157 protein-coding genes (1 of these 157 only partly in view) are annotated in these 171,893 nt (G+C 35.1%); 54 read left to right on the top strand and 103 right to left on the bottom strand.

The genetic code is table 11. The features are described from left to right. Positions 1-233: 233 nt before the first annotated feature. The 19 genes from KO493_RS08910 to KO493_RS08820 all read right to left on the bottom strand — a co-directional run bounded on the left by KO493_RS08910 (position 234) and on the right by KO493_RS08820 (position 19,493). Positions 234-872, bottom strand: a complete 639-nt coding sequence (locus tag KO493_RS08910) for a hypothetical protein (protein WP_216067588.1) — start codon at positions 870-872, stop codon at positions 234-236. Positions 873-937: 65 nt separating this feature from the next. Beyond that, on the bottom strand, positions 938-1,039 hold the full coding sequence (locus KO493_RS15895) for a hypothetical protein (RefSeq protein WP_354667429.1): 102 nt from the start codon (positions 1,037-1,039) through the stop codon (positions 938-940). A 154-nt stretch (positions 1,040-1,193) separates the two neighbouring features. After that, complete coding sequence (gene argH, locus KO493_RS08900; protein WP_216067587.1) at positions 1,194-2,468, bottom strand: argininosuccinate lyase; 1,275 nt, start codon at positions 2,466-2,468, stop codon at positions 1,194-1,196. A gap of 48 nt (positions 2,469-2,516) precedes the next feature. After that, on the bottom strand, positions 2,517-3,581 hold the full coding sequence (locus tag KO493_RS08895; RefSeq protein WP_216067586.1) for a M20 family metallo-hydrolase: 1,065 nt from the start codon (positions 3,579-3,581) through the stop codon (positions 2,517-2,519). Continuing rightward, entirely contained in the window at positions 3,578-4,360 is a 783-nt protein-coding gene (gene argB, locus KO493_RS08890) for an acetylglutamate kinase (RefSeq protein ID WP_216067585.1), read from the bottom strand. Before argB ends, KO493_RS08895 begins: the two co-directional genes overlap by 4 nt. Then, the gene (locus tag KO493_RS08885) at positions 4,353-5,291 is read right to left on the bottom strand and encodes an N-acetylornithine carbamoyltransferase (protein ID WP_216067584.1); all 939 of its coding nucleotides are present in this window, start codon (positions 5,289-5,291) and stop codon (positions 4,353-4,355) included. Before KO493_RS08885 ends, argB begins: the two co-directional genes overlap by 8 nt. 8 nt (positions 5,292-5,299) lie before the next feature. Then, the gene (gene proB, locus KO493_RS08880) at positions 5,300-6,061 is read right to left on the bottom strand and encodes a glutamate 5-kinase (RefSeq protein WP_216067583.1); all 762 of its coding nucleotides are present in this window, start codon (positions 6,059-6,061) and stop codon (positions 5,300-5,302) included. A gap of 64 nt (positions 6,062-6,125) precedes the next feature. Next, positions 6,126-7,322, bottom strand: coding sequence for a glutamate-5-semialdehyde dehydrogenase (locus KO493_RS08875; RefSeq protein ID WP_216067582.1), 1,197 nt, complete (start codon positions 7,320-7,322; stop codon positions 6,126-6,128). Positions 7,323-7,334: 12 nt separating this feature from the next. Beyond that, entirely contained in the window at positions 7,335-8,501 is a 1,167-nt protein-coding gene (locus KO493_RS08870; RefSeq protein WP_216067581.1) for an aspartate aminotransferase family protein, read from the bottom strand. 195 nt (positions 8,502-8,696) lie between these two features. Next, the gene (gene argC, locus KO493_RS08865) at positions 8,697-9,674 is read right to left on the bottom strand and encodes an N-acetyl-gamma-glutamyl-phosphate reductase (protein WP_216067580.1); all 978 of its coding nucleotides are present in this window, start codon (positions 9,672-9,674) and stop codon (positions 8,697-8,699) included. After that, entirely contained in the window at positions 9,674-10,852 is a 1,179-nt protein-coding gene (locus KO493_RS08860) for an argininosuccinate synthase (protein WP_216067579.1), read from the bottom strand. The genes argC and KO493_RS08860 overlap by 1 nt, the downstream gene beginning before the upstream one ends. Positions 10,853-10,883: 31 nt before the next feature. Next, positions 10,884-11,450, bottom strand: a complete 567-nt coding sequence (locus KO493_RS08855; RefSeq protein WP_216067578.1) for a hypothetical protein — start codon at positions 11,448-11,450, stop codon at positions 10,884-10,886. A gap of 606 nt (positions 11,451-12,056) precedes the next feature. Further along, positions 12,057-13,031 (bottom strand): ThuA domain-containing protein, encoded by a 975-nt coding sequence (locus KO493_RS08850; protein WP_216067577.1) that lies wholly within the window; start codon positions 13,029-13,031, stop codon positions 12,057-12,059. An 8-nt stretch (positions 13,032-13,039) separates the two neighbouring features. After that, complete coding sequence (locus KO493_RS08845) at positions 13,040-13,843, bottom strand: 3-keto-disaccharide hydrolase (protein WP_216067576.1); 804 nt, start codon at positions 13,841-13,843, stop codon at positions 13,040-13,042. A 10-nt stretch (positions 13,844-13,853) separates the two neighbouring features. Further along, positions 13,854-14,906 (bottom strand): sugar phosphate isomerase/epimerase family protein, encoded by a 1,053-nt coding sequence (locus KO493_RS08840; protein ID WP_216067575.1) that lies wholly within the window; start codon positions 14,904-14,906, stop codon positions 13,854-13,856. A 127-nt stretch (positions 14,907-15,033) separates the two neighbouring features. Next, positions 15,034-16,179: a Gfo/Idh/MocA family protein gene (locus KO493_RS08835; RefSeq protein WP_252723189.1), complete on the bottom strand. Its 1,146-nt coding sequence runs from the start codon at positions 16,177-16,179 to the stop codon at positions 15,034-15,036. 7 nt (positions 16,180-16,186) lie between these two features. Then, a complete protein-coding gene (locus KO493_RS08830) occupies positions 16,187-17,359 on the bottom strand; it encodes an MFS transporter (RefSeq protein WP_216067574.1) in 1,173 nt (390 codons plus the stop codon). 26 nt (positions 17,360-17,385) lie between these two features. Continuing rightward, complete coding sequence (locus KO493_RS08825) at positions 17,386-18,348, bottom strand: sugar phosphate isomerase/epimerase family protein (RefSeq protein WP_216067573.1); 963 nt, start codon at positions 18,346-18,348, stop codon at positions 17,386-17,388. 101 nt (positions 18,349-18,449) lie between these two features. Then, a complete protein-coding gene (locus KO493_RS08820) occupies positions 18,450-19,493 on the bottom strand; it encodes a helix-turn-helix domain-containing protein (RefSeq protein WP_216067572.1) in 1,044 nt (347 codons plus the stop codon). Between the two features lie 133 nt (positions 19,494-19,626). On the opposite strand from KO493_RS08820, the gene KO493_RS08815 reads away from it, so the two are divergent. Together KO493_RS08815 and KO493_RS08810 are read left to right on the top strand one after the other, a co-directional pair. Then, positions 19,627-21,351 carry a GMC oxidoreductase gene (locus KO493_RS08815; protein WP_216067571.1) on the top strand — a complete coding sequence of 575 codons (1,725 nt, stop codon included), beginning with the start codon at positions 19,627-19,629 and terminating at the stop codon, positions 21,349-21,351. A gap of 3 nt (positions 21,352-21,354) precedes the next feature. Then, on the top strand, positions 21,355-21,984 hold the full coding sequence (locus KO493_RS08810) for a gluconate 2-dehydrogenase subunit 3 family protein (RefSeq protein WP_216067570.1): 630 nt from the start codon (positions 21,355-21,357) through the stop codon (positions 21,982-21,984). Between the two features lie 219 nt (positions 21,985-22,203). Here the strand turns inward: KO493_RS08810 and azu are convergent, their stop codons facing one another. The 7 genes from azu to ilvD form a co-directional block, all read right to left on the bottom strand. Continuing rightward, complete coding sequence (azu, locus tag KO493_RS08805; protein WP_216067569.1) at positions 22,204-22,713, bottom strand: azurin; 510 nt, start codon at positions 22,711-22,713, stop codon at positions 22,204-22,206. Between the two features lie 124 nt (positions 22,714-22,837). After that, a complete protein-coding gene (locus KO493_RS08800; protein WP_216067568.1) occupies positions 22,838-24,430 on the bottom strand; it encodes an NADP-dependent glyceraldehyde-3-phosphate dehydrogenase in 1,593 nt (530 codons plus the stop codon). Between the two features lie 164 nt (positions 24,431-24,594). Further along, positions 24,595-25,857, bottom strand: a complete 1,263-nt coding sequence (ilvA, locus tag KO493_RS08795; RefSeq protein ID WP_216067567.1) for a threonine ammonia-lyase IlvA — start codon at positions 25,855-25,857, stop codon at positions 24,595-24,597. A gap of 10 nt (positions 25,858-25,867) precedes the next feature. Beyond that, positions 25,868-27,343, bottom strand: a complete 1,476-nt coding sequence (ilvC, locus tag KO493_RS08790; protein WP_216067566.1) for a ketol-acid reductoisomerase — start codon at positions 27,341-27,343, stop codon at positions 25,868-25,870. A 14-nt stretch (positions 27,344-27,357) separates the two neighbouring features. After that, complete coding sequence (gene ilvN / locus KO493_RS08785; RefSeq protein ID WP_216067565.1) at positions 27,358-27,894, bottom strand: acetolactate synthase small subunit; 537 nt, start codon at positions 27,892-27,894, stop codon at positions 27,358-27,360. A gap of 13 nt (positions 27,895-27,907) precedes the next feature. After that, the gene (ilvB, locus tag KO493_RS08780) at positions 27,908-29,638 is read right to left on the bottom strand and encodes a biosynthetic-type acetolactate synthase large subunit (RefSeq protein WP_216067564.1); all 1,731 of its coding nucleotides are present in this window, start codon (positions 29,636-29,638) and stop codon (positions 27,908-27,910) included. 54 nt (positions 29,639-29,692) lie between these two features. Further along, entirely contained in the window at positions 29,693-31,375 is a 1,683-nt protein-coding gene (ilvD, locus tag KO493_RS08775; RefSeq protein ID WP_216067563.1) for a dihydroxy-acid dehydratase, read from the bottom strand. A gap of 606 nt (positions 31,376-31,981) precedes the next feature. On the opposite strand from ilvD, the gene metK reads away from it, so the two are divergent. Continuing rightward, on the top strand, positions 31,982-33,235 hold the full coding sequence (gene metK, locus KO493_RS08770) for a methionine adenosyltransferase (protein ID WP_216067562.1): 1,254 nt from the start codon (positions 31,982-31,984) through the stop codon (positions 33,233-33,235). A gap of 354 nt (positions 33,236-33,589) precedes the next feature. On the opposite strand, the gene KO493_RS08765 is transcribed toward metK, so the two are convergent. From KO493_RS08765 to KO493_RS08715, 11 genes are all read right to left on the bottom strand, one after another. Continuing rightward, complete coding sequence (locus KO493_RS08765; RefSeq protein ID WP_216067561.1) at positions 33,590-34,231, bottom strand: hypothetical protein; 642 nt, start codon at positions 34,229-34,231, stop codon at positions 33,590-33,592. A gap of 95 nt (positions 34,232-34,326) precedes the next feature. Beyond that, positions 34,327-35,106: an immunity 49 family protein gene (locus tag KO493_RS08760; protein ID WP_216067560.1), complete on the bottom strand. Its 780-nt coding sequence runs from the start codon at positions 35,104-35,106 to the stop codon at positions 34,327-34,329. Positions 35,107-35,215: 109 nt separating this feature from the next. Next, on the bottom strand, positions 35,216-35,770 hold the full coding sequence (locus tag KO493_RS08755; RefSeq protein ID WP_216067559.1) for an REP-associated tyrosine transposase: 555 nt from the start codon (positions 35,768-35,770) through the stop codon (positions 35,216-35,218). A 71-nt stretch (positions 35,771-35,841) separates the two neighbouring features. After that, a complete protein-coding gene (locus KO493_RS08750; protein ID WP_216067558.1) occupies positions 35,842-36,021 on the bottom strand; it encodes a hypothetical protein in 180 nt (59 codons plus the stop codon). A 31-nt stretch (positions 36,022-36,052) separates the two neighbouring features. Continuing rightward, complete coding sequence (locus KO493_RS08745) at positions 36,053-36,775, bottom strand: hypothetical protein (RefSeq protein WP_216067557.1); 723 nt, start codon at positions 36,773-36,775, stop codon at positions 36,053-36,055. Positions 36,776-36,818: 43 nt separating this feature from the next. Next, entirely contained in the window at positions 36,819-37,298 is a 480-nt protein-coding gene (locus tag KO493_RS08740) for a hypothetical protein (RefSeq protein ID WP_216067556.1), read from the bottom strand. A 27-nt stretch (positions 37,299-37,325) separates the two neighbouring features. Beyond that, positions 37,326-37,799 (bottom strand): hypothetical protein, encoded by a 474-nt coding sequence (locus tag KO493_RS08735; protein WP_216067555.1) that lies wholly within the window; start codon positions 37,797-37,799, stop codon positions 37,326-37,328. Between the two features lie 10 nt (positions 37,800-37,809). Continuing rightward, on the bottom strand, positions 37,810-40,557 hold the full coding sequence (locus KO493_RS08730) for a hypothetical protein (protein ID WP_216067554.1): 2,748 nt from the start codon (positions 40,555-40,557) through the stop codon (positions 37,810-37,812). An 11-nt stretch (positions 40,558-40,568) separates the two neighbouring features. Further along, positions 40,569-41,039, bottom strand: a complete 471-nt coding sequence (locus KO493_RS08725) for a PAAR domain-containing protein (RefSeq protein ID WP_216067553.1) — start codon at positions 41,037-41,039, stop codon at positions 40,569-40,571. Between the two features lie 146 nt (positions 41,040-41,185). Next, positions 41,186-43,687, bottom strand: coding sequence for a DUF5686 and carboxypeptidase-like regulatory domain-containing protein (locus KO493_RS08720; RefSeq protein ID WP_216067552.1), 2,502 nt, complete (start codon positions 43,685-43,687; stop codon positions 41,186-41,188). A 64-nt stretch (positions 43,688-43,751) separates the two neighbouring features. After that, positions 43,752-44,729, bottom strand: coding sequence for a pyruvate dehydrogenase complex E1 component subunit beta (locus KO493_RS08715; protein WP_216067551.1), 978 nt, complete (start codon positions 44,727-44,729; stop codon positions 43,752-43,754). A 401-nt stretch (positions 44,730-45,130) separates the two neighbouring features. On the opposite strand from KO493_RS08715, the gene KO493_RS08710 reads away from it, so the two are divergent. The 5 genes from KO493_RS08710 to KO493_RS08690 all read left to right on the top strand — a co-directional run bounded on the left by KO493_RS08710 (position 45,131) and on the right by KO493_RS08690 (position 50,289). Then, complete coding sequence (locus KO493_RS08710; protein ID WP_216067550.1) at positions 45,131-45,877, top strand: electron transfer flavoprotein subunit beta/FixA family protein; 747 nt, start codon at positions 45,131-45,133, stop codon at positions 45,875-45,877. A 115-nt stretch (positions 45,878-45,992) separates the two neighbouring features. Next, positions 45,993-46,952: an electron transfer flavoprotein subunit alpha/FixB family protein gene (locus tag KO493_RS08705; protein ID WP_216067549.1), complete on the top strand. Its 960-nt coding sequence runs from the start codon at positions 45,993-45,995 to the stop codon at positions 46,950-46,952. Positions 46,953-47,068: 116 nt separating this feature from the next. Further along, positions 47,069-47,686 carry a bifunctional nuclease family protein gene (locus KO493_RS08700; protein ID WP_216067548.1) on the top strand — a complete coding sequence of 206 codons (618 nt, stop codon included), beginning with the start codon at positions 47,069-47,071 and terminating at the stop codon, positions 47,684-47,686. Between the two features lie 16 nt (positions 47,687-47,702). Beyond that, positions 47,703-49,232 carry a NupC/NupG family nucleoside CNT transporter gene (locus KO493_RS08695; RefSeq protein ID WP_216067547.1) on the top strand — a complete coding sequence of 510 codons (1,530 nt, stop codon included), beginning with the start codon at positions 47,703-47,705 and terminating at the stop codon, positions 49,230-49,232. A gap of 232 nt (positions 49,233-49,464) precedes the next feature. Beyond that, on the top strand, positions 49,465-50,289 hold the full coding sequence (locus KO493_RS08690; RefSeq protein WP_216067546.1) for a thymidylate synthase: 825 nt from the start codon (positions 49,465-49,467) through the stop codon (positions 50,287-50,289). A 166-nt stretch (positions 50,290-50,455) separates the two neighbouring features. Here KO493_RS08690 and KO493_RS08685 read toward each other — a convergent pair whose 3' ends face one another. Then, entirely contained in the window at positions 50,456-50,752 is a 297-nt protein-coding gene (locus tag KO493_RS08685; RefSeq protein WP_216067545.1) for an isoamylase early set domain-containing protein, read from the bottom strand. A 303-nt stretch (positions 50,753-51,055) separates the two neighbouring features. Here KO493_RS08685 and KO493_RS08680 point away from each other — a divergent pair, with 303 nt between their 5' ends. The 6 genes from KO493_RS08680 to lspA all read left to right on the top strand — a co-directional run bounded on the left by KO493_RS08680 (position 51,056) and on the right by lspA (position 57,520). After that, entirely contained in the window at positions 51,056-51,976 is a 921-nt protein-coding gene (locus KO493_RS08680) for a dihydrofolate reductase (protein ID WP_216067544.1), read from the top strand. A gap of 157 nt (positions 51,977-52,133) precedes the next feature. After that, positions 52,134-53,717, top strand: coding sequence for an arylsulfatase (locus KO493_RS08675; RefSeq protein WP_216067543.1), 1,584 nt, complete (start codon positions 52,134-52,136; stop codon positions 53,715-53,717). Between the two features lie 64 nt (positions 53,718-53,781). Further along, positions 53,782-55,338 carry an NAD(P)/FAD-dependent oxidoreductase gene (locus KO493_RS08670; RefSeq protein WP_216067542.1) on the top strand — a complete coding sequence of 519 codons (1,557 nt, stop codon included), beginning with the start codon at positions 53,782-53,784 and terminating at the stop codon, positions 55,336-55,338. A gap of 13 nt (positions 55,339-55,351) precedes the next feature. Then, positions 55,352-55,912, top strand: coding sequence for a sugar O-acetyltransferase (locus tag KO493_RS08665; protein ID WP_216067541.1), 561 nt, complete (start codon positions 55,352-55,354; stop codon positions 55,910-55,912). A gap of 205 nt (positions 55,913-56,117) precedes the next feature. Continuing rightward, positions 56,118-57,011 carry an ACP S-malonyltransferase gene (gene fabD / locus KO493_RS08660; RefSeq protein ID WP_216067540.1) on the top strand — a complete coding sequence of 298 codons (894 nt, stop codon included), beginning with the start codon at positions 56,118-56,120 and terminating at the stop codon, positions 57,009-57,011. Next, positions 57,011-57,520, top strand: coding sequence for a signal peptidase II (gene lspA, locus KO493_RS08655; RefSeq protein ID WP_216067539.1), 510 nt, complete (start codon positions 57,011-57,013; stop codon positions 57,518-57,520). Before fabD ends, lspA begins: the two co-directional genes overlap by 1 nt. 471 nt (positions 57,521-57,991) lie before the next feature. Here the strand turns inward: lspA and galE are convergent, their stop codons facing one another. Together galE and KO493_RS08645 are read right to left on the bottom strand one after the other, a co-directional pair. Next, positions 57,992-59,014, bottom strand: coding sequence for a UDP-glucose 4-epimerase GalE (galE, locus tag KO493_RS08650; protein WP_216067538.1), 1,023 nt, complete (start codon positions 59,012-59,014; stop codon positions 57,992-57,994). Next, positions 59,007-60,140, bottom strand: a complete 1,134-nt coding sequence (locus KO493_RS08645) for a DegT/DnrJ/EryC1/StrS family aminotransferase (RefSeq protein WP_216067537.1) — start codon at positions 60,138-60,140, stop codon at positions 59,007-59,009. Before KO493_RS08645 ends, galE begins: the two co-directional genes overlap by 8 nt. A gap of 227 nt (positions 60,141-60,367) precedes the next feature. Between KO493_RS08645 and KO493_RS08640 the strand changes: the two genes are divergently transcribed. The 3 genes from KO493_RS08640 (at position 60,368) to KO493_RS08630 (ending at position 62,599) form a co-directional block, all read left to right on the top strand. Then, positions 60,368-61,606 carry a 3-deoxy-D-manno-octulosonic acid transferase gene (locus tag KO493_RS08640; RefSeq protein WP_354667427.1) on the top strand — a complete coding sequence of 413 codons (1,239 nt, stop codon included), beginning with the start codon at positions 60,368-60,370 and terminating at the stop codon, positions 61,604-61,606. A 75-nt stretch (positions 61,607-61,681) separates the two neighbouring features. Continuing rightward, positions 61,682-62,002: a hypothetical protein gene (locus KO493_RS08635; RefSeq protein ID WP_216067536.1), complete on the top strand. Its 321-nt coding sequence runs from the start codon at positions 61,682-61,684 to the stop codon at positions 62,000-62,002. Positions 62,003-62,131: 129 nt separating this feature from the next. Beyond that, a complete protein-coding gene (locus KO493_RS08630; RefSeq protein ID WP_216067535.1) occupies positions 62,132-62,599 on the top strand; it encodes a hypothetical protein in 468 nt (155 codons plus the stop codon). A 112-nt stretch (positions 62,600-62,711) separates the two neighbouring features. Here KO493_RS08630 and KO493_RS08625 read toward each other — a convergent pair whose 3' ends face one another. The 3 genes from KO493_RS08625 to KO493_RS08615 all read right to left on the bottom strand — a co-directional run bounded on the left by KO493_RS08625 (position 62,712) and on the right by KO493_RS08615 (position 64,624). Then, positions 62,712-63,041: a 2Fe-2S iron-sulfur cluster-binding protein gene (locus tag KO493_RS08625; RefSeq protein ID WP_216067534.1), complete on the bottom strand. Its 330-nt coding sequence runs from the start codon at positions 63,039-63,041 to the stop codon at positions 62,712-62,714. Between the two features lie 200 nt (positions 63,042-63,241). Continuing rightward, positions 63,242-63,484: a NifU family protein gene (locus KO493_RS08620; RefSeq protein ID WP_216067533.1), complete on the bottom strand. Its 243-nt coding sequence runs from the start codon at positions 63,482-63,484 to the stop codon at positions 63,242-63,244. A gap of 3 nt (positions 63,485-63,487) precedes the next feature. Continuing rightward, positions 63,488-64,624: an Mrp/NBP35 family ATP-binding protein gene (locus tag KO493_RS08615; RefSeq protein WP_216067532.1), complete on the bottom strand. Its 1,137-nt coding sequence runs from the start codon at positions 64,622-64,624 to the stop codon at positions 63,488-63,490. Positions 64,625-65,080: 456 nt separating this feature from the next. On the opposite strand from KO493_RS08615, the gene KO493_RS08610 reads away from it, so the two are divergent. Beyond that, a complete protein-coding gene (locus tag KO493_RS08610; RefSeq protein ID WP_216067531.1) occupies positions 65,081-65,470 on the top strand; it encodes a hypothetical protein in 390 nt (129 codons plus the stop codon). A gap of 2 nt (positions 65,471-65,472) precedes the next feature. Here the strand turns inward: KO493_RS08610 and KO493_RS08605 are convergent, their stop codons facing one another. The 4 genes from KO493_RS08605 to trmB form a co-directional block, all read right to left on the bottom strand. Next, positions 65,473-65,805 (bottom strand): MGMT family protein, encoded by a 333-nt coding sequence (locus KO493_RS08605; protein ID WP_216067530.1) that lies wholly within the window; start codon positions 65,803-65,805, stop codon positions 65,473-65,475. Positions 65,806-65,879: 74 nt separating this feature from the next. Continuing rightward, positions 65,880-68,432, bottom strand: coding sequence for a M1 family metallopeptidase (locus tag KO493_RS08600; RefSeq protein ID WP_252723187.1), 2,553 nt, complete (start codon positions 68,430-68,432; stop codon positions 65,880-65,882). Positions 68,433-68,582: 150 nt separating this feature from the next. Further along, positions 68,583-69,212 (bottom strand): LysE family translocator, encoded by a 630-nt coding sequence (locus KO493_RS08595; RefSeq protein ID WP_216067529.1) that lies wholly within the window; start codon positions 69,210-69,212, stop codon positions 68,583-68,585. Between the two features lie 2 nt (positions 69,213-69,214). After that, entirely contained in the window at positions 69,215-69,889 is a 675-nt protein-coding gene (gene trmB, locus KO493_RS08590; RefSeq protein WP_216067528.1) for a tRNA (guanosine(46)-N7)-methyltransferase TrmB, read from the bottom strand. 290 nt (positions 69,890-70,179) lie between these two features. On the opposite strand from trmB, the gene KO493_RS08585 reads away from it, so the two are divergent. After that, positions 70,180-71,226 (top strand): glycosyltransferase, encoded by a 1,047-nt coding sequence (locus KO493_RS08585; protein ID WP_216067527.1) that lies wholly within the window; start codon positions 70,180-70,182, stop codon positions 71,224-71,226. On the opposite strand, the gene KO493_RS08580 is transcribed toward KO493_RS08585, so the two are convergent. Further along, on the bottom strand, positions 71,209-72,252 hold the full coding sequence (locus KO493_RS08580; RefSeq protein WP_216067526.1) for a sensor histidine kinase: 1,044 nt from the start codon (positions 72,250-72,252) through the stop codon (positions 71,209-71,211). The genes KO493_RS08585 and KO493_RS08580 overlap by 18 nt on opposite strands. Continuing rightward, entirely contained in the window at positions 72,252-72,932 is a 681-nt protein-coding gene (locus KO493_RS08575) for a response regulator transcription factor (protein WP_216067525.1), read from the bottom strand. Before KO493_RS08575 ends, KO493_RS08580 begins: the two co-directional genes overlap by 1 nt. Positions 72,933-73,124: 192 nt before the next feature. Between KO493_RS08575 and KO493_RS08570 the strand changes: the two genes are divergently transcribed. Next, positions 73,125-73,466 carry a T9SS type A sorting domain-containing protein gene (locus tag KO493_RS08570; protein WP_216067524.1) on the top strand — a complete coding sequence of 114 codons (342 nt, stop codon included), beginning with the start codon at positions 73,125-73,127 and terminating at the stop codon, positions 73,464-73,466. A gap of 90 nt (positions 73,467-73,556) precedes the next feature. Then, positions 73,557-74,534, top strand: a complete 978-nt coding sequence (locus KO493_RS08565) for an acyl transferase (protein WP_216067523.1) — start codon at positions 73,557-73,559, stop codon at positions 74,532-74,534. A gap of 178 nt (positions 74,535-74,712) precedes the next feature. Here the strand turns inward: KO493_RS08565 and tyrS are convergent, their stop codons facing one another. Next, positions 74,713-76,011 (bottom strand): tyrosine--tRNA ligase, encoded by a 1,299-nt coding sequence (gene tyrS, locus KO493_RS08560; protein ID WP_216067522.1) that lies wholly within the window; start codon positions 76,009-76,011, stop codon positions 74,713-74,715. An 86-nt stretch (positions 76,012-76,097) separates the two neighbouring features. Between tyrS and KO493_RS08555 the strand changes: the two genes are divergently transcribed. Next, positions 76,098-77,099 carry an NAD-dependent epimerase/dehydratase family protein gene (locus tag KO493_RS08555; RefSeq protein ID WP_216067521.1) on the top strand — a complete coding sequence of 334 codons (1,002 nt, stop codon included), beginning with the start codon at positions 76,098-76,100 and terminating at the stop codon, positions 77,097-77,099. 3 nt (positions 77,100-77,102) lie between these two features. On the opposite strand, the gene KO493_RS08550 is transcribed toward KO493_RS08555, so the two are convergent. Genes KO493_RS08550 through KO493_RS08540 form a run of 3 tightly spaced genes read right to left on the bottom strand, consistent with a single transcriptional unit; the run spans position 77,103 to position 79,633 of the window. Beyond that, positions 77,103-77,561 (bottom strand): DUF4296 domain-containing protein, encoded by a 459-nt coding sequence (locus tag KO493_RS08550; protein WP_216067520.1) that lies wholly within the window; start codon positions 77,559-77,561, stop codon positions 77,103-77,105. Next, positions 77,558-78,904, bottom strand: a complete 1,347-nt coding sequence (locus tag KO493_RS08545) for a dihydroorotase (protein ID WP_216067519.1) — start codon at positions 78,902-78,904, stop codon at positions 77,558-77,560. Before KO493_RS08545 ends, KO493_RS08550 begins: the two co-directional genes overlap by 4 nt. Positions 78,905-78,910: 6 nt before the next feature. Continuing rightward, on the bottom strand, positions 78,911-79,633 hold the full coding sequence (locus KO493_RS08540) for a polyprenol monophosphomannose synthase (protein WP_216067518.1): 723 nt from the start codon (positions 79,631-79,633) through the stop codon (positions 78,911-78,913). 120 nt (positions 79,634-79,753) lie between these two features. On the opposite strand from KO493_RS08540, the gene KO493_RS08535 reads away from it, so the two are divergent. Together KO493_RS08535 and KO493_RS08530 are read left to right on the top strand one after the other, a co-directional pair. After that, positions 79,754-80,401: a DUF4271 domain-containing protein gene (locus KO493_RS08535; RefSeq protein WP_216067517.1), complete on the top strand. Its 648-nt coding sequence runs from the start codon at positions 79,754-79,756 to the stop codon at positions 80,399-80,401. Between the two features lie 21 nt (positions 80,402-80,422). Further along, positions 80,423-81,172, top strand: coding sequence for a uroporphyrinogen-III synthase (locus KO493_RS08530; RefSeq protein ID WP_216067516.1), 750 nt, complete (start codon positions 80,423-80,425; stop codon positions 81,170-81,172). Positions 81,173-81,241: 69 nt separating this feature from the next. Here the strand turns inward: KO493_RS08530 and pckA are convergent, their stop codons facing one another. Together pckA and KO493_RS08520 are read right to left on the bottom strand one after the other, a co-directional pair. After that, complete coding sequence (gene pckA, locus KO493_RS08525) at positions 81,242-82,858, bottom strand: phosphoenolpyruvate carboxykinase (ATP) (protein WP_216067515.1); 1,617 nt, start codon at positions 82,856-82,858, stop codon at positions 81,242-81,244. A gap of 65 nt (positions 82,859-82,923) precedes the next feature. Further along, positions 82,924-83,316 carry a DUF423 domain-containing protein gene (locus KO493_RS08520; RefSeq protein WP_216067514.1) on the bottom strand — a complete coding sequence of 131 codons (393 nt, stop codon included), beginning with the start codon at positions 83,314-83,316 and terminating at the stop codon, positions 82,924-82,926. Positions 83,317-83,422: 106 nt separating this feature from the next. Between KO493_RS08520 and KO493_RS08515 the strand changes: the two genes are divergently transcribed. Continuing rightward, on the top strand, positions 83,423-84,754 hold the full coding sequence (locus tag KO493_RS08515) for a saccharopine dehydrogenase family protein (protein ID WP_216067513.1): 1,332 nt from the start codon (positions 83,423-83,425) through the stop codon (positions 84,752-84,754). A gap of 216 nt (positions 84,755-84,970) precedes the next feature. After that, positions 84,971-85,441, top strand: coding sequence for an Lrp/AsnC family transcriptional regulator (locus tag KO493_RS08510; protein WP_216067512.1), 471 nt, complete (start codon positions 84,971-84,973; stop codon positions 85,439-85,441). Between the two features lie 93 nt (positions 85,442-85,534). On the opposite strand, the gene KO493_RS08505 is transcribed toward KO493_RS08510, so the two are convergent. Then, positions 85,535-87,079 (bottom strand): glycine--tRNA ligase, encoded by a 1,545-nt coding sequence (locus KO493_RS08505; RefSeq protein ID WP_216067511.1) that lies wholly within the window; start codon positions 87,077-87,079, stop codon positions 85,535-85,537. Positions 87,080-87,488: 409 nt separating this feature from the next. Between KO493_RS08505 and KO493_RS08500 the strand changes: the two genes are divergently transcribed. From KO493_RS08500 to KO493_RS08490, 3 genes are all read left to right on the top strand, one after another. After that, positions 87,489-89,885, top strand: coding sequence for a PDZ domain-containing protein (locus KO493_RS08500; RefSeq protein ID WP_216067510.1), 2,397 nt, complete (start codon positions 87,489-87,491; stop codon positions 89,883-89,885). A 129-nt stretch (positions 89,886-90,014) separates the two neighbouring features. Then, complete coding sequence (locus KO493_RS08495; protein ID WP_216067509.1) at positions 90,015-90,692, top strand: ComF family protein; 678 nt, start codon at positions 90,015-90,017, stop codon at positions 90,690-90,692. Positions 90,693-90,749: 57 nt separating this feature from the next. Then, positions 90,750-92,354, top strand: a complete 1,605-nt coding sequence (locus tag KO493_RS08490) for an Ig-like domain-containing domain (RefSeq protein ID WP_216067508.1) — start codon at positions 90,750-90,752, stop codon at positions 92,352-92,354. On the opposite strand, the gene KO493_RS08485 is transcribed toward KO493_RS08490, so the two are convergent. From KO493_RS08485 to ald, 6 genes are all read right to left on the bottom strand, one after another. Beyond that, positions 92,347-93,126, bottom strand: a complete 780-nt coding sequence (locus tag KO493_RS08485; protein WP_216067507.1) for an amidohydrolase — start codon at positions 93,124-93,126, stop codon at positions 92,347-92,349. The genes KO493_RS08490 and KO493_RS08485 overlap by 8 nt on opposite strands. A gap of 67 nt (positions 93,127-93,193) precedes the next feature. Then, positions 93,194-94,966, bottom strand: a complete 1,773-nt coding sequence (locus KO493_RS08480) for a MutS-related protein (RefSeq protein ID WP_216067506.1) — start codon at positions 94,964-94,966, stop codon at positions 93,194-93,196. Positions 94,967-95,157: 191 nt separating this feature from the next. Next, complete coding sequence (locus KO493_RS08475; protein WP_216067505.1) at positions 95,158-95,853, bottom strand: zinc metallopeptidase; 696 nt, start codon at positions 95,851-95,853, stop codon at positions 95,158-95,160. A 174-nt stretch (positions 95,854-96,027) separates the two neighbouring features. Beyond that, positions 96,028-96,342: a type II toxin-antitoxin system RelE/ParE family toxin gene (locus tag KO493_RS08470; RefSeq protein ID WP_216067504.1), complete on the bottom strand. Its 315-nt coding sequence runs from the start codon at positions 96,340-96,342 to the stop codon at positions 96,028-96,030. Next, positions 96,324-96,566: a hypothetical protein gene (locus KO493_RS08465; protein ID WP_216067503.1), complete on the bottom strand. Its 243-nt coding sequence runs from the start codon at positions 96,564-96,566 to the stop codon at positions 96,324-96,326. Before KO493_RS08465 ends, KO493_RS08470 begins: the two co-directional genes overlap by 19 nt. A 145-nt stretch (positions 96,567-96,711) precedes the next feature. Further along, a complete protein-coding gene (gene ald, locus KO493_RS08460; protein ID WP_216067502.1) occupies positions 96,712-97,806 on the bottom strand; it encodes an alanine dehydrogenase in 1,095 nt (364 codons plus the stop codon). A gap of 485 nt (positions 97,807-98,291) precedes the next feature. On the opposite strand from ald, the gene KO493_RS08455 reads away from it, so the two are divergent. After that, on the top strand, positions 98,292-98,843 hold the full coding sequence (locus KO493_RS08455; RefSeq protein ID WP_216067501.1) for a porin family protein: 552 nt from the start codon (positions 98,292-98,294) through the stop codon (positions 98,841-98,843). Positions 98,844-99,067: 224 nt separating this feature from the next. Here KO493_RS08455 and leuS read toward each other — a convergent pair whose 3' ends face one another. Continuing rightward, complete coding sequence (leuS, locus tag KO493_RS08450; protein ID WP_216067500.1) at positions 99,068-101,926, bottom strand: leucine--tRNA ligase; 2,859 nt, start codon at positions 101,924-101,926, stop codon at positions 99,068-99,070. Between the two features lie 149 nt (positions 101,927-102,075). On the opposite strand from leuS, the gene KO493_RS08445 reads away from it, so the two are divergent. The 3 genes from KO493_RS08445 to KO493_RS08435 all read left to right on the top strand — a co-directional run bounded on the left by KO493_RS08445 (position 102,076) and on the right by KO493_RS08435 (position 104,386). Beyond that, positions 102,076-102,993 carry a DMT family transporter gene (locus KO493_RS08445; RefSeq protein WP_216067499.1) on the top strand — a complete coding sequence of 306 codons (918 nt, stop codon included), beginning with the start codon at positions 102,076-102,078 and terminating at the stop codon, positions 102,991-102,993. Between the two features lie 166 nt (positions 102,994-103,159). Then, positions 103,160-104,038 carry a cell division protein FtsX gene (locus KO493_RS08440; protein WP_216067498.1) on the top strand — a complete coding sequence of 293 codons (879 nt, stop codon included), beginning with the start codon at positions 103,160-103,162 and terminating at the stop codon, positions 104,036-104,038. Between the two features lie 93 nt (positions 104,039-104,131). Then, entirely contained in the window at positions 104,132-104,386 is a 255-nt protein-coding gene (locus KO493_RS08435; protein ID WP_216067497.1) for a DUF3098 domain-containing protein, read from the top strand. 12 nt (positions 104,387-104,398) lie between these two features. On the opposite strand, the gene KO493_RS08430 is transcribed toward KO493_RS08435, so the two are convergent. After that, positions 104,399-105,523, bottom strand: coding sequence for a glycerate kinase (locus KO493_RS08430; RefSeq protein WP_216067496.1), 1,125 nt, complete (start codon positions 105,521-105,523; stop codon positions 104,399-104,401). 73 nt (positions 105,524-105,596) lie between these two features. Between KO493_RS08430 and KO493_RS08425 the strand changes: the two genes are divergently transcribed. From KO493_RS08425 to KO493_RS08415, 3 genes are read left to right on the top strand one after another with little or no spacing between them, the layout of a single operon-like run. Continuing rightward, positions 105,597-106,394, top strand: a complete 798-nt coding sequence (locus KO493_RS08425; protein WP_216067495.1) for an undecaprenyl-diphosphate phosphatase — start codon at positions 105,597-105,599, stop codon at positions 106,392-106,394. Further along, a complete protein-coding gene (gene truB / locus KO493_RS08420; protein WP_216067494.1) occupies positions 106,394-107,086 on the top strand; it encodes a tRNA pseudouridine(55) synthase TruB in 693 nt (230 codons plus the stop codon). Before KO493_RS08425 ends, truB begins: the two co-directional genes overlap by 1 nt. Positions 107,087-107,139: 53 nt before the next feature. Then, the gene (locus KO493_RS08415; RefSeq protein ID WP_252723186.1) at positions 107,140-107,853 is read left to right on the top strand and encodes a hypothetical protein; all 714 of its coding nucleotides are present in this window, start codon (positions 107,140-107,142) and stop codon (positions 107,851-107,853) included. Here KO493_RS08415 and KO493_RS08410 read toward each other — a convergent pair. After that, positions 107,831-108,454 (bottom strand): thioredoxin family protein, encoded by a 624-nt coding sequence (locus KO493_RS08410; RefSeq protein ID WP_216067493.1) that lies wholly within the window; start codon positions 108,452-108,454, stop codon positions 107,831-107,833. The two genes, KO493_RS08415 and KO493_RS08410, sit on opposite strands and share 23 nt — an antisense overlap. Before the next feature lie 109 nt (positions 108,455-108,563). On the opposite strand from KO493_RS08410, the gene KO493_RS08405 reads away from it, so the two are divergent. After that, entirely contained in the window at positions 108,564-109,130 is a 567-nt protein-coding gene (locus KO493_RS08405) for a DNA-3-methyladenine glycosylase I (RefSeq protein ID WP_216067492.1), read from the top strand. On the opposite strand, the gene KO493_RS08400 is transcribed toward KO493_RS08405, so the two are convergent. Continuing rightward, the gene (locus tag KO493_RS08400; protein WP_216067491.1) at positions 109,127-110,116 is read right to left on the bottom strand and encodes a 2-hydroxyacid dehydrogenase; all 990 of its coding nucleotides are present in this window, start codon (positions 110,114-110,116) and stop codon (positions 109,127-109,129) included. The genes KO493_RS08405 and KO493_RS08400 overlap by 4 nt on opposite strands. 131 nt (positions 110,117-110,247) lie before the next feature. Between KO493_RS08400 and KO493_RS08395 the strand changes: the two genes are divergently transcribed. Then, positions 110,248-110,937, top strand: coding sequence for a DUF2490 domain-containing protein (locus KO493_RS08395; RefSeq protein ID WP_216067490.1), 690 nt, complete (start codon positions 110,248-110,250; stop codon positions 110,935-110,937). 16 nt (positions 110,938-110,953) lie between these two features. Here KO493_RS08395 and aat read toward each other — a convergent pair whose 3' ends face one another. The 3 genes from aat to KO493_RS08380 form a co-directional block, all read right to left on the bottom strand. Then, on the bottom strand, positions 110,954-111,580 hold the full coding sequence (aat, locus tag KO493_RS08390) for a leucyl/phenylalanyl-tRNA--protein transferase (RefSeq protein WP_216067489.1): 627 nt from the start codon (positions 111,578-111,580) through the stop codon (positions 110,954-110,956). A 76-nt stretch (positions 111,581-111,656) separates the two neighbouring features. Further along, a complete protein-coding gene (locus KO493_RS08385; RefSeq protein WP_216067488.1) occupies positions 111,657-111,956 on the bottom strand; it encodes a nucleotidyltransferase family protein in 300 nt (99 codons plus the stop codon). Between the two features lie 329 nt (positions 111,957-112,285). Further along, positions 112,286-112,663 (bottom strand): DUF3127 domain-containing protein, encoded by a 378-nt coding sequence (locus KO493_RS08380; protein WP_216067487.1) that lies wholly within the window; start codon positions 112,661-112,663, stop codon positions 112,286-112,288. A 388-nt stretch (positions 112,664-113,051) separates the two neighbouring features. Here KO493_RS08380 and KO493_RS08375 point away from each other — a divergent pair, with 388 nt between their 5' ends. Together KO493_RS08375 and KO493_RS08370 are read left to right on the top strand one after the other, a co-directional pair. Then, complete coding sequence (locus KO493_RS08375; RefSeq protein WP_216067486.1) at positions 113,052-114,203, top strand: sensor histidine kinase; 1,152 nt, start codon at positions 113,052-113,054, stop codon at positions 114,201-114,203. Continuing rightward, entirely contained in the window at positions 114,203-114,544 is a 342-nt protein-coding gene (locus tag KO493_RS08370; protein ID WP_216067485.1) for a hypothetical protein, read from the top strand. Before KO493_RS08375 ends, KO493_RS08370 begins: the two co-directional genes overlap by 1 nt. Here KO493_RS08370 and KO493_RS08365 read toward each other — a convergent pair. Both KO493_RS08365 and greA read right to left on the bottom strand, forming a co-directional pair. Then, the gene (locus KO493_RS08365) at positions 114,539-114,928 is read right to left on the bottom strand and encodes an HIT family protein (RefSeq protein WP_216067484.1); all 390 of its coding nucleotides are present in this window, start codon (positions 114,926-114,928) and stop codon (positions 114,539-114,541) included. The genes KO493_RS08370 and KO493_RS08365 overlap by 6 nt on opposite strands. A 122-nt stretch (positions 114,929-115,050) precedes the next feature. Further along, positions 115,051-115,524 (bottom strand): transcription elongation factor GreA, encoded by a 474-nt coding sequence (gene greA / locus KO493_RS08360; RefSeq protein WP_216067483.1) that lies wholly within the window; start codon positions 115,522-115,524, stop codon positions 115,051-115,053. 400 nt (positions 115,525-115,924) lie between these two features. Between greA and KO493_RS08355 the strand changes: the two genes are divergently transcribed. Beyond that, positions 115,925-116,362, top strand: coding sequence for a hypothetical protein (locus KO493_RS08355; RefSeq protein WP_216067482.1), 438 nt, complete (start codon positions 115,925-115,927; stop codon positions 116,360-116,362). A gap of 87 nt (positions 116,363-116,449) precedes the next feature. On the opposite strand, the gene KO493_RS08350 is transcribed toward KO493_RS08355, so the two are convergent. The 8 genes from KO493_RS08350 to KO493_RS08315 all read right to left on the bottom strand — a co-directional run bounded on the left by KO493_RS08350 (position 116,450) and on the right by KO493_RS08315 (position 123,846). Then, entirely contained in the window at positions 116,450-118,636 is a 2,187-nt protein-coding gene (locus tag KO493_RS08350; protein WP_216067481.1) for a TonB-dependent receptor, read from the bottom strand. A 320-nt stretch (positions 118,637-118,956) separates the two neighbouring features. After that, positions 118,957-119,364, bottom strand: a complete 408-nt coding sequence (gene arfB / locus KO493_RS08345) for an alternative ribosome rescue aminoacyl-tRNA hydrolase ArfB (protein WP_216067480.1) — start codon at positions 119,362-119,364, stop codon at positions 118,957-118,959. 4 nt (positions 119,365-119,368) lie between these two features. Further along, entirely contained in the window at positions 119,369-120,919 is a 1,551-nt protein-coding gene (locus KO493_RS08340; protein ID WP_216067479.1) for a DUF4301 family protein, read from the bottom strand. Next, positions 120,906-121,487, bottom strand: a complete 582-nt coding sequence (locus KO493_RS08335; RefSeq protein WP_216067478.1) for an AAA family ATPase — start codon at positions 121,485-121,487, stop codon at positions 120,906-120,908. Before KO493_RS08335 ends, KO493_RS08340 begins: the two co-directional genes overlap by 14 nt. Next, entirely contained in the window at positions 121,448-122,080 is a 633-nt protein-coding gene (pnuC, locus tag KO493_RS08330) for a nicotinamide riboside transporter PnuC (RefSeq protein WP_216067477.1), read from the bottom strand. Before pnuC ends, KO493_RS08335 begins: the two co-directional genes overlap by 40 nt. Beyond that, complete coding sequence (locus tag KO493_RS08325; protein WP_216067476.1) at positions 122,064-122,324, bottom strand: thiamine-binding protein; 261 nt, start codon at positions 122,322-122,324, stop codon at positions 122,064-122,066. The genes pnuC and KO493_RS08325 overlap by 17 nt, the downstream gene beginning before the upstream one ends. Beyond that, entirely contained in the window at positions 122,308-123,060 is a 753-nt protein-coding gene (locus KO493_RS08320) for a geranylgeranylglyceryl/heptaprenylglyceryl phosphate synthase (protein WP_216067475.1), read from the bottom strand. Before KO493_RS08320 ends, KO493_RS08325 begins: the two co-directional genes overlap by 17 nt. A gap of 159 nt (positions 123,061-123,219) precedes the next feature. Further along, entirely contained in the window at positions 123,220-123,846 is a 627-nt protein-coding gene (locus KO493_RS08315) for a 4'-phosphopantetheinyl transferase family protein (RefSeq protein WP_216067474.1), read from the bottom strand. A gap of 128 nt (positions 123,847-123,974) precedes the next feature. Here KO493_RS08315 and ahcY point away from each other — a divergent pair, with 128 nt between their 5' ends. Then, positions 123,975-125,291 (top strand): adenosylhomocysteinase, encoded by a 1,317-nt coding sequence (ahcY, locus tag KO493_RS08310; protein WP_216067473.1) that lies wholly within the window; start codon positions 123,975-123,977, stop codon positions 125,289-125,291. Positions 125,292-125,514: 223 nt separating this feature from the next. Here ahcY and KO493_RS08305 read toward each other — a convergent pair whose 3' ends face one another. Beyond that, positions 125,515-125,784, bottom strand: a complete 270-nt coding sequence (locus KO493_RS08305; protein WP_216067472.1) for a hypothetical protein — start codon at positions 125,782-125,784, stop codon at positions 125,515-125,517. Positions 125,785-125,879: 95 nt separating this feature from the next. Here KO493_RS08305 and KO493_RS08300 point away from each other — a divergent pair, with 95 nt between their 5' ends. The 3 genes from KO493_RS08300 (at position 125,880) to KO493_RS08290 (ending at position 133,813) form a co-directional block, all read left to right on the top strand. Beyond that, positions 125,880-126,362, top strand: coding sequence for a DUF1569 domain-containing protein (locus tag KO493_RS08300; RefSeq protein WP_216067471.1), 483 nt, complete (start codon positions 125,880-125,882; stop codon positions 126,360-126,362). 176 nt (positions 126,363-126,538) lie between these two features. Beyond that, a complete protein-coding gene (locus KO493_RS08295; protein WP_216067470.1) occupies positions 126,539-131,500 on the top strand; it encodes a translocation/assembly module TamB domain-containing protein in 4,962 nt (1,653 codons plus the stop codon). A 24-nt stretch (positions 131,501-131,524) separates the two neighbouring features. Then, positions 131,525-133,813 carry a BamA/TamA family outer membrane protein gene (locus KO493_RS08290; protein ID WP_216067469.1) on the top strand — a complete coding sequence of 763 codons (2,289 nt, stop codon included), beginning with the start codon at positions 131,525-131,527 and terminating at the stop codon, positions 133,811-133,813. Between the two features lie 429 nt (positions 133,814-134,242). On the opposite strand, the gene KO493_RS08285 is transcribed toward KO493_RS08290, so the two are convergent. From KO493_RS08285 to rplU, 5 genes are all read right to left on the bottom strand, one after another. Then, positions 134,243-135,253: a phytase gene (locus KO493_RS08285; protein WP_216067468.1), complete on the bottom strand. Its 1,011-nt coding sequence runs from the start codon at positions 135,251-135,253 to the stop codon at positions 134,243-134,245. A gap of 182 nt (positions 135,254-135,435) precedes the next feature. Continuing rightward, entirely contained in the window at positions 135,436-138,273 is a 2,838-nt protein-coding gene (locus tag KO493_RS08280; protein ID WP_216067467.1) for a TonB-dependent receptor, read from the bottom strand. 156 nt (positions 138,274-138,429) lie between these two features. Next, the gene (locus KO493_RS08275) at positions 138,430-139,998 is read right to left on the bottom strand and encodes a tetratricopeptide repeat protein (protein WP_216067466.1); all 1,569 of its coding nucleotides are present in this window, start codon (positions 139,996-139,998) and stop codon (positions 138,430-138,432) included. Positions 139,999-140,149: 151 nt separating this feature from the next. After that, complete coding sequence (rpmA, locus tag KO493_RS08270; RefSeq protein WP_013869859.1) at positions 140,150-140,410, bottom strand: 50S ribosomal protein L27; 261 nt, start codon at positions 140,408-140,410, stop codon at positions 140,150-140,152. A 25-nt stretch (positions 140,411-140,435) separates the two neighbouring features. Beyond that, a complete protein-coding gene (rplU, locus tag KO493_RS08265) occupies positions 140,436-140,930 on the bottom strand; it encodes a 50S ribosomal protein L21 (RefSeq protein ID WP_216067465.1) in 495 nt (164 codons plus the stop codon). Positions 140,931-141,215: 285 nt separating this feature from the next. Between rplU and KO493_RS08260 the strand changes: the two genes are divergently transcribed. Continuing rightward, positions 141,216-141,833 carry a heavy-metal-associated domain-containing protein gene (locus KO493_RS08260; RefSeq protein ID WP_216067464.1) on the top strand — a complete coding sequence of 206 codons (618 nt, stop codon included), beginning with the start codon at positions 141,216-141,218 and terminating at the stop codon, positions 141,831-141,833. A 279-nt stretch (positions 141,834-142,112) separates the two neighbouring features. On the opposite strand, the gene gldD is transcribed toward KO493_RS08260, so the two are convergent. The 4 genes from gldD to mutY all read right to left on the bottom strand — a co-directional run bounded on the left by gldD (position 142,113) and on the right by mutY (position 145,690). Further along, positions 142,113-142,694 (bottom strand): gliding motility lipoprotein GldD, encoded by a 582-nt coding sequence (gldD, locus tag KO493_RS08255; protein ID WP_216067463.1) that lies wholly within the window; start codon positions 142,692-142,694, stop codon positions 142,113-142,115. Beyond that, entirely contained in the window at positions 142,691-143,998 is a 1,308-nt protein-coding gene (locus KO493_RS08250) for a gliding motility-associated protein GldE (protein WP_216067462.1), read from the bottom strand. The genes gldD and KO493_RS08250 overlap by 4 nt, the downstream gene beginning before the upstream one ends. Positions 143,999-144,048: 50 nt before the next feature. Beyond that, positions 144,049-144,501: a single-stranded DNA-binding protein gene (locus KO493_RS08245; protein WP_216067461.1), complete on the bottom strand. Its 453-nt coding sequence runs from the start codon at positions 144,499-144,501 to the stop codon at positions 144,049-144,051. A gap of 148 nt (positions 144,502-144,649) precedes the next feature. Further along, positions 144,650-145,690, bottom strand: a complete 1,041-nt coding sequence (gene mutY, locus KO493_RS08240) for an A/G-specific adenine glycosylase (protein WP_216067460.1) — start codon at positions 145,688-145,690, stop codon at positions 144,650-144,652. Between the two features lie 139 nt (positions 145,691-145,829). On the opposite strand from mutY, the gene KO493_RS08235 reads away from it, so the two are divergent. Both KO493_RS08235 and KO493_RS08230 read left to right on the top strand, forming a co-directional pair. Continuing rightward, on the top strand, positions 145,830-146,120 hold the full coding sequence (locus KO493_RS08235) for an HU family DNA-binding protein (protein WP_013869848.1): 291 nt from the start codon (positions 145,830-145,832) through the stop codon (positions 146,118-146,120). A gap of 423 nt (positions 146,121-146,543) precedes the next feature. Next, positions 146,544-148,091, top strand: coding sequence for an Rne/Rng family ribonuclease (locus KO493_RS08230; RefSeq protein WP_216067459.1), 1,548 nt, complete (start codon positions 146,544-146,546; stop codon positions 148,089-148,091). Positions 148,092-148,564: 473 nt separating this feature from the next. On the opposite strand, the gene KO493_RS08225 is transcribed toward KO493_RS08230, so the two are convergent. The 4 genes from KO493_RS08225 to KO493_RS08210 all read right to left on the bottom strand — a co-directional run bounded on the left by KO493_RS08225 (position 148,565) and on the right by KO493_RS08210 (position 152,083). Beyond that, positions 148,565-149,005 (bottom strand): iron chaperone, encoded by a 441-nt coding sequence (locus tag KO493_RS08225; protein WP_252723185.1) that lies wholly within the window; start codon positions 149,003-149,005, stop codon positions 148,565-148,567. Positions 149,006-149,088: 83 nt separating this feature from the next. Beyond that, on the bottom strand, positions 149,089-150,165 hold the full coding sequence (locus KO493_RS08220; protein ID WP_216067458.1) for a Fic family protein: 1,077 nt from the start codon (positions 150,163-150,165) through the stop codon (positions 149,089-149,091). A 174-nt stretch (positions 150,166-150,339) separates the two neighbouring features. Next, complete coding sequence (locus KO493_RS08215) at positions 150,340-151,632, bottom strand: DUF445 domain-containing protein (protein WP_216067457.1); 1,293 nt, start codon at positions 151,630-151,632, stop codon at positions 150,340-150,342. 124 nt (positions 151,633-151,756) lie between these two features. Beyond that, positions 151,757-152,083, bottom strand: a complete 327-nt coding sequence (locus tag KO493_RS08210) for a hypothetical protein (protein ID WP_216067456.1) — start codon at positions 152,081-152,083, stop codon at positions 151,757-151,759. 480 nt (positions 152,084-152,563) lie between these two features. On the opposite strand from KO493_RS08210, the gene KO493_RS08205 reads away from it, so the two are divergent. Both KO493_RS08205 and KO493_RS08200 read left to right on the top strand, forming a co-directional pair. Then, positions 152,564-152,941 (top strand): hypothetical protein, encoded by a 378-nt coding sequence (locus KO493_RS08205; protein ID WP_216067455.1) that lies wholly within the window; start codon positions 152,564-152,566, stop codon positions 152,939-152,941. A gap of 117 nt (positions 152,942-153,058) precedes the next feature. Then, entirely contained in the window at positions 153,059-153,436 is a 378-nt protein-coding gene (locus KO493_RS08200; RefSeq protein ID WP_216067454.1) for a hypothetical protein, read from the top strand. A 155-nt stretch (positions 153,437-153,591) separates the two neighbouring features. Here the strand turns inward: KO493_RS08200 and KO493_RS08195 are convergent, their stop codons facing one another. Together KO493_RS08195 and KO493_RS08190 are read right to left on the bottom strand one after the other, a co-directional pair. Beyond that, entirely contained in the window at positions 153,592-154,554 is a 963-nt protein-coding gene (locus tag KO493_RS08195; RefSeq protein WP_216067453.1) for an OmpA family protein, read from the bottom strand. A 44-nt stretch (positions 154,555-154,598) separates the two neighbouring features. Continuing rightward, entirely contained in the window at positions 154,599-155,360 is a 762-nt protein-coding gene (locus KO493_RS08190) for an exodeoxyribonuclease III (RefSeq protein ID WP_216067452.1), read from the bottom strand. 169 nt (positions 155,361-155,529) lie between these two features. Between KO493_RS08190 and KO493_RS08185 the strand changes: the two genes are divergently transcribed. After that, a complete protein-coding gene (locus tag KO493_RS08185; protein ID WP_216067451.1) occupies positions 155,530-158,952 on the top strand; it encodes a hypothetical protein in 3,423 nt (1,140 codons plus the stop codon). Between the two features lie 57 nt (positions 158,953-159,009). Here the strand turns inward: KO493_RS08185 and KO493_RS08180 are convergent, their stop codons facing one another. From KO493_RS08180 to KO493_RS08155, 6 genes are all read right to left on the bottom strand, one after another. Then, complete coding sequence (locus KO493_RS08180) at positions 159,010-159,333, bottom strand: hypothetical protein (RefSeq protein ID WP_216067450.1); 324 nt, start codon at positions 159,331-159,333, stop codon at positions 159,010-159,012. A 310-nt stretch (positions 159,334-159,643) separates the two neighbouring features. Continuing rightward, positions 159,644-160,567 carry a M28 family peptidase gene (locus KO493_RS08175; RefSeq protein WP_216067449.1) on the bottom strand — a complete coding sequence of 308 codons (924 nt, stop codon included), beginning with the start codon at positions 160,565-160,567 and terminating at the stop codon, positions 159,644-159,646. A 117-nt stretch (positions 160,568-160,684) separates the two neighbouring features. After that, positions 160,685-161,437, bottom strand: coding sequence for a succinate dehydrogenase/fumarate reductase iron-sulfur subunit (locus tag KO493_RS08170; RefSeq protein ID WP_216067448.1), 753 nt, complete (start codon positions 161,435-161,437; stop codon positions 160,685-160,687). 10 nt (positions 161,438-161,447) lie between these two features. After that, the gene (locus KO493_RS08165; RefSeq protein ID WP_216067447.1) at positions 161,448-163,460 is read right to left on the bottom strand and encodes a fumarate reductase/succinate dehydrogenase flavoprotein subunit; all 2,013 of its coding nucleotides are present in this window, start codon (positions 163,458-163,460) and stop codon (positions 161,448-161,450) included. Between the two features lie 11 nt (positions 163,461-163,471). Next, a complete protein-coding gene (locus KO493_RS08160; RefSeq protein ID WP_216067446.1) occupies positions 163,472-164,149 on the bottom strand; it encodes a succinate dehydrogenase cytochrome b subunit in 678 nt (225 codons plus the stop codon). 149 nt (positions 164,150-164,298) lie between these two features. Then, complete coding sequence (locus tag KO493_RS08155; protein ID WP_216067445.1) at positions 164,299-166,179, bottom strand: T9SS type A sorting domain-containing protein; 1,881 nt, start codon at positions 166,177-166,179, stop codon at positions 164,299-164,301. Positions 166,180-166,279: 100 nt separating this feature from the next. On the opposite strand from KO493_RS08155, the gene KO493_RS08150 reads away from it, so the two are divergent. Next, positions 166,280-167,572, top strand: coding sequence for an aminopeptidase P family protein (locus KO493_RS08150; RefSeq protein WP_216067444.1), 1,293 nt, complete (start codon positions 166,280-166,282; stop codon positions 167,570-167,572). A gap of 87 nt (positions 167,573-167,659) precedes the next feature. Here KO493_RS08150 and KO493_RS08145 read toward each other — a convergent pair whose 3' ends face one another. Then, positions 167,660-168,982 (bottom strand): aspartate kinase, encoded by a 1,323-nt coding sequence (locus KO493_RS08145; protein ID WP_216067443.1) that lies wholly within the window; start codon positions 168,980-168,982, stop codon positions 167,660-167,662. 108 nt (positions 168,983-169,090) lie between these two features. Between KO493_RS08145 and KO493_RS08140 the strand changes: the two genes are divergently transcribed. Beyond that, a complete protein-coding gene (locus KO493_RS08140) occupies positions 169,091-169,747 on the top strand; it encodes a hypothetical protein (RefSeq protein ID WP_216067442.1) in 657 nt (218 codons plus the stop codon). Positions 169,748-169,859: 112 nt separating this feature from the next. Here the strand turns inward: KO493_RS08140 and KO493_RS08135 are convergent, their stop codons facing one another. Next, on the bottom strand, positions 169,860-171,548 hold the full coding sequence (locus tag KO493_RS08135) for an FAD-dependent oxidoreductase (protein ID WP_216067441.1): 1,689 nt from the start codon (positions 171,546-171,548) through the stop codon (positions 169,860-169,862). Positions 171,549-171,710: 162 nt separating this feature from the next. Here KO493_RS08135 and KO493_RS08130 point away from each other — a divergent pair, with 162 nt between their 5' ends. Continuing rightward, positions 171,711-171,893, top strand: the start of a protein-coding gene (locus KO493_RS08130) for an alpha/beta fold hydrolase (RefSeq protein WP_216067440.1). 594 nt of this gene lie beyond the right edge of the window; 183 of the gene's 777 nt are visible here — the first part of the coding sequence; it begins with the start codon at positions 171,711-171,713; its stop codon lies off the right edge, out of view.

Below are 171,893 nucleotides of genomic sequence, written 5' to 3'. Positions count from 1 at the left end.
TAACACATACGGATTTAAGGTTGTAACGAGTGGCGTCAATATTGCTAAAAATTAAAAAAGTATTGCGGATGCTGCTCTAGACACTAGCGCCAGCGTAACACTGTCAATTTAAAAATGTTTGGTTGAAAGTATTACGGACACCGCTAACCCCAAAGGAGGCGTTTGTTTACCTGTTAGAATAAGAAGCTAAAGATACTACTTATGGATGATTAGTTTTTAAAGTAACAACTCTATTAATTCTGAGTAAGCAAACTATGATAATGTTTCATGGCGTCTAAAATCTTCCCTCCATTTTCATGGCTATTTACCCTAAGAACTAGTTTAAAGGAATTCTTCCAAGCTCCTCCCTTTGAATTATCCATAAACCTAGGAATCTCTGCATTAATATATGATATCCCTTGATTACGTTTAGATAATTTATGAAATATGCACAATTTAGAAAAATTATATAGCTCACGCTTACGTGGTACATCGTCAGTATTTTTTGCCCTTCGATAAAACCTCATATAATCACCTTCGAATTCAATGATAATTTGAAATTTACCCGATCGGTCATAACAATACTTATCAATATTTTCTTTGAGAAAATCTTTAGTTTGCTCTTTAGTTAGAGTTGATTGAATATGACCTATCGCGTATTTCTCACTTGTTCCATTTTTGAATATAATTTCAAAAATTTCACTTTTTGACAATACATATAATGGCCCATCTAGGTTATTAGCCTTATGAAACGATATTTCATCCAATCTAATTTCTTTAACTTCTGAAAGTATAGAATCTTTATTTTTTGTAATAATTATATCTTGGGAAAAAACACAAGAACTTACTAATAAGAAGACTATTAATGATTTTTTAAATTTATTATTTTTCATTACTAAAACTGACATTTAATTTTCCTAAAAACTCAATTAATATTGTTTTCTATTCTCATCATAAATTACTTTATACGTATGGCTTGCGTTATAAATGACAAACCATGCTGTCCCATAGTGGAATTCATCACGCCATCATAAAGTGGCTCTGTAGAGTTTTTAGGGATTTTCCAATCAAAATTAAAATTAGAACCGGTTCGCCTGTGGTATCAATTTCGTTTATAATAATTTCAGCTGTTCGAGTAGGGCTAAAGCAATTGTATGATAAAAATAGGTTCTAAACAAATTTCTGAACGCCCAGAACCTATTAGTTTCTCATTATTACCCAGGAAACTTATCACGAATTTTATCTAAACATAAATTATGAATACTTCCGGCATGGGTATGTTTTTTAGAGGTATCTGGAACATAAGTACCGTCTTGCACTTGTCCGCCAATTTTTTGATAAGCCTCCCTAAACGTTTGTCCTTCTACAACCAAAGTATTGATATTATCAACAGTGAAAAGGTATTTATATTTATCATCGTTAATATCAATATCCTTCACTATAATTTGTTGAATAGAATAATTGAAAATATCTAGAATGTCTTTTATTTCTTCGAAAGCTGCAATCATATTTTCTTTTAACAACTGAAAATCGCGGTGGTAGCCACTTGGCAAGTTATTCGTTATTAAAATCATTTCACTTTGTAAAGCTTGAATTTTGTTACACTTACCACGAATTAACTCAAAAACATCTGGATTTTTCTTGTGTGGCATGATGCTACTTCCTGTTGTTAATTCGTCTGGGAAAGATATAAATCCGAAATTCTGACTCATATACAAACAGGTGTCCATAGCAAAACGCGCCATGGTATTGGCTAGACTTCCTAAGGCTGCTGCAATGGTACGTTCGTTTTTACCACGCCCCATTTGTGCTGCAACCACATTGTATTTCATGGTTGCAAAATCCATTTCTTTAGTCGTCACATCTCTGTCGATTGGAAATGAACTTCCATAACCAGCTGCTGAACCTAAAGGATTTTGATCTACCGTTTTAATGGCGGCATCTAGTAAAAACACATCATCAATCATGAGTTCCGCGTAAGCAGAAAACCATAAACCGAAAGACGACGGCATCGCCACTTGCAAGTGCGTATAACCAGGAAGCACTTTATCCTTGTATGTTTCAGCCTGATTTAAAAGTGTATCAAAAAGTGCTCTTGTTTTTTCCTTTACAACCGATAATTCTTCTTTAAAATATAAATGAAGTGCTACTAAAACCTGGTCATTTCTAGAACGTGCGGTGTGTATTTTTTTACCAACATCACCTAAAGTCTTCGTTAATTCAAACTCTATTTTAGAATGTACATCTTCAAACTGCGCATCGATAACAAAAGTGCCATCTTCAATCTGGTTAGCTAAAACCTGAAGTCCAGAAAGTAGTTTTTCCAATTCAACCTCAGAAAGAATACCGATTTTTTGAAGCATAATCGCATGTGCACGCGATGCGATTACATCATACTTTGCAATGTGAATGTCTATTTCTCTATCGTTTCCTACTGTAAATTGTTCGATTTTTTTATCGATGGATATGCCTTTGTCCCAGAGTTTCATACTGTTGTTTTTTTATTGAATCGTTGAATTGTTTAACTGTTTAATCGTTTATACGATAGCGCGGTTTAACAATTCAATATATATTTTAATACCTTCTTCTATTTCGTTGATGTAAATAAATTCGTCTGCTGAATGCGATCGTGTGCTATCTCCTGGTCCTAGTTTTAAAGACTTACAGGTTAAAACTGCTTGATCGGATAAGGTTGGCGAACCATAAGTTGTACGTCCCATAGCCATACCTTCTTGAACCAAAGCATGATCCATAGGAATGGAAGATGAATTTAAACGCAAGCTTCGTGGAATAATACGTGTTACAGGCGCATTATCTTGTAATATTTGTGCTATTTCAGCATTGGTATACGCATCGTTAACGCGCACATCAATAACCAAATCGACATGACCAGGCACCACATTATGCTGTGAACCTGCGTTAATTTGCGTCACCGTTAATTTAACATCACCTAAAGCTTCAGAACTTTTATCGAACTTCAAATCTTTAAACCATTGTAAAGCTTCAATAGTATTATAAATAGCATTATTATCGTTTGGATGCGCCGCGTGACTTGGAGTGCCTTCAATAACGGCATCAAATACTACTAAGCCTTTTTCGGCAACCGCAAGATTCATTAAAGTAGGTTCGCCAACAATCGCGACATCAACTTTCGGGATAATAGGCAGCATGCTGTTTAATCCGTTTGGACCGCTGCTCTCTTCTTCCGCGGAAGCGACAATAACTAAATTGTATTTTAAATCTTCTTGGTTATAGAAATGCACAAATGTTGCCAAAAGTGACACCAAACAACCTCCAGCATCGTTACTTCCTAAGCCGTATAATTTACCATCTTCAACAATGGCCCTGAACGGATCTTTGGTATATGCCGAATTCGGTTTTACCGTATCATGATGCGAGTTTAACAACAATGTTGGTTTACTATCGTCAAAATGCTTGTTAAGTGCCCAAATATTGTTTTTTGTACGCGTGTACTCAATATTATATTTTGTAAACCAGTCTTCAATATGTGCAGCCGTATGCGCTTCTTCAGAAGAAAAAGACTGCGTTTCAATAAGCTTTTTTAGTAAAGCTATGGCATCGGTTGTTAACTGTTCTATCATAAAAATAAGGTCGTAAACTTTTGATCTTTATTACTTATAATGGTTGGATTTCCAATAAAAACACGAGAAACACCTGCTTCAATAGCATGATAGCAGTTTTCGAGTTTAGGAAGCATCCCATCGTGAAAAACACCTTTATGTTTTAAAATTTCGTAAGTTCCAGAATCCATGTAATCAATCACAGAATTATCGTCATCAACTTCCATAAGCACACCGTTTTTCTCAAAACAGTATACCAATTCTACTTTATACAAGTTTGAAAGGCCAATGGCCAATTCTGAGGCCACCGTATCAGCGTTTGTGTTGAATAGCTGACCATTTCCATCGTGTGTAATGGCACAAAAAACAGGCACAAAATCGGCTTGAATTAATTTATCAATACTCTTATGATTCACCTTTTTAACATCGCCCACAAAACCATAATCAATCTCCTTTACCGGACGTTTTTTAGAAGCAATACTATTAATATCGGCACCTGTTAAGCCAATGGCATCGGTAGCTAAACCTTGCAATTGCGCCACAATATTTTTATTTACAAGTCCGCCATAAACCATAGTAATCACATCTAAAGTTTCAGCATCGGTAACACGTCGGCCGTTAACCATATTAGATTCAATACCTAATTTTGAAGCGATATGTGTGGCACGTTTACCGCCGCCATGTACTAAAATCTTCTTGCCTTCTAACTCAGAAAAATGCTTTAAAAAGGACTCTAAAGCGTCTTTATCTTCAATAACGTTTCCCCCAATTTTTACTACTGATAATTTCTCTTTAGCCATTCTCTAGTATTTTTTTAAGCACCAATTGCGCTGCATAAGTTCTATTATTCGCTTGCTGGATCACTAAAGAACTGTCGCTATCTAGAACAGCATCCTCCACTATCACATTACGTCTTACAGGTAAACAGTGCATGAATTTAGCAGCTCCTAACTTTTCTTTGGTTATCATCCAGCTTGGGTCTGTGTTTAGTATTTTCCCGTAATCATCATAAGAACTCCAGTTTTTTACATAAACAAAATCGGCATCTTTAAAGGCTTCCTCTTGATTGTGAATTATTGGGGTGTCTTTTGTGATTTCTGGGTTTAAATCATACCCTTCTGGATTTGTAATGACAAACTCGACATCCATTTTCTGCATGGCTTGAACAAAACTATTTCCAACGGCATGAGGCAATGCTTTCACATGTGGTGCCCAACTTAAAACCACTTTAGGCTTTGCTGTTTTAGCATGTTCTGAAATGGTTAATGCGTCTGTCAACCCTTGTAACGGGTGTCCTGTAGCACTTTCCATATTCACGATAGGTACAGATGCAAATTCTACGAAAGATTTCAAAACCTGTTCGCTTTCGTCTTTTTCTTTATCCGTTAAGGTGGGGAAGGCTCTTACCGCGATAATATCACAATATTGAGACACGACTGCTGCAGCCTCTTTTATATGCTCGGCGGTATTGCCATTCATAACTGTACCATCGCCAAATTCTATGCCCCAAGCATCACCAGAAACGTTCATGACGATAGGATTCATACCCAAGTTTAAAGCCGCCTTTTGCGTGCTTAAACGGGTACGTAAACTTGAATTAAAAAACAATAAACCTAAGGTTTTATCTTGTCCTAAAGACTTATGTTTTAACGGATTTTCTTTTAATGTTTTAGCCTCGGAAACCCATGTGTTGATATTATCGATATCGTTTATGGATGTGTAATTTTTCATTCTAATCCTTATTTTATTTTAGTAAACGGTACTTTGTTTTCTATCGCATTTAAGATAAAATGGTCTTCTAGCCCATTTACTATCCAAGTTTCAATATTGGCATGCTTAGCTAATGCGGCAGCTTCTATTTTAGAAGCCATACCTCCAGTACCATGCGAAGACTTGGAATTAACTACTTCGGTTTTTAGGGCATCGAAATCCACAACTTCTGAAATCGTTTCTGGTTTGTTGATTTCAAAAGATGCTTTTGTATAGATGCCGTTTGTGTTGGTTGCGATTATAAATAAATCGACGTCTAAGAGTGATGCTGTTAAAGCACCTAATTTATCGTTATCACCAAATTTGATTTCATCGGTGGCAACGGTATCATTTTCATTAATTATAGGAACGTAATTGTTATTCACCAAAACATTGATGGTGTTTACAATGTTTGTTTTGCTTTCCTGCTTTTCGAAATCTGAATAGGATAACAAACATTGTGAACTCAATAAGCCGTATTCTCTGAAAATTTCTTGATAAATACGTATTAAATGTGGTTGTCCAATAGATGCTAAGGCTTGTTTTACAAACAGTTCTTCGCGCTGACTTTCCAGCTTCACAAACTGTTTAGCCACAGCAATGGCACCAGAACTAACAATAATAAACTCGTAGCGATCTTGAAGTTGCGCAATTTGATGTGCAATATCTTCAATTTTACCTCTAGAAATATTATCGGTTTCTTTGGTAAGTGTATTAGACCCTACTTTTAATAAAATGCGTTTTTTCTTCATTTATTGAAAAGCTCGCTAACTTTTAATAATCACTTATTGTTATTAACAAGTACGCGCTTAATATTTATCTAATCTGTCCATTTCCATGAACATACCATTTGTTTGTAACTAAATGTTGTAAACCAATTGGTCCACGTTGGTGTAATTTGTCGGTACTAATGGCTAACTCGCCACCTAAACCTAATTGACTCCCATCGGTAAAACGTGTTGAAGCATTATGATAAACAGCTGCTGTATCTGCATTTTCCATAAAGAATTTTGCTTCAGCTTCATTAGTTGTAATGATACAAGAAGAATGTCCTCCCGAATATTTATTAATCATAGCAACAGTCGCTTCAGTTGATTCGATTTCACCAATAACAATTTTATAATCTAGAAACTCTTCATACCAAATATCATCTGATTCAAACTGCGTAATTTCATCGTATTTCGACGTTTCTGCATCACCTAAAATTTCAACATCAAATTCTTTTAATTTTGAAATTAAGCGTTTTATAAAAGCTTCTTTATTCGGAAGATTTTTGTCGATTAAAACTTTATCGACCGCGTTACAAGCTGAAATTTTAGCCGTTTTTCCGTTAATTATAACATCCATAGCAATATCTAAATCAGCTTCAGGGTGTACATACACGAAATTATTTCCACGACCACTAATAATCACTGGACAATTGGCGTGTTTCTTAACAAATGCAATTAAACGTTCGCCACCTCTAGGCACCATTAAATCGACCTGTTGCGTTGGGTTTTCTAAAAAGGCTTGCGTTTCTTCTCTGTTGAATTGTAAATACTCTACCCAATCGGTAGAAGCACCGTTTGCCTCTAGAGCGGCGTGCCATAGTTCAACAATTTTTAAGTTTGATCTTAAAGACTCTTTACCACCTTTAAGTAATATTTTGTTTCCTGATTTAAACGCGATTCCTGCAGCCTCCACAGTAACATCTGGACGTGATTCATAAATAATTAAAACCGTTCCAAAAGATGCTGTTTTATTATAAACTTGCATCCCATTGTCGTGTTTAAACGAAAAACGCTCTACACCAACTGGATCTTCTTGAGACGCTAAATGCGTCACCGATTTAATCATTTCATCAACCTTCGAATCGTCTACTTTTAAACGATCGTACATCGATTTATCGTCACCATTATAGGCGTCTAAATCTTCTTTATTGATATTAATTATAGTTTCTCGTTCCTCTTCTAATAGCACAGCCATTTTCAGCAATACCGCATTTCTAGTTTCTATAGTTAATAATGTGTTCATTGTAATTTTTTTTTAAAGTTTTTGAGTGTGCAGTTTGTCTGCAGTCTCAATCTCTGGTAACGCTCCTATTAGGGCTTCAAAAAACATATTGATATGTTCTTTTCTAACGGTTAGCGGAGGTAATATTCTTAATAATTTTTTATTCGAAGCACCACCAGTAAAAATATGATTGTCGTAAATTAAGTGCTTTCTTAAGTCGCCAACTTCAAAGTCAAATTCTAATCCAAGCATCAAACCTTTTCCCTTTATATTTTTAATATGCGGGATGGTTTTAGCAATTTTCATAAAATACTCAGACATCACATTCACATTATTTATTAGTTTTTGGTCTTCAATAACCTCTAAAACTGATAAACCTGCTGCACATGCGAGGTGATTTCCACCAAACGTAGTACCTAACATTCCAAATTTAGCTTCTATGTTTGGGTGAATTAAAATGCCTCCAATCGGAAAGCCATTCCCCATGCCTTTTGCCATAGATATAACGTCTGGTGTTACGTTATAATGTTGAAATGCAAAAAATTTACCCGAACGTCCGTAACCCGATTGAACCTCATCGGCAATAAAAAATGTATTGTTTGCTTTACAAAGTTGATCGACTTTTTCAAAAAACTCAGCAGTCCCTTGATCTAGCCCGCCGACACCTTGAATAAACTCAACAATAACGGCACAAACATCCCCTTTTTCTAATTCAGCTTGAACCCCTGCAATGTCGTTCAATTCTAGAATAGTGACTTCCTGTTGTGCGTTTATTGGCGCAATAATACTTGGGTTATCGGTGGCTGCAACAGCTGCCGATGTACGACCGTGAAAACCATTTTTAAACGCTACGACTCTAGATTTCCCTGTTTTAAACGATGCTAATTTTAAAGCATTCTCGTTAGCTTCAGCCCCTGAATTACAGAAAAACAACTCATAATCTTTACAACCTGAAAGCGCCTCTAGTTTATTGGCAAATTTCACTTGTAATGGGTTTTGAATGGCGTTTGAGTAAAATCCAAGTTCTGCCACTTGATTCGAAATGGCTTCTACGTATTTTGGGTGTGCGTGCCCAATAGATATTACGGCATGACCACCGTAAAGATCTAAATACTCTGTACCTTTCTCATCATAAACATAAACACCTTTTCCTGAAACTGGTGTTACATCATAAAGCGGGTAAACGTTAAATAATGGCATAATTATTAATTTATTATAGTTGGTTATGTCTTTCAAAAGAAGCGTTAACCTCTTTCGATAGGAATTGTGCTAAAACCCCTATTTTCTCAAATTATAGTGCAAAAATAACCATTTTAGATCCTTTTATCGCTAAAAGACTGTCTTTCCTAATGTTAACAATCTCTAAAACGGTTACTTTCGTGTTTTGAAAATGACTTAAAAGTAAGTCGCTTTTAAACCTAATCCGGCGGTTTCTTCTAAACCAAACATTAAGTTCATGTTCTGAACTGCTTGCCCAGAAGCTCCTTTTAATAGGTTATCTATTATACTTGTAATTAAAAGTTTTCCATTGTGCTTGTGCAAATGAATTAAACATTTGTTGGTATTCACTACTTGTTTTAGATGTAAAAAATCATCTGAAACAAAAGTGAATTCAGCATCTTTATAAAACGCGTTGTATAATGCTTTGGCATCTTCAACAGAACCTTCGTAATCGGTGTAAACCGTAGCAAAAATACCTCTTGAGAAATTTCCTCGGTTAGGCATAAATAGGATTTCCGAAGAAAAACCATTTTGTAATTGTTTAACCGACTGATTAATCTCTCCTAAATGCTGATGCGTAAACGGTTTGTAATAAGAAAAATTATTATCACGCCACGTGTAATGTGTTGTTGCAGATAAAGATGTTCCTGCACCTGTTGCCCCTGTTACAGCATTAACGTGCACATCCTGATTTAAAAAATTTGCTTCAGCCAAAGGCAAAATAGCTAACTGAATAGCTGTTGCAAAACAACCCGGATTTGCTATATAGTTTGCTTTTTTAGTCGCTTCTTTATTTAACTCAGGTAAACCGTAAACAAATGTTTTTCCTTCAAAAACTTTATCAGCTTCTAATCTAAAATCGTTTCCTAAATCAATGATTTTTGTGTTTTTCGAAAAGGTATTAGCCTCTAAAAACTTCACTGAATTTCCGTGACCTAAACATAAAAACAACACATCAACATTAGGATTCACGGTATCTGTAAATTTCAAATCTAACGATCCTACTAAATCTTGATGCACTTTGCTTATCTGATTCCCTGCGTTACTTGTACTAAACACAAAATCAATTTGAGCTTCTGGATGGTTGATAAGTAATCTTATCAATTCACCGGCTGTATAACCTGCGCCTCCAATTATTCCAACTTGAATCATTATTTTGAATTTACTTGTTGATAAATTTTATTCTGATTACCTAAGATTTTGATAAACCCTTTAGCGTCATCTGCAGTCCATGCTTTGTTTTCTTCACCGTAAGTACTAAACTTACTAGACATTAAATCATGACTAGAAACAATACCATCTAAAGAAAAGTGATATGGTTTTAAAGACACTGTTACCTCACCGGAAACCATTTTTTGAGAACTCTGTAAAAACGCTTCCATATCTCTCATTACTGGATCTAAATACTGACCTTCATGTAAATGCATCCCATAAAAACTAGATAAATATTCTTTATGTTGCAACTGCCATTTTGTTAACGTGTGCTTCTCTAATAAATGATGTGCTTTTACGGTTATTAAGGCTGCAGCAGCTTCAAAACCAACACGTCCTTTAGTTCCAACAATCGTATCACCAACATGAATATCTCTACCAATAGCATATTTAGAAGCGATATCATTAAGCTTTTCAATATTTATTTGAGGCGCATTTGCTTCTCCATTTAAAGCCGTTAACTCACCGTTTTTAAAAGTTAGCACTACTTTTTCCTCCCCTTCTTTTTCTAATTGAGATGGGTAAGCTTCACTTGGCAATGGTTTTTCAGATTCTAAGGTTTCAACACCTCCAACACTGGTTCCCCAAAGTCCTTTGTTTACCGAATATTTTGATTTCTCCCAAGGCATATCAATACCTTCAGATTTTAAATAATCAATTTCTTCTTGTCTCGTTAATTTTTCATCTCTAATTGGTGTAATTATCTTAATACCAGGAGCCAATGTTTGAAAAATCATATCAAAACGCACTTGATCATTTCCTGCTCCAGTACTTCCATGAGCAATATATTCTGCACCGATGCTTTTTGCGTATTCCACGATTTCAATCGCTTGAATAATACGTTCTGCACTTACAGAAAGTGGGTAAGTACTATTTTTTAATACATTTCCATAAATTAAATACTTCACTACTTTCTGATAAAAAGTGGCTACCGCATCAATATTTTTATAAGTTGTAACCCCCATTTTATAGGCATTACTTTCTATATGTGTAATTTCTTCTTTAGTAAAACCGCCTGTGTTTACACTTACCGCATGAACATCGTACTCCTTTGATAAACTTACTGCACAGTATGAGGTATCTAACCCACCACTGTATGCTATTACTAATTTTTTCATTTTACTATATTTATATAACTTATTTTCTACTTTATTTTAATTCTCTAATTTCAGCTTCAAAACACGGATTAACATAATACCTAAAATTTAATTCATCTCGTAATTTTCCTAACTTTTCAAGTTCTTCAACTAAAACTCTAGACATTTGAGACAAGGTAATATGGGTCATCCCTAACAATTCGTTGTAATGATGCACTTTCGCTGTTTGGGCAATTGAAATAAGAAAGGTATCACTATAGAATTCTGTTATTTTGGCCATTAACAACAAACCAAGATTCCAACTTCTATAAATATTATCTACCCATAATGAGGATCGCTCATATACAAAATGCTCATGAACCTTGTGTTCATGCACAAAAATATGCCCGTAAATTACGCCTTTTTTTCTTAAAAGGAAGCAACCATTACCAACACGTTTTTTAAGCATTTCCACACTTACATAATACAACGTAGGGAGTTCTTTTGATCGTTCTGAAATAAGCTCTAAACACTTATTGGAAAGTTTATAAACAAGATCTATTTCTAAGCCTTCTTTTTCACAAAAAGCTTCTGCCTCCTCTATTATACTGTCAATTCCCATTTCTAATTCCGTATTCATTTTAATTTCTGCGGACATTTTCTTATAAAACCTACCAAGTTCACAATGACTAAACTGATACTAGATATTATTAATAATTTATCTGCCATCTTTACTTTCTCTTCTTTTTTTTGATAGCTGAACTGGACGCACCTAGTTCAATAAATGAAACGCACCCTTACGGGCGACGAGGAAAACTACGACGCATAATAAACCGGTGGTTAACTTTTAAATTAACGCTTTTTTGAAATGCTATGAAAATATTTTTGGACACTATGAAAAAAATTAAAATTACGCTTTAGGCTTTACTCAACAATCAATAACTATACTAATTAGTTACTGCGGCGGCGGCGCAATGGTAAACCCGGTGTAGTAGGACGTATTTTATTTTCTAAATTTTTCATGAAGCGAAATTAAAATTTTATTTCCAAAGCACCTAATTTTGATATATTTTTTGAAAAATTTTATAGAAATCTCTTTTTTTTAAGTGTTTTGTTTTAAAAAACGCAACTCAAAAACCTTTTCGTTGCAAGGTGAAAATTGGGCACAGGAAAATATTAAGTTCCATTTTTTTTATAGAAACAGGAACTTTTTAGCGATTCATAATAAAGAAGTTAGCCAAAGCCCTTACCCCTTATACTTAAAACCCTTAGTAGAAACTTGGCTTTCCGTTGGAAAATCGATTGGTATTCGTTTTTGTTTTACTTTTCCAGTAGCTGCCCATTCCGTGCCGCGAAGCAATAAAGTGATTAAACCTACGCTCTCAAACGAAGTTTCATCGTGTCCCAATGTGGTATGAAAAATTCGTCCTTTTCCGTACTTTATAGTCATCGCTACAGGTTCCTTTTGTTCCAATTCTGGTTTTTTCAAAGTAGAAACTGCTGTAGCAAGTACTTCCACGTTTTTCGCAGGACCTCTTAAATAGGCATAACACTCATCGGCAGCATGCATCCAAGTTTTAGGAAAACCTGTTGTTATTGGGTGTTTCGTATTAAAAGTAGTTACCATAAAAGCCTCCAATTTACCGTGTTTTCCCGCAGCACCAGGCGTATGGTCTTTTTTCACATTATTATGCTTATCCACATACAAATACGGTCCATCTTTTTCTGTTCGACCACCCCAACCCCCAACGGCAATCATTTCATTATAGGCTTTCCATTCCGGGAAACTATTATCGGCGGCATGTATACTTACAAAACCTCCACCGTTTTTCATGTAGGTTTCAAAATTTTTCTGGGTCTGTTCTGGCCAAGGCGCAGCTTGCCATCCAAAATTAGATATTACCACATCGTAATTACTAAAGTTCGGATTAAAATCTGGATCGGTTTTAGGTTTTCCTTCCACCCCAGGGGCAACGCCTGCATAAGCCAACCAATCTTTATATTTTTTACTTTTATTTAAAAACTTTGTTCGCGCAATATCCACCTCAAAAAGATTGGTTTCCTCTAAATACTGTTTCATCATAATAGTAGATTTTGGCCATACCACATGGTTGTTTTGCCCATCCACAATCAAAACTTTAATTTTATCTTTTTTACTATTACAGCTATACACTTGCAGTATCGTAAACAAACTAATTATTCCTACTAAAAAATTCCTCATACTAGTATTTAATCTAAATTTCTAACCCAAATATTTCTAAAACTTATGGGGTTTCCATGATCCTGTAATTTTATAGGCGCCTTGCCATGGGATTTATTTTTTGGCCAACCTATATATTCTGTTGTCCCTTTAATTATAAAATGATCCTGTACCAAAACGCTGTTATGAAGCACTGTAATGCTTGCCGATTTCGTCTTTTCTCCTTCAGCGTTAAACACGGGAGCATGGTAAATAATGTCGTAACTATTCCATTGCCCAACCGGCACCGAAGCCATTGCTAGCGGCGCCGACTGTTTATATACAGAAGCTACCTGCCCATTGGAATAGGTTTTATTATCTATATTATCCAAAATCTGCACCTCATACCTTCCTTGTAAAAAAACGCCACTATTGCCACGACCTTGCCCTTTTCCTTCTATTTTCTCAGGAGATTTCCATTCCAGATGCAATTGCACACTGCCAAATTTTTGTTTGGTTTGGATACTTGAATTTTTCATTTCCTTTCCGCGAGAAACGGTCATGCTTTTTTCTTTAATATCTACTAGCCAGGGCACTTTCCCGCCTCCGTTTACAAGCTCCCAATTATCCACATGAGTTCCATTAAACAAAACCACAGCATCGCTAGGTACACCGTTTTTCCCATAAGGATTTACCCTTGGCGGAACAGGCGTGTAAAACTCCGTTTCTTTGGGCTGCGTTGGCGCTTCTAAACCATCAAAACTTCCAGTTTCTATCGCCTTTTGTATAGTGTTTTCTTGTCCTATAACCGACAAACCAAGCAACCCAAAAAGTAAAAATATTCCTTTTTTCATATTCTAAAACTTACAATCCTAAAATTTGTCGCAACTGTTTTTTATCGGTTTCACCACCGGCAAAATCATCAAAACTTCGGCCTGCAGCTTCAATTATATGTTTTTTAATAAATGGCGCTCCTTCTCGAGCACCTTGTTCAGCCGATTTAATACAGCATTCCCACTCCATAACCGCCCATAGATCGAGATCATACTTAGTAAGCTTTGAAAATATGCTACCAAAATCAATTTGTCCATCTCCAAGCGACCTAAATCTTCCTGCACGATTGGCCCAACTCGAATAACCACCATAAACCCCTTGTTTTCCCGTTGGATTAAATTCAGCATCCTTCACATGAAAAGCTTTAATTCGTTCGTGGTAGAAATCTATAAAACTCAAATAATCCAATTGCTGCAAAATAAAATGACTTGGGTCGTATAAAATATTCGCTCGATTATGGTTTCCAGTAGCATCCAAAAAACGCTCAAAACTCACCCCATCATGTAAATCTTCTCCGGGATGTAATTCGTAACACACATCCACACCCTGTTCCTCAAAATGATTTAAAATTGGCAACCAGCGTTTCGCCAATTCTTCAAAACCCATTTCCACCAAACCATTTGGGCGCTGCGGCCAAGGGTACATCGTGTGCCACAGTAAAGCTCCCGAAAAAGTAGCATGGGATTTCAACCCCAATCGCCCACTGGCAGTTCCCGATTTTTTCACAAAATCTATCGCCCATTCCGTTCTTGCTTTCGGATTCCCACGAACCGCTTCTGGCGCAAAACCATCAAACATACTGTCGTAAGCAGGGTTTACAGCAACCAATTGCCCCTGTAAATGCGTAGACAATTCGGTAATTTCCAAACCATACGACTGTACTTTTCCTTTTAAGTCATCGCAATAGGTTTGACTTTCCGCTGCCTTTTCCACATCAATTAAATGCGACTCCCAAGTTGGAATTTGAATTCCTTTATACCCTAAACCAGCTGCCCATTTACACAAACCATCCAAAGTATTAAACGGCGTCTCACTGCCAGCAAATTGCGCTAAAAAAATAGCAGGCCCTTTTATCGTTTTCATAATTTTATTTTTTTTGGCGTTAGCACTCCCGTGAGCGATCTGGATCACTACGCAATCCCTCCTGCATTGCGGAATTTCAAACATGCTGTTCCATCCCTAACGCGGTAATCTTAATCCATTTTTAATTTTACATTTTTGTCCAAGCCGCATTGTTATTATCACTTGCCACAGCGGCGTAAATAAATTGCACCCCACGAAGGCCATCGGCTGCCGTTGGATAATCTGGGTTTTCTATTATTTCACCATTTAAATCGGCCAACAAATGATTGGCAAAATTCTTATAAATGGTCGCAAAAGCTTCCAAATACCCTTCTGGATGTCCCGCAGGAATTCTCGAAACCTGCAAACATTCTGGATATAAACCGTTCCCATTTGGCGTATATACTTTCATAGGTTCGTCTAGCCAATGGGTTGTTAACTTATTCGGATTTTCTTGATGCCATTCCAAACTTCCTTTAGTACCATACACTTTTATGGCTAGATTGTTTTCTTCTCCCAAAGCAATTTGAGAAATAGACAAGGTGCCCTTAGCACCATTTTCCAAACGAAGCAATAAATTCCCATCATCGTCTAAAATTCTTCCATCGCCAAACCGACCTAAATCGGCAGCCAATTCCTCTATTTTCAAACCAGTTATGTATTCCATCAAGTTTTCTGCATGGGTTCCAATATCTCCTAATGCACCGCCAATCCCAGAACGTTTGGGATCCACACGCCAAGCGGCTTGCTTATTATTAGTAGTTTCCACGGCTGTAGACAACCAACCCTGTAAATATTGTATTTGTACTTTTCTAATGGTTCCTAAATCGCCTTTCGCTACCATGGCACGCGCCTGTTTCACCAAAGAATTCCCAGTATAATTATGGGTTAAGGCAAAACGTTTTCCGCTTTGTTCCACCACTTTTTTCAGCGCCAGAGCTTCTTCCAACGTAAGTGTTATAGGTTTATCACAAACCACATGAAAACCATGTTCTAAAGCCATTTTTGCGGGTTCAAAATGCATATGATTTGGTGTTACAATAGCCACAAAATCCATACGTTCTTCCTCAGGAAGCGCTGCCTCTTTTAAAATCATCTCCGCATACGTGCCGTAACACCTTTCTTCAGGAAGCAACAAAGCTTTTCCAGAAGCAATAGATTTTTCTGCACTACTACTAAATGCGCCACAAACCAACTCGATCATCCCATCGATAGCAACAGCTTTTCTATGCACATCCCCAATAAAGGAGCCTGTGCCACCGCCAATCATGCCCATTCTTAATTTTCTATTCATTGTATTTTTATGCTTTTGAAGTTTTTGCTTGTTTTTTCATATACATATTCAGACCTAAAAAGGCAACTATTAATATCGCAGGTAATAAAGACATGGTTCGTAAAGCTTCCGAAGCACTTGCATTATCCATTAAGTGCCCCATAATAGGCAACACAATCGATACCGAAAACATCCCTGCTCCACCCATAATCGACAAACCTAAGGCACCGGTTTCTGGTAAATATTCGGCAACAAAACCAAGCATAGTTGGCCAGAAAAAGGTTACTCCAACTGCAAAAATTGCTGCAGCTACAAAAGTCATTCCTCCCGAAGTAATGGTAAGCAACCAAAGTCCTATAAAAGTAAATATGGCAGAATACAATAGCATCCCTGACGGCTTTAATTTATGCACCACCTGGCCGGCAAACATTCTACCAAGCGCCATAATACCATTTATAAAAGCCAAAACTAACAACGGCGCAGCGACCGATTCTTTAAGCAAAGACTCGATCCGCTGTGTGGTACCTAGCTCCGAAGCAGCCGTAAGAAACATGCAAAAAACCATAAACAAAAACAGTGGCTGCAGTACGCTTTTAAACATATTCTTATTACTAATACCCAACTGCACACGTTCGGTAACAGGAATTTTTTGTCCGAAAAACAAAACTCCATAAAGCACCAATGGGATAAATAAAGTAGCAACCATACTTTCCCAACTTAGCCCCATAACATCCATGGTTAGCCAACCTATTAGCGAGCCAATTACAATGCCTCCAGGAAACCATACATGAAATCGATTTAGCATTTTAGTTTTTTGCTCGGGGTACATCGATGCTACCATAGGGTTTAAAGCAGCTTCTACAAAACCATTTCCGATTCCTATACATAAAGTAGCAACAAACAAAGTGGTCATGGAGTCTGCCATTAAAGTCAGAACAATGCCAATGGCATGGGTAAAAAAGGCCATCCATGAGATTTGTTTAATCCCTAATAAATCTACTAAAGGACCTCCAATAAGCATGGCAATGGTAAATCCGAAAAAAGCAGGAGCAAAAGCATAACCTAATTGTTCTAAGGTTAAGCCAACACCTTCTGGCCCGAAAACGGTTTCCAGTCTGGCACGTATCGCAAAAGTCATGGCAGTAGTTATTAAAGCCAAACAACTGGCCAGAAATAATCTGTTTTTATTTACTTGTTCCATGGTATATTTAGTTTAGTTCGTTTCGTTTAGGATAATTGTTTCCCTACTTTAATAAGTAAATCCCTGGTTAATCGGATTCCTTCTTCTTCTGGCACTTTTATTCCTTCATATTCTACACCTACAAATCCTGTGTACCCTACCTCTTGTACCATTTTCATCACCCGTCCATAATCTATAGTGGTTTCGTTTCCTTGTGCATCGAATTCGTACGATTTAGCACTTACCGCTTTCGCAAAAGGAAGCAATTGTTTCATACCCTTATATCGATCATAAGATTCCAAACACCTTCTATATTTATCATATTGTATACAGAAATTCCCAAAATCGGGTAAGGTTCCACAGTTTTCTCTTTTTACTTTTGAAAACACATCGGTCATCCAATTTCCATTAGAAGAGAAGCCGCCATGGTTTTCTACCAGTACATTCACATTGGCATTTTTAGCGAAATCGGAAAGTTTTTCCAAAGAATCCACTCCAGCTTTTAGGGCATCTGTTTTATCTACGCCACCAGCTAGATTTACACGAATGGCTTGGCAGCTCAAAAAATGCGCCGCTTCCACCCATTTATAATGATTTTCTATGGCTTGCAAACGTTTTGAAGTATTGGCATCGGCTAGATTTCCTTCGCCATCTATCATAATAAGTAGATTCTGTTGGCCTTCCCCATCCGCACGGGAGTTCATTTCTTTTAAGTATGCCTTATCTTTAGACTTATCTTTATAAAATCCATTAACATATTCCAAACCAGTACACCCCAAGGCACGTGATTTCGCGGCAAAATCTAGGGGATCCATTTTCCCCGCAAACAAAGCACGGTGCAAAGACCATTGGGCTAAAGAAATATTAAAAAATAAAGGAATATCGCGAACTACCTTTTCCAACCCAGGAACCGTAGCTTCTTTTTCAGATTGTTTACAAGCATACAAGCCCAAAGCAGCCAAAGCCAAACTGGATTGCGATGTTTTTACAATAAAATCTCTACGTTTCACACCTTTATTTTTTAATTACCATAATAAAGTAGGCACGTGAAATTATATAAAAAAAGGAATCTTACTGTTTATTTTTATTCAGTGAAAGAATTTGAACAAAATCACAATTCTAGATAAGCACTTATATTTTCTGCCACGCGAAAACGCATGCGATACTCGTTTGGCGAACACTTTTCATGTTTTTTAAACACGGTAGAAAAATACTGGCTCGTTGTAAAACCACACATATATGCCACTTCACTAATAGTAAGCCCTGGCTCGTTTTTCAAAATTTCTTTAGACATTTCCAACCGCCTAATAGTTAAATAACGCATGGGTGTTAGGTTAGTTAGCCGCTTACAATGATGGGTAAATCTGGTTAATCCAACACCTGCCGATTTCGCCATCAACTCAATAGTCCATTGTTCTGCCAAACTTTTTTCTAATTCTTTCAAAAAATACTGTACACTTCTAGAGCTATCGGTTAGCGATTCGTTTAAAACAATATTTTCTGAATTTAATAAATCTAAAATCAAAATCAGTAAATAGTTAATCAGCAACCGTATTCTAGAAGCATTACTGCCATTTTTATCGGTATTTACAGCGTTATTAATTCGTTTAAAACAATCTCTAAAACGGGAATCGGTTTTTAAAATAGACTTTTTATTCTGTCTTAAAATAGTAGTTAAACGAGCTAAATCCGCTTTAGTTAAAGTAATCCAATCTGGCCAAACCCAATCTTGGTGCGGCCTACGAACCCCCAAATCGATTATAACCCAGTAAAATTTCCCCATACCAATATGCGGGTTCCCCACCTTATGCGCTTCCCAAGGTCTCGTAATTGTTAAATGGTTTGGCGTAAGCTCCACTTCCCTTCCCTCCTGGGCGTAGGGCATGGTTCCAGATTCTAAAAAATGAAATTCTATCCCTTCGTTGCGATGCCAATCCAGCCCCCAGTCTTGTGGCTCGTTAGCATCCCAATACCCGATACTATTTAGTCCCAAAGTATTTTCATCCAATCGATCTCCAGGATAAGTATGCCTAGCCAAGGCTTTAAATTTGAGTTTTTTTCGTTCAAAAGCATCAATTAAAGGCACACAGGTATCCGCATGATATACTACACCTTCGCCTTCAAATGGTTTTATTTCCTGTATAGTTAGTTTCACTGAAAAATTTTGAACATTGAATAGCTGCAAAATAGCTATTTTTCCATTCTACAGAAAAATTTACATCATATTTTATTTTATTGACACTTTTTTCTGTGTTATACCAACTAATCAACAACAAACCACCAAAGAGATGAATAACAAACCTATTAAAGAGCATCCAGAAAAATACGACGCCATAGTTATTGGCACTGGAATTAGCGGCGGATGGGCAGCAAAAGAACTATGTGAGCAAGGGCTTAAAACCTTGGTTTTAGAGCGTGGACGGATGGTTAAACATATTGAAGATTACCCTACCATGTATATGGACCCTTGGGATTTTAAACACCGTGAAAAACAGCATCCTGACGAAACAAACAACCAGCACAACCAAAGAAAACTCTGGAGAGGCGCTTTAACTAAACCAGCTACCAAACACTGGTTTGTGGACGATGTAAAACATCCATACAATGAAGAAAAGGATTACCTATGGATACGCGGCTACCATGTTGGTGGTCGGTCTATTATGTGGGGAAAACAATCTTATCGATTAAGTGATTTAGATTTTGAAGCCAACAAAAAAGACGGCCATGGGGTAGATTGGCCTATTCGCTACGATGATTTAGCGCCTTGGTACGATAAGGTAGAAGCGTTTATTGGGGTTTCAGGTGAAAACCTAGGACTACCACAGCTTCCCGATGGTAAACTAGAACCACCAATGGAACTAAATTGTGTAGAAGAAGATTTAAAATCTAGCATTGCTAGTAATTTTGACGACCGATTACTAACTATTGGTAGGGCAGCGCATATTACAGGAGATAAAGCCCGCGCAGGGAGAAGCAAATGCCAGTATAGAAATCGCTGTATTCGCGGTTGCCCTTTTGGAGGCTATTTTAGCAGTAACTCTTCCACGCTTCCAGCTGCAGAACGCACAGGAAATATGCACCTAAGACCAAATTCTATTGCCTATGAAATTGTTTATGATGACAACTTAAAAAAAGCTACCGGCGTAAAAGTGATGGACGCAGAAACCAAAGAAACATTTTTCTTTAAAGCAGATATTGTATTCTGTTGCGCTTCTACAATAGCTTCTACTTCCATATTAATGCAATCCAAATCGGAGCGTTTCCCTAACGGACTCGGGAATGATTCAGGGGAATTAGGACATAATTTAATGGACCATCACTATGCGGTTGGCGCATCGGCTCAGGTAGATGGTTTTGAAGACAAATATTATAAAGGAAAACGCCCGAATGGTTTTTATATTCCACGTTTTAGAAACCTTGGCGATGAAAAAACCGACCAAAAAGACTTCCTTAGGGGTTATGGCTACCAAGGTGGAGCTAGTAGAACCAACTGGAAACACGCTGTCTCGGAGCTAAGTTATGGTGAAGATTTAAAAAAGGATATTTTAAAACCAGGCCCATGGACCGTTGGTTTGGGCGGTTTTGGAGAATGCTTACCGTACCATGAAAACAAGATCGTTTTAGATTATGATAAGTTAGATTCTTGGGGCTTGCCTACCGTTACTTTTGATGCCGAAGTAAAAGAAAATGAAATTAAAATGCGTATTGACATGCGCGACCAAGCGGTTGCTATGCTAAAATCTGCAGGGTATAAAAATGTAAATGGCCACATGGGCAAAGCCATTCCAGGAGCCTGCATACACGAAATGGGAACCGCGCGTATGGGACGCGACCCTAAAACATCGGTTTTAAACAAAAATAACCAAGTGCATACCGTTCCAAATGTATATGTAACCGATGGGTCTTGTATGACTTCTTCTGCTTGTCAAAACCCATCGCTTACCTATATGGCGATTACTGCTCGAGCGGCTAATCATGCAGCAAAAACTTTTAAAAACTCAAAAAACAGCTAAACCATGAACAGACGAACGGCATTAAAAAACTTGACCAAAGGTATTGGATTTGCAGTAGCAACCCCAACCATAATGCATTTGTTAGCCTCTTGCCAAAATCAAACAGAAACTTGGAAACCGCTTTTCCTTTCGGAAGAAGAAAAACACCTCGTTATTCAGTTAACCGACCTCTTTATTCCTAAAACCGATACACCAGGCGCAGTAGAAATTAACACACCACAATTTCTAGACAGTATGTATCAAGAGGTAGAAACGACGCAAAACCAAGAACACTTTAAAAAAGGGGCACAACTATTTGCTTCCGCCTTTCAAAAAAAATCGAATAAGGCGGTTTTAGAAGGTACAAAAGAGGATTTTAAACCGCTTTTAGACGAGTACTTTAGTCTTTCGCCCGAAGAAACCAAAGCGTTAATGCGGCAACAAAAACAAAACATGAAAGACCTTGCAGCATCTGAAATGGAAAAATTTAGTATGTATAAATTTTTACTATCCACCAGATACTATGCTATTTTTGGGTATTGTACTTCGGAAGAAATTGGAGAAAATGTTCTTGCCTATGATCCCATTCCTGGCATGCAACAAGGCTGTGTTTCGGTAGAAGAAATCTCTCAAGGTAGAGCTTGGTCTTTGTAAAAACACTAAGTTTACAATGAAAACTTTTAGGTGGCAATGACAACCCAGCCCAGCCAACCGAAAGCGGCTATAATGTTTTACAAAGTGAAAGTCATCCTGTAGAGTTTAAGGCTATCGAGATTTTAGAATTATAACCTTAAAAAAAATCGTCTATCTTGAAAGACGTAGCTACGTACTTCCCTAACAGACGATTTTTATAATTAAAATGGGTAATTAAATTTACTCCACAATAAATTTTCCTTTCATTATAGCAAAATGCCCTGGGAAACTACATAGAAAATCATAAGTTCCTTTTTCAGGTGCTTCAAACTCTATAACAGTTGTTTCACCACCTCCAATAAGTTTGGTATGCGCAATGACTGCTTCACCATCATCTGGAATATAACCTGAATCCCTTGCTGTTGCTGCTTTGTTTCCAAAAGCAACCAAATCAACACCAGATTTTAAAAGCACAAAATTATGTCCCATAATATTTTTATCCATCTTCCCTAAATGCTTAAAAGTAAGCTTCACTTTAGAACCTGATCGCACTTTAATTTCCCGCTTATTAAACTGCATGGCATCATTAGAAGTTAAAACCACATCGTTAGGACTATTTACAACTTCTTTTGTCGAGTTTGTGGTGTTTTCATAAGTAAATCCTTCTTTTTTCTTTTCTTTCTTATCACCACAACCAACAACTACAAGGCATGATATTATAGAAAGTACCAGATATTTTAGTGTTTTCATTTTTGATTTGTATTAATTATTTAGACCATTCGGCGGTTAAATATATGATTATAAACAATCTTAAAAGTGCGTTTTCTTTCAATGAAAAATATTAAACCAAAAAATAAGAAATTTACTTAAAAAATTATAAAATATAATCGGTACTAATGAAGTTAGATGTTTTTCTTTCTAACAACTCGGTTAAAATCGCGTTATTATATTCGTTGTCTTTTGAAGCCACAAAGGTTCTAATAGAAAAAGAACGTAACGCATCATACACACTTAAAGTACCGGAAGCGGAATCTTTACGACCTGTAAACGGATACACATCTGGTCCACGCTGACAAGAACTGTTTAAATTCACACGACAAACTAGGTTTACTAAAGTATCGATTAGCGGTGAAAGTGTATGAATGTTTTTTCCGAATAAACTCACTTGTTGTCCATAATCAGACTCGGCCATATCATCTAAAGGCTCTTCAATATCTGAAAAAGGAATCACCGGAATTACTGGTCCGAATTGCTCCTCTTTATAAACACGCATGTCTTTAGAAACTGGATATAAAACGGCAGGGAAAATATAATTCTCGCTAGTTTCACCACCTTTATTATTTAAAATTTTTGCACCGTTTTCTAGGGCATCATCAATTAATTCTTGAATATAAGCTGGTTTTTCAGCTTCTGGAAGCGGCGTTAATTTTGCACCTTCTTCCCAAGGGTTTCCAAATTTAAGTTGATCTACTTTATAAGCAAAACGTCTATTAAATTCCTCAACAACCGATTCGTGAACATAAAGTACTTTTAATGCCGTACAACGTTGCCCGTTAAAAGACAGGGTGCCCGCAATACACTCATCCACGGCTAAATCTAAATCGGCATCAGGTAAAACAATGGCTGGATTTTTAGCTTCCAACCCTAAAACCATACGTAAACGGTTCCCTTTTGGGTGCTGACCTTGAAGTATGTTAGCAGATTTACTGTTTCCAATTAAAGCCAAAACATCAATAGCTCCAGATTTCATAATTGGCGCAGCAAGTACACGACCTCGACCGTATACAATGTTTACAACCCCTTCTGGAAAACTACTTTGAAAGGCTTCTAATAATGGTGTAATTAATAAAACACCATGTTTTGCAGGCTTAAAAATTACAGGATTCCCCATAATTAAAGCTGGAATTAACAGTGCAAATGTTTCGTTTAATGGGTAATTATAAGGCCCCAAACATAAAACGACACCTAATGGTCCACGACGAATATGTGCGTAAACACCGGCGTGTTTTTCAAATTTTGCTGAATCTCTATCAATTTGTTTGTAAGCTTCAATGGTATCGTAAATATATTCTACGGTTCTATCGAATTCTTTTTCAGAATCTGGCAAATTCTTCCCGATCTCCCACATTAGAAGTTTCACAACTTCTTCACGCTTGGTTTTCATTTGCTCTACAAACGTTTCCATACAGGCAATTCTATCGGCTACTTTCATCGTTGGCCATAAGCCTTTCCCGTTATCGTAAGCAGAAGTTGCTGAATCCAGAACCTCTAAAGCTTCTTTCTCGCCCAATTGAGGAATAGTCCCTAAAAGGGTTGGTTTGTACTCTGGAGTTGATGAAATAGTTGAATACACTTCGGCCGTATCGCCTTCCCAAGCCTTTAACTCGCCATTAACGAGGTAAGTGTTTTGATGTAAAAGTGATTTTATTTTATACGCTTCTGGAATTTCCTGAAAACTTGTTTTCATTTTATCTATCATTTAGCATGTTTAACGCTATGCTTTTGTTTTATGTTACATAACAGACATGACATTTACCCTCAAAGTAACTAAATTTTAGTATAAACTGACAGATAAACCATTGATATTTTGAAGAAGTGAAACGAAAACGTTTGCGGGAGTTTTTGTAAATTTTAAACTAAAAACTGAAATAAATCGGGCTTGTCATTTAAATAATCACCATAGAAATTACGCTGTTTCAACTTAGCAATAAGCGGTTCTAAATCGGAAGCTGATTTTAGCTGAACCCCTACTACCGCCGAGCCATTTTCTCTATTGGTTTTTTTAGCATATTGAAAATAAGTGATATCATCATTTTCACCTAAAATATCAACTACAAATTCTTTTAAAGCTCCGGCACGCTGCGGAAAGTTAATAATGAAATAATGCTTCAAATTTGCATATAGGAGTGCGCGTTCTTTAATTTCTGGGGTTCTCGTAATGTCGTTATTACTACCACTAACTACGCAGACTACGTTTTTACCTTTTATGTCTTCAGCATAGAAATCTAAAGCAGAAATACTCAAAGCCCCAGCGGGTTCTACTACAATAGCATCTTTATTATAAAGTTCTAATATAGTTTCACAAACTTTCCCTTCCGGAACGGTTATAGTAGCATCTAAGTTTTCTTTACAAATAGCAAAATTTAAATCTCCAACACGTTTTACAGCTGCGCCATCAATAAACTTTTCAATCTGATCTAATGCTGTGTTTTTATTGTTTTCAATAGAAACCGTCATGGAAGGTGCACCTTTTGGTTCGACCCCTATGATTTTGGTATTTGGAGAAAGTTTTTTAAAAACGGAAGATAAGCCAGAAGCCAGCCCGCCGCCGCCAATAGGAATAAACACATAATCAATTGGACTTTCAGCCTGCTCTAAAATTTCTAAACCCACGGTTGCTTGTCCTTCAATCACTTTTTGATCATCAAAAGGATGAATAAATGTTTTGTCTAGAGCCTCACATTCCTGCATGGCTGCTTTACTAGCATCATCAAACGTATCGCCAACTAATTTGATTTCGATATAATCTTCGCCAAACATTTCAACCTGCTCCAATTTTTGTTTCGGCGTTGGCGTTGGCATAAAAATGGTGCCTTTAATTTTTAACAATTTACAGGACAAGGCCACACCTTGGGCATGGTTTCCTGCGCTTGCACAAACAACGCCACATTCGGATTGCTTAGAAGTCAGAGAACTGATCTTATTATAAGCACCTCTAATTTTATAAGAACGCACTTGCTGTAGGTCTTCACGCTTCAAATAAATGTTTGCGTCAAACTGTTTGGAGTACCTTAAGCTATGCCCTAAAGGCGTAACTGCCGATACGTTTTTAATCGTATCGGCAGCTACCTTTATATCACTTAACTTAGGAAAATATGTGCTTCCCATGTTCATAAAATGAAATTTAAACTATGGGCTTCATAGCCGTCATAGATGCTCTTAAAAATTCACCTACTTTTTCAACTGGGTGATTTCTTAAGGCTTTGTTTACAGCAATAAGTTTAGCGTTATCTACACCTTCACCGTTGTCTTTAGCATAAGCTTTACCTATAACATCTGTACCAACAGTTTTCATGAAATCGGCTAATAAAGGCTTACAAGCGTGATCGAATAAGTAACAACCGTACTCAGCAGTATCAGAAATCACAGCGTTCATTTCGTATAATTTCTTTCTTGCGATCGTGTTAGCAATTAATGGTGTTTCGTGTAAAGACTCGTAGTAAGCAGAAGCATCAATAATTCCTGAATCTACCATAGCTTCAAAAGCTAATTCTACACCAGCTCTTACCATAGCCACCATAAGTACACCATTATCGTAGTACTCTTGCTCAGTGATTTCAACATCTCCAGCAGGTGTTTTTTCGAATGCAGTTTCAGCTGTTGCAGCTCTCCATCCTAATAAATCTTTATCATCATTAGCCCAATCTGCCATCATTCCAGCAGAAAAACGACCTTCGATAATATCATCCATATGCTTTTGGAATAACGGACGCATGATATCTTTTAATTCTTCAGACAACTCAAATGCTTTAATTTTAGCTGCGTTAGAAAGACGATCCATCATGTTAGTTACACCACCATATTTAAGACCTTCAGTTACAGTTTCCCAACCGTATTGAATTAATTTTGAAGCGTAACCTGGCTCGATGCCTTCTTCAACCATTTTATCGAAACATAAAATAGAACCTGTTTGTAATAAACCACAAAGAATCGTTTGCTCACCCATTAAATCAGACTTCACCTCAGCAATAAAAGAAGATGCTAATACACCCGCTTTATCACCACCGGTTGCTACAGCATAAGCCTTAGCTTGCGCCCAACCTTTTCCTTCTGGATCGTTTTCTTCGTGTACCGCAATTAATGTTGGCACACCAAATCCTCTTTTATATTCTTCACGAACTTCTGAACCTGGAGACTTAGGCGCCACCATAATTACAGTAAGATCTTCACGGATTTGCATCCCTTCTTCAACAATATTAAAACCATGAGAATATGCTAAAGTCGCTCCCTTTTTCATTAAAGGCATCACCGCTTTAACCACGTTAGTGTGTTGCTTGTCTGGCGTTAAGTTTAAAACTAAATCTGCCGTTGGAATTACCTCTTGGTAAGTTCCTACTACAAATCCGTTCTCTGAAGCATTAACAAAAGAAGCACGTTTTTCTGCAATTGCAGCATCACGTAAAGCATAAGAAATATCTAATCCTGAATCTCTCATGTTTAAACCTTGATTTAAACCTTGAGCTCCACAGCCTACGATTACTATTTTCTTTCCTTTTAATGCGTCCACCCCATCAGCAAACTCTGAAGTGTCCATGAATCTACACTTCGACAATTGATCTAATTTATCTCTTAACGATAGTGTGTTAAAATAATTTCCCATTTTTAATTTAATTATTATAATTGATTATTGAATGCTGACAGCAATTCAGTTATTTTCATTTCTTCTTTAGTTACCGCAATACGTCCTGAACGCACAAATTGCATGATACCAAACACATTTAAATCGCGACGTAAAGCTTCTATTTCGTTTCTTCTTCCTGATTTTTCAAGAACAAAAAATTCTTTATTTACAGTCACAATTCGTGTATTACTTTCTTTAATTATATTTTGAATTTGAGGCTCATCAAATAACAATTCTGATTTAATTTTGAACATACAAGATTCGGTAAAAATAGTTTCCTCGTCTGTGTGATAATATGCTCTTATCGTCTCAACTTGTTTTTCAATTTGCTTTACAATTTTTTCCGCATTGGTTTGCGTCACATTCACAACAATGACAAAACGATTTACACCATCGATTTCTGATTGCGATGTTGTTAAACTTTCAATATTGATGTGTCTACGCTGAAAAATTGCTGAAATACGATTTAGTAAACCGATGTTATTTTCGGTGTAAACAGAAATCGTAAATGTTTTTATATCTTCACTCATGTCTTTTCTTAATTTAGCTTAATCGTACATCTGAAACTGATGCTCCCGAAGGAATCATTGGAAACACATTATCTTCTTTTTCAACACAAACCTCTAAGAAGTATGAATCTTTTGAAGCAATCATTTCTTTTACAGCTGCTTCCATATCTTTACGATTAGTCACACGCTTTCCTTCTATATGATACCCTTTGGCGATGGTTACAAAATCAGGGTTGGTCATTTCGGTAGAAGCATAACGCTTATCGAAAAACAACTGTTGCCATTGACGTACCATACCTAAAAACTCATTGTTTAAAACCACAACTTTTACCGGTACTTTCTGTTGAAAAATAGTTCCTAACTCTTGAATATTCATTTGAAAACCACCATCACCAATAATCGCTACAACCTCTCGGTTTGGCGCAGCCATTTTAGCACCTATCGCTGCTGGAAGTGCAAAGCCCATAGTTCCTAATCCGCCAGAAGTAATGTTACTTTTAGACACATTAAAATCGGCGTAACGACAAGCAATCATTTGGTGTTGCCCAACATCAGAAACGATAGCTGCATTTCCTTCGGAAGCGATATTGATTTGCTTGATAACTTCACCCATGGTTAATCCTTCTTTCGTTGGATTAAGATCATCATTAATTACAGTATCGTATTCAATTTGGTATAAATCTTTGAATTCTTTTAACCAAGCATCATGCGATTTTGCCTCTAAAGCTTCTGCTAACATGGCTAAGCTTTCTTTTGAATTTCCTAAAACAGCAACATCAGCCATAACGTTTTTATTAATCTCTGCTGGATCAATATCAAAATGAATCACTTTTGCTTGCTTGGCATAGGTATTTAAATCACCTGTAACACGGTCGTCAAAACGCATACCGATAGCGATTAAAACATCACACTCATTCGTTAATTTATTTGGTCCGTAATTACCATGCATACCAACCATACCTACATTTAAAGGATGTGTCGATGGTATTGCAGAAGCTCCTAAAATGGTCCAAGCAGCAGGAATTCCAGCTTTTTCAACTACAGCTTTTAATTCCGCTTCAGCTTCACCAAGAATAACACCTTGTCCCCAAACAATCATTGGTTTTTTTGCGTTATTAATTAATTCCGCAGCAGCGTTAACCGCATCCTGACTTGTTTTTGGAATAGGCTTATAACTTCTTACGCCTTTACATTTTTCGTAATTAAAGTCTAATTCACCAAACTGTGCATCTTTAGTTATATCAACTAAAACAGGGCCTGGTCTTCCGCTTTTAGCGATATAAAATGCTTTCGCAATCGCCCCGGGAATATCCTCAGATTTGGTTACTTGTACGTTCCATTTAGTAACTGGCGTAGAAATACCTACGATATCGGTTTCCTGAAAAGCATCACTACCTAATAAGTGCGAAGCCACCTGCCCAGTAATACAAACTAAAGGCGTAGAATCGATTTGCGCATCGGCAATTCCTGTGATTAAATTGGTTGCTCCAGGTCCTGAAGTTGCCAAAGCCACACCTACACGTCCTGAAATACGTGCAAAACCTTGAGCCGCATGTGCCGCCCCTTGCTCATGACGCGTTAAGACATGATGAATTTGATCTTGAAATTTGTATAATTCGTCGTAAACAGGCATAATAGCACCACCTGGATACCCGTAAAGAATATCAACACCTTCGGCTATTAAAGACCTTACAACTGCTTCGCAACCTGTAATTCGTTGTGTTTTGTTTGCCACTTCTTTTTTATTTAATGTTTTTGTTTCCATAATTCACAATTTTTATTTGTGAGATTTCCGTTTGCCCGGAAATGAAAATTTTATTTATGCATCGGTAACACAACCTTTTGACGCTGACGCTACTGATTTTGCATACTTATATAAGATTCCTTTTTTATGTTTTAATTCTGGTTGAACCCATTGTGCTTTTCTTTCAGCTAATTCTTCATCAGAAAGTAGTACGTTAATTGAATTATCTTCAGCACTAATTCTAATTTTATCACCTGTTTTTAAGATTCCAATAGTCCCTCCGTTTTGTGCTTCTGGCGTTATGTGTCCTACTACAAATCCGTGTGTTCCTCCAGAAAAACGACCATCTGTAATTAAAGCTACAGATTTCCCTAAACCAGCACCCATAATTAATGAGGTTGGTTTTAACATTTCTGGCATCCCTGGACCACCTTTAGGCCCCACATAACGGATAACGACGACATCTCCTTTTTCAACTTCTCCATTAGAAATCCCCGTGTTTGCCGCTTGTTCTCCATCGTAAACCACCGCTTTACCTTCAAAAAGCAAACCTTCGTTTCCAGAGATTTTTGCAACAGCTCCTTCTACAGCTAAGTTTCCGTAAAGGATTTGTAAGTTTCCTGATGATTTTAAGGCCTTATCTTTAGGATAAATAACATCTTGATCATTTTCAAAAACCAAAGGTTCAACATCTTTTAAATTTTCAGCTAAAGTTTTTCCGGTAACGGTCATACAATCGCCATGTAAAAAACCATTATCTAATAAATACTTCATAACAGCTGGCGTTCCTCCAATACCGTGAACATCTTCCATTAAGTATTTTCCACTAGGTTTTAAATCGGCTATTAACGGCGTTCTATCACTTACCGCTTGAAAATCTTCTAATGTAAACTCGATATCTGCTGCATGTGCAATCGCCAAAAAGTGTAATACAGCATTTGTAGAACCTCCTAAAGCATTTACAATAGCAATCGCATTTTCAATAGATTTTTTAGAAATGATATCTAAAGGTTTTAAATCCAATTCTAAAAGATTTTTAATCGCTCTTGCGGTTCTTTCACTTTCAGATAATTTATTCGGATTTTCAGCAGGAATAGATGAATTGTAAGGCAATGCAAAGCCCATACATTCTATTGCCGAAGCCATAGTATTTGCTGTGTACATCCCTCCACAAGCTCCAGCTCCCGGAATGGCACTTTTTATAATTTCTCTGTACTCATCTTCATCAATTTCTCCAGCCACTTTCTGACCTAAAGCTTCAAAAGCTGATACGATATTTAATTTTCTTCCTTTATATTTCCCTGAAGCAATCGTTCCTCCGTACATCATGATTGACGGACGGTTTAAACGCAACATCGCAATGACTGCTCCCGGCATATTTTTATCACAACCTACTACAGAAACCAGTGCATCATAGCTTTGGGCATTCATAACGGTTTCAATAGAATCGGCAATAATATCACGAGACGCCAATGAATAGTTCATTCCTGAAGTTCCCATTGAAATCCCATCACTAACACCAATCGTGTTAAATCCTAAACCTACTAGATTCGCTATTTTACATTCAATTTTAACCTCAGCTGCTAAGTTATTTAAGTGCATGTTACACGGGTTTCCGTCGTATCCTGTGCTTGCAATTCCAACCTGAGCTTTATTCATATCCTCATCAGTCAATCCTACCGCATATAACATGGCTTGAGATGCTGGTTGAGATTCATCCTGCGTTAGCCTTCTACTATGTTTATTAAGTTCTTTCATATTTGTTGCAAATAATTTTATGCTTTATCTTAATTTATATCATTATTCTAAGCTTTATCAACCTTTCAATACAAATCCTTCAAAATCTTAAAATAAGATTCGAAAGTAATTTATTAGGGCGTCAAACTACTTAATTTTTATTATTTATAGTTAAATTCACAATCACAAAAAACAACTTAAAACTCTTAAAACCAGTGTTTTAGAGTCGTTTTTTTATGATGTTCAAAAATGAAAAAAAATGGCATAAAAAAAGCCTTCCATTTTGGGAAAGCTGGTAAAATTTATTTCTTATAAATTATCGCATTCCCTAGCCTTGTGAAATAATCACAATGACAATAATAGAAACGACTTGTATAATTTGTTTTTTCATTTTGCTGAAACAAATATTCGGAAAATAAATTTAACTACCAATTATTTCTTAAAAAATAAAAAAGCGCTGTTCATTTTCTTTTATTTTTTTACTTTTGCGGCACAAAACAACAGAGGAAAGATTTGACTGATTGCAACCTCTTTATGCTGAACACGTTTCAACATAAATAAAAATGCTAAAGGCAGTGTAAACTTCCTTCGACGTATTCGTCAAATCTTACTGTAATTTAAATTATTATGGCTTATTTATTCACTTCAGAAAGTGTTTCTGAAGGGCATCCAGACAAAGTAGCAGATCAAATTAGTGACGCTTTAATAGATAATTTTTTAGCATTCGACACCGAATCGAAAGTGGCTTGTGAAACTTTAGTAACTACTGGGCAAGTTGTACTTGCTGGTGAAGTAAAATCGACCACCTATTTGGACGTTCAAAAAATTGCTAGAGATACCATCAATAAAATTGGATACACCAAAGGTGAATACATGTTCGACGGCAATTCATGTGGTGTTTTATCGGCAATACATGAACAATCTGAAGACATCAACCAGGGTGTAGACCGCGGTAGCAAAGAAGAGCAAGGTGCGGGAGACCAAGGGATGATGTTTGGTTATGCAACCAATGAAACTGAAAACTTCATGCCTTTAGCCTTAGATTTATCGCACTTAATTTTAAGAGAATTAGCAGAGCTAAGAAGAGAAAATAAATACATCACGTATTTAAGACCAGATTCTAAAAGTCAGGTAACTATTGAATACGACGATAATAATGTACCGCAACGTATTGAAGCGATTGTTGTTTCTACACAACATGATGATTTCGATGAAGACGAGGCGATGCTTGCAAAAATTAGAAAGGATATTGTTGATATTTTAATCCCACGAGTGATTGCTCAACTTCCTGAAGGTTTACAGAAATTATTTAACGACGACATTAAGTACCACATCAACCCAACAGGGAAATTCGTAATTGGAGGTCCGCATGGAGATACAGGTTTAACAGGTCGTAAAATTATTGTGGATACCTACGGTGGAAAAGGTGCTCATGGTGGTGGTGCTTTCTCAGGAAAAGACCCAAGTAAAGTAGACCGTAGTGCGGCTTACGCCACAAGACATATTGCTAAAAACCTAGTTGCAGCTGGTGTTGCCGAAGAAGTTTTAGTGCAAGTAAGTTACGCCATTGGTGTTGTTGAACCCATGGGAATTTTTATTGATACTTATGGCACTTGTCCGTTTAACATGACCGACGGTGAAATTGCACAAAAAGTAACTGAAATTTTTGACATGCGACCATTTGCTATTGAAGAGCGCCTGAAATTACGCGCGCCAATCTATAGTGAAACTGCGGCTTACGGACACATGGGACGTAAAAACGAAACCGTGACTAAAACATTTTCTCAGCCTTTTGGAGAAACCATTACCCTTGACGTAGAATTATTCACTTGGGAAAAATTAGATTACGTGGATCAAGTAAAAAAAGCTTTCGGATTGTAGAAATTCGAACTGTTTTAAAATGATAAATTTAAAAAGCCTTGCAATTATTTGTGGGGCTTTTTTTGTAATCTACAGCTAGCTAATGCCTGATTGCGCGGACTTGTAGTCCGTGCAACACTAAGAACTCAAAACAAATATATTGTATTAATAAAAACAGCTACCCAAGCTACTGTTGTTATGGTTATAAAATACGTGACGTTCTTTTCTGTAGCTTTATATTTTGTAGACAACTCTTATTTATTTTTAGAAACTTTCTTAGGGTATTGGCTTAATATTTTATGTGTGGCACGGAATGGCACGGACTACTAGTCCGCGCTATCAGGTTTATTTCTTCTTTGTCACAAATAATATTTTTTACTTTCCTTTAAAAAACTTTAAGAAAAACTCTAAGCCTTTTATCTTACTATCAAAAGTATTCTGAATTTCAGGTAATTTGCCTGTATTTCTGTAAATATTTAAATTACGAAATGCCATTATTAAAGCTACAGTCAAAGACAATACTCCAAGAGTAAAAGTTAAGGCACCAAGAAAATAAACAAAAATTACCCGAAGATAAGATGCTTTCTCACCTATTATATATTGTTGATTGATAACTAGTTTATCTAGATTACCACTTTTATTAAAATTCACTCTTACATCACTTAATTTCAATAGATGCTCTTGTGTTAATTCTAATGGTAATATTTGATCCATATTTATTTTTGAACTATTTATATTCCCCGTTAATATATTTAACAGGTTTATATGCTTTCTTTCTGATGTTTGATATATTCGTTTAAATGCTTTGTTATTTGACAATAAACCTTCTATTTTTATATAACTTTTATCGTTGGGAGTAATATATTTTACTGATAAAAATTCCAGTTTTATCTCCGTTAAATTTTCCTGCTTCAATTCTTTTGCTTTATTAAAAATTAAAGGACTTCCTTTAAAAATTATAAATAGTCCAAGACAAAAGGCAAAGCTAAATTTTAATATATAATCAATTAATTTCACGATTTTAATATTATTTTTTATAACATGATTTACTTTTTAATGGACGAGGCTTGTCTGTTCATGAGAGATAACTGAATTTTATAATTAAATTTCAGCTAAAACAGTTCATCTTTCAAAAAATCATAAGGAATTTCATAATTATCTAAAGGTTCAATAGGTAATATTTCTTTAGGAATAAGTGGAGAATTAACTTCAACTTCTAAACTTTGTCTCCAAGCTAATTTTGCATAACCTAATGCAGGTTGAGAAACATATTTATTTAAAACTGCGTTATCATTTCTCTTTTTATGGATTTTAGTGCTAACCAATTGCTCCAAAAGCTCCTCACACTTGGATTTGTCTTTATTTAAAAGAGCTTTATAAAACTCGTAATCTATTTTAAATTCTTGTTGGTTCTTTGGTAGTTTTGGAAGCGTTAAAGTTTCTATAATGTTTAAATTTCGTTCTACTCCTTTAAAATCATTAGCCATAAAAAACTGAACTGTATTACACCAAACAGCACTTTCGCCTTGTAACACCATTTCATCCATTGACAACTCTGCATTCTTCCCTTTTTGGTAACGTAATTTTGAATATTGTTGAATTAAATTTTCATTATCACTCAAAATAGGAAAGCAAACATAAGGTAATCCAAAATCAAACAATCTATTATTAAATTCACTAACTCTTATTTTGTCAATTATGGAGACGATATAAAAATGTTGTTTGCTTTCATTTATTTTCTTGTCGAGCAACTTATATATTGCGAGATTAAGTTCCAAAAAATGAAAATTAGAGGACATTTTAAGAGTGTTATTCTTGTCGTTTAGAATATTATTAATCCATTTTGACTTTCTTTTATCAAACCTTTTAATCCTGTCTATTAAATCATCCATAGTTAAAAGTTTCCGAGTTTTGAAAAGTTAATTTCTGCTGTGGACTTATCTACTGCTACAGCATATTTTTGTATGAACGCGGACTTGTAGCCCGTGCAACACTAAGAACTCAAAACAAATATATTGTATCAACACCTATTTCACTATCCAGCTCTGCATAATTGCGAGCCGAACTAAACAAATAATCTTCCGGCTTTTCCACAATTTTATTTGCAACTGGATTATTGTGTATATAATTTACTTTTTGCTTTATGAACTTGTTTGAATACACTTTTTCTGCATGATAACCATCTTGCCAAACTTTATATTTCTGATTCCTTTTTAAATGCGCACATGCTTTAGAAAAATAATCTAACAGCCATTCTCTTCGGCTTTCTGGATATTCTATGATTGTTTCTATAATTTTTTTTGAAGTAAATGTTTTAAAATCTCTTATAACATTGCTTAACAAAGCTAGCTCGTCTACCTTACAAAGTAAGTGAATATGACTGCTCATTATACAATAAGCATAAATCTCTAAACCTTTATGTTGTTGACAATATTTTAATGCATTTATTATAACATACTTTTGCCGTAACCTAGTAAAAACATCTACCCAACCTACTGTTGTTATGGTTATAAAATAGGCGAAGCCCTTTTCTGTAGCTTTATATTTTGTAGACAACTCTTTTTATTTTTAGAAACTTTCTTGGGGTATTGGTTTAACGTTTTATGTATGGTGCGAAACGGCACGGACTACAAGTCCGCGCTATCGGGTTTCTTTTTATTTTTCTCTTTTTTCAGACTTTGTTTATCAACAGCTTCAGCTTTACCTGTATCGAGTTCACTTGTATCTTTAGATTTATTATTACCATGCTCTTTACACGAATTAACACTGAGAAAAAGTGGTAAAATTAAGATTATAACATATTTCATAATTGCTTTTGAGATGAATTCCAGGTCTCCCTTAATTGATAACAATCAGCTTAATTTCTTCTTTAGAATCACCTATATAATAATCAAACTGATATGTTATTTTTAAAATTGATGATTCAACAAAAAGGTCTTCCAAACTCATTTCTATATTTTCATTTAATTTTTTCAGCACCTCTTTAGCATTGGTTTTATCAATTTCTCCATAGGAATCTGATTCAAGCACGGACAAGTAAAAACTTTTATTAACTGCTTTAGCTTTAGTAAAAACTTCAGGGTTGACAACCAGATTATTTTTGTCAAGCCTATAAACACCCTCATTACAATACAAATTATGCTCTTTGCTGCTAGACATGTTCAAAGGCGTTCTTTTTTTCTCTTGTCCGTAAAAAACGAAATCACTTTGCACGACATATTTCACCTTTATTGAATCAATTGAATTCGACTCAATAAAAAAGTCATTATCTCCTAAAAAGTCTGATTCCAAATATTTCTTTTGAATCGTAATCTCTTTCCCCTTACTTTTTAACTCAAAATCCAAATTAGGGTCGTCTGTTGACAATACATTGTTGAAAATTATATTAAAACCTCCTGCTTCAACTTTAAATTGATTATCCTTTAGTTGCAACTCGTCAATAACCAAACAATCATTTATTTCAGGAGCAACACTTATGCTTGATTCACCTTCTTTAATTTGTCCTTTATTCTTGCAAGAAAATGCAAAAACCAATACCATTATGAGTAAATAGTTTTTCATATTATTTTAAAAGAATCTAGCCGCTTTCCTATTTCCTTTACATCTAAAAACATTCTGATTCAGGCTCATTATATTGCTTTATCTTATCAATTTTAAGGCTATCAACATAAGTTTCACCATTTATTTTCCAATAGCCTTTTGATTCCTCTTCTATTTCAAAAACATATAATTTCTCAGGAGTTATTTGCTCTTCCTTCCCAATCAAACTTATTTTTTCCTCATTAACATTAACTTCATCTATAAGCATGGAGTAATCTTCTTGTCCGAAATCTTGCCAAATGGAATCTTTGTAAACTTTAATCGTATTAACACTTGCGTTACAATAATGATACAATATATCTATGGAATCTGTTTTTGTGACTTGATAATATGTTTTGTTTAAAAGTGATTCTTTTTTTAAGTGTGTTTTAAGTACAACGTACTCAAGTGAGACACTTTCTGAGGATACTTTATTATTGATTTTAGTTTCATCCTTACATGAAAAAATGAAACATAAAATAAAAAGCATTTTAATAATTTTCATACTCTGATATTCTCAAAAACCATAATATTACAACTGATTTTCAAATTTTTCTAATACAGCATAATACGAAAAAGACGAGTCTATTTTAGTGGCATTTACATAGTCCCACCTACATATCTTTTTCACTCTATCCTCCCATCTAAATCGATAACGCCAATCAGCTCCCTTGATAAAAAAAGTAAATTCATTGTCTTTTTGTTCAACATGACTAAGTTCATAAGTAGATGGTTCTTGTAATTCAATTACAATATCATTTTCACCTACCTCAACCCTGCGCTTCCATTCATTGTTTAAAACTTTGAATTTTGAATCTGTCTTTTCTATTTCTATCCATTTGGTCTGTGTGATATCAAACGGTCTAACCTTTTGACTATTCTCGTTATAAGAAACTGTTTCAGTCTTAGGCTTCTCAGAAATCGCACCTTCTAATGCATCCTTTCCTGAATCAAACTTGTTACACGAAAAAAATATGATAAAAATTACAACTCTATATAATCGCATATTATTAATTTTATTTGTTTTCTCTAATTTGAATTACTTTATAAACATGTGATTCCTTATAAGCAGGAGCTCCTTTCAAACTAAAATCACCTTGAACGAATAATTTATTTTCATTACTGACACCCTTTACCTTATATTTAGTCCCTACTTCATAAAACAAGTAGTACTCACCTCTTTCTTCAGCCCCTCTCCCTACAATTACAATAAAATGATCCGTACTTAAATCGTTATTGAATCCTCCTTTATATTTATATGTATGATCAACACCAACCAAAATTGGCTTTCCTGACTCAAGTTGAGAGTCAATATACATCATTCCTTTTTTTGCTACAGAAGAATTAATCTCCAACTTTTGATTGTTTTCTACGCCTATTTGATAAAGAGCTTTATTGTTTTTTAACTTTCCGCCATCAACTCCATAGTTTTCCAAAATTACTCGGCAAGCTCTCCAACAAGCTACATTCTGCCTACTCTTATTTCCAAATTTTGAATCAAATTGTGATTGCCAATTCTTATTATCATTACGTAAATCAACATCTTCTTTCCCCACTATCATCTTCATCTGCTCCACAAAAGCAATGGGATGAAAATGATAAACATTAGATCCTCTAGGAAACTTTCTCTTTCCACAATCTTCAGCTTGCGTATTAGACAAATCTCCTTCCTCTATTTCATGCCAAAAACTTAAGTTTTTAATCTTGTCTTTAAGCACATAAATTTTAGCATCACGTTGGACTTCTAGCTCCTGCTTTCTTTCGGCATCCGTTTCTTGATCAATGCCTTTTTTATATATTTCTTTTAGCTCCGCCTCAAATTTATCTATATTTTCCCAGGTATTCCACTCGCTCTCGTGTTTACAAATCAACTTACTAACGTGACCTAGGGATTCTTTATTTCGCATGACCTGCTGCAACTCAAAATTAGATAGTTTAGAATTACCATCAGTATCGGCTTGTGCCCAGATGTCTTCTATGAATTTATGCGGACTGCTTTTTTCAACAAACTCACCGAACATGTAAAAATATTGATCACCAGTATTTTCTAAAACCTTCCACCCATACTCTGCCCATTTATAGGGGTTCTTTTCTGTTAGTTCACTTTTTTTAATCCAACCTTCTTCCTGCTTAGTCTTTATATGCCACCAAGTCTCACCAGCATTATCTTTCGCTTGGCCTGTTTTTCTTATTTTAGAGGTTTTCAGCACTTCAACACCTTTGAAATTACCGCTAGGCTTATTTTCAAATACAGTATCAATATCAGCCCCTAAACTTATCCACGCATTAGCGTCTCCAGTGACCTTTGTAGATTTCACCCAAAACTTTTTTCCTGAGTATTTCATTCCATAACCTATGGTTCGATCTACATTGTCCGCTCCTGTTTTATTTATGTAATAGACTTCAGACTCCTCACTCCGCAACGCATGATTTAGTTTTGAATTGACTTCGTCAAAATGGCCCTCTTTAATGGTATAAACATTATTTCTTACTTTGACCCCATCGACATAGGTTTTGATTTTTTTATTTTCATCATTAAGTACAGTATAAGCCACGACCGTCGTCTCATCTTCAAATCCGATTTGTGTGTATTCCCCATCACTTTGATAAATTTTGACTTTGGCATTTGCTTTTAAAAAATCACAAGGCTTTCCAACATGGAGTGTTTTACCTTTTTCAACTTCATAAGTTGTTTGATCTTTATCTTTATTATTATTTAAAAATCCTGAAAGATTAGCATCATCTGTAAACACCTCTAAATGGAGCGCATTGTATGATTTTCGATTTTCAGAATCGTATTGACCAAGGTTACCAATTATCTGTCCCGCTCTTATGGGTACATTAACGTTTTCAACGGAGTTAAATTTAACATCGTCCTTTATTTTTTTAGTAATCGGAGTGCAATCCTTTGATAGAACATAATTTCGAGTGCCCTTAATTTTGTACCAGTCGGCATCTTTTGTGAATTCAATTTCAAGTTCTGTATTTTGAGATTCCATCTTTACATAATTCCCTCCAATCCCGTCAAACAACATGGTGCCTTCAACTACATTTGGTCTAATAAAATCATCATCGGTTGCTTTTTTATGATTCACTTGATAAAATTCATCGTCATAATCCAATAGCCAACCACGATAAGCACAGAATATGTCACCTCTATAAGAACAAATCACATACTTATTTTTAAAATAATCGAAACTCATCCAATGACAATCTGAAGGCACTACAGCTGGTTCTTTTTTCAACAAGCCTCCTTTAGGCACAAAATGCGTTTCTCGTGACTGATCATTATCTTCTTCACAAAAAGGACGTATTTTCAATCCAATTTCTCGTAAATTCACATTTGTTTTAACGGTATATTTCGCATACAAATCAGGAATATTTTCGCCGTATTTTTTAGCTATCAGCTCCTCTTTAGGCTGCAAGTGCATGTACAGACTATAAAAACGAAATTTTATTTTCTCTGGAGTTTCAAAATCATGCTGCATTAACATGAAGCCATTGGAATATTTAGCCGTTTCACTATCTTTTTCAAGCAAATAGTCTTCCGCAAAACGGTAGGCAATAATTCGTCCGTCTGCTATGGCGAGTACTTGGGTACCCAAACCTTCAATGTGTATGCCGCCGTGCCATGAATTATTTATTCCTAGCGGAAAAAAACCGTTTCTATTATTATGCCCAAAATGATGAGCATTGGTCTTTTCTTTTTCTATTTCGCTCGGATTGCTTCCGTAAGCAGGTACGATGGGGTATTCTACTTTCATTTCCTTAAAATCTAAACACTAAAGTCAATTTGAATGAGATAACCATGCTTTTTGGCTTCCTCTTGTTTCTCACGAGCTTCCTTTAAGTTTTCACCCTGACCAATAACAACAGATTTAATTCTATCAACAGTAGTGATTTTTGGAAATGGAATTTTTTCAGCAGGCATGGCTTCTGTTGGTTTTGAAGCACTGCTACCTACCATAATATTAGGTTCACCGGTTACAATAACACCACCGTGAGCAGTAGAATCTCCCAAACAAGCAATGGGTTTACCATTTACTAGCACCGATGGATTTCCTGTGATTACCGTATCTGGACCGCCATTGCAAGTACACATACTACCCATAGTTGCAACAGGCTTACCATTAAACAACACGTTAACTTCTCCTTTAATAATAGGACCTCCCACATGTGGCGTGGTGCCACTGCACATGGGACAAGTATGATGACTTCCTAAAGTCGCTGCAGGTTTTCCTGACATATAGAATAGACTTAATAGATTTGAGAAGCATCAAATGTAAGTATTATTCTTTTTATTTGTACGATTTAACTTTCTTTTTTAAGTAAAAATTACTCGTTATTGTCTATTACTGTTATATTTATAGAAGTCTTAAAAGCAGAAAAAAACTAAAAACTAAAACCAAAAGCCCCAGTAATCCCAAAAGGACGCGCATTAGGGTTTTTAACTTCATCGAGATAATTCCCTCTAAAGTTGAAATCGATACGAAAAACCTTAAAAATATTTCCAATACCAAAACTATACTCGTAATAAGGGTCCTGAGAGGGTGCTACATAGGTTAAACCAGAAGCGTTTAAATCTATATTTTCTTGAGAAATACTACCCATAACGGTTCTAAAGCCAGCTATGGCTCTTAAATTAAACTTCTTAATAACTGGAATCCTAGAGAATAGGCGTCCGTTAAAATTATGCTCCACATGCACAGAAGCATAGGTATCGGTAACAAACTCGTAAAAATCGATTTGAGAGAAGGTGTTATAAATAGAGAAATAACTTTGATTACCCGGAATAACACTTAACAAACCTAGAGGTACTTTTCCAAAAGTTTTTCCAGCTTCAATGGTGGTAAAAAGCCTTCCAAACCCTCCAACTTGCCATGGTTGCACATACCTAAACTGAAGTTTCGTATAATCAAAATTATCGTTAAATCTTCCTTTCAACCCTTTACTTATCAGAGCATATATTTGAGCATAATCACTATTCGCAGGAGACCGTTCTACCCCGAAACCTGTCATTTTTCTATTCGGAAAAAAAGACATTAATAGCTCCGATTCGTATTGTTTTATTTCCGAAGACACTCCTGTTGGTGAATTCTCGTCATAATAATCAAGACTAAAAGTATCTGACGCCGATTCTAAAGTTCGATAACTACCACCAAGCCTAAATATTAAATTTTTCAAAGGCTCAAACTGAAAAGATAATGTCGTTAAATTTATATTCGTAAGCTTATCATTTGCTGCAGTTGTAAAAATCCCTGACGAGGCAAAACTTCGACCTAAAACATCGGTAGAATTCGTTAAGCTTGCCCCAATCTGTTCTATGTCACGACGATTTCCTCCGGCAATAATCAATCTTGTTTTCTTATCCAAAAGCCATTTTCCAGAGATGCCGTATTTCACCTTATCATCTCTAAATCCATAAGCCATAAAACCTTCAATACGCCATAAATCATTTCTTCCAAAATAGGTACGACCACCGGCACGTAAACGCACACCTTCAACTTCATTATAACCAAAGGAAGAAAAAACGGGACCATAATCTAAAGGCAAGGTATTAAACTCGTAATACCCCGAGGCTAAAACTGTTCCAGTACTATATAGGTTTTTAAACTTTTTAACCGTTTTTAAGGTGTCCAACATTTTATAGACCCCTTTTTCATCATCGCTTAACTTTTCCATGCGATTTTCTTCCCAGAAGGCATCATCACGGTTATAAGCATTCTTATCATAAAAGTTTACTTCTTTCTCGTAAAACTTTTTATCTCTTTCTATATTAAATTCATAATTATTAAAGAGGGTGGTGCGCTTACCATAAAGTCCTCGCGACTTCTCCTTCTTGTTTGGAGCAAAGTCAGACATCATATAATCACGTTTTACAAGAAATAAGGAATCGTTTAACACCTCAAATTCTTGCTCAATATAAATCTCCTTAACCCAGTTTATATTCGCGCTTTTTGAGGCCTGCATATTAATTTCCTTAATCGCATAAGTCGTATCGGCCACCCAAAAATCACCTTTAAAAGTGAGTTCATTTTTTCGTCGTGGATAATAAATAATATTGTAACACCATTTATCATCAATAAGGGCACTATCGGCTAGCACATAATTATAGGTATTGATACCTGTTCGTGATAAGGGGCTCACAAAACTTTTATCAAAAAATTTAAGAAAATTATCATAGACATTTATATCAGCATACAAGTCTTTAACAAAATCAATCATACTTTGGTTATCACTAAACCCAGAGTTTTTATTACCCTGTAAGATTTCTTTACTTTTATTAATCACATTATCACCATACACCTTCGTTGCCGCCTCATTAACGAATATAGGCAAGTAGGTTTTTCCAGTTACTTTAGAGGTATCTACTTCTTCAAAAATGAATTCCATACCTTTAAATAGTTTACTATTTATAAGTGTACTATCTATCGTGTTAATATCAAATTCTAATTTCTCGTATTTATCGTACTGATATTGTTTAAATTGTTTTAAACCATTGCTCCGTTTATGCTCCCATATTTTTCGTAATAAATCTATGGCCGGATTATTTTTTTTTGGTTGTTTACCCGACACGATCAAAACCTCATTTAACTGAGAGGCCACTTCAACAAGGGTAAACTTTAAATCGTAGTTAATTTTTTTTTGCAAGGGCACCGTTAAGGTTTCGTAGCCAATAAAAGACACGGTAAGCTCGGGCCAAGCCTCATCAGACTCTAAGTAAAATCGCCCTTCTTCATTGGTAATCGTGCCATTCGTAGAGCCTTTAAAAATCACATTTGCAAAAGAAACGGGCTCATCATTTTCATCAAAAACATAACCACTCACTTTTGTTTGTGCAAAGACCGCACAAAAATTAATAAGAAATAAAACAAGTGAGAATCTTATATTCATAATAAAAAAAACTTCATCAACATAGAATGTTGATGAAGTTTATATAACGTAAAAAAGTTACGATTTATTTGTACATCACCTTTTTCACTGCTTTAATTACCTCATCTTTGTTAGGTAACCATTCTTCCAATAATACTGGAGAGTACGGTGCAGGTGTATCTGCTGTGTTTATTTTAATAATTGGAGCATCTAAATAATCAAATGCTTCAGATTGCACTAGGTAAGTGATTTCAGTAGCTACACTACCAAACGGCCATGCTTCTTCTAAAATAACCAATCTGTTGGTTTTCTTAACCGATTCTACAATCGCTTTTCTATCCATTGGACGTACCGTACGTAAGTCGATAATTTCACAAGAAATACCTTCCTTCTCCAATTCGTCTGCTGCTTTGTAAGCTTCTTTAATGATTTTACCAAAAGAAACGATAGTGACATCTGTTCCTTCACGTTTAGTTTCAGCAACGCCTAATGGGATAATGTATTCTCCTTCTGGAACTTCACCTTTATCACCATACATTTGCTCACTTTCCATAAAAATAACCGGATCATCATCACGAATAGAAGCCTTTAATAAACCTTTAGCATCGTAAGGGTTTGAAGGCACAACTACTTTTAAACCAGGTGTATTAGCAAACCAGTTTTCAAAAGCTTGTGAGTGTGTTGCTCCTAATTGCCCAGCAGAGGCTGTTGGCCCACGAAATACAATCGGGCATTTAAACTGTCCACCAGACATTTGTCTGATTTTCGCTGCATTATTTATAATTTGATCAATTCCAACCAATGAAAAGTTAAAAGTCATATATTCTACAATCGGTCTATTACCTGTCATTGTAGAACCAATCGCGATACCTGCAAAACCAAGTTCTGCAATTGGTGTATCAATAACACGTTTAGCACCAAATTCGTCTAACATGCCTTTCGATGCTTTGTAAGCACCATTATACTCCGCTACTTCCTCTCCCATTAGGTAAACGCTCTCATCTCTGCGCATTTCTTCGCTCATGGCTTCGCAAATAGCTTCTCTAAATTGAATTGTCTTCATTAAAGTTTATTTTTATTCGAGTAGCAAAAATAACAATTATTGCTAAAAGTCTACCATAAAATAACAGATGAAAATTAAGTAATCATTTTTTTTTATCATGTTTATACTAAAAACCCCCTATTTATGCGGAAAAAGAAATAATTCACCGATATAAAACCAACTGCTTTAATCTTACTAAGTAAGCGCTCATGAGCATTATGAATTTGTAATATTTATCATTAATTATTTACAAAATTACTATGCGTGCATAGTAATTTTTACGAATAAAATAATTAACTTCGTCTCCTGAAAATTTCAGACGATTTTACTTAAAATTAAGATGAATACCTTACTAATGTATGTTTCTTAACAACATTTTTAAAGGTTTTACATATGATTTAATCATTATAAAAATTATACAAATGAAAATATTAGTGTGTATAAGTCATGTTCCAGACACTACTTCAAAGATTAATTTCACTGAAGATAACACGAAATTTGATTCCAACGGTGTTCAATTTGTAATTAATCCAAATGATGAATTTGGATTAACCCGAGCCATGTGGTTTAAAGAAAAACAAGGAGCAAACGTTACCGTTGTTAATGTTGGAACCGCAGAAACCGAGCCTACTTTACGCAAAGCTCTTGCCATAGGTGCAGACGAAGCAATTCGTGTAAATGTACCAGCTACCGATGGTTTTTCAGTAGCAAAACAATTGGCCAATGTGGCTAAAGCGGGTGCATACGATTTAATTATTGCTGGTAGAGAATCTATCGATTATAATGGTGGTATGGTTCCTGGCATGGTTGCAGGGTTAACTGAAGCTAATTTTGTAAACAACTGTATTGGTTTAGAAGTTGATGGCAATTCCGCGAAAGCGATAAGAGAAATTGACGGTGGGAAAGAAACCGTTTCTACAGCACTACCATTGGTGATTGGAAGCCAAAAAGGTTTAGTTGAAGAAAGCGACTTACGCATTCCTAATATGAGAGGGATTATGATGGCTCGTAAAAAGCCATTAACCATCGTTGAACCTGTAACCTCTGAAGCAGAAACAACATCTGTGGCCTTTGAAAAGCCCGCTCCAAAAGGTGCCGTTACTTTAGTTGATGCTGGTAACTTAGACGAATTAGTTAACTTACTTCACAACGAAGCTAAGGTAATATAGGAAAGCCTCCCCTAGCCCCTCCATGGAAGGGGAAATGATTACGGAGGTTTCCGTTAAAAACAAAAACTCATTAACGAGATTTTCACTTTCGTGGAAATGAAAAAAGAAATTTATTATGTCCGTTTTAGTATATACAGAATCAGAACAAGGCACATTTAAAAAAGCAGCTTTCGAGGTTGCTTCCTATGCAAAAGCCGTAGCTAATCAATTAGGAACAACCGTTACAGCAATCGCTATAAACGCAAACGACACCTCGACATTAAGTACTTATGGTGTAGATAAGGTATTAAATGTAACAAACACCGCATTAGACAAATTTAACGCCAACAGCTATGCTTCTGTTATTAAACAAGCAGCGGAAAAAGAAAGCACGAAAGTTGTTGTACTAAGTTCTAGCGCCGACAGCAAATATTTAGCGCCGCTTTTGGCCGTAGGGTTATCAGCGGGTTATGCTTCAAATGTTGTTGAAGCGCCTTCAAACACAAGTCCGTTTACAGTAAAACGTACGGCCTTCACTAATAAAGCCTTTGAGTCTACTCAAATTAATACCGATATAAAAATTATAGGAGTTTCTAATAATGCCTTCGGATTGGTTGAAAATAGTGGTAGCGCTTCCGCGGAAGACTTTTCGCCAGAGGTTCCAAATTCAACTGTAAATATTGAATCTGTTGATAAAGCTACAGATAAAGTAACTATCGCAGATGCTGAAATTGTTGTCTCTGGAGGTCGTGGATTAAAAGGTCCTGAAAACTGGGGAATGATTGAAGAATTAGCCGAGGTTTTAGGTGCAGCAACTGCTTGCTCGAAACCAGTTTCAGACTTAGGATGGCGCCCTCACGGCGAGCATGTAGGCCAAACAGGAAAGCCTGTTGCGTCAAATTTATACATCGCCATAGGTATTTCAGGAGCTATTCAACATTTAGCCGGAGTTAGTGCTTCTAAAACAAAAGTTGTTATTAATACAGACCCTGAAGCACCTTTCTTTAAGGCTGCCGATTACGGTGTTGTAGGTGATGCTTTTGAAGTCGTTCCTGCATTAATCGAAAAATTAAAAGCTTTTAAAGCACAACAATAATTTATTTTTTATAAATTGTGTAGTCCTAAAGAACTGCTTAATTTAGCATTTTATACCATATCTGAATATACAGATGGTTAAGTTCTAAATTAAGCGGTTTTTTACGTTTTAAATATATGAGTTTAGTAAGATTAAATATCAAAGGGATATCCTATAGCCAAACACAGAATGGCGCCTACGCGTTAATTTTAAATGAAGTAGATGGCGACAGAAAACTCCCTATCGTGATTGGCGCTTTCGAAGCACAATCTATTGCCATAGCTTTAGAAAAAGAAATTAGCCCACCAAGACCTCTTACTCACGATTTGTTTAAAAACTTTGCCGATCGTTTTGATATTGTTGTCAAACAAGTAATTATTCATAAGCTTGTAGACGGTGTTTTCTACTCCAGTTTAATTTGTGAACGCGATAAAATTGAAGAAATTATAGACGCAAGAACCAGCGATGCTATTGCTTTAGCGCTTCGTTTTCAAGCGCCTATTTTTACCTATAAAAATATTCTTGATAAAGCTGGTATTTATCTTAAAGTGAATCCTAAAAAAGAGGATGAAGACCAAGAAGACAGCGTTCTATTAGACGAATTGGTTGCCAATGAAATGGAACCTGATGAGCAACACGATACGTACAAAGGCAAAAACTTAGAAGAACTTCAAAAATTATTAGAAGAAGCCGTTGCCACCGAAGACTACGAAAAAGCAGCGCATATTAGAGATGAAATCTCGAAACGTGAATAACCAATATTTTTAGAATATGAAAAAGTTGTTTTTGTGTATTGTGGCAATGAGTTTATTTTCAACTTTAAATAGTTTTGCACAAGAAACAAAAACCAACACAACCGTTGATTCCACTGAATTTACGATCGCCAAAGATTCTATTTATTTAACGCGTGAAGATCAAATTACCCAACCAAACACTCTAAACACAGTCGTTTCAGATAAAAAGACTGAAACATTGGGCAGCATTACCCCTAATGAAGGCTTTTCCATAAATAGTTTATGGCGTGGTATTCTTGGTATGCTTTCCTTAATTCTAATCGCTTTTTTATTCAGCAGTAATAGAAAAGCCATCAATTGGAAAACGGTTACTATTGGATTAGCATTTCAACTTATTATTGCTATAGGCGTTTTAAAAGTGCCTTTCATTCAAAACCTTTTCAAATATCTCGGTAAAGCCTTCAATAAAATTTTAACGTTTACAGAAGCGGGAACAGAATTCCTATTTCAGTCCTTTATTTCTGGAACGATTGAGAGTCCGCTTATCAATTTTGCCGTAACCATTTTACCTACCATAATATTCTTTTCAGCCCTGACATCGGTTTTGTTTTACCTTGGTGTTATTCAAAAAGTAGTTAAGGCCATGGCTTGGTTATTATCAAAACTTTTAGGCATTTCTGGCGCCGAAAGTTTAAGTGTTGCTGGGAACATCTTTTTAGGACAAACAGAGGCTCCGCTAATGATTAAAGCTTACTTAGAAAAGATGAATAAATCTGAAATGCTTTTGGTCATGATTGGAGGTATGGCAACAGTTGCCGGAGGTGTATTAGCTGCTTACATTCAATTTTTAGGAGGCGATGATATGGTAATGCGTGAATTTTTCGCAAAACATTTATTAGCAGCTTCCGTCATGGCTGCTCCTGGGGCTATCGTGATTTCTAAAATTTTATATCCACAAACTGAGACTGTCAATACAGAAGTAGCAGTATCTAAACAAAAAATAGGTGATAATATTCTTGACGCTATTGCTATAGGAACCACCGAAGGTTTTAAACTCGCCGTAAACGTTGCTGCCATGCTATTGGTTTTTGTGGCTTTTATTGCTATGATTAATTACGGCCTTTTAAAGGTAGGAAGTATAGGTGGTTTCAATCAATGGGTTAGCCTAAACTCACCGTACCAAGCTTTGTCTTTAGAAGCCATTTTGGGCACTGTATTTTCACCACTCATGTGGCTTATAGGTGTAGCTAAAGAAGATGTTATGATGATGGGGCAACTTCTGGGTATCAAACTTGCCGCTAGTGAATTTGTAGGTTATATTCAACTAGGGGAATTAAAAAATACAGCCAACGCCGTTCACCTTAATTATGAAAAATCGGTGATTATGGCGACTTACATGCTTTGCGGATTTGCCAATTTTGCTTCCATAGGTATTCAAATTGGTGGTATTGGTTCTCTAGCCCCAGGACAAAGAAAAACATTATCTAAATTTGGTATGAAAGCATTAATTGGTGGGACCATTGCTTCTTTAATATCGGCTACCATTGCAGGGATGATTATTGGGTAATCTATTCCTGCGAAAGCAGGAATCTCATAGCTCGAAACCGTAAAACATCTCGCCTAAACTAGATTACAAAAAAAGCAACGTGCTACTGGTTAATAACTTTTAATATTTACACTACCATATATCAACCAATTACCTTGCTTTTTATTTAATTTCGTTCCTGCAAAATTATAGAACGTTTATAGCTTATTATTTAATTTATTACGAGATTCCTGCCTACGCAGGAATAATGCCTATGAAACAATATCACGACTTAGTAAAACACGTTTTAGATAACGGAAATGAAAAAGGAGATCGCACTGGAACGGGAACAAAAAGTGTTTTTGGTCATCAAATGCGATTTGATTTAAGTGAAGGTTTTCCTATGGTCACCACCAAAAAATTACATCTAAAATCTATTATTTACGAATTGTTGTGGTTCTTAAAAGGAGATACTAACATCGATTACCTTACCGAAAACGGTGTGAAAATCTGGAATGAATGGGCCGATGAAAATGGTGATTTAGGACCAGTTTACGGTTACCAATGGCGAAACTGGAACGGTGATGATATTGACCAGATTAAAGAAATTATTGAAACTCTAAAGAAAAACCCAAATAGCAGGCGCATGTTAGTATCAGCATGGAATCCTTCAGTTTTACCAGATACTTCAAAATCATTTAGTGAAAATGTAGCCAACGGAAAAGCAGCATTACCGCCATGTCATGCCTTTTTTCAATTTTATGTGGCTAACGGCAAATTATCGTGCCAGTTGTACCAACGTAGTGCCGATATCTTTTTAGGCGTACCGTTTAATATCGCTTCTTATGCTTTATTTACCATGATGATGGCGCAAGTTTGTGGCTACCAAGCAGGGGAGTTTATACACACCTTTGGAGATGCGCACATTTACAGTAACCATTTTGAGCAATTAGAATTGCAATTATCGAGAGATATGAGACCATTACCTAAAATGATATTAAATCCTGAAATAAAAGATATTTTCGATTTTACTTTTGAAGATTTCACTTTAGAAGATTACAATCCGCATCCCCACATTAAAGGAAAAGTAGCGATATAAATAAATGCTGTCTAAAAAGTAAAATTTTCGTCAACCTAAACTTGATCCAGATACTTATAGCCGTTGGTTATCATGTTGTTGTGACACTAAAACCGAAATTTAAACGCAGTTAAATGAAGTCAGAATGACGTATATTAATACTTTTCGAATAGCTTCTTTTTAATTTCTATACGTTTAATACACTATTCTCTGCACCAGCATAATCGTTCCAAGCATAAGCATCGGCTTCAACTTCGTTTACGAATACACCGTCTACGATATATTTAAACTCATAAGAATTACCCGAATCTAAATTAATAACCCCTTTAAAAGTACCATTTTTCAACTTCTTTAAAACCGGTTTTTTCTCTTCCCAGTCATTAAAAGTTCCAACTAAAGAGACTTTTTTAGCATCTGCAGCCTCAATTGAAAACGTGACCTTACACACTGGTTTAGTTTTTAAGTATTGTTTTTTAATAGCCATAATTATATTTTTTAAGTGTTGTTTCAGAAACTAATTTATAAAGTTTTTCTCATAATTCACCTTTTAAAATACTCATATTAAAAGAATTATCATTTTGATAATTTGAGTTCAAATAAAATAATACTTAGAAAATATTTCAATCAAAAATTTATTGTATTACTAATAACGATAGGTCAATATATTTTAATTTTCAAAGTCATCTAAAGAATTTAGTTACCCGCATTATCCCTACAAACTCTTCATAAATTAAACATTTTAATCTCAACAAAAAAGCAGTAACTTTACAGTCATTATACCACAATTATGTTCGGCAAAAAGAAACCAACTCCACAAATAGATAAAGAGCAATTAGAACTTATAAAAAATGCTCAAAAACGTATCAAACAAAAAAAGAGACTCTACTTTCATTTTGTACTGTTCCTAATAGGAAGTGCCTTTTTAATAATCGCAAATACGGTTTTAGGTATGGGTACCGAATTGAATCAAATTCTTGGCACCGAGTGGTTTTTATTCGCTATTTTAATTTGGTTGTTCTTTTTAATGTACCATACTTTCAATGTTTTTGTTACTCATAAATTCATGGGGAAGGACTGGGAGCAAAAGCAATTAGCAATTTTGGTTGACAAACAGAAAAAACGCATTGAGCAACTTCAATCTAACTTACCAAAAGAGGAGTCTATCGCCAAACAGCCCGAAATAAAAGAAATTCCTGCTACAAAAAGCCTAAACACAACTCAAGAAGTTACTCTTATTGTCGCTGCCGCGGAAAATAACGCTATTGGAAAGGACAATAAGCTCATTTGGCATTTAAGTGATGATTTAAAACGTTTCAAAACATTAACCAACGGTCACCATATCATCATGGGACGTAAAACTTTTGAAAGTTTCCCTAAACCGTTACCGAATAGAGTACATGTTGTCATTAGTAGGCAACAAGATTACGCAGTACCAGAAGGTGTAATTGTGGTTAACAGCCTTCAAAACGCTATCGATTTCTGTAAAAACGATCCTCAACCTTATATTATAGGTGGTGGTGAAATTTACAAGCAAGCGCTTCCTGTTGCTGATAAAATTGAATTAACGCGTGTTCATGAAAATTTTGATGCCGATACCTTTTTTCCTGAAATCGATACGTCGGTTTGGAAAGAATCTCAGCATAGTTTTCATACAAAAGACGCTAACCATAACCATGAGTTTTCTTTTATTACTTATGTAAGGGGGTAATTGTGATTTCTATGCTATTTTAGTTAAATTTAGGTCTGCCCGAATATAGGCTGGTAAAAACCTTAACTTTTTAATTATTTCTACGCTTTGCAAAACAAGTAGTGCTTAGGCAGGAGTTACCTAAATAGGTGAAGGATTTATTAAAAAAACAAATAACATGAAAAAAGCAGTTAATTATATTGTCTTTATTAGTCTCTTTCTCATTTTAGGAGCTTTTAAATCTAATGCTCAAAATTTTAATAGAGCGGTAAAAACAGATGAGAATTTTGAAGCTTCCATTCCTCACCCAGAACAAAGCAAAGAAGTAAACCAAAAATTATCTGACTTAGAGAAGAAGTCTGGTAAAAAGCCAAATATAGTTTGGATTATTATTGATGATTTGGGGTATGGCGAACCTGGTGCCTATGGAGGTGGGGCGGCTATTGGAGCTGCAACACCAGAAATGGACAAACTAGCTGCTGAAGGCTTAAAATTAACTTCTTGCTATTCTCAACAAACCTGTACCCCAACACGTTCAGCCATTTTAACAGGTAGGCTTCCTGTTCGCACCGGATTAACACGCCCCATTCTTGCAGGCGATAAAATATCTCAAAATCCATGGGCAGACGAAATAAGTCTTCCTAAAATACTTAGTGACCATGGTTATTACACCCTACTCACAGGAAAATGGCATATAGGAGAAGGAGAAGGCATGCGACCTCATGATGTAGGCTTTGATGAATACTATGGTTTTTACCCCGCCCAAAAAGAGATTACTCAAGGCATTGACCCGAGGCGATTTCCTGATTTGGTACTTAATGAAGAGCTACTCAAAGCCTTTGAAACCATTCGCCCAGCAAACCACTTAACACATGGCTTCAAAGACGGAACAACAAAAGAACTAGAAGAAATCAAAACCTTAGACGATATGGGACGTGCCGACCATAAATTAGCCGATTTCACCATTTCTAAAATCAAGGAGTTGTCAGGTTCTAACAAACCCTTCTTTATTGAGCACTGTTTTATGAAAGTGCATGCAGATAATTTTGATAATCCAGATTACCCAGGACTTAGCACCGCTAAATATCCTTATAAAAATGCTGTTGCTGAAGTTGACATGCATATTGGCCGTATAGTAAAAGCATTAGAAACTGCTGGAGAATTAGAAAACACCTTTATATTCGTTACCTCAGATAACGGCCCTCAAATGGATGCATGGCCAGATGGCGGATACACACCTTTTAGAGGCGCTAAAGGAACTACATTCGAAGGCGGTGTTCGCGTACCAGGCATTGCTTATTGGAAAGGAATGATTACCCCTGGTAGAAAAAGTGATGACGTTTTTGATTTAATGGACCTATTTGGTACGAGTCTTCGTCTTGCAGGCATATCACAAAACAAACTACCAGACGATAGGTATTATGACTTTATTGACCAATCAAGCTTCCTATTTCACGATAATGGAAAAGGAAATCGTGAGTCAGTCTATTTTTGGTGGGGTACTGAATTAATGGCTATTCGAATGCGAGAATACAAGGAACATATTAAAGTTATTATCCCACAAGCACCACATATGTGGATAGACTACGCAACTGTTCAAGATGTTGGTCTAGCCCCTTGGTTATTCAATTTATATATAGACCCAAAAGAGGAAATGCCCGTAGGGCACCGCAGAAACGCATGGCTAGCTTCTTTAGGAGCTCAATTAAAAGCTCATGCTGCTACATTTAAAAAATATCCACCAAAAAATATAGGGCTTTAATCCATCGCATCTCAATTTAAAAGCTTTTTCAAGTGCCAAGCCAATTTTTCATTAATTTCGCAGCATGGTAAAAGAAATTCAACTTCGCATTACGCTTAAGGAAGAAGAGCGCAGCGATATTTTGGTGTTAAAATCGGCTTTAAAACTAGATATAGACCGCGAGGATATTACTGGTGTTAAAGTACTACGAAAATCTATTGATGCTCGAAAACCTAAAATTATTTTCAACTATAAAGTAGCCGTTTATATTCGCGAGGTGCTTCCTAAAACTTCTGAATATCAATTTGACTACAAAGATGTTTCCAAAGGAAAACCTGTTCATATTATTGGTTTCGGACCTGCTGGTATGTATGCCGCATTGCGCTGCATTGAACTTGGTTATAAACCCATTGTTTTAGAACGTGGCAAAAATGTTCAAGACCGCCGTCGCGATTTAAAAGCCATCAATAGAGATCATTTTGTAAACGAAGATTCGAACTATTGTTTTGGCGAAGGTGGTGCTGGTACTTATTCTGACGGAAAATTATACACCCGAAGTTTAAAGCGTGGTGATGTGCGTCGTATTTTTGAAAACCTCGTATTTCATGGCGCTACAGAACAGATTTTAATAGATGCCCACCCACATATTGGTACTAATAAATTACCTAAGGTGGTTCAAAACATTCGCGAAACCATTTTACACTATGGTGGCGAAGTGCATTTTGAAACCCGTGTTACCGATTTTAAATTAAAAAACAATACCATAAATGCTATTCAACTTCAAAACGGCGACGAATTAGCGGTTGAAAAAGTCATTTTAGCCACTGGGCATTCGGCTAGAGACATATTCTATTTACTTCATGATAAAGAAGTCGCACTCGAAGCCAAATCCTTTGCCATGGGCGTACGTGTGGAACATCCACAACATATTATCGACTCTATTCAATACCATTGCTCTGGTGAACGCAGTGAATTACTTCCTGCAGCTTCCTACGGCTTAGTGCAACAAGTGAACAATCGAGGTGTTTATTCATTTTGTATGTGTCCTGGCGGTTTTATTGTACCTGCAGCTACAGCTAATGGCGAAGTGGTTGTAAACGGCATGTCGCCTTCCAAACGAAATAACTTATACGCCAACTCAGGCATTGTTGTTGAAATAAACGTAGATACCGATTTGGCTAAATATGAGAAATTTGGTGTTCTAAAAGGCTTAGAATATCAAAAAAACTTAGAGCGTTTAGCCTTTACCGCAGGCGGAAGAAGTCAGGTGGCTCCTGCGCAACGTTTAACAGACTTTGTTGAAGGCAGACTTTCAAACGATCTCAATGATTCCTCATACCAACCTGGACTAAAATCAGCACCGCTGCATTCGCTATTACCGAAATTTATAGGCGGAAGATTGAGAAAAGGGTTTGAGGCTTTCGGGCAAAAAATGAGGGGCTATTATACCGAAGAAGCTAATATTGTAGGTGTGGAATCGCGAACCTCATCTCCCGTTTCAATTCCTAGAACAGACACTTTAGAACACCCACAAATTACAAACTTATACCCTTGCGGGGAAGGTGGCGGTTATGCAGGTGGCATTGTTTCTGCGGCCATGGACGGGGAACGCTGTGCAGAGGCTGCAGTTGCTGGACTTTAAAAGCTAAAGACATATGACTGAAAAAGACAAAATGCTCGCTGGGGAAATGTACAGTCCCACAGACCCAGAGTTAGCAAAAGAGCGCCACCAGGTGCGCTTACTGTTTCATAAATTCAATAGCTTGAGTGAACTTGATTTAGAGGAACGTCAGAAAGTTTTAAAAAAAATAATACCAAATTCAGGTGAAAACTTGTTTATAGAACCTCCTTTTCACTGCGATTATGGCAGCAACATCAAAGCAGGTAAAAATCTTTTTATGAATTTTAGTTGCTGTATTTTAGATGTTGCCGAAGTGACTATTGGAGATAACTGCATGTTTGGCCCCCATGTTCAAATTTATACGGCCACACACCCTTTAGAATTTAAAGCTAGAAATAGCGGAAAAGAACTCGGTAAATCCGTTTCCATTGGTGATAATGTATGGATTGGTGGCAATGCTACAATTTGTCCTGGTATTTCCATAGGCAATAACGTGGTAATTGGCTCAGGCGCTGTGGTCACTAAAAATTTCCCAGCCAATGTAGTCATTGCTGGAAATCCAGCTAAAATTATCAAAACCATAGATAATGGCTAATACCAATTCCACATTGAAATTACCGCAATAAAACGCCCTTTTTCTCTTTCTATTTCAACATAAAAAGAATCCGTAACTACGGCTATGCATTATTTTTCTGTTTCCTATAAAGAAAAAAATCCTCATTTTCTTTTACAGTAATTTCAAAATAGAATTGGCATAAATTTATAATTCTTATTTTTGCAGCTCTAAAATATAAAATACAATGAACGCATATATATTTCCTGGACAGGGTGCACAATTCACAGGTATGGGCTTAGACCTTTACGAAAATTCACAATTAGCTCAAGAATTATTCGAAAAAGCGAATAAAATTTTAGGTTTCCGAATTACAGACATCATGTTTGAAGGGTCGGCAGAAGACCTTAAAGAAACTAAAGTAACACAACCAGCTATCTTTTTACACTCTGTAATTTTAGCTAAAACTTTAGGAGAGAGTTTTAAACCAGATATGGTTGCCGGACATTCTTTAGGAGAATTTTCAGCCTTAGTTGCTAGCGGTGCTTTAACTTTTGAAGACGGATTAAAATTAGTTTCTCAACGTGCTTTAGCCATGCAAAAAGCTTGCGAATTGCAACCAAGTACGATGGCCGCCGTTTTAGGTTTAGAAGATAAAATTGTTGAAAATATATGTAAACAAATTGACGGTGTTGTTGTTGCTGCAAACTACAACTGCCCAGGACAATTGGTTATTTCTGGAGAAATTGAAGCGATCAATGAAGCTTGTGAAGCTTTAAAAGATGCTGGTGCAAGACGTGCTTTAGTGCTTCCTGTAGGTGGTGCTTTCCACTCACCAATGATGGAACCTGCTCGTGAAGAACTTGCTGCAGCCATTAAAAACACAACATTTAGTAAACCAAACTGTCCGATTTATCAAAATGTTACAGCCTCTGCTGTTACCGATGAAGCCGAAATCAAAGCCAATTTAATTTCTCAACTTACGGCTCCTGTACGTTGGACGCAATCTGTGGAACAAATGATTGCCGATGGAGCGACCTTATTTACTGAAGTTGGTCCAGGAAAAGTGTTACAAGGTTTAGTTAAGAAAATAAACAGAGCATCAGAAACAGTTTCTGCAACTCTTGAAGCTGGTAATTAATGAATTTTACTAAACGCTCCTTTTATATTTTTGCGGTAATCATATTAACAATTGCTGCCGATCAAATTTCAAAAGTTATTGTTAGAGCAAATGTTATTGGTAGAACAGCTTCACAACCTAGTGAGCGCATTCCAATAATAGGAGATTATTTCACTTTAATGAATGTTGAAAACACCGGTGCCTTTTTAGGTATGGGGAGCGATTTAAACCCAGCCCTACGCATAGTCTTTTTATTAGTACTACCCATTCTGGTTTTGGGGCTTGTTTTAAGACATATTTTAAAAGATAAAAGTCTTGATAATTGGAGTTTATTCGCCTTTGCCAGTATTATTGGAGGTGGTGTTGCTAATGTTTACGATCGCATCGTTTATGGCTCGGTAACCGATTTTTTATTCATCGATTTGGGTGGTGTGTTTAGAACTGGAATTTTTAATCTCGCAGACATGTCGGTAAGTGCTGGTATGATTATATTGTTATTCGTAAGTTTTACTCAGAAGAAAAAGGCCTAATACTTATAATTAGAAGGTCTAATTCAAATTCTGAAACATAAAAAAGGCTACAAAGATGTTATTTACACATTTTTGTAGCATTTTTCAAACTAACCAAACTAAACTTATGAAAAATATTTTACTATCTATTTACTCTTCAAAGATACGGCCGCTTCCCTGAAATTAATGCGACATGCTGTGTCCTTAATTTCGACATATACGATCGCTCAGTCTTCAAAATATTACCCAATAAAAAATGCTACAAAGATGTCATCTATACATTTTTGTAGCATTTTTCAAACTAACCAAACTAAACTTATGAAAAATATTTTACTGTCTATTTACTCTTCAAAGGTACGACTGTTATACTCAGATTAATACGACATGTTGTGTCATGATTAACAAACAAAATCCGTTTCAAATATTATTCAATAAAAAAGGCTACTAATTTTTAGCAACCTTCTTCCTAATTTAATTTTTAATCAATTTACCTTATGCTCCACGAACTTTCTGCTCCCATTTCCAAGCAGAACGCATGGCGTCATCTAAAGATAAAGTTGTTTTCCATCCCAACTCATCATTAGCTTTATTGGTATCGGCATAGGCTGAGATAATATCCCCCTCACGTCTTCCTACAATCTTGTAATTCAAATTTTCACCAGAAACTTTTTCAAAAGATTTTACTACTTCAAGTACTGAACTTCCTGTTCCTGTTCCTAGGTTAAAAGTTTCAAAATTTTCTTTATTGTTATTCTCTAACAAACGTGCAAGCGCCACGACATGAGCTTTGGCTAAATCGACAACATGAATATAGTCTCTAATACACGTACCATCTGGCGTTGGATAATCATCTCCAAAAACAGATAATTCTTGACGCAATCCTATTGCGGTTTGGGTAATAAAAGGCACTAAATTTTGAGGTACTCCAATTGGTAATTCACCAATTTCGGTAGATTCGTGAGCACCTACAGGATTAAAATAACGCAAGGCAATGGCTTTTAGGCTCGGTACTACTTTACAAGTATCTTTAATAATTTCCTCTCCTATCTGTTTGGTATTTCCGTAAGGTGATTCCGCTTGCTTTACAGGAGCACTTTCAGTAATTGGCAATTCATCGGCTTGACCATAAACAGTACAAGATGAACTAAAAATAAATGCTGCAGATGGCAACTTTTTTAATTCCTTAAGAATATAAACCAAAGTTCCAATATTGTTTTCATAATACAACAAAGGTTCTTTCACACTTTCTCCAACTGCTTTACTTGCTGCAAAGTGAATAACACCTTTTACATCATTATGCTTTGCAAAAAAAGACTCCACCCTTGCTTTGTCTTTCAAATCTAGTTTTTCAAACAGTGGTTTTTTACCTGTAATCGCAGTAATGCCGTCTAATACATCCTCTGAAGAATTTGACAAATCGTCAATAATTACGACTTCGTAGCCTTTATTTTGTAATTCTACAACGGTATGGGACCCTATGAACCCTAAACCTCCGGTGACTAAAATTTTATCCATTTATAAAGTTTTTAATAGTTGTTGTTATATAGTTAATTTGTTCGTCGTCTAATTCGGTATGCATTGGCAATGAAATAACGTCTTTCACCAATTGATTAGTCACCTCAAAATCGGCTTCGTTATATCGCTCATCCATATAGGCCTTTTGATTATGCAGCGGAATAGGGTAATACACACCACAAGGAATTTCATTTTCATTTAAATGCTTGACTAAAGCATCGCGATCAACACCCTTAACTTTTAAGGTGTATTGATGAAACACATGGTTATCGGTTTGGCCATAACGGAAAGGTGTTTCAATACTATCAATGTCTTTAAATGCCGCATCATATTTGTTGGCTGCTTCTATTCGGCGTTTATTGTAAGCGTCTAAAAGCGGTAATTTGGCATCTAAAACAGCAGCTTGAATACTATCTAATCTGGAATTCACACCAACAACATCATGATGGTAACGCTCGTACATCCCATGATTTACGATGCCACGAATGGTGTGTGCTAATGCATCATCATTTGTAAAAATGGCTCCGCCATCACCATAACAGCCTAAATTTTTTGAAGGAAAAAAGGAAGTAGCGCCCACATCGCCTATCGTGCCTGCTTTTACTTTTACCCCATCTTTATAGGTGTAATTGGCCCCAATAGCTTGCGCATTATCTTCAATCACGAATAAATTGTGAGCTTTGGCTATTTCCATGATCGCCTCCATGTTGGCGCATTGTCCAAACAAATGCACTGGGACAATGGCTTTAGTTTTTGGAGTAATTGCCTTTTTAATGGCTTCAATATTGATGTTAAAATCATCTGGATTCACATCAACTAACACTGGTGTTAATTGCAATAAAGCAATCACTTCAACAGTTGCAGCAAACGTAAAATCGGCAGTAATAACCTCATCACCTGGCTTCAGGCCTAAACCCATCATTGCTATTTGTAAAGCATCGGTTCCGTTGGCACACGGAATAACATGCTTGACATCTAAATAATTTTCTAATTTCTTTTGAAAATCATGAACTTTTGGTCCATTTATGAATGCTGTAGTTTCGATCACTTCTTGAATCGAAGGATTAACGATATCTTTTATCTCGTTATATTGACCTTTTAAGTCAACCATTTGAATTTTTTTCATCTCACAAAGATTAAAGTCTGCTAATTTTCAGCTTAGCTAAGACTAATTTTTATATAACCCCAAATTGGGTTCGCGATCCACAAATTTACAAAAATGATTATGGTTTAACCTGTAAAGACTTACCAATAATATGCTAATATTTGTTTCATAGCAGTGTATTTTTAAACAATTAAAATTTAAGCTTTAAATAATTTAAAGAAATGTATTTTAGCATAAAGAAATAAAGAGTGGGCTTAATTTATAACATTGGAATGCAATTGGCTGAAGTCGTTTTAAATGGCGGCGCTTTAGTTAACGACAAATTAAAAAAGGGTGTAGAGGGTCGAAAAAATACGTTTAATTTATTAAATAAAGGCATAAAGCCTTCAGACAAAACACTTTGGTTTCATTGTGCTTCCTTAGGCGAATATGAACAAGGATTACCTGTTTTTAAAGCACTACGCGATCATTTTAAAAACCACAAAATAATACTAAGTTTCTTCTCTCCATCTGGTTATGAAATTAGAAAAAATTCACCAATTGCTGATGTGGTGATTTACCTCCCTTTAGATACAAAAAATAACGCCAAGCGATTTTTAGATATTGTAAACCCAGAACTCACCATTTTTGTGAAATATGATATTTGGCCGGTTTTTTTAATTGAACTGAAAAAAAGACAAGGGCGGGCCATTTTAATATCGGCTGCTTTTAGGGAAAATCAATCTTTTTTTAAATGGTATGGCAAACCACTTCGTGAAGCCTTGTTTGCATTTGAACACATTTTTACTCAAAATGAAGAATCAAAAAACTTATTAAAATCTATTAATTACAACCATGTTACGGTCGCTGGAGATACACGTTACGATCGCGTTACTAATCAATTAGATATTGATAACACATTAGATTTCATTGAAAACTTTAAAGACGATAAGCTTTGTGTTGTAGCAGGAAGTACTTGGCCGGAAGGCGAATCTTTATTAATTAATTTCATTAATGAGCAGGCTAATAAAGATTTAAAATTCATCATTGCTCCACACCAAATTAAACAAGAAAAGGTAAAACAACTACAGAGTCAGCTTCAAGTGCCCTCAGTTTTATTTTCAAAAAAAGAAAAATACGACTTATCTGAAGCCAAAGTATTTATTATAGACACCATAGGTATACTAACGAAAATCTACAACTATGCCGATATTGCTTATGTTGGTGGTGCTTTAGGCCAAACAGGTTTGCACAACACTCTAGAACCTGCGGTTTTTGGTGTTCCAATAATTATTGGAAAGCATTATAATAAATTCCCTGAGGCGAAAGCGCTTATAAACAATGGTGGTATGTTCTCCATTTCGAGTCAAAATGAGTTCAACTCGGTTCTACTTAGCATGATAAAAAATAAAGATTTACGCTTGCAAACTGGCCATAAAAATGAAGCGTTTATAAAAAAGAATAAAGGTGCCGTAGTCCAAATCTTAAATTATCTACGTATATTATAGCGTTAAACGTGGTACCTGTTCATTTATTGCGTTAAACAGTATTTTAAACTAAATATTAACACCAAACCGAAGAAAATGAAAAAAGCACTATTAAGTACAGCATTATTAGCCATTTTAAGTTTAAGTTTTACATCTTGTAGAGACTCAAAAAAAGCAGATTCAGCTAAAGAAGAAATGCATGAATCGATAGACAAAGCGGGAGATGCTATTGAAGATGCTGCAGACGCCACTGGAGATGCTATTGAAGATGCAGCTCATTCAACAGGAGAAGCTGTAGAAAATGCTGTTGACGCAACCGGTGAAGCTCTTGAAAACGCGGCAGATGCTACTAAAGATGCCATAGAAGACACTTCTAACAAAGTTAAAAAAGAAGTCAATAAAATCGATGAAGACTAATATATACTATTTACAGTTCGATTAATTTGAATGTCATTTCAAAAATATGATGAACTGAATAGTTCCTTCTAAAAAGGTCTTAAATTCGCTGAAACTAATAATCAATTCAATAATACAAATTTAAAAATTATGAGAAAATCAATTTTAAGTACTCTAGCTATCGCAGCGTTACTTGTTTCTTTTACATCTTGTAAGGAAAATACAAAAGCGACTGAGGCAACACCTACGGCTCAAACTCCAACTGAGGAAGCTATTTTAGTAGATGAGGAAGAAGTTATTGTAGAAGAAGTAGAAATAGAAGATACTGAAGCAGCTGCAGAAGCTGATCTTGTTGAGGCTACACCTAATACTGTATCATCTGAAAAAGTATCAGAACCTTCAAGCTCTGATAAATCAGAATTAAAGCATGATGGTTCTTATGGAGATGTTAAAGATGACGAAACCGTTGTGGTAACATACTCTTATACTGTAATGGGAAAAGCAATTACAGGATCTAAGACTTTTAAAGGTCACCAAAAAGAAGTTGAAGCTGGTGTTCATAAGCTTACAGATTCTCTTAAAAAGATCGATCCAAATATCAAAATCACTACAAATTAAGCATTCAATAAACCGTAAAAGGTTAAGCATAAAAAAGTCCCTGATATAGGGACTTTTTTTTATATCTATAGTTGTCAATAATAGATTAACAACTGTATTTATCATTTTCCAATTAACTTTCAGGAGCCAATTCTACTTCTAATCCTTCCATTTCTGGAGTCATTTGAATTTGACACCCAAGACGACTATTGTCCTTAACATCGAAAGCTTCCGAAAGCATAGCTTCTTCATCATCACCCATTTCAGGCAACGCTGTATCACTTGTTACATAACATTGACATGATGCACACATCGCCATACCACCACAAACACCAATAGTACCTTCTGGAGCAAGTTCGTAAGACCTCACTACTTCCATAAGATTCATTGCCATATCAGTAGGTGCTACAATTTCATGTGTTACCCCGTCTCTATCCGTTATTTTGATATTAATATCTTCCATTACTTAATTTTTGTTTGCCTAAATAGCAGCTCATTAATTATGAGCGCAAATTTAAGTGAAGTGCTTTTATTTTTTATAAGTTTTATAGTTATAATTAAAAAAAGTTTCTAAAAAATACTAAATTTTTAAAATTCTATATTTTTTAGAAACCCTTTTTCATTGAAATATTAATTTAATTAAAACTTTTACAGTTACAATAATTAAGCTTCAACATTAATAACTTGCTCTATCTGAGGCGCATATTTTTTTATAGTCATTTCTACACCAGATTTAAGCGTCATTTGATTTACACTACATCCAACACAAGCACCTTCTAATTGCACTTTAACCACACTATCGTCTTCTATAGATAATAACGAAATATCTCCACCATCACTTTGTAAAAAAGGACGAATTTCCTCAAGGGCTTTTTCAACGTTAATCTTTAACTCTTCTGATGTCATATCTTATTTTTTAACCGCTGAACAACCAGCCATTGTAGTTATTTTAATAGCCTCTGTAGGCGGTAAATCTTCATTTCTACTAACAACTTCTTGAACCACATTTTGAGTTATTTTCTCGAAAGCTTTCTCTAGAGCTGTCCCTGTTTGTAAGGCTGCAGGACGACCAAAATCACCCGCTTCCCTAATACTTTGAACTAATGGTATTTCTCCTAAAAATGGCACTTTCAAATCTAAAGCCAAATTTTTAGCACCTTCTTTACCGAAGATAAAATACTTATTATCAGGCAATTCTTCAGGTGTAAAATACGCCATATTTTCAATCAATCCTAAAACGGGCACATTAATACTCTCCTGTTGGAACATAGCTACACCTTTTTTAGCATCTGCTAAAGCAACATTTTGTGGGGTACTTACAATAACCGATCCTGTAATAGGTAATGATTGCATAATACTTAAATGAATATCTCCAGTTCCTGGAGGAAGATCTAACAATAAGAAATCCAATTCACCCCAATGCGCATCAAAGATCATTTGATTTAATGCCTTTGCAGCCATAGGCCCTCTCCAAACTACAGCTTGATTAGGTTGCGTAAAAAAACCAATCGATAAAACTTTTACACCATAATTTTCGATAGGCTTCATTTTAGATTTCCCTTCTACATTAACTGCTAAAGGCTTTTCTGCCACAACATCAAACATAATTGGAATTGATGGCCCATAAATATCAGCATCTAAAACCCCTACGTTAAATCCCATTTTAGCTAATGATACCGCTAGATTTGCAGTTACAGTAGATTTACCTACACCACCTTTACCAGATGCCACAGCTATAATGTTTTTGATTCCAGGTACAGGCTTGCCTTTTATAACATTCGGTTTAGGCTTTTCTGGGGCATCAACTTTTACGTTTACCGTAATTTTTGCCTTTTCATAAACCTTTTCATGAATGGTTTTTAAAATATCAACTTCAGTACGTTTTTTCGCTTGTAAACTTGGGTTGTTAATAGTAATTTCAACTATAACTTCATCTCCAAAAGTAACTACGTTTTTCACCGCTCCACTTTCCACCATATTTTGTCCTTCACCAGGAACTGTAATACTTTCAAGTGCGGTTAATATATCTTTCTTATTAAGCTTCATTTATTCAGTATAATTCTAAATGCAAAGGTAATTAATAATGCGCTAAGACGGAAACTCGACCAAATAAGTTTTGCTTATAATTAACGTACTATTAATGATAGTAGAATCATTTTTTTGTACCAAACCTAATTTGAATAGCTTCTATTTTTATAAATACAATGCTATAAATATTGTAAAATGGATTTGACTTTACAAATTATAAGAATATAAGACTTTAAAACATGAATTTGAACCGGTAAAAAAGCAGCATGTCGTAAAACATTCAGGAAACATTTTTTTTATGTATGCATAACATTATTAATACTAGAATTTCGTATCTTAGTAAGGATCAATCTAGTATAATGACCTTTTTTCAATATTACCCAAATCTTATATTGAAGTTATTATTCTAACATAGACTTTTTAAGTCTAAGACGCCTACATAATAACAGTTTAATATAACTAATTATGTTTAAGATGTTTAACTTTGACAGTAAGGCAAGTCGAGCCGATTGTAAATTCATAATTGAAATTATAAAGAACTATTCGGAAGATCAATCTATAAAGAAATTAATTTCTCCAATTTCTGATGAATATTATTTATTAGATGAAAAAAATCAAGTTTCAATCTGTATTGCCGATGACGAAATAATACTTGCAAATCACATTTACCTCTACAAAAAAACCTTCAACTTAGCATTTACAAGCGACCTGAAGAAAATTATTAAGAAGCAAATGGAAAGCGAAATGCAGGAATTAAAAAAGACGCTCTTCAAAAATGAAATTGATCTTTTGGATAAGATTCTAGGCCTTTCGGCTAGTAAGAAAAAGTCACTGACTTTAACGCCTAATTTAAAATCAAGCTAAGACTAAAGTAATGCATCAGAAGGGTTCCAAAATACATAATCGAAATTTTGAATTTGGTTTTCAACAACCTCAACACCCTCACTTTCTAAAAGCTGTTGCATTAAATTTGTGCCTTCAAAATGATGCTTGCCCGTTAGCAAACCCTTCCGGTTTACTACACGGTGTGCTGGCACGTCCTTTCCGTGCGCATTGTTCATAGCGTACCCAACCATCCTGGCTCCTCTTTCAACACCTAAATAAACTGCAATAGCTCCGTAACTGGTTACTCTTCCATAAGGAATTTGTTTTGCCACTTCATAGACCCGTTCGAAAAAATTAAGTGTTTCTGGTTTCATCAATAAATATATTTTATTACTATAAGATGTACTATTTACTCCTATGGTCCACAACAGTAACCATCATTCTCCCCTTAATTATTAAGCATTTTTTGATAACGCATTAAATGGTCTACTGTTTGTAGGAGCTTTGCTTTTAATTGCATATTTAAATTGGGGTGTTTATCTAAATAAGTATCAACTATAAGCTTTGCTTCTTTAGACTGATATTTTCCTATGGTTGACTCTAACCATTTTTTAGGGAAAAACAAATCGCTTGTTTCTTTAACTTCTTCCAGCAATTCTAAACTTAAAGACATATACTTAATAGCTTCTTCCTGACGTAAAGGATGATGGATTAGCCCGTTAGCGGCTGCGACCCAATTAGAATTCGTTCTATTCGTAACATCTCTAAATGAAAAGAATAAATCACGCCTAACTGCCGTGTCTTGAGATAGTGCTGGCAATAAAAAATTAAATAGATCTTTATCATCTTGGTTTGAAATTTGAGTACTTGCTAACTTTAAAACCTCATCATGTTTCGGGTGATTATATAAAGCTAATTTCATTGCTAAACCGGTATAATCTTTTTCATTTAACTTTAAGTTTTCTACAGAAATGGCCCTGCTCCAAATATGATATAGTTTATCTAAACTCTCTCCTTGATAAGCCAATCCTGTAAAAGCCGAAAACAAGCTCTTTTTAGTGGGAATTGACAAGTTATCATTTAATCTAACCCATAGCCTAGCAGCTATTTTTTCTTGATAATTAGCACGCTCCTCAGGGTTTAAAAAATGCCAATACAAACTTGAAAAATCACCAGAAATAACCCCTAAGATCAAATCATTAGTTTCATGCTCAAACCCCGATAAAAATGTTTCCATCGCCGTATGAACCGGAATATTACCAGAAAGGGTGTTTTCGTAAGTATTTATGTAATTTTGAGCACGTATAACTTCGTCTTTTACTTGATAAGTATTTAAAGCCGTAATTGTATCTATAGGAAAGACACCATAACCATAACCGTTGCTATTGTAAACAATCGCTTCTGGTTTTGGTAAATTAATTAGCTCTTTTAGCTCTTGAGATTTTCCCACAATATTTACCATACGCTTTGCAATAGAATCCTTATAAATTAAGGCCACTTCATATTTTTGCAGCCAAATATTATTTGATCCATCTTCAGCCTTTTGACTTAAGGTTACAGATTTAATTCTATCATTTTCATATACAATAGCATCTTCAAACACAGGACGCCCTGTTTGATTCACCCAAACATCACTCCATGTATTTAAATCAACAGTTGTTTTAGTATTAAAAATTGTGATTAAATCATCCCAATTCGCATTATCATTTGCATATGTTTTGATATATTCTTGAAGCCCTTGCTTAAATTTATCTTCTCCTAAAATCAACTCTAATTGCCTCATCATTATGGGTGCCTTATTATAAATTATGGCTCCATATAAACTTCCTGCATCACTAAGGTTATCTAATTTTTGACGAATAGCATTTGTTCCTTGTGTTCTATCAATATTATACGCTGATGGTGCTTTTGTTATTAAATTTAACAAGTCATGATTTATTTCAGGAAAACTTGGGTTAACTATTTTAGCAGCTATAAAATTTGCAAACACTTCTTTTAACCAAACATCGTCAAACCAATCCATTGTGACCAGGTTACCAAACCACATATGCGACGTTTCGTGAGCTATCACATTTGCCCTATTCCAATGAAGCATTTTTGGCATGTAATTCTCAAAAAACAATGAAGATGATTTATACTGAATAGCGCCAACATGCTCCATACCTCCAAATTGAAAAAATGGTATCCCTACAAAATCTAATTTATTAAACGGAAATTTATACCCTGTATATGCTTCTAAATAGTCTAGTGATTTTTGATGATAATTAAAAATTGGTTCTAAGCTCTCATTTATTTTTACAGAATCTGTTTCACGATATAAAAACCTATGACCATCTTGAGAAATTTCATTAAATTCTCCAGCAACTAAAGAAAATAAATACGTGCTCATTTTTTTAGACGTCGCGAATACATAAGTCGTGTTATCTTTTACAGTTATTGTTTTTTTCGGGTAGGTTGCACTTAATACCTTCCAAGACTTAGGCGCCGTTAACTCTAAACTATATTTAGCTTTTAAATTAGGCTGATCGAAACAAGGATATAATTCTCTTGCATGATCTGGCACCACTAAAGAATATAAATAATCATCATTTCTATATAAATACTGATCGCCCATTTGAAAATTAATTCTGAAAGTATTCTCGCCAAGTTTTAAGTGCGATTTAGGAATTATAATATGCTCATTTTCATAAATACACGGCACACTATCTGAGGTAACAAAAACTCTGGGAACCACTTTATTATTAGGGTAAAAATCTAACACTAAGGGCTTATTAACATCTTTAAGTGTTACTTTTAAATTTAAACTAGCCAAAATAGGTTCCGTTTTATTTTTTGGAAGGACCATTTTTAAACCGTAATTGATTTCAGAAATTTGTTCTTTTCGTTGTTTTGCCAATGCCCAAGAAACCCCTTTTTCTACCTTAAGTGCTTCCTTTTTTTCATTTTGGCAAGACATAGTAACAAGCACTGTAAAAAGCAATAATGCTAATGTTTTCATCATAATCGATTAAGTTCTCAACAAGATATAAAAAATAAATAAGTGCCTATTTATTTTAAGGCTCTATACCTTATTACTGGTAAGTTCATGCAGTAAAACGTCTAAAAAAACCAACCTCGCAATTCTAATAATTATTTTAATCCTTAATAAAAATTAAATGTCCCTAATTATTCCTGCTATGGTAACTACACACATCACTGCAGTAATACCACCGATTAGTCGATTCATGTTTTTTTGAGAAGTAAGGGCTTTACTTTTTATTTTATCGAAGAAAAAGATATACAAATAAAAGATAGCAAACGAGCCCATAACTGCACCGGCCACGTATGAAATGACACTAATATTTTCGAAATTTAACCAACCTAAAGAAGCTAGAGTAATGGTTATATAGGCTTGATAAGGAATAGGAAATACATTTAATGCCGACATCAATATACCTTGAAAAAACCGACTGTGCTTACTTCGTTTTTTCAATTTGAATTCTTTAGGCTCCTTAGACTTTGCTATAAACAAAAAATAAATGGTTATTAAAGCAAAAATAACAACAGCAACACGGCGAAGCACATCAACCACTTCAGGGTTTTTACTCAAATAACTCGCAAATATGGTGGCCAAATAAGTTTGCGCGACAACTACAATGGAAGCCCCAATAGAAAACATAATTCCACGAACATGGCCTTCTTTTAAGCTAATTTTCGCAGCAGTCATGTTTAACAAACCAGGAGGAATGACACCTAAAAACGCAAATATAAAACCTAGTAAAAATACAAAAGTGATCTCCACAGTTATTTAATTTTAAACCTAATATAAGTAATTGGTTTATTCTGCTCTAAATATTGAGATTCGTAAAATGTTTGAATAGAAGTGACTTCTTCTGGACTTCCTTCTTGTTTATACACATTATGATTCGCATATAGTACCTCATGCCCCGCGCCATGAAGCAGCCCTAATGTATAACCATGCATAAACTCGCTATCTGTTTTTAAATTAACAACGCCATCAGGTTTTAACACTTTTTTATAACGCTCTAAAAATTCAGCATTAGTCATACGGTGTTTGGTGCGCTTATATTTAATTTGAGGATCTGGAAAGGTAATCCATATTTCATCGACTTCACCTTCCGCGAAAGCGTGATCTATAAGCTCTATTTGAGTACGTAGAAAAGCAACATTTGGAATATTTTCTTCAATAGCCGTTTTTGCACCACGCCAGAAACGCGCCCCTTTTATGTCGATACCAACAAAGTTTTTATCAGGATATTTTTGAGCTAATGCCACCGAATATTCGCCTTTACCACAACCCAACTCTAAAACTAAAGGATTGTTATTTTTAAAAACGTCCTTGCGCCACTGCCCTTTTAATTTGAATTCCGAATCAACAAGTTCTTCTCTAGTAGGCTGAAACACATTTGAAAAGGTTTCGTTTTCTCTAAAGCGCTTAAGTTTATTTTTACTTCCCAATGTATGCTAAGTATTTATATTTATTTAATTTCACAGTTGTAATAAGTCGCTAAAATAAGACAACCTTAAGCTATTTTAAAACAATGAATTAACAATTAATTATTATTTGAAATAGATTTGGTAAAATTAAGGAAATATACATGAGTGGTCATACTCTTACCTTTGATTTTATTAAAAATTTTACAGGAATTTTTAGCCTGTGATAAAAGTGAATCTAAGTTAAACACCGATAGCTGTTAATTTTAAAACAGGTGTTTGTGTACAGCAGAATAAAATTGTAACATCTACTTATGAAAAAGCAAATTTTGGTGGCTCCACTAAACTGGGGACTCGGTCATGCCACAAGATGTATCCCGATAATAAACGCTTTAATAGCAGAAAATCTCACGCCAATTATTGCTAGTGATGGCGATGCCCTTGCTTTATTACAAAAAGAATTCCCGACCTTATTATCTATTGAATTGCCTTCATACAATGTTACTTATGCCAAAAACGGAAAGCACTTTAAGCTGAAGCTTATCAAAGATTCCCCTAAACTGTTAAAGGCGATTAAAAATGAGAAGAAAGCTGTGTCCAAAATTTTAGAAGAACATGATATTTCAGGTATCATCTCTGACAATAGATTGGGCGTTCGCAATAAAAAAGTACCATCGGTTTTTATAACCCACCAACTCTATGTTTTAAGCGGTAGCACTTCTTGGTTGAGCACTAAAATGCACCAAAAATTTATTCAGAAATTTGATCAATGTTGGGTGCCCGATGTTCCTGGTGAACCGAATTTAAGCGGTAAACTAGGTCATGTAAAAACTTTCGATATCCCTACAGAATACATTGGTCCGTTAAGCAGGTTCACCCCTAATGACGACCTTATTAAACACGATTTAATGGTTTTAATTTCTGGACCAGAACCACAACGCACATTTTTAGAGGAAAAACTTTTAGTTGAATTAAAAAATTACAATGGCAAGGTGATTTTTGTAAAAGGAAAAATGGAGGGCACCCAAACTAAAGCCGTTTTAGGAAATCTGACCATATATAATTTCATGACTTCTAAGTTACTAGAACAAACTATTAATGAAAGCACTTTAATACTTTCTCGTTCTGGATATACGACCGTTATGGACTTAGCTAAATTAAATAAGAAAGCGTTCTTTATTCCAACACCAGGTCAATTTGAACAGGAATATATAGCTGAAAGGCTTTGGGAATTAAGCATAGTACCAACCTGCAGTCAAGATGAATTTACTATTGAAAAACTAAATGAAGTAGCAGCCTATGAAGGCTTAAAGGCTTTTGATTTTGAACCAGATTACAAGGCGTTATTCAGCCTTTTCTAAGGTAAAAGAAAATTCACTACCAATTCCTGATTCACTTTCAACATATATTTTTTCGTGATGCGCCTCAATAATATGCTTAACGATAGACAGACCTAAGCCCGAACCGCCTTCTTTTCGAGAGCCACTTTTATCAACCCGATAAAAACGCTCGAATAATCTAGGAAGATGCTCTTTTGCGATACCCTCACCATTATCGGTAACTCTCACGATTACTTTATTCTTAATAAGATTTTCTATACTAATCTCGGTGGTACCATTTTTACTACCATACTTCACCGAATTCACTATTAAATTAGCTAACACTTGTTGGACACGCTCCTTATCTGCACGTACTAAAACGGGGTTCGAATACTTTCTATCAAAAGCTAAAGTAATATCTTTTTTATTAGCTTTCATTTCTAACATTTCGAACACTTGACTTACCAATTCAATAATGTCAAAAACTTCAAATTGCAGTCTTAAATCGCCAACTTCCAATTTGGTAATCATATCCAAATCTTTAATAATAAAACCGAGCCTTTCGATTCCTTTACTGGCACGATCTAAATACTTTTTGCGTATTTCTTTATCATCGGCAGCACCATCCAATAAGGTCAAAATATAACCTTGTACGGTAAACAAAGGTGTTTTTAATTCATGGGATACATTACCAATAAATTCCTTTCGATATTCCTCCCTTACGCGAAGGGTTTCAATTTCAATCTTTTTATCTTTTGCAAATCGATCGATTTCTTCGGTAAGTGTTCTTAAATCTGTTGTAATAGGCCCTTCGGATAAATTTACGGATTCGAGAAGCGTTAAATCATCGTAAATTTTCTTTATACGCTTATAAATAAAACGTTCTAAATTAAACTGAATGATCACAAAAGAAAAGGAAAACACAATCAGACTAAAAGACACTAACCAGTACCAAACAAGGCCATCCAAATAATGCAAAAAAACACTCAAAACGAGTGTTGTAAACAAAGTTATGGATAGCGCAGTTCTTGCGGCAAAACGATATGATTTCTTAAACTGTGAAGGCATTAATCTACAAACTTATAGCCGACACCTTTAATGGTTTTAAAGCTATCGTCTCCTAATTTTTCTCGAAGTTTTCTAATATGAACATCGATGGTTCTGCCTCCTACAACCACTTCATTACCCCACACAGCGTCTAAGATTTCATCTCTTTTAAATACTTTTCCGGGTTTAGAAGCTAATAAGGAAAGGAGTTCAAATTCCTTCCTTGGTAAAACGATTTCGACCCCTTTAGAAGTAATTTTATACTCATCGCGATTAATCACTAAACTTCCTATTTTCATGGTATCGGCAACGTCTTCTTCTTTAAAACGCCTTAATAAAGCTTTCACTTTGCTTACCAAAACTTTTGGTTTAATAGGTTTCGTGATATAATCATCGGCGCCAGCATCAAATCCAGCTACTTGAGAATAATCTTCTCCCCTAGCAGTTAAAAATGTGACGATCGTATTTTTTAAGTCAGGATTTTTTCTGATGATTTCACAAGCTTCAATACCATCCATTTCGGGCATCATAACATCCAAGATAATTAGGTGTGGAAGTTCTTTTTTCGCCTTCTTAACACCTTCTTGCCCGTTCTCTGCAGTAATAACTTGGTAACCCTCGCTAGATAAATTGTATCCAACTATTTCTAAAATATCTGGTTCATCATCAACCAGTAAAATCTTGATATCTTTTTTTTTCATTGTATTTACGACATTTGTCGAAGTAAAGATAAAACTAATAACACAATTTAAATTAATTTGAATTATTAATAACACTAAGATAACAATAGTGTTACAAATATTTAAATTTCATCACAAAACCTTACATATTTAACAACTTTATGGCATTAATTTTGCTGTAAAATACTACCTTTGTAATACCAAACATAACAGATGAAAAAAAACTATATTTTCTTTTTATTTATTACATTTTCCTTGTTTTTTGCACTTCCTACTGAAGCGCAAAATAAAGGGAAATTAGCATCTGCGGAAGAAAGTATAGAAGGTTTAACCATTTACCCAAATCCGGTAAACGATCAAACTACACATATTAATATAGCCTCTGCAATTAACGCTCCTAAATTCATCGATATATACAATGTACTTGGAAAGCGCCTATTTTCAAAAAAACTTATTGGAAAAGAATTAAACATTTCGCAATTACAAAAAGGCATTTACATCTTAAAGATAACCGAAAACAACCTAAGCGAAACACGAAAGCTAGTAATTAGGTAATAAAATTCATAAGAGATTAAAACATTTAAAGGCGTCGCAAATTGCAACGCTTTTTATATTTTACATACTTTTGTTCTTTATCAAATTACAATGGACACAAACGCTATTTTCGATATAAAAAACAATGCTGAGTTTGAAAGGGTTGCTCTTGAAATTTTTAAATTTCAATTTCATAACAATAGGGTTTACAGGTCTTTTTGCGATTTATTATATGTGCATCCTGCAGAAGTAACTACCATAAAAGCCATTCCTTTTTTACCCATTCAGTTTTTTAAAACACGTGATATTTTAAGTTCTAACGCCGAAATTCAAACGACATTTACAAGCTCAGGCACGACGGGTAGTGAAACCAGTAAACATCATGTGACAAACATAGAGGTTTACAATAAAAGCTTCAACAAAGGCTTCGAACAATTCTACGGAAAAATTGAAGACTACGTGATTCTAGGCTTATTACCCTCTTATCTAGAACGCCAAGGTTCGTCATTAATTTACATGGTTGATGCCATGATAAAAACATCAAACCATCCTGAAAGCGGTTTTTATTTAAATAACCTTTCGGAATTAAAAGAACACCTCACTAAGTTGGATAATGAAGGCAAAAAAATCATATTAATAGGCGTTTCCTTTGCATTATTAGATTTGGTTGAATCGTTTCAGTTTCAATTAAAAAACACCATTATCATGGAAACTGGTGGCATGAAAGGCAAACGCAAAGAACTTATTCGTCATGAACTTCACGCCATTTTAAAACAAGGTTTTGGTGTTAAAACCATTCATAGCGAATACGGTATGACCGAACTTTTAAGTCAAGCCTATTCTAAAGGAAACGGTATGTTTGATTGTCCGCCATGGATGAAAGTTTTAACTCGGGACACAGAAGACGCTTTAAGCCTTCAAAAGGCAGGAAAAGCAGGCGGTATGAATATTATCGATTTAGCCAATATTAATTCGTGCTCATTTATTGCCACACAAGATTTAGGACGTGTCAATTCAGATGGTTCTTTTGAAGTGATTGGTCGTTTTGACAACTCTGATATTCGTGGGTGTAATTTGATGGTTTTATAAAACACATGAAAAAACCGTAAGCTATGTAAACCTTAACGACTAAGGCTAAAGCTAGAAAAAGAAAAATTATTATTTAGTGGTTAAGTAGAAAAGGCCTGATTTAAAAAAATCAGGCCTTTTTGTTTCTATATTTTTTTTTCGACTAACCTCTACTATAATATTTAAAATAAATACAGATTTAGTCTACGATTTGCAACACGAAATAGTTCTTCTTGCCACGTTGTAAAAGCACAAACTTACCGTTAATCAAATCTGCTGAAGTAATTTTATAATCATCTTTTACCTTTCCTTTATTCACAGAAATTGAATTTTCCTTTAAAGCACGTCTGGCCTCACCGTTAGATTTTAAAAAGCCACCTTGTTCAGCTAAAGCTGCGATGATATCCAATCCGTTTTCAACTTCAGATTTGGCAATTTGAGTAAGTGGCACACCGTCAAAAACATCTAAAAATGTTTTTTCGTTAAGTGCTTTTAAGTCATCACCAGTAGATTTTCCAAATAATATATTACTAGCTTTAATCGCATTATCTAATTCGTCCTTAGAATGTACCATAGTGGTGATTTCTTCGGCTAAACGTCTTTGTAAAGCACGTAAATGCGGAGCTTCTTTATGCTCTTCGATCAAAGATTCGATGGTTTCTCTTGTTAAGAAGGTGAAAATTTTAATGTATTTTTCGGCATCAACATCACTAGTATTTAACCAATATTGATAAAATTTATAAGGTGAAGTTCTTTCGGTATCTAACCAAATGTTTCCCCCTTCGGTTTTACCAAACTTGGTACCATCAGCTTTAGTAATTAATGGCCAAGTTAAAGCATATCCTTTACCAGCATCCACACGACGAATTAACTCCGTTCCTGTAGTAATGTTACCCCATTGATCACTCCCACCCATTTGAAGCGTACATTGCTTATCGCGGTATAGGTGTAAAAAATCGTAACCCTGTACCAATTGATAAGTGAATTCTGTAAAACTCATCCCTACAGAAGATTCTGAAGACAAACGTTTCTTTACAGAATCTTTCGCCATCATATAGTTTACGGTAATATGTTTACCTACATCTCTAATAAATTCTAGAAATGAAAATTCTTTCATCCAATCGTAGTTATTCACTATAATGGCTGCATTTTCAGCTTCACTATCAAAATCTAAGAATCGAGATAGTTGCTCTTTAATGGCATTTTGGTTATGCAAAAGCGTTTCTTCGTTAAGCAAATTACGTTCGGCAGATTTCCCTGACGGATCACCAATCATACCCGTTGCACCTCCTACTAGAGCTACAGGTTTATGACCTGATAACTGAAAATGTCTTAACCCCATAACACCTACAAGATGCCCGATGTGTAAGGAATCGGCAGTAGGATCTATCCCCACATACGCCATACGCATCGCTTCTAATAAATGTTCTTCTGTCCCAGGCATACTATCTTGTATCATGCCTCTCCATGTTAATTCTTCAACAAAATTCTTTATCATTTTAGCTCAATTTTAAAAACCTAGGCAAAGATAAAAATACAAGTATAATAAGGGGTCAATTATGAATAATTCTTTACTTTAGTTGCATGATTTTAGTAACAGGAGGAACCGGTTTAGTTGGCGCACATTTACTTTACAGACTCGTATCTGAAAAAAATAAAGTACGAGCGATTTACAGAAATAAACAAAAACAAGAGCATACTAAAAATGTTTTCTCTACTTATTCTGAAAATGCTGATTCCCTTTTTAATGCAATTGAATGGGTTCAAGCTGATATTTTAGACATCCCTGCATTATCTGAATTATTTAAAGGTATTACAAGAGTTTACCATTGCGCTGCTTTAGTATCTTTCGACCCTAACAAGCACCAACTTTTACGTCAAACAAATATTGAAGGCACAGCCAACTTGGTAAACTTATCACTTAGTAATAAAATTGAACGGTTCTGTTATGTGAGTTCTATTGCTACTTTAGGTTATACTTTAAACAACGTGCCCATAACTGAAGAAACCATATGGAATCCTGAAGACGACAATAATGATTACGCCATTACTAAATATGGAGCCGAAATGGAAGTTTGGCGTGGCACACAAGAAGGCTTAGCCGCCATAATTGTAAATCCGGGCGTTATTTTGGGTGCTGGTATTTGGAGTTCTGGCACTGGAAGCTTATTCCAAAAAGCAAAAAAAGGATTTAAATATTATACCGCAGGAACAGTCGCGCTTGTTGATGTTGAAGACGTTGTAACTATTATGATTAAACTCACTAATAGTGCCATTAAAAACGAGCGCTTTGTATTAGTATCTGAAAACTTGAGCTATAAAAAATTCATTGAATCACTTGCTCAATCTGTATCGGGGAGGGCGCCTCAAAAATTGGCAACAAAAAAACTTCTTAATATGGCTTGGCGTTTAGATTGGCTCAAGCATAAACTTACAGGAAGAGAACGTCAACTTACTAAGCACATGAGTAACTCTTTAAATTCTACAACCCATTACTGCAGTGACAAAATAAAAACTGCCTTAAATTATAAATTTAAAGCAATTGATCAATCGATTTCCAAAATTGGAAATATGTATTTAAAATAAAAACTACTCCTTTAGTAGTTTTAACTGGCTTAAGCTATCCAATTCTTTAGGTAAATCCTGAGACTTAATAGAGGCTTCCTCTTCTTTTTTAGTTTGCGACTTCCACTCGGCTGCCTCATCGGCCTTTAATTTAACCGTTAACCGCTCTAAACTATCAATAGCTTTATCATAAATAGCATCGTAAATTTCAACATGAAACGCATAATATGCATTGCTTTCAGCAAATTGTATACTGTCTATATTATATTTTTTATAAACATAAGAATTGATATTTAAATTACTGTCACGCATAACTCTCTTATTAGCAGAATTAGCCGAAGTCAATAATTTTGAATCAATCAAAATATCAATCATTTTATCTTCAGGGATTAAATTTTTCGGTTTCTCAGGACCGTTAAACTTATTACATGCCAATACAGACAGTAAAATTCCTAAACATAACCATGTGCGTTTTAAAATCATCTTGTAAAAGTTAATCGCTTTGCCGCTTTAACATTTTTAAATTCAGCGTTTTGATATACTAAACTACCATTTAAAAAAGTATGTGTGATTCTAGATTTAAAAGTAGTACCTTCAAATGGAGACCACCCGCATTTATATAAAATATTATCCTTATTAACCGTCCAAGGGTTATTTAAATCTACCAACACTAAATCGGCAAAATAACCTTCTTTTATATAGCCTCGTTTTTCAACTTGGAATAAAATAGCTGGGTTATGACACATTTTTTCAACCACATCTTCTAAAGAAATTTTACCTCGGTGATGCATTTCTAGCATGGCCGGTAAAGCATGCTGAACTAAAGGCCCACCAGACGGTGCATTGGTATAAATGTTATCTTTTTCGTCTTTAGTGTGTGGGGCATGATCGGTAGCAATCACGTCAATTCTTCCATCCAACAACGCTTTCCATAGTTGTTCTCTATCCGATTTTTTCTTTACCGCAGGATTCCACTTTATTAATGTGCCTTTTTTCTCGTAATCTTCATCTGTAAACCATAGGTGATGAATACAAACTTCGGCGGTTATTTTTTTATCTTTTAAAGGTATTTTGTTTGAAAACAATTTTGTTTCTTTCCCTGTTGAAAGATGAAAAATGTGCAATCGAGCACCTGTCTTTTTCGCTAATTGTATGGCTTTTGAAGATGACAAATAGCAAGCTTCTTCACTTCTAATGAGTGGATGGTATTTTACAGGAATATCATCACCATATTCATCATGATACTTTTTAAAGTTAGCTTTAATCGTAGCTTCGTCTTCACAGTGTACAGAAATTAGTAAATCGGTACTACTGAATATTTTTTCTAGAACCTCAGGATTATCAACCAACATATTTCCTGTTGAAGACCCTAAAAATAATTTTAAACCAGCAACGTTGGTTTTATCAACTTTTAAAATTTCTTCTAAATTATCGTTAGTACCACCAAACATAAACGAGTAATTTGCTGAAGATGTTTCTGCTGCTATAGCAAATTTCTCCTCTAATTTCTCAATGGTTGTTGTTTGCGGGTTTGTATTTGGCATTTCAATGAAAGACGTGATTCCACCAGCAATAGCAGCTCTAGACTCCGTTTCTATTGTCGCCTTTTCTGTTAAACCTGGCTCTCTAAAATGCACCTGATCATCTATTACCCCTGGCAAAATATATTTTCCTTCGGCATCTACAATTTTAACATTGGCAGATTTTGCACTTATCGAAGTATCAATTTGCTTGATATACTCCCCTTCAATTAATATATCACCGCTAAAAACTTTGCCTTCATTAATAATTTTGGCGTTTTTAATAAGTGTAGTTTTTTCTTTCATAGGTTTCTACTTTTTAAATAGACTTTTAATCTTCATGGAAATAACTCCGAAAATAGCTTCAGAAATTATACTTGAACTTAATTTTGATTCACCGCGCGTTCGATCTGTAAAAATAACTGGGACTTCTATAATTTTAAAACCTTTTAAATATGTTTTAAATTTCATTTCTATCTGAAAGGCGTAACCAATAAACTTAATGGTATTTAAATCTATTGCTTCCAAGACCTCCCGTTTGTAACATACATACCCCGCCGTGGTATCTTGAATATGCATTCCTGTAATTAAGCGTACATACTTTGATGCTAAATAGGACATTAATACACGTCCCATAGGCCAGTTTACAACGTTTACCCCTGTAACATATCTTGATCCAATGGACAAGCCAGCACCTTCAATATGACAAGCATTATAAAGTTTCATAATATCCCTGGGATCATGTGAAAAATCGGCATCCATTTCAAAAATGTATTGATAGCTTCTTTCTAAGCACCATTTAAATCCGTGAATATAGGCTGTACCCAGTCCCGACTTCTCATTACGAGTTTCTAAAAATAACTTACCTTGAAATTCCTCTTGTAACGCTTTAACTTTTAAGCCAGTTAAATCGGGCGAATTATCGTCTACAATTAAAATATGCAAATTATCAGATTGCGAAAATACCGCTCTTATAATAAGTTCTATATTTTCTATCTCGTTATAAGTTGGTATAATAACAACAGTATCGGGCATATCTCTAATTTACTACGAGCATTTTTTTGTTTTGACAAATGTACATTATTAAGATTTTATTTTTTTTAAATAATCCTTAATAATACCTTATAAAACTAAATTTTATAATAATTTTAAGCCATGCTTCGTAACATACTTTCAAACGAGATATTTACAATACTAATTATTGTAGGTTTAGCCATTGTCGCTACTGCTAAATTATTGGCTCCAAAACGGTTTCATGATTTTATGCTGGTAATAACAAACGACCGTTACCTTAAAATTTATGCACGTGATCAAAAATTTTTCGATCAATTCGACGCCTTACTTTTTGGAAACCTAACGGTATCACTCTCTTTATTTAGCCTTATTATATACAGACATATCACATTGATAAATAGTATTCCTATTAATGATATGCTTAAATTACTAATATGTATAGCGGTTGTCATTCTAATTAAAGTGCTTTTTGAACGGTTAATTGGGAGTCTTTTTGAAATTGACAAACTCACAGACCATTATCTTTTTCAAAAAATCACCTTTAAAAATTACTTGGGCATTTTATTATTGCCAATTAATGCAATTTTATTGTTTTCTTTTCAACCAACATTGCCAATAATTTATGGGATCATTATTTTATTGTTAATTATTAATACTATTGGTTTAATCAGTTCATTTAAAACACATCAAAGTTTAATTAAATCAAACTTGTTCTATTTTATTTTGTATCTTTGCACTCTCGAAATCGCACCCTATATTATATTGTATAAGGTGTTTATTTCTCAATAAATACAATTGACGGAATCCCTTATGAAAGTTAAAACAATTTTAGTATCTCAACCAGAACCTAAAATAGAGAATTCTCCCTACTTTGATTTACAACAAAAGCAGCGCGTAAAAATCGATTTTAGACCTTTTATTCATGTTGAAGGCGTTTCTGCAAAGGAGATAAGACAACAAAAAATTGATTTAAAAAACTATACTGCTATTATACTTACCAGTAGAAATGCAGTCGATCATTTTTTTAGAATTGCTGAAGAAATGCGTTTTAAAGTGCCAGATACTTTAAAATATTTTTGCCAATCTGAGGCTGTTGCTTACTATTTACAGAAATACGTGGTTTACAGAAAACGTAAAATTTATGTTGGTAAACGTACTTTTTCAGAGCTTTCTCCACTTATTAAAAAATATAAGGACGAAAAATTCTTATTACCTAATACCGATAAAGTTAAACCTGAGGTACCAAATACTTTAGATGCTTTAGGCGTTGAATGGAAGCAAGCTACTTTTTTCAAAACTGTAGTTAGTGATTTATCCGACTTGGCTAATGTATCTTATGATGTACTCGTATTTTTTAGCCCTTCTGGAATAGAATCCTTATTTAAAAACTTTCCAGACTTCAAACAAAATGAGACGCGTATTGCTGTTTTTGGAAATACCACTATTAAAGCTGTTGAAGAAAAAGGTTTGCGTGTAGATATTTCTGCACCAACACCAGAAACACCTTCTATGACCATGGCTTTAGAAAAATACATTGAAAAAGCAAACAAAGGAAAATAATTAAACAAACGTTTAATTATCACATAAAAAAAGGGCTGATTTTGTATAAATCAGCCCTTTTTGCATTAATTAAAATGCATAACGCTGTGGTCCGCCACGTCTAATTTCTTCCGAACAATGTTCTTCAAACTTTTTAAAGTTTTCACGAAAGGCATTGGTTAACTTAAATGCCGTGGTGTAATAAGCTTCATCGTCGTTCCATGTTGATCTCGGACTCAAAACCTCGGTTGGCACCCCAGGGCAACTTCTTGGCTGAGCTACACCAAAAACAGAGTGTATATGGTAATCGTCATAGTTGTATAAACCTAAATCTCCATTAAGAACCGCATTAATCATAGCTCGGGTATATTTTAATTTCATACGTGTTCCAACTCCATAAGGACCACCCGTCCAACCCGTATTTACCAACCATACATTCACGCCTGCGTCGGTCATTTTCTGACTTAACATTTCGGCGTATTTGGCGGGGTGCAAGGGCATGAAAGGCGCACCAAAACAGGCCGAGAATGACGGCACAGGCTCTACAACGCCAGCTTCGGTCCCCGCTACTTTTGCGGTGTAGCCCGAAATAAAATGATAAGCGGCTTGACTTGGTGTTAATTTTGAAATTGGAGGCAGCACTCCAAAAGCATCTGCTGTTAAAAAGAAAATATTTTTTGGGTTTCTACCTATGGATGGCACTTGAATATTTTCAATATGATCAATAGGGTAGCTAACCCTAGTATTTTGGGTGATGGACGTATCTGTAAAATCTACCACACCTTGATCATCTAAAACAACATTTTCAAGAATAGCTCCTTTTTTAATGGCATCAAAAATCTCGGGCTCTTGATCTCTAGACAAGTTAATCACCTTCGCATAACAACCACCTTCAAAATTAAAAATCTTATTTTCCTTTGTCCACCCATGCTCATCATCGCCAATTAAACTCCTATCAGGATCGGTAGAAAGTGTGGTTTTACCAGTGCCAGACAAACCAAAAAACACAGCTGTATCGCCATCTTCTCCAACATTGGCACTACAATGCATTGGCATCGTTTCTTTGAATACCGGTAAAATAAAGTTTAAGGCAGAAAAAATACCTTTCTTAATTTCTCCGGTATACCCGGTACCTCCTATTAATGCAATTTTTTTAGTAAAATCTAAAATAGCAAAGTTATGCTGCCTTGTCCCGTCTTCATCAGGATTAGCCATAAAACCAGGAGCATTTACTATAGTCCACTCTGGATTAAAATGGCTCAACTCCGCTTCCGTAGGACGTAAAAACATGTTGTAAGCAAACTGGTTACTCCACGGATATTCGTTAATTACACGAATATTTAATTTGTAGTTTTCATCCGCGCAAGCATAACTATCTCGAACATATACCTCTTTATCAGATAAATATTTAGTCACCTTATTATAAAGCTTATCAAACTTCTCTGGCTCGAAAGCAATATTTACGTTACCCCACCAAATACGGTCTTTGGTAATATCATCTTTAACGATAAACCGATCTTTTGGTGATCGCCCTGTAAACTCACCAGTATTCACAGCCAAGGCTCCAGAACTAACTTCTACCCCCTGCCCCTTTTCTATTGCAATGGCTTGCAAAGCTTCAGGTGTTAATTGATAATGAATTTTGGCATTTTTAATCCCATATTGATCTAAAGAAATTGTTTTTTTTACCTGATTTTGATTTCCCATATTTTATCAAAAATTATTTATTTCATAAAATTAATACATTTATTTTAAATTAAGTTTAAATAAACCTAGTTTTTATACTTATTTTTTATCAAATCAATAAACATAGCTATCCACCCCAAAATTAAGAACAAACCACCAACAGGTGTTACAAACCCAATACTTTTAAAATCAAAACCCGACAAAGTGTTGGTTGCCAATCCGTAAATAGAACCTGAGAACAAAACAACACCTATTAGAACCAAATAATAAACGGCTTTTTTTGTCTTTAAACTCACAAAAGACGTACCTCCAACAATAAGCATAAGAAATGCATGATACATTTGATAACGCACACCTGTTTCGAAGGTTTGAATCGCTTCCGCGGAAATTAACGCCTTTAGCCCATGAGCTCCAAATGCTCCTAGAATGATACTTAACATGCCTAAAACAGCACCAGTTACTAATATTTTTTTATCCATATACAGAAATAATTACTTACACCTACCTTTAATATTTATAAATTAGTGACATACAAGTTTTAAAAAACGGTAAGTGTCTAACAAAATTACCTAAACATTAATTAATATGAGACAGATTTTAATAATTGGTTCAGGAAAATCGACTTCTTATTTGATAAAGTATTTATTAGACCATGCAGCTACCGAATCGCTCTTTGTAACTGTAGCCGATATTCATATTGAAAATGCAGAACGTTTAATTAATAATCACCCTAGCGGAAGTATTATTCAACTCGATATTTTTAACGATGCCTCACGACATGAGATCATTAAAGCTTCTGATATTGTAATTTCTATGCTTCCTGCCCATTTGCATATAAACATAGCAAAAGACTGCTTGAAGTTAAACAAAAACATGATAACGGCCTCTTATGTAAGTCCAGAAATGCAAGCTTTAGACGACAAAGTTAAAGCCAAAGGTTTAATTTTTATGAATGAAATTGGTGTCGACCCAGGATTAGACCACATGAGTGCTATGAAAGTTCTAGATAACATCTGTGAAAAGGGAGGGGAGATCGATTCTTTTGAATCATACACGGGTGGATTAATCGCTCCCGAGAGCGATAATAACCCATGGCATTACAAATTTACATGGAACCCTAAAAACGTGGTAATGGCCGGTCAAGGTGGTACTGCTAAATATTTAAAAGAAGGCCGATTTAAGTACTTACCCTACAACCAGATATTCAAGCGCGCAAAACCTTTAAACATACCGAATGTTGGCCCTTTTGAAGTCTATGCAAACCGCGATTCTCTTAAATATCAAAAGGCATATCAATTGAAAAATATTAAAACCCTCTACCGAGGCACGATTCGGCATTTAGGATTTTGCCAAGCTTGGGATGTTTTTGTTTCTCTCGGAATGACAGACGACAGTTATATCATGGCGAATAGCGAAAACTTAAGCCATCGTAGTTTTCTTAATGCGTTTCTACCCTACCACCCAATAGACACTGTGGAGATTAAACTACAAAAGCTCTTAAAAATTGAAGCTTCTCATAATGTTTTTGAAAAATTGGAAGCACTAGATTTATTCAATAAAAACAAATATTCAAGGCTAAGTAAAGCGACTCCAGCACAAATACTCCAATACATTCTTATGGATTCATGGGCGCTTTCCGAACAAGATAAAGACATGGTTATTATGTATCATAAATTTGGATATATATGTGAGGGTGAAAAACATGAAATAGTGTCTACAATGAAGGTAATTGGCCAAGACAGCACTTATACCGCTATGGCAAAAACAGTTGGATTACCCATAGCCATTGCAACACTTTACATTTTAAATAAAAAAATAAGAACATCGGGCGTACAAATACCAATATTACCAGAAATATACACGCCCATTTTAGCAGAACTAGAAACTAATGGTATCGTTTTTATAGAAAAACAATAATTTAACAAGAATAACCTTGTTAAATCTATAACCTTTTCAAAATCAATACGAATCATCTCAATTAATTCATTTTTTAACACTTAAAAAAAAACAGACAACACCCCTTGTAAATCAACGACTTAGAACAAACAAATTATTGCACTCTCATTGTTCACCTCAAATTATAGTTTCAATTTAAAATCAAATGGTTACATTTATGCTTTAATTTATAACCAAATGAACAATAACCAAAAAACTATAAGTATTGACGGCATAGACAAAAAAATTCTGCGTGTTTTAACCGAAGATGCGAGAACCCCAATTCTTGAAATTGCCAGAAACGTTGGAATATCGGGTGCCGCCATTCATCAACGTTTAAAAAAACTAGAAAAATCTAACCTCTTATCAGGTTCAAAATTTATAATTAATCCAAAAGTCTTAGGCTATTCAACCATGGCTTTTGTTGGCATTTATTTAGATAAAGCAGCAAATACTGATGATGTTATTAAGGCTTTAAAGCGTTATCCTGAAGTTTTAGAATGCCATTATACCACAGGAAATTACAACTTATTTATAAAGTTATTATCTGTTGACAACGCACATCTTATGCACTTGCTTAACAAAAACATTCAATCTATTGAAGGTGTTTTGAGAACCGAATCGCTCATTTCTCTAGATCAACAAATAGATAGACAAATTCTTGTATAAATACCACGGTTCATTTAAAATGAATGTATAAAAAAAGAGGCTTCATAAAGCCTCTTTTTTTATTTCTAATTTCAAGTAAAATCGTTATTGGTATTATTTCATTTTCTTTAACCACGTACGTACTTCCACTTCGCTCTTAATAATAGCTTTTAAGTCTGAAATCTTAACACGTTCTTGCTCCATAGAATCTCTATGACGAATGGTTACCGATTGGTCTTCTAAAGTATCATGATCTACAGTGATACAGAAAGGTGTTCCATTGGCATCTTGCCTTCTATAACGTCTACCTACAGCATCTTTTTCATCATAAATCACATTGAAATCCCATTTTAAATCTTCAAGAATCTCTTTAGCAACTTCTGGCAAGCCGTCCTTTTTAACCAACGGCAAAATAGCTGCTTTTACAGGCGCTAATACACTTGGTAATTTTAAAACGGTTCTTGTTGTACCATTCTCAAGTGCTTCTTCTTGTAAAGCATTAGAGAAAACGGCTAAAAACATACGATCTAAACCTATAGAAGTTTCTAGTACATATGGCACATAGCTTTTATTTTCTTCATGATCGAAATATTGTAATTTCTTTCCAGAGAATTTTTCGTGCTGTGATAAATCGAAATCGGTTCTTGAGTGAATCCCTTCCAATTCCTTAAATCCGAATGGAAATTTAAATTCGATATCGGCAGCCGCATCTGCATAATGCGCTAATTTTTCATGATCGTGGAAACGGTAATTATCTTGCCCCATTCCTAACGAAAGGTGCCATTTCAATCTGGTTTCTTTCCAATGCTCGTACCATTCTTTTTGAGTTCCTGGCTTAATGAAAAATTGCATTTCCATTTGTTCAAACTCTCGCATTCTAAAAATAAACTGTCTTGCAACAATTTCATTTCTAAACGCCTTACCGGTTTGCGCAATTCCGAAAGGAATCTTCATACGTCCAGTTTTTTGTACGTTTAGGAAGTTTACAAAAATACCTTGAGCAGTTTCTGGACGTAAATATAAATCCATAGCACTTTCCGCGGAAGCGCCAAGTTTTGTACCAAACATCAAGTTAAATTGCTTCACATCGGTCCAGTTTTTACTTCCAGATAACGGACAAGCGATTTCCAATTCTTCAATTAAGGCTTTTACATCGGCTAAATCTTCATTTTCTAAAGATTTCCCCATGCGAGAAAGGATGGTATTTATTTTTTCTTGATAACCAACAACGCGTCCGTTAGTAGAAATAAATTCTGCTTTATTAAAGGCCTCGCCAAAACGTTTTTCAGCTTTCTTGACTTCCTTTTCTATTTTCGTTTCAATTTTAGCACAATAGTCTTCAATTAAAACATCGGCCCTATACCGTTTTTTCGAATCTTTATTATCAATTAAAGGATCGTTAAAAGCGTCTACGTGGCCAGAAGCTTTCCAAGTGGTTGGATGCATAAAAATTGCAGCATCTAAACCTACAATATTTTCATTCATTTGCACCATGGCTTTCCACCAGTAGTCGCGTATATTTTTCTTTAGTTCAACACCATTTTGAGCATAGTCGTAAACTGCACTTAATCCGTCGTAGATTTCACTACTCTGAAACACGTAACCATACTCCTTCGCGTGAGAGATTACTTTTTTAAATTGATCATCTTGATTTGCCATGCTGCAAAAATAAAAAACCACATTAAACTAATAGCGTGTTTATTAAAAATAATAGTATGAAACTATTTATTTTTTTCAGCAAGACCTTCCCGTTAACAAAAATTGGACATGTATACGTTTTAGAATAAAACATTAAGTTAATTAACACTCTAAAAACCTCACCATTATACATTTAATCGCTCCCTAAAACTTGATTTTTATTAAAATAATTTCTTCTTCAAAACAAGTATGCTTTACTTATACCATTGCTACTAAGAAACCCCAAACAGCTACATGGTTCTATAGGTCCCATTTATTATTGGCATTAACATACTTTTTAAGTAAAGTTTCGTAAAAATGAATACGATGAAACTGGTAATCTTTGACCGATTTCATTTTAATATCTATTTTTAGAAAAAAACCATTCAATTTGAAACCAACTAACCATTCTTACAGATTAATTAAACGGAGCATACTGGCTGTATCCGTATTATTTTTAGCGTGTTCATGCGCTAAAAAAGAGTCTCAAAAAAGCACCATCATCTATGTTGGAGCAGCTAACACTTCCCAAACAGGCGTTCCAGTAAACAGCCTAGAAGAAGCTTTTGAGAAAGCTACTGCACTACGAAATAGCGGAGATACAAATACTGCAATTAGCATCCAATTAGCTGCTAAATCCTATCATTTAAAAAACACAATTTCCATTTCTCCCTTACTTTCAAACCTCACACTTTTAGGTGCAGAAAACGGTCAAACCATTATAAAAGGTTCTCAAACCTTGACGTTACCTTGGGAACCGTACAAAAACAACATTTGGGTTGCCAATGTTCCTGAAGGCACTTCATTTGATCAATTATACCTCGACGGTGAAAAGCAAATTTTAGCACGTTACCCTAATTACAATGAAGCAGGCGGCCACTGGCAAGGCTTTGCTGCAGATGCTATTGCTCCCGAACGCATTAAAACCTGGTCGAACCCCAAAGGCGGTATATTCCATGCTATGCATGGTGGCGAATGGGGTGGTTTTCATTTCCTTATTACTGGTGTTGATGAGCACGGAGAGGCTACCCTTTCCAAAGGGCACCAAAACAACAGACCGGCTCGAGGTATCCATGATACTTATCGAATGGTTGAAAATATTTTTGAAGAACTAGACAGTGAGAAAGAATGGTACTTAAATAAGGAAGAAAACAAACTCTACCTATATGTTTCGGATGCTACAAAACTAAAAAAAGCCACAGTGGAAGTGGTTAGGTTAAAACATTTAATAGATATTATAGGGACTGTGGATAATCCTGTTAAGAACATCTCCATAAAAAATATTCAATTTGAACATAGTAGCCGAACTATTATGGAAGAATACGAACCTTTACTAAGAAGTGATTGGACAATTTATCGAGGCGGTGCTTTATTTCTGGAAGGCACCGAAAAAGTAACTATTCAGGATTGTGAGCTAAGCAATTTAGGCGGAAATGTCATTTTTGTAAGCAATTACAATAAAGATGTTAATATTAAAGGGAATCACATTCATGATTCTGGAGCAAGCGCCATTAGCTTTGTGGGAAGTCCTACTGCCGTGCGCTCGCCATCTTTTCAATACAACGAATTTGTAGATTATAACAAACTAGACACCATAGCAGGACCTAAAAACGAATTATATCCAAGATCATGTATCGCAGATAACAACCTAATACACCGTATTGGCAGACTAGAAAAGCAAACTGCGGGTGTTGAGATTTCCATGGCTATGGATATTACCGTAAGTAACAATAGTATTTATGAAGTACCCCGAGCAGGAATTAATATTGGAGACGGTACTTGGGGCGGACATATATTAGAATATAATGATGTGTTTGCAACGGTTTTAGAATCGGGTGATCATGGTGCATTCAACTCCTGGGGAAGAGACCGTTTCTGGCATCCAAAGCGAGAAGTTATGGATTCTATCGTGGCACTTCACCCCAAAATGGTGCTTTGGGATGCTATCCACACCACAATAATACGTAATAACAGATTTAGATGCGATCATGGTTGGGATATAGATTTGGACGATGGCTCTACCAATTATGAGATTTACAATAACGTATGTTTAAATGGTGGTATCAAATTAAGAGAAGGCTTCCACCGTACTGCAGAAAACAATATTATTATAAACAATGGCTTTCATCCACATGTATGGTTTAAAGATAACGGCGATGTATTTCGCAAAAACATCTTGATGGGTAACCACAAGGATATTTTCCTTGAAGCTTGGGGTAAAGAGGTCGATTACAACCTCTTCCCTACCGAGAAAGGTTTAAAAAACGAGCAATCCAAAGGCATTGAGGCGCATAGCACTTTTGGAAATCCACAATTTGTTAATCCGAGTGAAGGCGATTACACGGTTGCCGAAAGCTCTCCGGCCCTTAAAATTGGCTTTAAAAATATTCCAATGAATCAATTTGGTGTCAAAAAACCGACACTTAAAAAACTTGCTAAAACACCCAATATACCAAAATTATGGCCCGTAGACGATGAAAGTGCCAAAACGGCAACTATAGAATGGATGGGAGCGACACTAAAATCGGTTACCACTATGGAAGAACGTTCTGCCGCTGGTTTAAACAAAACTGCCGGTGTGGTTATTTTAAACATCGCTAAAGAAAGTATCATTGGCGCTACCACGCTTAAAAAAGGAGACGTTATTGTTAAATATGATGAAAATGATGTGGATAATATCATGGATTTAATGAATGTATATCAAAAATACATTTGGAAAGAGCACCTTGATGTGGTGATTTACCGCAATCAAAAACCAATGAATTTAACGATCAAAACTAAGAAATAATCTAAAAAATATTAAGTTTATTTTAAATTAGAAAATCCTCGATGCCTTGCATTGGGGATTTTTTTAAGCATTTAACTATACATATTTTAAAACCTCTATTAAGCATATAACTTCTTATATTTATACCATATGCTTAAATCAATAGTTAATTTATTTTTTCCTAAAGTTTGTTATGCTTGCCAGCAGCCATTACACGACAACGAAGTTGGCATTTGCATAGAGTGCCGCCATGATTTACCGGTTACAAACTTCCATTTTACAAAGGACAAAAGTGTTGAAAAAGTCCTTTACGGAAGAATTAAAGTAGAAAATAGTACGGCGCTTTTTAGGTTTGAGAAGAAAAGTACCGTCCAGCATCTTATTCATAATTTAAAATATAAAAACCATGAAGACATAGGTATACTTCTAGGTAATTGGCTTGGCGCTGAATTAAAAACGCTTGAAACATATAATAATATTGACATTGTAATTCCGGTACCACTTCATAAAAAGAAACTTAGAAAACGAGGGTATAATCAAGTGAGTAAATTTGGTAAACAACTTGCTGAAGCTTTAAATGCAGAGTACAAAGGCGACATTCTTTTAAAAGTTTCTAAAACTAAATCTCAAGTAAGCAAAAAACGATTGGCACGTTGGCAAAACAATTCTGAGCAGTTTACAGTGCATCACATTCACCATTTGGAAAACAAACATATTTTATTGGTAGACGACATTATTACCACGGGGGCTACTATAGAATCTTGTGCCACTGTTTTAAATGCAGCAAAAAACATTAAAATTAGCATCGCCACCATGGCAATAGCTTAATGAGTTATCCCATATATCTTTAAAATTATGTAGGTTTGTATAAATTTTAAATCTTTGATGAAAAAGACCATTTCTAATTTTGTTTTAGCCCTTTTGGTTGGTGCTGTTTTTGTTAATTGTGCGAATCGTGGAACCCCAAGTGGCGGCCCAAAAGATAAATTACCTCCTAAAATAATTAAATCATCTCCAGAGAATTATTCTACTCATTTTGAGGGCAATGAAATTGAAATTACTTTTGATGAATACATAAAGATTAAAGACATCCAGAAGCAGTTGATTATTTCACCGCCAATGGAATACCAACCAGATATCACACCACTTAGTGCTGCGAGTAAAAAAGTAACTATTAAAATATTAGACACTTTAGCTCCAAACACCACCTATGCTTTTAACTTCGGAAATAGTATTACCGATAATAATGAAGGTAATCCATACCCTTATTACCGTTATGTATTTTCTACAGGGAGTTATATAGATTCTCTAAAAGTAACAGGAAGCATTGTTGATGCCATGAAAAAAAAGCCAGAAACTTTTATAAATGTTGGACTTTATGAGGTGGACTCAACATTTACAGATTCTATTGTTTTTAATGAAAAGCCAAAATACATCACCAATACATTAGATAGTGTTACTACTTTTTCCATAGAAAATATAAAACCTGGAAAATACATGTTAGTAGCCCTAAAAGATGGCAATAATGATTATAAATTTCAGCAAAAATCAGATCAAATTGCCTTTAATAAAAACTTTATAACCGTCCCTACCGATACCACCTATACCTTAAAGCTATTTAATGAAGTGCCAGATTTTAAAGCGACGAGACCAAAATTATTATCTGGAGAAAAAATAGCCTTTGGTTATGAAGGTGATTACAAAGACATGGCGATTAAAATACTATCAGATACGCCTGAAGATTATAGCTACCGCATTACCAAAGACCCCGAAACCGATTCGCTACTCTATTGGTACACCCCAAGAATGAAAGTGGATTCGTTACTTTTTAAAGTAACCAAACCAGAAGATTACCAAAAGGATTTTACTGTAAGGATTAGTGAGCAAAAAAGAGATTCTATAAAACTGAGTATGGTTTCTGGCTCTACTATCAGACTTAAAGAACCGTTTCAACTTACCGCGAATACACCAATTAAAAAGTTTGATGCTTCAAAAATTTCGTTAATCGACAAAGATTCTACAGACGTTTCTTTTAAAACAACATTTGACACCCTCACAAACACCTACGATTTCAATTTCGAAAAAACTGAAGACAACAGTTACAAAATGCAAATCCTACCTGAAGCTTTTGTTGATATTTTCGATTATAAAAATGACACGTTAAAAGTTTCCGTGAAAACGAAAAAAGCATCCGATTATGGCTATGTGCGTTTTACATTAGTCAACGCTACTTATCCAATAATTATTCAGCTAACAGATAAAGATGGCAAAGTGAAATATGAAAACCATATTACCGAAGAGGGCCCAGTTGACTTCTTTGATTTAAACCCTGCGGTTTATGCCATAAGAATAATTCAGGATGTTAACGCAAATAAGAAGTACGACACCGGAAGTTATTTAGAAAAACGTCAACCTGAAAACATAAGCCATTTTCAAGATGTTGAAGTTAGAGCCGATTGGGGTATAGAAGAAACGCTTGAATTTAAGTAATACTAAACGCATCTCTATCGTTTAAAAATTTGAACTTATTTCTGTAAGCCTCAATATGTCGTTTTTCTAAGGTTACCGTTTTAACCTGTTCTTGATTTGGGGTTATTGGAGACATGAGATTCCCTAATACGTCGTAAGCTGCTGAATGTCCAGAATATGCGCTATTTACTCCATCAATACCAACGCGATTTACACCAATGCAATAACTCATATTTTCTATGGCTCTAGCCTTTAAAAGTGTATCCCAAGCCGAAATTCTAGGTTTGGGCCAATTCGCCACATAAATTAACACATCATAATCTTCGGTGTTTCGTGCCCAAACGGGAAAACGTAAATCATAACACACTAACGGACAAATTTTCCAACCCTTATAATTTACAATTACCTTATCGCTACCTGCAGAATAGGTTTTCTCTTCGCCAACCAATGTGAATGCATGGCGTTTGTTGTAATAAGTAATTTTCCCCGTAGGTTCTACAAAAACCAATCTGTTATAAAACTTCCCGTCATCAAAGATTACTAAGCTTCCCATAATCGCCGCATTGAATTTTGCTGCCATTGCTTTCATCCAATGCACTGTTTCACCCTGCATGGTTTCTGCCACTCTATCGGCATTCATCGTAAAACCAGAAGAAAACATTTCGGGTAAAATGATGAGATCAGTCGCTTCCGAAAGACTCTCAATATGCCTAGTGAAATTTGCTCGATTTTGCTTCGGATCTTCCCAAATTAAATCGGTTTGAATCCATGTGACTTTCAGTTCTTTTTGCATAGGTTTATACCATTTTAACCATATAATGCTGTATTCTTAATTTGCTTTTTTTTGCCCATATTTCAAACTACACAATCTCCATCTTCTTCAACAAAAACGAAGCATTCATGTTTTGGCACACGCCTTTTTTCAATCTGTAATCAAAGTGCAATTCGTCATCAATAATCTCAGCATCAAAATAATAGTTTTTCACTTCGTTGAGTTCCTTTTCAATCTCACACAAACTTAAATCGTGTGTCGCGATGATTCCTGTAGCATCTGAAGCTACCAGTTTTTCTACAAACTTCTTAGAACCAATGGCTTTATCGGTGCTATTGGTTCCTTTTAAAATTTCATCAAGAATAATAAAATATGGTTCCTTTTTAATGGCATCAACAATATATTTTAAGCGTGTGAGTTCCGAAAAGAAATACGAACTCTCATCGGTTAACGAATCGGTGGTACGCATGCTTGTAATTAATTTTACTGGCGAGTAACTACTCGTTTTTGCACAAACGGGCAAGCCAGAATTCGCCATAACAATATGCAATGATATGGTACGCAGAAAAGTACTTTTCCCTGCCATATTGGCCCCAGTAACGATAAAAAACTGTTCGTCGTCAATAGCGACATCACTATCAACACGTTTAGCTTTATTCAATAAAGGATGTCCCAAACCTGTAGCCTGTATCACGGGTCCAGAGGTCATAATTTCAGGAAACACAAATTCAGAATGATTGTAAGCATAGGTTCCTAAACTGTTGTAAGCATCAAAAAAGGCAACCACTTCAAACCATTCGGAAACTACATCTCCATATTCTGAAATCCATTGTTCAACTTGATATGAATTTTTAATATCAATTAAGAAAAGGCCATTGCCGAACATAGCACCTATTAAATTATTACGGTTATCCAACGCATCTAAAGATTTTGAAAAAGCCTTAAAAATCGCTGAAGCTTTCTTCTTTTCGGTCTGAATAAGCTGTTGTTTCTTTTTAAGTAATGCTGAAGTAAAAGTCTCCTTTTCAATCAAATCCAATAAAGTCGCATACTGACGAAAAGTATCACGAACCTTATCGGTTTTGGAAGCTAAAACGTTAACCCTTTTTAAATAAACAGTAGAAAACCCTAAACCTAAAAACATCCAATAGGCTATTAAAGGCTTGTAAGTAATCACATTAAAAACGGTTAACACAAAGATGAGTATGGAAATGATTCCAAAACCTTGAGCCAGCCTAAAAACGGTTTTATTTAAAAAGAGCTTATGGTTTTTAATCCAATTAACAATGAATTCTGCAGGCGTTTCAACCTTAATTAAGCTAGAGGTTGCCGCATAAAACTGTCGGAACTCCGTTTTTTTAGCCAATTCTTTTATAGCTTCTTGTCGCAATGGAATATCTGAAACATGGTTCGCCTTTAAAAGCTCTGCCAAGGTTTTTGCTCCTTCACGACTCGTGGTACGATTCATAAACTGATAAAAGGAACCTCTACCAAACAAATCGATATCCAAACTATAAAAATGATTCGGGTCTTGAAATTGGAGTCCTTCCTCGCGATTATGAAAATCACCTGCAGCAATTTTAATTTCTTCTTGATTAAGTGCCACTAGAGCCTTATTAAATTCGCGTTGCTGCTTGACATCTGTGTATTTTGAAAGCAAATACAGAAATATAGCAATACCAATTACAGCCTCAAGCAATGCGACTTGCCATTGTTGAAAAAATAAATAAACACCGAAACCAGTGCCCACAAAAACAGCCAAACGCAGCACACTCAAACTGGCCATTTTTTTGTAAAGTTTTTTAACTTCTAATTGATAGGTTTCTAGGTGGTTTTTATAGTACTCTAAAGGTGATTTCATTTAAAATATTTGTTGCGTATAAAGTAACAAAAGGAGGCTGTACAAAAAGTATTAAAGTACGTCATTCTGAATTTATTTCAGAATCTCATCATACTGATAACCAATCATTATGAGAACCTGAATCAAGTTCAGGTTGACGAAAACTTTACTTTTTAGACAGCCTCTTTGTTTAGTATTTAATTATCTATGATTTAATCGCGTCCTCCAAAAAGCTGAAGCGCCCAATACAGTAAGTTTGCTAAAGCACCAATAGCCGCAACTAAATAGGTTCTAGCGGCCCATTTAAGCGAATCTTCAGCTCCGGCATATTCTTCTGGGGCTAGCATGTTTTTATTTTTCAACCAAGCTAAGGCGCGGTTACTCGCGTCGTATTCCACAGGTAAAGTTATAAAACTAAATAAGGTTGCAAAACCCATAAAGAGCACTCCTAAAACGGCAACATACCATCCAAGGCCAACTCCTGCGGCACCTCCAAGCACCAGTCCACCAATAACCAACCATTGCGACATACCAGAAGTCACACTAACAACAGGGACTAAAGTAGAACGCATTTGCAACCAATTGTAAGCTTGAGCGTGTTGCACTGCGTGACCACATTCGTGCGCTGCTACAGCTGCAGCTGCTGCGTTTCTTTGGTTATAAACCGATTCACTTAAGTTTACTGTTTTATTTTTAGGGTTATAATGATCTGTTAATTTCCCCGGCGTAGAAATCACCTCAACGTCGTAAATGCCATTATCAGCTAACATTTTTTTGGCGATTTCAGCACCACTCATACTGTTTCTTAAGTGTACTTTCGAGTACTTCGCAAACTTACGTTTAAGCGTATTACTTACCAACCAGCTTACTAAAGCTACGGCTCCAATAATTATATAATATCCTATCATCTTTTGTTTTTTTAAGTTTTGTTTTTTTTTATAAAGATAGCAAAAATGACGCCATAAATATATTGTGAAGATTTGTCAGTTTTGGTATGAAAGACTGTGATTGAAAGTCAAGGCTCTAGTAAAAATAGAGCATCAGCAATAATAACAATTATAAATATTACACCAATTTCAACCCTATTTTTTACTTTCTAATAATTTTACCAATTTTTTCGGATTCTGTCGATTATCCCAAAACGCGGTAATTATAATTTCTGCATCATTATATTTATAATAAATACTAAAATTACCTAACGAAGCCACTCTTGTGTTTTTAAAATCAGTTACTATGTAAAGTAATGGGTTTTCAGCTATTTGTTTTGTCCTTTCAGAAACCAATTTCAAAAGCTCTATGGAATAGATGTTTGACTTATTTTTTTTAACCCAATATTCTAGTATACCGACAAACTGAATATCAGCTGTTCGCGTCCAGATTACATTGCGTTGAGCCATTCTAGATTTCTTTTATCCATAGCTTCTTGAGAAATAAGTTTGCCCTCTTTAATATCCCGTTCGCTCATTTCAAGCATTATTTTTTGCTCTTTAGTTAACTCAATAATATCTGACTCTGAAGCGCTAGATGTAATTAATTTATCAAGAGCTACTAAAAAATCTTTATTTTTAATAGATAGTATTTTATCAATCAATCCGTTTCGTATATTATCTACTGTCGCCATTTTTTAAGTTTAATTTATAAAGATAACAAAAAAGTGCCATAAATATTTCGTGAAGTTTTTGTCACTTTTGGTAAAAAACAAAAAAAAACGCCCAGACTTAAAAATTAAGCACTGGGCGTTTCAGTATATTTAAAATCTTATTTACTTAAGCCATTTCCATGTCAAAAGCTTCAGCGATTTCTTTATAAACGATTTCTCCTTTCACAATATTTAATCCTTTTGCTAATGGCGCATTGTTTTCACATGCCGCTTCCCAACCTTGATTGGCTAATTTAAGCACATACGGTAAAGTTACATTTGTTAAAGCCATTGTAGACGTGTATGGTACAGCACCTGGCATATTTGCTACGGTATAATGCACCACCTCATCAATAATATAAGTTGGATCTTGGTGAGTTGTTGGTTTTGTCGTTTCAAAACAACCACCTTGATCTACAGCCACATCAACCATAACAGTCCCTGGTTGCATTTCTTTCAGCATATCTCTAGTGATTAATTTTGGTGCTTTTGCGCCTTTAATTAATACACCACCAACAATTAAATCGGCATCCTGAATATGTTTTCTAATATTGTATTCACTTGAAAATTCACTAATCACGTTATTTGGCATAGAATCACTCACATAACGTAAAGCTTTCATATTAATATCCATAATAACCACGTGAGCTCCTAAACCAGCAGCCATTTTAGCCGCTTGATAGCCTACAATACCGGCTCCTAAAATAAGCACTTTTGCAGGAGGAACTCCAGGAACACCACCTAGTAAAATACCTCGTCCTTTAATTGGTTTCTCCAAATATTTAGCCCCTTGTTGAATAGACATTCTACCTGCTACTTCAGACATCGGAATCAACAATGGCAACGTACCATCGGCATCTTCAACCGTTTCGTAAGCAATACAAATCGATTTACTTTCAATCATCGCGTTTGTTAACGCCTCACTTGATGCAAAATGGAAATATGTAAATACCACTTGATTTGGTTGTATTAACTTGTATTCTGGTTCGATAGGCTCTTTTACCTTCACAATCATTTCTGCCACAGCATAAACCGCTTCAATCGTATCAAGAATGGTTGCACCAACCTCAATATAATCTTCATCTAAAAAACCACTGTTAAAACCAGCATTTTTCTGAACAAAAACCTCATGATCTCTTTTTGTCAATTCGAACACCCCAGAAGGCGTCATTCCCACTCTATTTTCGTTGTTTTTAATCTCAATAGGAACACCAATTTTCATACCCGTATTTTTTAAAGAATTAATAATGGAATTACGAGCGCAAAACTACATTAAAGGATTGACAAAAAACCTGCGAAAACGCATTTTAATAAAATAAACACATCATATTTAACTTTATATTAAGAATCAAATAATATATACTGATTTACTAGGGATTAAATGAAGATTCAATAATTCAAAATCACAAGCTTTCAATTCTCACATACCCAAGTCGTGAATACCTTAGTTTTTTGGGCGTTACCACAAGGGTCAGGCTATCCGTTGCAATCTTTTTAAAACTCTGGTTTTAAAAAGGATTTCCACTGCTATCCTTAACGCAGAACACGTTACATATTAATCATACAACTAAAACCATAAAACCCTCATAATGCTTAAAATACAGATATTTCTTAAAGTTAGTTAAAAAGGTTAAAACTATACTAAACAGAAATAGCAACCTCAAAAAAAGTCCTTGCTTTGAGTCAAATTAAATCAAACTTTATATTATGAAAAAACTATTACTAGTGACCGCAGTCGCCATTTTTGGTGCTGTAAACCTCCATGCTCAAGACCTTCAGTTTGGAGTTAAGGGCGGACTCAATTTCGCCAATGTTATGGGTGATCAATCCGAAAACAAAGATTTGGTTACTGCCTTCAATTTTGGAGGTATGGTAGAAATACCTATTTCCGAAAAATTCTCGGTGCAACCAGAAATCATGTTTTCTGGTAACGGATTTAGTATCAACGAAGATGTTACTGCTTTAAATTATCTCGACATTCCTGTAATGGCAAAATATTACCTAACAAAAGGATTAAGCATTGAAGCAGGACCACAAATAGGATTTTTACTTTCTGCTAAAACTGAAGATATTGACGTTAAAGACAGTTACAATAATGTCAATTTTGGACTAAGCACAGGCGTAGGTTACAAACTAGATAACGGCATTAATTTTGGCGCTCGATATAATTTAGGGCTATCCAATATTAACGATATTGATGGTTCTTCAATTAAGAATAGACTTGGCGCCTTACAGCTCTCGGTGGGTTACTTCTTTTAATATATAAATACAAAAGAAGCTGTATAAAAGGTCTAGTCGCGTCATTCTGAACTTGATTCAGAATCCCATCATATTGAGAAATCAGTAGGATGAGAACCTGAATCAAGTTCAGGTTGACGAAAAGCATGCCTTAAATACAGCTTCTTTACTTAAATATTTCAACATCAAAAGCGAACAAAACATTTCACTTTCAACTTTTAATTTTTAACTTTTAACTTCAATTCCTACCCTACAATATTCACAATTTTACCAGGTACCACAATCACCTTTTTAGGTGTTCTGCCCTGTAATTGCTCTTGTGTTTTTTCGTGAGCTAAAACCGTGGCTTCAATATCTTCCTTACTCATGTCTAACGGCAATTCTAAAGTGAAACGCATTTTTCCGTTAAAGGAAATCGGATAGTTTTTAGCACTTTCAACCAAGTGGCTCGCGTCAAACTCTGGGTAAGCTGCTGTTGAAATCGACTCCTCATGCCCCATCAAACGCCACAATTCTTCTGCAATATGTGGTGCATACGGCGAAATTAAAACCAATAATGGTTCAAGCACATCTTTACTTGTACATTTCTGACTTGTTAATTCATTAACAGCAATCATAAATGTAGACACCGATGTGTTAAACGAAAAGTTCTCAATATCTTCTTGAACTTTCTTTATCGTTTTATGCAGGGTTTTTAGAGCATCTTTCGAAGCTTCAGCATCGTTTACTTTTATGCCATTATCGTCTACATACAACTTCCATAGTTTTTTAAGAAAGTTATGCACACCAGTGATTCCTGCAGTATTCCAAGGTTTGTATTGCTCTAATGGTCCTAAGAACATTTCATATAAACGTAAACTATCGGCACCATAATCGGCAACAATATCATCTGGATTAACCACGTTGTATTTCGATTTAGACATCTTTTCAACATCACGACCGACTTTATACACGCCATTTTCTAGAATGAATTCGGCATCTTTATAATCTTCACCAAATTCGCCATCAGCTTTTAAACCTTCAATATCCAATTCATCTGAAGCATTAACATACTGCACTTTGACGTGAATGGGCTGCACGTTTTTATCTTTAGACAATCCTAACGATAAGTACGTATTTGTACCTTCTTCCCTATAAATAAAAGCACTCGTTCCTAAAATCATCCCTTGGTTAATCAGTTTTTTAGCAAACTCATCAACAGGCACGACACCTTTATCAAACAGGAATTTCTGCCAGAAACGTGCATATAACAAGTGGCCAGTAGCATGCTCACTACCTCCAATGTATAAATCGACATCCTTCCAGTAGTTTAAAGCCTCCTGACTTGCAAATTCATTTTCGTTGGTAGAATCCATGTAGCGGTTAAAATACCACGAACTTCCTGCCCAACCCGGCATGGTGTTTAGCTCTAGAGCCCCACCTAGCCTCCCCACAGGGGAGGAATTCTCAAACTCGGCTTTAGAAACTATTTTAGCTTCATCACCATATTGTAACCAATGCCATTTTAAAGCATTTCCTAATGGTGGTTCACCGGTTTCCGTTGGTAAATATTTTTCAACCTCTGGTAATTCCACCGGTAAAAACTTTTTATCTATCATTTGTGGCATACCATCTTCATCATAATACACTGGAAATGGCTCTCCCCAATAACGCTGACGCGAAAATACGGCATCACGTAAACGGTAATTGGTTTTCCCTTCGCCAAAACCTAATTGCTCCAATTCGTAAATAGCACGTTTTGTTGCTTTTTTATAGTTCATACCGTTAAGGAAATCACTATTTGCAATCACGGTATTGTCTTTATCTGAAAAAGCTTCTTCAGAAATATCAACACCTTCAAAAATGTTTATAATCGGAATATTAAAATGCTTCGCAAAATCGTAATCACGTTGATCACCACAAGGTACCGACATCACTGCCCCTGTTCCGTAGCCTGCTAAAACATAATCACCAATCCAAACAGGAATAGGTGCTTTAGTAAAAGGGTGTTCCGCGTAAGCGCCAGTAAAAGCACCTGAAATGGTTTTTACATCGGCCATTCTATCGCGTTCGCTACGTTTAGCCGTTGCTAAAATATAAGCATCAACGTCTGCTTTTTGCTCTGGAGTTGTTATTTGAGACACTAAATCGTGCTCTGGAGCTAAAGTCATAAAACTTACTCCAAAAATAGTATCTGGGCGGGTGGTGAATACGTCTATAACGTGAGATTGCTTCGTTTCACTCGCAATGACATTGAACGTTACCGAAGCTCCAACCGATTTCCCAATCCAGTTACGCTGACTTTCCTTTAAAGAATCTGTCCAATCAATAGTATCTAGACCTTGTAACAAACGCTCGGCATAAGCTGAAATTCGCATGCTCCACTGGGTCATTTTTTTACGAACCACGGTGTGGCCACCACGTTCTGAAACACCATTTACAATTTCATCGTTGGCTAAAACCGTTCCTAATGCAGGGCACCAGTTTACTTCGGTTTCAGCTAAATATGTTAATCGGTATTGTAATAATATTTTTTGTTGTTTTTCCGAAGTAAATCCATGCCATTCTTCAGCGGAAAACACATCAATGTTGTCATCGCAAACGGCGTTAACGTTAGCGTTTCCTTCCGAAGTAAAAACTTTTATTAATTCTGAAATATCTTCAGCTTTACTTGAATCTTTATTAAACCATGAATTAAACAATTGAATGAAAATCCACTGCGTCCATTTATAATAACTCGGATCTGATGTTCTTACTTCTCGTGACCAATCGAATGAAAAACCAATTTGATCTAACTGGCGACGGTAGGTTTTAATGTTTTCGGCTGTAGTAAGTGCGGGATGCTGCCCGGTTTGAATCGCATACTGCTCGGCAGGTAAACCAAAACTATCATAACCTTGTGGATGTAACACGTTAAACCCTTGATGACGCTTGTAACGCGCATAAATATCGGAAGCAATATACCCTAACGGATGCCCAACATGTAATCCTGCACCACTCGGGTAAGGAAACATATCCAAAACATAATATTTTGGTTTGTCACTGTTGTTTACCGCTTTAAAAGTTTGGTTCTCGGCCCAATATTTTTGCCACTTGGCATCTATCTCGTTGAAATTATAGGTCATTATCATCCTTATTTTAAGAAGTTGCAAATTTACGTTTTAATTAGAAATAGGACGGCCTAAAGCATAAAAAATGAATTTATCAGAGATTACCATAAATTACATTTACTTTTGACGCCTATTAAAATTTATCATTTAAAACAATTAACCCCTTGCTAAAAAGCAACCACATCAAAGCACACCTTGCACTATTTAGCGCACATGTTATCTATGCCGCCAATAATTTTATAGCTAAAGGGATTATGCCTGAAAAACTAGACCCAAAACCATTTGTTTTGTTTCGCGTTTTAGGTGCTGGTATTTTATTCTGGTTTATTAAATTATTTATTAAAGAAAAAGTCGAAAAAAAGGATTTCCTACGGTTAATGCTTTGCGGACTTTTTGGCGCATCTTGCAACCAACTGTTTTTCTTTGAAGGGCTAAGTATTACCTCACCTATAGACACCTCTATTATCATGACCTCATCGCCAACGGTCGTGTTTATTTTAAGTATGATTTTTCTAAAAGAAAAAACCACACCAAATAAAATTATAGGTTTAAGCATTGGTGCCTTAGGCGCTATAGGTTTAGTTTGGTACGGACAGGTAGCTGCCGGCACCAGTAGTTTTTTAGGAAACCTTTTTGTTTTTATTAATGTCGTTTGCTTTTCCCTTTATCAAGTTGTTGTAAAACCACTCATGAAGAAGTATCACTTTATAACCATAATAAGTTGGGTGTTTTTATTCGGGTTGTTATTTATAATCCCTGTTGGATTAAACGATGCCTTATTTCATACAGATTATAGTCTTTTTGATATGAACACTTTCTTAGTCGTTGGATATGTAATCGTTTTCACCACCTTCTTGACTTTTCTATTTAACATATATGCCTTAAGACAAGTTTCTCCCTCGGTAGCAGGAAGTTATACCTACATCCAACCAGCGGTTAGTTTCACTATTGTTCTCATGCTAACTTATATTTTTAACGATAGCACATACAGTCAAGACATTCATATTGTTAAGATTATATCCTGTTTATTTGTCATAATAGGAGTTTATCTTATTAGTAAAAAACCCCAATCTATAACCTAAACACATTCAGCTTTTACAACAATATCAACTTATTTTAGTTAGTGTATTTGAAGCCAGTCTCTCGCGCTTTAAATTGACAATTAACCTTGAAACCAAAAGACTTAAATCCTTTTGAAGTTTTCTAAAATTACTTTAGTATTTTTACCTCATTAATCCAAAATCTTTTATGAGTTCATCTTTTGAAAAGCACCAAAAACGAAGACTTATTTCCTCTTACTTCTCTGTTGTGCTAAGTATTGCACTGGTTTTATTCTTACTGGGATTATTAGGATTGTTGATTCTTAATGCTAAAAAAGTATCCGATCATTTTAAAGAACAGGTCGTAGTGACCATTTATTTAAAGGATACTGCGAAGGAAGTTGAGACCAAGCAGCTTGAAAAAAGCTTAGCCATGGCCGATTATGTTAAATCGACCGAATACGTATCTAAAGAGCAAGCTGCCGAATTCATGAAAGCAGAAAACGGCGAAGATTTTATGGATTTTGTAGGCTATAACCCCTTACAGAATTCTATTGATGTTTACCTGAAAGCAGATTATGTAACTTCAGAACATCTTGAAAAAATTTCTGCCGAAGCTTTAAATAAAAATTTTGTTGAAGAAGTTACTTACGACAACGACTTGGTTAATTTAATGAACGATAACGTTAAAAAAATCAGTTTCTGGGTGCTTATCATCAGTGCTATATTTACATTAATTGCTGTTTTACTTATAAATAGCTCAATTCGTTTAGCCGTTTACTCCAAGCGCTTCACCATAAAAACCATGCAAATGGTAGGAGCTACCAAACAATTTATTAGACGTCCTTTTGTTTTACAAAGTGTAAAGCTTGGCATTATTGGCGCGATCTTAGCGCTTATTGGCATGGCCATTGTTTTATATTACTTAAATAAAACTTTCTTGGAATTAAACCTTTTAGGACAACCTATTCATGTGGGTTTACTATTCACTTTAATATTTGGCTTAGGCATAATCATTACTTGGATAAGCACACATTTTGCAACGCAACGGTTTTTAAATTTAAAAACAGACCAGTTATACTACTAATACCACTTAAAGCAAGAATTTAGAAAGCTATTAACAGGATATTTTTAAATAAATCTTTTACTTTGCAAAAATAATTGCCTCAGTATTTTAATTATGGGAGAACAAAAACGAAAAGAAGCAGCAAAACCGAGTTTTATCTTCGGAAAGAAAAACTATAAATTCATGTTTATCGGTTTAGCCGTTATTGCTCTAGGTTTTATTTTAATGTCTGGTGGTGGAAGCGACGACCCTAACGTTTTTAATCCTGAAATTTTTAATTGGAGACGCATCCGTTTAGCGCCAACTTTAGTCCTTATTGGGTTTGGCATTCAAATCTATGCCATACTATTAAATCCGGACAAGAAGTAATTTCGCAAGAAATTAAAGCTTATTCTTAGCGAAGTTTTTTGCCATTAATTGAACATACTCAAAAGCATGTTTCATGGCATTGTTTAAGTTTCCGGCATGTCTTAAAACCGCATCGCTGTATTGAATGCCGAAGTCTTTTAATTCAATTTCATCTAAATCAACAGCTCCGCATAAAGCAGCTACTTTTATATTTATCGCTTTCGCGGAATGCAGCACGCCACCAATCGTCTTCCCTGATAGGGTTTGAAAATCTAGCTTGCCTTCACCAGTGATAATCCAATCGGCATCTATAATTTTAGCATCAAAATCGGCTAAATCTTTCACCAGCTGAATCCCTGATAACAAAGCGCCATTTAAAAATACTTTTGAAGCGATTCCCATACCGCCCGCAGCTCCCGCGCCTTTTATAGCTTGAACATCAATTTTAAAGATTTGCTCTAACACTTTGGAGAAATCAACCACCCCTTGTTCTAGCAACACCATATCTACAGCAGTAGCCCCCTTTTGATTCGCATAAGTATAAACCGCACCGTTCTTACCATATAAAGGATTATCAACATCACAGGCAATTTGAAAGTTCACCCCAGTTAAACTAGGATGAACTTTAGAAACATCTATGGTTTTAATTTGAGATAAACTCGAGCCAATGGGTATCACTTCATTACCGCGTTCATCTAAAAAACGATAACCTAATGCGCTTGCCATACCAATGCCACAATCGTTGGTTGCACTTCCGCCCAAACCTAAAATAATGCTTTTAGCGCCTCGGTTTAGGGCATCAACTATTAAATCACCCGTACCTAAAGTAGTTGTATTTTTACAATCAAATTGTTCTGTATGTAACAACTTAAGCCCAGAAGCTTCGGCCATTTCAATAAATGCGGTTTTAGAAACTTCAGAATATAAATAGGTTGCTAAAATTTTCTCAAAAAACGGATTGTGAACTTCAGCTTGAATGAATTTAGCTTTCAAATAAAACTTAAGGACTTCTATGGTGCCATCGCCACCATCGGCAAGTGGTAATTTTACAATGTCGGCACCTGGATGAATTTCCTTTATTCCAGCTTCAACCGCGTCACAGAACTGCAAAGCTGTAAGGCTATTTTTAAATTTATCTGGTGCTAGTACCAATTTCATAAGGATTCTAAAATAACGCTTTATTATTTAGCAAGGCATGTCGAATGTTACAGTATTTTAATATTTTAGCGCCATGGAAATTATAGACGCAATCATTTTAGGCATCATTCAAGGCCTTACCGAATTTTTACCAGTTTCTTCAAGTGGCCATTTAGAGATAGGCAAAGCCATTTTAGGCGATGATCTAGAAGCTGAAGGCAGTTTGCTTTTTACCGTAGTATTACATTTTGCTACTGCTTTAAGTACACTTGTAGTTTTTAGAAAAGATATTTTCGACCTTATTAAAGGTGCCCTTAAATTTGAATGGAATGAAGATTTACAATTCATTACAAAAATTGCAGTCTCTATGATTCCTGCGGTTATTGTTGGTTTGTTTTTTGAAGAACAATTGGAACAATTATTTGGCGGAAACATCATGCTTGTTGGGTTTATGCTTATCATAACCGCAGTATTATTATATTTTGCTGATAAAGCCAAAAACACCAATAAAAAAGTATCTTTTAAAGATGCCTTTATCATAGGTATTTCTCAAGCTATCGCCATGCTTCCTGGGATTTCACGTTCTGGAGCGACCATTTCAACTTCAGTTTTATTAGGAAACGACAAAACTAAAGCAGCACGTTTTTCATTTTTAATGGTGGTACCATTAATTTTCGGAAAAATCGCTAAAGACATATTAAGTGGTGATTTAGCCTACGACAGTGGAAATTTCACTGCACTTTCTATAGGTTTTGTGGCTGCTTTTATCGCTGGTTTATTCGCTTGTACCTGGATGATTTCTTTGGTTAAAAAAAGTAAACTCATCTATTTTGCGATATATTGTGCCATTGTTGGTATTATTGCCGTTATATTTTCAATGTTAAACGCCTAATGAAAACGCTTGACGACTATCTTTCTGGAGAAGTATTATTAATTGATAAACCTTTGCATTGGACCTCTTTTCAAGTGGTTAATAAACTGCGTTGGGAAATTAGGCAAGCCTTCAATATTAAAAAGATTAAAGTTGGTCATGCCGGTACACTAGATCCTCTAGCCTCAGGATTATTAGTACTTTGCACGGGTAAAATGACCAAACAAATAGATACTTTTCAAGGTCAGATTAAAGAATACACAGGTACTATTATATTAGGAAGTACGACACCTTCCTTCGACTTAGAAACTGAAATTAACGAAACTTTCCCTACCCAGCACATTACAGAAGACCTCATTCAAGAAACAACGAAAGCATTTATTGGTGACATACAACAATACCCTCCAGTATTTTCAGCATTGAAAAAAGACGGAAAACGCCTGTATGAATTCGCTAGAGCTGGTGAAGCAGTGGAAATTAAATCCAGAACAGTATCTATTTCTGAATTTGAAATTACTAAAATTGAAGGTTTAAAGGTAAATTTTAGAGTGGTTTGCAGCAAAGGTACTTATATTCGCTCTTTAGCAAACGATTTTGGGAAAGCCTTACAATCTGGCGGACACCTATCTGCCTTAAGACGTACCAAAATTGGCGAATTTAATGTTAAAAACGCCACAAGCATTGAATCCTTTATTGAAAACCTCAAAAACTAGTTTATTTAATTTTACGTATATTAAATAAACACAAAACTTTAAAAATCAAAGATTTGAACCTAACAAATCAAAATAGAGCCCTACTGATTACCCTTCTAATTTCTGGAACCATTCTTCTTATGGTTTTTAATTTAAGTTTGAATAACCAAAAGGAACTCGCTTCAGAGAGTTATTACGAATTGGAACCTGAAAAAGAACCAACCCCAGAGGAAATCAAAATACTTGAAGCCTTAGAAAATCAAAGTAGCACCAAAGCAGAAACGAATAATGCTTTTAACGAAACACAAAAGGCTAAACACTTTGCTCAGGCCTTTAAACCAATTGCTCCACCAGAAGATTACACTCCAAAATCTAACGAACAAGGACAGTCTGAACCTTCAGAAAAAAATGATTTCAAAAAGGCACCAGATGCTTCATTAAACCAAGAAGAGTTATCTAAATTTAGTAAGGTTAATGACTTACTTAAGAAACAACGCGCACAAAATAATTCGAGAAGTAGCATTAGTTATTCGCTCCCAAATAGAACCAAAGTTTACATCCCAATACCAATTTATCTTTGTGAGGTCGACGGAAAAATAATTGTAAATGTTACAGTAAACGCCAATGGAGATGTGGTAGACTCTTATGTAAATACCGCTTCTAACTCCGAAAACGAATGCTTAATGGAACGTGCATTAGAATACGCGAATCGTTCACGATTTAGCAGAGACCCAAAACAAAAAAGCCAATTAGGAACTATTACCTTTATGTTTGTGGGCAAACGTTAGTTTGTAATTTAGCCAATAACTGCGTAACATCTTCAATAACATTCTGCCCTTTATTGTCATTATACCAATGTTGTAAATCGGCCTTAAAAGCTGGCGTTAATTTTCCGTTTTTAGCCAAAAATCGTTTTACATAATTTGCCGCTTCACTAGGTCTTGGGCCGTAAGTATTAAGTACATCTCCAGTTTCATCATCAATTACAATAACCTTAGGAATAGCTGCGCTACCATTTGTTAAGTATTGATCCATAAGTTGCAGATTTTCATCGCGAATAACCACCTTAAAATCGATATTATCACTAAGCGAAGCCACTTTATAAAGCGCAGGCAATACATGAGCAGCATCACCACACCAACTTTCTGTAATGACTAACCAAGTTACTTTTTCCTTAAACCCTAAAATTCGTTGCTCTGCTTCTTGAGAAAGTTTGATGGTTTTATCCCAGCGTTTCATACGCCTGTCATTTAACTTTGTGAAATTTGCTAATTCTTCCGTTTTATTGACTCCCGTGTTAGAATGCTCATCGACTAATTGTTTCACCAAAGTGCGATAGGCCTCATAGGACATACTGCGCTCAAAACTTTCTTTAATAATGGAATTCATAAGCCTTATTTTTAAAATGGAAAATATCTTAACGCTGCAAAATTACTATCTTGACAAGCTAATTAAGCTGACATTTGTCATAATTGAATTTTAAAACCTACAAAATCATATGAATACAAAGGAAAAGTGCTCTTGGTGTCATGGCGATTCACTTTATGAAGCCTATCATGATAAAGAATGGGGTGTCCCTGTTTTCGATGATGCTACGCTTTTTGAATTCTTAATTTTAGAAACGTTTCAAGCCGGTTTAAGTTGGATAACCATTCTGCGAAAACGAGAAAATTTCAGAAAGGCATTTGATGCTTTTGACTATAAAAAAATAGCCAATTACGATCAAGATAAAATCGACGGCCTTCTTTTAAACGCAGGGATTGTTCGCAACAAACTCAAAATAAAAGCTACGATAACGAATGCACAAGCTTTTATTAAAATTCAAAGTGAATATGGTAGTTTTAGCAAATACATTTGGGGTTTTGTGGATGGCCAACCCATTAAAAACAAATTTAATAAAATGAGTGAAGTTCCAGCAAACACACCTTTAAGTGATGCTGTTAGCAAAGATTTAAAGAAACGCGGATTCAAATTTGTAGGTTCTACAGTCATTTATGCCCACATGCAAGCTACAGGTATGGTAAACGACCATATTGTAAACTGCTTTAGACATAACGAAGTTTAAACCACCTCGTTAACTAATTCTTCGCCGTTTTTAAATGCTTTAATGTTTTCCAAAGTCGTGGTCGTAATTTCAAACATGGCTTCCCTGGTGAAAAAGGCTTGATGCGACGTAATTAATACATTTGGGAAACTATTTAAACGTAAAATAAAATCATCATGAATGATACTTTCCGATAAATCTTGGTAAAACAGGTTTTCTTCCTGCTCGTAAACATCGATACCTAAATAACCAATTCGATTATGAGACAAACCTTCTATAACATCGGCGGTATCAATTAAAGCACCTCTACTGGTATTAATAATCATGACCCCTTTTTTCATGAGTGCTAATGAGTTTTTATTAATAATATGTTTGGTGCTTTCAAGTAACGGACAGTGGAGTGATATAATATCCGATTGTTTAAATAAATCATCTAAAGAAACATATTTAACGCCTTGCTCGATTAAGGCTTCGGAAGGATACACGTCGTAGGCTAAAATTTCACAACCAAAACCACTAAGCACTTTACAAAAAGCGGCTCCAATTTTACCGGTTCCAACAACGCCTATGGTTTTATTACTTAAGTTAAACCCAATAAGTTTATTTAGCGAAAAATTTCCTTCGCGCACACGATTGTAGGCCTTATGAGTTTTGCGGTTTAAGGTCAAAATTAAAGCTAAAGCATGTTCTGCAATGGCCTCAGGTGAATAAGCAGGAACACGAACCACCTTAATGCCGTGTGATTTTACTGCATCTAAATCTACATTATTAAATCCGGCACAACGTACGGCGATTAATTTTATATCGTTTTCGGCTAAAATCTTAATTGTTTTAGCATCCAATTTATCATTTACGAAGGTACAAATCGCATCATACCCTTTAGTTAAATTTGCGGTATGACTATTAAGAGGCGTTTCAAAAAAAGTAAACTCAAATTGATAATCGGTGTTATATTTTTCAAAATATTCTTGATCGTAAGGTTTTGAGCTGAATAAGGCGATTTTCATAAAGAGGGTGGTTTATTTTAAGGCTTGAAGATAGTAAATTCATCAATTATTTTGTCGAAAACTATAATTCTAATTATTTTTGAACATAGCTATCTATACATTAAACGAACAAACAACGTCCTTTACTCGATTTGAGAAATGCATTCGTATTCATAAAAAAAGTTCTATATGTTATTTTCTTTATAGGGAGTTTAAACGCTTTTTCACAGAGTGATGCTGTTCTAGGAGAAACTGCTGTTAATCTCATCCACCCATTTTCTGAAAAATACAGTGTAGATTTCACTTTTCGTTCACGCTATTTTTTATTTCGATCGCGCACTTGGCAGTATAACCAACAACAAGTTGACCTTTATCACTTCTCTAATTATATTATAAACAAAAAGAATATAGTAAGCTTAGGTGTTTATTACAGAAATAGAGATCTATTCGATACAGGCCTTGGTGAAATCAGAATCACAGAAAAATACAATCATATAACGCATTATCAACATATACGCTTACGGCATAAAATTAGAATTGAACAACGTTTTTTAGAAAACACAACCGTTTTTAGACAACGTTATATGTTTGAAATAGGGCTACCACTAAAAGGAGAAACTTTTGATGTTGGTGAAACTTATTTCACAGGAAGTTTGGAAGGTCTATTAAGTTTAAGTCCCCATATTTCAACAAGGACTAGTTTAAGAACTAATGCACTCATTGCATGGAAAATCGCAAAAACTTTTAAGGTTAAGGCCGGACTTGAGTATCGGTTAAATGCTTTTAATCAAAATACTTTTAGCCGTTTATTTTTACTCACTTCAGCCGTTATTCTGCTTTAATTTTCGGCATAAAAATTCACAAATAATCTAAGAAAGCCGTTCTAGATATTTCTTCAGCACCTAAACTTTCTAGGTGATTGGTATGCACTTGGCAATCGATGAGCTTATAATTATTATTTTGAATGAAAGTAACGAAGCCCACTTTACTAGCGTTACTAACTTTCGCAAACATACTTTCGCCACAAAAGACCCGGTTTCCTAAATCTATACCATAAAGTCCACCAACAAGTTGATCATCTTGCCAAACCTCAACTGATTTGGCATAGCCCAAATTATGAAGTTGAGTATAAGCATCAATCATGCTTTGTGTAATCCAGGTATCCTCTTGACCTTCGCGTTTTATTTTAGAACAGGATTTCATAACCTCTAAAAAGGCTTTATTTTCGGTTACAGTAAAACCACCATTACGGAGCACCTGTCTCATACTTTTAGAAACCTTTAATTTTTTGGGAAACAAAACAAATCGAGGATCTGGTGACCACCATAAAATTGGGTCTCCTTCACTAAACCATGGAAATACACCGGTTTTATAAGCCAAAAGTAAGCGTTCCACAGACAAATTACCACCAACGGCAAGCAGGCCGTCGGCTAAAGCTTCTTCATGATCTGGAAACCATAATTCATCGGATAGGTAGTGGAACATGGTGTGGGTAAATATACGCTGTGGAATAAAATGATTTATTAGACTTGCTTAGAAATCAAGCCATTTTAGTATCCTTTCATCCATATATTAATTCTTTATTTTTTTCTATGAATTTTATGAGAATAGGATTTTTAAGAGTTTGCCCTTCTACCAGGTCAACTTCTCTATTGAAGATGTTTTTGAGTTTCTCTTTGAGACTTATATAATTATCAAAATATTTCTCCAAGTCAATTTTTCTGAACTTCACTAAAAAATCAATATCCCTAGTACTTGTAAATTGACTTCCAGTGGCAGAACCAAATAAATACAGCTTCTCAACGAGATGAATTTCGCAGAGTGAATCGATTAAACTTTTATTTTCTTCTGATATAAGCATATATCAAATTTAAACTATTTAATTTAAGCTTACAATTTTTGCAGATAACGGCATTAAATTATGCCGTTTTTTTTTAACAAATCAGCTATCGTCTGCAATACTTAGAACGTTATTTCGTAAGGCCGTTTCATCCTTGATAGTATCATATGATACTATCAAGGATACAACCATTTATTGATGAAGGTATAATTGAGATGGTTTTTGATCTGGATAACGTAAAGCTATGTCGCCTTCCTTAAGGACGGAGCAAAAAACCAACAAAAAACCCCAACGTTTTTCAACATTGGGGTTTTTTATATTTAATTCCGCGAAAGCGAAAAACCTTTTATTTAGAAAGGTAAATCGTCTGCATCTTCTTCTTTTAAATCTCCTGCAGGCTCAAAAGCATCTGCTGGTGGTACTGGTGGCATGTTTCCGCCTGCAGCTTCAGCTTGTAAAGCCTCGATGCGCCATCCTTGGATAGAGTTGAAATACTTAGTTTCACCTTGAGGGTTAACCCATTCTCTTCCGCGTAGGTTAATGCTAATTTTTACTTGTTGTCCAACTTGGTAACTGTTTAATAAATCGGTTTTATCTTGAACAAACTCCACCATAATATGTTGTGGGTATTGCTCATCTGTAGTCACTACAATCTCTCTTTTTCTAAATCCGTTACTTCCGAATGATTGCGTTTCTCCAACCATTTTAATTCTTCCTTGAACTTCCATTTACTCGTATTTATGTTTGATTTAACTTCCTAAATTTTAATTAATATGGGGTCGCTGCTTTTTTATGAAAATAATTTCAATACGAATTACAACAGGCCTAATGCATTAACGCATACATTATAAACGAAAAAAAACTGTAATTTATTGACCAACACCATTTTTTGGTCTACGTAGAATATTTTCCCCAATATATTTGCACAAAACTAACTAAAAAAAACATGAAAACTGAATCTAGTTTTCAACATTAACAAAAGCTTTTACAAAATGAAAGAAAACGGGTTTCCTTAAAAACCAAGGAAACTTTCCCGGTCGAATAAACAATTTACTAAACACAGGCGCAATAATATTAACAGATTTGCATTATATTACCAATCAAATTTTGGAATTAATGATTTTTGCAAAATATAGCAATACTTTTCGTTGGGGCATTATCATCGCATCTTTTGCAATTGTTTCCCTCATTTTATGGAAAACTTATGAGTTCTTTCAGCACTTTAAAGAGGAAGAACGCATTAAAATGGAAATTTGGTCGTTTGCTCAAACCGATTTAATTAATGCGGACGACAACACCAATCTCGACCTGACGCTTAAAGTATTGAACAGCAACACTACCACACCTGTTTTAGAAATTAATAAAGATGGTAGCATAGGTAGTTATCTTAATATCGATGATAAGCGATTTTCCGATCAAAACTATGTTAACAAATTAATCGCAACCTTTAAAAGTGAAAACAAACCTATTGAAGTTATTTTCGATAATAAATTGAACAGCACGATTTATTATGGAAACTCACCTTTAATCAACAAACTTAAATATTACCCATTAGCTTTACTGCTTATTGTTTTTCTTTTTGGGGCGGTTATTTTCTTCTTCTATCGCAGTAATAAGAACGCCACGCAAAATAAATTATGGTCTGGAATGGCTAAGGAAACGGCACATCAAATTGGCACGCCCTTATCGTCTTTAATTGGTTGGACTGAAATTTTAAAAACTGAAAACGTAGACCCCGATTATATTATTGAAATGGAGAAGGACATAGACCGTTTGCAAACCATTACCGAACGATTTAGTAAAATAGGATCGCTTCCTACACTTGAAAAAGCAGATATTATTGAAGAAACCATACAGTCTTACGACTATTTAAAAGCGCGGTCATCGGATCTTATTGAGTTTGAATTACATGTTCCAAATGGAAAAATTTTTGTAAATTTAAACAAACAGCTCTACAGTTGGACGATTGAAAATTTGGTTAAAAATGCTATTGATGCCATGAAAGGCCGCGGTAAATTAATGGTTGAAATCTCCCAACTTGAAAACAACGTTAAAGTTTGTGTTTCCGACACAGGGAAAGGCCTTGCTAAAAAGAACTTTACGAAGATATTTGAACCTGGCTATACCACGAAAAAACGTGGTTGGGGCTTGGGATTATCATTAACAAAACGTATTATTGAAGATTTCCATGATGGAAAAATAAAAGTTTCACATTCTGAATTAGGAAAAGGAACCACCTTCCAAATAAGTTTAAAAAGCACCGTATAATGGCTGAAAAACACATCGAAATTAAAGAAGTTGCTTTAAACAATAATTGTCCGCATTGTTACAATACTAAGGGATTGCATTTATTATTTAAGCAAAAAATAGTGGAAACATCATTCTACAAAGCCATTACACCAGAAATTAAGCATGAATTAAATTGTAAAACTTGTGATACTGCCATTTACCCAGAACAGTGGACCGATGATATTGATCGTGTTGTAGATTACCAGAAAAAAGTAGTTGATCCAAAATCGCCGTTTACCAAATTAAAAGCGCTCTCTTGGAGCCTTATTATTGGTGGCATCGCACTTATTGGCTTAAGTATTTCTCTCGTTGTATTATAATTCTGCTTGAATGGCATTAGCCAAAGCTTGAAGCGCTTCATTGCTCATAGATACCTTTTGAATAAACCTGGCGTCTTCCATAGATTGAAGCGGAATTAAATGCACATGTGCATGAGGCACTTCTAAACCAATAACACTTACTCCAATTCGCAAACATGGCACCGCTTTTTTTAAGGCTATTGCTACCGCGCGAGAAAAAGCCAGTAAACCATGGTAGGTCGTTTCATCTAAATCGAATATATTATCTACCTCTTGCTTAGGAATACAAAGTGTATGCCCTTTTGCATTGGGGTTAACATCTAAAAAGGCTAAAAAATCTTCGGTTTCTGCAACCTTGTAACAAGGGATTTCGCCATTTACTATTTTAGTGAAAATTGATGCCATAATATGATTTTTAATTAGTGAGCGTTCTATGTAAATATAAAAGATTCCTGTCCAAATAAAACAGAAATCTTTTATATCAGTGCTTTAAAATATACTTTACAGATAATTTGTAAGGTTTAAATCTATCTTGAGATTTCAACTATATCAAATTTCATCACCCCATTAGGCACTTGAATTTCGGCAACATCGCCAACCGATTTTCCTAGTAAACCTTTCCCGATAGGAGAATTCACAGAAATTTTACCGGTAGCCAAATTTGCTTCACCATCCGCAACCAATGTGTAGTTCATTTCCATGCCATTGGTTTGATTTTTTATTTTCACTTTCGATAACACTAAAATTTTAGAAGTATCCATTTGCGACTCATCAATAACACGGGCTCCTGCCAAAGCGTCCTCTAACTTAGAAATTCGCATTTCTAACATCCCTTGCGCTTCTTTAGCGGCATCATATTCGGCATTCTCACTTAAATCTCCTTTATCTCTGGCTTCTGCTATGGCTTTAGAGGCTTTTACACGCTCTACATCTTTAAGTTGTCTTAACTCGTCTCTCAATTTTTTTAATCCATCTGCTGTATAGTACGATGCTTTACTCATAACTTCATTGTTTTACTTAATAAAAGATGCTGAGATACTTCAACATAAAATAAACGCGTTAAAGGATTCAGCAAACAAAAAAATCCCGTTTCCACGAGATTGTCCTACAAATATACAAAATATTTAAATTATATGTTTAGCGGTGGCTAGTTAGTTACGTAAACTTAAATTGAATTTTGAGTCGCCATGTCAAATCGAGCGCAGTCGAGATTGGTTACTATAACACCGAAACATTCTCGACTGCACGCCTTGACAACAGAACAAAATTTAATATATTTCTAAGCGCTAAGCCGCAAAGGTAACTGACGCAAAAATATCATAAAAACCACAACGTTAAACAATAAAATTTAACGGCCTCTGTTTTCTATTTATTGTAAATTGCGCCTTATTTCCATTAACTATGAAATTACTACATACTATATTCTTCCTTTCTTGTTTAGTATTATTAACGAACTGCAGTGGCAGTAACGAAAACGATGAGAACTGCAACTTTTTACTTGATGTCACAGTTAATTATCAAATTGATTTAAGTCTACCACAATACAGTCAATTAAATTTTGATGGCAATTCTATTTATATTTCTGGCATAGGCAATAACGGCGTTATTGTTGCTAGTATTGGTGGCAGTTACATGGCTTGGGATGCCAGCGACCCGAATCACGCGAGAAGTGCTTGCTCTGCTATTATACCAGATGGGCTTTTTGGCGAGTGTGGTTGTGGCGATGGCAACCGTTATAATTTCATTACTGGTGAACCCGAAAACAATGATGGCTTGAGATGTGCTTTAAAATTTTACCCTGCAAACTTGAGCGGTAATATGCTTTACATTTCGAACTAGATAAAATATCATTATTACAAAAAAAAATGTGGTACTGAACCCCATCCAGCACCACACATTATTTTTCTAAGTATTAAACATTAGGCCTTAAAACTTCAAATTAAGTCCCAATAAAAAGTTAGCCGTGGCTTGCGGATAATAACCTGCGTAATAACCTGTTGTAGTTCCCGTAGAGCTAGAGGGATCTAGGTAATCGTAAGAACCAAAATATCCATTGGATACATATTCACGATTAAAAACATTGTTTGCTAATCCTGAAATTACAATGGCTTTGAATATTTTTTTAGGTTTAATTACATAGGTAACACTTAAATCATTAACAAAATAGTCTGCAAGTTTAGAGCCTTCATTATCGGTATTCCCCATATATTGTTCACCAACAAATTTGCTTAACCATGATAGTTGTAAATTTTCTATTGGCGAATAGTTAAAGGCGTTACCCACAATCACATTTGGTGAAAACGAAATATTGGTTTCTCCTAAATTGACTAACTCACCATCAATTGAGCTTGTAAAATCAATGTTTTTGTTTCGGCTAAGTGTTACGTTAGTATTCATGCTGAATTTATCAGTAAACATGATATTAGCATCAACTTCAAGTCCTAAACGGTAACTTTCACCACTGGTAGCTCTTATTGGGCTTCCCACATCGTCTAACTCACCAGTTAACACCAGTTGATTATGGTAAAACATATAATACAAGTTGGCATTTAAATTCAGTTTCTGACTATTATGACGCCAACCTAATTCATAATCATAAAGCGTTTCATTATCGGTAATGCCTGCTTTAAAATCATCTCTATTTGGTTCTCTATTCGCGACAGCAAAAGACCCATAAAAACTATTAACATCACAAAGCTTAAAAGTTAAACCTGTTTTAGGATTAAAGAAACTGAAATTCGCATCAGTTACAAAAGGCACACCGTCAGAATTTATACCATCGGTTTTATAACCTACAAAACGGCCTTGTAAATCAACAAACCCTGTAAACCTATTGGAAAATCGAATGCTCGCTTTTGAAAATACACTAAAATCATTTTTAGTAGCATCACCATCATAATAATGATCTCTAATTTCGGTATCTGGTGCAAATTGTCTGGCCCAAATCACCTCACCAAAATGGTCTCCAGAATAGGTGTTATATGAAATTCCTGAAATAAGTTCTATGACACTATTTTTATAAGTTGCGTTGGCATTAATCACATAAAAATCGTTATCCAACCAACGTCTTCTAATCACATCGGTAATCGGTTCGCCATCACCATTAACATCTGTCGCTACCACAATACCGTTGTATAAATCAATATCGGTGGTTTCAGATTCGTACTGCTCAAAATATCCTTCGCCTTTAGTATAGTTTAAACCTAAAGTTGTTGACCAGCGATTGTTTAAACGCTGATTCCAATGTAACTGATAATGATCTTGCCAATAGGCATCAATTTCATTATCATAAGTATACGGGTTCTGGCGACGGTCTTCCTCTAATTGTTGAGCCGTTAAACCATACCAAGCCTGGTAGGTTTTTTCTTGATTCCCAAAAGTTAAGGCTTTAATTAAAGTATTTCCTTCTTTGTAAACCCCTTGTAAAAAATATGATTTCAAATCGGTGAAAGCGCGATCGATATACCCGTCGGAATCAATTTTAGAAAAACGTCCTGATACTTCAAAATGATCATTTATTAAGCCTGTGCTCATTTTCACAGTGTGTTTTCTAGTATTGAAACTCCCGAAACTATTGGCAATTTCCGCGGAAGCGTTTTCTGAAGAATTATCGGTTAACAAGTTTAAACTCGCACCAAAAGCACCAGAACCATTGGTTGATGACCCCACACCACGCTGAAGTTGTAAACTTTCGGTTGAAGATGCGAAATCGCCCAAATTCACCCAAAACGTGCCTTGACTTTCAGGATCGTTATAAGGAATACCATTAATAGTCACGTTTACGCGTGTGGCATCTGTACCACGAACACGAATTCCAGAGTAGCCAATTCCTGCTCCGGCATCACTAGTTGTCACTACAGAAGGCAAGTAATTTAAAAGCGTTGGAATATCTTGACCTAAGTTTCGTTTTTCTAATTCTTCCTTTGAAACATTAGAGTGTGTAATAGGCGAATCGGCCTTTACACGCACCGATCGCACGACAACTTCGTCTAGATTTTCGGTTACAGTAGAGTCTACCGCTCTGTTATTCTCTTGCGCAAAAGTGTTTGCTGAAAGTACTAAAACAACTGTAAAGAGCAGTTTATTAATACTAGTTTTTAAAGTCGATTTCATATCGATTAATCATTATAATCGAATAAAAAGAGGCTATTATTCTTTAAAGTTATTAGTTTGTTTTTAGAATTAATTTTGAACTTTAAAAGTGACATTAATTCAAGTTCCTAAACAGCATTACCTGTTCTAGGTTCGATGGGTATGATCTCAGCCCTTTGTGTCAGTTTAAAATTAAAAGTTAAAAAGGAATAATTAATTGCTTTGCAAAAAAATGATTCACTAAAAACGCTTAACAGTTCACTGTAAGAAGCACCCCTTTATTGAGAACGCTGCAAAAGTACTAAGCAAATACTAAAACCCCGCTATTAATAAGGAGATTTTTAATCGAGGTTTGGTTTGCGTCTATTTGCTTTTTTATCAGACAATTGCTTTTTACTTTTTAGTCTTTTTTTGATTACCGATTTCGGGATTTTAGTAGGAATACGGCGTTTTCTTACTTTTAACGCCGAGGTTATTAACTCTAAAAAGCGCGTAATGGCAAGTTCTTTATTTTTATGCTGACTCCTACTTTCATCACATTGCAAGATTAAAACACCATCATTAGTTAGTCTATTCTGTAGCTTAATAAAAAGGCGTTCTTTTTGCGTTTCGGTAAAAACTATAGTAGTATTCAAATTAAAAGTAAGTTCAATTTTGGAGGACACTTTGTTTACATGTTGCCCCCCGCTACCCGAACTTCGAATGGCCTTAAAACTTAATTCATTTATGAGTTTTTCCTTTTCAAACATGAAGCTAAGACACTTGGTGCGCGGGTTTCAGTAAATCGTTTACTGTTTTTACAGGATTAAACGTTTCTAAAGGCACTTCAACAAAAATAGAATTCCAAAACGCCATACTACCATTCCACAAACCTGGAAGCTCCAAGGCTTTTATCTCGACACCATTTTGCGTTTTAGTCGTGATAAAAGCGGCCTCAGGATCTACATAATCTTTAAGATTAAATTTATCACCTTTATAATCCTTCACGCCACAAACCAAATCGGTTGGATTGAAATGCGTGGCCTTATAAACTATACCTTGTTGCACCGTTTTACTAAAGTCTATTTGTGCAAATTCAACAATTTGAAGCGATACCTCGTCATTTTTATCCTTTACCCAAAACGGGCCACCACCAGGTTCTCCTTGATTTTTAACCATACCACAAACACGTATGGGACGGTTTAATTTGTCTTTTAAATAATCTGTTTTTTCTTGATAGGAAAGCGTTTCAAAATCTACATTTATTGGCACATTTAGTCGGTAACGTAAAAAGACCACCATTAACTGAAAATCGGAATTACTAACGTTGCCTGTATCCAATTTATGTAAATATTCAAACACTTTCTCTTGAGCTTCTAATAACACACCAGCAAGGAGTTTTTTGTATTTAGACACCTCTATATTTTTATTAGCAACAACGATATTATCTATGTTTTTTATAAAAATAATATCATGATCCAATTCATTTAGGTTTTCTAACAATGCGCCGTGTCCTGCTGGTCTGAATAATATTGAGCCATCTTCATTTCTATAAACTTTATCTTTATGCGTTAGCGCAACAGTTTCAGTTTCGCCCTTCTGATAAGAAAAAGACACATTAAAAGTTGTGTCTGTTTTTTGTTGCAAATCTTCTTTTATTTTATTCAATTCATCGTTAAAATAGCGATGGTGTTTTTCTGAAACTGTAAAATGTAAATTGGAGTTCCCTCCTGAAGTCGCGTATAAAGTAGATTCGAATAAATGCTCTTGAAATGCGGTAATATTAACACCGTCATACTGATGAAAAGGCAATAATCCTTTTGGAAAAGACGCATAATTTAAGCCATCTTCATCAATCATAATTTTCACAAAAATCACACAACGTTCTCCTCTTGATAAAACATCGAAGTCCACATGCCTTTCCCGAGCAGCAGCAAGCACTTCACTGTAAAAAGGAAACAATTTCAAGTTAGAAATAAAAGTATCAACCAAAATATTGGCTTGTTTGCCTACAAACGATTCTATACTTTCTTTTGCTGGGCTATAATTGCTTAAAAACTGAAATAAAAATTTAAACATTCTAGAAGCTGCTCCAGAAGCTGGAACAAATTTCAGAATAGACAACGCTTTATTATTTTCATCATAAAACTGAATTAATTTTTCAGTTTCGGCTTCATTATAACTCTCAATTCCTTTTCCAATGGTTGCAGCTCCAATTAATTGGGAATGCGTCATTCCATCTTTTAATCGGGTAATTTGCCCCTTTATTTGCTCAATGGTTATTCCTTTTTTATAAATCTGATCAATATCCTTATCTAGAAACATGGTGTTTTTCTTTTAATAATTCATCAATGTGTTTTACTGCAGTATCGAGGCGTTCGGCCTTACTCCCTTTTAGTAAAACATATGGTTTTTTACACTTAATGAGTTCATTTTGAAACGCTTGAAACATCGCTTCACGCGCGTTGGGTTTATCTCGCAAATCGTCTGCTTCCCAAGGCGTATCAATATAGGTCAAAAAATACAAATCGTAGGTGTTTTCTAAGGCGTATTTTTCAAGAATAGGATCGCAACTTCCAATATAATACACTTCCGAATATACCTTGGTTTCCAACAAATCGGTGTCACAAATTAATACCGTATCTGTTTTTTTTGCCAATTTATTTTCTAAACGTATTTGTCCTTCAGCAATGGGTAACAAATCTTGAGGCTCACAAGTTTTTCGCTCGTTATTCCATTTATCCTGAAGATACTCACGGGCATACTCAGGTACCCAAACCGAATGATAATGCCGTGCTAATTGCCTAGAAAGTGTTGTTTTTCCTGTGGATTCAGGACCAAACAACACTACTTTTATGCAATTTGAGGGTTGTTGTCTAAACTTTTCTTCCATGCTTTATAGCCATAAATGGCAATTACTGTAAAAATTAAATACTGAAACGAGGTAAACACTAAGCCCTTATATAAATAAAGCGGCACCGAAATGATATCGCCAATAATCCAATACACCCAATTTTCAAGTTTCTTTTTAGCCATAAGCCACATGCCAACAAAAAATATGGCTGTGGTTAAGGTATCTACATAAGCAGTCCAAGAGTTAAACTTATCGTTCCATATATAAAGAATAACGATAAACAAAATGGTGAGTAAAAATATAACAACACTCCAAACGTGTTCTTTTTTTGTAGTTACAGTAACTGGAATTTCATGATTACTAGCGTCTTTTCTAGTCCAATAATACCATCCATAAATACTCATTCCAAAATAATAAGCATTAATGGACATATCGCCTAAAAGACCATAAACGAACAAAATATAAACAAAAACAGCTGTGCTTATAATTCCAGTAGGATACACCAAAATATTTTCTTGCTTAGAATACCAAACGCTTAAAAAGCCAAAAAACACGCCAACAAATTCTAGAACTATAAGGTGTGTAGGAATGCCTTGATATTGCGAAAAAAACCAATCAAAAATGTGGCTCATAATCTTGTCTATCAGATTTTACAATTTTCATAAAAAGTAAACCGCGTTCAATCAATTCAAAAGCTTCCTTTATTTCTGTAGTAAGCAGTTGCATCACGTCATCATATTCCCCATAAACCTGTGTACTTAATGGGTTTTCAAGAACGGTTAAATGCGAGGCGCGCAATTTTTTTATAAAGTTAATAATTGCTGGCTCGTATTCGTCTTGAATAGGCGTTAATGTTAATTCAACTGATATTTTCATAGTATTTGTCTTTTTTTAACTCTTCAAAAAATAATTCATCTTGTTCAAAGGCAGTTCCAATAACGGCTATATCGGCTCCAGCTTTGTAAACGGCATCAAGTTGCTGTTTACTTCTAATCCCGCCACCCACAATTATTGGAAGTTTCAATGCTTTTTTTACTTCAGTGATAATCTCATTTGTTAACGGTGCTTTGGCACCACTTCCAGCTTCGAGATAAATCAATTTCATACCTAGTAACTGTCCTGCAAAAGCGGTATCAACTATTTCCTGAACATCAGAACGACTTAAAGGTTTTTCACCCGTTACGCGTTCAACAGCTGTAACCTTTCCGCCTTCAATTAAAAGGTAACCTGTTGGAATGACTTCCAAAGTACTCTTTTTGAGTTTTGAAACGGCTTGCACATGTTTACCAATTAAATACTCAGGATTTCTACCAGACAATAGCGACAGAAACAACAAAGCATTAGCCTTATTCGTGATTTGCGTGACATCACCAGGAAATAAAACGACGGGTAGTTTGGTGTGCTTTTTTATTTCGACCACTAATATTCCGGTTACAAAATCATCTACCGTGCTACCACCAACAAAAATATGTGTTGCTATAGAGGCATTCACTTTTTCTATGAAAGCGCCCACTTTATCAACCAAAAACTTATCAGGATCAATTAAAACAGCTAGTAGTTTTTCTTTTTCCAAAACCGAATTTAGTATGTTTTGATATATTTTATTATTCATCACAAATACCCTCTATCTCGTATAATCACCTTATTTACATCTAGCAAAAAAACAACCACTTAACTGCTTAACTCCTACACTACTTAACTCCTGAACTACTTAACTACTTAACTACTTAACTACTTATTACCCTCAAACTACTTATTACCCCCAAACTCCTCATTCCGCAGCATAAGCACAAGTAAATCCTTCAAACTCTAAAAAGCGAATATTATAAAGGTGTTTTTTGTCTTTGTAGTCTACCCAAGCCTTAGTTTCTTCATCAATCAACTCAAAAGGAATCACCAAAAGGCAATCTTTAAAACTTAAACCTGGTACGGCAAACAATTTATACAAAGACTCTTTTACGCACCAAATGGCCGTTAATTTTTTAATATAACAGCTCGATAATTCATCAAGATAATCAACCTCGTAATCAACAAATTTATGAGCGATTACGGTAATTTTATCACGATGTTTTTCAATATCAATACCTACAATACTGTCACTAATAATGACACCCGAAAAATTAAAGGAATGTGTAATTGAAATCTGTTTACCATCTTTTAAATGTGGCTTTCCGTTTTCGTCGTAAAATAAATCGGTATCATAATAGCCAAATTCGGCTAATAATTTACGAACACTAAGGAATCCGCGCTGGTGCAATTCACTTTTCATACCCAAAACGCGTTTTAAAGTTTCCGGTTTTAGGGTCATACCTTGCATTAAATCATCATAAGACTCTTCAATCTTCCAGATTTTAACGGTTGTTTGTGAATTTGGTGTTATGGTTTTATAAAGAGGCATTTAAAATCTAAAACTTATTGATTACCTTTGCAGCTCCAAAATATTTTAGTGCTTTTTGATAGGCGAATTTAAGTATTTTCAGCCCTAATCACAATGATGTTTGGGTTTTAACAAAAAGAAAAATTGATATGAGTACAAAAACAATTCCATACGTAGCAAACAAAGTTAAAGACATCACGCTTGCCGATTGGGGTAGAAAAGAAATAGAATTAGCTGAGGCAGAAATGCCAGGACTAATGAGTTTAAGAGAAGAGTATAAAGATTCTCAACCACTAAAAGGTGCTAGAATTGCAGGTTGTTTACATATGACTATTCAAACGGCGGTTTTAATTGAAACTTTACAAGCTTTAGGTGCAGAAGTTACTTGGAGTTCTTGTAACATTTTCTCTACTCAAGATCAAGCTGCTGCTGCTATTGCTGCTGCAGGAACTGCTGTTTATGCATGGAAAGACATGACCGAAGAAGAATTTGACTGGTGTATCGAGCAAACCTTATTTTTTGGTGAAGATAGACAGCCACTTAACATGATTCTTGATGATGGTGGTGATTTAACTAATATGGTTTTAGATAAATACCCAGAGTTGGCTACAGGAATTAACGGTTTATCTGAAGAAACTACTACAGGCGTACACAGACTTTACGAGCGTGTAAAAAATGGAACACTTCCAATGCCGGCGATAAATGTAAATGACTCGGTTACTAAATCGAAATTCGATAACAAATACGGTTGTAAAGAATCTGCTGTAGATGCCATTCGTCGTGCTACCGATATTATGTTAGCAGGAAAACGTGTTACTGTTTGTGGTTATGGTGATGTTGGTAAAGGAACTGCCGCTTCTTTTAAAGGCGCAGGAAGTATTGTGACGGTAACAGAAATTGATCCAATTTGTGCCCTTCAAGCGGCCATGGATGGTTTTGAAGTTAAAAAACTAGAAACTGTTATTGGAAACACAGATATCGTAATTACCACTACAGGAAATAAAGACATCGTTCAATCAAGACATTTTGAAGCTTTAAAAGACAAAGCTATCGTTTGTAATATTGGACATTTTGATAATGAAATTGATATGGCTTGGTTAAACAAAAACCACGGACATACAAAAAACACCATCAAACCTCAAGTAGACAAATATACTATTGATGGTAAAGACATTATCATTCTAGCCGAAGGGCGCTTGGTAAACTTAGGTTGTGCTACTGGACACCCTAGTTTTGTAATGAGTAACTCATTTACAAACCAAACTTTAGCACAAATTGAACTTTGGACTAATGCTGATGCTTACGAGAATGAAGTATACATGTTACCAAAAGCTTTAGATGAAAAAGTTGCCAAACTTCACTTAGCTAAAATTGGTGTAGAATTAACCGAATTACGCGAAGAACAAGCCAGTTACATCGGTGTAACGGTTGATGGCCCTTACAAACCAGAACACTACAGATACTAGTTTCTCCAATTCCTGAGTTTATACTGAGCGTAGTCGAAGTATAGGCGGGAATCTCAAGAACAGAAGTAGTTATATAAAACATAATCCCAAGCAGTCATGTTTGGGATTTTTTCATTTTTGGGCGTTACCCCGAAAAGGGGTCGGGCTTTCACTACTCGCTCCCTCCTACCGTCGGGGAGCTCAAACAAACCGTTCAATCCCTAACGCAGCTTCAAGATTGCTATTAATCTACCAAGTCTTCTTCAAAATACCACCATAAACTCGAATCGATATTCGTTTTCATTTTAGTGATATCTACATGATCTTTAAAGAAAACAGTGAGGTTATCTTCTTCTCTATTTCGTCCATGAGTTTTTCTAATTTCAACAAGTTCAATCTCATTAAAATGATCCAAGTGCTTTTTTATTCTAGGCACTAAAGCTTCGTCACTTAAAAAAATTTTAATGGTAGGGTGCGATGGGGAATTTCTAATTTCAGATCTAAAAGGCAGCATATCTTATTCGTTTTTAATGAAACAATAGGTCGGTATTAGTTGGAATAGCTTAAAGTTAAGAATTTAATTGATATCTTTTAAAAATATTTTAAAACATGATTAACAAGCAAATAGATAAATTACAAAAGCTTTTATTAGAAATTGAAGCAAACATTATTTATAAAGATGTCGAAAATTTAAAAGTTTCAACAGCGACCATAGGCTGGCAACTCGATCATGCACTTAAAGTTTTTAATACCGTTTGTAATTTATTAGCCGCATCCAACCCCGACACCTACACATCGAAATTCAATGCTACGAGATCATTTATTTTTCTCATTGGTCGTTTTCCTCGAGGCAAAGTTAGAGCGCCAAAAAAAGTTATTTCCAACACCTTAAACATCACCGAAACAACATTAATAAATCAACTCAATGAAGCCAGATCGGGGTTAAAAATCATTCAAACACTCGATAAGCACGCCTACTTCCATCACCATATTTTCGGTAATTTATCAAAAAAACAAACTTTTCGATTTTTAGAAATACATACCAATCATCATTTGAAAATTGTGAAAGAAATTTTGGAAATTCACAAATAAAAAACATCAAAATACCTTACTTTTAAACCTTAAAAACCAAAACGCACCTCAAACTGAAAGAAAACGCAGAAGAACCTAATAAAAACACCATTCCGCCTAAGAAAAGGAAGTACCGAGGCTTAAGACGTCTTGGCAGGGTTTTTATTGGATTAATTGTTTTTTTTATAATTCTAGTTTTGGTTATAAGAACACCTTGGGCTCAAAATTTCATTAAAAATAAAGCACTTGATTATGTGTCCTCTAAAACCGAAACAAAAATAGATATCGAATCACTGTTTCTAACCTTTGATGGCGATATAAAAATTACCGGTATTTATCTTGAAGACAAGCAGAAAGACACTTTATTATATTCCAAATCCTTAGAAGCAAATATTGCTCTCATCCCACTAATTACTGGCAATAGCATTGGTGTTGATGGTTTAGATTGGGAAGGTGTACGCGCGCATGTTTGGCGAAAAGATTCCATTCAAGGTTATAATTTTATTTTTTTAATCGATGCATTTGCTTCGCAAGACACGACGACTGTTGAGGTTGAAACAGATACTACTTCATCTAGCATGAAATTCATGTTAAGGAACCTCGATTTAAAAGATTTTGAACTATCCTTTAATGATGAACTTTTAGGTATTAATAGCTCAGCTAAATTTGAAGAATTAATTCTAGATTTAAAAACCATGGATCTAGATGCCATGCTGTTTGAAGCGCCTGAAGCTAGTATCACCCAAGCTAAAATAGATGTAATTCAAACCAAATCTAAAATTATAGACAACGACACCACAAGCAGTACGCTTCCAAAATTTTTAGTTGAAAAATTCACCCTAAATAACGTTAAAGTTCACTACAATTCGAACACAGTACATTTAGATTTAAGGACAAATATCAATAATTTTTCAGCAGAAAATTCGATAATCAACTTGGCCACAAGCGAAATCGCCTTGGATGACATACTATTAACTAATTCAACAATAAATCTGGATCGTACAGAGGTCGTAAGCACCCCTAGCCCAGAATCATCAGGAAAATTTGAATGGCCAGATTACGATATTTCAGTAAAAGACGCACAAATTGAAAATAATAACTTCAGCTATTTTGTAAACCATAGCAAAGTGCAAAAAGGCATCTTTAACGCCGATGCTTTGGCATTTACAGACTTGACGTTAATTGCAAATTCCCTTTACATGACTAAAGGAGGCGTTGGCCTAAATGTTGAAAAAGGACAGTTTAAGGAAGGTTCTGGACTGCATTTAAAGCACTTAAATTTGCAAACAAAACTTGGTGATAAAAAACTATCACTTGAAAATTTAGATGTTGCACTAAATAACGATAATATTATTGGGCGCCTCGAGATGCAGTATTCCGAATTAAATGCCTTAATGGAAACACCGGAAAACTCCAAAATAGACGTATTGCTTTCTAAATTCAATTTTGATTTTAATGATTTATTTTTCTTTCAACCCGATTTAAAAAACAATGCATACTTATTAGCATTAAGTAAAAAGACACTTTACGGAAACGCAAAGGCCACAGGCTATATTTCAGATATTGAAATACCAAATTTGAATGTACACTGGGGCGATTTAACAAAAATTTCAGCAAAAGGAAGGGTTAAAAACAGCACCAATACAGATGCGCTAAAATTTAACATCCCGAATTACACCTTTATCACTCAAAAACCAGATATCCAGCGTTTTGTTGCAATTGAAGACTCTACAATAAACATTCCTAGTCGCATTAATTTATCAGGTAGTATTGCAGGGTCGCTAAAAGGGATCTCTACGCACAGTAAATTAGCAACAGACCAAGGTTTTGCAACTATTGAGGGAGAATTTGAAAACTTTGATAATATAAAATTCAACACAAAGATTACCGTAGAAGAATACGAATTAAACAAATTGCTTAACGATTCAACATTCGGAACATTAACAACACATGTAGAGGCAAGTGGGCAAGGTGAGACAATTAACAATCTTGACGCTTTAATCAAAATTGTTATCAATGATTTTACCTATAACAATTACGAGATTTCAGAACTTGAACTTGATGGTGATATTAAAAATGGTGAAGGCGATATCACGTCCGATTACAAGGATGAGAACATAGATATTGACTTAAAGGCCCATGTTATTTTAGATTCTGTGGCTCCAGCTCTTTCGGCTAAACTTAATTTAAAAGGTGCTAACCTTCAAAAATTAGGATTAACAAATCAAGATATGAAAACAGCCTTTGTTTTAAATTTTGATTTCAAAGGTGACGCCACGGCTTTTAATGCCAATGCTTTATTAAACGACGGGGTGTTAGTTTACGATAATAATTCCTTTTTAATAGGCGACTTAAAAGCCGTGGCACATCTTCAGCCAGACACCACATCGGTGGTTGTAGAAAACAAAATCATTAATATCGATTTACAGTCTAATACAAGTCCAAAAATATTTAGCAAAGCTTTAAAAAACCATGTTTTTAGTTATTTCTACAGAGACAGTAGAACCAGCGTATTAGACACACTAAAAAATCCTGTTAAAATCAAGTTTAAAGCAAAACTGGCCAATTCTGAGGTTATCAATAAAGCCCTTTTAGTGAATCTAGAAGACATGGATACCATTAATATAGACATCGATTTTAATGAAAAAGAGCGTAAACTTTTAGCTTACATAAGCGCTCCTCATATTAATTATTCTAATAACACTATTGACAGTCTCTCCTTCGCTATGAATACCGATGAAGAAAAGTTTAATTTTAATTTAGGATTTCAAGAAGTGAATGCCGGTCCGTTATTACTTCCAACATCAACAATAACAGGCATACAAAAAAACAATGAACTACACTTAGATTTAAATGCTACCTACAAAGGTGAAGAATTATCGGATGTTCAAGCAGTAATATCTGGGCATCGAGATAGTTTGAATCTTCATGTTCTACCTGAGAAGGTCCTAATAAACAAAGAAAAGTGGACGATTCCAAGTGATAATGCCGTATTCTATAACAAAGATCAGGTAACTTTTAACAACTTTAATATTTCTAAGAACAATCAATCTATTGATATTACCAATAAGCTTCCCAAAATACAGAAAGACCATATAGCGGCTACTTTTAAAAACTTCCAATTAAAAGAAATCTTCAATTATCTAAACCCTGAAAAACCCATCGCTAAGGGTGAATTAAACGGCCACTTTATTGTTCAAGACCCCTTAAAAAACCCTGGTATTGTAGCCGATTTAAATATTTTACAACTGGAAATAAAAGCCATGAACTTGGGCACTTTAAGTCTTCAAGGAAAATCTCAAGGTGAAAACAACTACACCTTAGAAAGCACCTTATCTGGCGGAGATATCGATTTAGACCTTCAAGGAAACTATAAACCCCAGAACCACGGGGCCAATTTAGATTTAGATATAAATTTAAACAAGTTTAACATGCATGCTCTGGAAGGGCTTACCGATGGTGAAGTTGTAGAAACAGATGGCTATTTCAAAGGCATATTTAAAATTAATGGAACAACAGAAGCCCCCAATTATAATGGCACCATAAGTTTCAACAATGCTAAATTTAAAATCAGTAAGCTAAACTCAGCTTTCGCGTTAATGGATGAAACATTAAAAATTGATAATAAAGGCATCTATTTTACCGATTTCACATTAAAAGATGAGAACAGTAACGCGTTTGATATCGCAGGGAGTATAGGTACCGAATCTTATATAAACCCAACATTTGATTTAAGCCTAAACGCCAAAAATTTTCAAGTATTAAATGCTACAAAAGAGGATAATGAGATACTTTATGGAAAGCTTGTATTCGATGCTGATGCCAAAATTACTGGTGATTTAGAAATTCCTAAGGTAGATTTAAAACTTACCGTAGACTCTGAAACAGATGTCACTTATATCATGCCTACTTCTTCGGCAGAAATAGAATCACGAGACGGTATTGTGCGTTTTGTAAACCGTAATGAGATTAATCCAATTTTAACACAAACCAATGATCAAACCACCACGCTAACAGGGTTTGATATTTCCAGTTATTTAAAAGTGGGTGATAATGCAACATTTACTATCGTTATAAACGAGCAAACAAACGACAACTTTAAAGTGTATGGTCAAGGTGAATTTGATTTTACTATGAAACCAAACGGACAAATGAACCTTGCGGGCGTATACAATGTTTCTGGCGGCCATTATGAAATGAGTTTATATAATTTAGTAAATAAACACTTCGATCTTGCACCAGAAAGTAGAGTCACTTGGTCAGGAAACCCATTTAATGCCGCCATGGACATTAGAGCGGTTTACAATGTTAAAACCTCTGCAACAGGTTTAATGGCCTCTGCCGCGTCTGGAGTTGATCTTTCTGAACAGGCACGCTTCCAACAGGTTTTACCTTTTTATGTGTATCTAAATATTGATGGTGAACTTACAGCTCCTGAAATATCGTTTAATTTAGACATGCCAGAAGATGAACAAGGTGCTATTAGCGGACAAGTTTACGGGAGGGTTCAACAAATTAACCAGGAACCAGATGCTTTAAACAAGCAGGTCTTCTCTCTTTTAGTTTTAAACAGGTTTTATCCCGATTCCAGTAATGACGGAAGTGAAGGTGGTTTTAGTGCCATTGCGAGAGATAATTTAACCAGCGCACTTTCCGATCAACTAAATGTCTTTTCAGATAAGCTTTTAGGAAACTCTGGCTTTGATTTAGATTTCGGACTTAATAGCTACACTGACTATCAAGGTGATTCTCCAGAAGACCGAACCAATTTAGATATTGCTGCACAGAAAAAACTATTTCACGACCGTTTAATTGTAAAAGTAGGTAGCGAAGTAGAGGTACAAGGGCATTCTGACGGAAGAGAATCTACTCCATTAATAGGTAATGTTAACTTGGAGTATTTATTAACGAAAGATGGGCGTTACAAACTTAAAGGCTTTAGAAAAAACGAGTATGAAAATATTATTGAAGGACAAACAATTGCTACAGGTTTAGCAATTGCATTTACTCAAGAATTCAATAAGTATAGAGAACTTTGGGACGCCATGTTTAAGGCCTCACAAGAAGAAGAAGAAGAAGAAGAAAGTGATGATGATGATGATGATGATGATAATGATAAAAAAGTAACACCATCAGAAGAAACTAGAAACAAAGACTAACCAAATTATAGTATCTTTTTAAAAATGACATTTAAAAATCTTTTAGTCTTATGCTCCCTAATCGTATTATGCTACGCCTGTAGTGTTACGAGATACATCCCCGAGGGCGAACTTCTCTACACTGGTGCTACGCTTGAAATAGAAAGCGACTCTTTGCTAAAGGACAGAACAAAGGAGATTATTAAAACTAACCTTAATTCGGTAATTTCTATTACTCCTAAACCTAATGGAAAAATTCTAGGGATGCCGTTAGGACTATATTTCTACTATAAGAACCAACAAGAACACCCAGGTTTTATAAATAAATGGCTTTATAAAAACTTTGGAGAAGACCCCGTTTACCAAAGTAACGTTAAACCTTTTGAAGTTGAATCTCTTCTTCTTAATAGACTTGACAATCGCGGGTTCTTTTACAGCTCTTCCTCTTCCGAAGTAACAAAAGATGAAGATAAAAAAGAAACTTCGGTAGACTACAAAGTAGTTGTTGCACTACCCTATAAAATGGAAAGTTACACTTTAGACAGTCTTCCGCAACCTATAGGACATAATATAAAATCAGGTTTAGATAAAACCATCTTAAAAAAAGATATGCGCTTTGATTTGCCCTTAATGCAAAATGAACGCAAACGCATTGATTTATCTTTAAAACAAATAGGCTATTATAATTTCAACGAAAGGTTTTTATTGTTTGAAGCAGACACCAACCAGTATAAAAATAAACGTTTCGATTTATATTTAAAACTGAAGGACGAAACCCCGAAAGCGGCTATTGTGCCTTATAAAATCTCTAAAATAAATATTTACACCCATTATAATTTAGAATCTGACACAGCAAATATCACTCCTGAGAGGTATAAGGAAAAAAATTATTATCAAGATGAATTATTTTTTAAATTAAAGTACCTGGACCCTTTTGTAACACTTGAAGAAGGTCAAAAATACAACGCTGAAAATTCTAAAAACACAGCAAGAAGATTATCACAAATTGGCACCTATAAGTTTGTGAATATTCAATATAAGGAAGTCGACTCGGCGCTTACAGATAGCATAGGAAAACTAGAAACCAATATTTATTTATCGCCACTTAACAAAAAATCGATACAAGCAGAGATTCAAGCCGTCACAAAATCAAATAATTTTACGGGCCCTGCATTGGACTTATCTTTTCTTAACAGAAATGTTTTTCATGGTGGCGAAACCTTAAAAATAAGCACCAAATTTGGATATGAAGCGCAATTCACAAAAGGCAGTGACCAAACCGAAAAATTTAGCAGTACCCAACTTGGTTTAAGTGGTGAGCTCATATTTCCTAGAATTATATTTCCTATAAAAGTGGGACCACATTTTTTCAAATACAACATCCCTAAAACAAAGACCTCTTTAAGTCTAGATTATTTAGATCGGAAAGGCTACTTCAGTTTGATTTCATCTTCGGCGCTATTTGGTTATACCTGGGATGCCAACAAGGTGGTTACTTATGAGCTTAACCCAATAACTATTAGCTACACAAAACCATCAAATATCACCGATGCCTTCAAGGAAATACTTAAGGACAACCCGTATATGCAGGATAGTTTTGAACAAGAATTTATTAGTGGCCTAACCTTCTCCTTTACCTATAACGGGCTTTTAGAAACCCGTAAACGCGATCAAATATTTTTCAACACCAAATTAGATATTGCAGGAAACTCATTAAGCTTGTTTAACAAGGATAATCCAGATGGGAGTCCGAATGAAGTATTCGGATTAGAATACGCGCAATACGCCAAAGCCGATGTTGATATTTACTACCACCATAAATTTAAGAAAGACCATGTTCTTGCAAGTCGAATTTTTGCGGGTTATGGTATTGCTTACGGTAACTCTACCATTTTACCCAATGTGAAACAGTATTTTGCTGGTGGACCTTATAGTGTACGTGCATTTAGAATTCGTTCTTTAGGCCCTGGAACCTTTGACGGAAGCACGATGGACGACACCTACTACGATCAAACAGGTAACATAAGGCTAGAAGCCAATATCGAATACCGTTTCCCTATTTACTCATTTTTCAAGGGCGCAGTCTTTGTGGATGCTGGTAATATTTGGAATTCTATTGAAAACCCTTCCTTACCTGGCGGAAAATTCACAAGTTCCTTTCTTCAAGAATTAGGTATGGGCGCCGGTATTGGATTGCGTGTGGATGTTCAAGGTTTTGTAATTCGATTGGATTTAGCAACGCCTTTTCATAATCCAGCCTTAGATGAAGGTGAACGCTATAACATTGATACCCAGGAATCAGTATTAAACTTCGCCATTGGTTATCCGTTTTAAACCATACAAATTTCATTTAAAAAAGCCGAATATAACATAATAGGGTTAGGTTAGTATTCGGCTTTAAAAACCACACAAATTATCAGTTCGATTTCTATGAAGTAACCAAACGATTTTGAAATAAATGTTCAGATTTTATTATAAAGAATACAGGTTCTCGACTCCGCTCGAACACCATAAACAAACAACTTCAGAGACGGTGTTCGAGCGGAGTCGAGAACAGTTATGACTAAAAAAAAATCTCACAAAGGCACAAAGGCGCAAAGATCAAATGCTTGAAAAATCTGTGAAAATCAGTGCAATCTGTGTCTTAAAAATTCCCAAGAGAGCCCTGTGAAATTTTATATCTAAATTGTCTAGATACGTCACAAAAAGCCCCTTCAGGTTTTAAAAACCTGAAGGGGCGATCTACTAAACTCTAAATATGTTTTATTCTGTAAGTTTCAACTTCGCTAAATCATGAAAGAAAAAGTTCTTATCATCATTCATTGAAACAAATACGCCGTTAGGGAATTTGTCACCTAAAGCAACCGTAGTCACATCACAACCATCAGTTTCAACTGTACCTAAATTAAGTTCCTTAATAAAAGCAAGTGTTTCTAGGTCGAAAATGCAAAACGTGTGTGCTTGCTGATTAGAAACAATAAGAAAACCACGGTCTTCATATTTTGCAATAGCGATACCTTCAATATCTCTTTCAAAATGTTCACTACCAATCATAGCCACCTCTTCGTTACCTTTTGATGGTTCAGCGTGGTATTTTCTAACCCCGTGCATTTCATCAGAATAGTACACAAAACCATTTTCGTTATCTACAGCAATGGCTTCAATTTCTTTTTTACCACTGAATTTCCCGAACTCTCTTACCAATTTGGCGTGCACTCCTAAACTATCGCTAGACAATTCATATTGATGTAAATAACCATCAGCTGGCCCGTTTTTTCTACCAACAATCGCGTAAATTTTGTTAGAGAGGGCCGATTTATAAAGCGCAATTCCCATTGGTGAATCGCCTTCTTCTTCAACCGCATTTTGAAACAAAGAATAACCACCATTATCTAACGGAATCATCTCTGGAACAGCATACAATCTGAATACTTTACGTTCTCTTTCAGTAAAAGCAATAATAGCTGTTTCTGTAGAATCGTTGATTTTAAAACCGTATTCTAAATCGATGTTATTCGGACGCTTTAAGCCACGAACGGTTTTATCTTCAATAACTTTTCCGTCTAAATCGAAAGCATAAATAGCGCCTTCGGTATTTTTATCGGTACCAAAAATGATACTTTTTGAAGCATCGTTTGGGTTGATCCAAATGGCAGGATCATCAGAATCATGTAAAGTATGTTCAGTAATTACATCTGGCGCAATTTCCGGGAGTTTTTTTCCACAAGATGTCGCTACTGCAATCAAGGTTGTTAATAAAAGTATTTTTTTCATTTATATATTTTATAAGGTAGTATGTGAATTGTTCGTAAATTCTTTTAAAGCAAAAATATTTTGATGTTGTCATTCAGAAGGAGGCACGACTGAAGAATCTCTTAATGTTTTATGAGATTCCTCGATTCCTCGAAATAACACAAATAGTCTTTATATTTAAGAACAACCCTAGTTATATCTTGTTATTTTTTTCTTTTAATTAAATCATACTTCAAACCAATAGTAAAACGTCCTCCGTAGTATTCGGTTTGCATTGTTCTATCGCTTTCACCTTGGAAATAACGTAACGATTGGTTAGTTATGTTATTTACATCAGCGTAGATACTTAAGTTACTGTTGATATTAAATCCGGCGTTGAAATCTAAGAAAAATTGCTCATCGTAGTATCTGTCTTCAAAAGCATTTCCTCCAATTTCATCGATGTAAGCATCCGAAAAGTTAGCCGAAAGTCTTGCGCTAAACTTCTTATCAGAATACCCTAAAGACCCGTTAAATAAGTTTGGTGCTGTATTAGGTAAATCTAAATCTTCACGCTCTTCACCATCTTCATTTCTAATACCATCAGTACTAGAAGCTACATAAGTATAGTTGGCATAAACACTGAAGTTTTTAGCAAAACCAGGTAAGAAATCTAAATTACGTTGAAATGAAAATTCTAATCCGAATACAGAAGCTTTATCACCGTTTACAGGCTGATACACATCGTATCCAGTAGTTCCTGGACCGAAAGCATCATCTTCAGTTTCAAACTGAGACGTGTATATAAAGTCTTTGATGTCTTTATAAAATGCGCCACCAGAAATGATCCCAACACTTTTAAAATAGTGCTCTGCCATGATATCAAAATTCATAGAAGTTGTAGGATCTAGCTCTGGGTTTCCAATGAAAATTTCATCATCACTTTTAACAATATCAACTGTAGGTACAATATCTACATAGTTAGGACGTGCTAAAGTGTTGGTCCAAGCGAAACGTAATACCGTAGCCTCAGAAGCATTAAATTTAAAGTGCACACCAGGAAGTACATTAGTGTAAGAACTCTTTCTAGTCACTTCACCAAGTAAAGTATCTTCATCTTCAATTTCGTTACCGGTAGCGGTTAAGTTTGTGTTTTCAACTCTTAAACCTACAATCATACTTAATTTGTCTGTGATTTTTTGATTAGCCATGATGTAAGCGGCATACACATCTTCACTTACATCAAAGTATTCACGTAAATATTCGTCTGGCACAGGATCTCCTCCTGACAAATTCAGACTTCCTAACCACGCGTTATCGGCATAATAGCCCGCTTTATACTTGCTTCCTACTAAATAATCGGAACTTGTTAAATCTTTGGTAGGCACATCGGCAAGTGTTGGGTACATGGCTTTCAAGTCGATTTCAAAAAAGTCATTTTCTCTATTTTTATTTTTGAAACGTCCACGACCTCCAAATTTTAAAGTACCAGCTCCTTGTCCGAATAAATCTAAAGGCAATTCAAAGTTCAAGAAGGTATTAATATCTTGCTCTTCGGTGTATTGATTTTCTTCTGTAATTTCTCCATAATCAAAAGCAGACATATCATCAGCATCAGCAGGGTTTTCTGCTGTAAATAAAGGATATCTCATGTTTGACACATCGTTGTTGATGATGTATTCATTTTCGTAAACCGCATAACGTTCGTTTAAACGCTCTTCTGAAGCTTTTGCAAAAGACCCCATCCAATCAATTTTCAATTTTCCAACCAAGTGATCACCACCTAAGCTGTAGTTTTGCATGCGTTGGTCTTCTAAACGGGTATTTTTGTTTCTGTTATTATCTATACCACCTTTAGTTTCTCTAATCACTTCCACTGGGAAACGCGTAGGTACGTTGTTTTCAATCGTGAAATCACCAATTCCAATTTCATCCCCATCTAAAATACCGTGCTCTAAAACATAACGGTTTTCACGGTCGTCTCTCCAGTTATATATGGTTTTTAAGTAAATGCTATTGTTGTTATCAAAGTCGTAGTCAAAGTTTGCCGAAAAACTTCTTCTCACACGTTGAACAATGTAGTTACGTTGCTCGTAAACGTTAGTATACGGATCAACATCAACGGTTTCAACATCTGTTCCGTTGAAATATTCAAATTCATTAGACCATTCAGCTTCCACATCATGAGAACCAAAATCGTTGTCGTTAATAGACGCAGCAAGCATCCATCCGAACTTATCATTTTTACTACGATCGCCTAATAAAAAAGCGCCGTTTAAAATTCTTTTCCCAGAAATGGCATTAACTCCAGAACCAGCAGTTGCCGATAATCTGAACCCTTCAGGAGATGTTCTTGTCACCAAGTTTACAGCACCACCTAAAGCATCTGCATCCATATCTGGTGTTAATGCTTTAGTCACTTCAATAAGTTGAATCATATCAGCAGGAATTAAATCCATTTGAACGTTTCTGTTATCGCCTTCAGCTGAAGGAATACGACTTCCGTTTAAAGTTACCGCATTTAATTGCGGTGCTAAACCACGTACAATAATGTTTCTAGCTTCCCCTTGATCCACCTGCATGGTAATACCTGGAATACGTTTAACCGCATCACCAATATTAGCATCTGGGAATTTACCAATTTGATCGGTAGATACAATGTTAGTAATGTTCGCTTTGTTTTTCTGTGCATTTAATGCTTTAGCTTGTCCGCTATTGTACCCTGTAATTAAAACATCTTCTAAAGCTACAGACGAAGGACGAATAACAATAGTCACCTCTGCAGTTTGACCTGCTGTTACAGTCACGTTTTTTTCTGCAGTGGTATACCCAATATAAGTTACTTTAATCGCATGTTTTCCTTCTGGCACACCTACAATCGTAAATTTACCATCTTCATTAGATAGGTTCCCTTTACTTAAGGCTTCAATTATAACGTTACTAAAAGGGACAGAAAGACCATTTTCGTCGATCACCTTTCCTTGAATATTTCCATTTTGAGCAAATCCCAAAAATGAAAAGCATATTATAGTTAATAATAATGCGTACTGTTTTTTCATCATTTAAATATTTTTAGTTTGTGGGGCAAATCTAGGTTTCAAGCGCCGTTTCAAACTGAAATAAGTATTAACAAACGGTAACTTAAGCCCTAAAACAGGCTATATAGGATAGCAACATTAACACACCGGTAACATTCGCGTTATGATTATAAAACACCTCTAGAGATTTAGCAAATAGCCTTGCAAATCGGTTTTAGAATCGATAGGCAACTTTTTTCGCAGCCTATATCGCGCAATACGAACACTATCGGGGGTGATATGAAGAATAGACGCAATCTCTTTTGAAGACAAATTTAGACGTAACAACATACAAAGTCGTAATTCTGATGCCGACAACTCCATGTTAACTGCTTCTTTTAAATTTTTAAAATAATCAGGGTGAATTTTACCAAAGAACCCCATAAGTTCGGTCCATTCATTACCATTAACAAGATCAAAATCGATTTCTTTAGCAAGATCTTCTAATTTAGATTTTACAAATTCGCCATTTCTACTTTTTAAATTGGTCAGGGTTTTAGAAATATCAGAAAGTAGCTTATTCTTATGCGCAATATTTAAACTGTAATTTGTGAGTGCAGAAATTTTAATATCAATTTCTTTTTTCAAGGCTTCTTCCTCAGCAGTTTTAGCATCTAAATCCTTTTGAAGTATTTGTTGTTTGTATTCCAATATTTCTTGTTCTTGTCTTTTACGTTTCTTCATATAAATAAACAAAACAACAAACATCAAAAACATGGCAACACTCGAAATTAAAATAGCAAACTGACGGGTTTCGTTAATTTGATTTTGTTTCTTGAGCAGTACCAATTGCCCTTCGCTTTCTTTAACATGATAAAGAATTTCCATGGTACTAACCAAATCGGCGTTTCGACGTTTAAAATCTTCATCGTTTAAAGTGTTTTGTTGATACAGGAAATCGTAAGCATTTTTAAACTGGCCCATCTCAGCATAAGTTCTCGCCAAATCTTTTAAGGCGCTCTCTTTCTGACTCACGTTTTTAGTTTTCTTGGCCAAATTTAGAGCCTGTTGCGTATATTCTAGGGATTTTTCAAAATGGCCTTGCTTTCTGTTCACATCACCAAGGTTATTGATAATATTAATTTTTAAATCTGAAGCTTCGGCCTTTTCATAGTCGAATGCTTTTTGAAAATAAGTGTGGGCCAAATCATATTGCTCTAAATCTTCGTAGATACTTCCCATATTTTCATAAGTCGTGGCGAGTCCTGTACTATTGCCAAGGGTCTCAAAAATTTCAAGACTTTGTTTTTGATATCTCAAGGCCTTTTGATAGGCTCCTTGTTTTTCGGCTACCCCACCGAATAAGGAATTGGCCGTAGCTAAACCTTTCTGGAAGTTTATCTTTTTAGAAATTTCAATACTCTGATCTAAATAGAGTTTAGCTTCTCTAAATTGTTTCAGATTGTGGTGAATAGCTGCAATTTGATTGTTCGCATAAATGTAGAAGCTATCCTTTTTAACGTAATACTCTTGAGCAACATGATAGTTTTTAAGGGCCTCACTATCCAAGTTCAAGTTTTTATAAAAATCGGCAAGCTTCACATAAACTTGAGCCATTTTTAAGGAATCTTCAGCTTTTTGGGCCGCATTTAGGCGCTTTTTAAGTGCTTTGATTCTAAGTTCGTGAGAAACGGAAGTTTCTTCCTGTGCCTTTAGGGAGTGATTAACACAGAAAAAGGAAATAATAAGTAGGTATTTAATAAAATTCACGGTGCTATTTTTATTTAACAAAAGGATGCTAAATAACCCCATGAACATTAACAAAACATCATGCTAAGAACATGATTATATTAAAAAAAGAAAACACGAAAAGCCCTTCCTGAAAACAGAAAGGGCTTTTTATACTTTAAGAAAATATTTCTTAAGCCTCGAAAGGCTCGATAGAAACGTAAGATTTGTTATCTTTTTTCTTTGTGAACTTTACAAGTCCATCTACTTTAGCGTGTAAAGTATGATCTTTTCCTTGGTATACATTCTCACCTGGGTGATGTGTATTACCACGTTGTCTTATGATAATGTTACCAGCAATAGCTGCTTGACCACCAAAAATCTTAACACCTAAGCGTTTCGATTCTGATTCTCTACCATTCTTCGAACTTCCGACTCCTTTTTTATGTGCCATTTTATTTCGATTTTAGATTTTAAAATTAACTTAAAGCAGCTATTAAATCGGCTTTCTTCATAGAAGAAATTCCTTCAATTCCTTTTTCTTTAGCTAAAGTCTTTAATTCAGCAACTGTTAATTTACTCAAATCTTGAGTATCATCAGCTTTTGGTGCTTCAACTTTTGGCTCTGCTTTCTTCTCTGCTTTGGCAGCTTTTTTAGCTCCCGAAGTAGCTATACTTTCAATTACAATTTCCGTTAAAGATTGACGGTGTCCGTTTTTTACACGGTAACCTTTACGTCTTTTCTTTTTGAAAACTATAACTTTATCACCTTTAAGGTGCTTTAAGACTTTTGCTCCTACTTGAGCTCCGTCTATAGCTGGGGCGCCTACAGTTACATTGTCACCATCACTTACTAAAAGAACATTGTCGAAAGAAACTTCCTTACCTTCTTCAGTTTGTAAACGGTTAACAAAAACTTTTTGGTCTTTTTCAACTTTGAATTGTTGCCCTGCTATCTCTACAATTGCGTACATAGCGTAACGTTTTTATTAATTAATTTTGTTTAAAAATGAGTGCAAATATACGCCTAATTAATTAAACTACAAACGTTTTAGTCTTCATAGCCAATTATTTTTTAAACTTTTAAAAATACGAGAGCCCCCTACAGTATAAACAAACACAAATAAAACTCTTAAAAACCTGATTTACTTGATTTTGAAGTCCCTTTTCAAAATATTTAACAATGACAAACCTAGCATTTTATCATATTAAATCGCTTATTTTATTAGCTTTGCGACAAATAACTTATACTTAAACTCATGAAAACAATAAAACACCTTATACTACTTGTGCTAGTAACATCTTTTGCATTTAGTTGTAAAAACAAAAACGCCGAAGTTAAAACGGTAGAAGTTGAAACTGCAACAACATCAACAAATGAATTAGACCCCAATGCGACATACGCTAAAGCGGAATTTACCATCAAAGGGATGACTTGTGCCATGGGATGTGCAGCAACTATTCAAAAGAAAATCTCTAAAATGGATGGCGTAAAATCGGCTACTGTAGATTTTGAAAAAGAACTTGCTATGGTAGAATATGACGTAGCTAAAGTTAACCCAAAATCTTTAGAAAAAACCGTTATTGGCGTATCTGATACGTATTCGGTTACCGATATGAAAACCGTTGAAAATTTTGCAACTAAAACAGCTTGCAAACCAGGCTGCGAAAAAGATTGTTGCAAAAACGGCGTTAAAGCTGGAGAAAAAATGGCATGTAAAGCAGATTGCAAAGAAGCGTGTTGTGCAAACAAAACGAAAACAGCTTGTGAGCCAGGCTGCGAAAAAGACTGCTGCAAAGCAGGAATCAAAGCAGGTGAAAAAATGGCTTGTAAAATAGACTGTAAAGAAGCGTGCTGTAAGGAGAAAGAAGCTTAATTAATTATTTATTATTATTTCGGGTTAATCGTTTATACGTTTATTTGTGTATTCGAGGGGAACGCATTTAGTATTGACTAATTATTATTGATTATTGGGGGCACTACTTTTACAAATCAAGCAATTTTATACCGTCTTGATTCTTGTATCTTGAATCTTGATTCCCTCAAAGAAAAGCCAAATACTCAATTTAAAGCAAGCAGTCGAAACGTAAAACAAAGCCCGCGTTTCACGTTTCACGCTCAATTTTTCATAATTAACTTTTCCCTTAACAATAAACTACTTCCACTTTACGGTTTCCATAATATGCTTAATATCTTTCTGCAAGTAATTTGCTGCCGGCAAGATAGAATCGTAATTTGGTTTGGCGTAAAAATAAAGTGAGCCGGTTAAAAAATGCTTTACACTATCGGTGACATAAAACTGTGCCGGAGAGGCCACATCGCCTTTAACTTCCGCGAAAGCGCCATAAACTTTGCGCTTATAATTCTCGTAAGGGGTTACTGGAATTTCATCAGCTTTTATAGTGTGTTTTTGAGTAAAATTCTGGGCGTCTCTTAAAAAATCGTTGAGATTATTTTCGTTGTTATCAATAGACTTATAGGTTAAAAACAAAGTACCCTTTAAAGTGGGATACTCTAAGTTTACACCATAACTTTCCGTTGTGCCTCGTACTTTTTGAGATTTCACTTTAGTCGCAAGCGTGTTGATTTCAAAAGAAAAAGGCAAATCAAATTTTGAACCTTCGTACTTTGCTTCTGGATATTCCAACCTTAAAAAGGCTTTAGGTTTAGGTAGCAAATCTTCTTCACATGAAAAAAAGCAAACCACAAGTACTAATAGAAAATTTATTTTTGTCATTCTATAATTGTAAATTTTACAAGCTTGATGCGTTTTTTATCTAAAGCTTCAATTGTAAAAACGTAATTTTCAAAATTTATTTTACTATTTAGCTTTGGAAAACTTCCTGAAATCTCCAAAACAAAACCTGCGATGGTTTCTGCTTCACCTTTATTAGATTCAAAAACGGTTTCGTCTTCAATCTTGATAATTTTATAAAAGTCTTTTAAAGCTGTTTTCCCCTCGAAAACATAATTGTTATCATCTAACTTGGAGTAGGTTAAATCTTCATCATCGAACTCATCACTAATATCCCCTACAATTTCTTCAATAATATCCTCTAAAGAAATTAGTCCTGAAGTTCCGCCATATTCATCAACCACAACAGCCAAATGAACCTTTTTCTCTTGGAATTCGGTCATTAAATCATCCAATTTTTTATTCTCCGGAACAAAAAACGGATCACGTAATAAGCTCGTCCAATCAAATTGCTTTCTATCAATGTATGGTAGTAAATCTTTCACATACAAAATCCCCGCGATGGTATCAATATTATCCCGGTACACTGGAATTCGAGAATACCCATTCGCGATAACCTCTGGCATAATATCGGCATATTTCTGATCCATATTTAAAGCAAAAATATCGATACGCGGACGCATAACTTGTTTCGTGTCGGTGTTCCCGAAGGATACAATACCTTTTAAAATCTTGTGCTCTTCTTTGGTTGTGTCCTCTTCACTGGTAAGCTCTAATGCTTGTGATAGTTGATCAACACTAATATTCGATTTTTGTTTCCCTAGTTTACTGTGTATTCCTAAAGTTACACTACGCATAGGTAAGCTTATTGGAGATAATAAAAAGTCTAACACCTTTAAAGGGTACGCCATAAAAACGGCAAACTTCAAATTATTTCTGCTCGCGTAAATTTTTGGTAATATTTCACCAAATAATAAAATTAAAAAAGTAACGACAACAACCTCAATTATAAATTTAAGCTGCGGATTTGCCAAATGGCCAAACATAATATCCCCCAAAAAAGCGAATAAAATAACCACGGCAATATTTATAAAGTTATTAGCAACTAAAATCGTGGCCAATAATTTCTTAGGACGTTCTAAAAGTTTTTCAATAATTTCAATGCGCCTTGATTTTTGCTCGCCGCCGCCTTCTACATCTCCTCTATTTAAAGAAAAGAGCGCTACTTCGGCCCCAGAAATGAGCGCAGAGCACACCAAAAGCACAAATAATAAAATAAAGCCAAGCACTACCGGAAGGTCTTTGGCTATAATTAAGGACATTAAACTGGCAGGGTCAGGATCCAATGGCTATTGGTTTAGTTAGACTTAAATCTTGAAAAATCATAGTTTTCAAATTAAAATGGAAGATCATCTTCAGCACCTTCTTCGCTAGGTTTGCTAATTGGTTTGGCTGGAATTTCAGCTTTTTGTGGCGCAGCTTGACTTGAATTTGTATTAGAACCACTTTCTTTCTTCGTGGTTAAAAACGTAAAATCATTACAATGAATTTCGGTAGAATACCGCTCTAACCCCTTGTCGTCCGTCCACTTTCTGGTTTTTAAACGACCTTCAATATAAACTTTATCACCTTTACTTAAATACTTCTCACAAATTTCAGCACCCTTATTTCTAACAACAATATTATGCCATTCGGTATTTGTTACGCGCTCATTGGTTTGTCTGTTAGTATAGGTTTCGTTCGTCGCTAATGGAAATCGCCCAACGCAATTACCACCTTCAAAATAGTGCATTTTCACTTCATCACCTAAATGCCCAATAAGCATCACTTTATTTAACGTACCTGACATAATTTGTTTTAAAATTAGAAAGCAAAATTAGTTTAAATGCTTCACATGATTTTAAAATTAAGAAAAAAATGTGACGACTTAAACCTTAAGCCTCGAAAATAAGAAATTCTATGCCAACCACCATACATATAATAGGTTTCAAAAAACGCTAAAAATTGAAGCTTTCAATAAAATTACCTATCAATATAGGAACCGCATAATCCCGAATACGTCCCACTGGAATAACCTCTGTTTTTAACGCCTTAATATTCACAACCCAAAACGTAGTATATAAATGTTGATGTGATAATTTATGAACAATGGGCTCCTTATTATATTGACTCCATTTATATGCTTGCCCCTTTACCAGGTCATGCGCCTGCAACTCGGTTTCAAAAGCATCAGCATCCAAATTACTTTTAGATTCAACTAAAGGGAATTGATACAAGTTTTGCCAGATGCCTTTACCCTCTCGCTTCTCTAATAAGGTGTTACCATTATCATCAATAAAAACTAAAAAATTAAAATATTTCTTTTTCGCTTTCGCGGATTTGATTTTTACTGGCAACTCACCAATTCTATTAGTATTGAAAGCGACGCAAGACTCCTGAAACGGACAAACAACACATTCAGGGCTTTTGGGCTTGCATTGTATGGCGCCAAACTCCATAATGGCCTGATTATAATCGGAAGGGTTCTTTACATCTATAAGCTCTTGAGCCAAAGCTTTAAATTCCTTAGCCCCTTTTGACGAATTAATAGGCGTATCAATACCATAATAACGCGACAACACACGATACACATTGCCATCTACCACAGGAGCTACTTCATTAAAACAAAAAGAAGCTATAGCACTGGCCGTATAATCACCAACACCTTTTAATTTTAATAAGTCCTTATATGTATTTGGAAAAACACCATCCAACTCATTGACAACATATTTTGCAGAAGCATGTAAATTTCTAGCGCGTGAATAATACCCCAAACCTTGCCATAATTTTAAAACTTCGCTCTCTTCTGCAGCAGCCAAATCGAAAACTGACGGAAAATTAGTAATAAAAGCATCATAAAATGGTAACCCCTGATTCACTTGTGTTTGCTGTAAAATAATCTCAGACAACCAAATATGATAAGGATTCTTCGTTTCTCGCCATGGCAAATCACGCTTGTTTACTGAATACCAATTAATTAGCTTTTTTGAAAATGTCATACAAAATTTAAATAGAGCGCGTAAAAATAAACGTTTATAATATTAAATTTAAGTGAATTAGGTTTGAAATATTGAATATTTAATCCTTATATTTGCATCCCTTTTAGAATTTATAGTAACCCATAATAAAATATTAAAAATGACGAAGGCTGATTTAGTAGCAAAAATTTCTGAGAAATTAGGAATTGAAAAAGGTGATGTTCAAGCAACTGTTGAAACATTTATGGAAGAAGTAAAAACTTCTTTAGAAGCTGGTGATAATGTTTACTTAAGAGGTTTTGGAAGCTTCATTATTAAAACAAGAGCTGAGAAAACTGGTAGAAATATCTCAAAAAATACAACTATTAAAATACCTGCTCATAATATCCCTGCATTTAAGCCTGCAAAAGTTTTTGTTGAAGGCGTTAAAACGAATGTAGACGTTAAATAAGATTGCATATGCTGAATGCGATTCAGCAATTAAAACGAATTATTAATTTAAAAAGACACTATTTATGCCAAGTGGTAAAAAACGTAAGAGACATAAGGTAGCGACGCACAAACGTAAGAAACGTAGACGCGCTAACCGTCACAAGAAGAAAAAATAAATCAAAAAAGTAGTTAGATTAACTACTTTTTTTGATTTTAAAAACAACGAGTTCTTTGAAATGAGTTTTTAAGACTTTAAATAGTTTTATAAAACTCCACGGATTTAAAAAATCCTGTGGTCTGGTGTTCATTCACCAGATAAAAATAATGTATAATCCATCTATACGCTATAGTTGTTAGTTGTTTGTTTTTGGTTATTAGTTTAATACTTTTCAACCTATATCAAACAACTTTCAACTTTGTTGTATGGATAAAAATTAACACCATGGATAAAGAATTGATCATTCGATCTAGTTCCGACAATGTTGATTTTGCCTTATTAAAAGATGGAAAACTTATTGAATTACAAAAGGATGAAGATAGTAACGACTTTTCTGTTGGCGATGTGTTTATAGCCAAAATACGAAAAGCTGTTCCTGGACTAAATGCTGCATTTGTTAATGTAGGTTATGAGAAAGATGCGTTTTTGCATTATCATGATTTAGGTCCAAAATTACCTTCACTTTTAAAATTCACAAAACGTGTAAGCACAGGTAAACTAAAAGAATTTTCTTTAAAAAATTTCCCATTTGAAAAAGATATTGATAAAGACGGCAAAATAGTTGACGCCTTAAAATCAAATCAATCGCTATTGGTACAAATCGTAAAAGAACCTATATCTACCAAAGGTCCTAGAATAAGCTCAGAGCTTTCTATTGCCGGAAGATATATTGTTTTAGTACCTTTTTCTAATCGTATTTCTATTTCTCAAAAAATAGAAGATCGCGAAGAAAAGGACCGCTTAAAACGCTTGGTAAAGAGTATTACTCCTCAAGGTTTTGGCGTTATTGTTCGTACTGTAGCACAAGGCAAAAAAGTAGCAGAACTAGATAAAGATTTACAAAATTTGCTTAGTCGCTGGACGGCAATGTGTAAAAAGCTACACAAAGCACATCATCCAAGTAAAGTATTAGGAGAAATGAATAAAGCCTCTTCTATTCTACGAGATATATTCAACGATACCTTTACAAGTATTCATGTTGATGATGAAACGCTTTTTTATCAAATTAAAGATTATGTGCAAGAAATTGCACCAAAAAAAGAATCAATAGTGAAATTGTATCAGTCAAACGTTCCGATTTTCGAAAAACACGGAATCGAAAGACAAATTAAAACCTCCTTTGGCAAAACCGTTTCTATGGCAAAAGGCGCCTATTTGGTAATTGAACATACCGAAGCCCTACATGTTATAGATGTAAATAGCGGAAACCGCTCTAACAAAGCCAACAATCAAGAGGATACCGCGCTAGAAGTTAATCTAATCGCAGCTACGGAAATGGCCCGACAATTACGTTTACGTGATATGGGCGGTATCATTGTAGTCGATTTTATAGACATGACCAGTGCAGAAAATAGGCAGAAGCTTTTTAATCATCTTCGCGATGAAATGAAAGACGATAGAGCCAAACACAAAATATTACCTCCAAGTAAATTTGGATTGATACAAATTACAAGACAACGTGTACGTCCAGAAATGAACATTAAAACACGCGAAGAAAACCCAGATGCCATTACCAACGGAGCCGAAGTAGAAGCCCCAATTGGAATCGTGCAAAAGATAAACTTCGATCTTGAAAAACTATTCAAAAAAGACTACAAAAAGGTGACCCTAAACACACATCCTTTTATAGCAGCCTTCTTAACAAAAGGTGTTCCATCTATACGTTCTAAATGGTTTTTAGAACATAAAAAATGGGTGAAAATATTACCAAGAGATGCTTACACATATCTAGAATACCACTTTTTCGATAAAGATGGTAATCAAATTAAATAACCTAAAACCCCTTACTATTCATTTAGCTAGGGGTTTTTTGTTTGTCGTTCAGAAAGCGTTACGCCTAAAGAATCTTTTAATTATTCATGAGGTTCCACGATTCCTAGAAATGGCAAACTTTCATATTATTTCTATATCCAACAATAGCTTTTGGGCAATTGCAAAGCACCGCGCTTTCCGCTGTATCTTTTTTGTGCTTTTCATGTTTCAGCACACAACAAACTATTGCTCGAATTTCATATTTTTCAGCTTCAAACAAACTTCTAGTACAGCACAAAAAAGGATGCCGCTGCAATCGCTATTGCGGGTTGGCGTTTTTATAAAATATGTTTTGAAATTTTAAAAGAAAGCAAACAAATTAAGAAATTCTATTTTCTATATTTCAACTAAAACGTTGCATAGACCCTTCAGGTTTTGAAAACCTGAAGGGTCTTTTTATAAAAAAAACGCAAAATAGTATTGGAAGTTTAGCTTTACGACGCTCCTAACAAAGCCATTCTATATTTTACCATGTTAACAATAAGTTCCTTTGGCAATGGCTTATCTAATGGAAACTGAACCGAACCCTCCCCTTTTTTATAGGACTTTAATTCTAAATCAAACTGCTCCATGGTGGTTGGGTGCGGATAAAACCCAACGTGATTTTTATAACCGGCAATCATAAATTGCGCTTCCCTTTTATCGCCTTCTATCAACGCATAAGCAGGAATATTATAATTGAGTAATTCACTGGCCTTAGGTGCTGCTTTTAGAATGCAGGCCTTTAATTCCGATAGCATACGTTTTGTCTCCTCTGGTTGCGAGTCAAAGTTTTCTTCAACTGATATAAACTGATTTGCGCCACTCACAACGGTCTCGGCTATGCTTAGTACGGGAATTAAAAGTAAATAATTTTCGTTTAAACACTTTGCCAAATCAAAAGGTTTGGTGGACTTAGCAAATACTAACCAACTTTGGATTAAGCGCAATAACCCGTATTAAGTATAGGCATTGTTGGCTAAAGTACTTTGTTTGTTAGAATAGTGTATAATTTGTGATTGATATAATAATTTGCTGTTCCTAATTTTTGTTTAATCAATATTCCGTCTTTTGCTAATTTATTTAAGTAACTAGCGGCTGTTATTCTTGAGACACCTAGCTCTTTCTCTATAAATTCAATTTTGGTGTAAGGGTGTTGGAATAGGTTGTTTAACAAATCTTGACTATAAAATTTATAATTATTTCTTATTAGATGTTTATAGTCTAACATTAAAACTTGAATCTCCTTAATTACAGAAATTGTTTGTTTTGATGTTTGTTCTACAGCTTGTATAATATATAATAACCAATTCTCCCAATTACCTGAATCTCTTACATCTTGTAGTAGTTCGTAATATTTAGCTTTATTTTCTATAATGTATCTACTAAGGTATAGAATAGGCAAATCGAGTAAATCTTTCATTACAAGGTAAAGAACATTTATTATCCTACCTGTTCTTCCATTTCCATCATAAAAAGGATGAATGCTCTCAAATTGAAAATGAATTATAGCCATTTTTACGAGAGGGTCAAAGTTAGATAAATAGTCGTCATTAATAAATTCTTCTAGATTAGTCATTAATTCTTTAATCGTTTCGTAATCTTGAGGAGGGGTATAAACGACTTCGCCTGTAGTTCCATTTTTTAAAGAAGTACCAGGGACTTTTCTAAACCCTGCATTATTTTTTTCAAGTTCAGATTGAATTTCAATAATGTTATTATTTGTTAATATATTTCTTTTTGAAATTAATGAATATCCTAGTTTCAATGCAGAAATATAATTTTGGACCTCTTTAGCATCTAATGATTTTAAGCCGTCAAGGTTTAATTCAGCCTTATAAAGGTCATCGTGGGTAGTAATGATATTCTCAATTTCGGAACTATCTTTGGCTTCTTGAAGACCTAATGTATTTATTAAAATGTGTTCATTAGGAATACTTGATATTAAACCTTTTAATTCAGCTAAGGCTCTATGAGCTTCATTAAGTTTCTTTAAGACAGTTTTCGTCTCAATGTCTTTTTCTAGTGGAAGTTTTTTCAGTTTGAAGCTATTCATTATGATAAGAAAATGCGTTTTTCTATACAAAGATAATTCTTTTGATAAGAAAATTGAGTTTTCTTTACATATAAAAAGTAAGTGATAAGATTTTTAAGGATTCTTTATAAAACTCATTTTTGGTGAATTTCCACAATTCGAATTAGAAATAATTTTTGTCATGTTCTCTGATTTTTAATGCACATCCAAAACAAAAAGCTTAATAACCATAATAAGCATCCCTACAATACCACCCACAATGGCACCGTTTAAACGAATGTATTGAAGATCCTCACCTACTTTGCTTTCAATTTGTTTCACCAATTCAACATTCGATAATTTCTGTAAACTCTCACCTACCAATTCCCCTATTTTATGATGGTGCGTATCAATGAGTTGAAGTATTGTTGCTTTCAACCAAGCATCGGTTTGCTCTATTTTAGACCTATCGTCATGAAAGGCTTGTAGCGCATCATTTACCTTGTCACTAACAAGCAGTGTGTATTCGTTTTCACCATCAAACAAATTTTCTTTTATCATGTTTTTTAGGCGTGATAACCCCTGTTTTACGACTCCAGAATCTACCAAACGCTCTAAAAACTGTTCACCAAATTGATTTACATCAGCCTGGGCCTTTTCGTCGCCAGAAGTTAAACGGGCTCCATATTCATGGAGTTGCGCATCTAAAGCCACAATAATTTTATGTGTTTCAGGTTCCTTTTGTATGTCTTCAATAAGCTCTACTAACTGCTCCTGTATACCTGCTGCAATGCGTTGTGGTTTTATAGCCCCTAAAACCTGTCCAGCTCCAACCAACAAGCCTTTTATTGGAGAACCTTCTTTTTGCTTGTTTACCAGCACTTGAACCTCGGCAACCAAAAAACTTAAAGTCGACGCTGATCCTACTTTTTCTTTAAGCACCTCTAAAAACACTTGAAGTACACCATAATGATCCTTATGCGCAACGGTTTGTTTTAACAAGTTCCCAAGTGGTACCGCCAAGTTATTCCCTTTAATTGCGGGCTTAATAAGTCCTTCTAGAGTATGTACAACATCTTCATGGTCTAACTTTAAAACTAGAGCTTCCAATTCTGGTTTTAATGTTTTTCTAATGGTTTCCTGATTATCATCTTCCATTAAATAATCAACAATGGGCTTAGCCAAAGAAACTCCAGAAATTTTATCGCGTATCATCTCCTTAGACAACCATTCGTTATTCACCAAATCCACAATTCCCGCCGATAATTTCTCACGACTCTTCACGATAATATTGGTGTGTTTCTTTACCACTGGAATAGGAATTTCTTGAAAAAGTGCCCGTACGGCAAACCAATCGGCGACTCCACCAACTACTGCAGCCTCAAAACCAGCTAGCAGAATTTCAAGGGTATTCCCTTCATATATTTTATAGTATTTTAAAACCAGGGCAGTTACCATTAAAATAACAGCAATAGCCAATGAGCGGTTTCCTAATTTATTTTTTTTCATGAATCTATTTTTAGCGATCAGTGGTTGGTTACTTATACCAAATTTAGCAAATACAAACCAAACATAACCTCGATAGCTATCTGGATAAGAGGATTTTCGTGAGCAGGCTAGAACTAGCAATAAATTATATACGAATTTGTTGTGTGCTGGTTTTATTTTTTTTTCCGCCTTCTGCCCAATCCTTTGTTGTTGAATAATAAATTTTAGATTCTCCAAGACTTAATCCAAACCAAACTATATAAGTTGAGTCAGTTTTTTTCTCGTAAAAAGCTTTACTGTCTTCTAATTCAATCAGTCTAATTTCAGACGCATTTTTCGGTAATCTGTTTTTTTCCGTTTTAAATTGTTCTACTTTTTCAATTATTAATTTGGCATATTTTTCTCGCTCAATTTCCTCGCTACAAGCACTAATTACAAGTAATAATAAACATATTAATATTTTAAATTTCATGCTCTCTTTTTTATTTTAAAATCCATTTTTTGAAAATCAAAAGACCTATAATTGTTAGCCAACAAAGAATTTCTAAAATGTGAAAAGTTCTAATTGCGTTGCATAAGTCAATCCCAGAAACGAGTGAAATGCAATCAGTCAATTCACGTGTTTCATATTTCAAACTGACCATTGAATTAAATGCCATAATTACAAATTATGGTATTCCGATCATCCGTAAAATCAAGGCAATGATGTAAATCGTTTTCCTCAATTATTCTCGCTTTTCAGCTTGCACATAACACATGAATCTAAAATGCAAAAAGCTAGAACACCCTATAGCATATTCAAATAGTAAAACGAGATTCCCACTCAATATCATCAAATAAACACTTAATCTTTAAAACTTTTGTTAAAAACCCTAAAGTCCTGTTAACATCTAATCTTTATGGTTTTCACGGTGCGTAGTTGCATCAAAGACGTTTAATAAACCTATTCAAAATGAAAAACCTATTAAAAACCATTAGTATAATAGCCACAGTAACTTTAGTATTCACTTCTTGTAGTAGTGACGACAACCCCGCCGACAACAATTTGTTTGCAGGAACTTATGAAGGCGAAATTGGATTCAATAATGCCAACACGACAATTGCTACCGAAGACGGGAGCGTTTTTGTCACCAAAGTTGGTGATACCTATAATTTTAATTTCTCAAATAGTGACATACCAAGTATTAACGGTATTGAATTTGAAGAAGATGCCGAAACCAACATCAATATTGGCGGTAGCGAAACAAGCTATATAAAAATTGACGCAAGTGCTTTAAATATTTTTTACAATGAAAACGGTGAAACTTGGACCGCAAATTGTACCAGATAAGTTTACTAATTACTTTTTTGAACTACCCAAAAGGCTACTCATAAACCGAGTAGTCTTTTCAATTAAAATCTACAACAGAGATCATGCTTCTCTTTTGCTCCATATTCTAAAAAACAAATGATCAACGCCTACTTCAATAAATTATCACAAATTCTGGAAATTAACTTTACTGGCGAAATATACGCTACAGACTTGTATGATTTTATTTCAAGCTTTAAAACAAATCAATCGCACCCTAAAGAGCTTAAGGGGCTAATTACCGCAACCGATACTATTTTTAAATTTTCAATTAATGATTTAAGAACATTTAATCAAGCTAAAGCAGAATCTTTAGAACATTTTGACATGGCGATTATCGCCATTGTTATTAATGATTCATCTACTGCAGCTATGAGTACTTTATTCCAATTTCAATCTAAAAGCAAAAAATTTAAATTCAATATTTTTTCAACACATGAAGCTGCCAAATTTTGGTTAGACAGCTATAACATTTAACAAAAAAACCTTTCGGTTCTATGTTAACCGAAAGGTTTTTTATGTCTTCAACTTTGCGTTAGCAATTGCAGCCTTTCGACTACGCTCAAGATAAATTTCAAGTGCGACCGCCTGTCCTGAGCGCAGTCGAAGGATCTGGTAACGTTCAAATTAATTTAATGATCCTCGTGTAATAATCGAGTTAACTCATCTAATTTCGGAGTTAAGATTACTTCAATACGTCGGTTTTTGGCTCTGCCTTTTGGTGAATCATTAGATGCAATTGGAGCAAATTCCCCGCGACCTGCGGCCGTTAAACTCTCTGGATTAATCGCTTTATTTTCTCTTAAAATATTCACGATTGATGTGGCACGTTTTGTAGATAAATCCCAATTACTCTTTAAGGGACCATTAGCTTTATAGGGCACATTATCGGTGTGACCTTCAATTAAAACAGCAATTTCTGGATTTTGCCCTAATACCGTGCTAAGTTGTTCTACAACTTTACGCCCATCGGAGCCTACGGCCCAACTTCCTGAATTAAATAATAACTTATTTTCCATAGAAACATACACTTTCCCATCCTTTTGCTCTACGGTTAACCCTTTACCTTCAAAATCGGTTAGAGCGCTAGAGAGCGCATCCTTTAAAGATGTCATCGCCGCATCTTTTGCTGCTATAACACCTTCTAATTCAGCCACACGGTTAGAACGGTCTTCCAACTCTTTTTTAAGCCTTTCTAATCGGGTAATCTCGGCAGACAAGGCTTGTTCTTTAGCCTCAAGTTCTACCAACAAAGATCTATTTTTCTCAGAATTTGAAGCTATGGCACGTGAACTGTTTTTTTCCAAAGCACTGTATGACGATTTTAAAGCCTCCAAATTGGCTTGAGCGGCTTCAAAATCAGCTTGAAGTTTATTACGCTCGGCAATAGCATCATCGTAAGCTTTCTTAGTTTGTTTAAAATCATATTCAGCCTGAGCCTTCGATTTTAATAAAATTTCGTAGTCTTCGTTTAAATCTCGGTTTTCCTTTTTTAGCTCGGCATATTTGGCTTCTAAATCCTTATATATTTTAGGGGATACGCAAGACGCCAAAACAGCCATCGTTAAAATGGTAAAAACACTTTTTTTAATCATGTTGTTTTGTTTTAATAGTAAATAAGTAGTTAATACATGTTTAGTTAATTTTCAAGCTCTAATAAAATCGGACAGTGATCACTGTGCACAGCCTCTGTAAGTATAACGGCTCTTTTTATTTTATCTTGTAAGGGTTGCGAAACCATGGCGTAATCTAATCGCCAACCCTTGTTATTTGCTCTAGCGTTGGCGCGGTAGCTCCACCAGCTATATTGTTGCAATTCAGGATTTATATGACGGAAAGAATCTATAAAACCACTATCAATAAATCTGCCAATCCAATCCCGTTCTTCAGGTAAAAACCCCGATACGCCTTTCATTTTAGGATTGTGAATATCAATTTCTTCATGACAAATATTATAATCGCCACAAATCACCAAGTTTGGGTGTTCCAATTTGAGGTTATTTATGTAGTTCTGGAACATATCCATATATTCCAATTTGTGCTCTAATCTGGCCATATTTGTTCCAGAAGGCAAGTACAAACTCATGATAGAAACATGATCAAAATCGACGCGTAAATTTCTACCTTCGAAATCCATAGATTCAATACCTGTACCATATTCTATATGATTTGGTTTTGTTTTACACAAAATCGCTACGCCGCTATACCCTTTTTTTTGAGCGCTAAACCAATAGTGGTAATTATATCCCGCTTCTTCAAAAAGCGTTAAATCCAATTGTTCTTGTAAGGCTTTAATTTCTTGAAGGCAAATAACATCTGGATCTGCACTTGTTAACCATTCTATAAAACCTTTGTTTAAAGCGGCTCTAACACCATTGACATTGTACGATATAATTTTCATTTGTGAATTAATTTAGAAAGCTTTTAGCCTAAGTTTTGGAAACACACGTTTAAAGCATGTTAATTTTAGCTAAAATAAATAATACGTTACTTTTACCCTATTATTTTACAGCAGTTTTAACAGGTTACACCTACAAAATAATTTAAGAGATTTTCAGTTTAAGTATCTAATGAAATTTTTTACTTGTATACTTTTGTTTTTCATTGGTTTTTGTGGATTCTCACAAACCAACCCCTCCAACTATAGATCGAAAAAAGTTGCAGTAAAAGACAGCATTTTAATTGAAAATGTAAGTATAAATTCTAGTGCTTTTTCTGTTCAAAATAAAGACAACGCTCTAATTGATTCTACACTATATGTGGTCGATTTTTCGAAAGCTATTTTAACTTTTAAAAAACCGATTGATACAGACACTATTATTATCAATTATTTGAAATTCCCCAATTTCTTAACCAAAACCTACAAGAATCTTGATGAGAATATTATCGTAAACAATAATAGTCAGACTCGAAATTTACACAAAATCAAACAGTCAAATTCAACTAAATCCTTCGTTCCTTTTGATGGTTTAACCACCTCGGGGAGTATTTCTCGAGGCGTCACTGTTGGAAACAATCAAAGTTCTGTTTTAAACAGTGAATTAGATCTCCAAATTACAGGAAAATTAAACGATAAAGTTACTTTACGAGCCTCTATTCAAGACGCTAATATCCCTTTACAGGAAAGCGGCTATTCCCAAAGGCTGGATGAATTTGATCAAGTTTTTATCGAATTGTTCAGCGACCGCTGGAACATTCGTGCTGGTGATATCGATCTTGTAAATACCGATTCCTATTTTGCCAAATTCTCTAAACGTGTACAAGGTTTAAATTTTAAAGTCAATTTAGGTCCAAAAGAAAAGGCCACCAACCTTTTTGCCGCTGGAGCAATTGTTCGCGGGCAATTTACACGCAGCCAGTTTACAGCTCAAGAAGGCAATCAAGGACCATACAAACTTCAAGGACCAAACGGCGAATTGTTTGTACTTATCGTTTCGGGAAGTGAAACTGTTTATGTGAATGGCGTGGCTGTAAAACGTGGAGAAAACGAAGACTATATTATCGATTATAACGCTGGAGAGATTATATTCAACCCAACATTCCCAATCACTTCCGAGATGCGTATTACTATCGATTATCAATTTAGCGAACGTAATTACACCCGATTTGTGGCGTATGGTGGTGGTCGCTTTGAAAGTAAAAAACTAAAAATAGGGGTTTCAATTTATTCTGAACATGATGCCAAAAACCAACCACTTCAGCAAAATTTATCCGAAGATCAAGTTGAAATTTTAGCACAAGCCGGAAACGATAAAACCAAAATGGTTTCTCCTTCAGAATCACGAGCAGAATACAATCAAAACAGAATTTTATATAAAAAAGAGGTGCTAAATGGTGTAGAGCAGTTTGTTTTTTCAAACGATGAAAATGACGAACTCTACAACGTTACTTTTACTTTTGTTGGTGCAAACCTGGGCGCTTACACCTTAAGTAGTATAAATGCCATTAATAATATTTATGAATATGTTGGAGATGGTCTTGGTACTCATGCGCCCATAATTCAACTGGTGGCACCTAAAAAAATACAACTTGCCGTAGTAAACGGGAGTTACAAACCTTCTGAAAAAACAACTATTAGCTTTGAAGGCTCGGGAAGTAAGCACGATGAAAATCTATTTTCAGTAATCGACGACGATCAAAATGATGGGTTTGCTGGAAAAATAACCATGCAACAAGCCCTTATTAAAAATGATAAAAACTGGAACTTAAACTTATTTCTGGATAATGATTATATAAGTGCCAATTACCGCAATATTGAAGGCTTATACAACCCAGAATTTAGCCGCGATTGGAACCTTGACCAAACCGATTTATATGGTATAGGTTTCAATTTGGGAAATCAAAATTTACTAAATACTGGCGTGCAACTCATTCACCAAGAAAAAGGGCTTATTGATTATAAATTTGAACACTTAAATTTCTCTGAAGGATTTACTGGAAATCGGCATTTGGCTAACATTAATTTAAAGTTGAATAAATTCAATATTATCTCCTACTCTAGTTTTCTCAACTCGAATGCGACGGTAAACAACTCTATATTTTCAAGGTCCTATAACCGCATCACTTATAGTTTGAATAAAACCTGGGTAGGCACAAAATTGGCTTTTGAAAACAACGAACAGAAAAATAATGCAACGCAAACCCTCACGGCTTTAAGTCAGAAATTCCAAGCTTACGAAGCCTTTGCAGGTGTAGGTGATAGCACGAAGGTTTTCGCTAAAGTGGGGTATATACACCGTATTAACGACAGTATTCGAAACAACAGACTAGAAAAAGTTAACACTTCTAATACGGTTTATCTCGATTCTAGAATGGTTCAAAATAAAAACACCAATCTATCTTTATACGCCAATTACCGAACCTTAAAAAATGAAGATGAGCGCCTGGAAGACGAACATTCATTAAATTCCAGGCTGCAATACAGTCAGAAACTATTCAAACAAATGGTACACTGGAACACCATTTTTGAAACGAATTCGGGTACTTTACCTCTTCAAGATTTCACTTACGTGGAAGTTGAGCCAGGGCAAGGCTCATATACATGGATAGACTATAACAACAACGGCATTCAAGAACTTGAAGAATTTGAACTGGCGCAATTTCAAGATCAAGGTAAGTATATTCGAGTGTTTCTACCCAACCAGGTTTTTGTTAAAACCCATCAAAACAGGCTTAGTCTATCTTTAACTATTAACCCGTCTACTTGGGGGGTCTCAAAGCATAAAACGAAAAAATTCTTCTCACATTTTTACAACCAAACTAGTTTTCTTATAGATCGAAAAATTGAAAGAAACACTAATGGTTTTGACCTTAATCCGTTTGAAGATAACGAAGATGATTTGCTAGGGTTACAAAGAAACTTTAGAAACGTTTTCTTTTTTAACCGTGGAAAACAACGTTACACAACCTCTTATACCTACCTTGAAAATTCAACTAGAAATATACTTTCCATAGGTTTTATTGAAAATAATTTGAGTAGTCATCAGTTAAATTTCAATCATAAAATCGCTGAAAACTGGCTTATCAATATGCTTTCCGCCTTCAATACAAATGAAAGTAAAAGTGAGAATTACTCGAGTAAAAATTACAATCTTGATGAATCAATTTTAAACCCTAAATTATCCTATCTCTTCAATACAAATTCAAGTTTCGATATTTTTTATCAGCACACAAATAAATCAAATACCATTGGAAATGGAGAAACCCTAAAACAACAGAAATACGGCACGTCTTTCTCATTTGGAACCAGTCAAAAAAGTGCCATAAACGGGGAGTTCAATTTTATTTCAAATGCTTTTGAAGGTGATGCAAATACCCCTGTAGCATATCAAATATTAGAAGGCTTACAACCTGGAAAAAACTTTACATGGAGCTTATTGGCTCAAAGAAAACTAACTAAGTTTTTAGATTTGAATTTAAGTTACTTCGGAAGAAAAACAGAAACCAGTAAAACTATTCATTCGGGCTCTGTGCAATTGAAAGCTTATTTCTAATAGAAACAGACTTCTGATAGGCTGTTTTAAATAGCCCTTTATAAACGTATGTATTTACTAAAAACCATCTTCAACTACAGCCTTTGGCAGACTAGCATGTTTTTCTAAAAGTACTTCGTAATAAAGAGCTCTTGCCGCTTTATATTTTTCACTATTTTCAATAGTAGGATTATTTCTAAAATGATTGCCAGCTGTATTAAAGGAGGACAAAGCAGCCTCTAATTTTCCAGACCAATTAATAACATTGTAAGATTTGCTCTGCCTAAGCTTACGGCGGTCTTCTGGGTGTTTTGATGTAGAAAAAATAGTAAAATATGTTAATGAAGCCATTTTTAATTTGAAGGCATTCATTTGTTCTTCTCTATAGTTTAAATGTTTCATATTTATAATTTTTAAAGTAAACACCCGTCTATAAAACACTGTAAATCAACAAGAACACAAGTGTTTTAAAAAGCAAATTTCACCAAATTACTTGTATACTGTCGCATACTTAATTTGAATTATATGCGACAGTATAGAGTTAAAACGGTATTACATAAAATTATATAGAAGACGCAGGAAGCGGTACCACATATGTAACAAACTATACAACTATTGTTACACGCTCAATTAAACCAATTAATATGCGGTATTTAGTGGTAAAAACATTTGTTTTCAGTCATTAGCAAAAAGAAATTTAACGAATGATGAGCTATTGGTAGGACCTAAAATCATCGGCCTTTTCAAAAAGGTTAATGATGGCTTTAACAGCGTTTATGTAAAATTCTGGTTGGATTTTATCGAAGGTATCGGTGGGCTCATGATAATCTTTATGATCGTCTACTCCAAAATATAAAAATGGAATATCTTCCTTGAAAAAATTCATATGATCTGAGGCATAAGTCCAGTTCTCTAATCCGTCGTAACCATCATGACCAGCAACAAAATTAATGCTACAAGCTTCCTTTGAGTCTTTGTAAATGTTTTCTAGTTTTTTATTATGAGAAGTACCAACAACAAACAAGGTATTGCTATCACTACGACTTACCATATCTAAATTTAAATTGAGGACGATTTTTTTTGATTGAATCAAGGAACTTTCCACAAAAAACTTAGACCCTTTAAGGTTGAGCTCTTCGGCATCAAAAGCAGCAAAGATTATAGAATGTTTAGGCGGATGTTTTTTGAAGTATTCAGCAAAACTAAAAAGCGCACAAACACCAGAAGCATTATCATCGGCACCATTGTATATTTCTCCATTTATAATCCCTTCATGATCGTAATGCGCACTTAAAACAATATAATCCTCGGGGAATTCTGAACCTTTAATTTCCCCTAAAACATTTATCCCTTTGTAATAGGTATGCGCTGTGGTAAAACTAAACGGCTGTTCGTAATTTTTAATAAATGGTAAAACATCCAACGCGTAAAATTGATTCACGATAAACTGTTTCGCTTTTATACCGCCTTTAGTTCCTGTTTTCCTACCTTCAAAGGCATCAGAAGACAATGATTTTAGATGTTTTAATAAAGTTACTTCATCAAAGTAACTTTCCTTACAATGCGCTAATTGAGCAGGTGCTATTAATGACGAAAACAACGCAAAAAAGCATATTACAAAAGTTACTCTAATCATAGGTTTAGGCGATCAAACTTGGGTTACCACAAGGTAAAAGTATAACTAAAAAAAATGGTCACAAAAAAAGCCCATATCAAAAAACGATATGGGCTTTCATTTATTATTAATGAAATCTTATTTAAGCGATGCTTTCATAAGTTCTCTATTCATTCTAGCAATATTGTCTAATGAAATTCCTTTCGGGCATTCCACTTCACAAGCACCAGTATTTGTACAGTTACCAAAACCTTCAAGGTCCATTTGTGCTACCATGTTTTGAACACGTTCAGCAGCTTCTACCTGACCTTGTGGTAATAAAGCATATTGTGACACCTTAGCTCCTACGAATAACATCGCAGATGAGTTTTTACAAGTGGCTACACAAGCACCACAACCAATACAAGTTGCAGCATCCATAGCTTCATCGGCAGCGATCTTTGAAATTGGTAAAGAGTTCGCATCTTGCGTGTTTCCTGAAGTGTTTACAGAAATATATCCTCCAGCATGTTGAATACGCTCAAAAGCCATTCTATCAACGATTAAATCTTTTATCACTGGAAAAGCAGCTGCTCTCCATGGTTCAATTGTAATGGTATCTCCATCGTTAAACATTCTCATGTGTAACTGGCAGGTTGTAATACCACGATCTGGACCGTGTGCTTCACCGTTAATATATAAAGAACACATACCACATATTCCTTCACGACAATCATGATCGAAAGCAACTGGCTCTTCACCAGAGTTTACCAATTGTTCGTTTAAAACATCCATCATTTCAAGGAAAGACATATGCTCTGAAATATCGGTTACTTTATAATCGACCATTTGACCCTTTGCATTCGAGTCTTTTTGTCTCCAAATTCTAAGCGTTAAATTCATATTATCCATAATGTCAATCTTATTTGTATGAACGTTGTTTCAGTTCAATGTCTTTAAATTCTAATTCTTCTTTATGTAAAACCGCATCAGCAGGTTCTCCTTTATACTCCCATGCAGCAACATAAGCATAGTTTACATCGTCACGTTTCGCTTCACCTTTTTGCTCGCCGTCTAATTCAACAGACTCTTCTCTAAAGTGACCACCACAAGATTCTGCTCTGTTAAGCGCATCTTTTGCAAATAACTCACCTAGCTCAAGGAAATCTGCTACACGTCCTGCTTTTTCTAATTCAGGGTTTAATTCGTTAGCTCTTCCTGGAACTTTTACTTCTTTCCAGAATTCTTCACGAATCGCTTTAATTTCGGCCATAGCCTCAGTTAAACCTTGTGAATTTCTTGACATTCCTACTTTATCCCACATCACTTTTCCAAGTTTCTTATGGAAATAATCTACAGATTTTGTTCCGTTGTTGTTCATAAAGAAACTGATACGATCTGTAACTTCTTTTTCAACAGCGTCAAATTCTGGCGTATTTGTTGGAATGGTTCCTGTTCTAATATCATGAGATAAATAATCTCCAATAGTATAAGGTAATACGAAATAACCATCAGCTAAACCTTGCATTAAAGCAGAAGCTCCAAGTCTGTTTGCACCGTGATCAGAGAAGTTAGCTTCACCAATACAGTATAAACCTTCAACCGTAGTCATTAAGTTATAATCAACCCAAACACCTCCCATGGTGTAGTGTGTTGCAGGATAAATCATCATTGGTGTTTTGTATGGATCTTGATCTACAATTTTCTCATACATTTGGAATAAGTTTCCGTATTTCGCCTCAACGATGGCTTGTCCTAATTCGTATATTTTTTCCGCGGAAGCGTTTTTAATATTATGAATTTTGGCTTGTTCATTTCCGTAACGATCAATAGCCGCTGCGAAATCTAAGTAAACAGCTTCTCCTGTTGCATTTACACCGAAACCAGCATCACAACGTTCTTTAGCAGCTCTTGAAGCTACATCACGTGGTACTAAGTTACCGAATGCAGGGTAACGTCTTTCTAAGTAATAATCTCTATCGGCTTCAGCAATATCAGTAGGTTTTAATTTCCCTTGCTGAATCGCTTTAGCGTCTTCTATTTTTGCTGGCACCCAAATACGACCATCGTTACGTAAAGACTCAGACATCAATGTTAATTTAGACTGATAATCTCCTGAACGTGGAATACAAGTTGGGTGAATTTGTGTATAACAAGGGTTTGCGAAATACGCCCCTTTTTTATGAATTTTCCAAGCTGCGGTCGCATTAGAACCCATCGCGTTAGTTGAAAGGAAATAAACGTTTCCGTAACCACCAGTTGCTATAACAACGGCGTGTGCTGAATGACGTTCAATTTCACCTGTAATTAAATTACGAGCGATAATCCCTCTTGCTTTTCCGTCAACTTTAACAACGTCAAGCATTTCATGACGGTTATACATTTCAATTTTACCACGAGCAATTTGTCTATTCATTGCTGAATACGCTCCTAATAATAGTTGTTGTCCTGTTTGTCCTTTCGCATAGAATGTTCTTGATACAAGAACCCCACCAAACGAACGGTTATCTAATAGTCCACCATAATCACGCGCAAAAGGAACCCCTTGAGCCACACATTGATCGATGATATTACCTGAAACCTCAGCTAAACGGTACACGTTAGCCTCACGAGAGCGGTAATCACCACCTTTTACGGTATCGTAAAATAATCTATAGTTTGAATCCCCATCACCTTGATAGTTCTTCGCTGCATTGATTCCCCCTTGTGCTGCAATAGAGTGCGCACGTCGTGGTGAATCTTGATAAGCAAATGCTTTTACTTTATATCCTAGCTCGGCTAACGTTGCCGCTGCTGAACCTCCTGCTAACCCTGTACCAACAACGATAATATCTATATTACGCTTGTTTGCCGGGTTAACTAAATTGATATGATTTTTATAATCTGTCCATTTATCTTTAATTGGACCTTTTGGTATTTTTGAATCTAAAGCCATTTTATTGAAGATTAATGGTTAAAAAAGTGATAAAGTGCTACAAAAACAAATCCTACTGGAACAAAAATCGAGTAAGCTTTACCTATTGCTTGTAAGGTCTTTTTTCTACCTGCAGTACCTCCCATAGATTGGAAAGCTGAAGTAAAACCGTGCATTAAGTGCAAGGCTAAAAACACAAAAGCTACAACATAAGCTCCCACGCGTACTGGGTTTACAAACTTATGAACTAGCTCTTCGTAATAACGGTATCCTTCAACACCTGCCATGGTACCAGACCAATCGCCTTTTATAAATTTGGTGTTAATTTCTGGAAACCAGAAATCAATGAAGTGTAAAACAATAAATGCTAGAATGGCAACACCACTCCAGATCATATTTCTACTTACCCATGAAGAGTTTGCTGCACCATTATTTTGAGCATAAGAAACACCGTTTGCTTTTTTGTTTTTTAATTCTAATATGAATCCCATGATAAAATGGAAAACCACACCAAAAATTAAAACAGGCTGCAAGGCAAATTGAATTAAAGGATTTGTACCCATAAAGTGCGACACTTCATTAAAAAGGTCTGGACTAATTACAGATAAAAGATTAATAGCTAAATGCTGAAGCAAGAAAAACATGAGAAAGAAGGCTGAAAGTGCCATAGCTACTTTCCTCCCTATCGAAGATTTAAAAAATCCGTTCATTTTGATTAAATTATTTAAGATTCTAGCAAAGGTAGGTTAGACGCGAATTATAGGCAAATAACATTTGTCATGTTTTTGTTATTTAGAATCATTTTAATTAACTACGTATTTATACTTAGTATGAGCTAAAAATACGTAGTTTTTATGTTTTAGTCCACAATCACTTTTTTTGTTAACGCCCCATCTTTAGCCAAAATTTTAACAAAATAAACACCCTTTGTAAGGTTCGTTAAATCAATAAGCTCAACAGGTGTTGGATTATCCATATATTTTTCCAAAACCTGTCTTCCGCTAACATCATAAACAATTAATTGAACTGATTTTAATGCATCTGCGCCTTGAACATAAAGCAAACCATTTGTAGGATTTGGATATAATTTAAAAGAATCATGTCCGGCAACATGCCCCGCTGTACTTAAGGTACAACCAGAATGACCTATAGGGACCATGGCCGATTTACCCCCAAAGCAAGGCGCCACAGGCAGACTGCCCAAACTATTTCTGAGTATAACAGCACCGGCTAATTTATTATCATCAGACAAATCTCTAATTTGCTGACCTCTAGATGTTGAGTAATGCATTATATCCCCAAATTCATTAATAACATGCCCCAACTGGTGCGCGTGGCCTAATTCATGCAAAGAGACGTCTTGAAAATCTACGAAAAAACCAGGGCTGCCGCCACCAAAATGCCAAGAGGCTTCATTATCAAACACCATATCTATATCCGTTGGAAAAACCTCAGAATCATTTAAAACATCATTATTATTGGCACAAAGTGTAAAAGAATAGGTTGTTCGCCCTAATGTACCATCAGGCAATTCAGTACCATTGTCGAACCTCACTATATTCACACCATCTGAAGGATCTGCTTTATCAACTGATGTCACTGGACCTATACCAAAATTAACACCAGTTTCACAACGCCAAGTCTCTAAGGCCGTAAAAAAGTCATCTTTAGCACCGGGATGTTCATTGTCGGCATTAAAACTTGTTTCCAATTGAAATTCATACCCCCCGCTGCCATCATTATTCACTAAACGTGTTGGGAACGCATAATTCTTAGAACCACTTCCAGCATTTACATTAAAAACAGCATTAAGCAACGCGTAAGTCACGGTTAAAACATCGACCGACTCAATAACGTTAGCGCTAGCATCGGTTACACGAATAGTACCTGTTCCGGCCTCAGTTGGCACTTGTACCGTAATTTCATTTGTTGTCCAACTTATAATTTGAGAATCCAAGGCATCAATAAAATCGGCATTAGCCATATCGTCCTCCCCACCTGTATCGGCATTTCTAAAACTAACTTTTCCTTGAACTAAACCAAATCCACCAGTAGCACCACTTGCTTTAGAAATTTTAATTGTAGAACGCGTACCAGCAGTAATGTTTGTAGGCGAAAACGATATTCCAGATGGCACTAAACTACTCTTAGCTTCATTTAACCTAGAAGTTTCGTTATTAACACTAAAAGCTCTTACAATTTTATAATGAAGCTTGGTAAACTTTGAGAGTTCATTATAAAAAGTACGCACTATTCCTTTTTTAGTAGAAAAAGGATTGGCTACAGCATCACTATATAAATTATACTTATAATAACCTTGAACACCACTATAGGCCTTATAATAATTAGTAGCATCTAGCCCTAAATCTGAACTATTAATTAAAGTAAAAACCCCCAAATCACCAACATTTAATTTCAAACTATGGGTAACTATTTGGCAATCGAAACCTACAGTACCACCAGCCGTGACGAGATCTATTTTCGACACAACCTCCCCTTTAAACACTTTATATACTTCAATACTATTTTTTGTATAAATGTGATTATCTGCCCCCCAAAAAGCTGTTTTTGAAATCACTTTACCTTCGATTACTAAATCTGAGTTTTGAATTTGCTTCTCAAGTGGTATTTCCCTCAAATGACCTTGAGAAAAAACAAATGTTCCTGTAAGCAAAAACAAGAACGCAAACAGTCTTATTTTTTTTATTGTATAATATTTAGCCCCCATCTTATTATGCATTTAATTAACAATTAACGTATTAACATCAAAAGTAGCAAATTATACCTTATGTTTTATTCAGAATCATTACTTTTATACCCCTTATAAATTTCCTATAAAAATGAAATACACACCTATTAATAGTAAGCTATTTATTAAAAATCGTGAAAATTTTAAAGCAAAAATGCTCCCTAACAGCTTAGCTGTTTTTAACTCAAATGATATTTATCCCGTAAGCGCCGATAGCACATTGCCTTTCGAGCAACATCGTGATATATTTTTCTTAAGCGGCGTAGACCAAGAAGAAAGTATTTTAGTGCTTTTCCCGGACTGCCCAAAAGAGAAACATCGTGAGATTTTATTCTTAAAAGAAACCAACGAACACATCGCCATCTGGGAAGGTGCCAAACTAACAAAAGAAAAGGCATTAGAAACTAGCGGAATTAAAACCGTTTACTGGCTGCAAGACATGGAAAAAATCATGTTTGAAATCATGACGCAATGCGATACGGTTTACATAAACACCAATGAACATTACCGCGCCAATGTTGACGTTGAAACTCGTGAAGACCGTTACACAAAATGGCTAAAAGAAAAATACCCTGCACATCGTGTTGCTAAAAGCAACCCGATCTTACAACGTTTACGTGCTGTAAAAGACGATATTGAAATTGATTTAATTCAACAAGCTTGTAATATTACAGAAAAAGGCTTTCGCCGCATTTTAAACTTCGTGAAACCAGGCGTTTGGGAGCATGAAATTGAAGCTGAATTCATGCACGAATTCTTAAGAAACCGTTCCAAAAAATTCGCTTACACCCCCATTGTTGCTTCAGGAAACAACGCGAACGTATTACACTATGTTGAAAACAACCAACAATGTCAAGCTGGTGAGCTTATTTTAATGGATGTAGGCGCAGAATACGCAAACTATTCAAGCGACATGACGCGTAGCGTTCCGGTTTCTGGAAGATTTACCGATCGCCAAAAAGCAGTTTACAACTCGATTCTTCATGTAAAAAAGGAAGCCGAAAAAATGCTTATTCCTGGAACCGATTGGGCGCAATACCACGTTGAAGTAGGCAAAATGATGACTAGCGAGCTCTTAACACTTGGTTTATTAGACAAAGCTGATGTTCAAAATGAAGACCCAGAATGGCCTGCGTATAAAAAATATTTTATGCACGGGACTTCTCACCACATGGGACTTGATACTCACGATTACGGTATTTTAACCGAACCCATGCAGGCAAATAACGTGTTTACCGTTGAACCTGGTATTTACATTCCGAATGAAGGTTTTGGTATACGTTTGGAAGATGACTTGGTAATTCAAGAATCTGGAGCCCCAATCAACTTAATGAAAAACATTCCAATTGAAATAGAGGAAATTGAAGATATCATGAACGCCTAAGCGTTCAAATAACTCAATAAAATAATAAAAGAGGCTGCTTGAAAAAACAAGACAGCCTCTTTTTGCATACAAAACAGAGTAATATTTTTAAAGAGTGACTAATTCAAATAAATAATCATTAAGTTTTTGCAGCGTATTAATTTTATCTTTTGAATCAATTAATAACGATATGTTGTTCTGACTTCCACCGTAAGAAATCATTCTAATTTTTACGTCTTGTAATATTTTGAATAACTTAAACGTATCATCGTGATTTACAACTTCATGCCCCACTAAACACACAATACTTTGGTTTTTATCTACCTCAATCGTGGCAATTTTATCTAATTCAGCCAAAATAGGCTCTAAATGTGAATCGTCATCAATAGTTAATGATACCGCAACTTCAGAAGTGGTAATCATATCGATTGATGTTTTATAAGTTTCGAATATTTCAAACACTTTCTTTAAGAAACCGTGTGCTTGCAGCATACGAGCCGATTTAATTTTGATAGCCGTAATACCATCTTTAGCGGCTATAGCCTTTATACCATCACCTGCCGTAATACTAGAAATTAAAGTACCATGAGCAGAAGGCTCCATCGTATTCTTTAAACGAACTGGAATATTATCAGCTCTTACCGGAGTTACCGTTTGTGGGTGCAATATTTTTGCTCCGAAATACGCGAGTTCGGCAGCTTCATCAAACGACAAGTTTGAAATTGGGTGTGTATTTCCAACGTGTCTTGGATCGTTGTTATGCATACCGTCGATATCTGTCCAAATCTGAACTTCTTCAGCAATAACAGCAGCACCAATTATAGTCGCCGTATAATCACTACCTCCACGTTGTAGGTTTGAGATTTCATCTTCCGTATCTAAACAAATAAAACCTTGAGTGATGTATATTTCTGAATCTGGAGTCGCCTCAAATACTTTTTTAAAGTTTTCCTTAATATAAGTGATATCTGGCTCCTTATTTTCGTCAATACGCATAAAGTCTAAAGCTGGCAATAATGCCGAACTTACACCTTCTTGATTTAAATAGGCATTAAACATAAATGTAGAAAGCAATTCGCCTTGCGCCACAATTTGATTTTCTAGAGTTGTTGAAAACGACTTTGAAGCACAACCTTCTAAAAAGCTAAAAACATCTGAAACATACGATTTTACAGCAGCGTTTAAATCGGCATGCTGTAAAAGATTATCGATAGTTACTTTATAAGCAGCATGAAGCGTTGTTACTTTTTCAATAGCAGCTTTAGCCTGCCCATCTTTAATATCTTGGCCAATAGCAACCAATTGATTTGTGGTTCCAGACATCGCTGAAAGCACTACAACTTTTTTCGCACCATCGTTAATAATATTTTTAACGTTGGACATATTTTCCACTGAACCTACAGACGTCCCTCCAAATTTTAATACTTTCATTGTCATCAATTTGGCAACGAAATTATAATTCATTTAGCTAACTACGATGTTTATTAAAAAAAAAGTTTATTTTTACACATATTGTTAAATAATTAACATTTAGTAATCATGAAAACGGTATCAAATTGCGTAGAAGATATTTTAATCACGCAACCTTATTTAGAAGAAGCCTTATCTAGAAACATCATTAACTTTAGTGCATTGGCTATAGAACTTGTAGAACCTATTAGTAAAATGCTCAAAAAAGATGTGAAACCTGGAGCGATTATGATGGCGCTACGCCGCTACAATCCACCAGCCACTTTATCGAATTCGCTTAAAATGAAAAAAGCAATTCAGAATCTTGGAGATATCACGGTTCGATCGAATCTCACCGATTTTACAGTTAAAAATTCAGACACGCTTATTGATAACCATTCCAAAATTTTGGAACGCATTAAAATAGAATCTAAGCCGTTTTATACTTTTACTAGAGGGATACATGAAAGTAACCTTATAATTTCAAGCAGTTTAAATGCGTTTATAAAAGAAGAATTAAAAAACGAAACATTATTAGCGGTCCAGGAGGGTTTGTCGGCCATCAGTATTAATTTACCACAAGACAACTCCAAAATTGCAGGACTATATTATCATTTTTTTAAGCGTTTAGCCTGGGATGGCGTGGTAATGTATGAAGTCATTTCTACAACCAACGAGTTTACCATTTTAGTTGAAGATGAATATGTAGACAAAGCCTTTACTGCCATAAAGCGTGTAAAGTCTTAAATGATTAAAGGCTGTTTAAAAAGTATTAGATGACGTTATTCTGAATCAAGTCCAGATCGCCGAACCAACACTTTTTAAACAGCCTTTTATATTTCATTTATACTCAAGCTATTTACGACTTCAAAGGTTTTGGAATCTCAATGTTATCACTATACATTTCCCAAATTTTAAAGCCACCGGCCACATTTTTAACAGGTTTGATGCCGTTATTTCTTAAAATTAATTCCGTTAAATAACCTCTTAAGCCCTTTTGACAAAATACAATCACTTCCTTATTCTGATTCTTAATAGAATCAACATGGTTCCTAATAGCATCTAACGGATAATTTAAAGCCCCAGGAATGGTTCCCTTTACATATTCATCGGCTGTTCTCACATCTAGTAACAAGTAATCATTGGATGCATTTTTATCCATAAAATCATCTAAGGCTTCCACCGAAATTTGCTCACTTTTACCATTAATAATATTCTGAGCCACAAAACTAGTCACCACAATAGGATCTTTAGCTGGTGAAAATGGTGGTGCATAAGCCAAATCTAATTGAGACAAGTCGCTAATTTTCAACTTCGCATAAATCGCCGTACTTAATACATCTACACGTTTATCCACACCTATTTCCCCAAATAATTCAGCACCTAAAATTTCTTCCGTTTTGGCATCGTAATATATTTCGGTAATTAAATCTTTTTGCCCTGGGTAATATCCTGGCGTTGCTCCTGCTACCGTTAAAACGGTTTTAAAAGCGATACCTTTTTCATTTAGAGCCGTAGGATTCATTCCTGTTCTAGCTAAAGTATAGTCAAACACTTTTACTATCGCCGTTTTATAAGCCCCTTTAAACGAAATAGTATTACCATCAACCGCATTAGCACCTGCAGCACGCCCAGCCTTATTAGAATGCGTTCCTAAAGGAAAATAATCGTAAGTATTGGTTTGTAAATTTTTTAAAGAAATATTATCACCCGCAGCATAAACATCCTTAATAGAGGTTTCCATATACTCATTCACTTTTAGCGCTCCATTAGCAATAGACTCAGCGCCTTCGGCCAATAACAAATCGGTATTAGGTTTGATTCCCGTACTTAATATCACGAAATCGGTTGGAATGCGTTTTCCATTTTTTGTTTCGATTGCTAAAATATTACCATGAGTATCGATATCAAATTTAGATACCAAAGTCTCCGTTAATACCTCAATGCCTTCAGCTTCTAGAACATGCCCAGCAAAATTTCCAAATTTTTGCTGCCACATATTTAAAACATGAGACGATCCTTCAATCAAAGTAACCTTTTTCCCTGCTTCTCTTAAATTTTCAGCTACTTCAACACCAATTAACCCAGCACCAATAATGGTTATATGTTTTGACTCACTTGTTAGACCAAGTTTAGTAATTTTATCAAAATCAGGCATTGAACGGCAAGTAGACCAGTTATTTGCCAATTTAATATTATCTATTGGCGGTACTATAGATCGTGCACCCGTAGCAAAAACTAACTTGTCATATTTATATGATTTATCGTTAGAAAACACCAATTTAGCCTCAGTATCAATCTTTACAATTTCCTCATTCAATCGCACATCAATATTAAATCGGTTTTGTAATAATTCTGGTTTAACCACCATTAATTTATCACGGCTTTCAATAACTCCAGAAAACGCATAAGGCATTCCGCAGGTTGCATAACTTATATTTGCTCCTTTTTCAAACAATATAATTTCTGCTTGCTCATCTTCTCTTCTTGCCTTAGCTGCTGCAGAAGGTCCTGCAGACAAACCACCTATTACGATAATTCTTTTCATATTACTTCTAATTTATATGCAAAGGTCAATTAAACCAACAAACTAACATGTAACGTTTATTACAGAAGACTTTATTACTTCACATATTAAACATAAAATAATGAAGTTGAAGATTACAATTAGCTAAGCCCTATTATTTATCTTTGCCACACAACTGAGGTTATGATTATAGATTTCAAAGGTACAAACATTCACTACACCGATTCAGGAAAAGGTCATGCCGTAGTACTACTTCACGGCTTTTTAGAAAGCAGCAAAATTTGGAGGAGCTTACTCCCAGAACTTTCAAAAAAGAACCGCGTAATTTGTATCGATTTATTGGGGCATGGAAAAACGGGCTGCATA

Source organism: Pseudotamlana agarivorans, from assembly GCF_018860245.1.
Classification (GTDB): Bacteria; Bacteroidota; Bacteroidia; order Flavobacteriales; family Flavobacteriaceae; genus Pseudotamlana; species Pseudotamlana agarivorans_A.
Note: the sequence above shows the minus strand (reverse complement) of the source record. Positions and strands in the feature narration are given on the sequence as shown.

Excerpts from the sequence above, each read along its gene's own strand:
- KO493_RS08910 (WP_216067588.1), bottom strand. The coding sequence starts at position 872 with ATGAAAAATAATAAATTTAAAAAATCATTAATAGTCTTCTTATTAGTA.
- argH (WP_216067587.1), bottom strand. The coding sequence starts at position 2,468 with ATGAAACTCTGGGACAAAGGCATATCCATCGATAAAAAAATCGAACAA.
- KO493_RS08895 (WP_216067586.1), bottom strand. The coding sequence starts at position 3,581 with ATGATAGAACAGTTAACAACCGATGCCATAGCTTTACTAAAAAAGCTT.
- argB (WP_216067585.1), bottom strand. The coding sequence starts at position 4,360 with ATGGCTAAAGAGAAATTATCAGTAGTAAAAATTGGGGGAAACGTTATT.
- KO493_RS08885 (WP_216067584.1), bottom strand. The coding sequence starts at position 5,291 with ATGAAAAATTACACATCCATAAACGATATCGATAATATCAACACATGG.
- proB (WP_216067583.1), bottom strand. The coding sequence starts at position 6,061 with ATGAAGAAAAAACGCATTTTATTAAAAGTAGGGTCTAATACACTTACC.
- KO493_RS08875 (WP_216067582.1), bottom strand. The coding sequence starts at position 7,322 with ATGAACACATTATTAACTATAGAAACTAGAAATGCGGTATTGCTGAAA.
- KO493_RS08870 (WP_216067581.1), bottom strand. The coding sequence starts at position 8,501 with ATGCCATTATTTAACGTTTACCCGCTTTATGATGTAACACCAGTTTCA.
- argC (WP_216067580.1), bottom strand. The coding sequence starts at position 9,674 with ATGATTCAAGTTGGAATAATTGGAGGCGCAGGTTATACAGCCGGTGAA.
- KO493_RS08860 (WP_216067579.1), bottom strand. The coding sequence starts at position 10,852 with ATGAAAAAATTAGTAATAGCATACAGTGGTGGGTTAGATACCTCATAC.
- KO493_RS08855 (WP_216067578.1), bottom strand. The coding sequence starts at position 11,450 with ATGAATACGGAATTAGAAATGGGAATTGACAGTATAATAGAGGAGGCA.
- KO493_RS08850 (WP_216067577.1), bottom strand. The coding sequence starts at position 13,031 with ATGAGGAATTTTTTAGTAGGAATAATTAGTTTGTTTACGATACTGCAA.
- KO493_RS08845 (WP_216067576.1), bottom strand. The coding sequence starts at position 13,843 with ATGAAAAAAGGAATATTTTTACTTTTTGGGTTGCTTGGTTTGTCGGTT.
- KO493_RS08840 (WP_216067575.1), bottom strand. The coding sequence starts at position 14,906 with ATGAAAACGATAAAAGGGCCTGCTATTTTTTTAGCGCAATTTGCTGGC.
- KO493_RS08835 (WP_252723189.1), bottom strand. The coding sequence starts at position 16,179 with ATGAATAGAAAATTAAGAATGGGCATGATTGGCGGTGGCACAGGCTCC.
- KO493_RS08830 (WP_216067574.1), bottom strand. The coding sequence starts at position 17,359 with ATGGAACAAGTAAATAAAAACAGATTATTTCTGGCCAGTTGTTTGGCT.
- KO493_RS08815 (WP_216067571.1), top strand. The coding sequence starts at position 19,627 with ATGAATAACAAACCTATTAAAGAGCATCCAGAAAAATACGACGCCATA.
- KO493_RS08810 (WP_216067570.1), top strand. The coding sequence starts at position 21,355 with ATGAACAGACGAACGGCATTAAAAAACTTGACCAAAGGTATTGGATTT.
- azu (WP_216067569.1), bottom strand. The coding sequence starts at position 22,713 with ATGAAAACACTAAAATATCTGGTACTTTCTATAATATCATGCCTTGTA.
- KO493_RS08800 (WP_216067568.1), bottom strand. The coding sequence starts at position 24,430 with ATGAAAACAAGTTTTCAGGAAATTCCAGAAGCGTATAAAATAAAATCA.
- ilvA (WP_216067567.1), bottom strand. The coding sequence starts at position 25,857 with ATGAACATGGGAAGCACATATTTTCCTAAGTTAAGTGATATAAAGGTA.
- ilvC (WP_216067566.1), bottom strand. The coding sequence starts at position 27,343 with ATGGGAAATTATTTTAACACACTATCGTTAAGAGATAAATTAGATCAA.
- ilvN (WP_216067565.1), bottom strand. The coding sequence starts at position 27,894 with ATGAGTGAAGATATAAAAACATTTACGATTTCTGTTTACACCGAAAAT.
- ilvB (WP_216067564.1), bottom strand. The coding sequence starts at position 29,638 with ATGGAAACAAAAACATTAAATAAAAAAGAAGTGGCAAACAAAACACAA.
- ilvD (WP_216067563.1), bottom strand. The coding sequence starts at position 31,375 with ATGAAAGAACTTAATAAACATAGTAGAAGGCTAACGCAGGATGAATCT.
- metK (WP_216067562.1), top strand. The coding sequence starts at position 31,982 with ATGGCTTATTTATTCACTTCAGAAAGTGTTTCTGAAGGGCATCCAGAC.
- KO493_RS08760 (WP_216067560.1), bottom strand. The coding sequence starts at position 35,106 with ATGGATGATTTAATAGACAGGATTAAAAGGTTTGATAAAAGAAAGTCA.
- KO493_RS08750 (WP_216067558.1), bottom strand. The coding sequence starts at position 36,021 with ATGAAATATGTTATAATCTTAATTTTACCACTTTTTCTCAGTGTTAAT.
- KO493_RS08745 (WP_216067557.1), bottom strand. The coding sequence starts at position 36,775 with ATGAAAAACTATTTACTCATAATGGTATTGGTTTTTGCATTTTCTTGC.
- KO493_RS08740 (WP_216067556.1), bottom strand. The coding sequence starts at position 37,298 with ATGAAAATTATTAAAATGCTTTTTATTTTATGTTTCATTTTTTCATGT.
- KO493_RS08735 (WP_216067555.1), bottom strand. The coding sequence starts at position 37,799 with ATGCGATTATATAGAGTTGTAATTTTTATCATATTTTTTTCGTGTAAC.
- KO493_RS08730 (WP_216067554.1), bottom strand. The coding sequence starts at position 40,557 with ATGAAAGTAGAATACCCCATCGTACCTGCTTACGGAAGCAATCCGAGC.
- KO493_RS08725 (WP_216067553.1), bottom strand. The coding sequence starts at position 41,039 with ATGTCAGGAAAACCTGCAGCGACTTTAGGAAGTCATCATACTTGTCCC.
- KO493_RS08720 (WP_216067552.1), bottom strand. The coding sequence starts at position 43,687 with ATGAATATAAGATTCTCACTTGTTTTATTTCTTATTAATTTTTGTGCG.
- KO493_RS08715 (WP_216067551.1), bottom strand. The coding sequence starts at position 44,729 with ATGAAGACAATTCAATTTAGAGAAGCTATTTGCGAAGCCATGAGCGAA.
- KO493_RS08710 (WP_216067550.1), top strand. The coding sequence starts at position 45,131 with ATGAAAATATTAGTGTGTATAAGTCATGTTCCAGACACTACTTCAAAG.
- KO493_RS08705 (WP_216067549.1), top strand. The coding sequence starts at position 45,993 with ATGTCCGTTTTAGTATATACAGAATCAGAACAAGGCACATTTAAAAAA.
- KO493_RS08700 (WP_216067548.1), top strand. The coding sequence starts at position 47,069 with ATGAGTTTAGTAAGATTAAATATCAAAGGGATATCCTATAGCCAAACA.
- KO493_RS08695 (WP_216067547.1), top strand. The coding sequence starts at position 47,703 with ATGAAAAAGTTGTTTTTGTGTATTGTGGCAATGAGTTTATTTTCAACT.
- KO493_RS08690 (WP_216067546.1), top strand. The coding sequence starts at position 49,465 with ATGAAACAATATCACGACTTAGTAAAACACGTTTTAGATAACGGAAAT.
- KO493_RS08685 (WP_216067545.1), bottom strand. The coding sequence starts at position 50,752 with ATGGCTATTAAAAAACAATACTTAAAAACTAAACCAGTGTGTAAGGTC.
- KO493_RS08680 (WP_216067544.1), top strand. The coding sequence starts at position 51,056 with ATGTTCGGCAAAAAGAAACCAACTCCACAAATAGATAAAGAGCAATTA.
- KO493_RS08675 (WP_216067543.1), top strand. The coding sequence starts at position 52,134 with ATGAAAAAAGCAGTTAATTATATTGTCTTTATTAGTCTCTTTCTCATT.
- KO493_RS08670 (WP_216067542.1), top strand. The coding sequence starts at position 53,782 with ATGGTAAAAGAAATTCAACTTCGCATTACGCTTAAGGAAGAAGAGCGC.
- KO493_RS08665 (WP_216067541.1), top strand. The coding sequence starts at position 55,352 with ATGACTGAAAAAGACAAAATGCTCGCTGGGGAAATGTACAGTCCCACA.
- fabD (WP_216067540.1), top strand. The coding sequence starts at position 56,118 with ATGAACGCATATATATTTCCTGGACAGGGTGCACAATTCACAGGTATG.
- lspA (WP_216067539.1), top strand. The coding sequence starts at position 57,011 with ATGAATTTTACTAAACGCTCCTTTTATATTTTTGCGGTAATCATATTA.
- galE (WP_216067538.1), bottom strand. The coding sequence starts at position 59,014 with ATGGATAAAATTTTAGTCACCGGAGGTTTAGGGTTCATAGGGTCCCAT.
- KO493_RS08645 (WP_216067537.1), bottom strand. The coding sequence starts at position 60,140 with ATGAAAAAAATTCAAATGGTTGACTTAAAAGGTCAATATAACGAGATA.
- KO493_RS08635 (WP_216067536.1), top strand. The coding sequence starts at position 61,682 with ATGAAAAAAGCACTATTAAGTACAGCATTATTAGCCATTTTAAGTTTA.
- KO493_RS08630 (WP_216067535.1), top strand. The coding sequence starts at position 62,132 with ATGAGAAAATCAATTTTAAGTACTCTAGCTATCGCAGCGTTACTTGTT.
- KO493_RS08625 (WP_216067534.1), bottom strand. The coding sequence starts at position 63,041 with ATGGAAGATATTAATATCAAAATAACGGATAGAGACGGGGTAACACAT.
- KO493_RS08620 (WP_216067533.1), bottom strand. The coding sequence starts at position 63,484 with ATGACATCAGAAGAGTTAAAGATTAACGTTGAAAAAGCCCTTGAGGAA.
- KO493_RS08615 (WP_216067532.1), bottom strand. The coding sequence starts at position 64,624 with ATGAAGCTTAATAAGAAAGATATATTAACCGCACTTGAAAGTATTACA.
- KO493_RS08610 (WP_216067531.1), top strand. The coding sequence starts at position 65,081 with ATGTTTAACTTTGACAGTAAGGCAAGTCGAGCCGATTGTAAATTCATA.
- KO493_RS08605 (WP_216067530.1), bottom strand. The coding sequence starts at position 65,805 with ATGAAACCAGAAACACTTAATTTTTTCGAACGGGTCTATGAAGTGGCA.
- KO493_RS08600 (WP_252723187.1), bottom strand. The coding sequence starts at position 68,432 with ATGATGAAAACATTAGCATTATTGCTTTTTACAGTGCTTGTTACTATG.
- KO493_RS08585 (WP_216067527.1), top strand. The coding sequence starts at position 70,180 with ATGAAAAAGCAAATTTTGGTGGCTCCACTAAACTGGGGACTCGGTCAT.
- KO493_RS08580 (WP_216067526.1), bottom strand. The coding sequence starts at position 72,252 with ATGCCTTCACAGTTTAAGAAATCATATCGTTTTGCCGCAAGAACTGCG.
- KO493_RS08575 (WP_216067525.1), bottom strand. The coding sequence starts at position 72,932 with ATGAAAAAAAAAGATATCAAGATTTTACTGGTTGATGATGAACCAGAT.
- KO493_RS08570 (WP_216067524.1), top strand. The coding sequence starts at position 73,125 with ATGAAAAAAAACTATATTTTCTTTTTATTTATTACATTTTCCTTGTTT.
- KO493_RS08565 (WP_216067523.1), top strand. The coding sequence starts at position 73,557 with ATGGACACAAACGCTATTTTCGATATAAAAAACAATGCTGAGTTTGAA.
- tyrS (WP_216067522.1), bottom strand. The coding sequence starts at position 76,011 with ATGATAAAGAATTTTGTTGAAGAATTAACATGGAGAGGCATGATACAA.
- KO493_RS08555 (WP_216067521.1), top strand. The coding sequence starts at position 76,098 with ATGATTTTAGTAACAGGAGGAACCGGTTTAGTTGGCGCACATTTACTT.
- KO493_RS08550 (WP_216067520.1), bottom strand. The coding sequence starts at position 77,561 with ATGATTTTAAAACGCACATGGTTATGTTTAGGAATTTTACTGTCTGTA.
- KO493_RS08545 (WP_216067519.1), bottom strand. The coding sequence starts at position 78,904 with ATGAAAGAAAAAACTACACTTATTAAAAACGCCAAAATTATTAATGAA.
- KO493_RS08540 (WP_216067518.1), bottom strand. The coding sequence starts at position 79,633 with ATGCCCGATACTGTTGTTATTATACCAACTTATAACGAGATAGAAAAT.
- KO493_RS08535 (WP_216067517.1), top strand. The coding sequence starts at position 79,754 with ATGCTTCGTAACATACTTTCAAACGAGATATTTACAATACTAATTATT.
- KO493_RS08530 (WP_216067516.1), top strand. The coding sequence starts at position 80,423 with ATGAAAGTTAAAACAATTTTAGTATCTCAACCAGAACCTAAAATAGAG.
- pckA (WP_216067515.1), bottom strand. The coding sequence starts at position 82,858 with ATGGGAAATCAAAATCAGGTAAAAAAAACAATTTCTTTAGATCAATAT.
- KO493_RS08520 (WP_216067514.1), bottom strand. The coding sequence starts at position 83,316 with ATGGATAAAAAAATATTAGTAACTGGTGCTGTTTTAGGCATGTTAAGT.
- KO493_RS08515 (WP_216067513.1), top strand. The coding sequence starts at position 83,423 with ATGAGACAGATTTTAATAATTGGTTCAGGAAAATCGACTTCTTATTTG.
- KO493_RS08510 (WP_216067512.1), top strand. The coding sequence starts at position 84,971 with ATGAACAATAACCAAAAAACTATAAGTATTGACGGCATAGACAAAAAA.
- KO493_RS08505 (WP_216067511.1), bottom strand. The coding sequence starts at position 87,079 with ATGGCAAATCAAGATGATCAATTTAAAAAAGTAATCTCTCACGCGAAG.
- KO493_RS08495 (WP_216067509.1), top strand. The coding sequence starts at position 90,015 with ATGCTTAAATCAATAGTTAATTTATTTTTTCCTAAAGTTTGTTATGCT.
- KO493_RS08490 (WP_216067508.1), top strand. The coding sequence starts at position 90,750 with ATGAAAAAGACCATTTCTAATTTTGTTTTAGCCCTTTTGGTTGGTGCT.
- KO493_RS08485 (WP_216067507.1), bottom strand. The coding sequence starts at position 93,126 with ATGCAAAAAGAACTGAAAGTCACATGGATTCAAACCGATTTAATTTGG.
- KO493_RS08480 (WP_216067506.1), bottom strand. The coding sequence starts at position 94,966 with ATGAAATCACCTTTAGAGTACTATAAAAACCACCTAGAAACCTATCAA.
- KO493_RS08475 (WP_216067505.1), bottom strand. The coding sequence starts at position 95,853 with ATGATAGGATATTATATAATTATTGGAGCCGTAGCTTTAGTAAGCTGG.
- KO493_RS08470 (WP_216067504.1), bottom strand. The coding sequence starts at position 96,342 with ATGGCTCAACGCAATGTAATCTGGACGCGAACAGCTGATATTCAGTTT.
- KO493_RS08465 (WP_216067503.1), bottom strand. The coding sequence starts at position 96,566 with ATGGCGACAGTAGATAATATACGAAACGGATTGATTGATAAAATACTA.
- ald (WP_216067502.1), bottom strand. The coding sequence starts at position 97,806 with ATGAAAATTGGTGTTCCTATTGAGATTAAAAACAACGAAAATAGAGTG.
- KO493_RS08455 (WP_216067501.1), top strand. The coding sequence starts at position 98,292 with ATGAAAAAACTATTACTAGTGACCGCAGTCGCCATTTTTGGTGCTGTA.
- leuS (WP_216067500.1), bottom strand. The coding sequence starts at position 101,926 with ATGACCTATAATTTCAACGAGATAGATGCCAAGTGGCAAAAATATTGG.
- KO493_RS08440 (WP_216067498.1), top strand. The coding sequence starts at position 103,160 with ATGAGTTCATCTTTTGAAAAGCACCAAAAACGAAGACTTATTTCCTCT.
- KO493_RS08435 (WP_216067497.1), top strand. The coding sequence starts at position 104,132 with ATGGGAGAACAAAAACGAAAAGAAGCAGCAAAACCGAGTTTTATCTTC.
- KO493_RS08430 (WP_216067496.1), bottom strand. The coding sequence starts at position 105,523 with ATGAAATTGGTACTAGCACCAGATAAATTTAAAAATAGCCTTACAGCT.
- KO493_RS08425 (WP_216067495.1), top strand. The coding sequence starts at position 105,597 with ATGGAAATTATAGACGCAATCATTTTAGGCATCATTCAAGGCCTTACC.
- truB (WP_216067494.1), top strand. The coding sequence starts at position 106,394 with ATGAAAACGCTTGACGACTATCTTTCTGGAGAAGTATTATTAATTGAT.
- KO493_RS08410 (WP_216067493.1), bottom strand. The coding sequence starts at position 108,454 with ATGAATTCCATTATTAAAGAAAGTTTTGAGCGCAGTATGTCCTATGAG.
- KO493_RS08405 (WP_216067492.1), top strand. The coding sequence starts at position 108,564 with ATGAATACAAAGGAAAAGTGCTCTTGGTGTCATGGCGATTCACTTTAT.
- KO493_RS08400 (WP_216067491.1), bottom strand. The coding sequence starts at position 110,116 with ATGAAAATCGCCTTATTCAGCTCAAAACCTTACGATCAAGAATATTTT.
- aat (WP_216067489.1), bottom strand. The coding sequence starts at position 111,580 with ATGTTCCACTACCTATCCGATGAATTATGGTTTCCAGATCATGAAGAA.
- KO493_RS08385 (WP_216067488.1), bottom strand. The coding sequence starts at position 111,956 with ATGCTTATATCAGAAGAAAATAAAAGTTTAATCGATTCACTCTGCGAA.
- KO493_RS08380 (WP_216067487.1), bottom strand. The coding sequence starts at position 112,663 with ATGGAAGTTCAAGGAAGAATTAAAATGGTTGGAGAAACGCAATCATTC.
- KO493_RS08375 (WP_216067486.1), top strand. The coding sequence starts at position 113,052 with ATGATTTTTGCAAAATATAGCAATACTTTTCGTTGGGGCATTATCATC.
- KO493_RS08370 (WP_216067485.1), top strand. The coding sequence starts at position 114,203 with ATGGCTGAAAAACACATCGAAATTAAAGAAGTTGCTTTAAACAATAAT.
- KO493_RS08365 (WP_216067484.1), bottom strand. The coding sequence starts at position 114,928 with ATGGCATCAATTTTCACTAAAATAGTAAATGGCGAAATCCCTTGTTAC.
- greA (WP_216067483.1), bottom strand. The coding sequence starts at position 115,524 with ATGAGTAAAGCATCGTACTATACAGCAGATGGATTAAAAAAATTGAGA.
- KO493_RS08355 (WP_216067482.1), top strand. The coding sequence starts at position 115,925 with ATGAAATTACTACATACTATATTCTTCCTTTCTTGTTTAGTATTATTA.
- KO493_RS08350 (WP_216067481.1), bottom strand. The coding sequence starts at position 118,636 with ATGAAATCGACTTTAAAAACTAGTATTAATAAACTGCTCTTTACAGTT.
- arfB (WP_216067480.1), bottom strand. The coding sequence starts at position 119,364 with ATGTTTGAAAAGGAAAAACTCATAAATGAATTAAGTTTTAAGGCCATT.
- KO493_RS08340 (WP_216067479.1), bottom strand. The coding sequence starts at position 120,919 with ATGTTTCTAGATAAGGATATTGATCAGATTTATAAAAAAGGAATAACC.
- KO493_RS08335 (WP_216067478.1), bottom strand. The coding sequence starts at position 121,487 with ATGGAAGAAAAGTTTAGACAACAACCCTCAAATTGCATAAAAGTAGTG.
- pnuC (WP_216067477.1), bottom strand. The coding sequence starts at position 122,080 with ATGAGCCACATTTTTGATTGGTTTTTTTCGCAATATCAAGGCATTCCT.
- KO493_RS08325 (WP_216067476.1), bottom strand. The coding sequence starts at position 122,324 with ATGAAAATATCAGTTGAATTAACATTAACGCCTATTCAAGACGAATAC.
- KO493_RS08320 (WP_216067475.1), bottom strand. The coding sequence starts at position 123,060 with ATGAATAATAAAATATATCAAAACATACTAAATTCGGTTTTGGAAAAA.
- KO493_RS08315 (WP_216067474.1), bottom strand. The coding sequence starts at position 123,846 with ATGCCTCTTTATAAAACCATAACACCAAATTCACAAACAACCGTTAAA.
- ahcY (WP_216067473.1), top strand. The coding sequence starts at position 123,975 with ATGAGTACAAAAACAATTCCATACGTAGCAAACAAAGTTAAAGACATC.
- KO493_RS08305 (WP_216067472.1), bottom strand. The coding sequence starts at position 125,784 with ATGCTGCCTTTTAGATCTGAAATTAGAAATTCCCCATCGCACCCTACC.
- KO493_RS08300 (WP_216067471.1), top strand. The coding sequence starts at position 125,880 with ATGATTAACAAGCAAATAGATAAATTACAAAAGCTTTTATTAGAAATT.
- KO493_RS08290 (WP_216067469.1), top strand. The coding sequence starts at position 131,525 with ATGACATTTAAAAATCTTTTAGTCTTATGCTCCCTAATCGTATTATGC.
- KO493_RS08285 (WP_216067468.1), bottom strand. The coding sequence starts at position 135,253 with ATGAAAAAAATACTTTTATTAACAACCTTGATTGCAGTAGCGACATCT.
- KO493_RS08280 (WP_216067467.1), bottom strand. The coding sequence starts at position 138,273 with ATGATGAAAAAACAGTACGCATTATTATTAACTATAATATGCTTTTCA.
- rpmA (WP_013869859.1), bottom strand. The coding sequence starts at position 140,410 with ATGGCACATAAAAAAGGAGTCGGAAGTTCGAAGAATGGTAGAGAATCA.
- rplU (WP_216067465.1), bottom strand. The coding sequence starts at position 140,930 with ATGTACGCAATTGTAGAGATAGCAGGGCAACAATTCAAAGTTGAAAAA.
- KO493_RS08260 (WP_216067464.1), top strand. The coding sequence starts at position 141,216 with ATGAAAACAATAAAACACCTTATACTACTTGTGCTAGTAACATCTTTT.
- gldD (WP_216067463.1), bottom strand. The coding sequence starts at position 142,694 with ATGACAAAAATAAATTTTCTATTAGTACTTGTGGTTTGCTTTTTTTCA.
- KO493_RS08245 (WP_216067461.1), bottom strand. The coding sequence starts at position 144,501 with ATGTCAGGTACGTTAAATAAAGTGATGCTTATTGGGCATTTAGGTGAT.
- mutY (WP_216067460.1), bottom strand. The coding sequence starts at position 145,690 with ATGACATTTTCAAAAAAGCTAATTAATTGGTATTCAGTAAACAAGCGT.
- KO493_RS08235 (WP_013869848.1), top strand. The coding sequence starts at position 145,830 with ATGACGAAGGCTGATTTAGTAGCAAAAATTTCTGAGAAATTAGGAATT.
- KO493_RS08230 (WP_216067459.1), top strand. The coding sequence starts at position 146,544 with ATGGATAAAGAATTGATCATTCGATCTAGTTCCGACAATGTTGATTTT.
- KO493_RS08220 (WP_216067458.1), bottom strand. The coding sequence starts at position 150,165 with ATGAATAGCTTCAAACTGAAAAAACTTCCACTAGAAAAAGACATTGAG.
- KO493_RS08215 (WP_216067457.1), bottom strand. The coding sequence starts at position 151,632 with ATGAAAAAAAATAAATTAGGAAACCGCTCATTGGCTATTGCTGTTATT.
- KO493_RS08210 (WP_216067456.1), bottom strand. The coding sequence starts at position 152,083 with ATGAAATTTAAAATATTAATATGTTTATTATTACTTGTAATTAGTGCT.
- KO493_RS08205 (WP_216067455.1), top strand. The coding sequence starts at position 152,564 with ATGAAAAACCTATTAAAAACCATTAGTATAATAGCCACAGTAACTTTA.
- KO493_RS08200 (WP_216067454.1), top strand. The coding sequence starts at position 153,059 with ATGATCAACGCCTACTTCAATAAATTATCACAAATTCTGGAAATTAAC.
- KO493_RS08195 (WP_216067453.1), bottom strand. The coding sequence starts at position 154,554 with ATGATTAAAAAAAGTGTTTTTACCATTTTAACGATGGCTGTTTTGGCG.
- KO493_RS08190 (WP_216067452.1), bottom strand. The coding sequence starts at position 155,360 with ATGAAAATTATATCGTACAATGTCAATGGTGTTAGAGCCGCTTTAAAC.
- KO493_RS08185 (WP_216067451.1), top strand. The coding sequence starts at position 155,530 with ATGAAATTTTTTACTTGTATACTTTTGTTTTTCATTGGTTTTTGTGGA.
- KO493_RS08180 (WP_216067450.1), bottom strand. The coding sequence starts at position 159,333 with ATGAAACATTTAAACTATAGAGAAGAACAAATGAATGCCTTCAAATTA.
- KO493_RS08175 (WP_216067449.1), bottom strand. The coding sequence starts at position 160,567 with ATGATTAGAGTAACTTTTGTAATATGCTTTTTTGCGTTGTTTTCGTCA.
- KO493_RS08170 (WP_216067448.1), bottom strand. The coding sequence starts at position 161,437 with ATGGATAATATGAATTTAACGCTTAGAATTTGGAGACAAAAAGACTCG.
- KO493_RS08165 (WP_216067447.1), bottom strand. The coding sequence starts at position 163,460 with ATGGCTTTAGATTCAAAAATACCAAAAGGTCCAATTAAAGATAAATGG.
- KO493_RS08160 (WP_216067446.1), bottom strand. The coding sequence starts at position 164,149 with ATGAACGGATTTTTTAAATCTTCGATAGGGAGGAAAGTAGCTATGGCA.
- KO493_RS08155 (WP_216067445.1), bottom strand. The coding sequence starts at position 166,179 with ATGCATAATAAGATGGGGGCTAAATATTATACAATAAAAAAAATAAGA.
- KO493_RS08150 (WP_216067444.1), top strand. The coding sequence starts at position 166,280 with ATGAAATACACACCTATTAATAGTAAGCTATTTATTAAAAATCGTGAA.
- KO493_RS08145 (WP_216067443.1), bottom strand. The coding sequence starts at position 168,982 with ATGAAAGTATTAAAATTTGGAGGGACGTCTGTAGGTTCAGTGGAAAAT.
- KO493_RS08140 (WP_216067442.1), top strand. The coding sequence starts at position 169,091 with ATGAAAACGGTATCAAATTGCGTAGAAGATATTTTAATCACGCAACCT.
- KO493_RS08135 (WP_216067441.1), bottom strand. The coding sequence starts at position 171,548 with ATGAAAAGAATTATCGTAATAGGTGGTTTGTCTGCAGGACCTTCTGCA.